Origin of the sequence: Oceanimonas smirnovii ATCC BAA-899 (genome assembly GCF_000381965.1) — a bacterium.
In the GTDB taxonomy this organism is placed as follows: Bacteria; Pseudomonadota; Gammaproteobacteria; order Enterobacterales; family Aeromonadaceae; genus Oceanimonas; species Oceanimonas smirnovii.
In genome coordinates, this window is sequence record NZ_KB908459.1 from 1 (window position 1) to 190,576 (window position 190,576).

At 56.8% G+C, this 190,576-nt stretch carries 188 protein-coding genes, 5 tRNA genes, 3 rRNA genes and 2 riboswitches; of the genes, 127 read left to right on the forward strand and 69 right to left on the reverse strand.

The window, feature by feature from the left end; genetic code table 11:
- The 8 genes from G364_RS0108005 to G364_RS0108040 all read left to right on the forward strand — a co-directional run.
- Nucleotides 1–149: ribosomal RNA gene (locus G364_RS0108005) — 23S ribosomal RNA — on the forward strand; the annotation flags it as partial.
- An 86-nt stretch (nucleotides 150–235) separates the two neighbouring features.
- Nucleotides 236–350 (forward strand): 5S ribosomal RNA (gene rrf, locus G364_RS0108010).
- Between the two features lie 10 nt (nucleotides 351–360).
- Nucleotides 361–436, forward strand: a tRNA-Thr gene (locus G364_RS0108015).
- Between the two features lie 7 nt (nucleotides 437–443).
- A 5S ribosomal RNA gene (gene rrf / locus G364_RS0108020) occupies nucleotides 444–558 on the forward strand.
- A gap of 124 nt (nucleotides 559–682) precedes the next feature.
- Complete coding sequence (cueR, locus tag G364_RS0108025; RefSeq protein ID WP_019934627.1) at nucleotides 683–1,096, forward strand: Cu(I)-responsive transcriptional regulator; 414 nt, start codon at nucleotides 683–685, stop codon at nucleotides 1,094–1,096.
- A gap of 129 nt (nucleotides 1,097–1,225) precedes the next feature.
- Nucleotides 1,226–2,644, forward strand: a complete 1,419-nt coding sequence (gene ccoG, locus G364_RS0108030) for a cytochrome c oxidase accessory protein CcoG (protein ID WP_019934628.1) — start codon at nucleotides 1,226–1,228, stop codon at nucleotides 2,642–2,644.
- Between the two features lie 59 nt (nucleotides 2,645–2,703).
- Nucleotides 2,704–3,672, forward strand: coding sequence for a serine/threonine protein kinase (locus tag G364_RS0108035; RefSeq protein WP_019934629.1), 969 nt, complete (start codon nucleotides 2,704–2,706; stop codon nucleotides 3,670–3,672).
- Between the two features lie 41 nt (nucleotides 3,673–3,713).
- The gene (locus G364_RS0108040) at nucleotides 3,714–4,316 is read left to right on the forward strand and encodes a thiol:disulfide interchange protein DsbA/DsbL (protein WP_019934630.1); all 603 of its coding nucleotides are present in this window, start codon (nucleotides 3,714–3,716) and stop codon (nucleotides 4,314–4,316) included.
- 57 nt (nucleotides 4,317–4,373) lie between these two features.
- Here the strand turns inward: G364_RS0108040 and G364_RS0108045 are convergent, their stop codons facing one another.
- Nucleotides 4,374–5,885, reverse strand: coding sequence for a YifB family Mg chelatase-like AAA ATPase (locus G364_RS0108045; protein WP_019934631.1), 1,512 nt, complete (start codon nucleotides 5,883–5,885; stop codon nucleotides 4,374–4,376).
- A 385-nt stretch (nucleotides 5,886–6,270) separates the two neighbouring features.
- Here G364_RS0108045 and ilvG point away from each other — a divergent pair, with 385 nt between their 5' ends.
- The 7 genes from ilvG to G364_RS0108080 all read left to right on the forward strand — a co-directional run bounded on the left by ilvG (nucleotide 6,271) and on the right by G364_RS0108080 (nucleotide 14,512).
- Complete coding sequence (ilvG, locus tag G364_RS0108050) at nucleotides 6,271–7,920, forward strand: acetolactate synthase 2 catalytic subunit (protein ID WP_019934632.1); 1,650 nt, start codon at nucleotides 6,271–6,273, stop codon at nucleotides 7,918–7,920.
- Nucleotides 7,917–8,177: an acetolactate synthase 2 small subunit gene (gene ilvM / locus G364_RS0108055; protein WP_019934633.1), complete on the forward strand. Its 261-nt coding sequence runs from the start codon at nucleotides 7,917–7,919 to the stop codon at nucleotides 8,175–8,177. Before ilvG ends, ilvM begins: the two co-directional genes overlap by 4 nt.
- A gap of 11 nt (nucleotides 8,178–8,188) precedes the next feature.
- Entirely contained in the window at nucleotides 8,189–9,112 is a 924-nt protein-coding gene (locus G364_RS0108060) for a branched-chain amino acid transaminase (RefSeq protein WP_019934634.1), read from the forward strand.
- Between the two features lie 67 nt (nucleotides 9,113–9,179).
- Complete coding sequence (ilvD, locus tag G364_RS0108065; RefSeq protein ID WP_019934635.1) at nucleotides 9,180–11,030, forward strand: dihydroxy-acid dehydratase; 1,851 nt, start codon at nucleotides 9,180–9,182, stop codon at nucleotides 11,028–11,030.
- 3 nt (nucleotides 11,031–11,033) lie between these two features.
- Nucleotides 11,034–12,590, forward strand: a complete 1,557-nt coding sequence (gene ilvA, locus G364_RS0108070) for a threonine ammonia-lyase, biosynthetic (protein ID WP_019934636.1) — start codon at nucleotides 11,034–11,036, stop codon at nucleotides 12,588–12,590.
- Nucleotides 12,591–12,803: 213 nt separating this feature from the next.
- Nucleotides 12,804–13,646, forward strand: coding sequence for an urea transporter (locus G364_RS0108075; protein WP_019934637.1), 843 nt, complete (start codon nucleotides 12,804–12,806; stop codon nucleotides 13,644–13,646).
- Nucleotides 13,643–14,512, forward strand: coding sequence for an NAD(P)-dependent oxidoreductase (locus G364_RS0108080; protein ID WP_019934638.1), 870 nt, complete (start codon nucleotides 13,643–13,645; stop codon nucleotides 14,510–14,512). Before G364_RS0108075 ends, G364_RS0108080 begins: the two co-directional genes overlap by 4 nt.
- A gap of 348 nt (nucleotides 14,513–14,860) precedes the next feature.
- Here G364_RS0108080 and G364_RS0108085 read toward each other — a convergent pair whose 3' ends face one another.
- Genes G364_RS0108085 through hemC form a run of 4 tightly spaced genes read right to left on the reverse strand, consistent with a single transcriptional unit; the run spans nucleotide 14,861 to nucleotide 18,848 of the window.
- Nucleotides 14,861–16,039 (reverse strand): heme biosynthesis HemY N-terminal domain-containing protein, encoded by a 1,179-nt coding sequence (locus tag G364_RS0108085; RefSeq protein WP_019934639.1) that lies wholly within the window; start codon nucleotides 16,037–16,039, stop codon nucleotides 14,861–14,863.
- 9 nt (nucleotides 16,040–16,048) lie between these two features.
- The gene (locus G364_RS0108090) at nucleotides 16,049–17,179 is read right to left on the reverse strand and encodes a uroporphyrinogen-III C-methyltransferase (protein ID WP_019934640.1); all 1,131 of its coding nucleotides are present in this window, start codon (nucleotides 17,177–17,179) and stop codon (nucleotides 16,049–16,051) included.
- Nucleotides 17,180–17,190: 11 nt separating this feature from the next.
- On the reverse strand, nucleotides 17,191–17,922 hold the full coding sequence (locus tag G364_RS0108095) for a uroporphyrinogen-III synthase (protein WP_019934641.1): 732 nt from the start codon (nucleotides 17,920–17,922) through the stop codon (nucleotides 17,191–17,193).
- A complete protein-coding gene (hemC, locus tag G364_RS0108100) occupies nucleotides 17,919–18,848 on the reverse strand; it encodes a hydroxymethylbilane synthase (protein ID WP_019934642.1) in 930 nt (309 codons plus the stop codon). Before hemC ends, G364_RS0108095 begins: the two co-directional genes overlap by 4 nt.
- Nucleotides 18,849–19,044: 196 nt before the next feature.
- On the opposite strand from hemC, the gene G364_RS0108105 reads away from it, so the two are divergent.
- Nucleotides 19,045–21,573 (forward strand): class I adenylate cyclase, encoded by a 2,529-nt coding sequence (locus G364_RS0108105; RefSeq protein ID WP_026344780.1) that lies wholly within the window; start codon nucleotides 19,045–19,047, stop codon nucleotides 21,571–21,573.
- 42 nt (nucleotides 21,574–21,615) lie between these two features.
- Here G364_RS0108105 and cyaY read toward each other — a convergent pair whose 3' ends face one another.
- The gene (cyaY, locus tag G364_RS0108110; RefSeq protein ID WP_019934644.1) at nucleotides 21,616–21,927 is read right to left on the reverse strand and encodes an iron donor protein CyaY; all 312 of its coding nucleotides are present in this window, start codon (nucleotides 21,925–21,927) and stop codon (nucleotides 21,616–21,618) included.
- Between the two features lie 72 nt (nucleotides 21,928–21,999).
- Here cyaY and lptM point away from each other — a divergent pair, with 72 nt between their 5' ends.
- The 7 genes from lptM (at nucleotide 22,000) to uvrD (ending at nucleotide 29,263) form a co-directional block, all read left to right on the forward strand.
- Nucleotides 22,000–22,122, forward strand: coding sequence for an LPS translocon maturation chaperone LptM (gene lptM, locus G364_RS17295; protein ID WP_019934645.1), 123 nt, complete (start codon nucleotides 22,000–22,002; stop codon nucleotides 22,120–22,122).
- An 11-nt stretch (nucleotides 22,123–22,133) separates the two neighbouring features.
- Complete coding sequence (gene lysA / locus G364_RS0108120; RefSeq protein WP_019934646.1) at nucleotides 22,134–23,390, forward strand: diaminopimelate decarboxylase; 1,257 nt, start codon at nucleotides 22,134–22,136, stop codon at nucleotides 23,388–23,390.
- Between the two features lie 3 nt (nucleotides 23,391–23,393).
- Nucleotides 23,394–24,227 (forward strand): diaminopimelate epimerase, encoded by an 834-nt coding sequence (gene dapF / locus G364_RS0108125; protein WP_083928710.1) that lies wholly within the window; start codon nucleotides 23,394–23,396, stop codon nucleotides 24,225–24,227.
- Entirely contained in the window at nucleotides 24,224–24,907 is a 684-nt protein-coding gene (locus G364_RS0108130) for a DUF484 family protein (RefSeq protein WP_019934648.1), read from the forward strand. Before dapF ends, G364_RS0108130 begins: the two co-directional genes overlap by 4 nt.
- On the forward strand, nucleotides 24,894–25,808 hold the full coding sequence (gene xerC, locus G364_RS0108135) for a tyrosine recombinase XerC (protein WP_019934649.1): 915 nt from the start codon (nucleotides 24,894–24,896) through the stop codon (nucleotides 25,806–25,808). The genes G364_RS0108130 and xerC overlap by 14 nt, the downstream gene beginning before the upstream one ends.
- A 399-nt stretch (nucleotides 25,809–26,207) precedes the next feature.
- Nucleotides 26,208–26,915, forward strand: coding sequence for an HAD-IA family hydrolase (locus G364_RS0108140; RefSeq protein WP_019934650.1), 708 nt, complete (start codon nucleotides 26,208–26,210; stop codon nucleotides 26,913–26,915).
- A gap of 179 nt (nucleotides 26,916–27,094) precedes the next feature.
- Nucleotides 27,095–29,263: a DNA helicase II gene (uvrD, locus tag G364_RS0108145; protein ID WP_019934651.1), complete on the forward strand. Its 2,169-nt coding sequence runs from the start codon at nucleotides 27,095–27,097 to the stop codon at nucleotides 29,261–29,263.
- A 23-nt stretch (nucleotides 29,264–29,286) separates the two neighbouring features.
- On the opposite strand, the gene rarD is transcribed toward uvrD, so the two are convergent.
- The gene (rarD, locus tag G364_RS0108150; RefSeq protein WP_019934652.1) at nucleotides 29,287–30,216 is read right to left on the reverse strand and encodes an EamA family transporter RarD; all 930 of its coding nucleotides are present in this window, start codon (nucleotides 30,214–30,216) and stop codon (nucleotides 29,287–29,289) included.
- A gap of 151 nt (nucleotides 30,217–30,367) precedes the next feature.
- Here rarD and recQ point away from each other — a divergent pair, with 151 nt between their 5' ends.
- Nucleotides 30,368–32,194: a DNA helicase RecQ gene (recQ, locus tag G364_RS0108155; RefSeq protein WP_040614569.1), complete on the forward strand. Its 1,827-nt coding sequence runs from the start codon at nucleotides 30,368–30,370 to the stop codon at nucleotides 32,192–32,194.
- A 53-nt stretch (nucleotides 32,195–32,247) separates the two neighbouring features.
- Here recQ and G364_RS0108160 read toward each other — a convergent pair whose 3' ends face one another.
- Complete coding sequence (locus tag G364_RS0108160) at nucleotides 32,248–32,547, reverse strand: c-type cytochrome (RefSeq protein ID WP_019934654.1); 300 nt, start codon at nucleotides 32,545–32,547, stop codon at nucleotides 32,248–32,250.
- 86 nt (nucleotides 32,548–32,633) lie between these two features.
- Here G364_RS0108160 and G364_RS0108165 point away from each other — a divergent pair, with 86 nt between their 5' ends.
- The 3 genes from G364_RS0108165 to G364_RS0108175 all read left to right on the forward strand — a co-directional run bounded on the left by G364_RS0108165 (nucleotide 32,634) and on the right by G364_RS0108175 (nucleotide 35,139).
- Nucleotides 32,634–34,100 carry a protein adenylyltransferase SelO gene (locus G364_RS0108165; protein ID WP_019934655.1) on the forward strand — a complete coding sequence of 489 codons (1,467 nt, stop codon included), beginning with the start codon at nucleotides 32,634–32,636 and terminating at the stop codon, nucleotides 34,098–34,100.
- Nucleotides 34,100–34,360: a DUF3630 family protein gene (locus tag G364_RS0108170; RefSeq protein ID WP_040614570.1), complete on the forward strand. Its 261-nt coding sequence runs from the start codon at nucleotides 34,100–34,102 to the stop codon at nucleotides 34,358–34,360. The genes G364_RS0108165 and G364_RS0108170 overlap by 1 nt, the downstream gene beginning before the upstream one ends.
- A gap of 119 nt (nucleotides 34,361–34,479) precedes the next feature.
- Nucleotides 34,480–35,139 carry a 7-cyano-7-deazaguanine/7-aminomethyl-7-deazaguanine transporter gene (locus G364_RS0108175; RefSeq protein WP_019934657.1) on the forward strand — a complete coding sequence of 220 codons (660 nt, stop codon included), beginning with the start codon at nucleotides 34,480–34,482 and terminating at the stop codon, nucleotides 35,137–35,139.
- 264 nt (nucleotides 35,140–35,403) lie between these two features.
- Here G364_RS0108175 and elbB read toward each other — a convergent pair whose 3' ends face one another.
- Entirely contained in the window at nucleotides 35,404–36,051 is a 648-nt protein-coding gene (gene elbB / locus G364_RS0108180; RefSeq protein WP_019934658.1) for an isoprenoid biosynthesis glyoxalase ElbB, read from the reverse strand.
- 303 nt (nucleotides 36,052–36,354) lie between these two features.
- Between elbB and polA the strand changes: the two genes are divergently transcribed.
- The 9 genes from polA to mnhG all read left to right on the forward strand — a co-directional run bounded on the left by polA (nucleotide 36,355) and on the right by mnhG (nucleotide 46,177).
- Complete coding sequence (gene polA, locus G364_RS0108185) at nucleotides 36,355–39,087, forward strand: DNA polymerase I (RefSeq protein WP_019934659.1); 2,733 nt, start codon at nucleotides 36,355–36,357, stop codon at nucleotides 39,085–39,087.
- A gap of 261 nt (nucleotides 39,088–39,348) precedes the next feature.
- Nucleotides 39,349–39,450: riboswitch (TPP riboswitch) on the forward strand.
- A gap of 36 nt (nucleotides 39,451–39,486) precedes the next feature.
- The gene (gene thiD, locus G364_RS0108190; RefSeq protein WP_019934660.1) at nucleotides 39,487–40,293 is read left to right on the forward strand and encodes a bifunctional hydroxymethylpyrimidine kinase/phosphomethylpyrimidine kinase; all 807 of its coding nucleotides are present in this window, start codon (nucleotides 39,487–39,489) and stop codon (nucleotides 40,291–40,293) included.
- Between the two features lie 198 nt (nucleotides 40,294–40,491).
- The gene (locus G364_RS0108195) at nucleotides 40,492–42,789 is read left to right on the forward strand and encodes a putative monovalent cation/H+ antiporter subunit A (RefSeq protein WP_019934661.1); all 2,298 of its coding nucleotides are present in this window, start codon (nucleotides 40,492–40,494) and stop codon (nucleotides 42,787–42,789) included.
- On the forward strand, nucleotides 42,789–43,217 hold the full coding sequence (locus tag G364_RS0108200; RefSeq protein ID WP_019934662.1) for a Na+/H+ antiporter subunit B: 429 nt from the start codon (nucleotides 42,789–42,791) through the stop codon (nucleotides 43,215–43,217). The genes G364_RS0108195 and G364_RS0108200 overlap by 1 nt, the downstream gene beginning before the upstream one ends.
- Nucleotides 43,218–43,565, forward strand: coding sequence for a Na+/H+ antiporter subunit C (locus G364_RS0108205; RefSeq protein WP_019934663.1), 348 nt, complete (start codon nucleotides 43,218–43,220; stop codon nucleotides 43,563–43,565).
- Nucleotides 43,562–45,064 (forward strand): Na+/H+ antiporter subunit D, encoded by a 1,503-nt coding sequence (locus G364_RS0108210; RefSeq protein WP_040614559.1) that lies wholly within the window; start codon nucleotides 43,562–43,564, stop codon nucleotides 45,062–45,064. Before G364_RS0108205 ends, G364_RS0108210 begins: the two co-directional genes overlap by 4 nt.
- Entirely contained in the window at nucleotides 45,061–45,534 is a 474-nt protein-coding gene (locus tag G364_RS0108215; protein WP_019934665.1) for a Na+/H+ antiporter subunit E, read from the forward strand. Before G364_RS0108210 ends, G364_RS0108215 begins: the two co-directional genes overlap by 4 nt.
- Before the next feature lie 3 nt (nucleotides 45,535–45,537).
- On the forward strand, nucleotides 45,538–45,813 hold the full coding sequence (locus tag G364_RS0108220; RefSeq protein ID WP_019934666.1) for a cation:proton antiporter: 276 nt from the start codon (nucleotides 45,538–45,540) through the stop codon (nucleotides 45,811–45,813).
- Nucleotides 45,803–46,177, forward strand: coding sequence for a monovalent cation/H(+) antiporter subunit G (mnhG, locus tag G364_RS0108225; RefSeq protein ID WP_211212434.1), 375 nt, complete (start codon nucleotides 45,803–45,805; stop codon nucleotides 46,175–46,177). Before G364_RS0108220 ends, mnhG begins: the two co-directional genes overlap by 11 nt.
- A gap of 8 nt (nucleotides 46,178–46,185) precedes the next feature.
- Here the strand turns inward: mnhG and G364_RS0108230 are convergent, their stop codons facing one another.
- Genes G364_RS0108230 through G364_RS0108240 form a run of 3 tightly spaced genes read right to left on the reverse strand, consistent with a single transcriptional unit; the run spans nucleotide 46,186 to nucleotide 49,376 of the window.
- On the reverse strand, nucleotides 46,186–46,581 hold the full coding sequence (locus G364_RS0108230; protein WP_019934668.1) for a response regulator: 396 nt from the start codon (nucleotides 46,579–46,581) through the stop codon (nucleotides 46,186–46,188).
- A gap of 18 nt (nucleotides 46,582–46,599) precedes the next feature.
- Complete coding sequence (locus G364_RS0108235; RefSeq protein WP_019934669.1) at nucleotides 46,600–47,754, reverse strand: response regulator; 1,155 nt, start codon at nucleotides 47,752–47,754, stop codon at nucleotides 46,600–46,602.
- A complete protein-coding gene (locus G364_RS0108240; protein ID WP_019934670.1) occupies nucleotides 47,751–49,376 on the reverse strand; it encodes a diguanylate cyclase in 1,626 nt (541 codons plus the stop codon). Before G364_RS0108240 ends, G364_RS0108235 begins: the two co-directional genes overlap by 4 nt.
- A 140-nt stretch (nucleotides 49,377–49,516) precedes the next feature.
- Here G364_RS0108240 and G364_RS17195 point away from each other — a divergent pair, with 140 nt between their 5' ends.
- Both G364_RS17195 and G364_RS0108250 read left to right on the forward strand, forming a co-directional pair.
- Nucleotides 49,517–49,687 (forward strand): hypothetical protein, encoded by a 171-nt coding sequence (locus G364_RS17195; RefSeq protein ID WP_019934671.1) that lies wholly within the window; start codon nucleotides 49,517–49,519, stop codon nucleotides 49,685–49,687.
- A complete protein-coding gene (locus G364_RS0108250) occupies nucleotides 49,662–52,505 on the forward strand; it encodes a PAS domain-containing protein (RefSeq protein ID WP_026344786.1) in 2,844 nt (947 codons plus the stop codon). Before G364_RS17195 ends, G364_RS0108250 begins: the two co-directional genes overlap by 26 nt.
- Before the next feature lie 198 nt (nucleotides 52,506–52,703).
- Here G364_RS0108250 and rsuA read toward each other — a convergent pair whose 3' ends face one another.
- Both rsuA and yihA read right to left on the reverse strand, forming a co-directional pair.
- Nucleotides 52,704–53,390, reverse strand: a complete 687-nt coding sequence (rsuA, locus tag G364_RS0108255) for a 16S rRNA pseudouridine(516) synthase RsuA (protein ID WP_019934673.1) — start codon at nucleotides 53,388–53,390, stop codon at nucleotides 52,704–52,706.
- Nucleotides 53,390–53,962 (reverse strand): ribosome biogenesis GTP-binding protein YihA/YsxC, encoded by a 573-nt coding sequence (gene yihA, locus G364_RS0108260; RefSeq protein ID WP_051089273.1) that lies wholly within the window; start codon nucleotides 53,960–53,962, stop codon nucleotides 53,390–53,392. Before yihA ends, rsuA begins: the two co-directional genes overlap by 1 nt.
- A 208-nt stretch (nucleotides 53,963–54,170) precedes the next feature.
- Between yihA and G364_RS0108265 the strand changes: the two genes are divergently transcribed.
- From G364_RS0108265 to hemN, 5 genes are read left to right on the forward strand one after another with little or no spacing between them, the layout of a single operon-like run.
- Entirely contained in the window at nucleotides 54,171–54,788 is a 618-nt protein-coding gene (locus tag G364_RS0108265; RefSeq protein ID WP_026344787.1) for a c-type cytochrome, read from the forward strand.
- Between the two features lie 44 nt (nucleotides 54,789–54,832).
- The gene (locus G364_RS0108270; RefSeq protein ID WP_026344788.1) at nucleotides 54,833–55,492 is read left to right on the forward strand and encodes a class I SAM-dependent methyltransferase; all 660 of its coding nucleotides are present in this window, start codon (nucleotides 54,833–54,835) and stop codon (nucleotides 55,490–55,492) included.
- Entirely contained in the window at nucleotides 55,489–56,040 is a 552-nt protein-coding gene (yihI, locus tag G364_RS0108275; protein ID WP_019934677.1) for a Der GTPase-activating protein YihI, read from the forward strand. Before G364_RS0108270 ends, yihI begins: the two co-directional genes overlap by 4 nt.
- Nucleotides 56,037–56,495 (forward strand): DUF2489 domain-containing protein, encoded by a 459-nt coding sequence (locus tag G364_RS0108280; RefSeq protein WP_019934678.1) that lies wholly within the window; start codon nucleotides 56,037–56,039, stop codon nucleotides 56,493–56,495. Before yihI ends, G364_RS0108280 begins: the two co-directional genes overlap by 4 nt.
- 13 nt (nucleotides 56,496–56,508) lie before the next feature.
- Complete coding sequence (hemN, locus tag G364_RS0108285) at nucleotides 56,509–57,876, forward strand: oxygen-independent coproporphyrinogen III oxidase (protein WP_019934679.1); 1,368 nt, start codon at nucleotides 56,509–56,511, stop codon at nucleotides 57,874–57,876.
- A gap of 1 nt (nucleotide 57,877) precedes the next feature.
- On the opposite strand, the gene G364_RS0108290 is transcribed toward hemN, so the two are convergent.
- A complete protein-coding gene (locus G364_RS0108290) occupies nucleotides 57,878–58,909 on the reverse strand; it encodes a LacI family DNA-binding transcriptional regulator (RefSeq protein ID WP_019934680.1) in 1,032 nt (343 codons plus the stop codon).
- Nucleotides 58,910–59,217: 308 nt separating this feature from the next.
- Here G364_RS0108290 and G364_RS0108295 point away from each other — a divergent pair, with 308 nt between their 5' ends.
- The 3 genes from G364_RS0108295 to G364_RS0108305 are packed head-to-tail and all read left to right on the forward strand — an operon-like array spanning nucleotide 59,218 to nucleotide 62,737.
- Complete coding sequence (locus G364_RS0108295) at nucleotides 59,218–60,570, forward strand: uracil-xanthine permease family protein (protein WP_019934681.1); 1,353 nt, start codon at nucleotides 59,218–59,220, stop codon at nucleotides 60,568–60,570.
- 50 nt (nucleotides 60,571–60,620) lie between these two features.
- A complete protein-coding gene (locus G364_RS16450) occupies nucleotides 60,621–62,033 on the forward strand; it encodes an amidohydrolase family protein (RefSeq protein WP_019934682.1) in 1,413 nt (470 codons plus the stop codon).
- Nucleotides 62,030–62,737 (forward strand): sulfite exporter TauE/SafE family protein, encoded by a 708-nt coding sequence (locus tag G364_RS0108305; protein ID WP_019934683.1) that lies wholly within the window; start codon nucleotides 62,030–62,032, stop codon nucleotides 62,735–62,737. The genes G364_RS16450 and G364_RS0108305 overlap by 4 nt, the downstream gene beginning before the upstream one ends.
- Before the next feature lie 53 nt (nucleotides 62,738–62,790).
- Here G364_RS0108305 and add read toward each other — a convergent pair whose 3' ends face one another.
- Genes add through glnL form a run of 3 tightly spaced genes read right to left on the reverse strand, consistent with a single transcriptional unit; the run spans nucleotide 62,791 to nucleotide 66,323 of the window.
- Nucleotides 62,791–63,795 carry an adenosine deaminase gene (gene add / locus G364_RS0108310; protein WP_019934684.1) on the reverse strand — a complete coding sequence of 335 codons (1,005 nt, stop codon included), beginning with the start codon at nucleotides 63,793–63,795 and terminating at the stop codon, nucleotides 62,791–62,793.
- Nucleotides 63,796–63,828: 33 nt separating this feature from the next.
- Nucleotides 63,829–65,262, reverse strand: coding sequence for a nitrogen regulation protein NR(I) (gene glnG / locus G364_RS0108315; protein WP_019934685.1), 1,434 nt, complete (start codon nucleotides 65,260–65,262; stop codon nucleotides 63,829–63,831).
- Nucleotides 65,263–65,273: 11 nt separating this feature from the next.
- The gene (glnL, locus tag G364_RS0108320; protein WP_019934686.1) at nucleotides 65,274–66,323 is read right to left on the reverse strand and encodes a nitrogen regulation protein NR(II); all 1,050 of its coding nucleotides are present in this window, start codon (nucleotides 66,321–66,323) and stop codon (nucleotides 65,274–65,276) included.
- Between the two features lie 207 nt (nucleotides 66,324–66,530).
- Between glnL and slyA the strand changes: the two genes are divergently transcribed.
- Genes slyA through G364_RS0108335 form a run of 3 tightly spaced genes read left to right on the forward strand, consistent with a single transcriptional unit; the run spans nucleotide 66,531 to nucleotide 69,045 of the window.
- Nucleotides 66,531–66,980: a transcriptional regulator SlyA gene (slyA, locus tag G364_RS0108325; protein WP_026344790.1), complete on the forward strand. Its 450-nt coding sequence runs from the start codon at nucleotides 66,531–66,533 to the stop codon at nucleotides 66,978–66,980.
- Entirely contained in the window at nucleotides 66,977–68,026 is a 1,050-nt protein-coding gene (locus G364_RS0108330; RefSeq protein ID WP_019934688.1) for an HlyD family secretion protein, read from the forward strand. The genes slyA and G364_RS0108330 overlap by 4 nt, the downstream gene beginning before the upstream one ends.
- A gap of 5 nt (nucleotides 68,027–68,031) precedes the next feature.
- The gene (locus tag G364_RS0108335) at nucleotides 68,032–69,045 is read left to right on the forward strand and encodes a DUF2955 domain-containing protein (RefSeq protein ID WP_019934689.1); all 1,014 of its coding nucleotides are present in this window, start codon (nucleotides 68,032–68,034) and stop codon (nucleotides 69,043–69,045) included.
- 243 nt (nucleotides 69,046–69,288) lie between these two features.
- On the opposite strand, the gene G364_RS16860 is transcribed toward G364_RS0108335, so the two are convergent.
- On the reverse strand, nucleotides 69,289–70,113 hold the full coding sequence (locus G364_RS16860) for an AraC family transcriptional regulator (RefSeq protein WP_019934690.1): 825 nt from the start codon (nucleotides 70,111–70,113) through the stop codon (nucleotides 69,289–69,291).
- 254 nt (nucleotides 70,114–70,367) lie between these two features.
- Here G364_RS16860 and G364_RS0108345 point away from each other — a divergent pair, with 254 nt between their 5' ends.
- From G364_RS0108345 to G364_RS0108360, 3 genes are all read left to right on the forward strand, one after another.
- Nucleotides 70,368–71,147: a class I SAM-dependent methyltransferase gene (locus tag G364_RS0108345; RefSeq protein WP_019934691.1), complete on the forward strand. Its 780-nt coding sequence runs from the start codon at nucleotides 70,368–70,370 to the stop codon at nucleotides 71,145–71,147.
- Nucleotides 71,140–71,754, forward strand: coding sequence for a LysE family translocator (locus G364_RS0108350; protein ID WP_019934692.1), 615 nt, complete (start codon nucleotides 71,140–71,142; stop codon nucleotides 71,752–71,754). Before G364_RS0108345 ends, G364_RS0108350 begins: the two co-directional genes overlap by 8 nt.
- Nucleotides 71,755–72,036: 282 nt before the next feature.
- On the forward strand, nucleotides 72,037–72,279 hold the full coding sequence (locus G364_RS0108360) for a hypothetical protein (protein WP_245541399.1): 243 nt from the start codon (nucleotides 72,037–72,039) through the stop codon (nucleotides 72,277–72,279).
- A 98-nt stretch (nucleotides 72,280–72,377) separates the two neighbouring features.
- On the opposite strand, the gene G364_RS0108365 is transcribed toward G364_RS0108360, so the two are convergent.
- Nucleotides 72,378–73,163: a sulfite exporter TauE/SafE family protein gene (locus G364_RS0108365; RefSeq protein ID WP_019934695.1), complete on the reverse strand. Its 786-nt coding sequence runs from the start codon at nucleotides 73,161–73,163 to the stop codon at nucleotides 72,378–72,380.
- Nucleotides 73,164–73,178: 15 nt separating this feature from the next.
- Nucleotides 73,179–74,099 carry a TauD/TfdA family dioxygenase gene (locus G364_RS17035; RefSeq protein ID WP_156816475.1) on the reverse strand — a complete coding sequence of 307 codons (921 nt, stop codon included), beginning with the start codon at nucleotides 74,097–74,099 and terminating at the stop codon, nucleotides 73,179–73,181.
- A 167-nt stretch (nucleotides 74,100–74,266) separates the two neighbouring features.
- Between G364_RS17035 and G364_RS0108370 the strand changes: the two genes are divergently transcribed.
- Nucleotides 74,267–75,013: an SDR family oxidoreductase gene (locus G364_RS0108370; protein ID WP_026344791.1), complete on the forward strand. Its 747-nt coding sequence runs from the start codon at nucleotides 74,267–74,269 to the stop codon at nucleotides 75,011–75,013.
- 105 nt (nucleotides 75,014–75,118) lie between these two features.
- On the opposite strand, the gene glnA is transcribed toward G364_RS0108370, so the two are convergent.
- Complete coding sequence (glnA, locus tag G364_RS0108375) at nucleotides 75,119–76,528, reverse strand: glutamate--ammonia ligase (RefSeq protein ID WP_026344792.1); 1,410 nt, start codon at nucleotides 76,526–76,528, stop codon at nucleotides 75,119–75,121.
- A 464-nt stretch (nucleotides 76,529–76,992) separates the two neighbouring features.
- Here glnA and typA point away from each other — a divergent pair, with 464 nt between their 5' ends.
- From typA to G364_RS0108410, 7 genes are all read left to right on the forward strand, one after another.
- The gene (gene typA, locus G364_RS0108380; protein WP_019934698.1) at nucleotides 76,993–78,828 is read left to right on the forward strand and encodes a translational GTPase TypA; all 1,836 of its coding nucleotides are present in this window, start codon (nucleotides 76,993–76,995) and stop codon (nucleotides 78,826–78,828) included.
- A 190-nt stretch (nucleotides 78,829–79,018) separates the two neighbouring features.
- On the forward strand, nucleotides 79,019–79,540 hold the full coding sequence (locus G364_RS0108385; protein ID WP_026344793.1) for a cytochrome b: 522 nt from the start codon (nucleotides 79,019–79,021) through the stop codon (nucleotides 79,538–79,540).
- A 26-nt stretch (nucleotides 79,541–79,566) separates the two neighbouring features.
- The gene (locus G364_RS0108390; protein ID WP_019934700.1) at nucleotides 79,567–80,148 is read left to right on the forward strand and encodes a YceI family protein; all 582 of its coding nucleotides are present in this window, start codon (nucleotides 79,567–79,569) and stop codon (nucleotides 80,146–80,148) included.
- A 112-nt stretch (nucleotides 80,149–80,260) separates the two neighbouring features.
- Nucleotides 80,261–81,157: a virulence factor BrkB family protein gene (locus G364_RS0108395; protein WP_019934701.1), complete on the forward strand. Its 897-nt coding sequence runs from the start codon at nucleotides 80,261–80,263 to the stop codon at nucleotides 81,155–81,157.
- Nucleotides 81,157–82,116, forward strand: coding sequence for a prolyl aminopeptidase (gene pip / locus G364_RS0108400; RefSeq protein WP_019934702.1), 960 nt, complete (start codon nucleotides 81,157–81,159; stop codon nucleotides 82,114–82,116). Before G364_RS0108395 ends, pip begins: the two co-directional genes overlap by 1 nt.
- Nucleotides 82,113–82,550, forward strand: coding sequence for a D-aminoacyl-tRNA deacylase (gene dtd, locus G364_RS0108405; protein ID WP_019934703.1), 438 nt, complete (start codon nucleotides 82,113–82,115; stop codon nucleotides 82,548–82,550). Before pip ends, dtd begins: the two co-directional genes overlap by 4 nt.
- 71 nt (nucleotides 82,551–82,621) lie before the next feature.
- On the forward strand, nucleotides 82,622–83,512 hold the full coding sequence (locus G364_RS0108410) for a bifunctional GNAT family N-acetyltransferase/hotdog fold thioesterase (RefSeq protein ID WP_019934704.1): 891 nt from the start codon (nucleotides 82,622–82,624) through the stop codon (nucleotides 83,510–83,512).
- Here G364_RS0108410 and G364_RS0108415 read toward each other — a convergent pair.
- The 9 genes from G364_RS0108415 to G364_RS0108455 form a co-directional block, all read right to left on the reverse strand.
- Nucleotides 83,509–85,533 carry an AsmA family protein gene (locus tag G364_RS0108415; protein WP_019934705.1) on the reverse strand — a complete coding sequence of 675 codons (2,025 nt, stop codon included), beginning with the start codon at nucleotides 85,531–85,533 and terminating at the stop codon, nucleotides 83,509–83,511. The genes G364_RS0108410 and G364_RS0108415 overlap by 4 nt on opposite strands.
- A gap of 260 nt (nucleotides 85,534–85,793) precedes the next feature.
- Nucleotides 85,794–87,866, reverse strand: a complete 2,073-nt coding sequence (recG, locus tag G364_RS0108420) for an ATP-dependent DNA helicase RecG (RefSeq protein ID WP_026344794.1) — start codon at nucleotides 87,864–87,866, stop codon at nucleotides 85,794–85,796.
- Between the two features lie 108 nt (nucleotides 87,867–87,974).
- Nucleotides 87,975–89,324, reverse strand: coding sequence for a CDP-diacylglycerol--serine O-phosphatidyltransferase (gene pssA, locus G364_RS0108425; RefSeq protein WP_019934707.1), 1,350 nt, complete (start codon nucleotides 89,322–89,324; stop codon nucleotides 87,975–87,977).
- Between the two features lie 193 nt (nucleotides 89,325–89,517).
- On the reverse strand, nucleotides 89,518–91,308 hold the full coding sequence (locus tag G364_RS0108430; RefSeq protein ID WP_019934708.1) for an aminopeptidase P family protein: 1,791 nt from the start codon (nucleotides 91,306–91,308) through the stop codon (nucleotides 89,518–89,520).
- 9 nt (nucleotides 91,309–91,317) lie between these two features.
- On the reverse strand, nucleotides 91,318–91,977 hold the full coding sequence (locus G364_RS0108435) for a GntR family transcriptional regulator (protein ID WP_040614561.1): 660 nt from the start codon (nucleotides 91,975–91,977) through the stop codon (nucleotides 91,318–91,320).
- A 33-nt stretch (nucleotides 91,978–92,010) separates the two neighbouring features.
- Complete coding sequence (locus G364_RS0108440) at nucleotides 92,011–92,919, reverse strand: DMT family transporter (protein WP_019934710.1); 909 nt, start codon at nucleotides 92,917–92,919, stop codon at nucleotides 92,011–92,013.
- A 76-nt stretch (nucleotides 92,920–92,995) separates the two neighbouring features.
- Nucleotides 92,996–96,073, reverse strand: a complete 3,078-nt coding sequence (locus G364_RS0108445) for a multidrug efflux RND transporter permease subunit (RefSeq protein WP_019934711.1) — start codon at nucleotides 96,071–96,073, stop codon at nucleotides 92,996–92,998.
- Nucleotides 96,074–96,085: 12 nt separating this feature from the next.
- Nucleotides 96,086–97,207 (reverse strand): efflux RND transporter periplasmic adaptor subunit, encoded by a 1,122-nt coding sequence (locus G364_RS0108450; protein WP_019934712.1) that lies wholly within the window; start codon nucleotides 97,205–97,207, stop codon nucleotides 96,086–96,088.
- A 25-nt stretch (nucleotides 97,208–97,232) separates the two neighbouring features.
- Nucleotides 97,233–97,799 (reverse strand): TetR/AcrR family transcriptional regulator, encoded by a 567-nt coding sequence (locus tag G364_RS0108455; protein ID WP_019934713.1) that lies wholly within the window; start codon nucleotides 97,797–97,799, stop codon nucleotides 97,233–97,235.
- A 227-nt stretch (nucleotides 97,800–98,026) separates the two neighbouring features.
- On the opposite strand from G364_RS0108455, the gene G364_RS0108460 reads away from it, so the two are divergent.
- From G364_RS0108460 to G364_RS0108480, 5 genes are all read left to right on the forward strand, one after another.
- Nucleotides 98,027–98,103: transfer RNA gene (locus G364_RS0108460), tRNA-Arg, on the forward strand.
- Nucleotides 98,104–98,128: 25 nt separating this feature from the next.
- A tRNA-His gene (locus tag G364_RS0108465) sits at nucleotides 98,129–98,204 on the forward strand.
- 34 nt (nucleotides 98,205–98,238) lie between these two features.
- Nucleotides 98,239–98,325, forward strand: a tRNA-Leu gene (locus tag G364_RS0108470).
- A 19-nt stretch (nucleotides 98,326–98,344) separates the two neighbouring features.
- Nucleotides 98,345–98,421, forward strand: a tRNA-Pro gene (locus G364_RS0108475).
- A 183-nt stretch (nucleotides 98,422–98,604) separates the two neighbouring features.
- The gene (locus tag G364_RS0108480) at nucleotides 98,605–99,450 is read left to right on the forward strand and encodes an IclR family transcriptional regulator (protein WP_019934714.1); all 846 of its coding nucleotides are present in this window, start codon (nucleotides 98,605–98,607) and stop codon (nucleotides 99,448–99,450) included.
- A gap of 57 nt (nucleotides 99,451–99,507) precedes the next feature.
- Here G364_RS0108480 and G364_RS0108485 read toward each other — a convergent pair whose 3' ends face one another.
- A complete protein-coding gene (locus G364_RS0108485) occupies nucleotides 99,508–100,884 on the reverse strand; it encodes a class II fumarate hydratase (RefSeq protein WP_026344796.1) in 1,377 nt (458 codons plus the stop codon).
- Between the two features lie 28 nt (nucleotides 100,885–100,912).
- Complete coding sequence (locus G364_RS0108490; protein WP_019934716.1) at nucleotides 100,913–101,290, reverse strand: acetyl-CoA sensor PanZ family protein; 378 nt, start codon at nucleotides 101,288–101,290, stop codon at nucleotides 100,913–100,915.
- Between the two features lie 14 nt (nucleotides 101,291–101,304).
- Here G364_RS0108490 and G364_RS0108495 point away from each other — a divergent pair, with 14 nt between their 5' ends.
- Nucleotides 101,305–101,967, forward strand: coding sequence for a gamma-glutamylcyclotransferase (locus G364_RS0108495; RefSeq protein WP_019934717.1), 663 nt, complete (start codon nucleotides 101,305–101,307; stop codon nucleotides 101,965–101,967).
- On the forward strand, nucleotides 101,967–102,218 hold the full coding sequence (locus G364_RS0108500) for a YkgJ family cysteine cluster protein (RefSeq protein ID WP_019934718.1): 252 nt from the start codon (nucleotides 101,967–101,969) through the stop codon (nucleotides 102,216–102,218). The genes G364_RS0108495 and G364_RS0108500 overlap by 1 nt, the downstream gene beginning before the upstream one ends.
- Here G364_RS0108500 and envC read toward each other — a convergent pair.
- Nucleotides 102,215–103,420: a murein hydrolase activator EnvC gene (envC, locus tag G364_RS0108505; RefSeq protein ID WP_019934719.1), complete on the reverse strand. Its 1,206-nt coding sequence runs from the start codon at nucleotides 103,418–103,420 to the stop codon at nucleotides 102,215–102,217. The two genes, G364_RS0108500 and envC, sit on opposite strands and share 4 nt — an antisense overlap.
- A 10-nt stretch (nucleotides 103,421–103,430) precedes the next feature.
- Nucleotides 103,431–104,963, reverse strand: a complete 1,533-nt coding sequence (gene gpmM / locus G364_RS0108510; RefSeq protein ID WP_019934720.1) for a 2,3-bisphosphoglycerate-independent phosphoglycerate mutase — start codon at nucleotides 104,961–104,963, stop codon at nucleotides 103,431–103,433.
- 215 nt (nucleotides 104,964–105,178) lie between these two features.
- Between gpmM and G364_RS0108515 the strand changes: the two genes are divergently transcribed.
- The 3 genes from G364_RS0108515 to gpsA are packed head-to-tail and all read left to right on the forward strand — an operon-like array spanning nucleotide 105,179 to nucleotide 107,133.
- Nucleotides 105,179–105,610: a rhodanese-like domain-containing protein gene (locus G364_RS0108515; protein WP_019934721.1), complete on the forward strand. Its 432-nt coding sequence runs from the start codon at nucleotides 105,179–105,181 to the stop codon at nucleotides 105,608–105,610.
- A gap of 33 nt (nucleotides 105,611–105,643) precedes the next feature.
- The gene (gene secB / locus G364_RS0108520) at nucleotides 105,644–106,129 is read left to right on the forward strand and encodes a protein-export chaperone SecB (protein ID WP_019934722.1); all 486 of its coding nucleotides are present in this window, start codon (nucleotides 105,644–105,646) and stop codon (nucleotides 106,127–106,129) included.
- Nucleotides 106,129–107,133 carry an NAD(P)H-dependent glycerol-3-phosphate dehydrogenase gene (gene gpsA, locus G364_RS0108525; RefSeq protein ID WP_019934723.1) on the forward strand — a complete coding sequence of 335 codons (1,005 nt, stop codon included), beginning with the start codon at nucleotides 106,129–106,131 and terminating at the stop codon, nucleotides 107,131–107,133. The genes secB and gpsA overlap by 1 nt, the downstream gene beginning before the upstream one ends.
- An 85-nt stretch (nucleotides 107,134–107,218) precedes the next feature.
- Here the strand turns inward: gpsA and nfuA are convergent, their stop codons facing one another.
- Nucleotides 107,219–107,797 (reverse strand): Fe-S biogenesis protein NfuA, encoded by a 579-nt coding sequence (gene nfuA / locus G364_RS0108530; RefSeq protein WP_019934724.1) that lies wholly within the window; start codon nucleotides 107,795–107,797, stop codon nucleotides 107,219–107,221.
- Nucleotides 107,798–107,869: 72 nt separating this feature from the next.
- Nucleotides 107,870–108,565 carry a ComFC family protein gene (locus G364_RS0108535; RefSeq protein WP_026344797.1) on the reverse strand — a complete coding sequence of 232 codons (696 nt, stop codon included), beginning with the start codon at nucleotides 108,563–108,565 and terminating at the stop codon, nucleotides 107,870–107,872.
- 27 nt (nucleotides 108,566–108,592) lie between these two features.
- On the opposite strand from G364_RS0108535, the gene bioH reads away from it, so the two are divergent.
- The 3 genes from bioH (at nucleotide 108,593) to G364_RS0108550 (ending at nucleotide 110,568) form a co-directional block, all read left to right on the forward strand.
- Nucleotides 108,593–109,363: a pimeloyl-ACP methyl ester esterase BioH gene (bioH, locus tag G364_RS0108540; protein WP_019934726.1), complete on the forward strand. Its 771-nt coding sequence runs from the start codon at nucleotides 108,593–108,595 to the stop codon at nucleotides 109,361–109,363.
- A gap of 76 nt (nucleotides 109,364–109,439) precedes the next feature.
- Complete coding sequence (locus G364_RS0108545) at nucleotides 109,440–109,760, forward strand: hypothetical protein (RefSeq protein ID WP_019934727.1); 321 nt, start codon at nucleotides 109,440–109,442, stop codon at nucleotides 109,758–109,760.
- A gap of 91 nt (nucleotides 109,761–109,851) precedes the next feature.
- Complete coding sequence (locus G364_RS0108550) at nucleotides 109,852–110,568, forward strand: YebC/PmpR family DNA-binding transcriptional regulator (RefSeq protein WP_019934728.1); 717 nt, start codon at nucleotides 109,852–109,854, stop codon at nucleotides 110,566–110,568.
- Between the two features lie 63 nt (nucleotides 110,569–110,631).
- Here G364_RS0108550 and G364_RS0108555 read toward each other — a convergent pair whose 3' ends face one another.
- The 3 genes from G364_RS0108555 to G364_RS0108565 are packed head-to-tail and all read right to left on the reverse strand — an operon-like array spanning nucleotide 110,632 to nucleotide 113,647.
- Nucleotides 110,632–112,827 carry a PepSY domain-containing protein gene (locus tag G364_RS0108555; RefSeq protein WP_019934729.1) on the reverse strand — a complete coding sequence of 732 codons (2,196 nt, stop codon included), beginning with the start codon at nucleotides 112,825–112,827 and terminating at the stop codon, nucleotides 110,632–110,634.
- A 21-nt stretch (nucleotides 112,828–112,848) separates the two neighbouring features.
- Nucleotides 112,849–113,310 carry a DUF2271 domain-containing protein gene (locus G364_RS0108560; protein WP_019934730.1) on the reverse strand — a complete coding sequence of 154 codons (462 nt, stop codon included), beginning with the start codon at nucleotides 113,308–113,310 and terminating at the stop codon, nucleotides 112,849–112,851.
- A 13-nt stretch (nucleotides 113,311–113,323) separates the two neighbouring features.
- On the reverse strand, nucleotides 113,324–113,647 hold the full coding sequence (locus G364_RS0108565) for a PepSY domain-containing protein (RefSeq protein WP_019934731.1): 324 nt from the start codon (nucleotides 113,645–113,647) through the stop codon (nucleotides 113,324–113,326).
- A 168-nt stretch (nucleotides 113,648–113,815) separates the two neighbouring features.
- On the opposite strand from G364_RS0108565, the gene G364_RS0108570 reads away from it, so the two are divergent.
- From G364_RS0108570 to G364_RS0108605, 8 genes are all read left to right on the forward strand, one after another.
- Nucleotides 113,816–114,490: a response regulator gene (locus G364_RS0108570; RefSeq protein ID WP_019934732.1), complete on the forward strand. Its 675-nt coding sequence runs from the start codon at nucleotides 113,816–113,818 to the stop codon at nucleotides 114,488–114,490.
- Nucleotides 114,487–115,839: a sensor histidine kinase gene (locus G364_RS0108575; protein WP_019934733.1), complete on the forward strand. Its 1,353-nt coding sequence runs from the start codon at nucleotides 114,487–114,489 to the stop codon at nucleotides 115,837–115,839. Before G364_RS0108570 ends, G364_RS0108575 begins: the two co-directional genes overlap by 4 nt.
- A gap of 310 nt (nucleotides 115,840–116,149) precedes the next feature.
- Complete coding sequence (locus tag G364_RS0108580) at nucleotides 116,150–116,884, forward strand: aspartate/glutamate racemase family protein (protein ID WP_019934734.1); 735 nt, start codon at nucleotides 116,150–116,152, stop codon at nucleotides 116,882–116,884.
- 87 nt (nucleotides 116,885–116,971) lie between these two features.
- Complete coding sequence (locus G364_RS0108585) at nucleotides 116,972–118,360, forward strand: NCS1 family transporter (RefSeq protein WP_019934735.1); 1,389 nt, start codon at nucleotides 116,972–116,974, stop codon at nucleotides 118,358–118,360.
- 61 nt (nucleotides 118,361–118,421) lie between these two features.
- On the forward strand, nucleotides 118,422–119,861 hold the full coding sequence (locus G364_RS0108590) for an NCS1 family nucleobase:cation symporter-1 (RefSeq protein WP_019934736.1): 1,440 nt from the start codon (nucleotides 118,422–118,424) through the stop codon (nucleotides 119,859–119,861).
- Between the two features lie 79 nt (nucleotides 119,862–119,940).
- Nucleotides 119,941–120,621 carry an aspartate/glutamate racemase family protein gene (locus tag G364_RS0108595; protein WP_019934737.1) on the forward strand — a complete coding sequence of 227 codons (681 nt, stop codon included), beginning with the start codon at nucleotides 119,941–119,943 and terminating at the stop codon, nucleotides 120,619–120,621.
- A gap of 80 nt (nucleotides 120,622–120,701) precedes the next feature.
- Complete coding sequence (locus tag G364_RS0108600; RefSeq protein WP_019934738.1) at nucleotides 120,702–121,403, forward strand: GntR family transcriptional regulator; 702 nt, start codon at nucleotides 120,702–120,704, stop codon at nucleotides 121,401–121,403.
- A gap of 101 nt (nucleotides 121,404–121,504) precedes the next feature.
- The gene (locus G364_RS0108605) at nucleotides 121,505–121,993 is read left to right on the forward strand and encodes a nucleoside deaminase (protein ID WP_019934739.1); all 489 of its coding nucleotides are present in this window, start codon (nucleotides 121,505–121,507) and stop codon (nucleotides 121,991–121,993) included.
- 11 nt (nucleotides 121,994–122,004) lie between these two features.
- On the opposite strand, the gene G364_RS0108610 is transcribed toward G364_RS0108605, so the two are convergent.
- A complete protein-coding gene (locus tag G364_RS0108610; protein ID WP_019934740.1) occupies nucleotides 122,005–122,874 on the reverse strand; it encodes a LysR substrate-binding domain-containing protein in 870 nt (289 codons plus the stop codon).
- 173 nt (nucleotides 122,875–123,047) lie between these two features.
- Here G364_RS0108610 and G364_RS0108615 point away from each other — a divergent pair, with 173 nt between their 5' ends.
- Nucleotides 123,048–123,899, forward strand: coding sequence for a bifunctional allantoicase/(S)-ureidoglycine aminohydrolase (locus tag G364_RS0108615; protein ID WP_019934741.1), 852 nt, complete (start codon nucleotides 123,048–123,050; stop codon nucleotides 123,897–123,899).
- Nucleotides 123,900–124,285: 386 nt separating this feature from the next.
- Here the strand turns inward: G364_RS0108615 and yjjG are convergent, their stop codons facing one another.
- Nucleotides 124,286–124,963 carry a pyrimidine 5'-nucleotidase gene (gene yjjG / locus G364_RS0108620; RefSeq protein ID WP_019934742.1) on the reverse strand — a complete coding sequence of 226 codons (678 nt, stop codon included), beginning with the start codon at nucleotides 124,961–124,963 and terminating at the stop codon, nucleotides 124,286–124,288.
- 125 nt (nucleotides 124,964–125,088) lie between these two features.
- Between yjjG and G364_RS0108625 the strand changes: the two genes are divergently transcribed.
- The 10 genes from G364_RS0108625 (at nucleotide 125,089) to G364_RS0108670 (ending at nucleotide 133,803) form a co-directional block, all read left to right on the forward strand.
- Nucleotides 125,089–125,697 carry a LysE family translocator gene (locus G364_RS0108625; protein WP_019934743.1) on the forward strand — a complete coding sequence of 203 codons (609 nt, stop codon included), beginning with the start codon at nucleotides 125,089–125,091 and terminating at the stop codon, nucleotides 125,695–125,697.
- 135 nt (nucleotides 125,698–125,832) lie between these two features.
- Nucleotides 125,833–126,237: a hypothetical protein gene (locus G364_RS0108630; protein WP_040614562.1), complete on the forward strand. Its 405-nt coding sequence runs from the start codon at nucleotides 125,833–125,835 to the stop codon at nucleotides 126,235–126,237.
- Nucleotides 126,238–126,369: 132 nt separating this feature from the next.
- The gene (cyoA, locus tag G364_RS0108635) at nucleotides 126,370–127,278 is read left to right on the forward strand and encodes a ubiquinol oxidase subunit II (protein WP_019934745.1); all 909 of its coding nucleotides are present in this window, start codon (nucleotides 126,370–126,372) and stop codon (nucleotides 127,276–127,278) included.
- A gap of 1 nt (nucleotide 127,279) precedes the next feature.
- On the forward strand, nucleotides 127,280–129,262 hold the full coding sequence (cyoB, locus tag G364_RS0108640) for a cytochrome o ubiquinol oxidase subunit I (RefSeq protein ID WP_026344798.1): 1,983 nt from the start codon (nucleotides 127,280–127,282) through the stop codon (nucleotides 129,260–129,262).
- On the forward strand, nucleotides 129,262–129,882 hold the full coding sequence (gene cyoC / locus G364_RS0108645) for a cytochrome o ubiquinol oxidase subunit III (RefSeq protein ID WP_019934747.1): 621 nt from the start codon (nucleotides 129,262–129,264) through the stop codon (nucleotides 129,880–129,882). Before cyoB ends, cyoC begins: the two co-directional genes overlap by 1 nt.
- Entirely contained in the window at nucleotides 129,879–130,199 is a 321-nt protein-coding gene (gene cyoD / locus G364_RS0108650; protein WP_019934748.1) for a cytochrome o ubiquinol oxidase subunit IV, read from the forward strand. The genes cyoC and cyoD overlap by 4 nt, the downstream gene beginning before the upstream one ends.
- Nucleotides 130,200–130,278: 79 nt before the next feature.
- Nucleotides 130,279–131,166, forward strand: coding sequence for a heme o synthase (cyoE, locus tag G364_RS0108655; RefSeq protein WP_019934749.1), 888 nt, complete (start codon nucleotides 130,279–130,281; stop codon nucleotides 131,164–131,166).
- Between the two features lie 141 nt (nucleotides 131,167–131,307).
- Nucleotides 131,308–132,042 carry an endonuclease/exonuclease/phosphatase family protein gene (locus G364_RS0108660; RefSeq protein WP_019934750.1) on the forward strand — a complete coding sequence of 245 codons (735 nt, stop codon included), beginning with the start codon at nucleotides 131,308–131,310 and terminating at the stop codon, nucleotides 132,040–132,042.
- Nucleotides 132,043–132,429: 387 nt separating this feature from the next.
- Nucleotides 132,430–132,726, forward strand: coding sequence for a hypothetical protein (locus G364_RS0108665; protein WP_019934751.1), 297 nt, complete (start codon nucleotides 132,430–132,432; stop codon nucleotides 132,724–132,726).
- 75 nt (nucleotides 132,727–132,801) lie between these two features.
- Nucleotides 132,802–133,803, forward strand: coding sequence for a porin (locus tag G364_RS0108670; RefSeq protein ID WP_019934752.1), 1,002 nt, complete (start codon nucleotides 132,802–132,804; stop codon nucleotides 133,801–133,803).
- 143 nt (nucleotides 133,804–133,946) lie between these two features.
- Here the strand turns inward: G364_RS0108670 and G364_RS0108675 are convergent, their stop codons facing one another.
- From G364_RS0108675 to G364_RS0108725, 11 genes are all read right to left on the reverse strand, one after another.
- Nucleotides 133,947–135,113 (reverse strand): glutathionylspermidine synthase family protein, encoded by a 1,167-nt coding sequence (locus G364_RS0108675; protein WP_019934753.1) that lies wholly within the window; start codon nucleotides 135,111–135,113, stop codon nucleotides 133,947–133,949.
- Nucleotides 135,113–135,730, reverse strand: a complete 618-nt coding sequence (locus G364_RS0108680) for a DUF1190 domain-containing protein (RefSeq protein WP_019934754.1) — start codon at nucleotides 135,728–135,730, stop codon at nucleotides 135,113–135,115. The genes G364_RS0108675 and G364_RS0108680 overlap by 1 nt, the downstream gene beginning before the upstream one ends.
- A gap of 9 nt (nucleotides 135,731–135,739) precedes the next feature.
- Nucleotides 135,740–136,156 carry a DUF350 domain-containing protein gene (locus tag G364_RS0108685; protein WP_019934755.1) on the reverse strand — a complete coding sequence of 139 codons (417 nt, stop codon included), beginning with the start codon at nucleotides 136,154–136,156 and terminating at the stop codon, nucleotides 135,740–135,742.
- Between the two features lie 55 nt (nucleotides 136,157–136,211).
- Nucleotides 136,212–136,853 carry a YjfK family protein gene (locus G364_RS0108690; RefSeq protein WP_019934756.1) on the reverse strand — a complete coding sequence of 214 codons (642 nt, stop codon included), beginning with the start codon at nucleotides 136,851–136,853 and terminating at the stop codon, nucleotides 136,212–136,214.
- Nucleotide 136,854: 1 nt separating this feature from the next.
- A complete protein-coding gene (locus tag G364_RS0108695) occupies nucleotides 136,855–137,541 on the reverse strand; it encodes a PspA/IM30 family protein (RefSeq protein ID WP_019934757.1) in 687 nt (228 codons plus the stop codon).
- Complete coding sequence (locus G364_RS0108700; RefSeq protein ID WP_019934758.1) at nucleotides 137,538–137,939, reverse strand: YjfI family protein; 402 nt, start codon at nucleotides 137,937–137,939, stop codon at nucleotides 137,538–137,540. Before G364_RS0108700 ends, G364_RS0108695 begins: the two co-directional genes overlap by 4 nt.
- Before the next feature lie 125 nt (nucleotides 137,940–138,064).
- A complete protein-coding gene (locus G364_RS0108705) occupies nucleotides 138,065–139,630 on the reverse strand; it encodes a BCCT family transporter (protein ID WP_019934759.1) in 1,566 nt (521 codons plus the stop codon).
- A gap of 182 nt (nucleotides 139,631–139,812) precedes the next feature.
- Complete coding sequence (locus G364_RS0108710) at nucleotides 139,813–140,232, reverse strand: GNAT family N-acetyltransferase (RefSeq protein ID WP_019934760.1); 420 nt, start codon at nucleotides 140,230–140,232, stop codon at nucleotides 139,813–139,815.
- A 90-nt stretch (nucleotides 140,233–140,322) separates the two neighbouring features.
- Complete coding sequence (locus G364_RS0108715; RefSeq protein WP_019934761.1) at nucleotides 140,323–141,006, reverse strand: pseudouridine synthase; 684 nt, start codon at nucleotides 141,004–141,006, stop codon at nucleotides 140,323–140,325.
- A gap of 9 nt (nucleotides 141,007–141,015) precedes the next feature.
- Nucleotides 141,016–143,340 carry a Tex family protein gene (locus tag G364_RS0108720; RefSeq protein ID WP_019934762.1) on the reverse strand — a complete coding sequence of 775 codons (2,325 nt, stop codon included), beginning with the start codon at nucleotides 143,338–143,340 and terminating at the stop codon, nucleotides 141,016–141,018.
- 159 nt (nucleotides 143,341–143,499) lie between these two features.
- Nucleotides 143,500–143,892 (reverse strand): DUF4168 domain-containing protein, encoded by a 393-nt coding sequence (locus G364_RS0108725; RefSeq protein WP_019934763.1) that lies wholly within the window; start codon nucleotides 143,890–143,892, stop codon nucleotides 143,500–143,502.
- 164 nt (nucleotides 143,893–144,056) lie between these two features.
- Here G364_RS0108725 and G364_RS0108730 point away from each other — a divergent pair, with 164 nt between their 5' ends.
- A complete protein-coding gene (locus G364_RS0108730; protein WP_019934764.1) occupies nucleotides 144,057–145,565 on the forward strand; it encodes a sensor histidine kinase in 1,509 nt (502 codons plus the stop codon).
- On the forward strand, nucleotides 145,562–146,926 hold the full coding sequence (locus G364_RS0108735) for a sigma-54-dependent transcriptional regulator (RefSeq protein ID WP_019934765.1): 1,365 nt from the start codon (nucleotides 145,562–145,564) through the stop codon (nucleotides 146,924–146,926). The genes G364_RS0108730 and G364_RS0108735 overlap by 4 nt, the downstream gene beginning before the upstream one ends.
- Before the next feature lie 5 nt (nucleotides 146,927–146,931).
- Here G364_RS0108735 and greB read toward each other — a convergent pair whose 3' ends face one another.
- Together greB and zigA are read right to left on the reverse strand one after the other, a co-directional pair.
- The gene (gene greB / locus G364_RS0108740; RefSeq protein WP_019934766.1) at nucleotides 146,932–147,417 is read right to left on the reverse strand and encodes a transcription elongation factor GreB; all 486 of its coding nucleotides are present in this window, start codon (nucleotides 147,415–147,417) and stop codon (nucleotides 146,932–146,934) included.
- A gap of 58 nt (nucleotides 147,418–147,475) precedes the next feature.
- A complete protein-coding gene (gene zigA, locus G364_RS0108745; protein ID WP_019934767.1) occupies nucleotides 147,476–148,675 on the reverse strand; it encodes a zinc metallochaperone GTPase ZigA in 1,200 nt (399 codons plus the stop codon).
- Between the two features lie 97 nt (nucleotides 148,676–148,772).
- Here zigA and G364_RS0108750 point away from each other — a divergent pair, with 97 nt between their 5' ends.
- Complete coding sequence (locus G364_RS0108750; RefSeq protein WP_019934768.1) at nucleotides 148,773–149,384, forward strand: DUF1826 domain-containing protein; 612 nt, start codon at nucleotides 148,773–148,775, stop codon at nucleotides 149,382–149,384.
- Between the two features lie 65 nt (nucleotides 149,385–149,449).
- Here G364_RS0108750 and G364_RS0108755 read toward each other — a convergent pair whose 3' ends face one another.
- Complete coding sequence (locus G364_RS0108755) at nucleotides 149,450–149,806, reverse strand: hypothetical protein (RefSeq protein WP_019934769.1); 357 nt, start codon at nucleotides 149,804–149,806, stop codon at nucleotides 149,450–149,452.
- Between the two features lie 344 nt (nucleotides 149,807–150,150).
- On the opposite strand from G364_RS0108755, the gene G364_RS0108765 reads away from it, so the two are divergent.
- A complete protein-coding gene (locus G364_RS0108765; protein WP_019934771.1) occupies nucleotides 150,151–150,954 on the forward strand; it encodes a hypothetical protein in 804 nt (267 codons plus the stop codon).
- Here G364_RS0108765 and G364_RS0108770 read toward each other — a convergent pair.
- Nucleotides 150,951–151,196 (reverse strand): Rho-binding antiterminator, encoded by a 246-nt coding sequence (locus G364_RS0108770; protein ID WP_019934772.1) that lies wholly within the window; start codon nucleotides 151,194–151,196, stop codon nucleotides 150,951–150,953. The two genes, G364_RS0108765 and G364_RS0108770, sit on opposite strands and share 4 nt — an antisense overlap.
- Before the next feature lie 142 nt (nucleotides 151,197–151,338).
- Between G364_RS0108770 and G364_RS0108775 the strand changes: the two genes are divergently transcribed.
- From G364_RS0108775 to glpG, 7 genes are all read left to right on the forward strand, one after another.
- Nucleotides 151,339–152,454 carry a branched-chain amino acid ABC transporter substrate-binding protein gene (locus tag G364_RS0108775; protein WP_019934773.1) on the forward strand — a complete coding sequence of 372 codons (1,116 nt, stop codon included), beginning with the start codon at nucleotides 151,339–151,341 and terminating at the stop codon, nucleotides 152,452–152,454.
- Between the two features lie 87 nt (nucleotides 152,455–152,541).
- Nucleotides 152,542–153,465 (forward strand): high-affinity branched-chain amino acid ABC transporter permease LivH, encoded by a 924-nt coding sequence (gene livH / locus G364_RS0108780; RefSeq protein ID WP_019934774.1) that lies wholly within the window; start codon nucleotides 152,542–152,544, stop codon nucleotides 153,463–153,465.
- Nucleotides 153,462–154,703, forward strand: a complete 1,242-nt coding sequence (locus G364_RS0108785) for a high-affinity branched-chain amino acid ABC transporter permease LivM (RefSeq protein ID WP_019934775.1) — start codon at nucleotides 153,462–153,464, stop codon at nucleotides 154,701–154,703. The genes livH and G364_RS0108785 overlap by 4 nt, the downstream gene beginning before the upstream one ends.
- Nucleotides 154,700–155,464, forward strand: coding sequence for a high-affinity branched-chain amino acid ABC transporter ATP-binding protein LivG (gene livG / locus G364_RS0108790; RefSeq protein WP_019934776.1), 765 nt, complete (start codon nucleotides 154,700–154,702; stop codon nucleotides 155,462–155,464). Before G364_RS0108785 ends, livG begins: the two co-directional genes overlap by 4 nt.
- Nucleotides 155,464–156,168 (forward strand): ABC transporter ATP-binding protein, encoded by a 705-nt coding sequence (locus G364_RS0108795; protein WP_019934777.1) that lies wholly within the window; start codon nucleotides 155,464–155,466, stop codon nucleotides 156,166–156,168. The genes livG and G364_RS0108795 overlap by 1 nt, the downstream gene beginning before the upstream one ends.
- Before the next feature lie 45 nt (nucleotides 156,169–156,213).
- Nucleotides 156,214–156,534 carry a thiosulfate sulfurtransferase GlpE gene (glpE, locus tag G364_RS0108800; RefSeq protein WP_019934778.1) on the forward strand — a complete coding sequence of 107 codons (321 nt, stop codon included), beginning with the start codon at nucleotides 156,214–156,216 and terminating at the stop codon, nucleotides 156,532–156,534.
- A complete protein-coding gene (gene glpG / locus G364_RS0108805; RefSeq protein WP_019934779.1) occupies nucleotides 156,531–157,376 on the forward strand; it encodes a rhomboid family intramembrane serine protease GlpG in 846 nt (281 codons plus the stop codon). The genes glpE and glpG overlap by 4 nt, the downstream gene beginning before the upstream one ends.
- Here glpG and G364_RS0108810 read toward each other — a convergent pair.
- Nucleotides 157,357–157,758, reverse strand: a complete 402-nt coding sequence (locus tag G364_RS0108810; RefSeq protein WP_019934780.1) for a flagellar basal body-associated FliL family protein — start codon at nucleotides 157,756–157,758, stop codon at nucleotides 157,357–157,359. The two genes, glpG and G364_RS0108810, sit on opposite strands and share 20 nt — an antisense overlap.
- 91 nt (nucleotides 157,759–157,849) lie before the next feature.
- Here G364_RS0108810 and G364_RS0108815 point away from each other — a divergent pair, with 91 nt between their 5' ends.
- The 7 genes from G364_RS0108815 to G364_RS0108845 all read left to right on the forward strand — a co-directional run bounded on the left by G364_RS0108815 (nucleotide 157,850) and on the right by G364_RS0108845 (nucleotide 164,485).
- Nucleotides 157,850–158,425 (forward strand): chorismate--pyruvate lyase family protein, encoded by a 576-nt coding sequence (locus G364_RS0108815; protein WP_019934781.1) that lies wholly within the window; start codon nucleotides 157,850–157,852, stop codon nucleotides 158,423–158,425.
- Entirely contained in the window at nucleotides 158,422–159,294 is an 873-nt protein-coding gene (gene ubiA, locus G364_RS0108820) for a 4-hydroxybenzoate octaprenyltransferase (RefSeq protein ID WP_019934782.1), read from the forward strand. The genes G364_RS0108815 and ubiA overlap by 4 nt, the downstream gene beginning before the upstream one ends.
- Nucleotides 159,295–159,526: 232 nt before the next feature.
- Nucleotides 159,527–160,141 (forward strand): transcriptional repressor LexA, encoded by a 615-nt coding sequence (lexA, locus tag G364_RS0108825; RefSeq protein WP_026344800.1) that lies wholly within the window; start codon nucleotides 159,527–159,529, stop codon nucleotides 160,139–160,141.
- 208 nt (nucleotides 160,142–160,349) lie between these two features.
- Nucleotides 160,350–161,471, forward strand: coding sequence for a cytochrome c oxidase subunit II (coxB, locus tag G364_RS0108830; RefSeq protein ID WP_245541400.1), 1,122 nt, complete (start codon nucleotides 160,350–160,352; stop codon nucleotides 161,469–161,471).
- Between the two features lie 17 nt (nucleotides 161,472–161,488).
- Complete coding sequence (gene ctaD, locus G364_RS0108835; RefSeq protein ID WP_019934784.1) at nucleotides 161,489–163,084, forward strand: cytochrome c oxidase subunit I; 1,596 nt, start codon at nucleotides 161,489–161,491, stop codon at nucleotides 163,082–163,084.
- A complete protein-coding gene (locus G364_RS16460; RefSeq protein WP_019934785.1) occupies nucleotides 163,084–163,635 on the forward strand; it encodes a cytochrome c oxidase assembly protein in 552 nt (183 codons plus the stop codon). Before ctaD ends, G364_RS16460 begins: the two co-directional genes overlap by 1 nt.
- Nucleotides 163,613–164,485, forward strand: coding sequence for a cytochrome c oxidase subunit 3 (locus tag G364_RS0108845; protein ID WP_245541401.1), 873 nt, complete (start codon nucleotides 163,613–163,615; stop codon nucleotides 164,483–164,485). Before G364_RS16460 ends, G364_RS0108845 begins: the two co-directional genes overlap by 23 nt.
- A 16-nt stretch (nucleotides 164,486–164,501) precedes the next feature.
- Here G364_RS0108845 and G364_RS17200 read toward each other — a convergent pair whose 3' ends face one another.
- A complete protein-coding gene (locus G364_RS17200; protein ID WP_040614565.1) occupies nucleotides 164,502–164,708 on the reverse strand; it encodes a DUF2909 family protein in 207 nt (68 codons plus the stop codon).
- 21 nt (nucleotides 164,709–164,729) lie between these two features.
- Between G364_RS17200 and G364_RS0108855 the strand changes: the two genes are divergently transcribed.
- The 11 genes from G364_RS0108855 (at nucleotide 164,730) to G364_RS0108905 (ending at nucleotide 172,743) form a co-directional block, all read left to right on the forward strand.
- Nucleotides 164,730–165,419 (forward strand): SURF1 family protein, encoded by a 690-nt coding sequence (locus G364_RS0108855; RefSeq protein ID WP_425411221.1) that lies wholly within the window; start codon nucleotides 164,730–164,732, stop codon nucleotides 165,417–165,419.
- Nucleotides 165,406–165,840 carry a hypothetical protein gene (locus G364_RS0108860; protein WP_245541402.1) on the forward strand — a complete coding sequence of 145 codons (435 nt, stop codon included), beginning with the start codon at nucleotides 165,406–165,408 and terminating at the stop codon, nucleotides 165,838–165,840. The genes G364_RS0108855 and G364_RS0108860 overlap by 14 nt, the downstream gene beginning before the upstream one ends.
- A 9-nt stretch (nucleotides 165,841–165,849) precedes the next feature.
- Nucleotides 165,850–166,881 carry a COX15/CtaA family protein gene (locus tag G364_RS0108865; RefSeq protein ID WP_019934790.1) on the forward strand — a complete coding sequence of 344 codons (1,032 nt, stop codon included), beginning with the start codon at nucleotides 165,850–165,852 and terminating at the stop codon, nucleotides 166,879–166,881.
- Complete coding sequence (gene cyoE / locus G364_RS0108870) at nucleotides 166,818–167,714, forward strand: heme o synthase (protein WP_019934791.1); 897 nt, start codon at nucleotides 166,818–166,820, stop codon at nucleotides 167,712–167,714. Before G364_RS0108865 ends, cyoE (G364_RS0108870) begins: the two co-directional genes overlap by 64 nt.
- Nucleotides 167,707–168,354, forward strand: coding sequence for an SCO family protein (locus tag G364_RS0108875; protein WP_019934792.1), 648 nt, complete (start codon nucleotides 167,707–167,709; stop codon nucleotides 168,352–168,354). The genes cyoE (G364_RS0108870) and G364_RS0108875 overlap by 8 nt, the downstream gene beginning before the upstream one ends.
- Before the next feature lie 27 nt (nucleotides 168,355–168,381).
- Nucleotides 168,382–169,743 carry an MATE family efflux transporter DinF gene (gene dinF, locus G364_RS0108880; RefSeq protein WP_019934793.1) on the forward strand — a complete coding sequence of 454 codons (1,362 nt, stop codon included), beginning with the start codon at nucleotides 168,382–168,384 and terminating at the stop codon, nucleotides 169,741–169,743.
- A 3-nt stretch (nucleotides 169,744–169,746) separates the two neighbouring features.
- A complete protein-coding gene (locus G364_RS0108885) occupies nucleotides 169,747–170,223 on the forward strand; it encodes a tRNA (cytidine(34)-2'-O)-methyltransferase (RefSeq protein WP_019934794.1) in 477 nt (158 codons plus the stop codon).
- Nucleotides 170,224–170,372: 149 nt separating this feature from the next.
- Nucleotides 170,373–170,612: a hypothetical protein gene (locus G364_RS0108890; RefSeq protein ID WP_245541403.1), complete on the forward strand. Its 240-nt coding sequence runs from the start codon at nucleotides 170,373–170,375 to the stop codon at nucleotides 170,610–170,612.
- A 78-nt stretch (nucleotides 170,613–170,690) separates the two neighbouring features.
- Entirely contained in the window at nucleotides 170,691–171,590 is a 900-nt protein-coding gene (gene fieF / locus G364_RS0108895; protein WP_019934796.1) for a cation efflux pump FieF, read from the forward strand.
- Nucleotides 171,591–171,619: 29 nt separating this feature from the next.
- Complete coding sequence (cysE, locus tag G364_RS0108900; RefSeq protein ID WP_019934797.1) at nucleotides 171,620–172,402, forward strand: serine O-acetyltransferase; 783 nt, start codon at nucleotides 171,620–171,622, stop codon at nucleotides 172,400–172,402.
- A 131-nt stretch (nucleotides 172,403–172,533) separates the two neighbouring features.
- Complete coding sequence (locus tag G364_RS0108905; protein ID WP_019934798.1) at nucleotides 172,534–172,743, forward strand: cell division protein ZapB; 210 nt, start codon at nucleotides 172,534–172,536, stop codon at nucleotides 172,741–172,743.
- A 60-nt stretch (nucleotides 172,744–172,803) separates the two neighbouring features.
- Here G364_RS0108905 and rraA read toward each other — a convergent pair whose 3' ends face one another.
- The 5 genes from rraA to argS form a co-directional block, all read right to left on the reverse strand.
- Nucleotides 172,804–173,289, reverse strand: coding sequence for a ribonuclease E activity regulator RraA (gene rraA, locus G364_RS0108910; protein WP_019934799.1), 486 nt, complete (start codon nucleotides 173,287–173,289; stop codon nucleotides 172,804–172,806).
- 97 nt (nucleotides 173,290–173,386) lie between these two features.
- Nucleotides 173,387–174,715: an ATP-dependent protease ATPase subunit HslU gene (gene hslU / locus G364_RS0108915; protein WP_019934800.1), complete on the reverse strand. Its 1,329-nt coding sequence runs from the start codon at nucleotides 174,713–174,715 to the stop codon at nucleotides 173,387–173,389.
- Nucleotides 174,716–174,740: 25 nt separating this feature from the next.
- A complete protein-coding gene (hslV, locus tag G364_RS0108920) occupies nucleotides 174,741–175,271 on the reverse strand; it encodes an ATP-dependent protease subunit HslV (RefSeq protein WP_026344805.1) in 531 nt (176 codons plus the stop codon).
- Between the two features lie 149 nt (nucleotides 175,272–175,420).
- The gene (locus G364_RS0108925) at nucleotides 175,421–176,014 is read right to left on the reverse strand and encodes an SPOR domain-containing protein (protein ID WP_019934802.1); all 594 of its coding nucleotides are present in this window, start codon (nucleotides 176,012–176,014) and stop codon (nucleotides 175,421–175,423) included.
- A 3-nt stretch (nucleotides 176,015–176,017) separates the two neighbouring features.
- A complete protein-coding gene (gene argS, locus G364_RS0108930) occupies nucleotides 176,018–177,772 on the reverse strand; it encodes an arginine--tRNA ligase (RefSeq protein WP_019934803.1) in 1,755 nt (584 codons plus the stop codon).
- 199 nt (nucleotides 177,773–177,971) lie between these two features.
- Here argS and G364_RS16465 point away from each other — a divergent pair, with 199 nt between their 5' ends.
- Nucleotides 177,972–178,565 (forward strand): LON peptidase substrate-binding domain-containing protein, encoded by a 594-nt coding sequence (locus tag G364_RS16465; RefSeq protein ID WP_019934804.1) that lies wholly within the window; start codon nucleotides 177,972–177,974, stop codon nucleotides 178,563–178,565.
- Between the two features lie 8 nt (nucleotides 178,566–178,573).
- Here G364_RS16465 and priA read toward each other — a convergent pair whose 3' ends face one another.
- On the reverse strand, nucleotides 178,574–180,769 hold the full coding sequence (gene priA, locus G364_RS0108940; protein ID WP_026344806.1) for a primosomal protein N': 2,196 nt from the start codon (nucleotides 180,767–180,769) through the stop codon (nucleotides 178,574–178,576).
- A 140-nt stretch (nucleotides 180,770–180,909) separates the two neighbouring features.
- Here priA and rpmE point away from each other — a divergent pair, with 140 nt between their 5' ends.
- The 3 genes from rpmE to G364_RS0108955 all read left to right on the forward strand — a co-directional run bounded on the left by rpmE (nucleotide 180,910) and on the right by G364_RS0108955 (nucleotide 183,341).
- Nucleotides 180,910–181,125: a 50S ribosomal protein L31 gene (gene rpmE / locus G364_RS0108945; protein ID WP_019934806.1), complete on the forward strand. Its 216-nt coding sequence runs from the start codon at nucleotides 180,910–180,912 to the stop codon at nucleotides 181,123–181,125.
- Between the two features lie 116 nt (nucleotides 181,126–181,241).
- Nucleotides 181,242–181,976, forward strand: coding sequence for a thermonuclease family protein (locus G364_RS16865; RefSeq protein ID WP_019934807.1), 735 nt, complete (start codon nucleotides 181,242–181,244; stop codon nucleotides 181,974–181,976).
- Nucleotides 181,977–182,096: 120 nt separating this feature from the next.
- Nucleotides 182,097–183,341 carry a malic enzyme-like NAD(P)-binding protein gene (locus tag G364_RS0108955; RefSeq protein ID WP_019934808.1) on the forward strand — a complete coding sequence of 415 codons (1,245 nt, stop codon included), beginning with the start codon at nucleotides 182,097–182,099 and terminating at the stop codon, nucleotides 183,339–183,341.
- 71 nt (nucleotides 183,342–183,412) lie between these two features.
- On the opposite strand, the gene trmA is transcribed toward G364_RS0108955, so the two are convergent.
- The 3 genes from trmA to G364_RS0108970 form a co-directional block, all read right to left on the reverse strand.
- On the reverse strand, nucleotides 183,413–184,504 hold the full coding sequence (gene trmA / locus G364_RS0108960; RefSeq protein WP_019934809.1) for a tRNA (uridine(54)-C5)-methyltransferase TrmA: 1,092 nt from the start codon (nucleotides 184,502–184,504) through the stop codon (nucleotides 183,413–183,415).
- 133 nt (nucleotides 184,505–184,637) lie between these two features.
- The gene (locus G364_RS0108965) at nucleotides 184,638–185,003 is read right to left on the reverse strand and encodes a hypothetical protein (RefSeq protein WP_019934810.1); all 366 of its coding nucleotides are present in this window, start codon (nucleotides 185,001–185,003) and stop codon (nucleotides 184,638–184,640) included.
- Between the two features lie 11 nt (nucleotides 185,004–185,014).
- Nucleotides 185,015–186,355: a sulfite oxidase gene (locus G364_RS0108970; RefSeq protein ID WP_019934811.1), complete on the reverse strand. Its 1,341-nt coding sequence runs from the start codon at nucleotides 186,353–186,355 to the stop codon at nucleotides 185,015–185,017.
- Nucleotides 186,356–186,530: 175 nt separating this feature from the next.
- Nucleotides 186,531–186,727: riboswitch (cobalamin riboswitch) on the forward strand.
- A 34-nt stretch (nucleotides 186,728–186,761) separates the two neighbouring features.
- Here G364_RS0108970 and G364_RS0108975 point away from each other — a divergent pair.
- Nucleotides 186,762–188,579: a TonB-dependent receptor domain-containing protein gene (locus G364_RS0108975; protein ID WP_019934812.1), complete on the forward strand. Its 1,818-nt coding sequence runs from the start codon at nucleotides 186,762–186,764 to the stop codon at nucleotides 188,577–188,579.
- A gap of 192 nt (nucleotides 188,580–188,771) precedes the next feature.
- Entirely contained in the window at nucleotides 188,772–189,581 is an 810-nt protein-coding gene (gene murI, locus G364_RS16475; RefSeq protein WP_040614584.1) for a glutamate racemase, read from the forward strand.
- A gap of 11 nt (nucleotides 189,582–189,592) precedes the next feature.
- On the opposite strand, the gene G364_RS0108985 is transcribed toward murI, so the two are convergent.
- Nucleotides 189,593–190,060 (reverse strand): RNA recognition motif domain-containing protein, encoded by a 468-nt coding sequence (locus G364_RS0108985; protein ID WP_019934814.1) that lies wholly within the window; start codon nucleotides 190,058–190,060, stop codon nucleotides 189,593–189,595.
- Nucleotides 190,061–190,576 lie beyond the last annotated feature (516 nt).

Consider the following 190,576-nt stretch of genomic DNA (forward strand, 5'->3'; position numbering starts at 1 on the left):
TAAGCGGGAAGCGAGCCTCGAGATGAGTCATCCCTAGGTACTTGATACCTCTAAAGGGCCGTCCGAGACCAGGACGTTGATAGGCAGGGTGTGGAAGCGCTGTGAGGCGTGCAGCTAACCTGTACTAATGACCCGTGCGGCTTAACCATACAACACCCAAGAAGTGTGAGAGACTTGCGGTCTCGAGAACAAAACAGATTCATCAAAACAGCTTTTTTCGAATTCAAGTTTAATGCCTGGCGGCCATAGCGTTGTGGAACCACCTGATTCCATGCCGAACTCAGGAGTGAAACGCAACCGCGCCGATGATAGTGTGGCAGCTGCCATGTGAAAGTAGGTCACTGCCAGGCACCCAATTTTGCTGATATAGCTCAGTCGGTAGAGCGCACCCTTGGTAAGGGTGAGGTCCCCAGTTCAAATCCGGGTATCAGCACCAAAATTTGTTTGACTGCCATAGCGTTGTGGTACCACCTGATCCCTTGCCGAACTCAGAAGTGAAACGCAACCGCGCCGATGATAGTGTGGCAGCTGCCATGTGAAAGTAGGTCACAGTCAAACACTCTATTAGAAAAGCCCGATACTGATGTATCGGGCTTTTTTCGTTATGGCTGATAATTGGCTTGACCTTTACCCAAGGGGAAAGGTTATGGTTGAAACATGTTTAGTGTCTGCGGAGCCAGCCATGAATATCAGCAAGGTCGCCAGGTTAACCGGCCTGACTGCCAAAACCCTTCGCTATTATGAATCCATTGGTCTTATTCCTGAACCGGAACGGGCAGATAACGGTTATCGCAGTTATAACGACAGCCTGCTGCGTCGTATTCGTTTTATCAAAAATGCCCGGGAAGCCGGTTTTAACCTTGATGAGTGCCGGGAACTGTTGATACTGCATGATAATGAATGCAGAACCAGCGCAGAGGTAAAAGCGCTGACCTTGGCTAAAATCGCTGAACTTGAACAGCGGATTGCTCAGATGCAACAACTTCTGCAGGGTTTACGCTGTTTGGCTGATCAATGTCATGGAGATCAGCAACCAGAATGCCCTATCATGGAAGCACTGGATGGATACAAGGAAGTCCGTTCAATAGAAAAGTGATCCCGGTCACCTTTTAGCCTTCGTTTTTGACGCAAAATGCGCCATAAGTAGCATTTTATCTGCATGTTAACAAGGGGTTACATCTTGTGGCAGATCCAGACAACAACTGAAGCAACGATGTGAGCAGCAATGACTGATAAAAAAAGCAGAATTGACGTTAAAGACGTCACTCCCAAAAAACGTTCTCACCGACCAGCTGATGACGGTCATATTTATGTCAGGGCACAAACCGGTAAATGGCAGCGTGTGCGCAAGCAGATGGGCTGGCTGTTGATGCTGGTGTTCCTGGTAGGACCCTGGATTCAGTGGAATGGCAGTCAGGCAATATTGCTGGATGTAGAGCAGCAGCGATTCCATATTTTTGGAACTACGCTATGGCCGCAGGATCTCACTCTGTTGGCGTTGCTGTTTATGATAGCTGCCTTCGGTCTGTTCTTTATGACTACTTTTCTTGGCCGGGTCTGGTGCGGTTATCTGTGTCCGCAAACGGTATGGACTTTTATCTTTATCTGGTTTGAAGAAAAGTTTGAAGGCAGCGCCAATAAACGTCGTCAGCTCGACAAGGCACCCTGGAGCTTTAACAAAATCTGGCGCAAGGCTGCCAAACACACTGGCTGGCTGGCAGTATCGCTGCTTACTGGTTTCACCTTTATTGCCTACTTTGTGCCGGCTCAGGAGCTGGCATGGGGGCTGCTCACCTTTTCCGCCAGCTTTTGGGTAGGATTCTGGGTGCTGTTCTTTGCTTTTTGTACCTATGGTAATGCGGGCTTTATGCGCACCATTATGTGTACTCATATGTGCCCGTATGCTCGTTTTCAGTCAGCCATGTTTGATAAAGACACCTTTATTGTCAGCTATGATGCTGAACGTGGCGAAAACCGGGGCCCGCGTCCACGCAAGAAGGATCCTAAAGAGCTGGGCCTGGGAGACTGCATTGATTGTGATATGTGTGTGCAGGTATGTCCGTCGGGTATCGATATTCGTGATGGCCTGCAATATGAATGTATCAACTGTGGTGCCTGTATCGATGCTTGTGATCAGACCATGGAGCGGATGGGCTATGAGCCGGGTCTTATCAGCTACACCACAGAGCATAAGCTTAAGCATAAAGAAACTCATGTAGCCAGGCCCAAGCTGATTGGCTACGGCGTTGTTATGCTTATCATGCTTTCTGCCTTTGCGTTTATGGCTACCCGCATCATGCCCATGGGGCTGGAAGTGATTCGTGACCGAAATCAGCTTTACCGTGAAACGTCGGAAGGGCTGATTGAAAACACCTATACGCTCAAACTGCTCAACAAGACACTTGAGCCTGCTACTTATCAGCTTAGCGTGGAAGGCATGGACGAGATTGACTGGATTGGCCCGACTGAAGTCAGTATTGAAGGCGGTGAAGTGATGAGCCTGCCAGTCAGCCTGTCTGTTGACCCTTATCTGCTCGACGCACCGGTGAGAGACATTACCTTTGTGATGAGTCGCAAAAATGCTGATGAAAGTGACAGCAAATCATCTGTGCGCACCGAGAGTAAGTTCTTTAACGAGTTCTGATGATTTATGCATGCTAGAGTAAGCCGCAGCAGGTCTGCGGCTTTTTTTATGGGAGTATTATGGATTATTACCAACTGACCCCGGATGTAATAGATGAAGCGCTGGCGAGCGCAGGCATTTATGTGGATCGTGGCCTGATGGCACTGAACAGTTATGAAAATCGGGTTTATCGTTTTCAGTCGGAAAACGACGGTATTCTGGTGGCCAAGTTCTATCGGCCTGAACGCTGGAGCCGTGAGCAGATTGAGCAGGAACTCGACTTTGTTACTGCCGCTGCAGCGCAAGGTGTTCAGGTGGCAGAGCCGCTGCAACGGAATGGAGTGTGCCTGTTTGAGTTTGGTGGTCTTTTGTTTTCGGTATGGAAGTCGGTACCGGCCCGTGCCTTTGAACAGGATAGCCTGGATCAGCTGGAAGCCCTGGGAGAGCAGCTGGCTCGCCTGCATTTGGTGGGAGAAAGCCATTCCTTAAGCCTGCGGCCTGGTATCGCACCAGAGGCAGAGTTATCAAAAGCCCGCAACATACTGGAGCGGCATGCGGTGATTCCTGCTCGCCTTCAGCATCGCTTCTTTGATGCGCTGACGTCTCTTGGCCGCGGAATTATTGAGTATTATCAGCCCAAAGAGCTGACAGGGCTGCACGGTGACTGCCATGCCGGCAATTTGCTATGGAATAACGGCCCTTGGCTGCTGGATTTTGATGACTGCCGGCGTGGCCCGGCAGTGCAGGATTTATGGATGATGCTGAGTGGGGACAGACAAGAGCAATTGTTACAGCTTGACACCCTGCTCGCCGGTTATGAAACAGTACGTTCATTTAAATCTGCAGAACTTGCCCTGATAGAGCCGCTACGGGGGTTGCGTATGGTTAATTATATGGCCTGGCTGGCGTTACGCTGGAGCGACCCGGCATTTCCGGCAGCCTTTCCCTGGTTTAATACTGAAGAGTACTGGCAGCAGCAAATCACAGCTCTTAATGAACAAGCGGAAAGTCTCACGGCTCCGCCATTATCCTTGACCTTGTGGGACTGATTACTTAATTTTAAGCTGTCTGACATAAACAGGACTACCTGATGAAAAAGTTGATTTTTGCCTTTATTGCCATGTTTTTTGTGCCCGTGACCCAGGCTGCTTCCGAATTTAAGGAAGGGGTCGAGTACACAGTGGTCAGTGAAATCGCCAGTAGTAAGCGGGAAGTGACAGAGTTTTTCTCTTATATCTGTCCTCACTGCTATAGTTTTCAGCCATTGATGCAGCAACTGGAAGAGCGGGTACCTGAAGCTGAAATAAATAAAGTACCAGTAGGCTTTCTCGGAAAGGAACTGGGACCGGTATTACAGCGTGCCTATGGAGCTGCCAAGCTGCTTAAGGTGGAAGATAAGCTGACTCCTGTGATGTTCGATCGTATTCATCGCCAGAAAAAAGTGCCCGGCTCCATCAATGATGTAAAAGAGGTATTCGTGGCCAATGGCGTAGATGCCAAGGATTTTGACGGTGTTATTAACAGCTTTGCCCTGAATGGCATGATTGCTAAATACGACCGGCAGACGGAACAGTTTAATATTCGAGGTACTCCCACCTTAATTGTGCGTGGCAAATACCAGCTGAATATGAGTGAGATTGGCTCGGAAGACAGGTTTTACCGGGTTGTTGAATATCTGCTCTCCGCTGACTGATACTGCCATCACTCAGTAACGGCGGCCGGTTATTACCGGCCGTTTTTGTACCAGAGGTTACTGACGAAGTCTTGTCAGTAACCGATCCATGGCACGATAGCCCAGCGCTTCCATCAGGTGTTCTCGACCAATATGGCTATCACCGGCCAAATCGGCAATGGTGCGGGCAACCCTGATGAGCTTATGCCATGCGCGAATAGACAGCTTCATGTGTTGCAGTGCCTGTTCCAGAAATTCTGCATCACTGGCCGCTAATGGGCACAGCTTGTCCAGTTCAGCGGCACTCAGGCGTGCATTGGGTTTGCCCGCTCTTTGCTGTTGCCGCTCTCGGGCCGCCAGCACGCGAGCTCGTACCTTGGCTGAGCGTTCTGACTTTTGCCGGGGCCGGCTCAGCTCTCCGGGTGGCAGCAGAGGGAGCTCTACCGACAGATCAAAGCGATCAACAAAGGGGCCGGAGATTTTGCCGAGATAGCGCAAAATCTGCTCCGGTGAGCTGCGGCTCAGCCCGTCCTGATAATGGCCGCAGGGGCTGGGATTCATGGCACCAATCAACTGAAAACGAGCAGGAAAAGTGACACTGTGAGCAGCCCGGGAAATACTGATATTGCCGGTTTCCAATGGCTCGCGCAGCGCATCCAGCACCCGGCGTTCAAACTCGGTCAGCTCATCAAGAAACAGCACGCCATGGTGGGCCAGAGAGATCTCTCCCGGTTTTGGGTAACTGCCTCCGCCTACCAGGGCTGCAGCTGAAGAAGAATGATGAGGCTGACGAAACGGCCGCTGCCGCCAGCGTTCAGGATCCAGTGGCTGACCACTGATGGAGCGAACAGCGGCGGCTTCCAGCGCCTCGGCTTCTGTCATGGGGGGCAGTAAATCTGATAACCGGCTGGCAAGCATGCTTTTACCGGTGCCGGGTGGCCCCAAAAATAACAGGTTGTGCTCACCGGCGGCAGCAATTTCCAGCGCCCGTTTGCCTGTTTCCTGGCCGATCACATCACTTAAACAGGTATTGCCGGCATGTTCGGTACAGATAACCGGCTCGGGATGTACTAGCTCTCCCTCCTGCTGCAGCCAGGCGGTAATGTTAAGCAGATGCCCTGCCAGCAAAGCTGGGCATGGAGTAAGCAGGCCGGCTTCGGGACCGTTGGCTGCAGGAATGATCAGTCTTCTGTCACTGTCTCTGGCGGCCAGTACGGCAGGCAAGACACCCTTGATACCACGTAATTCACCGGTCAGTGCCAGTTCACCAAGAAATTCCAGACCATCGAGGGAAGAATCGGGAATTTGCTCCGAGGCCGCGAGAATGGCCATGGCGATAGGCAGATCAAAACGGCCACCATCCTTGGGCAGGTCTGCTGGTGCCAGATTAACGGTAATACGCCGGGCTGGGAACTCAAAGCCAGCATTAATCAGTGCACTGCGTACACGATCTCTGGCTTCCTTTACCGTGGTTTCCGGTAAGCCCACTATGTTGAAAGCCGGCAAACCATTGGCCAAATGAGCTTCAACCGTAACCAGTGGTGCGGATACTCCCAAACTGGCCCGGGCAAACACAACCGCAAGAGACATGGCAAATTCCTTGGTTTTATATTTTGCCTTTGAATTAATGTATGGTTTTTTAAACTGGTTATGACGAAGCTTTAATCAGCATTTTTTGTGATCCTTATTCAATAAAGTCTTGTGTAGTGTAGAACACTATGCTAGTTCTATAGGCCTAACGCGCCGAGAGCCTCGGCAAGCAGCAATTATTTTAGGTTGGTTTTATGAATTCCATCGTGCGTTTTGTCAGCATTATTGTGGTCCTAGTGGTGATTATTAAATCTCCGCTCGGGGCACTGTGGACTGACGAAAGCCGATAACCGGCCAGCAGAAAACACAAACCCTCGAGCAAGCTCGGGGGTTTTTTTTTATAAAAACTTTGGCAGCAACCAGTAATACAGGGACAGAAAATCACATGAATGGCTCACAGTACATTGTCCAGGCACTGAAACAACAAGGGGTAACCCAGATCTTCGGCTATCCCGGCGGGGCCATCATGCCGCTCTATGATGCCCTCTATGACGGCGGCGTGGAGCATCTGCTGTGCCGGCATGAGCAGGCCGCCGCCCTGGGCGCTGTGGGCTATGCCAGAGCCAGTGGTCAGGTAGGTGTGTGCATGGCCACCTCCGGTCCCGGCGCCACCAACCTGATCACTGGTCTGGCCGACGCCATGCTTGACTCCATTCCGGTAGTAGCCATTACCGGTCAGGTGCCCATGGCGGCGATCGGTACTGATGCCTTTCAGGAAGTGGATGTGCTGGGCATGTCACTGTCCTGCACCAAACATTCCTATCTGGTGGAAAACGTGGAAGATCTGGGCGATATCATCGCCGAAGCCTTTGAAGTGGCCCGTTCCGGCCGGCCAGGTCCGGTATTGATTGATGTGCCCAAAAACGTACAAGTTGCCCTGGTTGAGCCGCGTCCCACCATACCCTGCACCACAGCCCCCAACGCTCTTGATGAGGCTGCGCTGACCAAAGCCAGGGCCATGCTGGCCGAAGCACGCCAGCCGGTCCTTTACGTTGGTGGTGGCGTTGGCATGGGACATGCCGAGGCAGAATTACGTGCTTTTGCCGAGCAAAGCGGTATTCCGGCGGTAACCACCCTAAAGGGAATTGGCACGCTGAATCCCGACCACGAGCAGTTTTTGGGCATGCTGGGCATGCACGGAACAAAAGCAGCCAATCTGGCTGTTCAGCAGAGTGATCTGCTGATTGTAGTCGGTGCCCGTTTTGATGACAGAGTGACCGGTAAGCTGGATGCCTTTGCGGTTAACGCCAAGGTGATTCATCTGGATAAAGACGCCGCCGAGTTCGGCAAGGTGCGTCAGGCTCAGGTGGGTATTAACGCCGAGCTGAAAGAAGTACTGCCGCTGCTTACCGGTGAGCGCCTGGCCATCGATCCCTGGCGCGAACACTGCAAGGCACTCAAGGCCGAGCATCAGTGGCGTTACGATCATCCGGGTGAGGCTATCTATGCGCCGCTCATGCTCAAGCAACTGAGTGATGCCCTGGAAGACACCGCCATGGTCAGCTGTGACGTGGGTCAGCACCAGATGTGGGTGGCTCAGCACATGCGCTTTACCAGCCCGCGCAACCACCTCAGCAGTGCCGGCCTGGGCACCATGGGTTTTGGCCTGCCTGCGGCCATCGGTGCCAAGCTGGCCCGCCCCGGGCATGAGTCGGTACTGGTGTCCGGCGACGGCTCCTTCATGATGAACGTGCAGGAGCTGGGCACCCTCAAGCGTGCTCAGCTGCCGGTAAAAATGGTGCTGCTCGACAACCAGCGCCTGGGCATGGTGCGCCAGTGGCAGGAGTTGTTCTTTGACGGCCGCTTCAGTGAAACCATTCTCACCGACAACCCGGATTTTGTGGCCATGGCTGCCGCCTTTGGCATTCCGGGCGAAACCATAACCCGCAAGGAGCAGGTGCAGCCCGCCATCGCGCGCATGCTGCAGGCCGACACTGCCTATCTGTTACATGTGCGGATTTCAGAGGAAGAGAACGTCTGGCCCCTGGTGCCGCCGGGCGTTGCCAACGATCAGATGATGGAGAAAAAAGCATGAACCAGCATAATTTGCAGATAGAAGCCCAGTTTCGTCCGGAAGTGCTTGAGCGAGTGCTGCGCATGACCCGCCACCGTGGCTTTCGGGTGGATGACATGGAAATGTCCACCTCTGCCGATTGTCAGAATCTGAACATCAGAGTCACTGTCAGCAGTGAGCGTCCTATTCAGCTGCTGAGCAATCAGCTTGAAAAGCTGATGAATGTGACCCGTGTAGAAGCATTCTGCATGGAGCAACCGCTGAAACAAACGGCCTGAGGAAAACAATAATGTCTACCGCCAACTATATCTGGTTCAACGGCAAGATGGTGCCCTGGGATCAAGCCCAGGTGCATGTAATGACCCATGCTCTGCACTATGGTTCGTCAGTGTTTGAAGGCATTCGCGCTTACAACACGCCCAAAGGGCCGGTGATTTTCCGGCTGGAAGAACATGTGCAGCGGCTGTTCGACTCCGCCAAAATTTATCGTATGAAAGTCCCTTATACCAAAGCGGAGCTGATGGATGCCTGCCGGGCAGCGGTAGCCGACAATGATCTCGACAGCGCCTATCTGCGCCCGCTGGTGTTTATCGGCAACGTAGGCATGGGGCTGAATGCTCCCAAGGACGTGCCCTGTGATGTGATCATCGCCGCCATTCCCTGGGGTGCCTATCTGGGTGAAGAAGGGCTGGAAAACGGCGTGGACGTGTGCGTGACCTCATGGAACCGGCTGGCCCCCAATACCATGCCCACCGGTGCCAAGGCGGGGGGCAACTATCTGTCGTCCCAGCTGATTTCCGGTGAAGCCAAGCGCCACGGCTACAGCGAAGGTATTTCCCTCGACGTACACGGCCACCTCAGTGAAGGTGCCGGAGAAAACCTCTTCCTTATCAAAAACGGTGTGCTCTACACGCCGCCGGTCACCGCCTGCATACTGCCGGGCATCACCCGTGATACCCTGATGACTCTGGCGCGGGAAGCCGGCTATGAAGTGCGGGAAGAAGCCATTGCCCGTGAGGCCCTCTATCTGGCTGACGAAATGTTCATGACCGGCACCGCCGCTGAAGTGACTCCGGTACGCAGTGTGGACGGTATCACTCTGGGAGAAGGCAAACGCGGCCCCATCACCAAGGAGCTGCAGCAGGCGTTTTTTGGCCTGTTTGACGGCACTACCCAGGACAAATGGGGCTGGCTTACCCCGGTAAAAGACTAATTCAAATTAATGGAGATGGGGCGCAGTCACGTCCCGTTGTTCTCAAGTAATATCAGGAGTAAAAGGAATGCCAAGGTATCGTTCAGCCACCACCACCCACGGTCGTAATATGGCCGGCGCCCGCGCCCTGTGGCGCGCCACCGGCATGACCGAGAATGATTTCGGCAAGCCGATTATCGCCGTGGTGAACTCCTTCACCCAGTTTGTACCCGGTCATGTTCACCTGAAAGACATGGGTCAGCTGGTGGCCCGGGAAATTGAAGCCGCCGGCGGTGTGGCCAAGGAATTCAACACTATAGCGGTGGATGACGGTATCGCCATGGGTCATGGCGGCATGCTGTATTCCCTGCCCAGCCGGGAGCTGATTGCCGATTCGGTGGAATATATGGTGAATGCCCACTGCGCCGATGCCATGGTGTGTATCTCCAACTGTGACAAGATTACTCCCGGCATGCTGATGGCCGCTCTGCGGATCAATATTCCGGTGATCTTTGTCTCTGGTGGCCCCATGGAAGCGGGCAAGACCAAGCTGTCCGATCAGCTGATTAAGCTGGATCTGGTGGACGCCATGATTCAGGGGGCCGATCCCACCGTTTCTGACGACCAGAGCGAACAGGTTGAACGCAGCGCCTGCCCTACCTGTGGTTCCTGCTCCGGCATGTTTACCGCCAATTCCATGAACTGCCTGACCGAAGCGCTGGGTCTGTCTCAGCCCGGTAACGGCTCCCTGCTGGCCACTCACGCCGATCGTGAGCAGCTGTTCAAGACCGCCGGTAACCGCATTGTGGAGCTGACCAAGCGTTATTACGAAGGTGACGACGCCAGCGTGCTGCCGCGCAATATCGCCACCAAGGCCGCGTTTGAAAACGCCATGGTGCTGGATATCGCCATGGGTGGCTCCACCAATACTGTGCTGCATCTGCTGGCCGCTGCTCAGGAAGCGGAAACGGACTTCACCATGGACGATATCGACGCCCTGTCGCGCAAGGTACCTCAGCTGTGCAAGGTAGCCCCGTCCACTCAGAAGTATCACATGGAAGACGTGCACCGTGCCGGCGGTGTGATGGGCATTCTGGCCGAGCTGGCCCGGGCAGATTTGCTCAACACCAATGTGAATACCGTGCTGGGCATAACCCTGGCGGAGCAGCTGGCCGAATACGACATCATGGTGACCGGTAATGAAGCGGTGAAAACCATGTTCCGCGCCGGCCCGGCAGGCATTCGTACCACCAAGGCCTTCAGCCAGGACTGCCGCTGGGACACCCTGGATGATGACCGTACCGAGGGCTGTATTCGTAGTTTTGAGAACGCCTACAGCCAGGAAGGCGGTCTCGCCGTGCTGGCCGGCAACCTGGCCATTGACGGCTGTATCGTCAAAACCGCCGGCGTGGCCGACGACAACCTCACCTTCCGTGGTCCGGCCCGGGTTTATGAAAGCCAGGACACCGCTGTGGCCGGCATTCTCGGCGGCGAAGTGAAGGCCGGTGAGGTGGTGGTGATTCGCTACGAAGGTCCTAAAGGCGGCCCGGGCATGCAGGAAATGCTGTATCCCACCACCTACCTCAAGTCCATGGGACTGGGTACTCAGTGCGCTCTGATCACCGATGGTCGTTTCTCCGGCGGTACTTCCGGTCTGTCCATCGGTCACGTTTCTCCGGAAGCAGCCAACGGCGGTACCATTGGTCTGGTGCAGACCGGCGATATTATCGAGATCGACATTCCGGCCCGCAAAATCGAGCTGGCGGTATCCGGGCAGGAGCTGGCGGCCCGCCGCGAAGCCATGGATGCCAAGGGTGAACAGGCCTGGCGTCCGGTAGATCGTGAGCGGGAAGTCTCTTTTGCCCTGCGCGCTTATGCGTCGCTGGCTACCAGCGCCGACAAGGGCGCGGTGCGTGATCGCAGCAAACTGGGAGGCTGATCCATGGCACAACCGGCATTGAAAGAAGAGAAAGGCACGCCCCGTTCGGCTACCGAGTATCTGCGTCGCATTCTGTTATCGCCGGTGTATGAGGCTGCCCGGGTAACACCATTGACCCCGCTCAAAAAGATTTCCGAGCGGCTGGGGCACCCGGTGTCGCTCAAACGGGAAGACATGCAGCCGGTGCATTCTTTCAAGTTGCGGGGTGCCTACAACAAAATTGCCGGGCTTACCCCCGAGCAGCAGCAGCACGGCGTTATTGCTGCCTCTGCCGGTAATCATGCTCAGGGGGTGGCGCTGTCGGCGGCCAAGCTGGGCATAGATGCGACCATCGTCATGCCCACCGTCACCCCCGACATCAAGGTGGAGTCGGTGCGCCGCTTTGGCGGCAAGGTAGTGCTGCACGGCAACAACTTCGACGAAGCCTATGCCCGTTGTCTGGAGCTGATGCAGGAAACCGGTGCCACCCTGATACCGCCCTTTGATGACGAAGACGTGATTGCCGGTCAGGGCACAGTGGGCCGGGAGCTGCTGGAGCAGGATACCCGCCTGACCCATGTGTTTGTGCCCGTGGGCGGCGGCGGCCTGGCCGCCGGCGTGGCGGTATACATCAAGCAGTTGCTGCCCCAGGTTAAGGTGATAGGGGTGGAAGCCGAGGGCTCCGCCTGTCTCAAGGCGGCGCTCAACGCCGGTGACATCGTCACTCTCGACCGGGTCAGCCTGTTTGCCGACGGCGTGGCGGTAAAGCGCATTGGCACTGAGACCTTTCGCCTGTGCCGGGAATTTCTGGATGGTGTCATCACGGTTACGACCGACGAGATCTGTGCTGCCCTTAAGGATATCTTTGAAGATACCCGCGCTATTGCCGAGCCTTCCGGTGCATTGTCTTTGGCAGGTCTGAAGAAATACAGCCAGGCCGGGGATTATTCTCATGCCCGTATGGCGGCGGTACTGAGTGGTGCCAACGTCAACTTCCATTCCCTGCGTTATGTGTCCGAGCGATGTGAGCTGGGAGAAAAGCGGGAAGGGGTGCTGGCGGTGACGATTCCGGAGCGCAAAGGCTCGTTTCTGGCGTTCTGCGAGGTGCTCGGCAACCGCATGGTGACCGAGTTCAACTACCGTTACTCTTCCGACGACAAGGCAGCATTGCTGGTGTCGGTGCGGCTGTCCGACGGCGATCGGGAGCTGGCGCAGATCATGGCGGAGCTTGAGCAGGCCGGTTATCCGGTGGCCAATATGACCGACAATGATCTGGCCAAATCTCATGTTCGCTATATGGTCGGTGGCCGTACGCCCAAGCCGCTGCAGGAGCGGCTGTACAGCTTTCGTTTCCCTGAGCAGCCCGGTGCCCTGATGCGCTTTTTGCACACCCTTGGCACTCGCTGGAACATCAGCCTGTTCCATTATCGTAACCATGGTGCCGAGTTTGGCCGGGTGCTGTGCGGCTTTGAATTGCCCGACAGCGACATGGCATCTTTTGAGCAGCATCTGGCGGAGCTGGGTTACACCTGGTACGACGTAACTCAAGATCCCGCCTATCGCTTTTTTCTGGCCAGCTGACAGGCTGAGGCTCTGTTTTAATGCCGGGGTTTTCCCGGCATTTTTGTTTGTCTGCCTGCTGTTTTTACATTTTACTAACAATGAGGTTTTCTGTTGAAACCCTCATAACCTTTAATACAAAACTGTTTACAATTATTTATTGACCAGTTTTCGTTCAGCTGTTTTAATCGCGCCGTCTCTGTTTTCTTCCCTTTTGGTACAGGAGTGTCTTTCGTGGCGCTGTTGTCTTCTCTGCTGGCCGCCATCGGCCAGATATATTTTATAAACAACCGCCTTGCCGGTGCGCTGATAGTGGCGGGTGTGCTCTGGGTTTCTCCCTGGATGGCCGCCACCATGATGCTGGCGACCCTGGCTGCCACTTTGCTGGCGCTGGTTTGTAAGTGGGAGCCGGACGCCTGGCGCGACGGCTTGTTTGGCTTTAACGCCGCCCTGGTGGGGCTGGCCTTTGGCCTGTTTGCCGAGCACACGTCGTTCTGGCTGATGATGTCAGCACTGGGTGGCATGGTTTCAGCCTGGCTGTATTACCGGCTGCGCCGGCTGGCCGCCATTCCCTGGTATACGCTGCCGTTTAACCTGGTGGTACTGCCCTGGCTGTATTTTGTGGGGCAGCGGGTGGCCGATGAAGTACCGCAGGGTTACAACTTTTCACTGTCGGCCATTGGCCAGGTGATCTTTCTGCCAGATACGGTGCCGGCGGTATTAATTTGTGTCGCTCTGTTACTGGTTGGCATAGAGATGCTGGGCTGGGCCTTTGTGGGTGCCATGGTGTCCAGTGGTGCAGCACTGCTGTTGCTGGTGAACCCGGACTATATCAACTTTGGCCTTACCGGTTATAACGGTGTACTGGCCGCCATTGCCATGTTCTGGGGTGGCCACAAACAAATCTGGATGCTGCTGGCACCGGCTCTGGCCGGGTTGATGACCGCCGTCATGCTCAAGCTTGGCCTGCCCATGCTGACCATGCCTTTTGTGCTCAGCTGCTGGCTGTGCCTGGCATTGCAGAAAGGCCTGTGTTATTACCGGTGCGCAAATTCCACAAACAGGGAGAAGGTATGAAACTGGGATTTATCGGCATTGGTCTGATGGGCAACCCCATGACTCAGCGGCTGCTGGCTGCCGGCCATGATGTCACTGTATGGAACCGCAGTGCTGACAAGCTGACCGAGGTGGCTGCCGCCGGTGCCAACGTGGCTGCCAGAATTGGTGAGCTGACCGAGCGGGTAGATGTAGTGATGTTGTGTCTGGCCAATACTGCTGTGGTGGAAGCCGTGGTGTTTGGCGAGGGCGGCGTGGCTGAGCATGGCCGGGCCGGCCAGCTGCTGGTGGACTTTTCCAGCTCCGATCCCGAGGCCACCAAAGACTATGCCAGGCGGTTGCAAGACGCCTGCGGCATGAGCTGGGTTGACTCACCGGTGTCCGGCGGCGTGGCCGGTGCCGAGGCAGGCACCCTGGCCATTATGTGTGGCGGCGAAGAAGCTGATATTGAGCGCATTCGCCCGGTGCTGGCACCGCTGTCCCAGCGGGTAACCCGTATGGGCGGCGTGGGTGCCGGCCAGGTCACCAAGGTGTGCAACCAGATGATAGTGGGCTGTAACCTGATGGTGCTGGCAGAAATGATGGCGCTGGCCAAGGCCTGCGGCGTGGATGCCGAGCAGATCCCCACTGCCCTGGCCGGTGGTTTTGCCGACTCCAAACCCATGCAGATTACCGGCCCCCTGATGGCGGAAGAATCCGATCCTGATCCCAAGTGGCATGTGCGCACTTTGCTTAAAGATCTGGATATGGCAGTAGCTCAAAGCCTGCGCGCCGGCAGTGCTACCCCCATGTCCGGGCTGGCCGCCCAGCTGATGCGCCAGCACGGCAGCAAGGGCTTTCTGGAGCGGGACCCGGCAACCCTGATCAAGTTGTATAAAGACGTCTGATCCGCAATGTGAAGCAACAGCAGGGTTGCCTCCACCGACACGCTCCAAGCCCATCCTTGGGACGCTCGGCAAATGCCGTCCTTGGCATTTGACGGTCGGTTCCGGCAAACCCTGCTGCTGCTTCCTGAAATATCGGTTCCGTTAGCTGGTCACTGATAGACAATTCAGTTCGTGATCAGGAGGGCAAAGGGTGTCTGCTTCGTCGTGCCCTCTGCGCCACGGATGGCGCAGCGGAGCCCCTATGGATGGGTTCACGGCGTGCCGAAGAAGCAGTGCCCTTTGCCCGACGAAAGTGCACGATCAAAAAAGAGGAGCCGAAGCTCCTCTTTTTGCGTTTATAACACTGGCTCAGGCTGTTTGCAGTGCCAGGCTGTGTTTGTAGTAGTCATTGGCCTGGGTCAGATCCTTGCGCTTTTCTGCCAGCTCAGCCAGCAGTATATAGTCCTGTGCATCGGGCTTTTGTGCCACTGCCTGCTGCAGGTGCGGCTCGGCCTGTTCATCTTTACCGGCCTTGATATAAAGGCGGCCAAGGGCGGAATGCAGCTCAGGCAGGTTTTCCTTTTTGGCTTTCTTTTCCAGCGCGGCAAGCAGCGGGTGATAGTCGCTAAGTTGCAGATGAGTCGCGCACAGCAGCAGGCCGGCATCGGTTTTCTTGTCGAGACCTTCCAGCAGCAGCTGCTGAGCTTCCTTGTGGGCCTTGAGGCTGATAAGCCGGTCACACAGGGGCAGCAGCAGCTCAGGATTGTATTTGTCTTTACGTGGCAGTGCCTGCCACACCTTGATAAGGCCATTGCTGCCTTCATCGTGAGCGGCCTGATCAAAACGGCCCAGCCAGGACTGATGACGCAACGCTTCTTTTTCTTCTGCGTCAATCAGGTTCTTGTTGGCCAGAGCATCCAGAATACCGAGCAGGGACTGCCACTGGCCGGTAGCCACATATACATCTTTTTGCAGTTTGAGCAGCGCCGGCTGCTGACCATAAGTGCTTTCCAGCTCCTGCACACCGGCCAGGGCCTGCTCAAACTCGCCCTGCTGATATTGCAGCCGGGCCTGAGTAATGCCCACCGCCAGGCCGGCAGCGGGGTGCTGCTCGCGGGCCTGTTGCAGATAGTCATCGCGCTTTTGGTCATTACCCTGAGCCTGAGCAGCACTGGCTGCATTCAGGTAGTTAAGCAGCGCCAGCTCGTTGCCCTTGGTACCTTTTAGCAGCATTTTTTCAGCATTGGCGTAATCTTCCGCCACCAGTGCCTGCATGCCGCTCTGGGTATAGTTCAGGGCCTTGCGGCGGCGGCGGCCCATAAACCAGCCCTTGGTGCGGTGGCTGATGCCAAAAATACGGCCCAGCAGCCATTCAATAAACAGCAGCAGCACATAAAACAGCACTGCCGCCACCAAAAATACGGTGACGGTGGTTTCAATGGTGTAATGGCCCAGGCTGAACAGTACATAACCCTGCTTGCCCATAAAGGCAGGACCATAGATCAAGCCGGCCGCCAGAAAGGCAACAATAACAGCAAGACGTATCATAAGTCCTCCTTAAAGGCCGGTGAGCAGGCGTTGCAGCCGGTCATCCAGCAGCTGCTGCAGACGCTCCTGAGCGGCAAACTGCTCGGGGTAATCTACGCTTATCTGCTGGCCCTTGAGCTGGCCAATCTGCTCCAGCATAAACTGGCGCACGCTGTCGTCGGCAAAATAGTCGGTCAGCCACTGCTCGGACTGGGCCAGAGCACTGTCGTAAATTTCCTGCTGCTCGCGATAGACTGCCAGCTGCGCCTGCAGCAACTTGCCCTTGAGGTTTTCACTCAGATACCAGTGTTGCTGAGGAGAGAGCAGGGCTTCCACATTACCGTCACGGCGGCGGACGGTAACAAAGTTTTCGCTGAAGCTGGCCCAGCTCTTTTTCAGGTTTTCCTGCCAGTCATCTACAGACTCTGACAGCGTCAGATCGGGCTCTTCGGCCCGCGCCATAATAATGCCGGCCAGCTTGAGCTTGTCGACCTGATCGTTAATGCTGTTCAGCTTGATGACCAGACCTTCGCGGTCGACTTTTTTCACCGATTTGATGCTGGCAATATCATCGGCCAGTGCTTTTCGTATCGGTACCAGAGTGGGATCATTGACAGCGGCCAGGCGCTCGTCGGCATTGGCCAGCATCATGGCGGCAGACACGGCGTCCTGTTCCAGCCACAGTTTGCGGCCGGCCATGCGCACCAGATATTCGGCTTCTGCCAGCATCCAGTCATTGGGGCGCTTGGTATCCAGATCCAGCACCTTGCGGGACAGACCTTCCACCTGCTCGGTCACGCTGCTCTGAGCACGTTCAATTTCATTCAGGGCTGAGCTCTGCTGGCTTTTCAGTGAGCTGATGGTGGCTTGTTGCTCGGCCAGGCGACTTTCCATGGCAGCCAGCTGTGCGGCCTGGTTTTCACCCTGCTGATGACCGTGCCAGTAAAGGCCGCCGGTCAGTACCACTGCCAGCACGATGGCAACGGTGGCCAGACCTTTACCCGATGAAGGCTGTTTTTCTTTGGCCGCTTGCTCCGCCTGGGTGTTGCCGGACTGCCCGGTCTGAGTGGTGTCTTCGTGGTTAGACTCGGCAGAGGAGGACGCCGGTGTGGTATCAGCGACCAGTTTGTCGTCCTGTTGCTCTTGTTTTTTGTCAGTCATTCCTTTTCCTCTCATCCAAGTGCGCCGATCAACGCCGTGTTGGATGCACCTTTTGCATTGATGATGTGGGTAAAGCCCAATTGTTTCGCCTGCTCAACCACGCGAATGCTGGGCACTATCAATATGCGGCTCAGCAGCCAGTTTTTTGCAGTGTGCTCAGCAAGCATAAACAGATGCTGTAGCAGGCCACCACTGGTGATGATAATACTGTCCACGCCCTGCTGCTGCCAGCGTTGCACCAGAGTTCCGTCAGTGTCCTGGCGATAACAGCGGCGATACACTTCACAATAGCTGACCTGTGCCCCCCGTGCTGCCAGACCAGGGGCCATCATGTGGCGACCGCCATCGCCGCGCAGGATCAGGACTCGGCAGCCATCGGGATGCTGCAGCTCGGGCAGACTTATCATCCCTTCCGAACGCGGATCGTCGGGCACCAGCGCATTGGTTATACCTGCGGCAGCAAACGCCCTACCGGTAGCCTCACCCACAGCCACATAGGTGACGTCAGGCCAGCCCGAACTCTGACTTTTCAGTGCATTATCAGCGAAATTAACCGCTTGTACGCTGACCGCTATCACATAATCCTTGCTGCCAAGCTCGCTAAGCAACGCCGGCACCCGGCTCAGTTCAGCACCGGATTCAAAGGTCAGCAGCGGGGTGGCCACCGGCTGATGGCCGGCCCGGCGCAGTGCCTCGCACAAGCTGTGGTTTTGCGGCTCGGGCCGGACCACCAGCGGGATCACGACGAATAGACCTCGGCCAGAATTTGATCAGCACCGGCGGCCAGCAAACGTTTGGCAAGCTCGGCACCCAGAGTCCGGCCCTGTTCGGCGGGGCCGCGAATCTCATCATAGAGTACTTTGGTACCATCGGGGCGGCCGACCAGACCCCGCAGCCAGAGCTGATCGCCTTCCAGCAGGGCATAAGATCCGATAGGCACCTGGCAACCCCCTTGCAGGCCATGGTTCATGGCTCGCTCTGCTTCTACCCGCAGCTGAGTGTCGCGGTCATTGAGCGGTGCCAGCAGCTCCAGCAACTCGGCATCGTCCAGGCGGCACTCGATGCCGACGGCACCCTGACCGTTGGCAGGCAGGCTGTCTTCCGGGCTCAGCAAGCCGGCAATACGGTCGTCCAGTTCCAGTCGCTTGAGGCCGGCTGCTGCCAGAATAATGGCATCATACTCGCCGTCATCCAGCTTACGCAGCCGGGTCTGCACGTTGCCGCGCAGGGTTTTTACTTCCAGGTGCGGATAGCGGGCGCGGATCTGGCACTCCCGGCGCAGACTGGCGGTGCCCACAACGGCACCGGCAGGCAGCTCAGCCAGGGTTTGATAATGGTTGGACACAAAGGCATCCCGCGGATCTTCGCGTTCGCAAATCACCGTCAGACCCAGTCCTTCGGGAAACTCCACCGGTACGTCTTTCATGGAGTGCACGGCAATATCGGCCCGGCCATCGAGCATGGCCTGCTCCAGCTCCTTGATAAAGAGCCCCTTGCCGCCAATTTTGGACAGCGGAGTATCGAGCAGCACATCTCCTTTGGTGGTCATGGGGACCAGTTCAACGGTGACGTCGCTGTGCAGTGATTCCAGGCGTTCCTTTACATAATGAGCCTGCCACAAAGCCAACAGGCTTTTACGGGTGGCGATACGAATGATGCGATTAGCCATAAAACTCTCGTTGTTTGTGAGTATTGCGCCCGATGTTATCACTGTTGTCTGAGCGTTTCAGGCAAAGAGCAAAGGTTAAACGGCGGGCCATGACTCTGTCTTGCCGGTTATTGTTCATTTACTGACTAATTGTTACCATGATCACACTTTTGACCCGTGTCGGGTTATATGTCGGTCCAACGAAGGCCAGAACCTTTTGCACGCTAATTTTCATCAGCTCGTTGAACGGTGTGAGCAATTTAATCAGCAGAAGCTGACGCGAGCCTCGGCGGTGATGAATCGTCAGGGCCAGCAGGTATTTGAACTGTTGCCCTTATTGCTACACTACCATCATGCTTTGTTGCCGGGCTATGTTCCCGGTGACGTGCCTGCAGGCATTTGTCAGTTTGTGCCCAATGACTGTCAGCGGGAGTTTATTGAGGAGCTGTGCCGTGCCGCCCACGAACATCAGGGCCTGGAGCAGCACGAATGTGACATTCTAGGTCTCTATTCCATGGGCAGCACCTCTTCCATCGGTCAGGGCCATCGCTCCGATCTGGATATCTGGGTGTGTCATGCGCACACGCTGGCACCGGCCCGGGCCGCCTTGTTGCAGCAGAAGTGCCTGTTGATCTCCAAATGGGCCGATCAGCGGGGAGTTGAGCTGAACTTTTTTCTCATTCCCGATAACAAGTTTCGCACCGACAATCAGCAGTCGGTACAAGGGGAGAGCTGCGGCAGCGCTCAGCATCTGCTGCTGCTGGATGAGTTTTACCGCAGCCACCTGCGCATTGCCGGCAAACGGCTGGTGTGGATGTTTGCCCCCGGCAAGCTGGGGCCCGGCTATGATCAGTTTGTGGCGGAGCAGTTTGCCAGCGGTACCCTTAACCACGATGAGTGGCTGGACCTGGGCGGATTTGCGCGCATTCCTGCAGAAGAATATTTTGGCTCGGCGCTGTGGCAGCTCTACAAAAGCATCGACTCCCCCTACAAGGCGGTGCTGAAAACCGTACTGATGGAAGCCTATTCCCATGAATATCCCGACACTCAGCTGTTATGCCGTCAGCTGAAGGGGGTCTTTCAGACTGCTGAAACACTCGATGAAACCCAGGATCACTATGTGCTGATGCTGGAAAAAGTGACCGATTATCTGAAATCCATCGGGGATGAAAAGCGCCTGGATCTGGTGCGTCGCTGTTTTTATCTGAAAGTGTCGGAAGCCCTGATGCCGGAGCAGGAAAACGATGAGTCTCTGGCCTGGCGGCAACAGATCATGGACCGGTTAATTGGTTTGTGGGGCTGGCCGGCAGAAAAACTGGCCAGACTCGATAACAGGGCCAACTGGAAGGTAGAAGAGGTCAAGGCTGCCTACGGCGAACTGCTGGAAGCCCTGATGCAGAGCTATCGCAGTCTGATCCAGTTTGCCCGGCGCAATAACATCAGTGAGTCCATTAACCCGGAAGATATCGGCATTTTGTCGCGCAAGCTCTATGCTGCCTTTGAAAACCTGCCGGGCAAGGTACAGCTGATTAACCTGCGTATTGCGCCGGATTTGAGCGAACCCGATATCAGTCTGGTGCAGGTGCCTCAGGGCCGGGTCAATCAGGCCGGCTGGTATTTATATAAATATGGCCTTAACCCCGCCGATATTCTGGGCCGCAGTGCCATAGAGCACAGCGACTATGCCAGCAAGCTGGTAGCCTGGGCGCATTTTAACGGTTTGCTGACAGAGCAAAGCCGGTGGCACCTGTTTAATCAGAGTACGGATCTGAATCTGCAGCATTTGCAGGAGTTCAGCCGTGATCTGGCGGCTCTGTTTCCGGCACGGCTGCCGGAGCCGAGCAATCTGGCGCTGAGCCGGCCCTGTGAAGTGCGCCACCTGGCTATCTTCCTTAATCTGGAAGAAGATCCTACTGCCCACCGGCGGGACAGAACCCTGGAATTTGGTGCCAGCACCAGTAACCCTTTCAGTTTTGGCCGTCAGCAGGAAAACCTGGCGGGCTCAGTAGATATTATTTACCGCAACTCCTGGGATGAGGTGCGTACGCTGCATTTTGGCGGCAGTACCGCCGTGGTGGACTCGCTGACTGCCATGCTGGGCAAGATGCATCAGGGTGCCAGTCCGCCGGAAACCCTGAATGTGTATTGCTACAGCCGGCATTTGCGCAGTTTGCTGCGCACCCGTTTTGAACAGCTGGTGCAGGAGTGCATTGAATTACGGCTGGGTCCGGTGAACGGTCATCGGCTCAAGCGGTTACAATTGGGGCTGGAGCAGTTTGGTATTTTCTTTGAGCGCCGGGGTGTGAGTGTGAAACGCATGGAACCAGAGCGTACCAGCGTGCCCGCAACCAAGGGGAATGCTCAGGGAAATAATGCACTGAGCTATGCCCTGCGGCTGGACCAGCATCAGCGTCAGCCGGTGCCCGAGGTAGTGGATGCCTATGCCAGTGAAGGCCTGGTGCAGTTTTTCTTTGAAAGCAGCGGCGAGGGCTACAACCTGTACATACTTGACGAGGCCAACCGCACCGAGGTCTATCATCAGGTGGCAGGCAGCAAAGACGAGCTGGTGCAGAGTATTAACCGGCTCTACACCGCCAATCAGGAGCAGAAAGAGGGGCAAAGTCATTTTAGTCACTTTAACCTGCCCCAGTATTATGAAATTGTGCGCACCGACGGCGAGGTGCGGGTGCTGACCTTTCGCACCAGCAAGGACGACCGGGACCCGCTGCCGGCGGATCCGGTCTGAGATACCAGCAACCCCACTGCTGCCCGCGCTATATTGATTCTGTTACAGCGGCAGTTCGACGTCACCCTGACGTTTGGCCTGCAGGGTCAGCCAGCTCAGCAGCTCATGGCCCTGACGGTTATCTATCCACTGGTCGCCCTGCAGGGCAAAGTGGTGGCCGTTTTCCCGGGTGGCCAGCCAGATCTGATGCAGCGGCTCCTGCCGGTTAATGACAAACTGGACGCCGTTCTCAAAGGTCAGGTTCATGACGCCGCCCACGGTTTCACATTCAATGTCTTCACCGCTTTCATCAATACGTGCCTCAATATGCTCATAAATGGCATCCGCCAGAGCATGAAATTCACTGTCGTTCATTGCCCGCTTCCTATTGCTTTTGAGAATGTGAATGCGATTATAAGAGCCCTGAACCATATTCACAGTCATACGATGAACAAATTCAAGCTGACCGCACTGGTTGCGCTGGTTCTGGGCCTGTCGGCATGTGGCCTTAAAGGCCCGCTGACCCTGCCCGAAACCGAGCAGCAGCCCACTCAGGTTGAGCAGTCGTAAAGGAAACAACCTTGGATTATTTCAATTATCAGGATGATGGCCGCCTTTACGGTGAAGCCTGCGATCTCACCCGTCTGGCCGAGCAATACGGCACGCCGCTTTATGTGTATTCCCGCGCTACTCTGGAGCGCCACTGGAACGCCTTTGATCAGGCCGCCGGCGAGGTGGATCATCTGGTGTGCTATGCAGTGAAGGCTAACTCCAACCTGGCGGTGCTGAATGTGCTGGCGCGGCTGGGATCGGGCTTTGATATTGTCTCCGGTGGCGAGCTGAGCCGGGTTATTGCCGCCGGCGGCGATCCGAAAAAAGTGGTGTTTTCCGGGGTGGGCAAGCGCGAAGACGAAATTCGTCTGGGTCTGGAAAAAGGCATCTTCTGCTTTAACGTGGAGTCGGTAGCCGAGCTGGCGCGCATTAACGGTGTGGCTGCTGCCATGGGGGTAAAGGCCCCTGTGTCCATTCGGGTAAATCCGGATATCGACGCCGGCACTCATCCCTATATTTCCACCGGCCTGAAGGAAAACAAGTTCGGCATTCCCATCGAACAGGCGCGGAATATCTACCGCCAGGCCGCGGCCATGAGTCACCTCGATATTCACGGCGTAGACTGCCATATCGGCTCTCAGCTGACCGAGCTGTCGCCTTTTCTGGAGGCGGTCGACAAGCTGCTGGTGCTGATTGACGATCTCGCCGAAGACGGCATTCACATTAAACATCTGGATGTGGGCGGTGGTCTGGGCGTGCGTTACGACAACGAAACGCCGCCGGAGCCGCGCCATTACGCCGAAGAGCTGAAAAATCGCCTGCAGGGCCGCAATCTGACCCTGGTATTTGAGCCAGGCCGGGCCATTGCCGCCAACGCCGGTGTGCTGCTGACCAGAGTGGAGCACCTCAAGCCCGGTGAAGCCAAGAACTTCGCCATTGTGGATGCGGCCATGAACGACCTGATCCGGCCCGCACTTTACAGCGCCTGGCAGGCCATTATTCCGGTAGACAGCACTCTGGAGCGTCAGTCTGCGGTGTATGACATCGTTGGTCCCATCTGCGAGACCGGTGACTTTATCGGTAAAGACCGCGAACTGGCCATTACCGAAGGGGATCTGCTGGCGGTACGCTCTGCCGGTGCCTACGGCTTTGTGATGGCCTCCAACTACAACAGCCGCCCCCGGGCCGCTGAAGTGATGGTAGACGGTGAACAGGCCTTTGTGGTGCGTGAGCGCGAGCAGCTGGCGGACTTGTGGCGGGGCGAGCACCTGCTGCCCGAGGCCTGAACCATGAGCACGCTTCATTTCTCCAAAATGCAGGGGCTGGGCAACGACTTTATGGTGGTGGACGGCGTCACCCAGAAAGTCTTTTTCAATCCTGACGTGATCCGCCAGCTGGCGGATCGCAATTTTGGGGTGGGTTTTGATCAGCTGCTGCTGGTGGAACCGCCCTATGATCCCGAGCTCGACTTTCACTACCGCATCTTTAATGCCGATGGCTCCGAAGTGGAGCAGTGCGGCAACGGTGCCCGCTGCTTTGCCCGTTTTGTGCGGCTCAAGGGCCTGACCAACAAGGATCGCATTGCCGTCAGCACGCAAAAGGGCAACATAGTGCTGCAGCTGGAAAAGGACAATCAGGTCACCGTCAATATGGGGGTTCCCGAGTTTGATCCGGCCAATATTCCGTTCAAGGCCCAGAAGGCGGAAAAAACCTATCTGGTGCGCGCCCAGGACCAAACTGTGCTCTGTGGTGCCGTGTCCATGGGCAACCCCCACTGCGTGGTGGAAGTGGATGATATCAACACCGATCAGGTAGCCACCCTGGGGCCCGTGCTGGAAAACCACGAGCGCTTTCCGGCCCGGGTGAACGTGGGCTTTATGCAAGTTATCAACGCCCGTGAAATCAAGCTCAGGGTACACGAGCGCGGTGCCGGCGAAACCCTGGCCTGCGGCACCGGTGCCTGTGCTGCGGCGGTCATGGGCATGAGCTGGGGCAAGTTGTCGGAGCGGGTAAAGGTAGCGCTGCCCGGCGGCAGCCTTACCATCGCCTGGCAGGGCCCGGGCAAGCCGGTATTCATGACAGGCCCGGCCACTCATGTGTTTGACGGACAGATCTCCCTATGACCGATAAAAGCGCCCTGGCCGAGGCGGGGCTCGATGAAAGCCACATTGCCGATTACCTGGCCAGCCAGCCGGACTTTTTTGTGCGCCACCCCGGCCTGCTTGAGCAGCTGCGGCTGCCCCACGAGCAGCGGGGCAGTGTGTCGCTGGTGGAAGCCCGTATGGAGCGCCAGCGCCAGCGTATTCATCAGCTGGAAGAAGAAATCACTCAGCTGATGTCGGTGGCGGGCGAGAACGAGCGTATTTTTCGCGTTTACCTCGATATGTATCCTCGCCTGTTTGACTGCCGCACCCCAGCGGAGCTGGAGCAGCGCATTGCCCATGCTTTGCGGGAGCGGCTTCGTGTTACGGCGGTGCGGCTGGTGCCGGATGCCCGCTGGTGCAATCTGCCCAAAGCCCGGCCCGGCGAGCAGCTGGAAAAGCTCTATCGCGAGCGCATGGCAGGGCAGGACGTGTATCTGGGCCGGCTGGGCCGGGAAGAAAAACAGCGGCTGTTTGGTGATTCTCTGGTCAATTCCTGCGCCCTGATCCGCATTGGTCAGCAGGGCGAAATGGGCCTGCTGGCCTTTGGCAGTGCCGACAGCAGTCACTACCGCTCGGGCATGGATACCCTGATTATTCGCCAGCTGGCCGGCTTTCTGGCGCTGCTGCTGCCGCGCATGGTGGAACATGGCCACGCCTGAACTGGCTTCAGCCATTGATGACTTTCTCGATTATTTGCGGGTGGAGCGTCAGCTCAGCCCGCACACTCTGGACAACTACCGCCGGCACCTTACTGCCATCAGTGAGCAGCTGACCGAGCTGCATCTTGCCGGCTGGGGCGAACTGTCGGTGGCCCATGCCCGGGGGCTGGCCACCCGCATGCACAAACAGGGGCTGTCGCCCCGTTCCATTGCCGCCAAACTCAGCGCCCTGCGCAGTTTTTGCGACTGGCTGGTGCTGAATGGCCGGCTGGTGGCCAATCCCGCCAAGGGCGTGAGTGCGCCCAAGCAGGGCCGGCCCCTGCCCAAAAACCTGGATGTGGATGAACTGCATCAGCTGATGAACCTGGACGAGTCCGATGCGCTGGCGGTGCGGGACAGAGCCATCATGGAGCTGATGTATTCTTCCGGTCTGCGACTGGCGGAGCTGGTGGATCTTAATCTGAATGATGTGCAGTTTGCCGAACGTCAGGTCAGAGTCACGGGCAAGGGCAACAAGGAGCGCATTCTGCCGGTGGGGCGCATGGCGCTGGACTGGCTGCAAAAATGGCTGACGGTACGCCCCGAGCTGGCCGGCCCCGATGAGCCGGCCTTGTTTGTCAGCAAGCAGCGCCGGCGCATTACCCACCGCAGTGTGCAGCTGCGCCTGGCCAAACGGGGTCAGCAACAGGCACTGGCCGGTCATGTGCACCCCCACAAGCTGCGCCACTCCTTTGCCACCCACATGCTGGAGTCCAGCGGCGACCTGCGCGCGGTGCAGGAGCTGCTGGGCCACGCCGATCTGGCCACCACCCAGATTTACACCCATCTCGACTTTCAGCATCTGGCCAATGCCTACGACCAGGCCCACCCGCGCGCCAAACGTCGTAAGGATGAGGAGTAAGGCGGCCATTAAGTCCGTGCAATCACGTCGGTCAAAGGGCACTGCTTCTCCGGCACGCCGTGAACCCCTCCATGGGGGCTCCGCTGCGCCATCCCTGGCGCAGAGGGCGCGGCGAAGCAGACACCCTTTGCCCTCCTTGTTCACCACCGAGTTGCCAAATGACTCGCTGACAACCGACGCCAAGGCCAAACGAAGCCGCAGCTGGGATTGTGAAGCCGACCGTCAAATGCCAGGGATGGCATTTGCCGAGCGTCCCATGGAGGGGCTGGAAGCGTGTCGGCGGAGGTAACCCAGCTGCTGCTTCGCCGGCGAGGACGCTCAGACGGTTTTCGAGGCGTGAAGGGAAAGACGAAAGCAGGTTAGAATTCCTGCACTGACTTTTGAAACCGGAACTCATGCATGCGCTTTTACAAACGAATGGCACCGGTCAAGGTGCTCAGCTTTGATCTGGACGACACCCTCTACGACAACGTGCCGGTAATGACAGCAGCCGAGAACTGGCTGCTGCAGGCGCTGCGTAACGATTACCCGGAGTCCACTCTGCTGGGCAAGGACAATCTGGCGGCGATCAAACGCCGGCTGATTGCCGAAGAGCCGGCCCTGGCTCACGATGTCAGCGCCTGCCGGCTGCGTGTGCTGGCAGAAGGTCTGTGTCAGCAGGGGTTACCAAAAGATAAAGCGGAACAGCTGGCCGAGACCTTTTATCAGGGCTTTCTCGCCGAGCGGGGCAAAATAGTGGTGCCTGAGGCCACTCACAGAGTGCTGACCGCGCTTAAGGAAAAGTACCGGCTGGCGGTGATCACCAACGGCAATATGCCGCTGGAGCATACCGAGCTGGCACCCTATTTCGACATCGTGCTCAAGGCCGGCCCCCATGGCCGCATGAAGCCGGCACCGGACTTGTTTGACCGGCTGGCGCAGCAGGCCGGGGTGGACCACGGCGAGATTCTGCATATCGGCGATCATATTCGCACCGATGTGGCCGGTGCCGTGCACAGCGGCTGTCAGGCGGTGTGGCTCAACGACAACGGCCGCACCGAAGCGGATCTGCAGTGTTTGCCCCAGGTGGCCCTGACGCGGTTGGAGCATCTGCTCGAGCTGTTATAATCGCCGGCTTACAGCAATACACGATATTCGGGAAGGGGAAGGGGTAGCCTTAGCCAACCGTCGATGGCAGGGATGCCATCGTCGAGCATACATGGATGTACGTGCTGCGTGTTGGCGTTGGCTGCCTTTCCCCCTCCCGGCTGCACGGTATTGTCTTCAAATGAAAGACAGGAGTTGTGATGGATGTATCCAGCCTGCTTGACGGCATGAACGACAAGCAAAGAGAGGCGGTGGCCGCCCCTTCCCAGAATATGCTGGTGCTGGCCGGTGCCGGCAGCGGCAAGACCCGGGTGCTGGTGCATCGCATTGCCTGGCTGATGCAGGTGGAACAGGTGCCGGCCTCGGGCATACTGGCGGTCACCTTTACCAACAAGGCCGCCGCTGAAATGCGCAGCCGGGTGGAGCAACTGCTGGGCGGCCGCCTGTTCGGCCTCTGGCTGGGCACCTTTCACGGTCTGGCGCACCGGCTGTTGCGGGCGCACCATCTGGACGCCAACCTGCCCCAGGATTTTCAGATCCTCGACTCGGATGACCAGCTGCGCCTGCTTAAACGTATTCTCAAAAGCCTGAACCTGGATGAAAAGCAGTGGCCGCCGCGTCAGGTGGCTGGCTACATCAACGGCCGCAAGGACGAAGGTCTGCGCCCGGGTGATATTCAGGTGCTCAACGACCCGCTGCAAAAGACCTATCGCCAGATCTATCAGGTGTATCAGGAGACCTGTGACCGGGCCGGTTTGGTCGACTTTGCCGAGTTGCTGCTGCGCGCCCATGAGCTGTGGCTGTACAAGCCGCACATTCTGGCGCACTACCAGCAGCGCTTTCAGCACATTCTGGTGGACGAGTTTCAGGATACCAACAATATTCAGTATGCCTGGCTGCGCATGCTGGCAGGCGACAGCGCCCGGGTCATGATAGTGGGGGACGACGATCAGTCCATTTATGGCTGGCGCGGTGCCCGGGTGGAAAATATCTCCCGTTTTCTGCAAGACTTTCCCGGTGCCGAGACGGTGCGGCTGGAGCAGAACTACCGCTCCACCGGCACCATTCTCAAGGCCGCCAACCGGCTGATTGCCAACAATGCCGAGCGCATGGGCAAGGAGCTGTGGACCGAGGGCACCGAAGGTGAGCCCATTGCCGTGTACAGCGCCTTTAACGAGGTGGACGAGGCCCGCTTTGTGGTGGAGCGCATCAAGCAGTGGCGCAATCAGGACGGCAGCCTGAGCGACAGCGCTATTCTCTACCGCAACAACGCTCAGTCCCGGGTGCTGGAAGAAGCGCTTATTCAGGAGCGTATTCCCTACCGCATTTATGGCGGCCTGCGCTTTTTTGAACGGCAGGAAATCAAGGACGCCCTCGGCTACCTGCGGCTGATTAACAACAGAGGTGACGAGGCCTCGTTTGAGCGCATCGTCAACACGCCTACACGAGGCATTGGCGAGCGCACTCTAGGGCTTATTCGCGAGGCGGCCCGGGATCGGGAAGTGACCCTGTGGCGGGCGGCCTGGGTGCTGGTGGAGGAAAAGGTGCTGACCGGCCGGGCCGCTGCGGCGGTGAGCCGCTTTATCAATTTGATCAACCAGCTGGAAGACGACACTCGCGAGCTGCCGCTGCATGTGCAGACCGACAGGGTGATTGAGCTGTCGGGCCTCAAGGCCATGTATCAGGCCGAGAAGGGCGAAAAGGCCCAGTCCCGGGTGGAAAACCTCGAGGAGCTGGTCACCGCCACCCGCCAGTTCAGCCCGTCGGAAGAAGAAGACATGTCGCCGCTGTCGGCGTTTTTGTCTCACGCGGCGCTGGAGGCGGGCGAGGGCCAGGCGGATCAGTTTGACGATGCCGTACAGCTGATGACGCTGCACTCCGCCAAGGGGCTGGAGTTTCCGCTGGTGTTTATGGTGGGGGTGGAAGAGGGCATGTTCCCCAGCCAGCTGTCGGCGGAAGAAAGCAGCCGGCTGGAGGAAGAGCGCCGGCTGGCCTATGTGGGCATGACCCGGGCCATGGAAAAGCTCTACATCAGCCATGCCGAAAGCCGCCGCCTCTATGGCCGGGAAATGTTTCACCGCCCCAGCCGTTTTATCAAGGAGCTGCCCGCCGACTGCCTGGAAGAAATCCGGCTCAAGGCCAAGGTGACCCGTACCATTCCCAACGGTCGTTTCAGTCAGGATAGAGTGCAGGACACCTTTAACCAGACCGGCTTTCGCCTGGGCCAGCGAGTGCTGCATCCCAAGTTTGGAGAAGGAGTGGTGCTCAACTATGAAGGTGCCGGTGCTCAGAGCCGGGTGCAGGTCAACTTCGACGATGGCGGATCCAAATGGCTGGTCACCGCCTACGCCCGGCTGGAAGCCTTATAAAAGCAGCCGTCAGCTGTAAGTTGTCAGACTTTGTTGACCGCTTTTGAGTTGCGGTGTGGTTTTACTTCACGCTTTACCCGCCGCCGCTGGCGCAGGCCATCGGCAGAGTAGATGGCCAGTGCGGTCCAGATCAGGGCAAAGGTAATGACCTTGTCGGTGGTAAAGGCTTCGTCATAGACCAGCACCCCCAGCAGCAGCGCCAGGCTGGGGGCCAGATACTGAAAAAAGCCCAGGGTCGACAGCCGCAGCCGGCTGGCGGCACCGGCAAACAGCAACAGCGGCACGGTAGTGACCAGACCGGCGGCCAGCAGCAGCAGGTTGAGATCGGCGGGGTTGGCGGTGAGGTTGCCGGTAGCGGACTCAAACCCCCACAGCCACCACAGGGCAGGCACCAGCAGCACAGCCGTTTCCAGCAGCAGGCCGGTAAAGGGGTCCACCGGCACCTGCTTGCGAATCAGCCCATAGGTGCCGAACGACAATGCCAGCACCAAGGCCACCCAGGGCAGACTGCCAAATACCAGTAACTGCACCAGCACGCCAACGGCGGCCAGCGCTACCGCCAGCCACTGCAGTGGCCGGTAGCGCTCCTGCAGAAACACCATGCCCAGCACGATATTCAGCAGCGGATTGATGTAATAGCCCAGGCTGGCATCGAGAATATGGTTGTTGTTCACCGCCCAGATAAACACCAGCCAGTTGGTGCCGATCACCAGTGACGATACCAGCAGTAACAGCAATAACTTTGGCCGGCGCAGCAGCGCCCGCACCCGGGTCCAATAGCCCAGGGCGGTAATCAGCCCCAGCAACAACAAACAGGACCACACCACCCGGTGTGCCAGAATTTCCGGGGCCGGCACTTCGAGCAACTGCTTGAAATAAACAGGGGCCAGGCCCCACAGTAAATAGGCACACAGGGCGAGCAGAGCGCCGCGAGCGGATTGATCCTGTTCCATTTCGTATCATTAAAAATGAGTCAATAATGCAGTTTAATACCAGCTGTCACCGGCAACCAGTAACAAATGCAACTTTGTCGGCCGGGCTTGCGGTTTATTGTTTTCGCCCCCTGCCTTACAATGCCTGTTCATTTTTGCCCGGCTGACCGAGATGAATCCCGAAACCGAAGACACCGCTTCCGTCCCCATTCCCGACACTCCTCATGGTGTACTGCAACAGGTGTTCGGCTACCAGGACTTTCGCAAAGGTCAGCTGGAGATAGTCAAAGCCGCAGTGGCCGGGCGGGATGCCATGGTGATTATGCCCACCGGCGGTGGCAAGTCGTTGTGTTATCAGATACCGGCACTGTTGCGGCCCGGGCTGACGGTGGTGGTATCACCGCTGATCTCGCTGATGAAGGATCAGGTTGATACGCTGGTGGCCAACGGCGTGGCGGCGGCCTATATCAACAGCTCTCTCAGCCGGGAAACCATGCTGCGCCATTTTACTGCTCTGCGCCGGGGCGAGATCAAGCTGCTGTATGTGTCACCGGAGCGGTTGCTGCAGCACGAATTTATGGAGCGCCTCGGTGAGCTTGAGCTGTCCATGTTTGCCATCGATGAGGCGCACTGCATTTCTCAGTGGGGCCACGATTTTCGCCCCGAATATGCCGAGCTGGGCCGGCTTAAGCAGTGGTTTCCACATATTCCCATTATGGCGCTCACCGCCACCGCCGACGAAGCCACCCGTCAGGATATGCTGGGCCGGCTGAACCTGACCGAGCCGCTGATCCACATTGCCAGCTTTGACCGGCCCAATATTCGCTACACTCTGGTGGAAAAATTCAAGGGGCTGGATCAACTGGTGCGCTATGTGGCGGATCAAAGTGGTCAGTGCGGCATAGTCTATTGCTCCAGCCGCAAGCGGGTGGAAGAAGTGGCAGAACGGTTGTTGGCCCGGGGTCACAAGGCGGCCAGCTATCATGCCGGCCTGCCCCTGGAGCTGCGCCAGTCGGTGCAGGAGCGTTTTATTCGTGACGATCTCGACATAGTGGTAGCCACGGTGGCGTTCGGTATGGGCATCGACAAGCCCAATGTACGCTTTGTGGTGCACTACGACATTCCCAAAAATATCGAGTCCTACTATCAGGAAACCGGCCGGGGCGGGCGCGATGGTCTGCCGTCGGAAGCCATGCTGCTGTACGATCCGGCCGATGTGGGCCGGGTGCGCCGGCTGCTGGAAAACAGCGACAACGAACAGCAATTGCAGGTGGAGCTGTACAAGCTGAATGTGATGGCGGCCTTTGCCGAGTCACTTACCTGCCGGCGTCAGGTGCTGCTCAACTACTTTGGTGAATATCAGCGCGAGCCCTGCGGCAACTGCGATATTTGTCTGGATCCGCCCAAACGCTACGACGGCACCGAAGACGCGCAAAAGGCGCTGTCCTGCGTCTATCGCACCGGCCAGCGCTTTGGCGTGCTCTATGTGGTGGAAGTGCTGCGCGGTGCCGATACTCAGCGGGTGCGGGAACACGGTCACGATAAACTATCGACCTACGGCATTGGTAAGGATAAAAGTCAGGAGCACTGGGTCAGCGTGCTGCGCCAGCTTATTCACTCCGGCCTGCTCACTCAGAATATTACCCGCAATATGGTGTTACAGCTGACCGAGGCGGCAAGACCGGTGCTGCGCGGTGAGGTGCGGCTTGAGCTGGCCGAGCCCCGGCTGGTGCGGGTGAAGCAGAAAGACAAGGCCGAAGCCGGTCTGTCCCGGGCGGAAGACAGGGCTCTGTTCAAGGCACTGAGACAGTTGCGCAAGCAGCTGGCAGAAGAAGCCGATGTGCCGCCCTATGTGGTATTTAATGACGCCACGCTCACTGATATGGCCCGTTACCGGCCTAAAACCGAGAGTGAACTGCTGGGCATTAACGGTGTGGGGGTGCGCAAGCTGGAACGTTTTGGTGAGGCGTTTCTTGAGCTGCTGCGGCGGGAAGGCTGAGGCTAAAAATAAAGGTCCGCATGTGCGGACCTGTCGCCTTGCAGAATGAGCGATTACAGGCTGGCGTAGTAGGCCGCCAGATCTTCCATATCCTGCTCGGACAGTGGCATGGCCATGGGTGCCATGATGGCGTTATTACGCTCACCGTTTTTGAATGCTTTCAGCTGGCTTACGATATAAGCAGCTTTCTGACCGGCCAGGTTAGGGTAGATATCCATCTGAGAAATACCTTCGGCACCGTGGCAGGCTGCGCAGACGGCAGACTTGGCTTTGCCGGCTTCGGCATCACCGGCGGCAAAGGCCGGGGCACTGATCATGGCCATTACAGCGGCAGCTGTCATCAGTTTCTTCATCATAGAACTCCGTTATTATTAATTCACTAATTGCTTCCGGGCTCAGCTTTTGAGCAGTGGCAGTATACGTTAAGCTGAGGCGAACAATGAAACCCTTTGACGAGTCTCAAGGTGATAATGTGCTAATAGACAACCAATATGCAAGTTTTGAGTGGGCCGGCTCCAGAGTTGCACCCACATCACTGGATTCTGCCAGGTTGTTGCTGGTTAACTATGACCTTGCTGATGAGCTGGGGCTTTCATTAAGCGACCAGCAGTGGCTGGAGCTGACCAGTGGTCAGCAGCTGCTGCCGGGCATGGTGCCTTTTGCTCAGGTATACGCCGGCCACCAGTTTGGCGGTTTCAGCCCGCGGCTGGGAGACGGGCGGGCCCTGCTGCTGGGGGAAGTGATCACGCCGGCCGGTGAGCGCTGGGATCTGCATTTGAAAGGCGCAGGCAAAACCCCTTATTCCCGCTTTGGTGACGGTCGTGCCGTGCTGCGTTCTTCGCTCAGGGAATATCTGGCCTCGGAAGCCATGCACCATCTTGGCATTCCCACCACCCGGGCGCTGTCTTTGGTAGGCAGTGACGAGCCGGTATACAGAGAGCAGACTGAAACCGGTGCTGCCCTGTTGCGTACCGCGGCCAGCCATCTGCGCTTTGGCCACTTTGAATACTTTTATTACAGCAGCCAGCCCGAGCGTATTCCCGAGCTGCTGAACTATCTGATAGACACTCAATGGCCGGATCTGGCCAAAAGCCCGCAAGGCTACGCCGAGCTGTTTGAGCGGGTGGTGATGCGCACCGCCGGGCTGATTGCTCAGTGGCAGGCGGCCGGCTTTTGCCACGGGGTAATGAATACCGACAATATGTCGATGCTGGGCCTGACTCTGGATTATGGCCCTTATGGTTTTCTTGATGCCTATGATCCCGATCATATCTGTAATCATTCCGATCACGGTGGCCGCTATGCCTACGATCAGCAGCCGGCGGTGGGGCTGTGGAATTTGCAGCGGCTGGCCCAGGCGCTGTCTGGCCATATTGAGCTGGAAACCCTGCAGCAGTCGCTGGGCAAATATGAGCATGCCTTGCTGAGCCGCTATTCTGAACTGATGCGACAAAAACTGGGGCTTGAGCAGTGGCGGGAAGAAGATCCGGCCCTGTTCCGGGACATGTTCAGCCTGATGGCCGAACATAAAGTGGATTACAGCTGCTGGTTTCGGCGGCTGGCGCTGCTTGAATCCGAGGGCGAGCTGCCGAAAAGCTTGCTGGCCTTGTTGCCCGCCCCTGATGCCTGGCAGGACTGGTTTGCCCGCTACCGGGCAAGACTGGCGCAGGAAAACCTCACTCAGGCCGAGCGTCGGGCAGCCATGGACGCGGTCAACCCCAAATACGTGTTGCGCAACCATCTGGCTCAGCGCGCCATTGAGCAGGCGGAGCAGGGCGATATGGCCGAAGCCGATACCCTGTTGCAGCTGCTGGCCGCGCCCTTTGATGAGCAGCCGGGGTTTGAGCACTATGCCGAGCCGGCCCCGGAGTGGGCGGCATCCCTTTGTATTTCATGCAGTTCCTGATGATGAACCCATTAAAAAGCGATACCAGTTTAAGCATTGAAACCTTTCCCGACTGGGCCAATGCGTTGGCCCGGGCACTGGAGCTGATCGTGCTGGAGCGGGAAGCAGGTGCCGATTATCACCAGTGGCTGGTGGATTTTGAAGGCAGCCGGCTGTTTCTGTGCTTTCAGCATTATAGCGATTGCGCCTGGCTGGAAGCATTAAGTGCACAGGATGAAGCCGTGGCGCTCTGGCTCACCGCACAGTGGAACCGCAGGTAATCAGGCCGGGCTTTTTACTTCAAATGAAGACAAGTGGCTAAAAAACCGCTAGAATGCGGCGGTTTTTCATTGCTTACCCGCAATGGGTTCCCTAACCCCATTTATCAAAAAGGTGATACATGATCTCCGCTCAACAGTACCGCTCGGCGCTGATACGCCTGTCTTTGTTCCATATTGCCGTGATTGCTGCCAGTAACTATCTGGTGCAGCTGCCCTTTACCCTGTTTGGTTTTCATACCACCTGGGGCGCACTCAGCTTTCCTTTTATTTACCTGGCCACGGATCTGACGGTGCGGATTTTTGGTGCTGATCTGGCCCGGCGTATTATTTTTGCGGTCATGCTGCCGGCGCTGGTCAGCTCTTATGTGCTGTCGGTGCTGTTTTTCGAGGCCAGCTATCAGGGCCTGGGATCGCTGACAGAATTCAATCTGTTTGTGGCCCGTATCGCCCTGGCCAGCTTTATGGCCTATGTGCTGGGGCAGATTATGGATGTGTCGGTGTTTAACCGGTTGAGGCAAATCAAGGCCTGGTGGGTGGCCCCCACCTGCTCCACCATTTTCGGTAACCTGGTTGATACCCTGGCCTTTTTCAGCCTGGCATTCTGGCGCTCGCCGGATCCCTTTATGGCCGAGCACTGGGTAGAAATAGCCTGGGTGGACTACGGCTTCAAGCTGGTGTTCAGCCTGGGCCTGTTTGTGCCCGCCTATGGTCTGCTGCTGAAATACCTGAGCCGTCGCATTCTTGGCGACGACCAAGCGGCACTGCAAACCAGCCGTTAATTACTGTGCAGAAGAATACAGGAATAGGGGTTGCAATAAGTAATGATAACGATTATCGTTAACTTGCTTTCCAAACAAGGCCCCATTCAGCAGTAGGGCGCGACCGTTTTTGAAGGCACGACATTGCTCACATTGCTTCCAGAGTATTTAGGCCGGCTTATTGCCGGCCCTTTTTTGTATTGTAGGCCCGAATTTATTCGGGCAAGCGGGCTAACAGGCGATACGGGTGTCCCGACAAATCGGGACTGGAGCAAGAGGCTGGGGTTACATTTCTAAAAGGCGCTTCACCAGTTTGCCAATGCCGGTGTCGGCTTCGGTAATGTTTTTTGCCAGCATATAGGCGGGGGTGGAAATCACCTTGTGGCGTTCGTCTTCCACCATATCCGTCACGGCACAGCCGATATGCTCACCGCCCATGGCCATAAAGGCGTCTGCCACGGCAGCATCTGTGCCTGCCGTTCCTTTTACTCCGGCCGGATACACTTTTGGGATCAGCACAGGAGCAATGCAGCAGTAGCCGGCAGGCTTGCGGGCACGAGCAAAGGCTTTGCATACCGCCAGTACTTCCTTGTCGACCTCACATTCCGCCCCTTTAAAGGCAAAATTACACAGATTTTTAGCTACGCCAAAGCCACCGGGCAGCAGCAGAGCATCAAAGTCGTCGGCATTGAGTTCGCTCAGGGGCTGAATATCGCCCCGGGCGATGCGGGCGGCTTCGGTCAGCACATTGCGCTGTTCACTACTTTCTTCACCGGAAGCATGGTTCAGCACATGATGCTGAGGCTTGTCGGGAGCAAAGCACTGATAGCGGGCACCATTGCGGGCCAGGTGCAGCAGGCACAGTACCGCCTCGTGAATTTCTGCGCCGTCATACACGCCGCAGCCGCTCAGAATTACGGCAACTTTTTTCATGTTGTGCTCCTTACTGGTGTGAAATTAATGATGCCGGCAGCAAAACCGCCGGCTTGTGCTAGCCTTATTGCGTTTAATCCTGATGCAATATTTCATTACTGTCGATTTTCCACAATTCAGGATCTGTTATCAATACGCTGCTTAACAATATAAGCTTATGAAATAAAACAACTAATTTAAATTCCCCGGATCCAGATCGGATCATCCTTTCACAGAGTTATCCACAGGATCAACCGGCATTGCCGTGGAGTCCGGCGGCCTGCTGTGGCATGCTAGCGGCCAACGCAATAACGAGAAGACGCCATGGTTGCCATTCCTGCCAAACCCCTGATCCTGGTTGATGGATCCTCTTATCTTTATCGTGCCTATTTTGCTTCTCAGCAAGCGGATCTGCGCACCAGCGATGGCCGGCCCACCGGTGCCATTCGTGTGGTTACCAATATGCTGCGCAGCCTGCACAAGCAGTTTCCCGACTCAAGAGTAGCAGTGGTATTCGACGCCAAGGGCAAAACCTTTCGCGATGAGATTTATTCGGAATACAAGGCACACCGGCCGTCCATGCCGGATGATCTGCGTGAGCAAATTAAGCCCATTCACGACATTATCCGTGCCATGGGATTGCCCCTGCTGATCGAAGAAGGAGTGGAAGCAGACGATGTGATTGGTACCCTGGCCCGGCAGGCCACCGAGCAGCAGCTGGATGTGGTGATCAGTACCGGTGACAAGGATATGGCCCAGCTGGTATCGAATCATGTGCTGCTGATGGATACCATGAAGAACAGCTTTCTCGATCGGGACGGCGTGGTGGAAAAATTTGGTGTGCCGCCGGAGCTGATTATCGATCTGCTGGCGCTGGTAGGCGACAAGGTAGACAACATTCCCGGCATGCCCGGTGTGGGTGAGAAAACGGCACTGGCGCTGCTGCAGGGGCTGGGCTCCATCAACGACATTGCCGCCAATACCGACAAAATTGCCGAGCTGGGCTTTCGCGGATCCAAGTCGTTTGCCGCCAAGTTCGTCGAGCACGAGCAGCAGGTACGGCTGTCTTATACCCTGGCTACCATCAAGACTGATGTGGAGCTGGACGTGGGGCCGGCGGATCTGCAGCAAAGCGAGCCCGATACCGAGGCCTTGCGCGCTCTTTATCAAGAGTTTGAATTCCGTAATCTGCTGGCTGAGCTGGATCCCGCCACTCAGGAAGAAGCGCCAGTGGCGGCGGCCATGGAAACCGATTATCAGCTGGTGACCGAGCAGGCGCAGCTGAATGCGTGGATTAAAAAGCTGGAAGCCGCGCCTCTGTTTGCCTTTGATACCGAGACTACCAGTCTCAGCTACCGGGATGCCCGTGTGGTAGGGGTATCATTTGCAGTAGAAGCCGGACAGGCGGCCTATGTGCCTTTTGGTCACGATTATCTGGATGCACCCGAGCAGCTGAGCGAAGAAACCGTGCTCGGTGCGCTCAAGCCGTTACTGGAAGATGAGAGCCGCATCAAACTGGGTCAGAATCTGAAGTACGATATCAATGTGCTGAAAAATCACGGCATTCACATGAAGGGCACGCTGCTCGATACCATGCTGGAGTCTTATGCTCTCAACTCGGTGCAGACCCGGCACGATATGGACAGCCTGGCGGCATTTTTCCTTAATCACAGCACCACACCGTTTGAAGCCATTGCCGGCAAGGGAGCCAAGCAGCTGACCTTTAACCAGATCCCACTGGAGCAGGCCGGGCCCTATGCGGCGGAAGATGCTGACATTACTCTGCGGCTGCACCATCATCTGGCGGAAAAACTGGCTGCCGAGCCGTCTCTTGAAAGCGTATTTAATGACATTGAAATGCCGCTGGTACCCATTCTTGCCGGAATGGAATACACAGGCGTGCGCATCGACGGCAAGCTGCTGGCCATTCAGAGTGATGAAATTGCCAAACGGCTGAAAGAGCTGGAGCTGGAAGCCCACGAACTCGCCGGTGAGCCCTTTAATCTCAGCTCTCCCAAGCAGCTTGGCGAGATTCTGTTCACCAGGCTGGAACTGCCGGTGATCAAAAAAACGCCCAAGGGTGCGCCTTCTACCGCCGAAGAAGTACTGCAGGAGCTGGCGCTGGATTACCCTTTGCCCAAATTACTGATGGAATACCGGGTACTTAGCAAGCTCAAGTCCACTTATACCGACAAGCTGCCCCAGATGATGAATGAGCACAGCGGCCGGGTGCATACCTCTTATCATCAGGCTAATACTGCCACCGGCCGGTTGTCGTCGTCAGATCCCAACCTGCAGAACATTCCCATCCGCACACCGGAAGGACGCCGCATTCGCCAGGCCTTTGTGGCTGAAAAGGGCTACAAGCTGGTAGCGGCAGACTACTCCCAGATAGAGCTGCGCATTATGGCGCATCTGTCTCAGGACAAGGGACTGCTCACGGCCTTTGCTGAAGGTCAGGATATTCACAGGGCCACCGCCGCCGAGGTGTTTGGTGTGGATCTTGAAGCGGTGACCAGCGAACAGCGCCGCCGGGCCAAAGCCATTAACTTTGGCCTGATCTACGGCATGAGCGCTTTTGGTCTGGCCCGCCAGCTGGGCATTGGCCGGAATGAAGCCCAGGAATACATGAATATCTACTTTGAACGTTATCCGGGTGTGCTGCGCTATATGGAAGAAACCCGCGAGCAGGCCAGCGAGCTGGGCTATGTGTCCACCCTGTTTGGCCGTCGCCTGTATCTGCCGGAGATCAAATCCAAAAATGGTGCCCGGCGCAAGGGCGCTGAGCGCGCCGCTATCAACGCTCCCATGCAGGGCACGGCGGCCGATATCATTAAAAAAGCCATGGTGCTGGTAAACGACTGGATAACACAGTTACCCGAAGACGATGTGCGTATGCTGATGCAGGTTCACGATGAACTGGTATTTGAAATTCGCGAAGACAAGGCAGAAGATTACCGGCAGAAAATTTGCGAACTGATGCAGCAGGCGGCCAGTCTGGATGTGCCGCTGCTGGTGGAAGCCGGTGTGGGTGATAACTGGGATCAGGCTCACTAATGCGATAAAAAATAACGATAGTGAAATAAACTTACGTTATAGTGGCAGCAGGTACAGAGGCAGTAGTCCATGCTGCCAAGCTTTTTGCATTTTATTAATATGCTGCTCAGGCCGCCTTCAGCGTTTTTAGCTGAGGGCGTTTTTTTTGCCTGCAATCCACCTCTTCTTTTGTATACAACAAAAAATTTATGTTACTAAATTACAGTTGGTGTGTTTCAACTCTGCCGGCTGGCAATTAAACGGTGGGCTGGGTATGATTTCTGTCATTGGTCGGGGTGCCGAAAGGCCGAGATGGCAATTATTGCCGAACCCGTTGAACCTGATCCAGCTCATACTGGCGTAGGGAACCGATGGCTGTGGCCTTATGGTTTTCGCGCCCAGATAAAGGACCATAAGGACATGCACAGCAGCAAAGCCATTATTCTTTCCATTGCCGGCTCCGACAGCGGCGGCGGTGCCGGCGTTCAGGCCGACATTAAAGCCATCTCCGCCACTGGCGGTTACGCTTGTTCGGTGATTACCGCCATTACCGCTCAGAACACGCAAAAAGTCTCGGCGGTACATCCGGTTCCCCAGGATATGATTCGCGCCCAGCTAGAGGCGGTATTCAGTGATCTGCCGGTAGCCGCGGTCAAGGTAGGTATGCTGGGTGATGCGGATACCATTAATACGGTGGCTGACGCGCTTGAGGCCTACCGGCCTCAGCACCTGGTGGTGGACCCGGTCATGGTCAGTGCCAACGGCGATATGCTGCTGGCTCCTGACGCAGTGAACAGTCTCAAACAGCGGCTGTTGCCGCTGGCGGATGTGATCACCCCCAATCTGCCGGAGGCTGCCTGCCTTACCGGCAGGGACATACCCGCGTCACTGCGGGAAGTGGAGCCGCTGATCGCTGCCCTGATCGAGCTGGAGTGCCGGGCTGTGCTGCTGAAAGGTGGTTTTTTGCAGCAGGAGCCGCGCAGCCCCGACTGGCTGATCAACGGTGCCGATGTGCGCTGTTTTGATACTCCCCGCGTGATTACCGCCAACACCCATGGCACCGGCTGCACCCTGTCCGGCGCATTGGCGTCCTATCTGGCTCAGGGCCTGGAGCTTGAGCTGGCGGTAGCGTCTGCCAAGCATTATATCGAAAGAGCCATTGAAGCCGGCGCTCGTCTGAAAGTAGGGCAGGGCCGAGGGCCGGTGGAGCATTTTTTTGCCCGCTGAACACAGTGCAAATGTCCCGGCCCGCTTGCGTCCGGCCGGGGCGGCTTGTAGTATTCCTTGCGATGATAATCAATAACAACGAATTAACGCATTGATCGTTAATCGAAATAAGTCACTGCTATAGTCTGCATTCTAAGTCTCTCCTTTCTATTTGCCGATCCTTACGCCCCTGAACGGGCCTGAAAAGGAGCCTTGCGTATGCTTGTTGCCGTTTTGGCAGGTTTTGTTCTCGCCGCCCTGGTGCCCATGTTGAGCTCCCGGCTGGGCCAGTATATTGGCTGGTTTCTGGCGGTATTACCCGCGAGTCTGTTTGTTTATTTTGCCGGTTTCTGGCCTCTCATTACCGCGGGTGAGACGCTTCAGTTTCACTATCAGTGGATTCCCAGTCTTGATATCGGCCTGAGTTTTCTGCTCGACGGCCTCAGCCTGATGTTTGCGCTGCTGATCACCGGTATTGGTACCTTTATTCTGATCTACGGCGGCCGCTATCTGGAGGGCAACAAGGACAGGCACAAGCTGCTGATGTACCTGCTGGCCTTTATGAGCGCCATGCTGGGAGTCGTGCTCTGTAGCAATTTGATCGGGTTGTTTGTGTTCTGGGAGCTGACCAGTATTACTTCCTATCTGCTGATTGGTTTTAACCATGAGCAGGAAAAGTCGCGCAAGGCGGCACTGCAGGGCTTGTTTGTCACTATGGGTGGCGGCCTGGCACTGATGACAGGCCTGATCATGCTGGGCTGGATGGCCGGCAGCTATGAGCTGACCGAGGTGCTGGCGCAGGGCCCTGCACTGCAACAGCATCCGCTGTTTTTGCCCATGATGATATTGATCCTGGCGGGCACCTTCACCAAGTCGGCGCAGTTCCCGTTTCACTTCTGGCTGCCCAATGCCATGGCCGCGCCCACGCCGGTCAGCGCCTATTTGCATTCCGCCACCATGGTTAAGGCGGGCGTGTTTCTGATGGCCCGGCTGCAGCCGGTCATGGCGGGCCATGATGCCTGGATGCTGACGCTGTCGGTGTTGGGGGCTGTTACCATGACGGTGGGTGCCCTCATGTCGGTATGCAGCACAGATCTGAAACGCATTCTGGCCTATTCCACCATTATGGCGCTGGGCACCCTGACCATGCTGATTGGCATCGGCACGCCGGTGGCGCTGAAAGCGGCCATGATTTTTCTGCTGGCTCATGCGTTGTACAAAGGTGCGCTCTTTATGGCTGCCGGTACCCTGGATCATGCCACCGGTACCAAGGATGTGCGCGAGCTGGGCGGGCTGGCCCGGCTGATGCCACAAACGGCCCTGTTTTTGTGGGTGGCGGCCTTGTCACTGGCGGGTATACCGCCGCTGTTTGGTTTTATTGCCAAAGAGCTGATGTTTGAGGCGGCCTTGGGTGCCCGCGCCCTGTCTGTGCTGCTGGTGGTGCTGGCATTGGTCACGGCTGTGGCTATTGTGGCTGCCAGTGCCCTGGTGGCCATCAAACCTTTCTTCGGCAAGCTGAAACCCACTCCAAAAACGCCTCACGAAGCTCCCCTTGCCATGCGTCTGGGCTTTAGTGCGCTGGCAGTCTTAAGTCTGGTGCTGGGGTTGTTGCCCGGTTTGGCTGAGCCGCTGCTGACGGCGGCGGTCACTGCCATCAGCGGGGCACCGGCGGGAAATCTGGATCTGGCGCTGTGGCACGGCATTAATCTGCCGCTGCTGTTCAGTGCTGCCGCGCTGGTGGCCGGTGCTTTGCTGTACCGTCGCTGGAGCCGTATTTATCAGCCGCTGGGCAAGGTGCTGTATCCACTGGCCTACGGTCCGGAACGGGGCTATGAGCATATGATGGACGGCCTGGTGCGGCTGGCCCGCTGGCAGACCCATGTCCTGCAGAACGGCTACATGACCAACTACATCATGACCATACTGCTGACTACCATAGGTCTGCTGATATATGCCTTCTGGGCGCATGACGCCTTTATCTACTCACTGTCGTTTGAAGGGGTTTATCTCTACGAAGTGGTGATCAGTCTGCTGATGATGGTGGCGGTCATTTATGTCTGCTCCACTCATCTGCGTCTGGGAGCCGTGGCCGCGGTAAGTGTGCTGGGCTTTTCCATGGCGCTGATTTATGTGTTTTTCAGTGCGCCGGATCTGGCTATTACTCAGATATTGGTAGAAACCCTGACGGTCATTCTGCTGGTACTGGTGCTGTTCCGTCTGCCCGGTTTTCAGGATCTTTCCAGCACGCGCACCCGCTGGCGGGATGCGACTGTAGCCGGTGTATTTGGTGTGCTGGTGACCATGATGGTGTTAACCGTGAACCAGTCTTCGCTGGGCGAAGGCATCAGCAGTTACCTGATAGCTAACAGCTATGACATAGCCCATGGCCGCAACATAGTGAACGTGATCCTGGTGGACTACCGGGCGCTGGATACTCTTGGAGAAATTTTTGTGCTGGCGCTGGCAGCCATCGGTGTGAACGCCATGATCCGCTTTCGTTGGGAGGAACACCGCTGATGATAGGCTCGTCTCTGATATTACAGACCGCCACCCGCTTTCTGGTGCCGTTATTGCTGCTGTTTGCGGTGTATCTGCTGCTGCGCGGCCATAACGAACCCGGCGGTGGCTTCATTGCCGGCCTGGTGGCATCCGGGGCCTTTGCTCTGCATATGTTTGCCTTTGATGCCAGCAGCACCCGCAAGCTGATGGGAGTGGAAAGCCAGCTGCTGATGGGTTGTGGTCTGCTGCTGGCGCTGGCCAGCGGTGTGGTGGGCATGGTGCTGAAAGGTCAGCCGTTTTTGTCCAGCCAGTGGTGGACAGTGTGGCTGCCTGGCATTGGTGATCTCAAGCTGAGTACGCCGCTGTTTTTTGATATCGGTGTATTTTTGGTGGTTATCGGTGTGGTGACCACCATTATGCTGTCCCTGGCCAAGGTGGAGGAATAAATGGAAAACCTGTTTGCCTTTGTGGTGGGCGGCCTTTATGCCACCGCGCTTTATATGATGCTGCGACGCAGCGTAGTGAAACTGGTGATCGGCCTTATTATTCTGTCTAATGCCGCTAACCTGCTGATCTTTACCAGCGGCGGTCTGGTGCGGGGCGCGCCACCTCTGATTCCGCAGGGGCTGAGCGTACCGGTGAAAGCCATTGCCGATCCGCTGCCGCAGGCGTTGATCCTGACCGCCATTGTGATCAGTTTTGGGGTGCTTGCCTTTGCCGTGGTGTTGATCCACCGGGCATATGAAGTGATTGGCGCCGATGATGTTAACGAAATGAAGAGCACCGATTCGTGAAACCAGAAGTCGTGATACCCATCCTTATTCCCATGCTGGCAGGGGCCTTGTGTCTTACCTGCTGGCGCTGGCGCAATGTGCAGCGCTGGATTTCCGTATTCTCCGGTGCCGGTTTGCTGGTGGCCTCTGTGGTATTGCTGCAAAAGGTACAGACAGACGGCATTCAGGTGGCCCATATGGGCAGCTGGCCGGCCCCCTATGGCATCAGTCTGGTGGCCGATCTGCTCAGTGCCATTATGGTGGTGGTCACCGGTATTATCGGTCTGGCAGTGGCGGTGTATTCGCTGGCCACCATGACCCGCAGCCACGAAGCCTTTGGTTACTATCCTCTGCTGCATCTGATGCTGGCAGGCGTAGTAGGGGCTTTTCTTACCGGAGATATCTTCAACCTTTATGTGTGGTTCGAGATACTGCTGATCGCCTCTTTTGGTCTGATGATTCTGGGGGGTGAGCGGGCCCAGATGGAAGGGGCCATCAAGTATGTGACCCTGAACCTGATTTCCTCGGCCATGTTCCTTACCGCAGTCGGGCTGCTCTATGGCTATGCCGGTACCCTGAATATGGCGGATCTGGCAGTAAAGCTGAACGGTGCCGATCAGGCCGGGCTGGTGACTGTCATAGCCATGCTGTTTCTGGTGGCCTTTGGCATCAAGGCGGCGGCGTTTCCGCTGTTTTTCTGGCTGCCGGCGTCCTACCACACACCACCGGTGGCCATTTCGGCGGTGTTTGCCGGTCTGCTCACCAAGGTGGGGGTGTATGCGCTGTATCGAGTGTTCAGTCTGATTTTTGTGCAGGATACCGGCTTTACCCACGGCACAGTGCTGATGGCCATGGGTATTTTCACCATGGTAACCGGCGTACTGGGGGCGGCGGCCCAGTTTGAAGTGCGGCGCATTCTCTCGTTTCACATTATCAGTCAGATTGGTTACATGCTGGTGGGGCTGGCGCTGTTCACGCCGCTGGCCATTGCTGGCGGGGTGTTCTATATCTTTCACCACATCATAGTGAAGACCAATCTGTTTCTGATCAGCGGCATTATGTATCGCTATCACGGCAGTTATGATCTGGCTCATCTGGGGGGCCTGTATCGCTCGGCTCCCTGGCTGGCGGCGCTGTTTCTGGTACCGGCCATGTCACTGGCGGGGCTGCCGCCGCTGTCGGGCTTTTTTGCCAAGTTTACCGTGATCAAGGCCGGCGTGATTGAAGGCCACTGGCTGATGGTGACCATGGCGCTGATAGTGGGTCTGCTGACGCTGTATTCCATGATCAAGATCTGGGCTGAAGCGTTCTGGAAAAAACTGCCCAATGACGCCAAGCCACTGCGTGGTGAGCGGGATCCGCATCTGTATGTGCTGTATGCGCCTGTTGCCGTGCTGGCGCTGATGACCCTGACCATCGGTTTTGGTGCCGAGTGGTTTGTGCAGCTGGCCATGGCCACGGCGGAGCAACTGACGTCACCGTCGGTCTATATCAATGCCGTGCTGGGAGGAAGCCAATGAAAGCCTTTGGATGGAATATGCTGCTGGCGCTGGCCTGGGTTGCGCTGTCCGGTAATTACACCATCAGCAATCTGGTAATTGGAGTGCTGCTCAGCTATCTGGTGCTGGCCTATGTGGGCCGGGACAAACCCACCTTTGCCCGCTATTTCGGCAAGGCACCACGTATTATCAGCTTTGCGCTTTTCTTTATCTGGGACCTGATAAAGTCTAATGCCCGCGTGGCTTACGATGTGCTGACGCCCACCCACTTAATGCGCCCGGGCGTGATTGCCATTCCGCTGGATCTGAAAGATGAAGGGGGCATTACCATTCTGGCCAACCTGATCACCGCCACGCCGGGCTCGCTGGCGCTGGATGTCTCCAGTGACCGCCGAGTGCTGTATGTGCATCTGATGTATCTGGAAGATGAGTCCCGCCAGCTGGCGGAGTTCAAGGCCCTTGAGGCCCGTGTTATTGATTTGCTGGGATAAGCCATGTTTGAACTTGCTCTTACCCTGTCGTTTGTGTTTTTGAGTCTGGGTCTGGTACTGGCCACGGCACGACTGCTGATTGGCCCCACACTGCCGGATCGGGTGGTGGCGCTGGAGGTCATTGCCTCCATGACCATTGGTTTTATTCTGCTGTACAGTGTGGCCTTTGATGAGCCGGTATTGATTGATGTGGTGATCGTGCTGGCGCTGACCTCCTTTATGGCGGCAGTAGGCTTTGCACGATATCTGGAGCGGGGAGGCCAGCGTGATGATGACTGAGATAATGACCGGTGCCTTGCTGTTGCTGGGATCCTTTCTGATGCTGCTGGCGGGGGTGGGCATCATGCGCATGCCCGATCTGCTTACCCGCATGCATGCTACCAGTAAGGCCGGTGCGCTGGGCGCGGGCCTGATGGCCTGTGCCTTTGCGGTCTATTTTCCTCAGGCCAGCCTGGTGGTGCGGGCGCTGGCGGTGGTGGTGTTTGTGATTATGACCGCTCCGGTAGCCGCCCATGTGCTGGCCCGGGCCGGTTATTTTGTGGGCATCAGACTATGGGAAGGCACGGTAAAAGACGTGATTAAAGAGCGCTACGATCTGAAAACCCACAAGCTCGGCAGCTCGGCGCGCAAGCACGACGACTAGCCCGTTATCTATGCCCCGGCAGCGCGCCAGATAGCCCGAATCTGCTCTGGCAGTGCCATGGGATCAAAGGGTTTGGCAATTACATCAACGGCACCCAGTACCTTGTAGGCGGCAATTTCCTGAGGCTGCATTTTGGCGGTCATAAAAACGGCGGGAACCTGTGCCAGCGCAGGTTGCCGGCGCAGGGCCGCCAGGGTGCCGGGGCCGTCCATGCCCGGCATCATGACATCCAGCAGTATCATGTCCGGCGCAAAAGCGGCAGCCTCGGCCAGTGCCTGCTCACCCGAGGCACACAGCAGCACCGTAAAACCGCCCACCATTTCCAGCGTCAGCCGGGCAATGTCGCCAATGTCCTCGTCGTCTTCGACATATAAGATGCGTTCAAGTATCCCTGTATTTTTCATTGATCTTCCTGATAAGTGTCAGGCTTTGTTCAGCCATTTGTCGGGATTCAGTCCGGCCCGGCGCAATAACCGCTCCGCTTCCGGACCATGGAGTCGGGAGGAAACCCGCAGACCTGCCAGATGCATCACCAGCAGCGCCTTGCGGGTAGTCTGGGTGGGCGGCACATGGACAGCGCCAATCAGCTCTCTTAGCGGTATGGGCAACTGCCACTGAATTTTAAGACGGTTGCCATAGCGCGGCCCCCACCGTTTGAGTATGTCTTCAATCTTGTGGTCGTCGATCTTGCCGCCCTGATCAAGATAGTCCTGCAGCGTGCGCAACAGCGCCAGCTCACCGCAGCGGCATAGCAGGCCGGCAGCATGGCAGCTGGCGCCGTCCAGCTCAATGCTCAGCGCCATGGCCCGGGCAATGGCCGCCACCTGCTCGGCATGGGCCTGATACAGGGCTGCCTGCTGCTTCAGCACCGGATGGCTCAGCCCCCGGGCACTGTTCAGGGCCATGGCCATGGCACAGTTCAGTGACATGGCCACCCCCAGAATGGAAATGGCATCTGCCGGCCGGGAGATGGCGTTGCCGCTGCGCTTGAGGGAAATATTGTTGGCCAGCTGCAGCAACCGGGTGACAAGGGCGGTTTCATTTTTCCAGCGGGCAGCCAGTTCGGTGGGCGTTAAGGGGGCTGGCTGATTCAACAGTGGCGTAATTGTCTCTGCGCCAAGCTCGCCGGGCAGCTGCAGCTTTGCTCCCAGTGCCTGCTCCAGCCAGTAGTCCAGAAGGGGTAATGAGGGACTGTCAGACAGTTCGGCAGCATTAATGCGTTCAAACACCGGCAATAATCGCTGGTGCAGGGTACTGACATCAAAAGGCTTGGCAATAAAGTCGATCACGCCCAGGTGCAGCGCCCGTTTTACGTTATCCCGATCGGAGCTGGCACTGACAATAATCACAGGGGTGTGCTCGCTGGACTGCCGAATGGTTCGCACCAGATCCAGGCCATAGCCGTCGGGCAGGTTCCAGTCGCACAATACCAGATCGGCCCCCTGGCGCTGCCAGATATGACGGGCAGCGGTCAGAGTGGCAGCATGGTGGACATGAATGTCCGCCGCCAGTCCGGTGAGAACGGCTTCTATCAGACTGGCGACCAGTTCATCATCTTCAAGCAGTAATACCTTCAATCGGTCACCTGTGTGTCTGTTGCCGGCGAGCTGAGTTCAGCATAGTCAGTGACACCGTTTCGTCCGCGTTGTTTCTGAGCATAAAGAGCCGTGTCTGCGGCATAGAGAGCCTGCTCTGCATGGTCAAATTCATTGAGCGTGGCCAGCCCGATACTCACCGTCACTCTGAAGGTGCGACAGGGGCCGTGAAAATCGAGCTCGGCAAAGTCCTGACACAGTTTCTGAAAAAGAGCCCTTGCCTTGCCGGCGTCACAGCCCGGCAGCACGACGACAAATTCCTCACCGCCATAACGGCCCAGCGAATCGGTGTTGCGCAGTCGTCGTTTCAGCAAATGGGCAAGCGTGCGGATCACCTGATCGCCACTGGCATGGCCATGGGTATCATTCACTGCTTTGAAGTGATCCAGATCCAGCATGGCCACCATGGCCTGATGGCCCAGCCGGCGGGAGATGCCGTGTTCATGAATCAATGCCTGTTTGATATGAGGATGATTAAGCAGGCCGGTCAGACCGTCACTGGAAACCAGCCGTGATAACTGGCGGGCCCGCCGGCACAAAATGCCAACGGTACGCACCAGCCGGGCATCGGAAATGGGCTTACAGATAAATTCATCCGCGCCCTGTGCCAGAGCGTTGAGCTGACGATCCTGATCCTGTTCTGATGACAGATAAATAATGGGCAGACTGAGCCACTGAGGGTGAAACCGCACCATACGCGCAATAATGGTGCCGGACCAGGGCGGCATATGAATATCCATCAGCAGAATATCGGGTCTGAACTCGGTCAGCGCGGCCATCAGGGTATCGGGTTGGATCAGCACTTTCGTCTGTATGCCGGCAGCAGCCAGCACCAGCCGGTAGTGCTCTGCCAGTGCTTCATCATCGTCCAGCAAAAGTACCCGGGCTTTGCTTATCTGCTGATGCTCACTGCGCAGCCGCTCGATATGTTCAGCCAGCTCAGGCACATCTGCAGGCAGGGTGAATACGCCGTCAACTCCCTGTTCTGCCAGCTGATATTGTTGCTCAAAGCGGGTTTCTGTTGTGGCACACAGCAGGGTGGCGGTCTGGGCATCGCCGGCCGAGTCCTGATTCCAGCTGATGGCCGCGGCAAGCTGGCCGGCACTGGTCAATATCATCAGCTGTGGATGCCAGAATCCGGCGGGCAGATTGGTGCATTCATTTACATGGTGCAGTTTAAAACCGTAGTGTGAGAGTGCCTCGGCAAGAGCGGCCAGTTCATGCCCTGCCACCAGCAGCTCGCACTGAGCCTGGGCCGGCAGGGTAACGGCAGTGCCAGGCGTCTCTTCGGGAGTAAGATGTTGTGTCAGTTGCAACAGCTGTTCACGGAGCTTTGCCTGCAGGGCGGTGAACGGCAGCCCGGCGGCCTGCTGTTGTTTCAGCCATTGCTCTGCCAGGGCGGCCTGCTCACCCAGAGTGCGCAGGCCAAAAGTGCCTGATGAACCGGCCAGCCGGTGCAGCAGCTGCTGGCAGTCCTGCAACAAGTCATCCTGCTGTTGGGCATCAAGCCGGTTCAGTATTGCCGTCAGCTCACCGGCAGTGCGGCTGATAAAGCGCTCCCGCAGCATCACCAGTTGTTGATTGAGCTGTGTTGTTTCGGACATATTTGGCTCCAGGCGCTTATCTTGCTTTTGTTATGTCATGACCGGCATATACTGATAATGCTTTATTTAAGTCTATGTCGTCGTTTTGTTGCCATAACTGCAAGGTATCCGTGACAGGGTTCTTGCTCTGAAAAGAGCGAATGGCGCTGCTTACGTTTGCCGGTACCTCGTTTATTGTGCTGGTCACGGCTCATAACGTCTTGCCGCACTATGGTGAACAGCTATACAACCAGCATTCGTTTAATGTAACCGTCAGGGCCGGCTATCTGCAACGAGAGAACAACCATGAAAATACCCCCTCTGCCATTTAATGAGTTGCAGCGGCTGCAGGCGCTGCTGGATACCGGTTTGCTGGATACACCGGCAGAAGCCCGTTTTGACCGGCTTACCGGCATGGCACAGCGATTATTCAGGGTAGATATCGCTCTGGTCTCTCTGGTGGATGACAGCCGGCAGTGGTTCAAGTCGGCTCAGGGGCTGGGTGTGTGTGAAACCGGCAGAGATATTTCCTTCTGTGGCCATGCCATTCTGGATAACAGTGTACTGGTGGTAAGTAATGCCCTGGAAGATGAACGCTTTGCCGATAATCCGCTGGTCACCGGCGAGCCACACATACGCTTTTATGCCGGCGCGCCACTGCATACTGAAGATGGCTACCGTATTGGCACGCTGTGCGTGATTGATAGCCAGCCCCGGCAATTTGATGTGCAGCAGCAGAGCCTGCTGCGGGAACTGGCTGACTGTGTAGAAGAGCTGCTGGGCTATCAGCGGCAGGAGCGGTTACGTAACAGTCTGGCAGAGAGTGAGTACAGAGCACAGATGCTGATTGAGGCCGCTAACATCGGTACCTGGCAGTGTGAGCTTAAAACAGGCCGCTGCCACTTTAACGAAAACTGGGCGGGCATGCTGGGTTATCAGCTTAGCGAGCTGGGTAACACCAGCCTGGCTACCTGGCAGAGCCTGGTGCACCCGGAAGACCTGGTCATGGCCGAAACCATGCTTGACCGGCACATCAAGGGGCTGGAGCCGGTATATGAATGCCGGGTAAGAATGCGTCATAAATCGGGCCACTGGATTTGGGTGCACACGCAGGGCCGGCGGTTAAATGGCGAGTTTGATACACGGCCCGATGTGATTTACGGCACTCATATTGATATCAGCCATGAGCGTGAAACACTGGAGCAGCTGGAGCGGCGTAATCAGGCGCTGACGCTGCTCAACCAGATGGCATTTAAGCTGGAAGGCACCGTGCATGAACGTATTACGCAGGCACTGGCTCTGGGTAAGGAGTTTTTGCAGCTGGACCAGGGCATTGCCAGCGAGATTATCGGTAATGTCTATGTGGTGCGCTGGGTGTCGGCCCCGGTGGAGGCGGGCATAGCACCCGGGCTGAAATTTGAAGTGGCACAGACGTATTGCCGGCTGATGCTGGAGCAAAGGGGCGTGCTGGCCATTGACCATATGGGTCAGTCGCACTATGCCGACGCCGACTGCTACCGGGCCATGGGGCTGGAAGCTTACATTGCCACCCGGCTGATGGTGGACGGTGAGCTGTGCGGTACGCTCAACTTTTCTTCCGTCACGCCGCGAGTCCGGCCGTTTGATGACACCGACCGTATGTTCCTGTCATTGATGGCACACTGGCTTGGCGACTTGCTGGGCCGGCAGCGACATCAGGAGCGGCTGAACAAGCTGGCCAACCAGCTGCCGGGCATGATTTATCAGTATCGCCGCTGGCCTGACGGCCACAGTGCTTTTCCCTACAGCAGTGCCGGTATTGAGCATATTTACCGGGTATCTCCCGAGGTGGTGCGGGAAGACGCCGGCATTATTTTTGATCGCATTTATGCTGATGATCTGCCAAAAGTCGTTCGCAGCATCACCCGCTCCGAGCAGGCACTGTCGGAATGGCACGCCCAATATCGCGTATTGCAGCATGATGGCAGCACTCATTGGGTAGAAAATCGGGCTCGGCCTGAGCGTCTGGAAGACGGCAGCACCATCTGGCATGGCTATCTCACTAATATTGAGCACGAGAAGCAGGCAGAGCTGGCGCTGGCCGCCAGCGAGCAACGGCTGCGCGGGCTGTTTGAGCTGTCTTTCATCGGCATTACGTTAAGTGATGCCGGCAGCGGCGATATTCTGGATGCTAATCCGGCTTTTCTGGAGGCCACCGGCTACAGCAAGGCCGAACTGCAGCAAATGCCGCTGACGGCACTGACGCCAGCGGAGCATGCCGCTGCCGATCAGCAGGCCCGGCAGCAGCTGCAGGCACAGGGGCGCAGCACTGCTTTTGAAAAAGAGCTGCAGCGGCGCGACGGCAGCCGTTTTCCGGTGCGCCAGCAAGCTATGTTTTTGCAGGATGCCAGTGGCCGTTCACTGTGCTGGACCCTGACCGAAGATATTACCGAGCTGAAAAAGGTGGCGCAGCTGCAAAAGGAATTTGTGTCTGTGGTCAGTCACGAACTGCGCACTCCGCTGACAGCCATTACCGGATCGCTCGGGTTGCTGGCACAGGGGGCCATGGGCGAGCTGACTCCGCAGATCAGCAAACTGATAACAGTGGCCTACAACAACAGCCGGCGGCTTAATCTGCTGATTAACGATCTGCTGGATATGGAAAAGCTGGTGGCGGGCAAAATGCATTTTGAGCTGCAGCCAGTGGCTTTGGTGGCGCTGGTGCATGACGCGCTGGAAAGTCATAAACCTCTGGGCCAGAGCCGGGGGGTGCAACTGGTATTTACCACTCCGGCGCAAGAGGTGACCGTACTGGCAGACAGAGACAGACTGTTTCAGGCTCTGGCTAATTTATTGTCTAATGCAGTGAAGTTTTCTCCGGATGGTGGTGAGGTAAGTATTGATATCATACCGGCGGGCCATGAGCGGGTTTGTTTGCGAGTGCAGGACCAGGGCGAAGGTGTGCCGGAAGCGTTTAAGCCGCGTATTTTTGAAAAATTTGCTCAGGCTGACAGCTCCGACACCCGCAAAAAAGGTGGCACCGGCCTGGGTCTGGCCATTACCCGTGAGCTGATGCAGCGCATGAACGGCGACGTTGGGTTTGACTCAACGGAAGGCGAAGGTGCCTGCTTCTGGCTGGAAATCCCCGTAACACAAAGCTTTAAGCCGTAAGCTGTAAGTGGCATCGTCTTGCAGACAACGTCGATGCTGCTCGAAGCAGCAGTGGGGATTGCCAAAGCCGACCGTCAAATGTCAGGGATGACATTTGCCGAGCGTCCCATGGATGGGCTCGAAGCGTGTCGGCGGAGCGCAACCGCACTGATGCTTCGCATTACGTTGTATTAGGAGGCTTAAAGCTTCCGGCTGCTTTTAGACGGACGCCACTTCCTCGGCGGTCAGGTGCCGCCACTCTCCCTCGGCGAGGGCGGCATCCAGCTTAATATCGCCAATTTGTAGCCGGTGCAAGGAAGTAACCCGGTTGCCAACAGCGGCGAACATGCGCTTTACCTGATGGTATTTGCCTTCCTGTATGGTCAGCAGCACTTGGGTGGGTGAGATGATTTCAAGGGTGGCAGGCAGGGTTGCCTTGTCTTCACCGTGCAGCAGCAGGCCTTCGGCAAAGCGTGCAGCAGCATCGGCGGCCAGGGGCTCGGCCAGCTCTGCCCGGTAGGTTTTGTGGCAGGCCCGTTTGGGCGAGCGCAGCCGGTGAGACCACTGGCCGTCATCGGTCAGCAGCAGCAGGCCGGTGGTGTCCAGGTCCAGCCGGCCGGCGCATTGCAGGCCTGAGGTCAGCTCAGGGGGAAGCAGCTGCAGCACACAGGGGTGTACCTCGTCCTGAGTGGCGCTGATATAGCCCTCAGGCTTGTGCAGCATAAGGTAGCGGGGCGGCTGCAGACTCAGCAGGCGGCCATCCAGGTGCACCTGCTGAGCGTCGATTTTAATATCGCCCTTTTTAACCAGCTCGTCGTTCACCGTGACCTCGCCCCGGGCCAGCGCCTTTTTGGCTAAAGAGCGGGTCAGACCGGTGGCCTCACACAAAAAGCGATCCAGGCGCATCAGGCGGGTTCTTCTTCAGTGGTGTTGTCATCATCCTGCGTCAGCCACTCGGTCAGCACTTCCTTGGCCTGATCCACGCCCAGCCCCTTGAGCGAGCTGAAGGCTTCAACCCGAATGCTGCCACCAAAGATGGCCACGGCTTCGCGCACTCTGAGCACTTCTGCCTTGCGGGCACCGGATTTCAGCTTGTCGCACTTGGTCAGCAGCGCCAGTACCGGCAGCTCGCAGTCGCTGGCCCATTGCAGCAGCTGCTGATCGATGTCTTTCAGCGGATGGCGAATATCCATCAGCACCACCAGCCCCTTGAGGCTGTCCCGTTGCTGCAGATATTCCGACAGCGCCTCCTGCCATTTCAGCTTCATTTCTTCCGGCACCTTGGCGTAGCCGTAGCCGGGCAGGTCGATCAGGCGCTTGCCCTCGCTCAGCTCAAACACATTGATCAGCTGAGTGCGGCCGGGGGTTTTACTGGTGCGGGCCAGTGATTTGTGCTGGGTGATTGTGTTTAAAGCAGAGGATTTGCCGGCATTGGAGCGGCCGGCAAAGGCAATCTCCACACCGGTGTCTTCCGGCATCTGCCGTATGTTGGGTGCGCTGGTAACAAAGCGGACGGCATTAAAGTTTATCTTGTTGTTGTTCAATGTGAATTCCCCGAGGTTATGACGTCGCCCTGATTACTTTCCGGCAAAATTGTGTAGAATAGTGCGGTTTTTTGAATCGCATTGTAACATGCCCTTGCAGGTATGTGATCTGGAAGCTCTAACAACGAGAAGTCGGAACGTCATGAAAAAAATTGTTTTCACGCTAGCCTTAATGCTCGGAGTGGCCGGTACCGCACAGGCCCAGGGCGATGTCGAAGCCGGAAAGGCCAAATCCGCCACCTGTGTTGCCTGCCATGGCAGCGACGGTAACAGCCCGACCGACATGTATCCGAAAATTGCCGGACAGCACGCCTCTTACCTCGAGAAGCAGCTGGCCGAGTTCAAGGCTGCCGCCACTGGTGGCACCGGTCGTGCCAACGCCATCATGGGTGGCATGGCCATGCCGCTGTCCGAGCAGGACATGGCCGATCTGGCCGCCTATTATGCGACTCAGGCCATTACGCCGGTACCGGTTGCAGAAGAGGTGGTTGAGCGTGGTTCTGCCCTGTATCAGGGTGGTGACATCGAGCGCGGCATTACTGCCTGTATTGCCTGCCACGGCCCCCGCGGCGAAGGCCTGGAGTCTGCCAAATTCCCCAGCCTGAGCGGCCAGCACCCGGCTTACATCAAGTCTCAGCTGGAAATGTTCCGCAGCGGCGAGCGCAATAACGACCCCAACGGCATGATGCGCGATATCGCCACCAAGCTGACCGACGACGATATTGCCGTGCTGTCACAGTATGTGGCTGGCCTGCACTGATTGATGACGGGGGCCGGACGGCCCCTCACTTTTCTGGTTTGTTGATGCCCCCTCTTTCCCTCAGCGTTTGCTGTCCGCTTTGTGCTGCCCCCGACCACAGTTTGTTTTATCAGGATCACCGAGCCTACTATCAATGCGCCCGCTGCCGGCTGATTTTTGTGGATCCTGCTGCCCGGCTGACTCAAAATGCAGAAAAAGCCGAGTATGATCTGCACCAGAATGATGCTCAGGACGCTGGTTACCGGCGCTTTTTAAGCCGGCTGGCCAGTCCGCTGATGGCACGCCTGGGCGCGGGCAGCAAAGGGCTGGATTTTGGCTGTGGACCCGGGCCGGCGCTGGCGGCCATGTTTAACGAGGCGGGTTTTACGGTCACTACCTATGACCCTTACTATGCGGATTACCCTGCACGGTTGCAGCAGCAGTATGATTTTGTAACCTGTACCGAGGCAATCGAGCATTTTTATCAACCCGGGCGGGAATGGCAGCGCTTGCTGACCATGCTCAAGCCGGGCGGCTGGCTGGGAATCATGACCAAGCTGGCCCGGGACCAGGCGGCTTTTGCCACCTGGCACTATAAACAGGATCCTACCCATGTCTGCTTTTTCAGCCGCGACACCTTTATGTGGCTGGCAGAACGGGACGGGCTCGGCATCGAATTTATCGGTGCCGATGTTATTCTTCTGCACAAACCGGAGTTGTTATGACACGTATCAAAAAGGCCCGCACTCCGGGTCGTATCGGTGCCCGCAAGGAAAACCGCGAAACCGCCGAGCAAAGCAGGGAACGCAAGCGCAAGGCCAAGCGTAAAGGCCTGGCCCCGGGTTCACGCCATAATGTAGAGGGCGGCAAGCAGAGCGGCCACAACCAGAAATCTGCTCAGGATCCACGCCTGGGCTCCCGCAAGCCGGTGGCACTGGTGCAGGAAGATAACCAGCAGCAACAGGCGGCAGTGGCTCGTGCCCGGCCTGTGGCCAGGCCCAAACTCAGCCCCGAGCAGGAGCTGGAACAGCTGGAAAATGACGAGCGGCTCAACACCCTGCTCGACAGAGTGGAAGAGGGCGACAAGCTCAGCAAGGAAGACAAAACCTGGCTCGACCGTACCCTGGCCCGCCATCAGCAGCTGCTCGAGCAGCTCGGCCTGCTGGATGAAGAGGAAGAAGACGACGGCGAACCCGGCGATGACCTCTGGGATCGCTTTATGGATGCCGAGCTTGATCCTGCTCAATATCGCAAAGAGGAAGACAAGTCATGATCTCACCCTGGCTGATTGCCGCCCTCGCGGGCGGCGTCATCATAGTGGGGCTGGCCGTATATGCAGGCAGTTTGCTGGCGCGCTTGCGCCAGCAAACTCAATTCCGGCAGCAGGCCATTGCCAAACGCAACGACCGCATTCTGGAAAGTGTGCGAGTGATTGCCAAGGCGGTAAAAGAAGACCAGTGCAACCTGTCGGAAGGGGCCATTCGTCTGACCAACCTGCTGAATGCCCTGCAGTTTGACCAGCCCAGAAACTTTGCCGAGGACTATCCCGGCCTCTACGATCTCTATGACAGAGTGAAAGAGCTGCCGACCCACGAGGCCCGCAAGCAACTCAAACGCAATGAGCGCATGCGCCAGGACCTGCAGCGGGCCGGCCATGAAGGCGAGCTGGAAGCCACCATAAAAATTGAGGTCGAGCGACTGGCAACGATGGAACTGCCCGGTCGCTGACCGGGGAGGAGAAATGTCAGTCATCGAGTGGGATCAGTCCCTCATCGAAAAATATAATTACTCGGGGCCGCGGTATACTTCTTATCCTACCGCCCTCGAGTTTAACAGCGACTTTGGCATGGCTGAGTTCGACGCGGCCGCCGCCCGCTACCCGGAACGCCCGCTGTCACTCTATGTGCATATTCCGTTCTGCCATAAGCTTTGTTACTACTGTGGCTGCAACAAGGTAATCACCCGACATCAGAGCAAGGCCGATATCTATCTGGACTATCTGGAGCGGGAAATTACCGCCATGGCCCCGCGCTTTGCCGGCCGCACCGTGACCCAGCTGCACTGGGGCGGTGGCACCCCCACCTTTCTCACCGCACCGCAAATTCAGCGGCTGAACGGCCTGCTGCGCCGGCATTTTCACTTTGCCGATGAAGGCGAGTTCAGTATTGAGATCGATCCCCGCCGCATTGAGCTGGAGTTGCTTGATGTGCTCAAGACGGAAGGCTTTAACCGCATCAGTCTGGGGGTGCAGGACTTCAATAAAGACGTACAAAAGGTGGTTAACCGGGAGCAGGATAACGACTTTATCAAGGCGCTGGTGGCCCGGGCCACGGAGCTGGGGTTTGTCTCTACCAACCTGGACCTGATCTACGGTCTGCCGCTGCAGACTCCGGAAAGCTTTCACCACACCCTGGAGCAGGTGGTGGCCATGCAGCCGGCGCGGCTGTCGGTGTTCAACTACGCTCACCTGCCCAGCCGCTTTGCCGCCCAGCGCAAGCTGAAAGACGAAGACATGCCGGCACCGGCGGTGAAGCTGTCCATGCTGCAGGACAGCATTCGCTACCTGACCGGGCAGGGCTACCAGTTTATCGGCATGGATCACTTTGCCCTGCCCGACGACAGCCTGGCGGTGGCCCAGCGCAGCGGCGAGCTGCACCGTAACTTTCAGGGCTACACCACTCAGGGGGAATGCGATCTGCTGGGGCTGGGAGTCTCGTCCATCAGCATGATTGGCGATGCCTACTCCCAGAACCTCAAGGAGCTGAAAGAGTATTACGCTCAGCTTGATGAACTGGGTCATGCCCAGAGTGTGGGATATGCCCTGAACCAGGATGACTGCCTGCGCCGGGATCTGATCAAGACCTTAATCTGTAACTTCGAGCTGGAGTTCGCGCCCCTTGAGGCGCAATACGGCATCATCTTCAATGACTATTTCGCCGAGGATTTCGAGCTGCTGCAGACTTTTGTGGACGACGGTCTGGTGGTACGTGAAGCCGGTCGCATCAGCGTGACTCCCAAAGGCCGGCTGCTGATCCGCAATATCTGCATGTGCTTTGACGTGCACTCCCGCAAACAGGCCCGCCGCCAGCAGTTTTCCCGGGTGATCTGATTCAGTTCGCCGAAGAAGGGCGCACAATCAGCTCGGGCGGCGGACATTGCACTATGTCCGCCGTCGCCTTGCCGCCGATATGGCCCAGCAACAGGCCGATGGCCTGGCTGGCCACCTCCGCCAGATGCAGATTGACCGCCGTCAGCGGCGGCTCGCACTTCTGGGCACGCAGCCCGTCATAGCGGGTGACCACCCGCACGTCTTCCGGTACCCGCTTTCCGGCTTGCTGCAGGGCCCGCACCGCACCCACCGCAAAGGCATCCACCGGCGCACAAATGGCGTCCAGTTCGGGATGGTCGGCCAGCAGCCGGCGGCAGGCTTCGGCACCGGCGTCTTCACCGCCGGTTTCGTCCGCCTTGATGGTCAAACAGGGCAGGCCGTGACGTTCGCTAAAGTCCCGGTAGGCCTGCTCCACATCCACGTAGGAGTGACGGGACTGTTGACCGATCAGCAGCGCAATATGGCGTGCGCCCTGATCTGCCAGGTGCTCCAGCAGCAACCGGCCGGTGACGCCGGCCTGCATGTCCACATAGGGCACGGCGGGCCCGGCCTCGGGCTGGCGGCCGATGGACACCACCTTGATGCCCCGGCGCTGCAACTGGGTCACCTGGGGGTCATGGGCCACCGGCTCGATAATGATGGCACCGTCCACATCCAGCTCATCCAGCAGGCCCCTGGCTTCTGCCAGCGGCGGCACCAGCACCAGGGCCAGCCCCTGTTTCAGCGCCGCTTCTGCTGCCGACGCCGCCACCTCCATCATAAAACCGAGCCGGGACGGCCCGCCGGCCACCGCAAAGGGCATGGAGGAGAGCAGGGCGATGGTGTGGGTGCGGCCGGTGCGCAGCCGCTGGGCGCGCAGGTTGGGGCTGTAGCCCAGCTCGCGCGCCACCTGCTTGACCCGGGCCCGGGTCTGGGGATCAACCTGGCCCCGGTCGTTGAGGGCGTGGGAGACGGTGGTGCGGGACACCCCGGCGGCGGCGGCAACATCGGCGATGGTCAGGCGACGCCGGGCGCCGGCTTTGGCTGAACTCATGTGAATTTCTGCGAACTGAAGAGCGATGCGCCGAGTATACCATTGCTGAGTTTGAGCGAGGCCAAATCGATTTACCCAGCATTTTCGATTGGGAACCGTCGCCTTGACAGGCCATTCAACTTTGAATATTGTTCGCCAAATCGATTTGGTTGCGGTTTTCCGCCGAAATCGTCCGGTGTGGTTGTGCCGGAGTCACCGTGGTCCCTTGCGGATGGCGGTTTATTATTTGCCCTAACCCAAATCGATTTGGGTTAGGGTTTGGAGTGCCGGTTCCCCCCATGACGGCCATGTTTTTCCAGGAGTCCACCATGTCCCAAGTCCACAAGGACGTTATTCCGCCCGTTGATGAAAAGCTGCCCCTGAAAACCCTGCTGGCCTTTGGTCTGCAGCACGTACTGGTGATGGCGGCGTCGCCCATCGCCTCGGTGTTTCTGATGGCCACGGCGCTGGATTTTTCCCCCGAGCTGACCATCAATCTGCTGAGCGCCACCTTTATCGTCTGCGGTCTCGGCACCCTGTTGCAGTCCGTGGGCTGGCGCGGCTTCGGTGCCCGCCTGCCGTTTATCATGCTGCCCGGCGGCGCCCCCATTATCCTGTTTATTCTGGTGGCCCAGCAAACCGACGTGGCCACCGCCTCGGGGGCGGTGATCCTGACGGCGCTGTTCTATTTTCTGGTGTTGCCGCTGTTTCGCCGGCTGCTGCGGTTTTTTCCGTCCGTGGTGGTGGGCACCATGCTGCTGCTGGTGGCCATCAACCTGATCAAGATTTCGGGCTTTCTGGTGGTGGGCAAGGCCGGTAGCGAGGGCTATGCCGATCCCCTCAACCTGCTGTTGGCCTTTGCCACCATCGGCTTTACCCTGCTGTTTGCCCGGGTGCTCAAGGGCATGCTGGGCCAGCTGGCGATCCTGCTGGGCCTGCTGGGCGGCACTCTGGTCGCGGTGCTGTGCGGTGCCGTTGCCCTCGACGGCCTGGCGCTGTTTCCGCTGTTCAGCCTGCCGACCCTGCTGCCCTTTGGCATGCCCAAGTTTGATCTGGTGGCGTCGCTGCCGCTGATGATTTTCTGCCTGATCTCCATGGTGGAAGCCACCGGCCAGACCCTGGCCATCGGCGAGGTGGTCGACAAGAAGCTGGATCCGGAAGTGGACGTGGCCAAGACCATTCGTGGCGACGCCGCCGTGTCCCTGCTCGGTGGCCTGTTCGGCACTTCGCTTATCATCACCAGCGGCGAAAACATCGGCGTGGTGCGGGCCACCGGCATTCGCTCTCGCTATGTCACCCTGATGTCCGGCCTGTTGCTGATCCTTTTTGCCCTGCTGGCCCTCCTGGCACGGGTGATCCACGCCGTGCCCGAGGCCGTGGTCGGCGGCACCGGCATGGTGGTGTTCGCCATCGTCGGCACCATGGGCATCGACATGCTGCGCCGGGTCGACCTGCGCCAGCACGGCAACATGTATGTGGTGGCGGTAGCGCTGGCGGTGGGCCTGTTCCCCATTCTGGTGCCCGGTGCCTACAGCCAGTTCCCGTCCGGCCTGGCCTCCCTGCTGGGCAACGGCGTGGCCATGGGGGCACTGACCGCCGCCCTGATGAACGCCCTGTTTCATTGCCGATCCACTGGGGCGGACGCCGGGCCGGCAGACAAGGCGCGGCTGCAGGGCCGCTGATTTTCCCGGGCGGCCAGCGGCGGCCCGGCCAAGCACAGTAAAGGAGAAACATGAACACCCAACTTGCTCCCGAACAGTTCGAACAACCCTGCCTGCTGGCACCCGAGTGGCTGATGCTGGCCGAAGGGCCGGTACGCGATCACGCCGTGCTGCTCGACGGCGAGCACTTCAAAGATGTGGGCCCGCTCGCCACCCTGCGTGCCGCGCATCCTGAGGTGGCGGTGGTGACGTTGCCGGGCAAGCTGGTCATGCCCGGCTTTGTCGACAGTCATCACCATCTGACCCAGGCCTTTGGCAAGGCGCTGGTGTTTGGCGAGCCGTCGGAAATTTTTCGCCGGGTATGGGTGCCCATGGAGTCGGGGCTGACCCCGGACATGCTTTACCTGACCGCCAAGCTGGCCTCGCTGGAAGCCCTGCGTGGTGGTTTCACCACCGTCTGTGATGCGGGCACCCGGGCCAGCGAGGGACTGGACGCCATCGCTCAAGCCACCACCGAAGCGGGGCTGCGCTGTATGCTGGGCCGGGTATGCAACGACAAGCGCGGTAACCAAGTGCTGGAGGCCGCGCCCATTCTGGCCGAGGCCGAGCGGCACATCGCCGGCTGGCAGTCCAACCCGCTGGTGACGCCGTCGCTGGCGGTGCCGATTCCGGAAATCGCCACCGATGCCATGCTGCACCGCATTTCTGCCCTGTGCGCCGAGGCGGGCATAGTGTTTCAGACCCACGTTAACGAGCACCTGGTGGCGGTGGAACGCTCCCTGGAGCAGCGCGGGCTGCGTCCGTTGGAGCAACTGTACAAGGCCGGAGCCCTTGGGCCCCAGGCGCTGCTGGCCCACGCCACCCTTCTGACCCCTGACGAGCTGATGATGTTGCGCGACACCGACAGCGCCGTCAGCTACAACCCGGTGGCCAGCGCCTGGAAGGGCAACGCCGTGGCTCAGGCTCAGCTGATGCACAGCCTGGGTATTCGCGTTGCCCTGGGTACCGACGGCACCCGCAGCGATGGCTTTCGGCTGCTGGACTATGCCGAGGCGGCCCAGCGCTTTGCCTTTGGCATGGCGGTGGGCGACTCTTCCTGCGGCGGCGGCTGGCCCTGGCTGGATCAGGGCACCCGTGGCGGCGCTGGGGTGCTGGGGCTGAACACCGGCGAGATCGCTCCCGGCAAGGCGGCGGACTTTCTGCTGGTCGATCTTGAGGTGCCCGAGCTGCTGCCGTCCTGGGATCTGAGCTGGGAGCTGGTGCGGCTGGCGAACCGGGATCAGATCCAGGGGGTGTTTGTCGCCGGCCGGCTGCGGCTGTGGCAGGGCTGGCCGCTGGACTGGGACGCCCGGGCGCTGATGGCCGAGGTGAACGAGCTGGCCAAGGCAGTGGTGTCCGGGGCACCGATTCAGAAAATCCACCCTTATAGCGATGCCCACCGCCGCGACTGGCAGGCCGGGCGGCGTGAGGAGGGGCACGCGTGACCGGTGACGTCTGGTTGTGGAGCGCCCTGGCGGTGGCCGCCGGCGCCTTTGTGCAGGGCTCCACCGGCATGGGCTTTGCGCTGATCGTGGCCCCGGTGCTGGGGCTGCTGGCCCCGGCGCTGCTGCCGGTCAGCCTGCTGGTGCTGATGCTGCCGCTCAATGCCATGATCGCCTGGCGCGAGCGCAGATCCATCGATTTACTGGGCACCAGGTGGATTTCTCTGGGGCGGGTGGTAGGCACCTTTGGCGGGCTATGGGTGCTGGTGGTGCTGCCCCTCAATCAGCTCAATGTGCTGATCGGGGTGTCAACCATAGCCGCGGTGCTGGCCAGCTGGCTGGCACCGGCGTTTTCGCCCAACCGCCGGGCCTATGTGTCTACCGGGGTGATCACCGGCATCACCGAAACCGCCACTGGCATCGGTGGCCCGCCATTGGCGCTGGTGTACCAGCATATGCCGGTGGCGACCCTGCGCGCCTCGGTGGCTACCTGCTTTCTGATCGGCGAGCTGGTGTCGTTGCTGGTGCTGGCGCTGAATGGCCGGCTTCAGCCCGAGCTGCTGCAGCCGGTGGCCGGTTTGCTGCCGGCGCTGGCGGTGGGTCTGGTGCTGAGCCAGCTGGTGCACCGGCGGCTGGACGCACGGTCTCTGCGCCGCTTTGTGCTGTTGTTCGCCTTTACCTCCGGCACCCTGGTGCTGTTCCAGTAATCCAGGGCCGGCAAGTAAGGAACATGAAACGGGGCTGCGTCGGCAGCCCTTTTTTATTCCCGCCCGGCGCAGGCCAGCAGCAGGGCGGCTTTTTCATCCGGGCTGATAAAGGCCATATTAAGGGCATTCTCCTGGCATTGGCGGCGTTGCTGCGAGGTGAGACCGGCGGCGCTGGCAGCGCTGTGGTATTCATGGCGCAGCTCTATGCCTTCCACTGCCGGGTCGTCCGTGTTCAGGCAAACCGGAATGCCTTTTTCCAGAAAACGGTGAATGGGGTGATGAGCGAGATCAGACACTGTGCTGGTCTGCAGGTTGGACGTCAGGCAAGACTCAATACCGATGTGGTGCTTGGCCAGATAATCGAGCAGCGCCTCGTCTTCCACCGCCCGCACGCCGTGACCAATGCGCACCGCGCCCAGCTCCCGCACCGCCTGCCAGACGCTGGCGCTGCCGGCGGCCTCACCGGCATGCACGGTCACGGCGAGACCGGCGTCCCGCACCCGGTTAAAATGCCCGGTAAACAGCTCACCGGGAAAGCCGCCTTCGTCACCGGCCAGATCCATGGCCACCAGTTTGCCGGCGTGAGCCAGACAGGCATTCAGCTCCTGCTCGCAGGCGGCTTTGCCAAAGGTGCGGCTCATAATGCCAATCAGTTTTACCGGCACGCCAACATCCCGGCTGCCGGCCGCCACGCCGTCACATACCGCTTCCACCACCCCTTGGGGATCAAGCCCATGGTTCATGGCCATATAACCCGGGCTGAAGCGCAGCTCGGCATAGTCGATGCCGGCGCTGAGCAAATCTTCCACGTTTTCATAGGCCACCCGGCGGCAGGCATCATAATTGCCCAGCACCTTTACGCCCCAGTCAAGTTTGGCCAGAAACGACAATAAATCCGGCGTGTTGCCCTGCACCCGCACATGGGGCAGCAGCTCGCTCAGCGTATTGCCGGGCAGGCGAACATCAAAGGCCCGGCCCAGCTCCAGTATGGTGGCCGGACGAATATTACCGTCCAGATGACGATGTAAATCGATAAGCGGCAGGCTGGGGTCGATCATAAAAACTCCCGAGTAAGCATGACACTATACAGCTTACTCTTTGGTGGCCGATTCTTCCGGCTGCAGTTCTTTCAGCTTGCGGGTCAGGGTGTTGCGGCCCCAGCCCAGCAGGCGGGCGGCTTCCTGCTTGTGGCCGCCGCTTCGGGCCAGAGCGCAGTCGAGTAAAATACGCTCAAACTCCGGCATGGCTTCTGCCAGCAGATCCTTGCGCCCCTGAGCCAGCTCATGGGTTGCCCAGTATTTCAGGGCCTGCCGCCAGTCTGTGGGTTGAGTTGTGGCTTTGGGTGCCGGCCCGGCTTCCTGTTTCATCAGTTCCGGTGGCAGATCCGACACCAGCACCTCCTGGCCCGATGCCATCACTGTCAGCCAGCGACACACGTTTTCCAGCTGGCGCACATTGCCGGGCCAGGGCAGTTGCTGCAGCAGGCGTTGCGTATCGGCATGCAGGGTTTTGGCATCGACCCCCAGCTCTGACGCCGCCAGCCCAAGAAAATGTCTGGCCAGCCGGGGAATATCTTCCCGCCGCTCTTTCAGGGCCGGCATATGCACGCGGATCACGTTCAGGCGGTGAAACAGGTCTTCCCGAAAGTCGCCGCCGGCGACCTTTCTTTCCAGATCCTGATGAGTGGCGGCAATAATGCGCACATCCACCTTGATGGGCTGATGGCCTCCCACCCGGTAAAACTGACCGTCGGCCAGCACCCGCAGCAGCCGGGTCTGAATATCCAGGGGCATATCGCCAATTTCATCCAGAAACAGAGTGCCGCCGTCGGCCTGCTCAAAGCGGCCCCGGCGCACGCTGTTGGCACCGGTAAAGGCCCCCTTTTCATGGCCGAACAGTTCAGATTCGATCAAATCCTTGGGAATGGCCGCCATGTTCAGGGCAATAAAGGGCTGTGCTGCCCTGGGGCTGTGCTTGTGCAGGGCGTGGGCCACCAGCTCCTTGCCGGTGCCGCTCTGGCCGTTAATCAATACCGAAATGGAAGAACGGGCCAGCCGGCCAATGGCGCGAAACACTTCCTGCATGGCCGGCGCTTCACCGATAATTTCCGGGGTGCGCACCGCCTCTGCCTGCCCGGTGGGCAGCTTGTGCCGGCTTTCCTTTACAAAGGCCACGGCCCGCTGCACCAGGGCCACGGCATCGTCGATATCAAAGGGTTTGGGCAAATATTCAAACGCCCCGCGCTGATAGGCGTTGACCGCGCTGTCGAGATCGGAATGGGCGGTCATGATAATCACCGGCAGGCCGGGTACGCGCTGATGAATGGCTCCCAGCAACGTCAGGCCGTCCATGCCGCCCATGCGAATATCGGATATCACTACCTGGGGCTGAGCCGAGCTCAGGGCATCGAGTACGCTTTCGCCATCTTCAAAACTGCGGCTCTCAAAGCCGGCCTGTGCCAGCGCCCGTTCCAGTACCCAGCGAATGGAGCTGTCGTCATCGACGACCCAAATCATTTCAGCCATAAAAAGTGCTCCTATCGTGATAGTGGCAGATAAATAATAAATTCGGTATGTCCGGGCCGGCTCTGGCACTCAATACGGCCCTGGTGCTGGTGGATCAGCTCCTGAGCAATGGACAGCCCAAGGCCGGTGCCGCCTTCCTTGCCGGTGACCATGGGGTAGAACAAAGTGTCTTGCAGGGAGGCAGGAATGCCCGGGCCGTCATCAATAATGCGTATCTCGGCGGCCAGCCGGTAGCGCTTGCCTTGCAGCATCACCTGAAAGGCGGTGCGGGTGCGCAGGGTAATGTGGCCATGATCCCCCAGCGCATCAACGGCGTTGCGCACCATATTCAGCAGCGCCTGTTGCAGTTGCTCGGGGTCGGCTTCAAGGTCGGGAATGCTGGGATCATAATCCCGCATCAGGCTGATGCCCGGGGCCATGTCCATGCTCACCAGCCGGCGCACCTGCTCCAGTACCGAGTGCAGGTTGATCACTTCCCGCTTGCCCGGACGCTGCGGGCCCAGCAGCCGGTCTACCAGGTTACGCAGCCGATCGGCCTGGGCAATGATGAGATGAGTGAATTCCTTCAGTTCTTCTTTTTCCAGCTCCCGCTCCAGCAGCTGAGCCGCGCCGCGCAGACCGCCAAGGGGGTTTTTTATCTCGTGGGCCAGGCCGCGCACCAGCTCCCGGGCGGCCTGCTGTTGCGCCCGCTGCTGCAATTCCTGGCTGATTTTCTTCTGCTGGTCGATCAGCCGCAGCTCCATCAGCGCCAGAATACGCCGGTTCAGGGTAAAGGCGGTCACGCTCACATCCACCCAGCGGGGCAGGCCGTCAATCACTATTTGTACTTCACTGTTGGTAAAGCTCTGCTCCAGCTCAATGCAGCGCTGAATACGGCGCATATCAAGAGAGATGTCTTCCACCAGCTGATCCAGCCGGGCGTCTTTCAGCCGGCGTTTGCTCAGGGTCAGCAGCTGCTCGGCGGCGGTGTTGGCAAAATGCACCACCAGATCGCCGTCTACCACCAGCACAGCGGTAAGCTGGCTGTCGATAATGGTCTGAATATTGATCGGGTTGTTCACAGGCTGTCCTTGGTGAATGCGGGTGCACCAACTTAGTGCAAACAGTGTAACCCATGGGGCCAGGGTTGCCACAAAATGGTGCAATCAGACCGGCTTTTCAGCCTCGTTGATAAAACTCTGCAAAAAGCTTGCCCGATCTCTCTGATGATTATTGCATCAATTGATAGCATGAATATAATTAGCTAGCTAACTAATTTGGAGTGCACCATGAAAACATTGGGTATGGCCTTGTCCGGACTGGTTCGCCAGTGGCGGCTGATTAATGACGAGCGGCTCAAGCCTCTGGGGCTGACCCAGAGCCGCTGGATCACCCTGACTCACCTGCAGCAGGAAGACGGCATTCAGCAGCACCGCCTGGCCCGCAGTGTGGGCGTGGAAAGCCCGTCTCTGGTGCGCACTCTGGACGGGCTGGAGCAGCTGGGGCTGGTGGAGCGCCGGCCCTGTGCCAACGACAGGCGCGGCAAAACCGTGCATTTAACGCCGGCGGTCACGCCGTTGTTAGCGGAAATGGATGCTGTGCTGAGCCATACTCGACAGCAGGTGCTGGAGGGGCTGAGCGAGGCCGAGCTGGCAGAGCTGGAGCGCATGGTGTGCCATATCAGTGCCAATCTGCGAAAAATAAACCAACAACTGAACGCGAAACAGGAGACCGAATGAGCGCAGAGCAGAGTTTTAACCGCTGGGTGCGTATCGCGTTGGTCACCTTTGGTGTGCTGCTGCTGTATTTTGTGCTGATTGATAACTTCGCTCCCATCACGCCCCAGGCGCAGGCGCACAGACCCGTGCTGTCGGTGGCACCCAGAGTCGCGGGGCAGGTGGAGCGGGTAGCGGTCAGCAATAATCAGCCGGTAAATGCCGGAGATCTGCTGTTTACCCTGGACGACACCGACTATCAGCTGGCGCTGGACAGGGCGGCATTACAGCAGCAGCTGGCCAGCGCCGACAGAGAGCGGCTACAGGCGGCCATGGCCGGCATAAAGGCTGAAGCAGAGCAGGCCCGGCTGCGGGCCGAAGAGCTCTCCCGTGAGGCCAGTCGCCTGGAGCGGCTGCACCGGCTGGGGCATATGTCGGTGCAGCAGGCGGAGCAGGCCCGTAATCAGGCACAGCAGGCCAGCAGTGCGCTGCAGGCGGTACAGGCGCGGCAGCAGGAAGCCAGACAGGCGCTGGCGGCCGCCGAACTGGCTCACAAGCAGGCCAACAATGCCCATGAGCAGGCCCGGCTGGCGCTGCAGCGCACTCGGGTCAAGGCAGAAATGGCCGGTCGTATCGGTAATCTGCAATTGCAGGAAGGCGTACAGGCTCAGGCCGGCCAGCCGCTGCTGGCGCTGATTTCCAACGAATTGACGGTGCTTGCCGACCTGCGGGAAAAAACCCTGCGTCATGTGACTGCCGGCACCAAAGCCGGGGTGGTGTTTGATGCCCTGCCCGGACAAATTTTTGATGCCCATGTCAGCAGCATCGACAGCGGCGTGCGTCATGGTCAGCAGCAGGCCGACGGCCAGCTGGTGCAGCCGGAAAACTCCGACCGCTGGGTGCGCGATGCCCAGCGCCTGCGGGTGCATATTGCCCTGGACGAGCCGGTGCCGGGCCTGGCCACCGGTGCCCGGGCCACAGTGCAGTTGTTTCCCGAGTCGGGCAGCTGGCTGCATGGGCTGGGCTGGGGGCAGCTGTGGCTGGTCAGTCAGTTCCGTTATCTGTATTAAGCGCCATGACCTTTACCGACGATAAACTCAGAGGCTGTTTACGCGTTGCTCTTGGCAGCACCATGGGTATGCTGATTGCCAAGATAACCGACTCCCAAATGGGGGTGTTTTTTACCGTGTACCCCATGCTGCTGCTGGGCATGGTGCCGGTATTCAACCGCTTTGTGGTGCTGCAGTTTATCGGCTCGTCTGTGCTCACCTCGCTGGAGGTGATGCTGCTGCCGGGTCTGCTGGGGCACTGGCCGCCGGTTTATACCCTGGTAGTGTTTATGCTGTTTTTATGGCGCTTTTACCTGATGGCCCGAGGGCCGCTGATGCTGTTCGGGGCCAGCGGCTGTGTCAGCCTCAGTATTATGCTGCACTTTGCCAGCTACCCGCAGTTTCATCTGGCCGATATGGCCGCCAGCAATATAGCGGCGTCCTGTTTGTCGGTGGCGGTGGCGGCCCTGCTCTATGCGCTGCTGCCCAACCGTGAGCCGCCGGTGGCCCGGGCACTGCCGGAAAAAAGTGACAATGTGCTGCGCCATCAGGCCCTGCTGGGGGCCATAGTGGCCACTCTCAGTTTTGTGGTGTTTCAGACGGTGGATCTGGTGGACTCGCTGTCGGCTCAGGTGGCTACCGTGCTGGTGTTGTTTCCCATGAGCTATGCCGGTGCTGTGGTCTCGGGCCGGGCCCGCTGCATTGGCACCCTGCTGGGCTGCTCGGCGGGCCTGTTGTTTCAGCTGGTGCTATACGATCACTACCATAACCTGCTGCTGCTGGGGCTGGCGTTCTGGATTTGCGCCATGGTGTTTGCCCGGCTTCATGCCAGGGAGGCCATGCCCGGCATCGGCTTTGCCGGCCTGACCACAGTGGGCATATTATTTGGCCAGTATGTCTCGCCGGAGCATGATCTGGTGTTCAGCGCTCTTTACCGCATGAGTTCAATGACGGTAGCCATTCTGGTGACCCTGTGCTGTGTGTATCTGGTGCATAAACTGCTTAATCTGTTTCCGTCTACCCGGCACCAGGTTTTGTGAAATACGGAAGTGGAGTTTGTGAGGTTAGCGGAGAGTTCACAATATTGAATATACAGATGATTAGCCTTTCAATAACTCTCATTCATTTGCTCTTATCTTTATTTGAAAATGTACTTTCTACTGTTTGGGATACCTGAGAAATTAATTTTGATAGTGCCGAATTTGACTGCTTGTTAACTGTTTATGGATGTATGAGCGGTGTTTATATAATATTTTTCTCGCTTCAGAAAACACACCAATGGTTCAGGATCTGAGAATTGACTTTCTATAGGTGTTCGGAGTCACTAAGGTGAATTGTTTGAAGCAGCGAGTGAAATGGCTTTGATCAGAAAACCCACATTTTAGAGCAATGTAAGATAGGGAGTTGTTTTTTCTCAAAAGCTGTTTTGCTTTATTTATCCGGACTTGAATTAAGTACTGGTGTGGTGTGGTTTTAACCGATCGTTTGAATTCTTTAATTAAAGTATTTTTATCGAGGTTAGTAATAATTGATAACTCGTCAAGATTTATATTTCTGTCATAAAATGAATGAATGTAATCAACCGCTCTTTTGATATTTGGTGATGCGTTGGGGATTGATTTAAATAGCTTAACCTCCGACTGATTTATAAGTAAGGAAAGGATGAACCCATAAATTAATGTTTCCAAGCACAATTTTGATGTTGGTTGATTGATTTCTCTAATAATTAAACGGAACAATTCGTTGGCTCTGCTATCACTAATTATTGGTTCTTGCACAAAAGGGCAACCGAATCTCTCGTAAGGAGTATCTTTCATAATTAATTGAATCTGTTCAGGGGTCGGATACATTGTTCTGTAAGAACATGGCATTTGGCTAGCAGAACCGCCTGTATGTCCTGTATCCGCATTGATTACAACCAACTGATTGGATGTGGACTTGTAGTTTAGTCCATTCATACCAAAGGTCTGTACTCCCTGTTCAAGCATACCAATGGCGAAGCCTTCATGATAGTGCAATGGGAAGGATTTTCGACCATATGTTGTACTGGCAAATTCAATACCTTCATAAGCATCAATTAGCGAGTATTCAGATATATTCAGTTCCATACCTCAGTTTTACCTATGTGTTGCGAACTGTCTAAATGAAATTTTTTACAAATGATTGAAAAAACTAAAATCATAGAAAAATCATTCAAATACAAAGGCTTGCAGTAAAGTAATGCTTAGCAGCAAGTGTGACATATATCACAATACGTGTCCAGTATTGCAAGAATACATAATATTATTTTCAATATTTTAACACGTTGACAGGGGATATTGATACCAAACCAAACCAAACCAAAACAAGAGAGGGTCATAAAATGGAAGCGATAGAGTTCAATACAGTGAGATCGAAATCTTACAAAGAAGCAATAAACAACTTTTCAGGAGTTTGGAAAGAAGATCTCCAAGTTATGCTCGACTACTTGGCTCCTGAACAGGGTAACAACATCATTGAACTGGGCGCGGGTAGCGGATTTTTCAGTTTTGAGATTTCAAAGCTTATAGGGCAGGAAGGAACACTTCATATTGTCGATCCATCAAAAGAGCAATTGGAACCACTGATAGAGAGTGATCTTTCTAACATCGTGATACATTGTGAAGCTGCGGAAAACATGAGCTCAGATCTACAGATGCAACTAGACCTAATCTGGAGTCGAGGGGCGTTTCATCATGTATCTAGAAAAGTAGATACAATGGTAAAACTTAATGCCATGTCAAAAATGGGTGCCAGATGCTTGATATTCGATATTTTTTCTGGATCAGCTGTAGCCGAATACTTTGACAATTTTGTTGCTGAAGCATGCACGACTGGCCATGAAGTTAGTTTCTTGAGTAAAGGATTTGCTCGTAGCATGTGTAAACTGTCAGGCTGGGGTGAACCTCATTTTGTTGAGATCCCTCTGCGGTGGCACTTTAAAGAGAAAGAACATATTGGTGTATTTCTAAATCAACTACTTTCTAATAAGGAGGAGTATACATCAGATATAACCATGGGTATGGCTGAAAGGATTCTGGGTGTGTTCAAAACTGAAAATGGTTGGTGCTTAAACTGGCCAATGACTCTCATGGAAACAAAAAAAGAAATGCATTATGAATAATATAGACTTAGTCGGCTACTTAACTGTTTGTTTAGTTGTCGCAGGAACACCGGGGCCAGGGACAATCGCGGTCATTAACCAAAGTCTAACCAATGGTGTTAAGCGAACCATTCCCTTAATTGTGGGAATAGGTATAGGCTTAGCATGCGCTTCGGCCATCGCTATTGGGAGCTTGCTTTATTCTTATACGATCGCGCCATGGGCATATAGAATGATGGGGATATGCGGAGCGTCTTACCTATGTTATTTGGGGCTTAAATTAATAGCTGCGTCAAAAAAGTCGGTACATCTCGAAACCAATAGTGATACAGCTTTAGTTTCTAATTTGGTGTTGCAAGGTTTTTATATATCGTTATTTAACCCTAAGACGATACTTTTTTTATTGGCTATTTATCCTTTATATATAAACTCAAAATTAACGTTTGGCGGTAATTTTATTAATCTCACGGTATCTCTAGTTATCGTGACCGCTTTCATACACATTATCTATTCTCTACTTTGCTCGAAAATAGCTAGTGTCATGGATGTTAACACCAGGTTCATTATGCGTATAACTGGATCTATATTTATTTTATTTTCTTTAATGATTTTCATCAATGCTATGTAGATTTTTACGCTCTAATTCGGTGTATGAGTCTTGAAAATGGAACTAGAAATAGACCCAGTTTACCATGCCCTTTGACCTTCAGTTTATCACTGCAAGTTTATACGAAGTAGAACAGGTCAAGCTCCAGCGAGAGAACCCTCATGCTGATGTAGACATCGATGTTCTTGCGATTTGTTTGATGTAGGCATTGATGAACCCGTTGCCACGGGTAAGGACCGCGCGGTTCTTGTCCAGGGCATTATCCAATAGGCTGCAGTCACAGCTGGGGCTGGCGTTCTGGATTTGCGCGCCATGGTGTTTGCCCGGCTGCATGCCAGGGAGGCCATGCCCGGCATCGGCTTTGCCGGCCTGACCACAGTAGGCATATTATTTGGCCAGTATGTCTCGCCGGAGCATGATCTGGTGTTCAGCGCTCTTTACCGCATGAGTTCAATGACGGTAGCCATTCTGGTGACCCTGTGCTGTGTGTATCTGGTGCATAAACTGCTTAATCTGTTTCCGTCTACCCGCCATCAGATTTTGTGAGCTTGAAGCTGGAAGTAAAACAAAAAAAGCCCGGTTTCCCGGGCTTTTCACTGCCAGTCGTCTATAAGTTACTAACAGCTTTACGATTTATAATAGATCTACATAGTTGCTTTATAACCAAGGGTCATCATCATACCCATTACGGTCAGAATAAGTATTTTCTTTATTACTCTACCGTCTGTTTTTATCGCATGATTACTTCCGAGATGGTTGCCAAGCAGGCTGGCTATTATCATAGGTATGCCAATTAAAAATGCCATCTGTCCAGCAATAAAAAATGCAACGAAAGCACCTATGTTTGATGCGAAGTTGAATATTTTTGAGGTGGCGGAGGCCTTTAGTAAGTTAAGGTGGTTAATTAAAAACAATGCGATTATGAAAAAACTTCCGGTGCCTGGGCCAAAAAATCCATCATAAAAACCTACGATTAAGCATGTAATTGAAACTGCAATGGTAGACTTTCTTACGGGGCGTTCTTCATTTGCATCCTTCATGCTTCCTTTAAAAAAAGTGGCCAGTAGCCCTAAAGGAAGCATGCCCATAATAACGTAAGTTATTACCTCTTCTGGTAACCATAAAATAGCTTTTGCACCAATAAAAGCACCGAATAGAGCAGATACTATACCAGCTGGTATGATTGCCCATACAATGGAGCTACTTTTCATGAAGTTTTTGATTGCTGCAATTGTACCTACAGTACTAACCAGTTTTTCTTGTCCAAGAGCCAGTTGAGGTGGCAGGCCTGTCATTAGGAATGCTGGTATGAGAATCAAACCAGCACCGCCCGCAATAGCATCAATATATCCAGCTGTTAATGACGCGATAACCAGAATCGTTAAGCCAATATAAAAGTGCTCGGCTATTAAGCTTCCTTCGATAAACATAATTTATACTTCCTTTCAGTACAGAGTCTTTAAGTGGTGTTTACAATTGCCTTCAAGTAATGCGTCGTTGGCAGGAGGTGAGGAAAGACCGAAAACTCTGAGTAGCCATCTTTCTTTCCCGTGATGGTAAGGCTTAAAGCCATTTCTTGTGTGTAACATTCTTTGGTTATCAAATGTGAGAGCTTGGCCAGGCTTGAGTGTCACTGATAGCCATTTAGACTTGTCGCGTGTAGACTCTCTTAACTTTTCTAAAGCTTTGATATTTTTTCTGTCTCTTGAGTAAACATTATGATAGTCAAACCTGGAACATATGTTCCCATTTTTGTCCTTTGATAAAAGAGGAAGCTCTGGACTCCGTATGCTTTGCTCTTCGAAGGAATCAGGTCTTTTTACTATAAAATTAGGCTCATATAGACAAGCGATATCAGAATCTGAAAGATCGGATAACACATCATCCAGTCTTAACAGGCTTGTAGTGACCTCTTCATTATTTCTTAGACAAAACAACGTTAGAGTATCAGGACAAGGTGTTATTGATACAGTGTGACTTTCTCCTCGCAACCGAAGGTCGGGGTTGTCTACGTGAGGGTAAAAAGTTTTCGTCGAACCATGTGAACTTGTCTGCTCTGTAGCTGTTCTCTTAGGTACTACATGCCGAATAAGCCGGCCATCATTTTCTCCTTGGTAAACAACAGGATATAATGATAAGGATACACAGTAAGAAACTAGAGATATGGCTGAGTTAGTAATTTCTTGGTTTAAGACAAAACCCGTATCAGTGGGAGTGGGTAGAAGATTTTCATCAACATTAAGGAAAGTCGAAACAAAGCATTCTTTTTCGAGCTTTCTCTTATCGTTTTTTTTTTCTCTCAATTCAGATGAATTTACTAATTTACATGCTAAGTCGTAAAGCATGTCATTGTTTTCTATATCCACGTGCTAATTCTCTTTTTTATTTATGTTGTTGTAGTTGTTGCAGGCAAGATGTTACTGATGCTTTAATTGTTCAGTCAAGGTAAATATCCATTTGAATCATTTTTACTTCATTTTGTTGATATTTTGTTTTGTTTTGTTTTGTTTTGTTTTTTAGGGGGGGTTGTTAAATGATTGTGATGATTACTGGTGCCACTTCAGGGTTTGGTGAGGAGATGGCTCGGCGATTTATTGCTGATGGGCATAAGGTCATTGGAACTGGGCGGCGTGAAAATAGGTTGAAGACAATATCTGATGAGTTAGGGAGCCTGTTCTATCCGTTACTATTTGATGTCACTGATCATGATGGAACTCAAAGAGCTATATTAGAGCTGCCATCTTCTTGGAGTGATATAGATGTTCTTGTAAATAATGCAGGTTTGGCTCTTGGGTTAGAGCCTGTACATAAGGCTGATTTTTATGATTGGGATAGAATGATTTCAACTAATATTACAGGGTTAGCATTTATAACACGAATAATAGTTGAAGAAATGGTGAAGAAAGATAAGGGACATATTGTCAACATTGGCTCTGTGGCAGGAACATACCCTTACCCAGGAGGTAACGTCTATGGTGCAACTAAGGCGTTTGTGAAACAGTTTAGCCTTAACTTAAGAGCTGACCTAACCGGCACTAGAGTTAGAGTGACCAATATTGAACCCGGTCTTTGCGGAGGGACTGAGTTTTCAGGTGTTCGTTTTAAAGGAGATTTGAATAAAGCAGAGACAGTTTATAAAGGTGTCGACTATATTAAGCCAGAAGATATTGCAGAGACAGTTTTATGGTGTGTTAATCAACCAACTAGGATTAATATAAATAATGTTGAATTAATGCCAGTTGATCAGAGCTTTGGCGCATTAACATTGTCTCGCAGATAATTCTATCAAATTGCATTTTATATTAAGCTTTTCCAAAACAAAAAAGGCCCGGGTTTCCCCGGGCCTTTCGCTTCCAGCTTTCAGCTTATGACTTCAAGCTGTCCGTTAAACGGAGTAGTAGAGGTCAAACTCCAGCGGGTGAACCGCCATATTGATGGTTTCTGCTTCCTTGCGCTTGTGCTTGATATAAGCATCCAGAAACTCATCGGAGAAGACGCCGCCGCGGGTCAGGAATTCGCGATCCTGATCCAGGTTGTCCAGGGCGTTGTCCAGCGAGGTGGCCACGGTCGGGATCTCGGCAGCTTCTTCGGCGGGCAGGTCGTACAGATCCTTGTCCATGGCATCGCCCGGGTGGATCTTGTTCTGAATACCGTCCAGGCCGGCCATCAGCAGGGCGGCAAAGCACAGGTAGGGGTTGGCGGCCGGATCCGGGAAGCGGGTCTCGATGCGACGGGCCTTGGGTGAGCCTACCAGCGGAATCCGAATGGACGCAGAGCGGTTACGGGCGGAGTAGGCAAGCATCACCGGGGCTTCAAAGCCGGGCACCAGACGACGATAGGAGTTGGTGGCCGGGTTGGTGATGGCGTTCAGGGCGCGGGCGTGCTTGATGATGCCGCCAATGTAGTACAGCGCCATTTCCGACAGGCCGCCGTACAGATCACCGGCAAACAGGTTTTCACCGTTTTTGCCCAGAGACTGGTGCACATGCATGCCGGAGCCGTTATCACCTACCAGTGGCTTGGGCATAAAGGTGGCGGTCTTGTTAAAGGCGTGAGCCACGTTATGCACTACGTATTTGTAGATCTGAATTTCGTCGGCTTTTTTGGTCAGGGTGTTAAATTTGCAGGCAATTTCGTTCTGGCCGGCGGTAGCCACCTCGTGGTGGTGCGCTTCCACCACCAGACCCATTTCTTCCATTACCAGACACATGGCGGAGCGAATGTCGTGGGAAGAGTCGATGGGAGCTACCGGGAAATAACCGCCTTTTACGCCGGGGCGGTGGCCCTTGTTGCCTTCGGCATAATCACGGCCTGAGTTCCACTTGGCTTCGGAGTCGTCCACCTTGAAAAAGCTGCCGGCCATGTCGGTATGAAAACGCACGTCGTCGAACATGAAGAATTCCGGCTCCGGGCCAATCAGCACGGTATCGGCAATGCCGGTAGACACCAGATATTCCTCGGCGCGGCGGGCAATGGAGCGGGGATCACGGTCGTAGCCCTGCATGGTGGCAGGCTCGAGCACGTCACAGCGAATATTGAGGGTGGCATCTTCGGTGAAGGGGTCCATCACGGCAGTAGACGGATCCGGCATCAGCACCATGTCTGACTCGTGAATGGTCTTCCATGCGGTCATGGATGAGCCGTCAAACATCTTGCCTTCTTCAAAGAAGTCATCGTTTACCTGGCTTACCGGCAGGCTGATGTGCTGCTCTTTGCCTTTGATATCGGTAAAGCGCATATCGATGAATTTGACATCGTGTTCCTTGATCATGTCCATTACGGATTCAATTGACATGGGTTTCGACCTCCAAAAATTAACATCCAGGGTCTGATGAACAAATTCATCAGTTGTGATTTCTTAAGCCAGAACCGTGCCATCTTGCTAAGCTTTTGTAATTTAAGCATTAAATATTACGGTTCTGTATTCTTCATCTTTCGCATTGCACCAATTTGGTGCGTTAGTGAGTCTTTTTAGTGCGATCTTATCCGGCTGCGCCATTCTGGTGCAGCCAGACGTCTTTCATCTTGCTGCATAATACCATTCATGGAGAAAACAAGGATCGTTTCGGGTCTGCTTTGTCGGCACGTCAGCGCACCCCATGTATGAAAAATGAGAAAAGCGTATATTGAAGCGGCTAAAGCGTGTACAATTTGCAGCCCTTTTTTATTTGGGTCCGCTGCAGTTATTGGCGCCGGACACCTTCAGAGAGCGGCTGCACCGCCTGTGCCCGCCTCAAAATATGCGAGCGAAAGAACTTAATGTCAGCTGAAATCAATAATCTGAGAAACATTGCCATTATCGCGCACGTTGACCACGGTAAAACCACCCTGGTCGACAAGCTGCTGCAGCAGTCCGGCACCCTGGAAAGCCGTGGCGAAGCCGAAGAGCGCGTGATGGACTCCAACGATATCGAGCGCGAGCGCGGTATTACCATTCTGGCCAAAAACACCGCCATTCGCTGGACTTCTCCGGATGGTCAGGAATATCGCATCAATATCGTGGATACTCCCGGACACGCCGATTTTGGCGGCGAAGTAGAGCGGGTAATGTCCATGGTAGACTCTGTGCTGCTGCTGGTAGACGCGCAGGAAGGCCCCATGCCGCAAACCCGCTTTGTAACTCAAAAGGCGTTTGCTCAGGGTCTCAAGCCCATCGTTATCATTAACAAGGTAGACAAGCCCGGTGCCCGTCCTGACTGGGTAATGGATCAGGTATTTGATCTGTTCGACAACCTGGGTGCTACTGATGATCAGCTCGACTTTCAGGTGGTGTACGCCTCCGGCCTGAATGGCTGGGCTTCGCTCGACGCCGATGAGCGCACCGAAGACATGACCACCCTGTTCCAGACCATAGTGGATCAGGTGCCGGTACCCGACGCGGATCCGGAAGGCTCCCTGCAGATGCAGATCTCCCAGCTCGACTACTCTTCCTACGTGGGTGTTATCGGCGTGGGCCGCATCAAGCGCGGTACCGTCAAGGTCAACCAGCAGGTGACCGTGATCGGTGCCGATGGCAAAACCCGCAACGGTAAAGTGGGCCAGGTAATGGGTTATCTGGGCCTGCAGCGTCACGATGTGACCGAAGCTTCTGCCGGCGACATAGTGGCCATTACCGGTCTGGGTGAGCTGAAAATCTCCGATACCGTCTGTGCTGCCGGTGCCGTGGAAGCGCTGCCGCCGCTGTCGGTGGATGAGCCTACCGTGACCATGACCTTCCAGGTGAATACTTCACCTTTTGCCGGTCAGGATGGCAAGTTCGTGACGTCACGTAATATTCTGGAGCGTCTGACCCAGGAGCTGGTGCACAACGTGGCCCTGCGGGTAGAAGAAACCGGCGACCCCGACAAGTTCCGCGTGTCCGGCCGGGGTGAGCTGCATCTGGGCATTCTGATCGAGAACATGCGTCGTGAAGGCTTTGAGCTGGCGGTATCCCGCCCTGAAGTAATTTTGAAAGAAGAAAACGGCGAGTTGCTTGAGCCCTTTGAAACTCTGACCGTAGACATTGAAGAAGACAGCCAGGGCTCCATTATGGAGAAACTGGGTGAGCGCAAGGCTGAAATGACCGACATGGTGCCGGATGGCAAGGGTCGCGTGCGCATCGACTTTATGATTCCGGCCCGGGGCCTGATCGGCTTTCAGACCGAGTTTATGACCCTGACCTCCGGCTCCGGCCTGATGTATCACACCTTTGACCATTATGGTCCGCACAAGGGTGGTAACATTGGTCAGCGCAACAACGGTGTGCTGATCTCCAATGGCAAGGGCAAGGCGCTGGCTTATGCGCTGTTCAACCTGCAGGAGCGTGGCCGTCTGTTTATCGAGCATGCCACCGAAGTGTATGAAGGCATGATCATCGGCATTCATAACCGCTCCAACGACCTGACCGTAAACTGCCTCAAGGGCAAGCAGCTGACCAACATTCGTGCCGCCGGCACCGATGAGGCGCTGACCCTGGTGCCGCCGATCAAAATGACCCTGGAGCAGGCACTGGAATTTATCGACGACGACGAGCTGGTAGAGGTTACTCCCAACCATATTCGTATTCGTAAGCGTCTGCTGACCGAAAACGAGCGTAAGCGCGCCGGCCGCGGCTGATAAGACTTCAGTGAACATACAAGAGGACGCTTCGGCGTCCTCTTTTTTTATGGGAAATTTATTCAAATAATTTGAACCTCAAAGCCAGTAAAGGTCGCTTTGATTTTTAGTCAAAGGGATTAGACTTGAGAGTAATAATCATACACAGTTGATTGCATGGCTGCTTATGGCAGCGCAGGAGAAGCCATTCATGCAGAAATATTCAATTACAATGCGTCTTTTTCACTGGCTCACTGCCCTGCTGGTATTCGGTTTGTTTGGTGTGGGGTTATGGATGCGCAGCCTGGGTTATTACGATCCGCTCTATCAGGTATTACCGTACTGGCATAAAAGCGTGGGCTTTTTGCTGGCCGGCCTGATAATACTGCGTCTGCTGAGCCGCTGGCTTACCCTGCAGCCCGCGCCACTGGCCAGCCACAAGCTCTGGGAGCGGCGCCTGGCACATCTGATGCACTGGGCACTGTACTTATTATTGTTCGGGCTTTTTGCCAGTGGTTATCTGGTGGCTACCTCCGACAACAGACCTGCGTCTTTCTTTGGCTGGTTTGATATTCCGGTTTTGTTTACCGCGTTTGAAAATCAGGAGGATGTGGCCGGGCTTATTCATGAAATCTGTGCCTGGTCGTTGATAGGCCTGGTGGCATTGCATGCGCTGGCAGCCCTTAAACATCACTGGTTTGATCGGGACCAGACCTTGAAACGTATGCTGTAAGCGTGTTTTCACACAGGAGAGATAATATGAAAAAAACACTGATTGCTTCCGCTTTGCTGGCTGTTTCTGCTTCCCCGGCGTTTGCCGCAGCAGAAAATTACATAGTGGATACTCAGGGTATGCATGCCTCGGTTAATTTCAAGATAAACCACCTGGGCTACAGCTGGATTGTGGGCCGGTTTAATGACTTCAGCGGTAACTTTACCTTTGACGAAAACAATGCAGCCAACAACAGCGTGGCAGTGACGGTAAAAACTGCCAGTCTCGATACCAACCACGGTGAGCGTGACCGCCATATTCGCAGTGATGATTTTCTGGATGTGAGCAAATTCCCGGAAGCTACCTTTAAAAGTACCAGTGTCACCAAAGATGATGATGACGAGGGTGAATATGTAGTGAAAGGCGATCTTACCCTGCACGGCGTGACCCGGCCGGTAACGTTTGAAATTGAACAGGTGGGTGCCGGTGAAGATCCCTGGGGTGGCTACCGTCGTGGTTTTGAAGGTGAGATGGAAATAAAGCTTGCCGACTTTGGCATCGACTATGATTTAGGTCCCGCCGCCGCCACCGTTTATCTGGAAATGCACCTGGAAGGTGTACGTCAGTAAATAACACCTGCTTATGTTGTGATCACCGCCCGGCCTAAAAAGCCGGGCGGTTTTTCATTTGGGACTTAAATTTGCCACAATAAACGTTTACTTATCGTAAACAGGATATGCCATGACACAGGTTGCCGCCCGCCTCGGGCATCGCTTGCGCTTTATCAGGGAGCATGGGGTGGACTTTGCCCGCTTTGTATTTAAGCGCATGCAACAGGACCGGCTGAAAATTACCGCCGGTTATCTTACTTATATCAGCCTGCTGTCGCTGGTGCCCATGCTGGCGGTGGTGTTTGCCATGATGTCGGCTTTTCCCATGTTTGCCGAGTTGCGTGAGACCATTCAGAACTTTGTGTTCAGCAATTTTGTGCCGGCAGCCGGAGACGTGGTGCAAAAGAACATTCAGGGCTTTATTGATAATGCATCCAAAACCACCGCAATTGGTGTGGCAGCACTGACGGTCACTGCCATGCTGCTGATTTCTGCCATTGATGAAAATTTCAATCATATCTGGCGGGTTTCCCAGAAGCGACGCTGGTCAGTGGCTTTTTCCACCTACTGGATGATTCTGACGCTGGGGCCCATTCTGGCGGGGGCCAGCCTGGCAGTGACGTCCTATATTACTTCCATGCGCTTGTTTCAGGGGGATCACTTCTTTGGTGCCGGGGCCATATTACTGAGCATGCTGCCGTTTTTACTCTCTACCCTGATGTTTGTGGTGTTCTATATGGTAGTGCCCAACAAGCGGGTACGTTTCAGTCATGCTATTGTGGGCGGTCTGGTGGCCGCTGTGTTGTTTGAAATTGCCAAACGGGGATTTGCCTTTTATATCACTCAGTTTCCGTCTTATCAGGCTATTTATGGCGCTTTGGCGACCATTCCCATTCTGTTTGTTTGGGTCTATTTCAGCTGGATGATAGCCCTGTTCGGTGCCGAACTGACCGCCAGCCTGGGAGATTATGAGCACAGCCACGGACTAAGCTTTGAGGATGACAATAACGAAGAGGACTCCGACTGATGCGCACCCTGTATCCGGCAATTAATGCTAACCGGCAGTTTTGGCTGCCTGTATCCGATTTACACCAGATTTATGTGGAAGAAAGTGGTAATCCGCTGGGTATTCCCGTGGTATTGGTGCATGGCGGACCCGGGGCCGGTATCAGCCCGGAGCACAGACGCTTTTTTGATCCCGAGCGCTATCGCATTATTTTGTTTGATCAGCGAGGCTCCGGTCAGTCTGTGCCTCATGCGGAGCTTGCCGATAACAGCACGCAGGCGTTGCTGGCCGATATGGAGCAAATTCGTGTTCATCTTGGCATTGAGCGCTGGCTGGTGTTTGGCGGCTCCTGGGGCTCGACGCTGGCGCTGTGCTATGCCATTGAATATTCGGGCAGAGTACTGGGGCTGGTGCTGAGAGGCTTGTTTCTGGGCCGGCAGCAGGATCTTGACTGGCTGTATCAGCCCGAAGGCGGCGCTGCTGAGTTGTTTCCTGATTATTATCAGGACTTTCTCGCTCCCCTTGAGGGCGATGCCAGTGATTTGCTCAACCGATATTATCGGTTGCTGACCAGCCCTAACGAACTGGCCCGGCTCAATGCCGCCCGGGCCTGGGCCATCTGGGAGGGGCGCATTTCCACCCTTCTGCCCCGTCACGATGCCGAAAGCCATTACGGGGAGGCCCACAGCGCCCTGGCGCTGGCCCGGCTGGAATGCCATTACTTTGTAAATCACTGTTTCTTCGAAGAAAACCATATTATTCGGCAGGTAAACAAGCTGCGCGGGCTGCCGGCCATTCTGGTGCACGGCCGTTATGACGCCATCTGCAAACCCGCCGCTGCCACCACGCTTGCCGCCTGCTGGCCCGAGCTTCGGCTGCAAATTGTTCCCGGTGCCGGGCATTCGGCCTTCGAACCGGGTATTATGGACGCGCTTATCAAGGCCACCGATAACATGGCAAGGGAGCTGGCAGCAGTATGATAGCGCTTATACAGAGAGTGACAGACGCGAGTGTAACCATCAGTGGTGAGCGGGTGGGGGCCATTGGTCCCGGTTTGCTGGTGCTGCTGGGGGTGGAGCGGGACGACGATAAGGTTAAAGCCGACAAGCTGCTGGCCAAGGTGCTGGGTTATCGCGTGTTCCCTGACGAAAATGGTAAAATGAACCTGAACGTGCGCCAGGCCGGTGGCAGCCTGCTGGTGGTTTCTCAGTTTACTCTGGCTGCCGACACCAACAGTGGCCTGCGCCCCAGCTTTTCCCGCGGTGCGGCACCGGCGGACGCAGAGCACTGGTACGATTATTTTCTGATGGCCGCCCGGGATCAGGGCGTAGCGGTGGAGTCGGGCCGCTTTGCCGCCGATATGCAGGTAAGTCTGACCAACGACGGCCCCGTTACCTTCTGGCTGCAGGTGTAAGCCTGCACGCTTCAGGACATATGCTCACCCGGCATTCCTTTATTTGTAAATAACCATAACAGGAGCAGACCATGTATCGTGTGGTCACCCCGCAAACGGAAGCGGAACTGGAAGCCTACTATCAGCTGCGCTGGCAGCTGCTGCGCAAGCCCTGGCAACAGCCCAAGGGCTCTGAACGAGACGAATTCGACGAATATGCCCATCACCGCATGATGGTGGATGACACCGGCAGACTGGTGGCTGTGGGCCGGCTCTATGTGAGCGGTGATGAGGCCCAGATCCGCTTTATGGCGGTGATTCCCGAGTGCCGGGATCATGGCCTGGGCTCACGCATGGTGCTGGCACTGGAGCAGGTGGCGCGCCAGCAGGGCGTGCGCCGGCTGGTGATGAACGCGCGGGAAGAAGCAGTGGCCTTTTACACGCACTGCGGCTTTACCGTGGTGGGGGAAGGCCCCATCAGTTTTGGCAAAATTCCTCACCGGCAGATGATCAAGGCATTGACCCCCATTCATCAGATTATTCACAGACCCGAGCTGTGCGACGAGTTGCAGCGCCAGTGGCACAGACGCATTCCCATCAGCGAAAAAATGGGCGTCAAGATTATTCAGTATACCGGCAGCAAGCTGAAAACCCTGGCCAATCTCACCGCCAATTTAAATATGCATGAGTCCATGTTTGCCGGCAGCATTTACAGCCAGTGCGTACTTACCGGCTGGGGGCTTATCTGGCTGCAAATGCAGGAATATGGCCTCAGCGGCGACATAGTGCAGAGCAGTGGTGACATTAAATATCTGACGCCGGTGTGGGATGAACCCACCGCCGAGGTGCAGACCCGGCTGCGGGAACAGCTGCAGCCGCTGGGCCGGGGAGAGCGGGTTAAAGTGGAGCTTAGTGTTACCTTGTATAGCGGCGACACCCGCGCCGCTCTCTTTACCGGCCGGTATGTGATCCTTCCGCATTAAGGCAGCGCCCGCACCGCGTCTGTCAGTTTGCCGGGCAGGCCGGCAGCCGGATAAGGCACAGCGCCGGTATACCAGGGCTGGCAGGGCGCGGACAACACCGGCTGATGCAGGCGCAGTTGCGGTGCGTGCCAGTCTTCGGTTAACCGAATGGCCAGCTCCCGGCAACCGGCATCGTTAATCACCCCCAGGTTGAGATCAAGCTGGCCGCCGGCGCTGATGCTGCCTCGCAGGGCCAGCAAATGGCGCACGCTCTGCAGAGCGCTGCCGTTCAGCTGCCAGCGGCCAGCCTGAACCGGCCCCTGTAAGTCGAGCCGGTAGATAAAGCCGTCATGTTGCATTAAATCCAGTCCGGCCAGGGCCGCATCCACCTGTTTGGGCCGAGGGTAGTCTTCTGCCAGCCGGTTGCGCAGCCAGTGATCCAGTCCCGCCTGCTCCACAAAAATATCCCGGCCGTCCAGCGCCAGCTTTCCCTGCCAGCTGTCGGCGTTACCGGGCTCACCGGTGAGGCTGACATTAACGGTAAGATCACCGGCAAAGCCTCTGTCGGCCCGCAGCCAGTTGCTGAGATGGCGCAGCTGCCAGTCTTTGCCTGCAAGCTCAAGCTCTGTGCTGTGAGGCGGGTAAAGCCCCATGCTGCCGTTCATTGTCAGCTGACCGTCGAGCCAGTTGCCATTGAGGTTATCCAGCAGCCATTGCTCGTCGGTAAGACGAGCGCTGAACTCAGTATTGCGGCCGATCAGGCTGTTCCAGACCAGCTCGGTCACACTGCCTTCAATTCGGGCCTGAGTGCTGAGTGGCCGCCATAATCCTGCCGACCAGGCCAGATCCGTGATAAACACATCGCCGTTATAAACAGACAGCGGCAGCTCGTTGTCCAGCGACAGCAGCTCTGTACTGGTGAGGTTGAGCTTATGAATACGCACATCCGGCACCGGCCAGTGTATATCAGGCTGCCATACCAGCTTGGTGTTGCTCAGTCGCAGCTCGTCTACGTCGAGCCTGCCCTGATCCGCATACCAGCCTAGTTCAGCCTCAATATTGCCTTCCCAGGCGTTGCCTGCCAGTGTGATGCTCTGACGCTCTTTGTCTCCCAGCCACTGCAGTGTATGGCTGTCCAGGCGCAGCCAGTCGAGGGTGGCTTCACTGGCCTGCCATTGTCCCCGGCCTTGTGGCAGCCCGGAACCTGTCCATTCCAGGTCTCTGATCTCGCCTCTGATGCCGTTAACAACAAGCGAAGGTGTGGTCAGACTGACGTTATCGAGTCCGGCCCGGGTGAGTTGCAGGGTCCAGCCTTCGGCCAGGGTGACATCCGGATTGACCGGCAGCTTTACCTGACTGAACCGGGGTCTGTTCAGACGCAGCTCGCGGCTGACCGGATCCAGCACCAGACTGCCACTGAGCAGGCCGCCAAACAGCCGGCTGCGCATATCATCCAGCTCCAGCCGGCCCTGGCGTAACTGGCCGGTAAAGCCAAATCCGGCCAGCTCCAGGGCGGGATGAGACAGCTGGCGCAGATTGCCGCTGACATCGGCATCGGCCCACCATTGCCACTGGCCGTTTTGCCGGGGTTGCCAGTTGCTGACGCTCAGCCGAATACCGCCGGCTTCCCAGCCGTTGCCGGCGAGGCTGAGGTTGCGGGTATTCAGTTCATGAATATAAACATTGGCCAGATTGGCGGGCAGTTCGGGGGGCCGGGTCTGCTCAAGGTTGAGCCTGCCGTCGATAATATCGAGAATGGCGATCTCGGTGCGTCCGGCCAGCGGTGCCAGCTGCTCCAGCTCCAGATAAACCTGGCGGGCGCTGAACCAGTCTCCGAGCCGCACGTTTTCTGCCAGCAGTTTGTAGGGTGACAGCGGATTGAATTCCAGCCGGCCAATGCTCAAGTCCAGCTCGGTATTTTCATTCAGCCAGGTAAGCACCGGTTTTTTCAGCTGGTTCACATCCAGCAGGTTCAGCAGTAACCAGCCGCCGAGCAACAGCACCAGCAGCCCCGTCAAACCTCTTCTGGCCAGTTTTTTCATGCACTTATCCTTTTAAAACCCGCTGCTTGTATCATACATAGGCAGGACTTCGCCGGAAACTGATTTACTTTTAGTCTTCAGGCTACTCAGGAGCTGCATAAGGAGGGTGCGGGGTGTCTGCTTCACGACCGATCAAATGCCATGGATGGCATTTGCCGAGCGCTACATGGAGGTACTTGAAGCGTGTCGTGAAGTAGTGCGCCGTGCCCGACGGATCTGCACGCCGATGCAGATGACATACGGCATGCAATATTGTTTTCTCAAACCTTACCGTAGTGGTCCCGAGTGCCGAGCCAGCGGCGGATTAATGGCTGCACGCAGTCGGGGTGGCGGTCGGCCAGATAGCGGGCCAGCCGTTGTACCTCCGGCAACAGCGCCTGATCCCGCACCAAATCGGCAATTTTCAGATCTGCCAGACCGGTCTGACGAGTGCCGAGCAACTCGCCCGGGCCGCGAATTTCCAGATCCTTCTGGGCGATAATAAAGCCGTCGTTGGTGTCGCGCAGTACCCCCAGCCGCTGAGTGGCGGTTTTGGACAGAGGGGCATGGTAAAGCAGCACGCAATGAGAAGCGGTGGCCCCCCGGCCCACCCGGCCGCGCAGCTGATGCAGCTGGGCCAGACCCAGACGCTCAGGGTTTTCAATGATCATCAGCGAGGCATTGGGTACGTCTACCCCTACCTCTATGACGGTAGTGGCCACCAGCAGGTCCAGTTTGCCTTCCTTGAAGTTGGCCATCACTGCCTGCTTTTCTGCTGCTTTCATGCGGCCGTGCACCAGCCCCACCTTCAGCTCTGGCAGCCGCTCCGACAGCGCAGCGGCAGTGTCTTCCGCCGCCTGACATTCCAGTACCTCCGACTCGTCGATCAGGGTGCACACCCAGTAGGCCTGTCGGCCCTGTTCACGGCATACCTGGCGCACCCGTTCAATCACTTCGTCCCGGCGCGTGTCGGGAATGGCAACCGTGGTCACCGGCGTCCGGCCCGGGGGCAGCTCGTCAATGATGGAGGTATCGAGATCGGCATAGGCGGTCATGGCCAGAGTGCGGGGAATGGGAGTGGCGGTCATGATCAGCTGATGCGGATAATGCTCACCCTGAGTGCCTTTTTCCCGCAGGGCCAGCCGCTGGTGCACGCCAAAGCGGTGTTGCTCGTCAATAATCACCAGCTCAAGGGCGTTAAACTGCACCTGCTCCTGAAACAGCGCATGGGTGCCCACTATCATGGCCAGCTCGCCGCTGGCGAGTTTTTCCAGCTGTTCGGTGCGGGCCTTGCCTTTTACCTTGCCCGCCAGCCAGCCAACCTGAATACCCATGGGGGCCAGCCAGGCGGCAAAGTTGGCGGCGTGTTGCTCTGCCAGCAGTTCTGTGGGTGCCATTAGTGCCACCTGGCCCTGATTGCCGATCACCTGCAGCGCCGCCAGCGCCGCCACCAGGGTCTTGCCCGAGCCCACATCCCCTTGCACCAGCCGCATCATGGGCACGTTTTTATGCAGATCGGCACCAATTTCCGCCACTACCCGCTGTTGAGCACCGGTGGGAGAAAACGGCAGCCGGGTGAGAAAGTCGTTTACCAGCGCCTCGGCGGCGGGCAGCGCCCGGGCCAGATGTGTCTGCCCCTGCTCGCGCACCTGCAGCACCGACAGGTTATGGGCCAGCAGCTCTTCCATGACCAGCCGCTGCTGGGCCGGATGCTGGCCGCGCTCCAGCTGATCCAGCGCCACGTCCGGGGGCGGCCGGTGCAGCAGGCGCACGGCATCGTTCAGGGGCATCTGCTGACGATAGAGGCCCTCAGGCAGCAGCTCGGGCAGCGGAGTTTGCGCCAGCAGTGCCAGCGCCTGATCGGTAAGCTGGCGCAGGCTTATCTGGCGCAGCCCTTCGGTGGTGCCATAAACCGGAGTGAGACTGGCTTCTGCGCTGACCGGGTTGTCGCCCTGCAGCAGAGTGTATTCCGGATGAATGATTTCCAGGCCGTGATGACCGGGGCGAATTTCGCCAAAGGCGCGCAGCCGGGTGCCGGCGGTGAGGCTGTTTTTCTGGGCGGCGGCAAAGTTGAAAAAGCGCAGGGTAAGGGTGCCGCTGTGGTCCCGCAACCGGCACAGCAGCATGCGTTTGCGGCCATAGCTGATGTGGCTGTCGACCACCTCGCCCACCACAGACACATGCATGCCGGGCCTGAGTTCGGCCACCGGACAGATTTGGGTGCGGTCTTCATAGCGCAGCGGCAGATGAAACAGCAGATCCTGCACCGTTTCCAGCCCCAGCCGGTGCAGTTTTTCCTGCATTTTGTCGCCTACGCCCTTGAGCAGGTTAAGGGGCATTTTGTCCGGTCTCATGGCGGCCCTTCACTGTAAATATGTACAGAGAATAGCAACAAGAGCTGGAAGCTGGAAGCGCGAAGCCGGAAGCTGACCAGAGCGGCTTCCGGCTTCAGGCTTTCAGCTTCAGAGTAGGCGTTTCAGTAACACATTGGCCTGAGTGCGCTGCACCCGCTTCAGCAGGCGCTGCACCGGCTCGGGATAGTCACTGAGCTGCTCGATTTCGGTGAAGTGAGTCAGGCGGCGGCAGTGCTGCAGAATATTGGCCTTTTCTTCCTCAAAAACTGACCGCAGCTTGTGCTCCGGATCCTGCAGCAGCAGGCCGTTTTCCAGATCCAGCCCCCAGGCGCGGGGGTTGAGATTGTTACCGGTGATCATGGCCAGATCGTCGTCCACAAACAGCCCTTTGAGGTGATAGGAGTTGTGGTCATGGTGCCACAGCATAATGTTGAGCCGGCCCTTGTAAATAAAGGTCTGGTTGGCCCGGGCAAAGCGGCGCAGGTTGGCTTCATACAGGTAGGGCAGGCCGCCTATGGTGCGGAACGGCTGGTCCGGCGGAATATAAAAATCGTTGGCGGTTTTGTCACCGATCACCAGAGTGATTTCCCGGCCTTTTTTCAGCTGGGCACGAATGTCCCGGGCCAGGGATTTGGGCAGATTAAAATAGGGTGTGCAGATAAACAGCCGCTGCTGCGTGCTTCTTACCAGCAGCCGAATGGCCTTGTTCAGTTTGTTGCCCCGTTTGCCCAGGCCGGCCAGCGGCGTGACCGCCACCTCGCCGCTCTGGCGGGATTTATCATCAAACTGATACTGGCCCCGGCGCAGTTGCTGACGAAACTGCCGTATGGACTGGCGCAGCTGACGGGCAGTGGGAATGTCCGCCCTGTTCAGCGCCGGCACCGCCGGGTTGTGGGCAAACAGCCGGTCTACGTAGCCGAGCATGGTGTCGGCAAGGCTGGCATCGGTAATTTCGTGGTAGCGATCAAAACGATAGCGGCCATTCTGGTGCAGGTAGATATCGTTGATGCTGGCACCGGAATAGAGCAGGGTATCGTCAAACACAAAGCCTTTCAGGTGCAGCACGCCCAGCAGCTCCCGGCCCTTGACCGGTACGCCATAAATGGCGATGGGGTGCTTATAACGTTCGGCAAACTCCTGATACATACAGTGGTTGCCGCCCTGACCCTTATGGCCAATCAGACCTCGCTGAGCCCGGTGAAAGTCCACATAGAGGCGTACATCCAGCGCCGGATTGGCTTGTTTGGCGTCATGCAGGGCGGTGAGAATTTCCCGGCCGGCGTCGTCGTCCTGCAGATAGAGGGCCACCAGACAGATGCGGGTTTTGGCGGTGGCAATCAGCGCCAGCAGCCGGGATTTAAAATCGGCGGCGGAGTGCAGCACCCGCACCTGATCGGCATTCACCGACAGAGAGGGCAAACGCTGAAGCAGACTTCGGTAGTAGTTGGCTAGTCGCATAATGAACCTGATTAATAACATTGCCGTTTAAGACCATACTCAAACGACAAGATTCGGTGCAGTTTACCGAATTAAGGCAAAGGGCAGCAAACTCACAGAGAAGCTTGAAGCGATCAGCTGGAAGCCGGAAGCTGTTCAGAGCCGCTTGGCGGTTTTTCTTTAACTTCCAGCTTTCAGCTTCAAGCTTCCGGCTTTAAAGCGGGCGTGTCGCCTGCTCGAGCCAGGTGAGGTCTTCGCCTTCCAGCTGCGGGCTGATCTTTTCCCAGACATTCGCGTGGTAGTCGTTGAGCCATTCGATGTGTTTGGGTTCCAGCCAGGTGCTGTCGATCAGCCGGCGGTCAAAGGGTACCCAGGTGAGGTTTTCAAACTCAAATACCGGAATATCGCCGGAGGTGTCGGCGGGTTGTACTACTTCGAGGTTTTCACAGCGAATGCCAAAGGCGTTTTCCCGGTAATAGCCGGGCTCGTTAGACACTATCATGCCGGTGGTCAGCGGCACTGTGCTGCCCTTGGGTGAAATGCGCTGAGGACCTTCGTGTACGCTGAGGTAATGGCCCACGCCATGGCCGGTGCCGTGATCGAAGTTGTAGCCCTGCTGCCACAGCGGCATGCGCGCCAGGGCATCCAGCTGCAGGCCGCCGGTGCCGGCGGGAAAGCGGGCACAGGCCAGATCAATATGGCCGCGCAGCACCAGGGTAAACAGTTTGCGCATCTCGTCATCAGGCTCGCCTACCGCTACGGTGCGGGTAATGTCGGTGGTGCCGTCCAGATACTGGCCGCCGGAGTCCACCAGATAGATAGCGTCCTGACCCAGCTTTCGCGGCGTGCCGTTGTCATGATGGTAGTGGCACATGGCGGCGTTGGGCCCCAGTGCCGAAATGGTGCTGAAGCTGGGCTCGACAAAATCGGCATGCTCGGCCCGCAGCGCCAGCAATTTGTCGGCCAGGGTGCCTTCGTCTTCGCGCTCGGGAGCGGGCTGCTCAAGACGGCGATCCAGCCAGGCCAGAAAGCGGCACACGGCCACGCCGTCGCGCAGGTGAGCGGCACGGCTGCCCTGTACTTCCACCGGGTTTTTGCAGGCCTTGGGCAGCATGCAGGGATCATCCGCAAACACGATTTTGGCACCGGCCTGCTCCAGCACCAGGCTGCTCCAGGCGTTGGCGGTAGCCGGGTCCAGCTGCACCCGGGCACCCTTGTTGCCCAGCTTGGTCAGTGCCTGTTCCAGGGCGTTAAAGGGCGCCAGGGTCACGTTATGGCCGCAGTGGGCGGTCAGATCCAGGCCTTCAAACTTGGCGGGCTCGGCAAATAATTGCACGCTGCCGTCCTTATGCAGCAGGGCAAAGCTTAACACCGCCGGCAGGCAGGGAATATCCCGGCCGCGAATATTGAGCAGCCAGTTAATGGGCTCGGCCTGAGTGAGTAATTGCGCGTCGATATTGCCGGCAGCCAGTTGTTCGGCAATACGGTTGCGCTTGGCTTCGCTGTGCTGGCCGCTGTATTCCTGGCTCAGCAACAGGGCCGGGTTAATTGTCGGCTCGGGCCTGTTGTGCCAGTGGCGGTCTACGGGGTTGTGCTTCACCGGCACCAGCTGCAGGCCGCGGGCGGCCAGTTTCTGCTGGGCGGCATCAAACCAGCTCCGGCTGTGCAGACGCGGATCAAAGCCCACACGAGCACCGGTATTCAGCTCGCTCAGCACATAGTCGAGCACCGGCTGCTCAATCAGGTGACGATATTCAAACAGGCTGGCATCGCACTGATGGCGCACCTGCACCGTATAGCGGCCATCCACAAATACCGCCGCCTTGCGGGCCAGCACCACGGCAGCGCCGGCAGAGCCGGTAAAGCCGGTCAGCCAGTGCAGCCGCTCGGCATAGGGAGGAATATATTCACCCAGGTGCTCGTCGTCGTGGGGCACAATAAAGGCATCCAGCTGCTGTTGCTGCAGGTCGTGGCGAACACTGGCAAGGCGTTGGGCATGAGTCATGGTGATTCCTTAACGGGTCTTGAGCAGATGTTTAATGGAATGGCCGGCGGATTCTATATGCTGGCGCAGCAGGGCGGCGGCTTCAAACTTGCGCCGCTGACGGCACAGGCTTAACAGCTGAGTATGTTCCCGCTCGGCGGTAATAATGCCCTGCTGAGAGTGCAGCAGCTCCAGCTGAATGTAGCGGTCGCAACTAAGGTTAATTTGATCTATCAGCGCCAGGGTGCGCGGCCGGTTAGCCGGGCCGTAAAGTGTGGTATGAAAGCGGCGGTTCAGCTCACTCCAGCGTTCAATCTGATCGCCGGTTTCCAGAATATGATCAAATTCGGCCAGAATGGTATCGGCCTGACTCAGCTGTTCTTCAGTGAGGTGATCAAAGGCCTGAAACAACAAGTCGCTTTCCAGCATGGCACGCAGATAGAACAGCTCGTCAATCGCCTCGGCATCAAGCTCGGTCACCACGGCACCGCGGTGAGCCTCAAACTTGACCAGGCCCTGGGCTTCCAGCTGCATCAGCGCTTCGCGCACCGGAACCCGGCTTACATTCAGCTCCTGAGCCAGGGTGTCCTGGCGCAAAGGAGCGCCGGCCTTGAACTCGCCTTTGAGAATGCGCGCCCGAAGCGTTTCTACCACCGATTGGGTAAGCGTTTTATAGGGAGCTCGGCTCATGAAAAATCGTATACGTTTTTGGTATCAGTCACTCTACTCTGCCTCTGTATGGTTGGCAAACCGGCGGCGGGGTTGCCATTGCTGAATGAGCAATGCCGTGACTATCATCACCAAACCCACCAGAGTGGCAGGGTAAATTTGTTCGCCCACCAGCAGCCACAGCAGCAGCAAAGATGCAAAGGGCGAGATAAAGATCAGATTTGAGATACGGGCAGTATTTTCCGCATAACGCAGGGCCAGCAGCCACATCACAAAGGCAAAGCCCATTTCAAACAAGCCCACATAAATGGCTCCCACCCAGCCCTGCCAGGCGGTAAGGGAAAAATCCGACAGCCAGGCGGTGGCCAGCACAATCACCGGCAGCCCCAGTAAAAAACTCAGGGTAAGAGTAACCAGCGGCTCGGCCTGGTTGCGGGTATTCAGTATCCAGTAGCCGGCCCACAGTAAGGTGGAGGCCAGTGCCAGCGCCACCCCCAGCGGGCTGTCAAAGTCCAGGCTGAGCAAATTGCCTTTGGTGGCGATGACCATGGCACCCAGGTAGCCAAGCAGTATGGCGATCCAGTCCTGGCGGCGAATGCTCTGCCCCAGAAAGGGCACCGCCAGCAGGGTAAGGGTAATGGCCCAGGTGTAGTTGAGGGTCTGGGCTTGCTGGGCCGGTAATAGATCATAGGCCTGAAACAGTACCAGATAATACAGCGCCGGATTGATCAGCCCCAGCAGGGCGTAGTAACCGGGATTCTGTTTAAAGGTGCGGCCCAGCAGATGCAGTTTGCCCTGGCGCACCAGCAGTCCCAGCAGTAACAACAGTGAGCTGAGGGTGGCCACCAGCAGCAGCTGGGCCGGTTCAAAGTAACCCAGCGACAGTTTGAAGGCGCTGGCCACGGTAGACCAGCAGGCCACCGCGCCCAGCCCGTATAAATAGGCTTTTTTCTGATTTTTCATCTCTTTGCCTGTCTTGTTACAGCATTGCTCAATAAAAAGGGCTGCGTGATGCAGCCCTTGGTTTATTTGAATCAGCTTACTGTTCCGGCAATGCCTTGGGTGCCTGAGTTTCGTCAAACTCCGGCAGCGGCTGATGCCGTGATGCCAGGAAGGTGTAGATCACCGGCAGCACGAACAGGGTGAACAGTGTACCTATGCTCAGGCCGGACACAATGACGATGCCCATGCCAAAGCGGGAGAAGGCACCGGCACCGGTGGCAAACAGCAGCGGAATCAGGCCCGCCACCATGGCGGCGGTGGTCATCAGAATGGCGCGCAGACGAATGCGGGCCGCCACCCGAATGGCCTCGGTCCGGCTTCTGCCACGATGCAGCTGCTCTTCCTTGGCTACTTCACACATCAGAATGCCGTGCTTGGTAATAATGCCCACCAGGGTAATAAGCCCCACCTGAGTGTATATGTTCATGGTGGCCAGACCCCAGGCCAGCGCCACCAGAGCGCCGGAAATGGCCAGCGGCACAGACACCATGATCACCAGCGGATCGCGCACACTTTCAAACTGGGACGCCAGCACCAGAAAGATGATGAACAGCGCCAGCAGGAAGGTCATATACAGCGCATTGCCCTCGGTCACGAACTGGCGGGCAGCGCCCAGATAGTCGTGGTTATAACCGTTAGGCAGTTCGGCGGTGACGTCCTGCTCCAGAAAACCAATGGCATCACCCATGCTTACTCCGGGCGTGAGTACGGCACCAATGGTGGCCGAGTTCAGCTGGTTATAGTGGGGCAGGGCGCGAGGCTGAGCTTCCATGGTAATGGATACCAGGTTGGCCAGGGGCACCATGTCGCCGTTATGGGCGCGCACGTAATAGTCCTTGATGGAGTCCGGATTAAGCCGGTCGGCCCGGGCTACCTGAGGGATCACCTCATAGCTGCGGCCGTCCAGATCCACCCGGTTAACATAACCGTCACTCATCATGGTGGACAGGGTCAGGGCAATGTCCTGCATGGTCACGCCATAGGCACCGGCCTTGTCTCTGTTAACCTTGATTTTCATGGTGCCCGAGTCAAAGGCCAGGTCCAGCTCGCTGTAGACGAACAGCGGGCTCTGGCTGACTTTTTTCAGCACCTCGGCGGCCACTTCATACAGGCTTTCAAAGTTGTTGGGGGTGGTCAGCACATATTGCACCGGCAAACCGCTGGAGGCACCGGGCAGCTCGGGGAACTCAAAGGCACTGATGGCCACCGCCGGAATGGCCTGCAACGGTGGCGTCAGCCGCTCAATCACCGCTTTTTGCGCATCCCGCTGACTCCAGGGTTTGAGTACGGCGACTGCCAGGCCCTGGTTGGCGTTGGGCACGCCGGCAATGGTCAGGGAAGTGGACAGAGCATCGTCATTATTGAGCACTTTCACCGCTTCACGCATATTATTTTCGATGTAATCGAGGTTGGCGGTGTTGGGTGCCTTGGCCATCATCAGAAAGGCACCCTTGTCTTCGCTCGGCGCCAGCTCGCTGGGAATAAAGCTGAACAGCACCGGCATGGAGCCAAACACCAGCAGGGCAAAGGCGATGACCACCGGGCGTTTGGCCAGCACCGCATCCAGCATACGGCTGTAGCGGTTGGTCATGCGATCCAGGGTATTCTCCACGCCCCGCTCAAAGCGGTTGGGGTTGTCGTGGGGCTTGAGCAGCTTGGAACACATCATGGGCGACAGGGTCAGTGCCACTATGCCGGAGATAAATACGGCCCCCGCCAGAGTAAGCGCAAACTCCTTGAACAGAGAGCCGGTAATGCCGCTCATCAGCGCAATGGGGGCGTATACCGCCGCCAGGGTGATGGTCATGGTGATCACCGGCACCGCAATTTCCCGGGTGCCAAGAATAGCAGCCCGATAGGGGGACTCTCCGGCCTTGATGTGGCGGTCGACGTTTTCCACCACCACAATGGCATCATCCACCACCAGGCCGATGGCAAGTACCATGGCCAGCAGGGTCATCAGGTTGATACTGAAGCCAAAGGCGCTCATCAGAATGGCCACGCCTATCAGCGACAGCGGTATGGTAATAATGGGGATCAGTACGGCGCGCAGCGAGCCCAGGAACAGAGTGATCACCACTACCACGATCAATGAGGCTTCGAGAATGGTTTTTACTACCTCAAAAATGGACTCGTTGATGGCATCGGTAGCATCGTAGAGCAGTTCCATCTTGATGGTGTCGGGCATATTGCGTTCGAGATCCGGCAGCATATTACGCACGTTTTCAGCCACGCTCAGCGGGTTGGCCGACGGCGTCGGATCCACACCTATGATCACCGCCGACTGACCATCAGCCAGGGCGCGTACCACATCATGACTCTTTTCCAGCGACACATTAGCCACATCGCGCAGGCGCACCACGGCATCGTCCCGGGTTGCTACCACCAGTGACTCCAGCTCCTCGGCAGTTTCTATCTGAGTATTGATGTCGCTGTTATAGAGCATGTAATAGCCGGTAGACTGGCCGGCGGCTGCCTGGTAGTTGTTGGCCTGCAGCACCGACAGCACCTCGGCAGCGGTCAGCTGCTGAGCCGCCAGGCGCAGGGGATCAATCCAGATGCGCAGAGCAAACTTGGCACCACCAAACAGGTTGATCTTGGCAACGCCATCCACCGAATAAAACTGTGGCCGCACCACCCGTTCCAGATAGTCATTGATCTGGGGCGAGTTAAGCTGCTCACTGCTGAAGGAGATATACATAATGGAGGTAGAAGCCCCCGTGGTCATCTCCAGGCTGGGATCTTCCGCTTCCCGGGGCAGCTGTGAGCGCACCGAATTGACCCTGGCCAGTATATCGGACAGCGCCGCGTTGGAATCGGTGTTCAGCTTCATCTGTACGGTAATAACAGACTTGCCGTTACTGCTCGACGACGACATAAAGTCGATGTTGTCGGCCTGGGCAATGGCCTGCTCCAGAGGCTGAGTGATAAACCCCTGTATCAGATCAGCACTGGCACCGTAATAGCCGGTGTTCACGGTAATGACGGTGTTGGTCATTTCCGGATATTCTCGCACCTGCATGTTCTGCAGGGACTGCAGCCCCAGCAGCACGATCAGCAGGCTGATCGAGACGGCCAGTACCGGCCGTTTTATGAAGATATCGGTAAAACGCATGGAATTCTCCGCTTACAGCAGGGGGGCCGACTCTGGGGTGTTGAGGGCGTCGCTTTCCACCGGCTTGACCCGGCTGCCGTTAGACAGGCGCACCTGACCCGAAGTGACTATGGTTTCACCGGCTTCCAGGCCTTTTACCACGCGGGCGTAGTCCTGTTCACGCTCGGCCACTTCCACTACCCGCTGGCTGGCCACTTGCACGGTTTCGCCATCGTCGGTCTGCTCTTCTTTTACCACATACACGGTCTGGCCGTAGAGGGTGAAGTTAATGGCATGCTGAGGCACCAGAATCTGGTCAGTTTTCACCGGCAGCTGTACATCCAGCTTGGCAAACATGCCGGAGCGCAGCTTGCCTTCCGGATTGGGAATGCTGGCCTGCACCTGTACTACGCCGGATTCAGGGTTAATTTGTGGCTCAATGGCGGTGATTTCACCTTCAAAGGGCGTGTCCGGGTAGGCATCCACCAGAATATTCAGGGTCTGGCCCACCTGAATATCGGCAATGCGGGTCTGAGGAATGGTAAAGCGAATGCGGAACTGGCTGATATCCTCCAGTCGGGCAATATCGGTGCCGGCATTCAGGTACTGACCCAGAAAGGCGTTACGAATGCCCATTACACCCTGAAAAGGTGCACGAATGGTACGGCGCTCTATGGTGGCCTTGAGAGAGTCAATTTGCCCCAGCAGTTCCCGGTAGTTGGCGTTTGCCTCATCCAGCTGGCCCTGAGACACTGAGCCACGCTGGAACAGCTGACGCATACGCTCCAGGTTTGCCTGAACTGCAGGCAGGCGGCCCTCGGCACTGCGCAGGTTGGCTTTCTCTACATCGGCATCCAGTTCCAGCAGCACATCACCGGCTTTAACCTGCTGACCCGATTCAAAGTGAATGGCACGGACAATGCCGGCAGACTCGTTGCTGACATTAATGCCCTGAATCGGCTCAATAAAGCCGATAGCAGCAATACGAGGAGTCCAGTCTTGTGGTGTTACTTCGGTAACGGTGACAGGAAAGCTGGGCACCGGCATATTGGCAAAATACTGGGCCATCATTTTTTGTTTGAACAGGTTAAAACCAATGACGCTGCCAAAGATAAGAATTACCAGCAGCAGCATGGACAGGGTCCACTTTTTCATCGAAGTCACTCCCGCGACGTGGTTGTTAGCGTTTTAAAATAGCGTTCCAGGCAGCATCCATCAGCTCATCAAAAATAGCATCACTCAGCTGAATGCAGCCCCGGGTGTGTTTTTGGGTAAGCAACATCAGGTTTTCCATGGCAAGAAAGCCCAGCAGCTCTGCAGGCAGATCCCGGAACAAGCCGGTTTCACGGCCGTGTTCAAAAAACTCGAACACCGGCTTGAAGTAACGTTCATCCATGCGTACTTCCTCCTCCCGTGTGAACAGGGGAGACGCTTCATACTGCACACGATAGAGCAGGCAGTCGGGGTTGCTCAGCAAATAATGCAGGCAGTTACGCCACAGCACGCGAAATTGCGCCAGGCAAGGCTGTTGCGTGTTCACCCCTTTCAGCAAGGCCTGGGATACTTCTTGCAGCCGCTCTTCATGCACACAACGCAGCAGGCTTTCTTTATCCTTGAAATAGCGATAAATGGTGCCGGCGGCCACATTGGCCTCGTTGGCCACCTGCTGCATCGACATGCCCTGAAAACCTTTATGGGCGATCAGGTGTTCCGCTGCATTAAGAATGCGCTCGCGTTTGTTTACCATGTCTTGCTCATCGTCATTTGAAACCCAGAGTGAATGAACGTTCATTCCTCTTTTGAGGATTGTAGAGAATTACCGGCTCAAGTCAATTGTCTGCATCAGGCCTTATCATCACTTTAGTTAAAAAAAGCAGCAATGTGCTGATAAAAGCGACAGGCGTGTCTTGTTAGTAAAAAAGTACTGGACAGGGGCAGGGCTGACGCTTAGTATTCGCAGCGTCCAAATGTAGAGCGCCCGTAGCTCAGCTGGATAGAGCGCTGCCCTCCGGAGGCAGAGGTCACAGGTTCGAATCCTGTCGGGCGCGCCATTCGGTTTTGGACAAGGTAATACTGGTGACCGTAGCTCAGTTGGTAGAGTCCTGGATTGTGATTCCAGTTGTCGCGGGTTCGAGCCCCGTCGGTCACCCCAGTTTCAGGCCACGGCCTGGAAAGCAGTACACGATGCGAGGGTGGCGGAATTGGTAGACGCGCTAGCTTCAGGTGTTAGTGTCCTTACGGATGTGGGGGTTCAAGTCCCCCCCTTCGCACCACTGCTTTCAAACAGTTTAACGGCGTTTAGCGCAGCCTGGTAGCGCATCTGGTTTGGGACCAGAGGGTCGCAGGTTCGAATCCTGCAACGCCGACCAAATTAACCGACCTCAGGGTCGGTTTTTTTACGTCTGCAGCACGGCATCGGCATGACGCTGTTTAGCGCATTCGTGTTTTTCATTTTCCTTTCTTCTGTATACAGTTAGCGCCACACAGGGCGGGACTTGCGCGACAATTAACCATACAATGTGAGCCAGGTCTCTGTAATACACGGCTTTTTAATGGCTGACGAAACAAAACTCAAAAAAACCAAAAACACCAAGGCGGGTGGTGCCACCCAGGTTCAGTCCCTGTCCCGAGCGCTGCTGCTGCTGGAACGGCTGGCCGCCTCTGATATGGGCATGTCGCTGACCGACGTGGCCGGCAGCCTGGGGCTGGCACCTTCTACCGCCCATCGCCTGCTGAACAGCCTGCGCAGCCATGATTTTGTCGATCTTGATGATACTCAGGGATTGTGGAGCATAGGCGTTAATGCCTTTTCCATCGGTCATGCCTACCTTAAAAAGCGCGATTTTATTGCCCAGGCCAGGCCGCATATGAAGCGGCTGGTGGCAGAAACCGGTGAAACCTCCAACCTGGCCATTCTGGAGCAGGGCAGCGTGGTTTATGTGGGCCAGGTGGAATCCCCCCAGACCATGCGCATGGTGGTGTCTCTGGGCAGCCGCTCGCCGGTGCATGCCGCCGGCGTGGGCAAGGCGCTGTTGTCGGCCCTGCCCATGAAAGAGGCGCTGGAGCTGGTACGTAATGGCGGTATGAAAGCCTACACAGAGCACACCATTATCAACCCCAGTCAGTTTGAGCAGGAACTGGTTAAAATTGCCCGTCAGGGGTATTCCCTCGACGACGAGGAGCAGTTTGAAGGGCTGCGCTGCATTGCCGCCAACATTTATAACGAATACGGCGAGGCGGTGGCTGCCATTTCCATCTCGGGCCCGGCGGTGCGGGTAAAGTGGGAGCGCATTCCCCAGCTCAGTGCCCTGGTAATGGACGCTGCCAGGGAAGTGACGCAGGCGATTGGCGGCAAAACTCCCAAAGCAAACAGCCGAAAGCCGGAGACTGACCGCTAGCATGATGGGCTTCGTTCCAACCTGCCGATTTTATTCACTCATCTTGCTCTGGCTGGCCTAACGCTGCTGGCTGCCCCGGGTCAGGGCGGCGGGGTCAAGCAGTTCGCGCAGCTCGGCGTCAGACAGCTCGGTTTCTTCCTGCGCCACCTCAAGAACAGGGCGACCCTCGGCATAGGCTTTTTTGGCAATGACGGCGGCTTTTGCATAGCCGATCACCGGATTCAGCGCCGTGACCAGTATGGGATTGCGGGCCAGGTTTTTTTCAATGTGTGCCTCGTTCAGGATAAAGCCGTCAATGGCTTCTGCCAGCAGGGGCGTACAGTTGGCCAGCAGCTTGATCATGGTGAGCAGGTTGCTGGCCACCAGCGGCAGCATCACATTCAGCTGAAAGTTGCCCGACTGCCCGGCAACGGTATTGGCGGCATCCAAGCCGATTACCTGGGCCGCCACCATGGCCACCGCCTCGGGAATAACCGGGTTGACCTTACCAGGCATAATGGATGAGCCCGGCTGCAGCGCCGGCAGCTGAATTTCGGCCACACCGGTGAGCGGGCCCGAGTTCATCCAGCGCAGATCGTTGGCAATTTTCATCAGTGCCACCGCCAGGGTTTTCAGCTGGCCCGACAGCTCCACCGCCGTGTCCTGGCTGCTGAGCGCATAGAAGTAGTCTTCTGCCGGACAAAACGCCTGGCCGGTGAGCTGATTGAGGTAGTCACAAGCCAGCCTGGCCTGACGCGGATCGGCATTGATACCGGTGCCGATGGCGGTGCCGCCAAGAGCAAGCTGCTGCAGCCGGCTCTGCAGCCCCTGCAGCCGGTCGCGGCCATATTGTATCTGAGTGGCCCAGCCACCCAGCTCCTGATCAAAGCGCAGGGGCATGGCATCCATCAGGTGAGTGCGGCCGGTTTTTACCTTGTTCTGCAGCTGTTCTCCTTTTCCCAGTATGGTTTGCTCCAGCTGGTGCAGCGCCGGCAGCAGATCCCGGCTGAAGGCGAGCGCCGCACTGACATGAATGGCCGACGGGATCACGTCATTGGAGCTCTGGCCCATGTTGACGTCGTCATTAGGGTGCACTGGCAGACCGGCATGGTCACTGGCAAGGTTCGCCAGTACTTCGTTAACGTTCATATTGGTGCTGGTGCCCGAGCCGGTCTGAAACACATCCACCGGAAAGGCATCGTCATGTTGACCCTGCATCACACTATGGGCGGCCTGAAGAATTGCATCGGCCTTGCTTTGTTCCAGCCGGCCAAGTTCACTATTGGCATGGGCACAGGCTGCCTTGATGGCTGCCACCGCATGAATAAAGCCGGCGGGAAGAGGGGTGCCTGAAATGGGAAAGTTGTTAATGGCGCGCTGGGTCTGAGCACCATAAAGGGCCTTGGCCGGCACCTCTATTTTGCCCATGGAGTCTTGCTCTGTTCGCATTTTCATTACTGCTTCCCCCTTTCATTTCAGGATGTTAGGAATACAGAGAACAGCTTAGCACTCCTTGCTGACGGTGAAAGCCCGCCTGCTCAAAAAACGCCGCCAGTGCCTCGGTTTGCTGTTCAGGCGCGTCGTTCAAATTCAGTTCCAGCCGGGTCAGGCCCTCTGCTTTGGCCTGCTCTTTCAGCCGGCGCAACAGCTCGCTGCCTACGCCCCGGCGGCGGGTAATGTCCCGTACTGCAAAAAATACAATTTGCTCCTGCCGGTGCCACGCCATGGCCACCGCCTTATCGTTGAAGGTGGCCAGTAAAAAGGGCTGTTTCTCCGGCAGAGTATGCTGCTGCAGAATAAGTCCGGCATGCTGATGATGCTGCTCGGGAAGGTGAGTAAGCCGGTGTATGGTAAGGCGCATAATGCCGCTCCCTGATGATGAAAATACCTATTCTAACACGCGGCCGGTTCGACAAACGCCGGCCCGAGCGGCATCATGGCGGCGTGTTTTCTACCATGATGTTTGCAATGAGCTTTGATACCCGGGCGCACAACAGCGCCATGACCCATTTCGATCAGCATGACAGCTTCTGGCTGTTTGGTTATGGCTCCCTGATCTGGAAGGCAGACTTTGCCTTTATTGAACGCAGGCCCGCTTATATTGAAGGCTGGGCGCGGCGGTTCTGGCAGGGTTCTCATGATCACAGAGGCACGCCGGAGTTACCGGGGCGGGTGGCAACCCTGACCTGTCAGCCGGACGCGCTCTGTTATGGCATGGCCTATCGTATTGAGCCGGCGGTGCTGGCCGGGCTCGACCTCAGAGAAAAGAACGGCTATTTGCGGGAGCGGGTCATCATCCGGTTTGACGGCGGCCGGGGTGAGGAAGGGCTGATTTATCTTGCCACCGAAGATAATGCGGCTTTTTTGGGAGCCGCTCCGCTGAAGGAAATGGCAGCTCACATCGCCCGCGCTCACGGCCCCAGCGGCAGTAACCGGGAATATTTGCTGAACCTGGCGAGTGCGCTGGCTGCCCAGGGCGTGCACGACGAGCATGTATCCGCACTGGCCGCCTTGCTGCCGGCGGAAGGAGAGTATTAATGGAGTGTCGCTCCAATTGTGGTGCCTGTTGTATTGCACCCAGCATCAGTGCACCTTTGCCGGGCATGCCCAATGGTAAACCGGCGGGCGTGCCCTGTGCTCATTTAATGGCAGACATGCGCTGTGAGCTGTTCGGCAGGCCCGAGCGGCCGGCGTTGTGTGCCCGTTTCAACCCGGCCGAAGACGTATGCGGCACCAGCCGGGACAACGCCATCTGGCTTATCAGCGAGCTGGAAGCGGCGACGGCCTAACCCCGGCGCAGCCAGGGCAGGGGATCGACGGCCTGACCTTTGTAGCGTATTTCAAAATACAGGCCGGGCTTGTCCTGGCCGCCGCTTTCACCACTCAGAGCAATGGCCTGGCCGGCCTTGACCTTGTCACCGGGCCCCAGCAGTAAAGACTGGTTATGACCGTAAAGGCTTAAATAACCTTTTCCGTGATCAATCACCATCACCATGCCAAAGCCGTTCAGCCAGTCGGCATACACGACCTGGCCATTGGCCACCGCACTGACTTGCCGTCCGGCGGGAGCGGAAATCAGCAGGCCTTTCCAGTTCAGTTCACTGGTGCGCGATGAGCCAAAGCGATGCTGCAGTTTGCCTTTCAGTGGCCAGGGCAGGCTGCCTTTGGCCAGGCCGCCAAAGTTTCCTTGAGTTTTGGCCACCACCGGCGTGTGACCCGAGGGGCCGGGCTGACGACGGGCAGCGGCTTCACGGCGTTCACGCTCCAGCCGTTCTCGTTCGGCGCGCTCGGCGGCGGCTTTTATCTGTTGTTCAAGGTGGCTGGCAGCCTGCTTGAGATTGGCCAGCCGGCGGTTACCCTGCTCCAGCTGAGCGTTAAGCTTTTTAGCGGTCTGGTTACGCTCATTTTGCCGTTGTTGCAGCGATTGTTGCTGTTGTTGCTGGCCTGCCAGCAGCGCTTTGAGCTGAACCCGGCTCTGCTCGGCCCGGCGGCGGTTATCCGCCAGCTGGCGGCGAATGTCGGCCAGTCTGTGCAGCGCATCGGCGCGGGCCTGGTTAAGGTGGGCGTAATAGTGCAGCAGACGGTCTATATCACTGCTGTCCTGACCATTAAGCAGCAGCTTCAGATAATCGTGGCGGCCATTCTGATAGGCAGCGCGCAGCTGTGTGGCCAGCTGCTGTTTTTGTTCATCAGCCTGACGGTTCAGGGCTTTGTGTTCCTGATCGAGCCGGGCCAGCTCCTGCTCGTTGCCTTTCAGCTTGTTGCGCGTCTGGTTCAGCTGTCGTGCCATGGCGGAAATGGCTTTTTCATCCTTGGCCAGCTGTTGCTGCAATGCCTTCAGCTCCCGCTGCTGAGTCTGAATATCCTTTTGCTGGCTGGCAATCTGTCCTTTTACATTGCCCAGGTCCTTGCTGTCGTCCGCCCATGCGCAAGCACCGGCCATCAGGCCGGTGCTCAGCAATAACGAAACAATCAGTCTTTGCGTGCCCATAGGGCCGTGATTATTTCAGAACCATCAGAGGCTTGCCAGTCATTTGCGGCGGAATCTCCAGCCCCATCAGGGTCAGTATGGTGGGGGCCAGATCGGACAGCCTGCCGCCTGCTACCGGCGTGGCATCCCGGCCGATGTAAATCAGCGGCACCGGCAGGTTGGTATGAGCGGTATGAGCCTGACCGGTCTGTGGGTTGACCATTTGCTCGGCATTGCCGTGATCGGCGGTGATCAGGGCTTCGCCACCGACTTTCTCCAGGGCTTTCACCACCCGGCCAATAGATCTGTCTACCGCTTCGCAGGCTTTGACCGCCGCTTCAAATACACCGGTATGACCTACCATGTCACCGTTGGGGTAGTTGCAGATAATGACGTCGAACTCGCCGCTTTCAATGGCGTCTACCAGCTTGTCGGTGAGCTGCTCAGAGTTCATTTCCGGCTGCAGATCATAGGTAGCCACCTGAGGGCTTGGAATCAACTCGCGCTGTTCGCCCCTGAAACAGTCTTCCATGCCGCCGTTAAAGAAGAAGGTAACATGAGCGTATTTCTCGGTTTCAGAGATGCGCAGCTGGGTCTTGTTGTGATTGGCCAGCCACTCTCCGAGGGTGTTTTCCAGCCGGACCGGCGGATAAGCGCAACTGGTGTGAATATCGGCAGCATATTCAGTGAGCATCACAAAATCGGACAGGGCCGGATAGTGGCTGCGTTCAAAGCCGGCGAAGTCGCTCTCCACAAAGGCACGGGTCAGCTCCCGGGCCCGGTCGGCACGGAAGTTCATAAAGATGACGGCGTCATCATCCTGCATGATAACCGGCTCGCCGATCACAGTGGCGTTTACGAACTCGTCGTTCTCGTCTCTGTGATAGGCTGCCTGCAAGGCAGCAGGCCCTGATCCGGCGCTGTATTCCGCCTTGCCCTGAGTCAGCAGATCATAGGCAATTTGCACCCGCTCCCAGCGGTTGTCCCTGTCCATGGCGTAGTAGCGGCCAATGACGGAGGCCAGCCGGCCTTTACCCAGTTTTGTAAACAAATCGTCAAAACGTTGGAGTGAACTCATGGCTGAACGCGGGGCCACATCCCGGCCGTCGAGAAAGCCATGCAGATAGATTTGTTCGGCACCGCGCTGGGCGGCCAGTTCAATCATGGCAGCAATATGATCTTCATGGCTGTGCACGCCACCGGGCGACAGCAGGCCCATAATATGCACCGCTTTGCCCTTGCTCACGGCACCATCCACCGCCTTGGTCAGGGCCGGGTTAGTAAAGAAGTCGCCGTCTTTAATGGCCTTGCCGATGCGGGTGAAGTCCTGATAAACAATGCGGCCGGCACCAATATTGACGTGACCTACTTCCGAGTTACCCATCTGCCCGTCGGGCAGACCCACATCGTCACCTGACGTAGAGATCAGGGTGGAAGGCCGGTTCTTCATCAGGCCGTCGAGCACGGGAGTATGAGCGCTGTGAATGGCGTTATGTTCGGTTTTTTCGCTGTACCCCCAGCCGTCGAGAATCAGCAGTACCAGGGGTTTTTTGGTCGAGTTCATGGTGTAACCCTATATCGTTATTTAAAGTGTCATGCGATGAAAACTGAAACTGTGTGTCATTTTACTACAATTGCCGAATTGGTCACCAGACAAGGGGTGTGGGATTTGCCATTGGGTGATCCGTCCCGCATTTGGGCGGAAAGCGGCGGCTGTTATTTGATGTTTCCCCATGTATACTCGGGCTTTTCCGTCTTTCATTCGCAAGAAGTAACATCATGCAAGAATACCTTGATTTTGCCGGCCGGCATCCGCTGCTGAGCATGGTTTGGCTGGGGTTGGCCATGGCAGTGATATATACCTTTATCATTGCCCGTTTTTCCAAGGTGAAGGTGATTCCGGCTCAGGAAGCGGTCATGCTGATTAACAAGCAGAATGCTGCCGTGGTGGATATTCGGACCGCAGAAGAATTCCGCAAAGGCCATATTGCCGGTGCCATTAATGTACCCAACAGTCAGCTGAAGGCCAACAACCTCAATCTGATTGAAAAGTATAAAGACAAACCGCTGGTGCTGGTCTGTGAAAGCGGCATGACCACCTCCGGAGCCGGCCGCCTGCTGAGCAAGGCGGGCTTCAGCCAGGTTCATACTTTGCGCGGCGGCATGACCGACTGGCGCACTCAGAACCTGCCGGTGACCACCAAGCGTTAATTTTTATAACCCATTGAGCAAAAGGATAGTTTCATGGCTGAAGCAGCAAACGGTGCCGACACTCAGGCGCAACAACAGGTAGAATTTCAGATCCAGCGTATTTATCTGAAAGACGTGTCCTTTGAAGCACCGGGTACGCCCGTGGTGTTCCAGAAGGAATGGAAACCCGAAGTTAAACTGGATCTCGACACCAAAAGCGCCCGCCTGGGTGACAATGTATTTGAAGTGGTGCTGACCCTGACCGTCACCTGCAACATGGGCGAAAACGAAACCGTTTACCTGTGTGAAATTCAGCAGGCTGGTGTGTTCACCATCGGTAACATGGCCGAGCCGCAGCTGGCTCATTGCCTGGGTTCTTTCTGCCCCAATATTCTGTTCCCCTATGCCCGTGAAACTGTATCCGGTCTGGTGAACAAGGGCTCCTTCCCACAGCTGAATCTGGCGCCGGTCAACTTTGATGCTCTGTTTGCCGCTCATATGCAGCGCGCTCAGGAGCAACAGCAGCAGGCCGATGCCTGATGACCCGGCAGGCTGCCATTTCAGTGCTGGGGGCCGGCTCTTACGGCACGGCCCTGGCTATTGCGCTGGCCCGCAACGGCCACCGTACCCTGCTGTGGAGCCACAGGCCCGAGCAGGTGGCCACGCTGGCGGCAGACCGTTGTAACAAGGTTTTTCTGCCCGATGCGGCCTTTCCCGACAGCCTGATACCGAACGCTGATCTGCAGCAAGTGGTGCAGGCCAGCCGCAATTTGCTGATTGTGGTGCCCAGCCATGTGTTTGCCGATGTGTTACGCCAAATAAAGCCGTTTTTGCGCCCGGACAGTCGTATTGCCTGGGCAACCAAGGGGCTGGATCCGGATACCGGCAACCTGCTGCAGCAGGTTGCGACCGATATTCTGGGTGAAAACAGGGCGCTGGCGGTATTGTCGGGGCCAACCTTTGCCAAAGAGCTGGCCATGGGCCTGCCCACGGCTATTTCCCTGGCATCCAACGATGCCGGCTTTGCCAGAGAGCTGGCCGATCTGCTGCACTGTGGCCGCTCGTTCCGGGTATATCTGAACGACGATATGGTGGGGCTGCAGCTGGGCGGTGCCGTCAAAAACGTGATTGCCATTGGTGCCGGTCTGGCAGACGGGCTGGGTTTTGGTGCCAATGCCCGCACTGCGCTTATTACTCGCGGGCTGGCCGAGCTGCAACGTCTGGGCGTGGCCCTGGGTGCTCAGCAGGATACCTTTATGGGCATGGCCGGGCTGGGCGATCTGGTGCTCACCTGCACCGATAACCAGTCCCGTAACCGTCGTTTTGGCCTGGCACTGGGGCAGGGCAAGAGCGTAGATACCGCCATGGCCGAGATCGGTCAGGTGGTGGAAGGTTATCGTAACGCCGCCGAAGTGCATCAGCTGGCGGGTCGTCATGGGGTGGAAATGCCCATTTGCGATCAGGTGTACCGGGTGTTGTATGAAGGCAAGAACGCCAAAGAGGCCGCCATTGCCCTGCTCAGCCGGGATCGCAAAGCGGAGTAGCAGAGAGCTTGAAGCGATAAGCTCGAAGTGAACACCCAAACAAAAGGAGCCTTTGTGGCTCCTTTTTGCTTTCGGGCGAATGCGCTCAGTAGTAGGAGTGGTCGCCGCGCTGGTGCTCGGTGGCGTCGCGCACGCCGTTGAGTTCACCCGGGAACAGCTCGAGCAGTTGCTTCTCGATACCTTCCTTCAGGGTGACGTCTACCATGGAGCAACCGTTACAGCCGCCGCCAAACTGCAGAATGGCCAGGCCGTCTTCGGTGATCTCGGTCAGCACTACCTGACCGCCGTGACTGGCCAGCCCGGGGTTGATCTGGGACTGCAGCACATATTCGACCCGGTCGGCCAGAGGGGCATCATCCGGCACCTTGCTCATTTTGGCATTGGGAGCTTTCAGGGTCAGCTGAGAGCCCATCTGATCGGTGACGAAATCAATTTCGGCTTCTTCCAGAAAGGGGGCGCTTTGCGGGTCAACCACGGCTTCAAAACCATCAAACTGCAGATGGGTATCTTCCGGATCCACTGCATCGGGAGGACAGTAAGAAACGCCGCACTCGGCATTGGGTGTGCCGGGGTTAACCACAAACACGCGAATATTGGTGCCTTCCGGCTGCTGCGACAGCAGCTTGCAGAAGTGCCCCTGGGCGGTTTCGGAAATCGTAATCATCGCTATCCTCGTAAACCTGACTAAACAACTCAACTTTAAATCATACTCCTGTTGCCAGCGCTTGAATAGTGATCAGCGTTCAAGAGTGCGGCACACTGCCCAGACTTCGACGGTTTCCACGCCATTGTCGTGCAGCAAGTGAGTCAGCTCCGTCATGGTGGATCCGGTGGTGATCACATCGTCCAGCAGGGCGACGTGGCGATAGCGGCAGTTAGCAACAGCAAAGGCTCCGGTCAGATTGCGCCGGCGCTCTGCTCTGCTCAGATGGGTTTGCGCTGCGGTGGCACGCACCCGACGCAGCACCCGGCTATCTATGTGCAGATCCAGGCATGACTGCAGGCCACGGGCTATTTCATGGCTCTGGTTAAAGCCCCGGCGCAACTGTCGCCACCAGTGCAGCGGCACCGGCAGTATGGCTTCAGGCCATGGCGGGGTCAGCTCAGCAGCCAGCAAGTGCCCCAGCAGGCGGCCATTGAGCATTTTTCCGTGATATTTCAGATTGTGGATCAGCCGGTTAAAGGGAGCATCAAAAGGGGCCAGCACCCGCATGCGCTGCCAGGCCGGCGGCTGTTTCTGACAGCGGCCACAGTGGGCATCGTCTACCGGCAGCGGAAAAGCACAACCCGGGCAGGGATAAGTCAGCACCGGCAGACCGGTGCGGCAATGCCGGCATAACAATGGCTGCTCATCACAGTCCTGCCGGCACAACAGGCACTGTCCCTGCCACAACGGGCCGGATTGTAAGCGGGCCAGCAGGGGCCGTATGATGGGCCGGAGACGATAAGGAAACATGTAATGAGTGTATATACAGAACGGCGGGGCAGTGGCCCTGATTTGGTGTTGCTGCATGGCTGGGGCATGAACGGCGGCGTCTGGCATGAGCTGGCCGGCAGGCTGGAAAGTGATTTTTGTCTGCATATGGTGGACTTGCCGGGATTTGGCCACAGCGCGCCGTTGCCAGCAGGCAGCTCTTTGGCTGACTGGGCCGCCAGTGTACTGAAAGTGGTGCCGGAACACGCCGCCTGGCTGGGCTGGTCGCTGGGCGGGCTGGTGGCTACTCAGGCGGCACTGCAGGCACCACAGCGGCTAAGCGCGTTAATTACCCTGGCAAGTTCGCCCCGCTTTGTCAGTGAAGCGGGCTGGCCCGGTATTAAGCCCGAGGTGCTGAGTGGTTTTGAACAGCAACTGACAGAGGACCATCAGCAGGTGGTAAACCGTTTCCTGGCACTGCAGGCCATGGGCAGTGAACACGCCCGGGAAGACATTCGTCGGCTGCGTAACAGTCTGGCCAGTCGGCCGGCACCGGATCCCCGGGCACTGGCAGCTGGCCTTGGTCTGCTGGGCGAGACTGACCTTCGGGCCCAGCTGGCACAGCTGGAGATGCCGCTGCTACGGCTTTATGGCCGGCTTGATGGTCTGGTGCCGCGCAAGGCGGCGGTGCTGACCGACGAGCTGGCACCTGACAGTGACAGCCATATTGAGCCCAAAGCCTCTCACGCGCCCTTTATTTCTCACCCCGATGCCACTGCGGACAGAATAAGAGACTTTTTACACCGGCTGAAGTGAGCCGGCTTGCTGCCCCGCCGGACGCTCTGGGCTATAGTCAGAACTGACAGGCAATCTCGCCTTGAAGGAAACCGTTATGGCCATACCCGTCATTCTGCCCAATATGCCGCCCAATCCGGCCCAGCCCGCCACCGAGGCGGCCCGGGCAGATAATGTGCGCCGCCCTGCCATCCCGGTTATTCGGGCGGTACAGCCTTATGTGGCCATTCGTCAGCGTGACCGGCAACGCCAGCGCAGCCGGCGGGAAGATGCCTTTGAAGCCTGGCTGAGTCTGCATCAGGGCGCGGTTTGTCTGATTGGCACCAGCCCGGCCATGAGCCGCCGGCTGGAAGTGATCAACCGGCGTTATCACGACCTGGAAGGGCAGGCGGATGCCGTGCTGGATGTGGAGGTCTGACGACCGCGCAGTGGCCGTTGACTGAAAATAGAAATAATCCGGCGCTGTGTGTAAAATTCGTGCTCTTTTTGCTGAACAACGAGATCACGTCATGGGCAGAGCCTATCAAAACCGCAAAGAATCCATCGCCAAGACCGCCAATGCCAAGAGCAAGGTCTACAGCAAATACGGCCGCGAAATTTACGTGGTCGCCAAAGCCGGCGGTGCCGACCCCGATGGTAACCTGAGCCTGCGTGGCCTGATCGAACGCGCCAAAAAAGACCAGGTGCCCACCCATGTAATTGAAAAAGCCCTGCAAAAGGCCACCAGCGGTGCCGGTGAAGATTTTTCACCCGCCCGCTATGAAGGTTTTGGCCCGGGCAACTGCATGGTGATTGTGGACTGCCTGACCGACAACCCCAACCGTACCATTGGTGACGTGCGTCAGTGCTTTAACAAGGTCAAGGCCAAGCTGGGTACTTCGGGCACAGTGAGCCACATGTTTGATCACTGCGCGATTCTGGTATTTGACGGTGACGACGAAGAGGCCGTACTGGAAGCCCTGATGATGGCTGATGTAGATGTAACTGACATTGAGCTGGAAGACGGCAAGATCACCGTCTTCGCGCCCAATACCGAATATGCCAAGGCCAAACAAGCGCTGATCGATGCTTTTGAAGGTATCGACTTTGAGGTGGATGCCATTCAGTTTGTGCCCCAGACCACGGTAGAAATCAGCGGTGATGATGTGGCTCAGATGGAGCGCTTTCTTGATATGCTCAACGATGTGGACGACGTTCAGAACGTGTATCACAACGCCGAATACTGATACATCCTTACTCTGTAAACCTATCGTCACAGGGGCAGCCGGCAGGCTGCCCCTTTTGCGCTCTCAGTACACATCTTCCCGGTATCGGCCTTCCGCCTTGAGGGTCTGCACATCCAGCCCCAGGGGAGCCATTATCCGGTTTAGTGTCTCCGCGACGCTGTTGGCCATGCCCCGGCCGCCACACACCAGAAACTGAGCACCGGCCCGGACCAGGGTGCGCAACTGTTCGCTGTCTGCCTGAATGTGGTCCTGCACATGGCTGGGCTCCCCGGCCCGTGAAAAGGCCGTGGCCAGTCCGGTCAGGCGGTGGTCTGCCAGATAATGTGTCAGCTCGGTCTGATATAAAAAGCCAGACTCAGGATCCCGGCCGCCCCAGTAAAGATACATGGCGCGTTTTTGCTTATTGTGGCGAATAAAGCCGGCCAGCGGACCGATACCCGTCCCGGTGCCAATCAGCACAACCGGAGTCCGGCCGGCCCCGGGCCGGAAGGCCGGATGAGGCTGAATAAAGGCATCAATAACATCACCGGGCTGCAGGCCATGCAAAAAGGCAGAGCACACGCCTCTTTCATGCCGCCGCACACATATTTCCAGCTGACCATCTGCCGACGCGCTGGCCAGGGAATAGAGCCGGGGCACAGTACTGCCCGGCGCATAAATACCCACCAGATCACCCGCTTCAAATGATGGCCAGCCTGCGCGAGCGAATACTCGCCGCCAGCGGCGACGAGGCAGAGTGAAACGTAACACACTGACCGGTGCTTCGGTGCCGGTGCCATAGTCCGTCCGCTCTGCCAGCTGCAGCGCCATTGTGGATCGCCGGCGGGGCACATGATTCAGTGTCAGCGGACTGCCCAGAGCCTGGCCCAGTTGCTGCCCCCAGCGGGAGAAAGCCTGGGGTGACTGCCGGTCTATGGTGCTCAGACCCAGCAGCGGACACCAGCCGGCGTTCAGCAGGGCTGTATTCACATCCTGTGCAAAGCGGCAGAACTGCGGAAACTGACTGTCACCAAAACCCAGCACGGCAAAGCGCAGACCGGAAGCCACAGGCAGTGTGTGCAGCCGCTCCAGAAAACGGCTGGCAGAGGCGGGAGCGGTACCGTCGCCGTAGGTGGCGGTCAGAATAAGTAACTGGCGTGCTCGGGGGTAATCACGCAGGTGGTTCATGGGCGCAGTATGCACCTGGTGACCGGCGTCGGTCAGGGCCTGGTGCAGTGTTGCGGCAAACCCCCAGGTGCTGTTGGTTTCGCTGCCTACCAGAATCACCGTATCGGCGCTGCCGGCCTTGTGATTACCGGCAAGTCTTGGCATGGCCCGGCGTCGTTGCCACCAGATGCGAATACCGGTGACGGCAAGCACGGGAGCCGTCAGTGCACTCAGACCAAGCAGCAGGGCCAGCCACCACCAGGCTTCACTGGTATGCAGCCCATTGATCAGACCGTTGATGCTCTGCTGCCGATCATGCGGTTGCCACGACAGCATAATACCACTCCGGGGATCCACATAGCCGGCGCCTTCGGTGGTCTGCACGGAATAAGGCTCGCCGGGATAGGGGAATACCAGCTCTTTCAGTTCGGTAACATCAATGGCCTGCAAGGCAGGAAGGCTGGCGACGGCCGTGCTTTCCTGCTGGATGACGTCCGGCCATGCCGGCTCGGCAGCAGAGCCTTCCGGTAACAGGCCAAAGGTGAGCGCTGACATATAAAGGCCGGTAATGGCAGAGAGCATCAGGCCGGGCAGAGCGGCTCGCCCCAGCCATGCATGCAGTCTGCGCTGGCCATTGCCTGCTGCCGGCGTCAACAGCTTGCGCCACCCTCCCTGCTGTCGTGCCAGCATCGGCACTCCCGATACGCACAGAATCAGCATGACAAGAGCGGTAATGCCGGCAACGGCACGGCCGGGAGTGTCCAGCAGCAATGATCGGTGCAGCTCTCTGACTCCGCGAAAGAACGCCGATGGCTGATAGGGGGCCATGGCTGCACCGGTAACGGGGCTGACCAGATCGGCACCGGACTGCCCCTGTTGCTGGTAATACACCACAATGGCACCGGACGGACGGCGATCAATCTGTTCAATCTGCGCATAGTGACGGCTGATGCGTCCGGCCAGCTCTGCTACGTTGATTTGCCCTGCCGCAGGGGTCTCAATGCCGGCCCGTTCAAGAACCGGCTCTGCCGACAGCAGAGCACCGGTTACCGATAACAGCAGAATAAACAGGGCGGCCACCAGTGCCGGCAGGGAATGCAGGGTGCGCAGCATAACAAGGCTCCTTGTTACCGGTCAGAACTGATAGGTAAAGGATTTTACATATCCCCGGCCGGCTACCGGCTGACCGGCACCAGCTGTGGTCAGCGGTACCATGACCTCCGCTCGCTGATCCCGTTGATCTTCCACGGCGGTATCCAGCCGCAGCTGATAGCCGGCGTCAAACAGCGCATCGTCCAGATCTACCCTGGTGGTGAGGGTGTGACCACTCAGCAGGCTGGCCCCGGTTTTGCCGTCATACTCGGCCCCGCGCAGCCCGCTGCCCCGTGCCCAGTCTTTCAGGTGCTTGTAATACTTTGCTTTTTTACCGGCTACCCACAGGGTTTGCTGATAACGACCGTCAGCGTCAGTGACGTAAATGGCCACATAGGCACCATCGCCGCTATAGTCTTTCAGTTCGGTGGTCAGGGTGACTTCCCGGGCCTGACTCAGGCCCGGGAGGGAAGCTAGAACAAGTACTGCTGCTGCGATTTTCATGATGAAGTGTCCGTTATTGACCGGCGGTGGGCACATTGCCATAAGCCGAGAGATCGCTGTTTTCACTGAATTCCACTTCCAGGCTGCGAATACGCAGGGAAGCCGGTGCATATTTCGCTTCTATCCGGTTACCGTGCCGGTCCCGGCCCTTGACCTCATAGCAGCCGTCATCCACTTTAATGCGGTGCACCTGCCAGCCGTGCTGCTCCACCATCTGGCGCAGGTTTTCACGGGGCTGCCAGTCTGCAACGGCATCGTGACAGTCGTCATCGGCATGGGCGCTGCCGGCGGCCAGCATCAGAGCCAGGGCGGTTGCGCTTAGGGAAAGATATTTCATGGTCTGTCTCCTTCTGGTGTCTTGTTTCAGTGTGCGCTGTTTTCCTGACAGACACCTGAATGTCATAAAAATGTGTGCTGATATTCGGTAATAACGGACAGCTTCAGCCGGCTGTCAGCCAAACGCGATATGCTTGAAGCAGACAGAGACCGACAGCGGGAAGAATCCATGCGTATATTACTGATTGAAGACAGTGCCGGACTGGGAGAGGCAATACGGGATCAGCTTGCCGATGATGGCCATGCGGTAGACTGGATGCAGCAGCTGGCACCTGCCCGTGCCTGCATCAGGACCACGGAATATGATCTGGTTTTGCTCGACCTGATGCTGCCCGACGGTGCCGGGCTGGACTTTCTGCGCTGGCTGCGGGCATTACCTGCCGGGACGTCGGGAGCCGTTACTCCCGTGATTATTCTGACCGCCCGGGATCGTATTTCCGACAGGATTGAAGGACTTAATGCCGGTGCCGACGACTATCTGGTCAAGCCGTTTGATCTTGCCGAACTGACCGCGCGTATTCATGCCGTGACCCGGCGTTACCATGGTCACTCTAACCCGCGGCTGCAGATAGGCGATCTGGAGGTGGATCTGAATGAGCACGCCGTCTGGCGAGCAGATCAGCGCATTGAGCTCACCGCCCGTGAGTGGGCACTGCTGGAGGCGTTTCTGCAACGGCCCGGAACTCTGTTGTCCAAGACACAGCTGGAAGATCATCTCTATGCGTTTGGTGCTGAAATTGAGAGCAACACCATAGAAGTATATGTCAGCCGGTTACGCAAACGTCTGGGGCGCGGGCTGATTGAAACAGTGCGTGGCATGGGCTACCGGCTGGTACGGCCATGAGTGGTTCCACCAGCCTTCAGCGCCGCCTGGGCCTTGGTCTGACCCTGGGCGTGTCTTTATTGTGGTTGCTGGCCACCCTGGCATCCGGGGTGGTGGTACGTAACGAGCTGGATGCGGCCTTTGACAGTGCCATGGAAGAAACGGCCCAGCGCATACTGCCGCTGGCAGTGACTGAAATTGTAAACAGAGAGCTGCCGGGCCTGTCGCAGCAAATTGCCATGCTGCGGCCGCATACCGAAATGCTCAGCTATCTGGTGCGTGATGCCAGTGGCACAGTGTTGCTGCAGTCTCATGATGTTAACCCGGCGCTGTTTGCCGCGCGTCCGGTAACCGGATTCCGTACCTCGGACAGTCATCGTATCTATGGTGAAGCTGCGGTGAGTAATACCATTTTTATTGAGGTGGCGGAGCCGCTGGCGCACCGGCAGGAAACGGCGCGGCAAGCGGTGATGGCGCTGCTGGCACCATTGTTACTGCTGATCCCGCTCAGTCTTGCCGGTATCTGGCTGTGGGTGCGCAGCAGCCTGCGCCCTGTGCTGGCTTACAAAACGGCCATTGAAACCCGCGGAGCAGGTGATTTGTCACCGGTTACCCAGATAGCGCTGCCTGAAGAGATTGAGCCGGTGGCACAGGCTGTGGATCAGCTGATGGAGCGGCTGCGCCGGGCGCTGGAGTCGGAACGCAGCTTTACCGCCAACAGCGCCCATGAGTTGCGCACTCCGCTGGCCGCCGCGCTGGCTCAGGTACAGCGGTTGCGGCAGGAAGCACCGGAAACTCAGTGGCAGCAGCGAATTGATCATATTGAGGCGTTACTTCAGCGGCTGGCGCGCCTGTCGGAAAAGCTGATGCAGCTGGCCAAGGCAGAAGGCGGAGCCTTGCTGGCCACCGAGCCGCATAACGCTGTGGCTGTTATCAGGCTGGTGGCCAGTGAGTTCCGGCATGATCCGGCAGGATGGCGTCTGCAGCTGGAGCTGCCGCAGACGGGTGCTGTGATGACCACACTCGATATGGATGCGGTTGCCATTCTGGTGCGTAACCTGATTGAAAACGCGCTTAAATACGGTGATGAGACGCAGCCGGTCAGGGTCAGTCTGTCGAGTGAGGGAAGGGTACGAGTCAGTAATGGCGGCCCGCCGGTGCCGGCGGATCAGCTGGCCGGACTGACCGCCCGCTTTGCCCGTGCTGCGGGGGCTCATGTGTCCCGTCCGGGGGCCGGCCTGGGACTGGCCATTGTGGATGCCATTGCCAGCGGTGCCGGCACTCGCCTGGTGTTGTCTTCACCGGCACCAGGACAGTCCGACGGCTTTGCTGCCGAAGTCATGCTGCCCGGTATTATGCCCCCCCACTGATGCTCGCCATAGCGTGCCTTGGATCACATAATTGCTAACAATTTTTCTGTTTTTTGTGACTCAAGCACCTGCCTGAAAGCATGGTATATCGACGATTCAGAATGCCTTTCATCCTCTAAGTTTTTTTAAACTTTTGATTTTAATTACCTTAATTTTCTGTCCGATTACTTTTAGTGCGCACCTCTCATGTCAACCAAACCTGTCTAAATGATTAACGCATCACTCACAAACAAGTTTACAAATCGTTAACGATGGTTCCATAATTAAATCGTTAACGATTTATCAGGTTTGCTGTAAACAAGGAGTCAGTATGCGGATCAAGATTATCAACCCCAACACCACTCGAGCGTTTACCGATGCGCTGCAGCGACTGGCCGACAGCGTGGCCCGTCCCGATACCCAGGTGCTGGCGGTCAGTCCTGCCAGCGGTCCGGCCTCTATTGAAGGCTTTTACGATGAAGCGCTGGCGGTACCCGGTGTGCTGGAAGAAATCGCCAAAGGAGATAGGGAAGAAAATATTGATGCCTATGTGCTGGCCTGCTTTGGCGACCCCGGCCTGTATGCTGCCCGCGAGCTGACCGACAAGCCGGTGCTGGGCATTGCCGAGGCAGCTTTTCATATGGCGAGCATGGCCGGCGCTTGCTTCAGCATAGTCACCACGGCTCCCCGAGTGCGCTTTATGACTGAGCATCTGGTCAGCCGTTACGGCTTTGGCGAGCACTGCAGCGGCATTCGTACCACACCCATGCGAGTGCTGGATCTGGCTGAATCGCCGGACATCGCCATTGCCAAGGTGATTGCCGAGTGCCGCAAGGCCATGGCAGAAGACAAGGCAGAGGCCATAGTGCTGGGCTGCGCCGGTATGTCCGCCTACCGGGAATATATCGAACAGGAGATCGGTATTCCGGTGATCGATGGCACAGTGGCGGCACTCAAACTGTGCGAAGCCATGGTGGATATGAAACTGGGCACCAGCAAGGTGCTGACCTTTAACTGGCCACGCCCCGAGCTGGCCACGCCGGGCAAGGGGCTGAAAATTGCCTGAGCTTGCTCGTAACCGCCCGGCCATGATGGCCGGCGTATGAATGAGGGCGGCAGTGCCCTCCCGTGACGGAATACCGAGGACTAGACTATGGCTATTCAGAATATCAACAGCGAAGCCGCCATTCCCATGAGCACCGGCAAAGCCCAATCGGCTCAGACTGCCGGCAACGACAAGAAGGCCGGGGAAGAATCTCTGGCTCCCCAGAAGCATCGTATTATGGGCCGCCTATCCTACCTGCTGGCCTGGTTCGGTGGTTGTGTGTCGATCGGCACCTTTACCATGGGCTCCAGCATTGTTGGCACCCTTAACCTTATGCAGGCGGTGGTGGCCATTGCCATTGGTTGTTTTGTGATCGGTATTGCTCTGGCGCTGAACGGTGCCGCCGGTTACAAATACGGCATTCCCTTTATGGTGCAGGCCCGGGCCGCCTTTGGCTTTTCCGGCACCCGTTTTCCCGGTCTGGTACGGGCGGTGCCGGCCATTGTCTGGTACGGCTTTCAGAGCTGGATAGGGGCGGGGGCGCTGAACGCGGTGTCGGCCACCCTGTTCGGATTCGACAATCTGGTGCTGTTCTTTGTGCTGTTCCAGTTTCTGCAGATTGGCCTGTCCATTTTTGGCTTCCAGGGCATCAAGTGGCTGGAAAATATTGGCAGCGGCTTTATTCTGCTGGCGCTGGTGTACATGTTCTGGAGCGTGATCAACCGCTACGGCGACGAAATCACCGCCAACCTGGTGAACATGGAAGGCACCTGGGGTGTGCCCTTCTGGGGCGCGACCATGCTGTTCCTCGGCATTTACAGCACCATGATGCTGAACGTGAGTGACTACTCCCGTGAGCTGAAGGAAGGCACCAAGCCCGGCCTGCTCACCATCATCTATGCCATGTCCATTCTGCCCTGCACCCTGTTTATGGGTCTGATTGGCCTGATGGTGTCCGGTGCCACCGGCGTGTCCGACCCGATTCAGGTGTTCTCCAGCGCCGTGGACAATACGCCGCTGCTGGTGACCACCCTGCTGTTTATCGCCTTTGCCCAGGTCACTACCAACGTGCTCAATAACGTGGTGCCGCCCACCTACATTCTGATGGACGTGTTCAAGCTGAAGTTCCGCACCTCCACCATTCTGGTGGGTCTGCTGGCCTTCTGCACCTTCCCCTGGGAACTGGTGAAGGAAGAATCTTCCGCCGGCCTGCAGCTGTTCGTACAGACCTACTCCGCCTTTCTCGGCCCCATCTTTGCGGTGATGGTGGTGGACTACTTCATTCTGCGCCGCCGCAAGCTGGATATTACCAAGCTGTATGACGAGAACGGTCCTTACAAGGGCGTGAACTACGCCGCCGTGATTGCCGCCCTGGCCGGTGCCCTGGTGGCCCTGACCTTCTCCTCGGTGTCCTGGTACGCCAGCCTGATCCCGGCCGGTGTCACCTACTACCTGCTGATGCAGTACTGGCAGCCCTGTCAGCGCTTTCGCAACTAAGTCATTCAGCTCCGCACATCAGCTGCGGAGCTGTTTTTGTTTTTATCCCGGGAGAAAAAGCATGGATGACAAGCAACTTGAAATAACCCATCACGATCCGCTGCTCTATAACGAAGATTTGGCTCCGCTCAAGCACAAGGACCGGCATTGGGGCTGGTTTGAAATTTTTAACGTCTGGTCCAACGATATTCAGAGTCTGTTTGGCTACACCCTGGCGGCGTCGCTGTTTCTGAGTTACGGCCTGAACGGCTGGGCGGTGATGGCAGCCATTATTCTGGCCGGTTTTATTGTGATGGTGCTGGTGAATTTAAGCGGCAAGCCCAGCGTCAAATACGGCATTCCCTTTCCGGTGATGATTCGGGCCAGCATGGGGGTGCGCGGTGCCAATTTTCCGGCGCTGCTGCGGGCCATTATCGGTATCTTCTGGTACGGAGTGCAAACCTACTTTGCTTCTACCGCCGTGACTCTGTTACTGACAGCGCTGTTTGGTCAGAGTAACAGTGAATTTCTCGGTATGTCGGGTACCGCCTGGCTGTCGTTTATGCTGGTCTGGGTATTTCAGATAGCTCTGTTCTGGCAGGGTATCGAAAAAATCACCGTGTTTCTGAACTGGGCCGGGCCACTGGTGTATGTGGTGATGCTGGTGCTGATGCTGGTGGTCTGGTATCAGGCCGGTGATCAGCTGCTGCCGGCCGTGGCGACCATCTTTGATGGCGGCGGTGATTATCAGGGCAGTGACGTGGCGGCTTTTTCTGCCATTGTCGGCACCATGGTGGCCTATTTTGCTGCCGTTGTGATCAACTTTGGTGACTTTACCCGCTTTGTGCGCAGCGAGCGGCAGATGAAAATTGGCAACTTTGTGGGGCTGCCCCTGAATGTGGCCTTCTTTTCCTTTATTGCGTTGATCATTACGGCCGGCACTCTGGTGTTGTTTGGTGAGGCACTGACCAACCCTGCAGATATTGTGGACCGGGTTGACTCTTTGCCTCTGACCATTGTGGCGGCGCTGACTTTCTTTGCGGCGACCGTGGGCATCAACCTGGTGGCTAACTTTATTCCGCCGGCCTATGACCTGGCCAACCTGTTTCCAAAGGTGATTAGCTTTCGCATTGGTGGCCTGATCACTGCGGTGGTTGCCTTCTTTGTGGGCGGACTCTGGGTGGCAGTGATTAGCCAAATGGGGATTTCCGGCTTTGTGAACGCGCTGGGGGCCATTGTGGCACCTTTTTACGGCATTATTGTAGTGGATTACTACCTTATTAAACGCCAGAGCCTGAATATGCAGGAGTTGTTTTCACGGGATCCCGAGGGAGCCTATTTCTACCAGAGCGGCTGGAATAAAAAGGCGATGATTGCCTTTGCCATGGCCGCTGTGTTCTCCGTTGCAACTGTCTGGGTACCGGCGCTCAGTGATCTCAATGGTTACGGCTGGATGATTGGCGCAGCGCTTGGCGGTGTTTTTTATTACTTGCTGGCACCAAAGCCCAAGCGTCAATACTGACAAGGCGGTCTTGCCGGCTAATGACCCCTTGTTATGATGGAGATGATCCATACATGTTTTTTTAAAGGTTCTGAGTCATATGCCTGAAGTGGCAAAAACATTAATGCTGATCAACCCCAATTCCAGTGAAAGCGCCACGGCAGCCATGGTGGCGCTGGCCGGGCAGGTTGCGGGGGGCGGTGTGCAAGTGCAGGGCCTGACCAATACGGGAGTGCCGGCCCTGCTGACCACGCCGGCCGAGATCAGGGCGGCCACTGCCGGTGTGCTTGAGCTGGGCACAGCAGCGGCTGCCAAAGGCTCAGCAGCACTGATGATAGCGGCCTTTTCTGATCCGGGACTGGCTGAACTGCGTCAGCGTGTGAAGGTGCCGGTAGTGGGCATTGCCGAGTCGGCCTATCTGGCTGCAGCCCGTGAAGGCCGGCGTTTTGCCATTGCCACTATTACTCCCGATGCCGAGCTGCTGGCTTTTTTTAAACACAAAGCCATAACGCTGGGTCTGGAGCAACAGTTTTGCGGCACCCGGGTAACAACCGGTGATCCCACTGAGCTGGTGATGTCTTCCGACAAACTGGATCATGCACTGAGTGAAGCGGTATGCCAGGCGGTAGTAAAAGACGGAGCGGACGCTGTCATCATTGGTGGAGGGCCGCTTACCGGTTCAGCATTAAGGTTACAGCCTCACTTTGATATTCCCCTTGTAGTACCTGTACTTGCTGCTACCCGGGCAGCGGTAATGGCTATTAATAAAGAGAGTTTTTAACGAACGAAAACAAGATTGTTGACAATAAAAAGCCATGTTAACCTGAAGTTAAATGGCCGCAGAGCACAAAGGACAAATCCATGAATAATAAAAACAAGGATCTGGATAAGGTATATCAGCGTATCTGGGAGGCGATCGTTGCCCACAAGCTGTTACCGGGTACCCGGCTGAAAGAAGAAGAGTTGTGTGAGACGTTTGGCTTAAGCCGGGGGTTTGTGCGCAAGCTGCTGCTGCAGCTTTCTTATCACAAGCTGGTGAACCTGGTGCCCAACAGCGGCGCTTTTGTTGCTGAGCCGACGCCGGAAGAAGCCAGAGATATTTTTCAGGCGCGCCGGTTGCTTGAAGCCGAGCTGGTACGGGAGCTGGCGAGTAAGTGTACTCTGCGGGAGAAAAAGCTGCTGCAGGAACATTTGCATAAAGAACATCAGGCGGCAGAGCAGGGGGATCAGAGTCTGCGCATTCGGCTGTCCGGCGAGTTTCATCTGCTGATTGGCAAACTGGCCAACAAGCCTGTGCTGACCTCCTTTCTGCATGAGATCATTCCCCGCTCATCACTAATTGTGGCCCTGTATCAGCAGCCAGGTGGCGCGCGCAAGGGGCATCATCATGCCGGCCCTTCCTGCAGCGAGCATAACGACCTGCTGGCCGCCATTGCCGGGCACCACACAGAGCGGGCGGTGCAGCTGATGATTGATCATCTCAACGAGATAGAAGCCCAGCTGCAGCTGGAGCCTCCCACTGAAGAAGACATTAATCTCAAGCATATCTTTGCCGATCTGTAGGGCTTGATCGTGATGACCGGCGGGCTATGATGCCAACTTACTGATTTTATTAAAAACGTTACAGCGGCCTCACCGGGCCGTTGTTTTATATGGGAGCAGGCATGATGGCCGATTTGGATTATCTGAAAACGAGCATTGATCTGGCGCGGGACAACGTAGCCAAGGGCGGCCAGCCCTTTGGTGCCGTGCTGGTGAAGGACGGCAAAGTGCTGGCGGAAGGGGTAAACCAGACCTATGTTGAGCATGATCCTACCGCCCATGCCGAAATTCAGGCGCTGCGTAATGCCGCCCGCACTCATAAACAATCATTGTTTGCCGGCAGCACCATGTATGCCAGCGGCAAGCCCTGCGCCATGTGCATGGCCGCCATGATCCAGGCCGGCGTATCGCGGCTGGTGTATTGCGCTGGCGACGACGTGGGCGAGGGCTATGGCTGGTCTACCGAATATCTGTATCAGCGTATGCAGCAGCCCTTTGGTGAGCAGGGCGTGGAAACCCTGCACCTGCCGCTGGACGAAAAAACCGCCGTGTTTGACCTGTGGCAGGAACAGCACGGTTATGGTGCCAATGAGCATATCAAGCAGGATTAACGCCGGCGTGGCTACTGCCGGCAGGTGTTATCGCAGGCACTGATCAGCCGCTCGGCCAGCAATTTGCTGTGGGCCGAGAGTTTATCCTGGGCGTGCAGGGTCAGCTCCAGATCCGGCACATCGGGCAGGCCATCGGCCTCGGAGAGAATGCGGTGGTTGGTGGTCACCAGCCGCCGCGGCAGCAGGGAAATACCAAAGCCGGCCTCCACCGCACAGCATACCCCCGACAGGCTGGTGCTGACATAGGCCAGCCGCCAGCTGCGGCCCAACCGGTCAAAGGTGTGGGCCATTTCGCCCCGGTAAAGACCACCGATGGGAAAGGTGACCAGCGGCACCGGCTGACTGGCCAGGTTGTTGCTTTCCAGGCCGTCTATCCAGCACAGCGGCTCGGGCCAGCTGGCCATGCCCGGCACGCTGCCCGGGCGTTGCTTTACCAGCGCCAGATCCAGCTCGCCGCGCTGAAACTCCCGCCAGATATCGCTGCACAGGCCGCTTTTTACCTCCAGCCGAATGCCGGGATACTGATCGGCAAAGGCAGACAAGGCGGGCATGATGGCGTGGGTGGCAAAGTCTTCCGGCACCCCTAAGCGAATTTTCTGCTGCTCTATGCTCAGGCTGGTCTGGGCCACGGCTTCCTGCATTAGCTGCAGTATGCGCCGGGCGTAGTTGAGCACCCGCTCGCCTTCCAGGGTGGCGGTAATGTAGCGGCCCTTGCGGTTAAGCAGTTCGCAGCCAAGCTGGGATTCCAGCTTGCGTACCTGCTGGCTGACGGTGGACTGGGTAAGGTGCGTGCTGTCGGCGGCGCGGGTAAAACTGCCGGTATCCACCACGGCCACAAAGCTGCGCAGCAGCACGGGATCGAGTGTTGTCAGTTGAGTCATTTTTTCCTGGTAGTGGGAAGTCCACTGGGTATCATTGTATTATTTAATTTATAAATTATTATTTCATACACTACAATCCACGTGTTCAGCATTTAAGCAATATGGCACCATGATAAGCTGCCGTGTTGCTCTCGTTGGCAAATGTCCAACCATCAAGCATAAAGGACAAAGTAATGGCCCGTAATACCTATTATGCCCCCAAGGGCGGTCTGCCCCCGCAGACTCAACTGATCCACGATCGCGCTGTCTTCACCGAAGCTTACGCCGTTATTCCGAAAGGCGTAATGAGCGATATCGTCACCAGCTTCCTGCCGTTCTGGGACGAAACCCGCCTGTGGGTGATCGCCCGTCCGATGAGCGGTTTCTCCGAGACTTTCTCTCACTACATCATGGAAGTGTCTCCGAATGGTGGCAGCGACAAGCCTGAGCTGGATGCTGGTGCCGAAGGCGTTATCTTCATCGTTGAAGGTGAAATGACCCTGACTCTGGAAGGCAAAGAGCACCACATGGAGCTGGGTGGCTACGCCTACCTGCCGCCGGGTGCCAACTGGACCGTGAAGAACAACAGCGGTGAGCCGGTGCGCTTCCACTGGCTGCGCAAGGCCTACGAATTTGTAGACGGCATCGACGTGCCGGAAGCCTTTGTCACCAACGAGAACGACATTGAGCCGACTTCCATGCCGGACACCAATGACGTCTGGGCTACCACTCGCTTCACCGATCCGACCGACCTGCGTCACGACATGCACGTTAACATCGTGACCTTCCAGTCTGGCGGTGTGATTCCGTTTGACGAAACTCACGTAATGGAGCACGGCCTGTACGTGCTGGAAGGTAAAGCCGTTTACCACCTGAACCAGGACTGGGTTGAAGTTGAAGCCGGTGACTACATGTGGCTGCGCGCCTTCTGCCCGCAGGCCTGCTACGCCGCTGGCCCGACCCGCTTCCGTTACCTGCTGTACAAGGACGTGAACCGCCACATGGTGCTGAACTCGTCCCCTGCTTACCGCGGCAACCGTCGCTAAGCATCAGCTGGAACGATAAAAAAGGCAGCCTTCGGGCTGCCTTTTTGCGTTTGGGGCGTAGAAAGTGCCAGCATTGTGCATAATCGTCGGCCAAAGCGCACTGCTTCTCCGGCACGCCATCCTTGGCGCGAAGGGCGCGGCGAAGCAGACACCCTTTGCCCTCCTCGGTAGGCTCGGTGCTGCCAGTCAGCAAGCAGACAGCGTCGATGTTGCTCGAAGCAGCAGTGGGGATTGCCGGATTCGACCGTCAAATGCCAGGGATGGCATTTGCCGAGCGTCCCATGGATGGGCCTGAAGCGTGTCGAAGGAGGTAACCCTGCTGCTGCTTCGTTTGGCTCGGCTTTTCAGACAACGAATGTTGCACGGCGCTTCAGAAAGACGAGAGCTCACGCCTCCAGCAGCCACTGCTGCAGCTGGCCAAGGGACGTCACTTCATGGTGGGGAGTAATGCCTGCAGGGGTGAGCTTGCCTTGCGTGTTGAGCCAGCAGGTGTGCAGGCCGGCGTTGAGGCCGCCGAGAATATCGGAGTGGGGGTTGTCGCCCACCATCAGCACCCGGCTGCGATCGGGGTTACCCATAAGCTCCAGCGCATGCTCAAAAATGCCCGGATCGGGCTTGGCCACGCCCACCTCTTCCGATACTACCAGAGGTGAAAAAGCATGCTCCCAGCCGGCGCGCTGCAGCCTTGCCTGCTGCATGGAGGCAAAACCGTTGGTAATAATGCCCAGCCGAGCTCTGCCTTCCAGCCCGGCAATCAGCTCACTGGCACCGGGCAGCAGGGTGCACACCTCCACCATGGTGTTCATAAAGGTCTCGTTCAGGTGTTGTGTGGTCACCGCCAGCCGTTCGGCCCAGAGGGCAAAACGGCGATGGCGCAGCTCTTCGGCATCAATATCACCATTCTGATAAGCCACCCATAACGGCTGATTCTGAGCCTGATAGTGTGCAAAGGCACTTTCATCGAAGTTAACACCAAATTCGGCAAAAGTACGCTTAAGGCCGCCAAATGCATCGAAATGAAACAAAGTGTCATCGGCGTCAAACAGTATCCAGTCGTAGCGCATCTAATCAAAACTCCAGAGCAAGTTGCCGGCAGAAGACGCACAGTGTAGAAAGTCCGTCAGGTAAAACTCAATAGTTACAGCAAATTATGCTTAAATGCAGCTATTCGTTATAGCGAGGTAAAAGCATGGAATTGTCGAGCTGGCTGGCCCTGGCGGCCATCTGCATCATGGGTGCCGTGAGTCCCGGCCCCAGCCTGGCGGTGGTGATGCGCAATACGGTGCGCGGCGGCCAGAGCCACGGTGTGCTTACGGCGCTGGGCCATGGCTTGGGAGTGGGGCTTTATGCTTTGATCACCGCCCTGGGGCTGGCGCTGCTGATCACCCGCAATCCGCTGTTATTCGATATTATTCGCTACGGTGGTGCCGCCTTTCTGGCCTGGCTTGGCATCAAGGCCTTGCTGGCGAAGCCACAGCCGGCAGTTACAGGGGAAAGTGGCCATGTCGTACGCGGCCGGCAGGGTGCTTTTGAGGGCTTTATGGTGGCCTTTCTTAACCCTCAGCTGGCCATTTTCTTTGTGGCCCTGTTCAGCCAGTTTGTGCGCGCCGATACCGGCTGGCAGCAGGGTGGCATCATGATGCTCACCGCCGGCGGCATTGATGCGCTCTGGTATGTGCTGGTGGCCTTGTTGCTGTCTCGCGGGCCTGTGCTGGGCTGGCTGCGTGAAAAGTCATTTATAATAGACAAGCTAAGCGGTCTGGTACTGCTGGCACTGGCGGTAAAAGTGGTGCTTTAGCGGGCTAAAAATAAATGCTCTTGTTGTGTGCTGGATCAAAGTTTGGTAGCCTTTCGCGGTCAAAAAAACAGCCTTTGTGCTCTGTGTCACTGATTTAATAACAGATAGAACCAACGGAAACAGCCCTTGAGCCCGATGTTGCACCTGCCCATAGCCGAGAGATGGCACGACCTGGCGTCGTTGTCGCGATCTGGTATGGACGGATTTGGTGTACTTGGTGCCCTTATGATGCTGGAGCTGGTGGGTGACTGGCTGCTGAGCTGGACCGGCCTGTCTGCCGATGTGTTTGAATATCAGGCACAGCTGGCAGATCTGCAGCCCCTGGATGCACTCAAGGCACTGCTGTGCACTTCCTTGCTGGTCTTTGCGCCGCTGTTGCTGCAATGGCTGTTGCTGTTGCTGCATTTATTGCTGCAAACCTTTAACTGGCCCCGGCTCACTCAACGCAAACCCTGCTTTTCTGCTTCAACCAAGCCGCGCCGTGCTCTGTTAAAAGCGCACAGTTGTCGCGCGCCACCTGTTTTCCCCTGCGGAGTCTGACAGTCTGACGACGTAACCATTACGTCCGTTTTGTCTGCGTCATTCTTCGCCATCGGGTCATACCCGAAAGTTCCAATATGGTCTTGCCGATAAGCGGCAAGCTAGACCCATAGGAATAGGGGAAGGTTTCCTTTGTTTATTCGAAAGTTAGTTAACCTGCTGCTGGCAGGGGCGGCGTCCTTTGCGCTGTCCGGCTGCGAAGGCGGCGTGCTGGATCCCAAGGGCCAGATCGGTGCCGACGAAAAGTACCTGATCATGGTGGCTACCGGCCTGATGCTGCTGGTGGTGATTCCGGTGATCGTGATGACCTTGTTCTTTGCCTGGAAATACCGGGAAGGACGCAACGAGGCTTATGCTCCCAAATGGTCTCACTCCACCAAAATTGAAACCGTGGTGTGGATAATTCCCGTCATTATTATCGTAATTCTGGGTGTTATTACCTGGCGCTCTACTCATGAGCTGGACCCGTATAAAAAGCTGGACCATGAGAAAGAGCATCTGGTGGTGCAGGTGGTGTCACTGAACTGGAAGTGGCTGTTTATCTATCCGGAGCAGGGCATTGCCACCGTCAACGAGCTGGCGTTCCCGAAAGACGTGCCGGTGGAGTTCCGCATTACCTCCGACACCACCATGAATTCCTTCTTTATTCCGCAACTGGGTGGCCAGATCTACTCCATGGCGGGTATGGAAACCCAGCTGCACCTGATTGCCAACGAGGCCGGCCGCTATGACGGCATCTCCGCCAACTACAGCGGCGAAGGCTTTACCGGCATGAAGTTTGACGCCATTGCCACCGAAGACGAAGCCGACTTTGACGCCTGGGTGAATAAGGTGAAAACGAGCGAACACACCCTCGATATGGCGGCCTACCGGCAGCTGGCCGAACCCAGTGAACACCATCCGGTGGAATACTTTGGCGATGTCAGCCCGAATCTGTTCCACAACGTTGTGATGAAATTTATGCAGGACCATCACCCCATAAAGGGCGATGCGCATTCCCATCATCATTCAGCCAGCACCATGACGGAGGCTGAGAAATAATATGTCGTTACTAGGTAAACTCACACTTGACGCCGTGCCCTACCATGAGCCCATTATCATGGTGACCCTGGGCGTGGTGGCCATTGCCGCCGTGGTGATCGCCTTCCTGATCACCCGTTATCAGAAATGGGGCCTGCTCTGGCGCGACTGGATCACGTCGGTGGACCACAAGCGACTGGGCATCATGTATATCGTGCTGGCCTTTGTCATGCTGATCCGCGGCTTTGCCGACGCCATCATGATGCGGGCCCAGCTGGCACTGTCTACCAATGGTGCCGACGGTTATCTGCCACCCGAGCACTACGACCAGATCTTCACCGCCCACGGTGTCATCATGATCATCTTTATGGCCATGCCCTTCATGATCGGCCTGATGAACATAGTGCTGCCGCTGCAGATCGGTGCCCGCGACGTGGCCTTCCCCTTTCTGAACAACCTCAGCTTCTGGCTGGCGGTTTCCGGTGCCGTGCTGGTGAATATCTCCCTCGGTCTGGGTGAGTTCGCCAAAACCGGCTGGGTGGCCTATCCGCCGCTGTCGGAGCTGGACTTCAGTCCGGGCGTGGGGGTCGACTACTACATCTGGGCCTTGCAGATATCGGGTATCGGTACCCTGCTCACCGGCGTTAACTTCCTGGTGACCGTGTTCAAAATGCGCACGCCGGGTATGAAGCTGATGCAGATGCCGATCTTCACCTGGACCTGCACCTGGGCCAACATTCTGATCGTGGCGTCCTTCCCCATCCTGACTGCGGTGCTGGGCATGCTGACCCTGGATCGCTACCTGGACTTCCACTTCTTCACCAACGCCGCCGGCGGTAACGCCATGATGTACATCAACCTGTTCTGGGCCTGGGGTCATCCCGAGGTGTACATTCTGATTTTGCCGGCCTTTGGTATCTTCTCTGAAGTGATCTCCACCTTTACCGGCAAGCGGCTGTTTGGCTACAACTCCATGGTCTATGCCAGCGGTGCCATTTCGGTGCTGGGCTTTATCGTGTGGCTGCACCACTTCTTCACCATGGGCTCCAGCGCCAACGTCAACGCCTTCTTTGGCGTCATGACCATGATCATCGCCGTGCCCACCGGGGTGAAGCTGTTCAACTGGCTGTTCACCATGTATCGCGGCCGCCTGCGCATTACTGTGCCGGTGCTGTGGACCTTAGGCTTTATGACCACCTTTACCATTGGTGGCATGACCGGCGTGCTGCTGGCGCTGCCCGGTGCCGACTTTGTGCTGCACAACAGCCTGTTCCTGATTGCCCACTTCCACAACACCATCATAGGTGGTGCCGTGTTCGGCTACCTGGCAGGCTTTGCCTTCTGGTTCCCGAAAGCCATGGGCTTTCATCTCGACGAAAAGCTGGGCCGAGTGTCCTTCTGGTGCTGGCAAATCGGCTTCTACGTGGCCTTTATGCCGCTGTACGTGCTGGGCTTTCTGGGCATGACCCGTCGCCTCAACAGCACCGACAACCCGGCCTGGAACTTCTGGCTGTACCTGGCCGCCGTGGGCGCTGTCTTCATTCTGATCGGCATTCTGGTGCAGTTCTACCAGCTGTATACCGCCTTCCGTGATCGCAAAGCGAACAAGGATCTGACCGGCGACCCTTGGAACGGCCACACCCTGGAGTGGTCCACCAGCTCTCCGCCCCAGTTCTACAACTTCGCCAAACTGCCCCATGTGAGCGATATCGACGCCTTTACCGACATGAAGGAAAAGGGCATCGCCTATCAGCCACAGAGCAGCTATCAGCCCATTCACATGCCCAAGAACACCGCCTGTGGTGTGCTGATTGCCGCCGCTGCCACTGCCGCCGGCTTTGGTGCCATCTGGCATATCTGGTGGATGGTGATTGCCGGTCTGGTGGCCAGCTTTGTTGTCTTCCTGTGCCGGGCCTATGACACCGACACCGACTATTACGTGCAGCCCGACGAAGTCGAGCGCATTGAGCAGGCACACCTGCGTAACGTGATGAAGGAGGCCTGATGGAAGCCGTATCCGTTGATCTCAAACAGGTGCATGAGCACCACGAAGAAGAGCACCACGACACCGGGGGCAATACCCTGTTCGGTTTCTGGCTCTATCTGATGACCGACTGCCTGCTGTTCGCCTCGGTGTTCGCCACCTATGCGGTGCTCTATATGAACACCGCCGGCGGTCCGGGTGGCCGTGAGCTGTTCGATCTCAAGTTCGTGGCGGTGGAAACCGCCGTACTGCTGGTTTCCAGCATTACCTACGGCTTTGCCATGCTCGCCGGCCACAACCACAAGCGGGGCCTGACCCTGCTGTGGCTGCTGGTGACCTTTGCGTTGGGTGCCACCTTTATCGGTATGGAGCTCTATGAGTTCCATCACCTGATTGAGTCTGGCAATGGTCCGCAACGCAGCGCCTTTCTCACCTCCTTCTTCACTCTGGTGGGCATGCACGGTCTGCATGTGACCGCCGGCCTGGTGTGGATGCTGGTGCTGATGGTGGAGCTGATGACGCGGGGCACAGGCCCCCGTACCCTGACCCGTCTGGGCTGCCTGAGCATGTTCTGGCACTTCCTCGACGTGGTGTGGATCTGTGTGTTTACCGTGGTGTATCTGATGGGGGCAATGGCATGAGTCACAACCATGACGCTGTGGATCACGGCAGTGTGAAATCCTATCTCACCGGCTTTGTGCTGTCGGTGATCCTGACCGCCATTCCGTTCTGGGCGGTGATGACCGGGCAGCTGAGCCCGGGGGCGACCCTGGGCACGGTTGTGTTGTTGGCCATTGTGCAAATAGTGGTGCACCTCAAGTACTTTCTGCACCTGAGCTTCAAGCCCGGCAGCCGGGAAAACACAGTGGCATTCCTGTTCTCCGCCCTCATTATCGTGATGGTGGTGGGCCTGTCGGTATGGATCATCATCAGCTCCAACGAAATGATGATGTATTAAGACGGTGTTCCGGCCCGGGCAACCGGGCCGGATACAGGCATAAACACGCGAACAAGGGGTTCATCCCAAGGGGCATTTTATGATTCGGCCTTATCTCAAGGTCACCAAGCCGGGCATCATTATGGGCAACCTGATCTCGGTGGCCGGCGGCTTCTTTATGGCCGCCCGCGGCGATATCGACTGGTCGCTGATGTGGGCTACCGTTATCGGGCTGTCGCTGGTGGTGGCCTCCGGCTGTGCCGTGAACAACTGCATCGACCGGGATATCGACGCCCGCATGCGCCGCACTCGCAACCGGGTGACCGTGACCGGTGAGCTGCCGGTGCGCACCGCGCTGGTTTACGGGCTGGTGCTGGGGGTGCTCGGCTTTGGCCTGCTGGCGCACTATACCAATGCCGTGGCAACTGGCTTTGCCGCCTTTGGCTACGGGGTGTACGTGGGCTTTTACAGCCTGTGGCTGAAGCGCGCCTCGGTTTACGGCACCCTGGTGGGCAGCCTGTCCGGCGCGGTACCGCCGGTGGTGGGCTACTGCGCCGTTGCCGGCCAGTTTGATGCCGGTGCCGCCATTTTGCTGCTGATGTTCAGCTTGTGGCAGATGCCCCATTCCTACGCCATTGCCATTTTCCGCTATGAGGATTATGCGGCGGCGAATATTCCGGTGCTGCCGGTGGCGAAGGGAATGGCCAGGGCCAAACGGCAGATAGTGCTTTATATTGCGCTGTTCTGTGTGGTGACCGCCCTGCTGCCGCTCAGCGGTTATACCGGCCTCACCTTTATGACGGTGGCCTGTGCCACCAGTCTGTGGTGGCTGGTGATGGCCTTTAACGGTTATCGCCGGGGGGCCGAGGAGCTGGGCTGGGCCCGCCGTGTGTTTGTGCTGTCCATCATTACCATCACCGCCATCAGCGTGACCATGGCGCTCGACTTTCGGGTTGCGCCCGACGCCTGGCTGGCGATGAATTTTTAAGCTTTTACCGGTTCTCTCCCATTTGGCCGGAGTAAGCAGCGTTACTCCGGTCCTTCTTTTGTTCTTGTCTCTCTTTCTGCTCAAGACATCTGGCTGCTGATACACTCTGGCAATGGTATTGTGTTGCACAGGTGAATTTGAATGCTGAGACCCCGCACCACACCGTCCCGTCTGTTGCATCAGCATCAGCCGCTGTCCGGTGACGATATTGGTGTTCTGTGCTGGAACGCCCAGAAACTGACCCAGGATGCCCGTTTTCATCAAAGCATTACCGATCTGACGTTACTTTACCCGACCAGCTTACTATTGCTGCAAGAGGCTCGACTGGCACCCTTGGGGGAAAGCTGGCTGGAAAGCTGGTCCTGGGCTGCCGCTCCCAATATGCAGACCCGCAAGCAGATGTTTGGTGTGCTTACCGCCGGACGCTGTGCCTTTGAGGATATACAGCCTTTGCTGACTCAAAGCCGGGAGCTGCGCTTTGCCACTCACAAAAGTTTGATCCTCACCCGTCATCCACTGCCTGAGGATGAAACCCTGCTGGTGGTCAACATGCATGCGATTAACTTTGTTCATGCGGGGCTGTTTCTTAAAGAAATGGAGCAGGTGCGTATTGAGCTGCTGCACCATACCGGACCACTGATTGTAGCCGGCGACTTTAATGCATGGAGTCGGCAGCGGCGCTTGTATTTGCGCCGTTTTTGCCGGGCGACGGGGTTACGTCAGGCAGTAATGGACAATGCCCATTATGTTAAGACGTATCTGCACCAACCGCTGGATTTTATCTTTTATCGGGATCTTAAACTGCGATCGGCGACAGCTATCGATATGCCAACCGTATCGGATCATAATCCTATTTATGCGCGATTTTTGCTTTAATGTCGCAATTTGACGACAAAATACATGATTTTGATGAAGAATTGCCAGTAAATTGTTAGTTAAAAAAGTAACTTTTTTTGCATTGAATAATTCTGTGTCAGAATCTGTCTCAGAATAATCCACTTTTTTTGTCTGGCAGGTCAGGTTGTTTCTGCGGAATACAGTAACACTCATAAAAGTACTGTTTTTCTGTGTGACTAATGTCGCAAAAAAGCATTGATTTACATTTTGTATACAATTTTATTGTGTTTTGTATCCATTTTAGGCGGGTGTAGTATTTATTTTGTTCCCGGGCAGGAAGCAGATTGCTTTTGTTACAGGAATAAATTTCGCAGTGGTCACCCAAGCGTGAGCCCGCATATAAAAGTAAATAAAAAGGAATATAAAATGCAAAAAGCCAAATGGGTTATTTCCGCAGCAGCACTGGTACTCGCCGCTTCCGCTAACGCCGGTTTCGGTGGTAACTACTCTTACAACAACAGCTACAGCAACGACTACGCCGACGTACAGGTGAGCAAAACCGTTTCTGAAGACGGCACCGTGTCTTTCACCAAGACGGTAACCAAAGCCAACGGTGAAACTTACACCTATTCCGTTGACAAGCAAGTGACTGAAGATGGCGTGACCATCAACAAGAACGTGAACGGCAACGAGTACTCCTACAAGAAGAACTTCTACCGTTAATAAAGACCGCCACTGAGACGGTCCTGGGGGTGCTGTGTTCAGCACCCTTTTTTATTGGTTTTTTCGGTAATAAGTATGAAACGCGCAATCTTGTCTTTGCTGCTGCTGGCCCCGTCAGCCCTGGCAGTTACCTGGAGCACGGATGATCAGCAACAGGTACTGGAACTGCATGGCAAAATAGAGCAGAACCTGGGTGTCCTGGGTTATCAGAGTGGCTATAAAGCCGAATCTCTTGGCGGCGATACCATGGCTTCTCTGGGGCTTTCCGGTGCCGGCCGGCTGAATGCTGATGTTATTTTAATTGGTGAAATGAGCTGGGATCTGTTTAATAACTCCCGCTATGGCGATCAGATTTATGCCGATGAAGCCTGGCTGGGTGTGCGCATCAAGGATAATTTTGAGCTGACCGCCGGCCGCAGTGACAGCACCTTTAATCAGCTGCGGGACAAAACGGACGTATTTAATCTGTTTGGCGGCAATGCTTATGCCTACCTGGTGGATAGCACCCTGGATGATCATATCAAGCTGACCTGGGCCAGCAATGGTTGGGATGTACGCGCCGGTTATGCGTTTAACGATGCCAACAAGCAAAGTGATCATGATGGTACCAGGGCTCAGTATGGTGGCTCTGTAGGGTACCAGGCTCAAAATGGTCTGGGGGCTGTGGTGGCCTATGAAAACAAGCGGGAAGCTGATCCTAACAGTGATGTCAGCAATATGGCGGTGGGCCTGAGCTATAGCACACCCGGTGGCTTTTATGCCGCCGTAACCCGGGGGCGCACCGACTTTCAACGTAACTGGCAGGTTTTTTCTCTTAAAGAGAACCGTGTTTACAGCATGCGCCGGGTAGATTACTGGGAATCAGTTGTTTCCTATTCCCGTGAAAAAATGGCGTTTGGTGTGGGTTACAGCCGGCAGAGCATGCGTGAAAATGCGCACCTGCATTGGGTGGATGAATATATTTTCGCAGCCGAATATTACCTGATGCCCAAAGCCAAGATTTATGCAGAGTTTATGCTGAACAAGATGGACGATCAGGACAACCTCTACGGCGTGGGTCTGCAGTATTACTTCTGATCCAGAGCGCAAGTCGGCCAAACGGCCAACTTCACGACACGCTTCAAGTACTTCCATGTAATGCTCGGCAAATGCCATCCTTGGCATTTGATCGGTCGTGAAGCTGCTCCCTTTGCCCTCCTTTCGAATATTGGGAGAGCGAATTAACCCAGAATAATATGGGGCAGATAGCGGGACAGATCCTGAGTAATGGGACTGGTGTCTTCGCGCATGGCAATGCCAGCGGGGGCATCGTCTACCAGCCAGCTGCCTACCAGAGCATGGCGGCCACCAAACACCGGCAGCGGATGCCAGGCCTGATAAATAAAGCCTTCCTCGCCGTAGGGGCCGTCCACTTCAGCCACCACCTCACCGTGGCGCACTATGCGTATATTGGCGCCTTCCCGGGAAAACAGCGGCTTTTGCACATATTCATGTAGTTGCGAACGGGCGGGATCGTCGCCGAAATAGGCGGGAAGAATATTGGGATGATTGGGAAACTGCTGCCACAGCAGCGGCAGTAACGCCTTGTTGGACAGCACTGATTTCCACATGGGCTCCAGCCAGCTTATCCGGCTGGACACCAGATGTTCGGCGTAGGCTTCCTCAAACATAAACTCCCAGGGGTAGAGCTTGAACAGCCAGTCGATGGTGTTGTCCCGGCTGTCGGTGAGCCAGCCACCTTCCCCCAGGCCGATGTCTTCTACAAACACAAAGGCGGTATTCAGCCCGGCTTCCCGTGCGCAGTCTTCCAGATACTGCACCGTGCCTCTGTCTTCTTCGGTGTCTTTGCAGCAGGCAAAATGAAGCCGCTGGCCGGCATGCTCCGGTGCCAGAGCCCGAAAACGGTTCACCAGCCGCTCCTGCAGCAGGTTGAACTGATCCGCGTCCCGCCGCAGCCGGCCGGCATCCACATTGTCTTCCAGCCAGAGCCACTGCCAGAAGGCGGTTTCAAACAAACTGGTTGGGGTGTCGGCGTTGTTTTCATAGAGCTTGGCCGGACCCCGGCCGTTATAGGCCAGATCCAGCCGGGAATAGAGGCTGGGATCCCGCCTGTGCCAGGAGTCGGCCACTTCCTGCCAGCGCGCTTCAGGAATGCCACAACGGCGCAGCAGCTGTTCGTCCCGCACTACTCTGTCTACCACTTGCAGGCACATTTGATGCAGTTCGGCAGTGGGGTCTTCTATGTCCTGCTCTATTTGCTTCAGAGTGAACTGGTAATAGGCGGTTTCATCCCAGTAGGGTTCGCCATACATGGTATGAAAGCCAAAACCCAGCTGCTCAGCCAGCGAGCGCCAGTGCGGGCGCTCGCTGTGTGCCACTCTCAGCATCAGCCGCCCCAGCCCCGGGAGCGGCTGCTTGCGCGTTTGCTGCTGCTCCAGCTGCTTTTGGCCTGAGCCGACGAGCCAAAGCCTCCCCGGGAAATGGTGCGGGTGACCTTGGGTTTGGGCTTGAGCGCTTCCCGGCTTACCGGCATGCGCTTGCCGTAACTGGCCTTGCCCAGCCGGTAACCACCGGCTGTGGTCCAGTGCCCATAGTAGGGCGAATAGGGGTTGCGTGAAGTATATACAGGGTGATGAATATAGCGGTTCTGGTCCAGCAGGCGGCCAAACATAAAGCCGGCCATGGCGGGCATAAACCAGTTGTTGCCCTGATATTGATAGGGCACACAGTTGCCGCCGCCAAAGTCGGCTTCACAGTCGTGCTCGCGGTTATATTTGGGTGCGGTATCGGCCGACTCTGCCAGCGCCTGCTGATAGGCGGCCCGGCATTGCTCGGCCTGCTCCGGATTGGCATTGCTGCAGTCTTCCGGCGACTGATATACCTGCACTTCCGGATCTTGCTGGCCGCAGGCGGTAAGCATGACTGAGCCGGCAATGGCAGCACTCACGGGTTTGCCAATGCGCTGCGTCATGCTGGTCAAGAGCTGGCGTCGGGAGCGTTTCATATTGCCTCCTCAGTAGGTGATGCAGGCAGCGTTGAGCAGGCCCACCGCCACCGACAGACCGCCCACTACGGCACCGGCCGAGACCTGGCCGTCATTAATGCGTTCGGCCACCTTGGGCAGAAACATCAGCCGCACTATCACAAAGGCCAGCAACTGGGCCACCAGCGCCACCACACCCCAGACGGCAAAGTCGAGCAGTGATACCGAGTTGGCAGCGGCACTGCCTACTGCCAGCGAGAAGCCCACAAAGGCACCCACCAGCGCAATGGCGGCAGCCAGGTTGTGATCTTCCTTGATTAACCGCCATTCGTCATAGGGGGTTACCAGCACATACAGCCACTTGAACAGCAGCAGCATGATGATGGACATGGCGAAATAGAGCAGAAACGGGCCCAGGCCCGCAAGAGAAGTTAACAGAGCGTCCATGAATATCCTTTTATTCCGTTGGGAAACAAGTTTTCTGTTGCTGCATCGCGTGGCATCAGCTCACAAAGCGCAAATCCGTCGGCCCCAGGTCGATACCGGTGGCCAGCACCAGGCTGTGTTCGGCCTGATTGCCGGTGATTTTTTCTTCGCCGGCCACCATCAGTATTTCGGCGTCATCGTTGTCCAGCGCGCGCTCATAGAGCATCACAAACTGATCGGTATCGCTGCGGCTGCCATTCTGCAGCCAGGTGGTCTCGGTCATGGCCACGGGCCTGGTATTGTCCCATGCCTTGCTGAACACTCGACCGTCCAGATCCCACTCGGGCTGCACCAGCTCAGTTTCCAGCAGGGTATTCCAGGCCTTGCTGCCGTCTACCGGTGTGGTGCGATAAAAATACCAGAGCTTGACCTCGGTCACGCAGTCGTCTGTGGTGCCGCCGCTCAGCAGCACCTGTACAAAGCCGTCGTCGTCGGTGTAAAAGCGCAGCAGCTGGTGGCTTTCATCCAGTATCACCCGGCCGACTGCCTGAATAATCTGAGTGCTGGCGGCCCCTTCAAAGGTGACCTGACTTTCAAGCAGCGACAGCCGCAGGGCGTCCAGCTCAATGCCGCCGCCCAGGCGCAGCCCCAGCACCTCCGGGGCCGGCTCTGTCTGGGGAGCCGCCGGCTGTATTTTCTTTTTCAGCCAGTCAAACATATTACTTGCCTAAAATGCGGGACAGCTCGTCTTCGGCTCCCGCCGACTGGCTGCCGGTAATGCCGGCGCTTTTCAGCTTCTGCTCCAGGGCATCGCCGCTTTCGGTGGCGGCGCGCTCGGCGGCCACGTCCAGCTCGGCCTGACGCTGGGTCTGTTTCTGCTTGATGCGATCCAGCGACTCCACCGCGGTTTTCATGCGGGAGTTGGCACCGGTATGGCGGGAAGAGACCGCCGCCTGGGCCTTTTGCACGCTGTCGGTGGCCTTGACCACATCCAGTTGCTGCTCCAGCTGGCGCAGGCGGTTTTTAGCGGCACTGATATTGTCTTTCAGTGTGCTTTCAGAGGCGGTGAACTGATCCAGATAGGACTTTTCTGCATCCTGCTCGTTTTTCAGCTCGCTCACCCGCTGAGCGCATTCCAGTGCCAGCTCGCGGTTTTCCCTGGCCATGGCGGCCCGGGCATGGTTCTCATAGTCGGCGATGCTGGCGCTGATGGCGTCCACCTTCTGCTGGGCCAGCTTGCGCTTGGCCATAATGCCGGTGAGAGACTCGTCAGAGCGGCGCAGCTCCTGTTTGGCCTCGCGAATTTCCTGCTCCAGAATGCGCAGGGCCTGGCTGTCGGCCACGGCTTCGGCGGCCTCGTTGGCACCGCCCTTGATGGCGGTGACCAGTTTTTTCCATACGCTCATGAGGTTACTCCTTGCAGATGGTCCTGATAGAGCTCGAGAAAGGCTTCGGTATTGCGGAACAGGGTTTCCACTTCTATTTGCACACTTTCTTCTTTTGATCCGGAAGACAGAGCACCAAAGGCAATGTAGTAGTCGTCACCGTTAATGTGGCTGATGCCCACTGTGGTCAGCGGAAACAGCTGATGGGTGCGAAGGATGGTGTCGTTCAGAGCTGCCGCATCGGTGACCACGCTGGCAGGAAACAGCAGGGTTTCGGCAATAATCTGCTCGCCGGAGACCGCCAGAAAAGCGTCCAGCCCTTCTTCATTGGTGATCAGCAAAGAATCATTTTCCAGTGAGCACTGCCAGCCGTGGCGCTTGGCCAGCAGGTCGTGCAGTTGTTGTGGGGTCCAGGACATGAGTCACTCCGTGTTGTTTGGGCCATAACCCAGACAAGATAGAACAAAGATGGTTCCAAAAACCAGCTTTGGCGGAGAGAAAGCAGATAAAAAACGAGAGCCATAAGGCTCTCGTTCAAGTGATGTCAGGAGGCACTCTCTGTAGATGCCACCTTGCTGCGCGGTGCCTGAGTCACAATGCCCTGTTCATAAGCCATGGCATGGGCCATGCGCGGGCCGGTCCAGAGCACTGGCAGCAGCAGCAGTGACACAGGGGCTGCGGTGATCACGATAAAGGACTGCAGCGCATTGATGCCGCCTTCGCCCATACGCAGCAATACCGCCGCCACCAGACCCATGGTGAGGGCCCAGAAAATACGCTGGCGGGTGCGCGGAGTGTGGTCGCCGCTGATGGCCATAGCAATGGAATAAGCCATGGAATCACCGGTAGTGGCCACAAAAATCACCGTCAGCACCAGAAAAGCAGGCACCATCAGCTCGGCCAGAGGCAGCTGCTGGGTCACTGCCAGCAGCGCCGCGGGCAGACCGCTTTCCTGCAGCGGGCCGGACACCACACCGGCGGCGGCCTGCTCGTAGAAAATGCCGGCACCGCCAATGCTGGAGAACCAGAAGTTGGTGACCAGGGGGGCCATCACCGCCACTGCCATCACCAGCTCGCGCAGGGAGCGGCCCCGGGAAATGCGGGCAATAAACAGCGCCATCATGGGGCCGTAACCAATAAACCAGCCCCAGAAAAACAGGGTCCACCAGCCCAGCCAGCTGTCATCCTGCCGGTTCAGCGCCATGGGCATAAAGTCCTGCAGATAGATACCCATGCCGTTAAGAAAGGCATCAATAATGAAGTTGCCCGGCCCTGCCAGAAGAATAATGGCCAGCAGGATCACCGCCAGTACCACGTTGGCGCTGGACAGCCACTGAATACCCTTTTCAATGCCGGTAGAGGCAGACAGAGTGTAAATGGCCACCAGACCGCCAAGAATCGCCAGCTGCAGACCATAGTTGTTCTCCCAGCCCAGCAGCGCCTCAAAGCTGAAGCCCAGCTGAGTAGCCAGAAAGCCAATAGGGCCTATGGTGCCGGCGGCCACCGCAATAATGGACACCACATCGGCCAGGGTGCCCAGCCAGTGGGTTTCCACCTTGTCGCCCAGCAGCGGATAGAGCAGTGTGCGCGGGCGCATGGCCAGGCCTTTGTGATAATGCGCATACACCACTACGATGGCAGAGAGAGTGCCCAGGGCGGCCCATGCCAGAAAGCCCCAGTGCATAAAGCTTTGGGCCAGAGCGGCAGACACCTGGGACACACCCGATTCAGACTCCGCAAACAGCGGCGGTGTGGTCACATAGTGATACATGGGCTCGGCGGCAGACCAGAACACGCCGCCACCGGCCAGCAGGGTACACATGATCACCGCCAGCCAGCGAAAGGTGGAGCTGTCGGGGGCGACGTTACCGCCCAGACGAATATCACCGTAGCGGGTCAGGCCAAGCACCAGGGCAATCACCAGGTTGGCCAGCATCCACACCTGCCACAGAGGGCCGAATACATCAATGGTCCAGGCAAAGCCCTGGTTGATCCATTGGGTCATCTGTTGCAGGTCAAAAAAGGCGAGAACTACGAAGAGGAGCAGGAAGCCGCCACTGAGGCCGGCCACCAGCCTTTGTTCATTAAGGCTGAGGTTGGAAACTTTCATCAATTCACTTTGTTCAATGCATGAACGCGCCAATTGTACAGAAAAGGCGCTAATAAGTGAAATTTAATTAGAATGCAAAGTAACCATCTGGCATGGCTTAGTACGGCAAGATCCCTTAAAAAGCCGAGGAAAATGCCGGTAACGCCTGAGTATAAGGTGTATTTTACTTTCTGACTGAAGAGTTAAATCAGGTTCTTTTCCATGGAAATATGCACGATACCCGCATCAAGAAATTCGTCTCCGTAAGGGGTAAATCCCAGCTTTTGGTAAAAGCCGGTGGCATACTTCTGTGCCCCCAGATAAACCCGTTTCAGGCCTTGCCGGCCGGCTTCATCCACCAGCGCCTGCACCACTCTGGCCCCCAGCCCCAGACCACGAAATTCCTTGCGCACGGCAATGCGGCCTATATGGCCGTCCTTCAGCATGCGACCGGTGCCGGCCCATTGACCGTCTATGCTCAGCAGCACATGAATGGCAGCATCATCCAGACCATCATATTCCAGCCCGGGATCAATGCGCTGCTCTTCGATAAAAACCGTATTGCGCACGGCACGAATGGCCGGCTGATGTTCGTTATCAAAGGATACAAGCTGAATATGCATGGCAGTCTCCACAGGTTATAAAAAACGGGTTTGGTAGCAAGATACCGGTTCAGACTCAGAATGACGATGTTTTAAACACAGTTTCAGCAGTCAGATGCCGGCCATCTCGGCGGCGGTCAGTGTGCGCCATTGACCTGCCGGCACATTCAGCCGAATATCGCCAATCTGCTCCCGGTGCAGACCGGTTACCCGGTTGCCTACCGCGGCAAACATGCGCTTTACCTGATGAAAGCGCCCTTCGGTAATGGTCAACAGCGCCTCGCGCGGGCCGCTGGCCTCTACCCTGGCGGGCTGAGTGGGCTTGGTTTCGCCCTGTAACAGCAGCCCTTGGGCAAAGCGCTCGGCCACTCCGCCATCCAGCGGATCTCTCAAGCTGACTCGATACACCTTGGCACAGTGTTGCTCGGGCCGCGTAATATTGAACGACCAGCGGCCGTCATCGGTAAGCAGCACCAGGCCGGTGGTGTCGGCGTCGAGGCGGCCGACAATATGCAGCTCGTCGGGCTTGTCGATATCCAGCCAGCGAAACAGAGACGGATACACGCCGTCCACATTGGAGCACAGGGTGCCGGCGGGCTTGTGCATCATAAAGTAACGAAACGGACGGGGCACCAGCCGCTGGCCGGCCAGGGTCACCAGATTGTTTTCGTGCACCTGAGTGGCCTCATGAGTGACCGCCTCACCGTTAACCTGCGCCTCGCCAGCGGCAATGGCCCGCCAGGCCTCAGTTCGGCTCAGATCCGTGCTTTTGCAGATGAATTTATCGAGGCGCATGAAAACCCGTTACTTTTTCTTCTGCAGTGCCGCTGCCAGGGCCGCGCCCATGGCACCCTGCGGAGCCGGTTGCTCACGTCGGGCCGGACGTTGCTGGCGCTGGCCCGCGGGTTTGTCGTTGCGGCTGCGTTCATTGCGGCGCGGCGCGGTTTTGCCCTCGGCATGGTCGGCGGCGCTCTGCTCCAGGCGCATGGTCAGGGCGATGCGGTTGCGCTGCAGATCCACCTCCAGCACCTTGACTCGGACGATATCGCCGGCCTTCACCACTTCACGCGGATCCTGCACAAAGCGGTCGGTGAGCGCTGATATATGTACCAGCCCGTCCTGATGCACGCCTATGTCCACAAAGGCACCGAAGTTGGTGACATTGGTGACGCCCCCCTCCAGCACCATATCGGGAATAAGGTCCGCGGGCTTTTCCACGCCGTCCATAAAGCGGGCGGTTTTGAACTCGGGGCGCGGATCCCGGCCCGGTTTATCCAGCTCCCTGAGAATGTCCTGCACGGTCGGCAGGCCAAAGTGCTCGTCGGTATAGTCTTTCGGATCCAGGGTTTTCAGCAGGCCGGCATTACCCAGCACGGCGTTGACCGGCTGCTTGAGCTGCTCCAGCATGCGGGTCACCACCGGGTAGGCTTCCGGGTGCACCGCCGAGGCATCCAGCGGGTTCTTGCCGCCCTGAATGCGCAAAAAGCCGGCGCACTGTTCAAAGGCTTTGGGGCCAAGGCGGGGCACCTTGAGCAGTTGTTTACGATCCGCAAACACGCCCTGCTCGTTGCGCCAGGCCACTATGTTCTGGGCCAGAGTGGGAGTCAGGCCCGAGACCCGGGCCAGCAGCGGGGCCGAGGCCATGTTCACGTCCACGCCCACGGCGTTCACGCAGTCTTCCACCACGGCATCCAGGTTGCGGGCCAGCTGGGTCTGGGATACATCGTGCTGATACTGGCCCACGCCAATGCTTTTGGGATCGATCTTTACCAGCTCCGCCAATGGGTCCTGCAGCCGGCGGGCAATGGACACGGCCCCGCGCAGAGATACATCGAGATCCGGGAATTCATTGGCGGCCAGCTCCGAGGCGGAATACACAGAGGCACCGGCCTCGCTCACTACTACCTTCTGCAGCTTGAGCTCCGGGCTTTGCTTTATCAGCTGCTCTACCAGCTTTTCGGTTTCCCGCGAGGCGGTGCCGTTGCCGATGCTCACCAGACTGACACTGTGCTTGCGGCACAGCGCCCCAAGAGTGCGCAGGCTCTGCTCCACCTTGTTATGAGGCTGGAACGGGTACACGGTGGCGTGCTCGAGCAGCTTGCCGGTGTTATCCACCACCACCACCTTGACCCCGGTGCGAATGCCCGGATCCAGCCCCATGGTCACACGGGCACCGGCGGGAGCGGCCATCAGCAGATCCTTGAGGTTAAGGGCAAACACGCGAATGGCTTCTTCTTCGGCCCGCTCCCGGGCCTGGCCCAGCAGCTCGGTTTCCATCTGCAGTGACAGTTTCACCCGCCAGGTCCAGCTGAACACGCCCGCCAGCCATTTGTCGGCGGGGCGGCCCTTGTCCTGCCAGCCGGCATGGCGGGCAATAATGGCTTCACAAGGGTGGCGCTCTGCTTCAGTGTCGACCACCAGTCCCAATGCCAGCACGCCCTCGTTGCGGCCCCGCAGCATGGCCAGCACGCGATGTGACGGTGCCTTGCTGATGGGTTCATTGTGCTCGAAGTAGTCCTTGAACTTGGCACCGGTTTGTTCCTGGCCTTCCACCACCCGGGCCCGCAGCTGGCCGTGCTGTTGCAGGTAGCCGCGCACCGCTTCCAGCAGATCCGCCTGCTCGGCCAGACGCTCCATCAGTATGTATTTGGCACCGTCCAGTGCTGCCTTGGCATCGGTCACGCCGGCCTCGGCATTGATGAACTGCTCTGCCAGCCGCTGTGGATCCTGACCGGGGTCGGTAAACAGAGTATCGGCCAGCGGTGCCAGGCCGGCCTCAATGGCAATCTGGCCCTTGGTGCGACGTTTGGGTTTGTAGGGCAGGTAAAGGTCTTCCAGCCGGGTTTTGGTGTCGGCGGCCAGCAGCTCGGCTTTCAGTTCCGGGCTCAGTTTGCCCTGTTCGTCTACCGATTTGAGGATCACCGCCCGTCTGTCTTCCAGCTCGCGCAGATAGCCGAGGCGGCTGTCGAGGGTGCGCAGCTGAGTGTCGTCCAGGCCGCCGGTGGCTTCCTTGCGGTAGCGGGCAATAAAGGGCACTGTGGCCCCTTCGTCCAGCAGCCTGACGGCGGCATCCACCTGAGACTGAGGCACGGCCAGTTCATTGGCCAGAATGTGGTTTATGGTGTTCATCAGCTTGTGCTCCGGCAGCGGGGGCTTGCCCGGCTTGCAGTCAATTGAAAAAGCAGGGCGAGCATTATGAAACAGAACCGCCGGCTAAACAAAACATGGCCGGCGCTGACAGCCGGCCACAAAAAAGGGGCCCGCAGGCCCCGGATTCATCATTAACACTTATTGCAGAGCGCTGGCTCTGTCCTGCAGCTCGGGATCCGTCTGCAGGCGGGCGGCAATGGCATTGTAGGTGGGTGCGTCAAGATCGTGCTTTTCCACTGCCTTTATCATTTCTTCCTGAGCCTGCATCTGCAGCTCCTGTGCTTTTTGCTGATCCTGCTCCTGATTCAGTTTTTGCGAAAATTCATCGCGAATTTGAGCCACTTCTTCATTGGCTTTCACAAACTTTTTCAGCTCGCCATCAGTCACGGGTGCTGCAGCCTGGCCTTGTTCAAACTGCTGGGCCGGTGCACTGGTTTGCGGTGCCGGTGCCTGCTGAGCCATGGCGGCGGTGGCGGTCATGCCGAAGGTGGCAAAGGCAATGGCAGTGGTCAAGGTTTTGAGCTTGGTCATAAAAGCACTCCTCTGGTTGAAAGTGCTCTCACTGATACAGAAAACGTGCCAGATTTTATTTTTATTTATAAGTTTATGATTTTAATAGTTTATTTAATTTATTTTGCGTTTTGGTGATCTGTGCGGCTGGGTTTTGGGGGCGTATTTATGTATACATATTACACATGAGCAAAAATAACCCGTTTACAAATAACACAGGTTTTCGCTGGCGCATCAGCGGCCTGCAACGCACCCTGCTGCTGTTTGTGGTGCTTCCTTTGGTCCTGCTCACGGCCTTTGGCATTCGTCTGGGGCTGGAGCAGGCCAATCAATATCAGGAGCAGCGTCTTAAAAACGACCTTGAGTTGCTGGGCCGGGCCATCAGCATTCCTATTGGCGATGCGGTCAACAGAGGCGATATGGAGGCAGTGGCGGTAGCGCTGCGCTCGGTGTTTGTGCTGGGCGAGGTGTATGGGGCCTCGGTATTTGATGTGGATGGCAACCGCATTGCCGCCGCCGGCTTTGCCGTGAAAGATCTGACCGCCACCACTATTCCGGCGCGCATTCGCTTTACCGGCGAAAGTCAGGAGGCCTTCAGCCGGGTGGATGGCCGGCGCTTGTTTTCCCATTTTCTGCCTGTGTTTGATACCGGCGGTCAGATACGGGGGCTGATCCAGATCTCCCGCCGGGCCAGCGACTTCGACCGGGCCCTGCAGCAGTTTACGGTCATTGCCTGGGTGGGCTGGGGTCTGTTCAGTCTGGTGATCCTGGCCAGTGTGCTGCTGGGGCACTACGGTGGCGTGGGGCGTTATGTGGATAATTTGCTGGCACATATGAAGAGAGTGAAAGACGGCGAGCTGTCTCACCGGGCGGCGCTGAATGGCCCGCAGGAGGTAGCCAGCCTGGCGCTGGGACTGAACCGCATGCTGGACAGCATAGAAGCCGCGCACCGCAGTCTGGATGCGCACCGTGAAGCGGAAACCCGGCTGCTGGCCCAGCTGAAAGACAATGAAAAAATGGCCGCCATCGGCAGCATGGCCCGGGGCATAGCTCATGAGCTGGGCGCGCCCCTGAGTGTGATTGACGGCCGCGCCCGGCGGCTGGAGCGTTCCGGCAGTCTTAATGCACAGCAACAGCATAATCTGAACGGCATTCGTGCCCAGGTGCAGCGCCTTACCCGCACAGTGCGCCAGTTGCTGGATTATTGCCGGCCGGCCGCCACTCAGACCCGGCTGCTGTATGCCGGACAGGTGATTGCCGATGCCTCGGCCGCCATGGCCCCCGAGCTGGAAGCCGGTGGCTGCCGGTTAAGCCGGCAGGTGCCTTCGGGGTTGCCGCCTTTTGCGGCCGATGCGGGCCGGCTGGAGCTGGCATTGCTGAATTTGCTGCGCAACGCCCTGCAGGCGGGAGCCAGTTATATTGAGATTGCGGCCGCCGCGAGTGAAGACCGGCTAATCATCTGCGTGCGTGACAACGGCCCCGGCCTGCCCGCAGGACATGATGCTGCCAGCCTGACAGAGCCGTTTTTCACCACCAAGTCGCCTGGTGAAGGCACCGGTCTGGGCCTGGCCATAGTGCAGGCGGTGGCAGACGAGCAGGACGGTGATTTTACCCTGGCTAACCATGGGCAGGGAGGCTGCGAGGCCTGTCTGGTATTGCCTCTGAATCATGCACTCAAGGAGGTGCCGGCATGAGCAAAACCGACCATATTCTGCTGGTGGAAGACGATGCCGCCCTGAGGGAGCTGCTGGAAGAAGAGCTGGAGGCTGAAGGCTACCGGGTTACCGCCTGCGGCGATGCGGAGCAGGGACGGCACTGGCTGCAGACGCAGCCGCCGGATCTGCTGATAAGCGACCTGCGCCTGCCGGGCAAGGACGGTCTCAGCCTGTTGCCGGCCCTCAAGGCGCAGGACATGCCGCCGGCGGTGCTGATTATTACCGCCTTTGGCTCTGTGCAGCAGGCAGTCAAAGCCCTGCAGGCCGGTGCCGATGACTTTTTAACCAAACCGCTGGAGATGGATCATTTTCTGCTTACCGTGAGCCGGCTGCTGGAAAACCGCCGGTTACGCCGCGAAGTGCAGCAATATCGCAATATGCTGGCCATTGAGCAGTTTCACGGCATTATCGGGCAAAGCCCGGCCATGCAGCAGCTGTTTCATCAGATTCGGCAGGTGGCTACTGCCGACGCCCCCGTGCTGGTGCAGGGGGAGAGCGGCACCGGTAAGGAGCTGGTGGCCAGGGCGCTGCATGATCAAAGTCAGCGCAGTGCCGGCCCTTATATGGTGGTGAACTGCGGCGGCATTCCCGGTGAGCTGATGGAAAGTGAATTTTTCGGTCATGCCGCCGGGGCTTTTACCGGTGCCAAAAGCCGGCGGGCCGGCCTGTTTCAGCAGGCCAATGGCGGTACCCTGCTGCTGGATGAAATGGGAGAAATGCCTCTGCCTTTGCAGGCCAAGCTGCTGCGGGTGTTGCAGGACGGCAAGGTCAGGCCGGTGGGCAGTGATCATGAAATTCAGCTGGATGTGCGCATTATCGCTGCCACTAACCGCAAGTTAACCGAGGCGGTGGCCGATGGCAGCTTTCGGGAAGACCTGTTTTACCGGCTGGAAACCTTTGCCCTGCAGATACCGCCGCTGCGGGAGCGGGGGGACGACATACAGCGGCTGGCGGCGTTTTTTCTGACCCGGTTCAACGCCCGGCAGCAGCGCCATATCAAGGGCTTCAGTGATGAGGCCAGTGCGCTGCTGCAGCATTATGCCTTTCCGGGCAATGTGCGTGAGTTGCAAAACGCCGTGGAGCGGGCCGCCACCTTTTGTGATGGTGCCCTGATAGACGTGGAGCATCTGCCCCAGCGCATTCGCGAGCAGGGCGACGCCGGGCCAGAACCTGTCGCCGGCGAGGGGCGAGCGTCAGATCATGCTGAAGCGCTGCCCAGTCTGGAAACGGTGCAGCGCCGGCATATTCACCGGGTGCTGGCCGCCACCGAGGGCAACAAGCGGCGGGCGGCAGAGATTCTGGGCATTACCCGCCGCACTCTTTACCGCTGGCTGGAATAAAGAGCTTATTCCTGCTCAAAGGGCTGGTACTGAATTTTATTGATGTACCATTCCTTTGTGCCCGACGGCGTTTTTACCAGCACTTCGTCGTCTGTCTGTTTGCCGATAAGCGCCCGGGCCATGGGTGAGTCGATGGTGATGTGGTTGTTTTTGGTGTCGATTTCGTCGGGGCCGACAATGCGGTAGCGCACGACCTCGCCGTCTTCGTTTTCCAGCTCCACCCAGGCACCAAAAAACACTTTTCCGTTCTGGCGCGGGTCGTGATCGATGATCTTCACCGCTTCCAGCCGCTTCATCAGATAGCGCACCCGGCGGTCAATTTCCCGCAGTCTTTTCTTGCCGTAGATATACTCTGCATTCTCGCTTCGGTCGCCGAGGGCGGCCGCCTCCGACACCGACTGAGTCACCGCAGGGCGCTCCACCTTCCACAGATATTTAAGCTCTTCATCCAGCTTGTGCCAGCCGGCACGGGTGATCAGATTGGTTTTCATTGCACAGGCTCTTGGCTCAACAATGGCGGCTATTGTGCGCCAGTGATGTCAGTGCCGTCTACTCCCAGGCCGGAAAGGGGTCGGGCAGCTGTTGCCAGCCCGCAGCGCCCGCGCGCATTTCGTCGTCGGTGAGCAGGCAGGCGTCCAGTTGCCGGCAAATTGCGTGTTGGTTCAGCCCCTGACCAATAAACACCAGCTCCTGCCGGCGATCGCCATAGGGCTCGGCCCAGCTAGCCAGTATATGCTCCCGGCTTTCTTCATCCTCGGGCCATTCTTCTTTGGGCACGGCCTGCCAGAACAGGCCGGCACCACCGTGATAGGCAATGCCACCGGCCTGGTTCCACTGGCCGGCCAAATCGGGGCGGCTGGCCAGCCAGAAAAAGCCCTTGGAGCGCAGCAGCCGGCCCTGCTCCTGAGGCTGGTGCAAAAACGCAAAGAAGCGCTGAGGATGAAAGGGGCGGCGGGCCCGGTAAACAAAACTGCCGATATGGTATTCCTCGGTTTCCGGCTGGTGCTCGCCGCGCAGTTCTTGCAGCCAGCCCGGAGCGCTGGCGGCCCGTTCAAAGTTAAAGCGCCCTGTGTTCAGCACTTTGTGCAGCGGTACCCGCCCCTTACTGACGGGCAGTATCTCGGCCGCCGGGTTTAGCCGGGCAAGAATGGCGGTAAGTTCTTCCAGCTGCGCGTCGCTCACCAGATCGGTTTTGCTGATCAGTAACAGATCGCAGAATTCCACCTGTTCAATCAGCAGATCGGTTACGCTGCGCTCGTCTTCCTCACCCAGGCTTTCGCCTCGTTCGGCCAGGGTGTCGGCGGCCTGAAAATCCGCCAGAAAGTTCACCGCATCCACCACTGTGACCAGAGTATCGAGCCGGGCAATGTGATTCAGGCATTGGCCGTTTTCGCTCTCAAAGGTAAAGGTTTCGGCTACCGGCATGGGCTCCGAGATGCCGGTAGACTCGATCACCAGACAATCGAAGCGGCCTTGAGTGGCCAGCCGGCCGACTTCCTGCAGCAGATCTTCCCGCAGGGTACAGCAGATGCAGCCATTGCTCATTTCCACCAGCCGGTCTTCGCCTCTGTGCAGGCTGACCTGCTGGTGTATCGTGGCCACATCGATATTCACCTCGCTCATATCGTTAACGATCACTGCCACCCGCAGGCCCTGCCGGTTATTGAGAATATGGTTCAGCACTGTGGTTTTGCCGGCACCGAGAAAGCCGGACAACACAGTAACGGGAAGGGGAGAATGGCAGTGCATGGTAGTGGCTCCGTATGCTGGCCGTGGATTTAAAGGTGTTTGTTGTTATAACATAACATATCTTTATTTCTTCGTGTATCAGCAAGGAACCTTGAACATGAATATGACCGAATTGTCGCCGGTGTCAGCTGCCGGCACCGAAGCCGGCGTGTTTGCTCGCATCTATCAGCCGGACTGTAATCTGGCGGTGTGGCAGCGGCCGCTGCCTTCGAACATAACGGATTATGTCGCCCGGCTGCATCAGGCGAGCAGCCGGGTCAGCGTGCGGCAGCTGTTACCCCCGCAGCAAGTGGCAAGCGCGCTGGCTGAACAGCTGCCGGATCTGCCGGGCCGGGCGGCGCTGGCAAAGGATGTGCAGCAGCTGGCGGAGATGTTTGCCTGTTTATTTGAGCTGAAACGGGTAGGCGTGCGGCTGGCCAGCCTGCAAACCGCCATGTGTCCGCGCTTTCATACCGACCGGTTGCCCTGCAGGCTGGTGAGCACTTATTCCGGCCCGGGCACTCACTGGCTGAATACACCGCAGCGGAACCAGCTGCTGGAACAGGGCGGAGCGGAGCCGGCGCAGTGGCAGCAACTGGCGGCGGGCGAGGTGGCGCTGATGAAAGGGGAAGGCTGGCAGGGCCAGGAAGGCTGTGGTCTTTGGCATCGATCACCGCCGGTGCCCACCGGTTATCGCCGGTTGTTTCTGTCGATGGATTTTGGGGAGTGAAAATAATAATGGCGGAAGTTAGGTATGAAGTTTGTACTTCCGCCAAGTGCTGGTCGTAGTTTTTATTAGCCTCTATTACAACCTGGCTGGGTAGTGTCAATGATTTGGTCACCCTCGACTCTGAAGCCGATAGAGCCGAAAATGAATGCATGGTTCAGCTGAGTAATAACTACATCAGATAGACCAACCGCACACTTATCAGTTTCGATAGCTTTATCCATGGCTGTCTTAACATTAGGAATGCCCAGTGGAAAAATAATTACCGGATAGGTGTCTTCACCTTTTACCCGTTTTCCTTTAACAAACTCTGCTGCATTAATGTTGTAATTCTTCGTGCTGCCAACGGTCATATCTGCGACGCGCATAGAGCACGCTGAAAGCGTAAGGGTAGAGAGTAAAGCTACAAATATTGCCTTTTTCATTATTTTTTACCTGAAGTTAAGCGTTGGTTTTTGGTTATAGTGGCGTCAATTTTTGTCGCGGGTTGCGAGGTTAACACTTTTTTTGAGGGTATAAAGGTTGATTTGTAGCTTGGTTGAATTTTTATTGGCAAAGAGCAGCAAGCTTTAGCTCAATAAACGTACTCTTCCTTTGGGTGCATTTACATGATTGCATCATGTATTACAATGCCTTGCTTTGTGTCAAAAACGGAGACAAAGCCTATGCAGTTTTCTCATTGTGAACGGCCGGGCGGCATCAGCCTGGCGGCGCGGCCCCTGTTGTGTGTGGCTACCGGTGAATACAGCGAGAAGGGGTGGTTTACATAATGCCTGCCCAACATCAGCGCCGGCGGGTGGCCGCCGATACTTATCCCCTGTTCAAACACCTCAAGCACACCTTTGTCCGTGAGGCCGGCTACCTCAGCCGTGGTCACTGGACCCTGAATCACCTGCTGGATTACACCCGGCTGCGTGATGAGTTTTCCGATTATCCCTGGTTATTTCCCGAATGGCTGGACCGGCTGTCTTTACAGCTGATGGACTGGCACCACCCCGAGCACAGGCCACTGTTTGAGCGTTTTCGCCATAGCGCCCTGCACGAGCATAAAGATGTGTATGCGCCCCGACCCCTGTTCTGGGGCGAGACCCGGCCGCAAGAACAAGGTGCCGATGCGGCACCGCGTATTCACGACTTCGGCATGGATTATCGCTGTAATGTGGCCCTGCTGGACCATCAACAGAAACAGCCGCGCATGGTGGGCAACTGGGTGCTGAGCTTTGCCGTCGACATTCCCGCAGAGCGGCCGGCACCGGCACTGGAAATGACCCTGAACAGCCTGTATCTGCTGCCGGAATGGCAGGGCTATGGTGTGGGCTCGGCAGTTAACCGCGTGGTCAGTGAGCTGATCTGCAAAGTGCTGTCGCCGCCGCTGGCAGAAGCCATGCCAGAGGCACTGCCGGCGCCGCCGGCCATGCAGTTTGATGCCGGTTACACCAGCCGCAACGGCCAGCGCATGGGCCGGCAAATTGCCCGCCGGCTGGCACCACTGGCCCGCCGGCATGGCCTGCTGTATTACGACAGCAGCCGCTTTGCCAGTCAGGGCACCGCCCGCGAGGGTATTACCGCCTAGCTGAAGTTAATGTGCTGAAAATGCGGATTGGGCCTGGTGGCGCTCATGCTGGCCAGGCCCGACAGCGGCAGCAGGCACACCTGCGTGCCTGTGTTCAGCTTCAGGCATTCCTCTTTGTGTTCATTGCGGCTGGTGTCCAGTGCTATGCCGGTAATTTGTTCGCCTGTGGTCAGTATCAGCCTGATTTCATAACGATACATACAGGCAATCTCCAGATAATCATGTTGATCGCAGTTCATCATGGCAGCGTTTTCCTGTGGTAGTGGGCGGGGGTTTGGTCCCATTCGAAGCATTTTCCTCTTGTGCTAATTTTGTACAAGGGTTAGAACTGTGGAAGACGGCCGGAGCCGTTCCGGCTGCCCTGTTCGAATAGAGGATGTTCGTATGGTGACAAGGAATAAAAAGGCGGTCGCACTGGCAGTGTTTGCGGCCCTGGGTTATGGCGCTGCCTTTGCTGCCAGCGCCGAGACCATTAAAATTGCCATTGCCGGCCCCATTACCGGTCCGGTGGCCCAGTATGGTGATATGCAGTTTACCGGCGGCCGCATGGCGGTGGAGCTTATCAACAAATCGGGCAAGCTGGGCGAGCACACCCTGGAAGCGGTGGAGTTCGACGACGCCTGTGATCCCAAGCAGGCGGTGGCGGTAGCCAACCGCATTGTCAACGACGGTATTCAGTTTGTGGCCGGCCATCTGTGCTCCGACAGCACCCTGCCGGCGTCGGATGTGTATGACGACGAAGGCATTCTGATGATTACGCCGGCGGCCACCAGCCCCACCATTACCGAGCGTGATCTTGAGTTTGTGATGCGCACCATAGGCCTCGACAGCGATCAGGGCCCCACAGCCGCACGTCATATCGTAGACAAGGTAAAACCCGAGCGCATCGCCATTATTCACGACAAGAAACAATACGGTGAAGGTCTGGCCTCCAGTGTGCGCGATGCCCTGAAGGAAGCCGGTGCCAATGTGGTGGCCTATGAGGGCATTACCTCCGGCGATAAAGACTTCTCGGCGCTGATTGCCAAACTGCAGCGAGACAAGGTGGACTTTGTCTATTACGGCGGTTACCACCCCGAGCTGGGGCTGATTTTGCGCCAGTCTGCTGAAAAAGGCTTCAACGCCCGCTTTATGGGTCCGGAAGGAGTCGGTCATAAAGATATTACCTCCATTGCCGGTGATGCCTCGGAAGGCCTGCTGGTGACCCTGCCCAAAAAATATGACCTCGAGCCGGCCAACGCCGACATAGTGGCCGCCATTCAGGCCAAAGGTGAAGATCCCACCGGCCCCTTTGTGTGGACCACCTACGCCGCCATTGAGGCCTTTGCCGAGGGCATAAAACGGGCCGGTACCGATCCGGAAGCCGTGGCCACGGCGCTGCGCGCCGAGCCGGTAGAAACCGTGATGGGGCCGCTGTCCTGGGACGACAAGGGCGATCTCAAGGGCTTTGAGTTCGGCGTGTTCGAGTGGCACAAAGACGGCTCTTCCACTCAGCTTTAATCATAGTAAGACATTTCATCGTCAACGGGCGGAGCCTGCTCCGCCTGCATTGACGGCGCTCATCGTGCTACGACAAGGAAAGGTTGTATGTCCGAGCCCCTTCTTTATTTTATTCAGCAGCTGCTTAATGGTCTGACCATCGGCAGCACCTACGCCCTGATCGCCATCGGCTACACCATGGTGTATGGCATTATCGGCATGATTAACTTCGCCCACGGCGAGGTTTACATGATTGGGGCCTACGCCGCCTTTATGGTGATGACGGCCCTGGCCATGTTGGGCATAGACAGCACAGTGCTGCTGCTGTGTGCCGCCTTTCTGGTGAGCATTATCATTACCAGCGTCTATGGTTATTCCATCGAGCGGGTGGCCTACCGGCCGCTGCGCCACAGCAAACGGCTGATTGCCCTTATCTCGGCCATCGGCATGTCCATTTTTCTGCAGAACATGATGCGTCTGGCCCAGGGCTCCCGGGATGTGGCCATTCCGCCGCTGTTGCCGGGTGGCTGGAGCTTTGGCGGAGAGGGCTTTCAGGCCAGTCTGTCTTATATGCAGCTGATCATTTTTGTGGTCACCTTTATTGCCATGACCTTGCTGTCGCTGTTTATTTCCCGCTCGCGCATGGGCCGGGCCTGCCGGGCCTGCGCCGAAGATCTGAAAATGGCCAACCTGCTGGGCATTAACAGCAACAGCATTATCGCGCTCACTTTTGTGATTGGTGCCGCGCTGGCGGCGGTGGCCGGTGTGTTGCTGGGCTCCTATTACGGCGTCATCAACCCCTACATCGGCTTTATTGCCGGGCTCAAGGCCTTTACCGCCGCCGTGCTCGGTGGCATTGGCAGCATTCCCGGTGCCGTGATTGGCGGCCTGCTGCTGGGCGTGACCGAAGCCATGACCGGCGCTTATTTCAGTACCGAATATAAGGACGTGGTGTCCTTTGGCCTGCTGATTTTTGTGCTGCTGTTTATGCCTACCGGCATTCTGGGCAAACCGGAGGTAGAAAAGGTATGAGCCGACTTAAACCTGCTTTTATTGCCGCGGGTCTGTTTCTGCTGCTGGCGGGCTGGCTGCTTGGCTTTCGGCTGGAAACCGAGGGCACGCAACTGATAGTGGCCAACCGGCTGGATGCCAGCTGGCAGTGGCTGGCGCTGGGGGCCGGGCTGGTGTTTGTGGCCCAGTTGTTTGCCGAGCAATGGCGCAAGCCTTTTCGCTATCTGGCGGATCGCAAGGGCAGCTTTGCGCTGCCGGCCCCGGAAGAGCAGCCCTGGCTGTATCGCATTGTGACCGTGCTGGTGCTGGGCGCCCTGCTGGTGTGGCCTTTTATGGGCTCCCGCGGAGCCGTGGATCTGGCCACCCTCACACTGATTTATGTGATGCTGGGGCTGGGGCTGAACGTGGTGGTGGGGCTGGCGGGCCTGCTCGACCTGGGTTACGTCGCCTTTTACGCGGTGGGGGCCTACAGCTATGCGCTGCTGAACGCCTACTTCGGGCTGGATTTCTGGACCTGTCTGCTGCTGGGCGGTGCTCTGGCGGCGCTGGCGGGCTTTTTACTGGGCTTTCCGGTGCTGCGGTTGCGAGGGGATTATCTGGCCATCGTCACCCTGGGGTTTGGCGAGATTATTCGCATTCTGCTCAATAACATGACAGAGATTACCGGCGGCCCCAATGGCATTGCCGGTATTCCCAAACCCACTTTGTTCGGGCTGGAGTTCGAGCGCCGGGGCGATAACACCTTTCACGAGTTTTTCGGCATTGCCTATAACTCGGGCTACAAGGTGATTTTTCTTTATCTGCTGGCACTGGTGCTGGTGGTATTGACCATCTTTATTATCAACCGGCTGCTGCGCATGCCGCTCGGCCGGGCCTGGGAGGCGCTGCGGGAAGACGAAATCGCCTGCCGCTCCCTGGGGCTGAACCCGACGCTGATCAAGCTCAGCGCCTTTACCATAGGAGCCGCTTTTGCCGGCTTTGCGGGCTGCTTTTTTGCCGCCCGGCAGGGCTTTATCAGCCCGGAGTCATTCGTGTTTATCGAGTCGGCCATTATTCTTGCCATCGTGGTGCTGGGGGGCATGGGCTCACAAATTGGCGTGGTGCTGGCGGCCATTATCATGACCATATTGCCCGAGCTGACCCGGGAATTTAATGAATATCGCATGCTGTTGTTTGGCCTGCTGATGGTGCTGATGATGATCTGGCGGCCGCAAGGCCTGCTGCCCATGCATCGCCCTCATATGGAGCTGAAATCATGAGTGAACTGCTGAATGTAGCCGGCCTCACCATGCGCTTTGGCGGCCTGGTGGCGGTAGACGGGGTGGCGCTGGCCATGCAGGAGCGGCAAATCGTGTCCATTATCGGCCCCAACGGGGCCGGCAAAACCACCGTCTTCAATTGCTTATCGGGGTTTTACCGGCCCAGTGGCGGCAGTGTGAACTTTCGCGGTCAGGCCATTGCCGGCCTGCCCGGCCATAAAATTGCCCGTTTGGGCATGGTGCGCACCTTTCAGCATGTACGCCTGTTTAAGGAAATGACGGTACTGGAAAACCTGCTGGTGGCCCAGCATGCCCACCTTAATACGCACTTTCTTGCGGGCTTGCTGAAAACCCCGGCCTTTCGCCGGGCCGAGCGGGAAGGGCTGGAGCGGGCTCATTACTGGCTGGAAAAAGTGAATCTGACCGAATTTGCCAATCGCGCTGCCGGCAACCTGGCCTATGGTCAGCAGCGCCGGCTGGAAATTGCCCGCTGCATGGCGGCACGGCCGGCCCTGCTGATGCTGGACGAACCGGCGGCGGGGCTGAACCCCTTTGAAACTCAGGAGCTGAACCGGCTTATTCAGGATCTGCGCACCAATGAAGGCGTGAGCGTGTTGCTGATAGAGCACGACATGAAACTGGTGATGGATATCTCCGACCATATCTATGTGGTGAATCAGGGCCGGCCGCTGGCCGACGGCAACCCGGAAGCGGTGCGCAATCATCCTGATGTGATCAAGGCCTATCTGGGAGAAACCTGATGCTGCATGTTGATAATATTTGCGCCCACTACGGCAAGATTCAGGCCCTGGAAGACGTGACAGTGCATATTGAACAGGGCGAAATCGTGACCCTTATCGGAGCCAACGGGGCGGGCAAAACCACCCTGATGATGAGCATTTGTGGTGATCCCAAGCCCAGCAAGGGCAGGGTGATGTATGAGCAGCAGGACTTAACCGGCCTCGACACCGCCGCCATTATGCGCCGGGATATTGCCATCGTGCCGGAAGGGCGGCGTATTTTTGCCCGGCTGACGGTGGAAGAAAATCTGCATATGGGCGGTTTTTTTGTAGATAAGCGCGAGCATGCCGGCCTGATGGCCGAGGTGTTTGCCATGTTTCCGCGGCTCAAGGAGCGCCGGCAGCAGCGGGCCGGCACCATGTCGGGCGGGGAGCAGCAGATGCTGGCCATTGGCCGGGCGCTGATGAGCAAGCCCAGGTTGCTGCTGCTGGATGAGCCGTCGCTGGGACTGGCCCCCATTATTATTAATCAGATTTTTGACACCATCGCTCAGTTGCGGGATGAAAAGGGCATGACCATTTTTCTGGTGGAGCAGAACGCCAATCAGGCGCTGAAGCTGGCGGATCGGGGCTATGTGCTGGAAAACGGTCGTGTGGTGCTGGCTGACACCGGCACTGCGCTGTTGGCCAACGAGCGGGTACGTAACGCCTATCTGGGCGGCTGAGGCCGAATTGGGTACACTGGCCGTCGTATTCTTGAGGAGGAATTTATGGAACAGTTTGCCCACATCTCGGTGGATGAAGCGCACACCATGCTGAGCGAAGGCCGGGCCCGGCTGGTGGATATTCGTGATCCCCAGTCGTTTGCTCTGGCCCATGCCGAGGGTGCTTTTCACCTGACCAACGACAGCCTGGTGAGCTTTACCAACGAGGTAGATTACGAGACCCCGGTGATAGTGATGTGCTATCACGGCATCAGCAGCCAGGGGGCTGCTCAGTACCTTATTAATCAGGGCTTTGAAGAAGTGTATAGCCTGGATGGCGGCTTTGAAGCCTGGCGGCGCAGTCAGGCCGTGGTTGAAGCCTCGTGAAAGCGCTGCTGGTGCTGGATGATCCGCGCCGGGCGCAGGCCTTTGTGGATTATCTGGGCGAAGCCGGCCTGCATTGTGAGCTGACCCAGGACGACAGCGGCAATGTCCATATCTGGCTGGTGGATGAAACCCGCTATGAAGAGGCGCACCGGGAAGTAAAACGCTTTCTGACCGAGCCGCTGCATCCGCGCTATCAGGAAGCATCCTGGAAGCGGGGAGACAGCCAGGTGCACTTTGCCGATGGCCCGCAGCGGGGTCTGCTCGGTGATGTGTTGCGCCAGACCGGACCGGTTAATTTGCTGGTATTACTGGCCTGCCTGGCCATTTATGGCCTGAGCTGGCTGGGTTTGCCCATGTTTGGCGTGCTGTCTTTTCCCGCTCAGCTGAGTGACCTGCTCGGAGCCCAGTTCTGGCGCGGCTTTACGCCGGCGCTGATGCACTTTTCCCTGATGCATCTGGTGTTTAACCTGTTCTGGTGGTGGTATCTGGGCGGCATGGTGGAACGCCGGCTGGGCAGTGGCAAGCTGCTTACTCTGCTGCTGGTGGCAGCCGTATTGCCCAATGTGCTGCAGTTCTGGGAAAGCGGCCCACGCTTTGGCGGCCTGTCGGGAGTGGTATACGCCCTGCTGGCCTATGTCTGGCTCAGTGGCCGGCTTAACCCTGCCAGAGGCATTGGCCTGCCCGATGGCATGGCGGTGTTTATGGTTGTCTGGCTGGTGCTGGGCTTTGCCGATATGCTCGGCACCCCGGTGGCCAATATGGCCCACCTGGGCGGTGCCGTGATTGGCCTGCTGCAGGCCTGGCTGGATAACAGACGCGGCCTTACTGGTAGAGAAAGGTAGTAAACAGCACTCGCCGCACCGGGGTCTCGCCGGTTTCTTTCAGCAGCAGTTCATTCAGCCGTTGCCGGCCTTCACTGGCTAGCTCGGTGCGGGCCGGCAGGGAGCGTATTTCCTGCCGGTTTTTCTCTGCCAGCAGATCATTGAGGGCATCCCGCAGCAGCGGCATATTATTCTCCACCAGCGGCAGCTGCTCCGGCCGCTCCAGCATCAAATCCACTGCCACTCTCACATAGCCCAGGTTTTGCTCGGAGTTCTGGTAGTTGGTAATAATGTCCGGCGTCATGGTGTAATATATTGGCCCGGCGGGCTCCGCCGGTTGTTCCTGTGCACTGAGGGTGGCCGAGGCGGCCAGCAGCAAGCAAAAGGCAGCAAACCGAAACATATGAGTCTCCGATAAGGAATCGAGCGGGCATTGTTTAAACTTTTGCCGGTGCGGTCAAGTTAAACGGCCAGGCAGGACCCAATGAGTTTTTATGTCTTTGTTATTCCAAGAAACAAACACGACGTCCAGCATAGACAGTGACTGGCACTGGGGCCAGCTGCCACCGGCGTCTCCGGTGCTGCAAAGCTGGCTGCATGAGCCGGGCTCGCTGACCCGAAGGCTAAGACAACATTGCCAGCAGTTTCACGTCAAGGTGTTGGCAGATGGCGTATTAAGACCACTGATGCCGGCGCAGGCCGAATTGCTGCAGGCCGAACAGGGCTACTGCCGGGAAGTGCTGCTGTGCTGCGATAATATTCCCTGGGTGTATGCTACTTCGCTGTATTCTCCGGCCACTCAGGCGGCGCTGCCGGCCTTGTCCGGTCTGGGCAGCAAGGCACTGGGCGAGCTGATGTTTGAAGCGCCGGATCTGACCCGCACGCCTTTTGAACTGACCGGCCTGACCCCAACCCAGTATCAGCAGCTGGCTGCACATGCGGGGCTGGCCGCCACCGAGCCGGCCACCATGCCCTGGGCCCGTCGCTCCGCCCTCAGCACAGGCCAGGCCAGCGTGCTGGTAACCGAACTGTTTTTGCCGAATTCGGCCCCTTATCAGGATTTAGTATGACCACCCTGACGTCTTCTTCCCGCCCGCGCTGGCGCGCCTATATGGCGCTGGCCCGTCTCGACAAGCCCATCGGCACCCTGCTGCTGCTGTGGCCCACTCTGTGGGCGCTGTGGATAGCCGCCGAAGGCATGCCCTCACTCTGGCTGCTGGTAGTGTTTGTGGCAGGCGTGTTTTCCATGCGCTCTGCCGGCTGTGTGATCAACGACTATGCCGACCGGCATATCGACGGCCATGTAAAACGCACTCATGCCCGGCCGCTGCCTTCGGGAGAGCTGACCGAGCGCCAGGCCTTGAGCTTTTTTGCTCTGCTGGTGGGCATTTCCTTTGTGCTGGTGCTCACCACCAACCTGTTTACCATAGGGCTGGCCTTTGCAGGCTTGTTCTGGGCGGCGCTCTATCCCTTTATGAAGCGCTACACCCATCTGCCCCAGCTGTTTCTGGGCATTGCTTTTTCCTGGGCCATTCCCATGGCCTTTACCGCCGCCAGCAATGAGCTGCCCGCCGGGCTCTGGTTGCTGTTTGCCGCCAACCTCACCTGGACCATTGCCTACGACACCATGTATGCCATGGTAGACAGAGACGACGACCTCAAGATTGGCGTCAAATCCACCGCCATTCTGTTTGGCCGGCACGACAAACTCATGGTGGGTCTGCTGCAGCTGGCCACCCTTCTGCTGCTGGTAGCTGCCGGCCGGACTTTTGAACTGGGCGCGGCCTTTTACTGGGGCTTGCTGGTGGCCGCCGGCCTGTTTGTGTATCAGCAACGGCTTATCCGCGACCGGGAGCGCATGCCCTGCTTTCGAGCCTTTCTTAACAACAACCACGCCGGCATGGCCATCTTCGCCGGCCTGGTACTGGCACTGTGGTAACCAGGCGGATAGCCAAGGCTGAACAGGGAGGATAAAGGGAGCGGCTTCACGACCGATCAAATACCAAGGATGGTATTTGCCGAGCGTTACAGGGAGGTACCTGAAGCGTGTCGGGAAGTTGCCTCTTTATTCGACCTTCACCATGCCTGCAGACGGGTGAGGCTTTGGGGCTTGCTCTGTGCTGATTACTGGATATACTGACAGTTAACTGTATAAACAGACAGGTCTCATCATGAAAGCCCTAACTCCCCGCCAGTCTCAGGTGCTGGACATCATCAAGGATCATATTCAGCAAACCGGCATGCCACCCACCCGGGTGGAAATTGCCAAGGTGCTGGGGTTCAAGTCTGCCAATGCCGCCGAAGAACACCTCAAGGCCCTGGCCAAAAAGGGCGTGATTGAAATGATGCCCGGTACGTCACGGGGCATTCGTCTCGCCGGTGAAGAAGCAGAACAAGAGCCGGGCCTGCCGCTGATTGGCCGGGTGGCCGCCGGCGAACCCATACTGGCGCAGCAACACATAGAAAGCCACTATCAGCTCGACCCGGGCCTGTTTCATCCGTCGGCCGACTTTCTGCTGCGGGTGCAGGGTATGAGCATGAAAAACATCGGCATTATGGACGGCGATCTGCTGGCGGTGCACAAGGTGCAGGAAGCCCGCAACGGTCAGGTAGTGGTCGCCCGCCTCGACGACGAAGTCACGGTAAAGCGCTTTCAGCGCAAGGGCAACAAGGTCAGCCTGTTGCCCGAAAACGAAGAGCTCTCACCCATTGAAGTAGATCTGCGCACTCAGGAACTGATTATTGAAGGCCTGGCCGTAGGCGTGATTCGCAACGGCGACTTCTGAGCCGCTTCTTGATTCGGCAGGCCGCTGTCTCATCATGGCCTGCCAATCCCCAATCCCCAATCCCCAATCCCCAATCCCCAATCCCCGCTTTTACATTTTACATTTCCTTAACTGCTGCTTTACTTAAAACACCGAATGGAAGCATGTAGTCATTTGGGTAAAACCGCCGAGTACTCCGGTTTACAGGATGAAACGATTGGGGGTGCACGTGAAGCCTATTCTGCTGCTGTGGCCATTACTGGCCGTTATGCCTGCACAAGCGCAAACACGCCTTAACATGACCGAAGGGGTCACCGATATCAGCCAGCAGGTATACGGGCTGCACATGACCATTCTGGCCATTTGTGCCGTTATTGGCCTGGTGGTGTTCGGCATTATGTTCTGGGCCATGATCCATCACCGCAAATCCAAAGGGGCTCAGGCGGCCCAGTTTCACGAAAGCACCAGGGTCGAAATTCTCTGGACCCTTATTCCCTTCGTTATTCTTATCGCCATGGCAGTGCCCGCCACTAAAACCCTGGTGGCCATGGAAGATGCGTCCGAGTCGGATCTCACCGTGCAAATCACTGGCTCCCAATGGAAATGGCACTACAAATATTTTAATGAAGGCGTCGAGTTCTACAGCCTGCTGGCCACCATGCCCGAGCAGATTCAGGGACAACTCAACAAGGGCGAAAACTACCTGCTGGAAGTGGATCAGCCCCTGGTGCTGCCCACGGATCGCAAGGTGCGTTTTCTTATTACCTCCGACGACGTGATCCACTCCTGGTGGATGCCGGCTTTTGCAGTAAAAAAAGACGCTGTGCCCGGTTTTATTAACGAAGCCTGGACCCGTATCAATGAGCCAGGCCTTTATCGCGGCCAGTGCGCCGAGCTGTGCGGCAAGGATCACGGCTTTATGCCCATAGTGGTGGACGCCCGCGCGCCGGAAGAATTTGACGGCTGGCTGGCTCAGCTAAAAACCGAGCAGGCAGACGCCAAAGCTGCCGAGCAGAAGCTGCTGGACATGGAAATGAGCATGGAAGAATTAATGACCCTGGGTGAGCAGGTATACAAGAAAGCCTGCGCTGCCTGCCATCAGCCCGATGGTAACGGTCTGCCCGGTGTGTTTCCGGCACTGAAGGGCAGTGAGCTGGTGCTGAATGACCGCGCTGCGCACATAGATATAGTGGTACACGGCAAGTCAGGCTCTGCCATGCAGAGCTTTGACAAACAGCTGACGCTGAAAGAGCTGGCGGCAGTCATTACCTATGAACGTAACGCCTGGGGCAACGATACCGGTGATTCGGTGCAGCCCAAAGACATTGATCAGGCCCGGCAGGGACAATAGGGGGCAGCATGGCACAGATGGATCGCACGGAAACCGCCGACATTCACCTCACCGGAGATGAACATCATCATGGCCCCGTCAGGGGCATAGGCCGCTGGCTGTTTACCACCAATCACAAAGACATTGGCACCATGTATCTGCTGTTCAGCCTGGCCATGTTCTTTGTGGGCGGGGCCATGGCCATGGTAATCCGGGCCGAGTTGTTTCAGCCCGGGCTGCAGCTGGTGGAGCCCAACTTCTTTAACCAGATGACCACCATGCATGGCCTGGTGATGATCTTCGGTGCCGTCATGCCGTCTTTTGTGGGGCTGGCCAACTGGATGATTCCCATGATGATAGGCGCGCCCGACATGGCACTGCCGCGCATGAACAACTGGAGCTTCTGGATTCTGCCCTTTGCCTTTGTGCTGATGCTGGGCTCCCTGTTTGTGCCCGGCGGCGGCCCCAACTTCGGCTGGACCTTCTACGCGCCCCTGTCTACCACCTATGGCCCCGACAGCACAGCGCTGTTTGTGTTTGCCATTCATATTATGGGCATCAGTTCCATTATGGGGGCCATTAACGTCATTGTGACCATCTGGAACCTGCGTGCGCCGGGCATGACCTGGATGAAGCTGCCCATGTTCTGCTGGACCTGGTTTATTACCGCCTTTCTGCTGATTGCGGTGATGCCGGTGCTGGCGGGGGCCGCCACCATGGTGCTGACCGACAAATACTTCGGCACCAGTTTCTTTGAAGCCGCCGGGGGCGGGGATCCTGTGATGTTTCAGCATATTTTCTGGTTCTTTGGTCACCCCGAGGTCTACATCATGATATTGCCGAGCTTTGGCATTATCTCGGCCATCATTCCCGCCTTCAGCCGCAAGCGGCTGTTCGGTTATGCCTCCATGGTGTATGCCACCGCCTCCATTGCCGGCCTCAGTTTTCTGGTGTGGGCCCACCATATGTTTACCGTGGGCATGCCGGTGGCGGCGGAGCTGTTCTTTATGTACTGCACCATGCTGATCTCGGTGCCCACCGGGGTCAAGGTGTTCAACTGGGTGGCCACCATGTGGCGGGGCTCCATCAGTTTTGAAGTGCCCATGCTGTTTGCCCTGGCCTTTATTGTGCTGTTTACCATCGGTGGCTTCAGCGGCCTGATGCTGGCCATTACACCGGCGGACTTTCAGTATCACGATACCTATTTTGTGGTGGCGCATTTTCACTATGTGCTGGTAACCGGGGCCATTTTTTCGGTGCTGGCGGCGGTGTATTACTGGCTGCCCAAATGGACCGGTCATATGTTTGATGAATGCCTGGCCAAGTGGCATTTCTGGTGCTCAGTGGTGTCGGTGAATGTGTTGTTCTTTCCCATGCATTTTCTGGGGTTGGGCGGCATGCCTCGGCGTATTCCCGACTACTCGCTGCAGTTTGCCGATATTAACGCCCTGGTCAGCATAGGGGGCTTTGCTTTTGGTCTGTCGCAGCTGTTGCTGCTGGCGGTGGTGATCAAATGTATTCGCGGTGGTGCCAAGGCTGAGGCCAGCCCCTGGGAGGGTGCTGAAGGGCTGGAATGGACAGTGCCGTCACCGGCGCCCTATCACACCTTTGATACGCCCCCCGAGGTGAAATAATGAGCATTGCTAAAAAAGCCGGACAACTGGGGCTTCTGGCCGTGGCCATGTTTGGCTTTGGTTTTGCGCTGGTGCCGCTCTATGACGTTTTTTGTGACATTACTGGGCTTAACGGTAAAACCGACAATACCGCCGCGGTGGCGGCACAGGGTGTAAATGAGCACAGACAGATAACGGTGGAATTTATTACCTACCAGAGTGCCGGCCTGAGAGGGGAGTTTACGCCTTCGGTGCAGCGCCTGAGTGTGCACCCGGGAGAGATGCACAGGGTGGACTTTACCGTCACCAACCCGGGTGTCAGCGGTCAGGTGTTGCGGGCCATTCCGTCGGTGTCGCCGGGGCGGGCAGCAGCCTATCTGCGCAAGACAGAGTGCTTTTGCTTTCAGGAGCAACCGCTGGACGGCCGGGCAACTGCGGTAATGCCCATGACCTTTTATGTGGATGAAGCCCTGCCTGCCGACATAGAGGTGTTTACTCTGTCCTACACCCTTTACGACATCAGTGAGCAGGTGGCTGCGCAAGGAGGCAATGATGGCGGTCAAAACGGATAAATATTATGTACCGGCGCAAAGTCCCTGGCCGCTGACCGGCGCTGTGGGTTTGTTTCTGCTGGCGGCCGGGGCCGGGCTTTGGTCGGCAGGTTTGTGGGGCATTGCCGGCCCTGTGGTGTTTGCCGCCGGTACCCTGGTGATGACCATCATGCTGTTCGGCTGGTTCTCCAATGTGATCAGCGAGTCTCATCAGGGCCTCTACAGCGAGCAGATGGACAGATCCTTTCGCCAGGGTATGACCTGGTTTATTTTCTCGGAAATCATGTTCTTTGGTGCCTTTTTTGGTGCGCTCTTCTACGCCCGTGTATTGTCCGTGCCCTGGCTGGGCGGGGCCGGCAACAATGCCATGACCCACCAGGTGCTGTGGCCCGACTTTCAGCCGGTATGGCCCTTGCTGACCACCCCCGGCGGCATGGAAACCACCGCCATGGGCTGGCTGGGGCTGCCGCTGATCAACACCATGATACTGCTGACCTCATCGGTCACCGTGCATGCGGCGCACCTGGCGCTGCTGCAGCAGCAACGTAGCCGGCTCAAGGCCTGGCTGGGTGCCACTGTGGTGCTGGGGGGGCTGTTTCTCGGCCTGCAGGTGTGGGAATACGTGCATGCCTATCAGGATCTGGGGCTGCGGCTCGACTCGGGCATTTATGGCAATACCTTTTTTCTGCTGACCGGTTTTCACGGTGCTCACGTCACCCTGGGCACCATAATGCTGTTTATTATGTGGCTCAGGGTCAACAAGGGGCATTTTACGCCGGCCCAGCATTTCGGCTTTCAGGCCAGCAGCTGGTACTGGCATTTTGTGGATGTGGTCTGGCTGTGTCTGTTTGTCTTTGTCTATATTTTATAAGTGTTTCAAACGGCACTTAAAATGGCGTTGGCTTGGTGCTCAGCACACCGGTGGCCAGCGCGATGATCAGCAGCAGCAGGACAAGCCCGGCACACCAGAGCCGGCGGCCGATGTAGCGGGCCATCAGCGCCGGATCCCGGTGGCTGAGCATGGCTTTCAGGCCCAGCATCAGGTTACCGATCATTAATAACAACAATAATATTATCAGTAGTTTAAGAAGCATATATACGGGCGTAACAAAAGGATGTGTGCCTTGAGTATAGGAAAACGCGGCGGATTACTGGTATTAACCGCAGCCATCTCCGGGCTGATGGTATTCATGGGCATCTGGCAGCTGTCCCGGGCCGATGAAAAGCGCGTGCTGCTGGAGCAGTGGCAGCAGCGCAGCGGCATTCGGCTGGAGCTGAAAGAAGCCATGACCATGGAGCAGCCCTTTGGTTATGAGCTGCAGGCCAGTGGTGTGTTTCTCGCCGGCGGCGAGCTGTTTCTGGATAACCAGATTGAAAACGGCCGGCCCGGCTATCGCCGCATTATGCCGCTGCAAACCGCACTGGGGCTGCTGGCGGTAGACACCGGCTGGTGGCCGGCCAGTGCCGATCGTGGCCAATTGCCTGTTACTCCCGCCCTTGATGATGGCCCGGTGCAGCTCAGCGGTGTGCTGGTACGTCCCTGGCAGCCTCCGCTGAGTTTTGGTAATGAACCCAATACAGATTCCCGTCGGGTAGTCAGCCTGGCCCCTGAGTTACTGGCTGCACACTGGGGTCAGCCGGTACTGCCCATGGTGCTGAAAACCGATATGAACGCCGGCCAGTGGCAGCCGGTGGTGATGGGGCCGGAAAAACACCTTGGCTATGCGGTGCAATGGTTTGCCATGACCGCAGCCATCTGGCTGGCGGCAATATGGTGGTATCGGAGGCCTTATGATGAAACATAAACCGGTATTGGCCCTGGTGGCCGTGTTTTTACTTCCTCCGCTGCTGGCCTGGCTGGTGCTGGCCAAAGGCTGGTTTACGCCCGGCGTAACCGGCCATGGTGAATGGGTTAAAGGCAACATCAGTGCCGCCGGCCAGTGGCGGCTGGTGCTGGTAACCGACGAGCCCTGTGACTACTGCGCACCGGCCAAAAGCATGCTGCATAATCTGGATCTGGCGCTGGGCCGCAACGAGGGCAGGGTGATGGTGACCGAGCAGCCCGCTGATGAATTGCTGGAGGCTGGCTTTGTCTATATTGCCGATCCGCCGGGGTTGCTGGTGATGCGCTACCCCATGGACAAGAGCGCAGAACAGAACCGCCATACCGGCAAGGCACTGCTGGAAGACCTGCGCCGCCTGCTGAAATATTCCCGGGCCGGATAAGGAGGCTGCATGCGTGCATTATGTGGCTTTGCCTTTGTGCTGACCCTGGTGGTGGTGCTGCTGGGAGCCTTTACCCGGCTCACCGATGCCGGCCTGGGCTGCCCCGACTGGCCCGGCTGCTACGGCTTTAATTATGTACCCGCCAGTGCCGGTGAACATGCCCTGGCCGCCGAGCGCTTTCCCGATGCGCCGCTGGAAGTGACCAAGGCGCGCAATGAAATGATCCACCGCTATGCCGCCGGCACTCTGGGGCTGACCATTTTAGTGATGGCGCTGGTGTCGCTCAGACCTGCCAACCGCCGTTACCGGCTGCCCGCCTTTTTGTTGCTGGCGCTGGTGTTGGGGCAGGCGACCCTGGGCATGCTGACGGTGACCCTGAATTTAATGCCCTTTGTGGTGATGGGGCATTTGCTGGGCGGCTTTACCATACTGGCACTGTTGTTCTGGCTATGGTGCCGGCAGGGAGCGTACAAGGGACCCCAGCCAAAGATGCAGGGCGTGAGCAGATTGTTCCGGCTGGCGCTGGCGGCGCTGGTGCTGCAGATTGCCCTTGGTGGCTGGACGGCGGCCAACTATGCCGCTCTGGCCTGCACCGAGCTGCCGGTATGTCAGGGCGACTGGCTGAGCCAGTGGCAGTGGAGTGCCTTTCATCCTCATGGCATGCCCGCAGAAACCTACCAGTATGGCGTGCTCAGCCAGCCGGAGCGGGCCACCATTCATGCCGCTCACCGGCTGTGGGCCATGGTCACCGCCGTGCTGTTGCTGGCCCTTGCCCGGCAGCTTGGTCGTCATCCCGGCTTGCGCCTCTGGGGGCTGGCGCTGGGGCTGATGGTGCTGCTGCAGCTGGCGCTGGGCGTGGCCAATGTGGTACTGCACCTGCCGTTGTGGGTAGCGGTGGCTCATAACGGCGGTGCTGCCGTATTGCTGTTGATTTTAACCGGAACGGGAGAGCGCCTGGGGCGCTTTGGGGAGGAAAAATGGCAAGAAGCCTGGCAATTTTCACCAGCCGGTCACACATCTGGCAGGACTATTTCGCACTGACCAAACCCAAGGTGGTGGCGCTTATTTTGCTGACCGCCGTGGTGGGCATGTTTCTGACCGAGGTGCTGCCGTCGGTGCAGACGCTGGTGGCGGCAACGGCAGGCATTGGTCTGATGGCGGGCGGCGCGGCGGCGATTAATCATGTGCTGGACCGGCGCATCGACATTAAAATGGCGCGCACTCATCACAGACCAGTGGCGCAAGGCAGGGTAGCCACGCCCAGGGCACTGGCGTTTGCGCTGGCGCTCTCGGCCACCGGTCTGACCATATTACTGTTGTTTGTTAATGCGCTCACCGCCTGGCTGACCCTGGCCTCCTTACTGGGTTATGCGGTGGTGTATACGGTCTGGCTGAAGCGGGCCACGCCGCAAAATATTGTGATTGGCGGTCTGGCAGGTGCCATGCCGCCGCTGCTGGGCTGGACGGCGGTCAGTGGTGAGTTTCACGGTTATGCGTTGTTGCTGGTGATGATTATCTTTACCTGGACGCCGCCGCACTTCTGGGCCCTGGCCATTCACCGGCGGGACGATTATGCCAAGGCCGATATTCCCATGTTGCCGGTCACTCACGGCATTGAGTTCACCAAAACCTGTGTGCTGCTCTATACCCTGCTGCTGACCCTGGTATGTCTGCTGCCCTGGGTGGTGGGCATGTCGGGGCCGGCCTATCTGCTGGGTTCGCTGGTGCTGAATCTGCGCTTTATGCAGTGGGCCTGGCGGCTCAAGTTTAGACCCGGGCCGCAAACCGCATTACAATGTTTCCGCTTTTCAATCAGTCACCTGATGTGGCTGTTTGTTCTTATTCTGGCGGATCACTGGATAGACTATGGCTAACACAAACAAGCTGATTTGGTTACTGGCGCTGACCCTGCTGGTGGCAGGCACGCTGAGCGGCATTGCCTGGTATAACAACCGGGCCAATACCCTGACAGAAGCCGTAGTGGTATACCCCGAGCCCCGGCCCCTGAGCAATATTGCGCTTACCGACGCCGAAGGTCAGCCTTTTACCGAAGCAGAGTTGCAGGATCACTGGAGCCTGGTGTTTGTGGGCTATACCTTTTGTCCGGATATCTGCCCGACTACCCTGTCGGATCTGTCCCGCATCTACCCCGAGCTGATGCAATTAAGTGACAAGGCTCAGGTGGTGTTTGTGTCGGCGGATCCCGAGCGGGATACGCCGGAGCGACTCAAAGCCTATACCGCCCATTTTAATTCGGCATTTATCGCTGCCACTGCCGAACACGATAAGCTGATGCCGGCGGTACAGCAGCTGGGGTTGATTTATGGCGTGCACGAGCGTGGCGAACAAGACTATCTGGTGGATCACTCCGCCTCTGTGTCTCTGGTTAACCCCAACGGCGAGCTGCATGCCTCGTTCCGGCCGGTATTTGATGAAGGCAGCGGCATTCCGCTGGTGGATGGCCAGCTGCTGCTGCAGGACTTTGAGCGTATTGTAAAACGCTGGCACGACTGATTTTTACTGCGTAATAACGAGCTTTTCTTGACGACTTCTTTTCTGAATGCCCGCCGGCATGGCCAGGTGTTTGCCCTGGCCATGCCCATGGTGCTGTCCAATATTACCGTACCGTTGCTGGGGCTGGTTGATACCCTGGTTATCGGCCATCTGGAGCAGCCGTATTATCTGGGTGGCGTGGCCGTGGGTGCGGCCATTATCAGCCTGCTGTTTTTTCTGCTGGGCTTTCTGCGCATGTCTACCACCGGGCTGACCGCTCAGGCCTTTGGTGCCCGCCGGGAGCAGGAGCTGCTGGGCGTGCTGGTGCGTGCCCTGGTGCTGGCCTGGGGGCTGGCATTGGCGTTATTGTTGTTGCAGGTTCCCATTATCGAGCTGGCGTTCCGGCTGGCGGGTGCCAGCGCCGAGGTAGAAACCTATGGCCGGCAATATGTGAGTGTGCGCATCTGGAGCGCGCCGGCGGCGCTCACCAACCTGGTGCTGCTGGGCTGGCTGCTGGGCAATCAGAATGCCAGAGCGCCCATGTGGCTGCTGATCCTCGGTAACGGGGCCAATATAGTACTGGATATCTGGTTTGTGGTGGGGCTGGGCTGGCAGGTCAAAGGAGCCGCTGCCGCCTCTGTGCTGGCGGACTATGCCGCCATGGCACTGGGTGCCTGGCTGGTGTGGCGCACCCTCAAGCGTCGCGACACAGTGCCGGCTCCGGGCTTTTGGCAAAACGCTCTGAGTATTGATGCCTTTCGCCGGTTGCTGGGGCTGAACCGGGATATCTTTATTCGTGCGCTTTGCCTGCAGCTGACCTTTGTGTTTATGACCTTTCAGGGTGCCCGGCTGGGCGATGCGGTGGTGGCCGCCAATGCGGTGCTGATGAATTTTCTGATGTTTATCTCCTACGGCATGGACGGTTTTGCCTACGCCGCCGAAGCCATGGTGGGCAAGGCCATTGGCCGGGGCAGCCGGCGGCACTTTCGGCTGGCCTGCGGCCTTAATCTGTTCTGGGGCCTGCTTGTGGCGGTGCTGTTTACCCTGGTGTTCTGGCTGGCGGGCAAGCCGCTGGTTGGGCAAATCACCAGCATTGAGTCGGTACAACAACAGGCCTATGGCTTTCTGCCCTGGCTGGTGGCCATGCCGCTGGTGTCCTGCTGGTGCTTTGTGCTGGACGGTATTTTTATTGGAGCCACTCAGGGCCGGGCCATGCGCAATATGATGCTGGTGTCTACTTTGGGGGTATTCTTTCCGGTGTGGTGGCTGAGTCAGAGCCTGGGCAATCATGCCCTCTGGCTGGCCATGTTGTGTTTTATGGCAGCCCGGGGTCTGACCCTGGGCTGGGCCTGGTGGCAACTGGACCAGCGCCGCGCTTTTGTGCCCGACGGGCTGCCCGCAAAGAGATAATACATGTTTGACATTGCTTTGTATGAGCCGGAGATTGCACCCAATACCGGCAATATTATGCGCCTGGTGCGCAATAACGGCTGCCGGCTACATCTGATAGAGCCGTTGGGATTCAGCCTGGATGAGAAACGACTGCGCCGGGCCGGGCTGGATTACACCGATTATGGCCAAATCACCCTGCACAAAGACTATGCCGCCTTTGTGCAGGCCATGGCTGGCCGGCGCATTTTTGCCTGCACCACCAAGGGCAGCCGCCATCATCATGAGGCAAGCTATCAGCCCGGTGATGTGCTGCTGTTTGGCCCCGAGACCCGGGGCCTGCCCGATGAGGTGTTAGCGGGTATGTCGCCGGAATACCGTATTCGCATTCCCATGCAGCCCGGCAGCCGCAGTCTTAACCTGTCCAACGCGGTGGCGGTGATCAGCTATGAGGCCTGGCGGCAGCAGGGGTTTGCCGGCGCAGTGGGTGGCGGGCAGTAACCAGAAATAATATTTATACTCGCTGGTTATTTATTGAGCGCTCTGGCCTACACTTGGTCGCAGGCACCGGCAACCAGTGGAGGATAAAGGTGATGTTGAGTAAAAAGTGCAGTTATGTTCTGACAGATACTCATTCAGCGAAAGCCACTATGATATTGCACCCCGGTGGTGAGCTGGAAGTGGAGGTAGCTGAACGGCAGCAACACTTTATTGTGGATTTTGACCATGTGCAGTTTTGCCGGGGCGAGCAGGGCATGGTGGTTATTTGTGAAGACGTGGCCGGCGCACCGGTGTGTCTGTCACTGTCGGCCCATGATGCCTTTGAGCTGTATCATCTGATGGAAGACAGTCGTGATGAACTGGAAGAGCTGATGTGTGATCTCGCCTGATATCGCACTTTAGTCGAAAACGCCTGACGATAATCCAGCCGGCGTTATAATAGCTCAAATCTATTTATCAGCCGGCTCATGACTCAGACTTATTCCCGTCTGGTAACCACGGCAGCCATAGCGGCTACCCTGGTTGCCGGACTTTTAATTATTGCCAAGCTGGGAGCCTGGTTTTATACCGGCTCCGCCAGCATGCTGGCTTCTCTTACCGATTCATTGCTGGATATCAGTGCTTCTCTGGTGAACCTGATGGCCATTCGCTATGCTCTTGTTCCTGCAGATGAAGATCACCGTTTTGGTCATGGCAAGGCAGAGTCGCTGGCGGGTCTTGCCCAGTCTGCTTTTATCAGTGGCTCGGCAGTATTTCTGATTATTAATGGTATTTCCCGGTTACTGAATACTCAGGTGGTGGAGCGGCCGCAAGCCGGTATCTGGGTGATGGTATTTTCGCTGGTGCTGACCCTGGCGCTGATCAGCTTTCAGCAGTATGTGATTAAACGGACTCAGTCGGTGGCCATCAAGGCAGACCAGCTGCACTATCGTTCTGATATTTTACTAAATGTGGCTGTGTTGGCGGCCATTGTATTGTCCTGGCTGGGCTGGCACTGGGCCGACGGATTGTTTGCCGTGCTGATTGGCGGCCATATTTTGTATGGTGCCTTGAAAATTGGCTATGATTCCGCGCAAATGTTGCTCGACAGACGGTTGCCCGATGAAGAGCAAAAGCGCATTATGGAATGCTGTCTGGCAGTGAAAGGAGTGCGGGGGCTACATGATCTGCGCACCCGGCGTTCTGGCCCGACCCGATTTATTCAGCTTCACCTGGAGCTTGATGATCAGCTTCCTCTGGTACATGCTCACCGCATTGCCGACATCGCCGAGCAAGCGTTGCGTGAGCTGTTTCCTGACGCCGATATCATTATCCACATGGATCCTGTTTCGGTAGTACCTTTCGACAAGCGGCTCGAAAGCGAGTGAACATACATTTTAAAAACAAGGTTTTACCCATGGAAGACGGCATTCAATCCAGAACCTGGTTGCGTATTCGTGAAGAAGCTCAGCGCATGATCGCGGAAGAGCCCATGCTGGGCAGCTTTTTTCACTCCACCATTCTGAACCACGATACCCTTAAATGCTCCCTGAGTTTTATTCTGGCCAACAAGCTGGACAGCAACGTGATGCCAGCTATTTGTCTGCGGGAAATTATCGAGGGAGCACTGGATGAAGAGCCTGCCATTCTGGATACGATAGCCGCCGATATTTGTGCAGTACAGGAGCGGGATCCGGCAGTGGATTTGTTTTCTACCCCGTTGTTGTATCTGAAAGGTTTTCACGCCCTGCAGGGCTACCGGGTAGCCAACTGGCTGTGGCATCATCATCGCCGCGCGCTGGCCACCTACCTGCAGAATCAGATTTCAGTGGTATTTGGCGTGGATGTACATCCGGCAGCACGCATCGGCAAGGGTATTATGTTTGACCATGCCACCGGCATAGTGGTGGGAGAGACAGCAGTAATAGAAGACGATGTGTCCATTTTGCAGAGTGTGACTCTGGGTGGCACCGGTAAGGAAGGCGGCGATCGCCATCCCAAGATCCGTGAAGGGGTCATGATTGGTGCCGGTGCTAAAATTCTGGGCAATATTGAAGTGGGTAAAGGGGCCAAAATTGGTGCCGGCAGTGTAGTGCTGGATCCGGTTCCTGCTCACACCACGGTAGCCGGTGTGCCGGCCAGGGTGGTAGGCCGGCCCGGTTCAGACAAGCCTTCTTTTGATATGAGTCAGAATATCTGACGCCAACAGGCAGATTTTTGCGCCAATTGCGCTTGTGCTTCATATGGCATCTTGTTGTCATCCTGAGGCCAAGGTATGCTCGACGGTGTGTGGCCCGATGGCCGGTAAACGTGAATTACAGGGGTTAGAACATGTCTTTTGATGTACTGGAAAAGCTGGAAGCCAAAATCCAGACGGCGGTGGATACCATTTCTTTGCTGCAGATGGAAGTGGACGAGCTGAAAGAGCAGAACGGCAAGCTGGGCGACGAAAACCAGCAGCTGCGTCAGCAGCAGCAAGCCTGGCAAGAGCGCCTGCAGGCACTGCTGGGCAAAATTGACCAGGTAGAAGAAAGCGTCTGATCACCGCTGTTTTTTGTAAAAACGCCGGCTTAAAGCCGGCGTTTTATCATCAGAACAGTATTACTCGATATCGAGGGCTTCCGGCGAGAGAATAATACCTGTGGTGTCGGCGTAGAGATGATCTTCCGGTAAAAAGGTCACGCCGCCAAAGTTGACCGGCACATCCAGCTCACCCATGTTGTTATCGTCGGAGCTCACCGGAATGGACGCCAGTGCCTGAATGCCGATATCGGTTTCTTCCAGCGCATCCACCTCACGTACGCAGCCATAGCAGACAATCCCTTCCCAGCCATTTTCTGCTGCTGTTTCAGCAATGTCCGCATCGATCAATGCACGACGCAGCGAGCCGCCACCGTCGATCAGCAATACACGGCCCACACCGTTCTGCTTTACTGTCTCAAGGATTAAACCGTTAGACTCAAAGCATTTGACGGTCGACACCAGACCGCCAAAAGAGTTACGTCCGCCAAAAGTGGAAAACATGGGTTCAACCACATCGACCATATCAATGTAGGTATCACACAGTTCAGAGGTATTGTATTCCATGGATTCTGCCACGCCTGAAGACAAGATAACCTCAGTATAAAGAGGCGGGAGCGGTTTTCAATCACAATGATGTGACCGCTCCCGTAAACAGCAGATATCAGAGAATAAAGCGGCTCAGATCTTCGTCTTCCACCAGATTCTTCAAATAACGATCTACATAGTCCGCATCTACGGTAATGGTTTCACCGGATTTGTCTGAAGCTTCAAATGAAAGCTCATCCAGCAGGCGTTCCATCACGGTATGCAGCCGGCGGGCACCGATATTTTCGGTGGTTTCGTTCACCCGCCAGGCGGCGTCAGCCAGACGACGAATGCCATCGTCGGTGAATTCGACGTTTACATTTTCGGTGGCCAGCAGTGCCTTGTACTGCTCGGTGAGTGAAGCACTGGGCTCGGTAAGAATACGTTCAAAGTCTTCTGCGGTGAGTGAGCTCAGCTCAACCCGAATGGGCAGACGGCCCTGCAGCTCGGGGATCAAATCCGACGGGCGGGCAACCTGAAAGGCACCGGAAGCGATAAACAGCATGTGGTCAGTACGTACCATACCGTGCTTGGTGTTCACGCTGCTGCCTTCAATCAGTGGCAGTAAATCGCGCTGTACGCCTTCGCGGGATACATCCGGGCCCGAGCTTTCGCCACGTTTACAGATTTTGTCGAACTCATCGATAAAGACGATGCCGTGGTTTTCCACTGCATGAATGGCCTGCTCTTTCAGCTCTTCCGGATTCACCAGCTTGGCGGCTTCTTCTTCCACCAGCAGCTTGAAGGCTTCTTTTATCTTCATTTTGCGCTGTTTGCTGGTGTTGCCTGCCAGATTCTGGAACATGCCCTGCAGCTGGTTGGTCATTTCTTCCATGCCGGGAGGAGCCATGATCTCCACACCCATCTGCGGTGCAGCTACATTGATTTCGATTTCCTTGTCATCGAGCTGGCCTTCCCGCAGTTTTTTGCGGAACAGCTGGCGGCTGCCGCTGTTGTCGGCCTTTTCTTCTTCACCCCAGGTGTTGCGGGGGTTGGGCAGCAGGGCATCAAGCACCCGTTCCTCGGCCGCTTCTTCGGCACGATGGCGGTGTTTTTCTACCTGTTGTTCGCGCACCATCTTCATGGCGATATCGGTCAGATCGCGAATAATAGAGTCTACTTCTTTACCTACATAGCCAACTTCGGTGAACTTGGTCGCTTCTACCTTGATAAAGGGCGCATTGGCCAGTTTAGCCAGACGGCGGGCAATTTCGGTTTTGCCCACGCCGGTAGGGCCTATCATCAGAATGTTTTTGGGAGTCACTTCCTGGCGCAGTTCGGGCTCAAGCTGCATACGACGCCAGCGGTTGCGCAGGGCAATGGCTACGGCGCGTTTGGCTTCACTCTGGCCAACAATAAAACGGTCCAGCTCGTGAACAATTTCTCTCGGGGTCATTTCAGACATAATTCAATCCTGTTGCAATGGACCGTTACTGGCCGTAGTCGAGTTCTTCAATAGTCTGGTTACCGTTGGTGTACACGCACACATCGCCGGCAATGGTGAGTGCTTTTTCCACTATGTCCCGGGCATCCATATCGGTATTTTCCAGCAGGGCGCGTGCCGCCGACTGAGCGTAGGGACCGCCGGAGCCGATAGCGATCAGATCCTGCTCGGGCTGTACCACGTCGCCGTTACCGGTAATGATAAAGGAGTGCTTGTCGTCAGCGACCGCCAGCAGGGCTTCCAGCCGGCGCAGAGCGCGGTCGGTCCGCCAGTCTTTGGCCAATGCCACGGCAGCACGCTCCAGATTGCCCTGGTGAGCCTGCAGCTTGGCCTCAAAGCGTTCCAGCAGGGTAAAGGCGTCGGCGGTGCCACCGGCAAAACCGGCCAGTACCTTGCCGTTGTGCAGCCGGTGTACCTTGCGGGCGTTGCCTTTCATTACGGTATTACCAAGAGAAACCTGGCCGTCGCCACCGATAACTACCTTGCCGTTACGGCGAACTGAAACGATTGTTGTCACTGTGAACCTCACTTGACGGTGTTGCCGGCCGGACCGGCGAGAATGTCATGTTCACGAAGATGGGGGCGGGCAGGAAAAACTTCAACCCTGCAGGCGCACTCTTGGGTTGAAGTTGTTTCAGGCAGGTCGCTGCGAGACCGCGACTATGATTAGCCCTGCAACAGTATGCAACCGGTGTTGATGCTGCTCATTTTATGCTTGGCCTGGTCGGCCTTGCGCTTGCTCTCATAGGGACCCATCACCACCCGGTACCAGACACCATTGCTGCCCTCGCTGCGTTTGACTTCCGAGCTGAGACCCTGAAAGGCAATGCGGGCCTTGAGCTGCTCAGCCTGAGCAGAAGAGCGGAATGATCCGCACTGCATGTAATAGATTTTGTCTGGTGCCGCTTCGGGCTTTTTACGTGCTTCTGCGGGTTTGGCCGGGCTGACCACGATTTCCTTGTTTTCCAGTTGCTCTATGTAGCGCCATTTTTCTACTGGTTTTTGATCGATGGGATCCACCTTTTTGGCCGGAGCCTGCGGTGGTTGCTGAGTGGCAGCCGGCGTGGCTGACGGTGAGGTGCCGGCAGAGCCTTTAATCAGAAAAATGATGTAGCCCATTCCCCCCAGCAATATCAGAGCAAATATAATGGCCAGCCAGGGAATACTGCGCTCTGGCGCACGACCACGGCTGTTGCCGGTGCGCTTGCTATTACCGCCCTTTTTCTTGGGCGGGCTGCGGCGAACATAATCCCTGGCCATGGCTTACATCCGCTCCAGAGTATCGATGCCCAGCAGGGACAGACCCTGTTGCAGTACCTTGGCGGTGGCGGCGCACAGGCGCAGACGGCTGGCCCGCGCCTCGGCCGGCACGCCCTCCTTATTGATGGGGCAGGCTTCGTAGAAGCTCATAAAGGCACCGGACAGCTCGTACAGGTAGAGGCACAGCAGATGTGGCATGCCCTTGTCGGCCACCGACCTGACGGTATCGTTGAACTGCACCAGCTTCTGGGCCAGAGCTTCTTCTGCCGGAGCGTCAATGATGACGTTACCGGTCAGCGCATCGGCACTGACGCCGGCCTTGCGGAAGATGGACTGCACCCGGGTGTAGGCATATTGCAGGTAGGGAGCGGTATTGCCCTCAAACGACAGCATGTTGTCCCAGTCAAAGATGTAGTCGGTGGTGCGGCTCTTGGACAGATCGGCATATTTCACCGCCGCCATGGCCACCCGGCTGGCAACCTGAGCTTTTTCTTCGGCGCTGAGATCGGTGTTTTTCTGCTCCAGCAGGGCGGCGGCGCGCTCTTCTGCCTCATCCAGCAAATCTACCAGCTTGATGGTGCCGCCGGAGCGGGTCTTGAACGGACGACCGTCCTTGCCCAGCATCATGCCAAAAGCGTGATGCTCCAGGCTCATGGAATCGGGAATGTAGCCGGCCTTGCGCACTATGGTCCAGGCCTGCATCAGATGCTGGTGCTGACGGGAGTCGATAAAATACAGGGCACGATCGGCACCCAGCTGCTCATAGCGGTACTTGGCACAGGCAATGTCGGTGGTGGTGTAAAGGAAACCGCCGTCCTTCTTGCGTACTATCACGCCCATGGGGTCGCCGTCTTTGTTCTTGTACTCGTCGAGGTACACCACCAGAGCACCTTCGTCTTCCACCGCCAGGCCTTGTTGCTGCAGATCGGCAACAATGTCGTTGAGCATGGGGTTATACATGCTTTCGCCCATCACATTGGCGGGGGTCAATGATACACCCAGGCGGTCGTATACTTCCTGGTTGTGCTTCAGGGTCACGTCTACCAGCTTCTGCCACATGTTCAGGCAGTATTCATCGCCACCCTGCAGCTTCACCACATAGTTGCGGGCGCGCTCGGCAAAGTCAGCATCGTTGTCATATTGCTGTTTGGATTCCCGGTAAAATTGCTCCAGATCAGACAGACCGGAAGACAGCACGTCCGGGTTTTCCTGCTCCAGCTTTTCCAGATAGGCAATCAGCATGCCGAACTGGGTGCCCCAGTCACCAATGTGATTGGCGCGAATCACTTTATGGCCAAGAAATTCCAGAGTGCGCACCACGGCGTCACCGATAATGGTAGAGCGCAGATGGCCCACGTGCATTTCCTTGGCCACGTTGGGGGCTGAGTAATCCACCACCACGGTTTGCGGCTGCTCGGCGGCGGGCACATTGGCACGTTCATCAGCCACCATGGCGTCTATCTGGCCAGCCAGCCAGTTGCTGTCGAGAAAGAAATTGATAAAGCCGGGGCCGGCCAGCTCGGTTTTGGCGACCAGCTCTGAAGCGGGCAGGTTGTCGACCAGCAGCTGGGCCAGGGCGCGGGGGTTCTGTTTGGCCGGTTTGGCCAGCAACAGCGCCAGGTTGGTGGCCAGATCGCCATGGGCCTTGTCTTTGGTGCGGTCTACCTGGATGCGTGGCTCCAGCTCGGCAGGCAGCTTGCCCTGTTGTTTGAGAGTAGAGACCGTCTGCTCAAGCAGCGCTTGAATATGTTCTTTCATTATCAGTTCACCAAAGTTTGAGACAAGGTCGAGCAAAACCCGAGGGGCGTAAATTCTACTCATAACCGGCTTCAAAAACTACCTTGCCGGGGCGACAGGCGTTTGAGTGAAAGCCGGTATTTCATGCACAGGTCATTTTAGAGACAAGAAAAAAGGTGTTTACTGCTTTATATTCCGGTAAGTAACCAAGGAGTCGTCCATGAAACTGGCATTACTTCCTCTTACCCTGCACTTATTACCCGAAGGCAGAGTGCCCCTGCGGATTTTTGAGCCCAGATATGTACGCATGATTGCTGAGGCAGAAAAGGACGATCGCGGCTTTGGCATCGGCATGCTTGAAGATGCGGACGAAACCGGAAAGGGCGACCTGTATATGCTGGGTGCCAGGGTAAAAATCGTGGACTTTTATACGCTTGAAGACGGCATGCTGGGTATTACCGTAGAAGCCACAGAGCGCTTTCGCATTCGCGAGCTGGCAGAGGAGCAGGATGGTCTGTTGCAGGCTGAGGTAGAATTGCTGGATAACTGGCGCTCCTGTGCATTGTCGCCGGTAGAGCAGATTTTGTCCGACAAACTGCAGGAAGTGTTTGAGGAATATCCTGAACTGGCCGCGCTGCACCCCGAGCCGCGCTGGCAGGATGCCGCCTGGCTCACTCAGCGCTGGCTGGAAGTGCTGCCTATCAAGAATGATTATATTCAAATGCTGATGGGGGAGCCCAGCTGCCACCGGGCGCTGACCTTTCTGTTATCCATGATCCGCCCCGACGACGCGCGGCCCGATCAGCAGCACTGAGCCCGGCCTCACCACAGCTCCTGCGGATCAATATCCAGTGACCACCTTACCTTGCGTGCTGCCGGCAGGCTGTCGGCAATGGCCAGTGCATGGCGGCAGGCGCTGGCCAGCTCCCGCCGGCTGTTTGCCTGCAGCAGCATCTGATAACGGTACTGGCCGGCCTTGCGCTCCATGCGCGCACTGAAAGGCCCCAGACACAGCACGGAGGCGGGCAGGGCCGGGGCCAGCTGTTGAGCCAGCGGTACCAGGAACTCCCGGCAGGCCTCGCCCTGAGTGGCCTGGCAGCGAAACAGTGCCTGATAGCTGTAGGGCGGCAGTCCGGCCTGACGGCGCTCTTCCAGCGCGGTGTGGGCAAAGTGCCGGTATCCCTGATTGGCCAGATCCTGCAGCAGGGCATGATCCGGATGATGGGTCTGCAGCACCACCCGGCCCGGTTTGCTGGCACGGCCGGCGCGGCCGGCCACCTGAATATACAGCTGAGCCAGACGCTCGGCGGCACGAAAATCACCGGCAAACAGGGCACCGTCCACATCCAGCATGGCCACCAGGGTCACATCGGGAAAGTGGTGTCCTTTAGCCAGCATTTGCGTGCCAAGCAAAATCTGGTATTTGCCGGCGCGAATGCCTTCCAGGTGCTGCTCAAAGCTGCCCTTGCGGCGCGTGTTGTCCCGGTCGATACGAATGACGTTGTACTGAGGAAACAGCATTGCCAGCGCCTGCTCCACCTGCTCGGTGCCCAGGCCGGTGCCCACCAGCTTGCTGCTGCCACATTGCGGGCACTGGGGCGGACGAGGGCGCTGATGATCGCAATGATGGCAGTGCAGCCGGTTGCCGTTTTTGTGCCAGGTGTAATGAGCATCGCAGCGCTCGCAGTCTGCCAGCCAGCCGCAGTCGTGGCACAGCAGCACAGGCGCATAGCCTCGGCGGTTAAGAAACAGCATGACCTGATTGCCTTTGCCGAGCTCTTCCGCCATCAGCTGCTGCAGCTGGGGCGACAGCCCGGCCTCCAGCTGTACATGGCGGCTGTCCAGCAGCAAATGCTCGGCCACAGTGGCGGTACCCGGCCGCTGGCTGAGAGTAAGCAGCTGGTATTTGCCGGCAGCGGCATTGTGCAGACTTTCAAAACTGGGCGTGGCCGAACCCAGCAGAATGGGAATATTCAGCTGATGAGCGCGCAACAGCGCCAGATCCCGTGCATGATAGCGAAAGCCGTCCTGTTGTTTGAAAGAGCTGTCGTGCTCTTCATCGATAATAATCAGGCCAAGCTGGTCAAAGGGCGTCAGCAATGCGGAGCGGGTACCAATCACAATGGCGGCACTGCCATCCTGGCAGGCCAGCCAGGCGTCGAGCCGTTCCCGCTCGTTCATGGCCGAGTGCAGGGTGCATACCGGCAGCGGAAACCGGCGCTGAAAGCGGGCTATGGTCTGGGGCGTTAGGCCGATTTCCGGCACCATGACCAATACCTGTTTGCCTGCTTTTAATACCGGTTCCATGGCCTGCAGGTAGACTTCGGTCTTGCCTGAGCCGGTAATGCCTTCCAGCAAAAAGGGGCTGAAACGGTTCGCCTGCTGCAGCACGCTCACCGCCAGCGCCTGCTCTGTGGTCAGCCTGGGTTTGGCGTCTTCATTAATGGTGACCTTGCCGCGCCAGTGGGTGCGGGCGGGCAGGCTCTCCCGCTTTTCGGCCAGCCCTTTTTTGGCCAGGGCATTAAGCGTTGCAGAAGTGACCCCCCTGGCTCCCAGCTCACCCGGCGTCATGGGAGTGTGTTGCAGCAGCTCATAAGCTTCACGCTGTTTTGTTGCCCGGTTCAGGCTGCTGTTATCGCCTTCCAGTGCATGCCAGCTTTCCACCGGCCGGTAACCGGCCTCTTCACCTTTGCGCAGCAGGGTAGGCAGGGCCTGAAAATACACTTCTCCCGGCGGGTGCAGGTAATATTGTGTCGCCCAGGCCAGCAGTTTGCGGTCTGCCTCATTCAGTACAGGCGTGTTGTCGATAACAGCGGTTACCGGCTTAATGCGGGCCGGATCCAGTTCCGTGGTTTGCGGATGACTCAGCACCAGACCCACCAGAGTGCGATTACCAAAAGGCACGCGTACCCGGCAACCTGCTTCGGGCAAAGGCTGCGAACACAGATAATCGAACTCCCGGCGCAGGGGGACGGGCAGTACCACCCGAATCAGAGCCTGTTGTGCCGAAGGTGACATTGCTGATTTTTTCATCCGCATTTTCCTTGCCTGAAAAAAGGCGATCCTATATTATTCGCACCCTTCACAAAACGTGTAACTCTCGTGTGGTGTCTGGCTCAGGATCAGATAGCGACACGGCCTACTGACAGAGGTTGTCCATGAAACAAGGTATCCACCCGGAATACAAAGAAATTGTTGCCAAATGTTCTTGTGGTAATGAGATCAAGACCCGCTCCACCCTGGGCCATGATCTGAACCTGGACGTTTGCTCCTCTTGCCACCCCTTCTTTACCGGCAAGCAGAAAATTCTTGATACCGGCGGCCGTGTTGATCGCTTCAACAAGCGTTTCGGCGTGCTGGGCAGCAAAAAATAAGTTGCTGCACCGGTCTCAAAAAAGCGCCTGCGGGCGCTTTTTTGTTGCCTGTTATTTGCCTTGTAGCCCCATTTCCACCATGGTTAATCAGACTTGCCTGCCTGTGGTGTGCTGCCATGCTGGTTCCCGCCCTGTTTTTTCTGCTTTTATTACCCTTTGGCCTTCAGGCCTCCTGCCCGCAATTCTCCAAGTATGAAATTGCAAATGTTAAAAAAGTAATAGACGGAGATACTGTATATCTTGCAGATGGCCGGCGTATTCGTCTGGTGGGAATAGACACACCGGAATTATACAAAAACGGACGTCTGGCACCTGAACCCGGTGCAGAGAAAGCACATCGATGGCTGAGTAATAAATTACCAGAAAAGATTCAAATGAAACTGGTTTTTGCAGTAAAAAGGCGTGATGATTACGGTCGCCTTTTGGCTTATCCACTGACAAATAGCGGACAATTGCTGGTAAAAAGCATGCTGGCAGCCGGATTGGGTGAGTTGATGCTGTTTGAGCCCAACCACAAATACTGGCGCTGTCTCTTGGCGGCCGAGCAACAAGCCCGCCGGCATAACCGTGGCATCTGGTCACGAGCCTTGCCGGCAACGCCTGTAAATCGTCGTTGGCAGCATTTGCTGGTTACGGTGCAAAGTGTGCACGTTCGCCATGACAAGATAACACTGATCAGTCGTAGCGGATTAACGCTGCATTCAGGCAGGCGGCTGCCGGCCATATGGCGCGGTCAGCTGGCCCGGTTAACCCCCGGAGACCGGCTTTTTGTGAGGGGCGAACCGCGCAAACAGAAGGCCGGCTGGCAACTGTGGCTTAACCAGCCCTGGCAGTTTTACCGAGAAAAATAAGTGGATCAGACTGGGCAAGGTGAAAAAAGTTGATTAATATCACATTGTATAAACATTGTGATAAACTTGTTCACAGTGTAATCAAACAAATGTCTACAATCGCATCAGGGTACTCGCAAAATGACCGACTTCCGTCAAAAAGCGCTCGACTATCATGCTTTCCCCAAGCCGGGCAAAATCTCCGTTGAAATCAGCAAGCCGGCGGAAACCGCCAAAGATCTGGCCCTGGCTTACAGCCCGGGTGTAGCCGAGCCGGTGCGCGAAATCGCTGCCGATCCGGAAAATGCCTACAAGTACACTGCCAAAGGCAACCTGGTAGCGGTTATCTCTAACGGTACTGCCATTCTGGGTCTGGGCAACCTGGGCCCGCTGGCTTCCAAGCCGGTAATGGAAGGCAAGGCGCTGCTGTTCAAACGTTTCGCCGGCCTCGACTCCGTGGATATCGAAGTCAAGCATCGCACCACCGAAGAATTTATTCAGACCGTTGAAGCCATCGCTGATACCTTTGGCGGCATCAACCTGGAAGACATCAAGGCACCTGAATGCTTTGAAATTGAAAAAGAGCTGATCGAGCGCTGTAATGTGCCCGTATTCCATGACGACCAGCACGGCACCGCCATTGTTACTGCTGCGGGTCTGATCAACTCGCTGGAAGTGCAGGGTAAGGACATTGCCGATGCGCACATCGTATGTATGGGTGCCGGTGCTGCCGCCGTTGCCTGTATGGAGCTGCTGATCAAGTGCGGCGCTCAGCGTGAAAACATCTACATGCTGGACCGCAACGGCGTTATTCACACTCGCCGTGACGATCTGAACGAGTACAAGGCGTTGTTTGCCAACAACACCGACAAGCGTACTCTGGAAGACGTGATCACCGACGCCGACGTATTTGTAGGCGTGTCCGGCCCCGACGTACTGCCGGCTGAAGCCGTCAAGCTGATGGCTCCGAACCCGGTTATCTTCGCCTGCTCCAACCCGGATCCGGAAATCAAGCCCGAGCTGGCTCACGCCACTCGTTCCGATCTGGTGATGGGTACCGGTCGTTCCGACTTCCCCAACCAGGTGAACAATGTGCTGTGCTTCCCCTTTATCTTCCGCGGTGCTCTGGACGTGCGTGCCACCCGGATCAACGACGAGATGAAAGTGGCTGCCGTAGACGCCATTCGCTCTCTGGCCAAAGAGCCGGTACCTCAGGAAGTGCTGACTGCTTCCGGTTACGACTCTCTGGAATTCGGTAAAGACTATGTGATTCCGAAGCCGATGGATCCGCGCCTGCTGCCTCGCGTAGCCCGCGCTGTGGCCGTGGCCGCCGTGGAATCAGGTGTTGCCCGCATCGCCCTGCCGGAAAACTACATGCTGGACTGAGCTTCAGTCTAAGCAGCAAAAAGGGGAGCTTCGGCTCCCCTTTTTTATTTCACGTCTTCACTCATCACTATTCACTTTCGGCGCGTCAGATACACACCGGCTTCCATATGATGGGTGTAGGGGAACTGATCAAACAGCGCAAAACGGCTGATGTGGTGAGTCTGGCTCAGGGTTTCCAGGTTCTGGCGCAGGGTGTCCGGATTACAGGAGATATAAACGATATTGTCGTAATCCTGAACCAGCTTTACCGTGTCTTCATCCAGCCCGGCCCGGGGCGGGTCCACCAGTATGGTATTGCACTCATAGCTTGGCAGATCCACGCCTTTTAACCGGCGAAACTCGCGCACGCCGCGCATGGCCTGAGTAAACTCTTCCGCCGACATACGCAGTATGGTGACGTTATCGATGGCGTTGGCAGCAATATTGTACTGGGCTGACTTGACCGAAGAGCTGGAAATTTCCGTTGCCAGCACCCGGCGAAAGTTTTTTGCCAGGGCCAATGAGAAATTGCCGTTGCCGCAATACAGCTCCAGCAGATCACCGCTGGCATTCTGAGTCACGTCTAGCGCCCAGCTCAGCATGTTTTCGTTCATGCGGCCATTGGGCTGAGTAAAGCTGTTCTCCACCTGCTGATAAATCAGCTCCTGGCCGGACACGTTCAGCCGCTCCAGCACATAATCACAGTCGTGCACCAGTTTCTGCTTTTTAGCCCGGCCAATAATGTGGGCGCTGATGCCTCTTTCTTTCAGCCAGGCGCGCAGGTTTGTCACTTCCGCCTGCCAGTCTTCACCCAGCTGGCGATGATAGAGCAGGCTGATCACCAGCTCGTTGCTGAGGGAAGACAAAAAGTCTACCTGAAACAGCTTGCGGCGCAGCACAGGGCTGGGGCGCAGGGCTTCCAGCAGCAGCGGCATGGCGGTGTTGATGAGCGCAGAGGCGGCCGGAAACTGCTCCACCCGGTATTTTTCCCGGGTGGCCTGATCAAACATGATGTAATAGAGATCGTCTCCCTCATGCCACACACGAAACTCGGCGCGCATGCGGTAATGCTTGGGGTCGGAGGCAAACACTTCCAGACGGGGAGGGGTAAAGGGAGCGAAAATCTGCTCCAGCCGGGCGGCTTTTTCATCCAGTTGAGTCTGGTAGCTGTCTTGGGTGCTCATTATTCGCCTCACTTTAAAACGGAGCGCAAATTCTACGGCTTGTAGTGAATTTGTCCAGTTGACCAGAGCGGAGCGTGGGCATTTAAGGCGGGTAAAGGCAGGAGCGCTGCTCCGCTCCCGCCGAATAGTAGAGTTACTCTGTGCTGGCCGGCTTTCGGTAGGGGTTTTCCGGCAATTGATCCGCCCGCAGCGGTGGCCGTCGGGCACCTTCTTTGGGGCCGTAGGCGCTGCTTAGATAGGCAAGAATGGTCTCCTCGGTCTGGGCATCAAAGGTCCACAGCCCCTGTTTTTCCTGCATCCAGCGGATCAGTGACAGCCAGTGTTCCCGGCTGCCACTGTTCTGGGTGACCAGTTTGGCGGAATGGCAGGCGGTGCAGTTATTGCGTACCGTCTCCCAGCCGGGAGCGATAATCAAGCCGGTTTGTGGATCCTGCTCGGCAGCCAGGGCGGGTGCCGTTGTCAGGCCCAGCAGCAATGCCAGTGCAGCAGTGCGTATCATGCATACCTCCATTAAACGATTTGCACCGCAATGCGATGGCAGGCGTTATTGAGATAGCCCTTGGGGTTCCAGCCCGGCACCACCATGGGCTGAGCCTTGCCTTCACTGTCTACTGCCTTGGCCCAGATCTCGTAGTAGCCTTTTTCGGGAAAGCTCAGCTCGCTGTGCCAGTGCTGCCAGGCCAGCCGGTTGGCGGGTTTGCGTAGTTCGGCTTTATGCCAGGTGGCACCAAAGTCGATGGACACATGCAGCTCGGTCACTTCCAGATCGCCGGCCCAGGCATGGCCCCGCACCTGCAGCGGTTGACCCAACTCGTGGCTGATGCCGGTTTTGGGAAAGGTGATCAGCGATTTCACCGGCATGGAGTGAATGATCTCCATGTCTTCGTTCGGCACCTGAGTGCCCGGTGCCACTGCATATTTGGGCACGCTGTAAGACGGTGCCGCCATTTTGTTGCCGTCGTGCACTCGGTTACGAATAACGATTTTCTTCAGCCACTTGCCCGAGGTGGAGGCCGGCCAGCCCCCGCATACCAGCCGCAATGGGTGGCCATTTAGCACCGGAATGTCTTCATCGTTCATGGCCCAGGCGATCAGGGTTTCGTCTTCCAGTGCCTTGGACATGGGCACGCCCCGGGAGATGGCCTCTTTGCCCGGCTCGCCGCTGGGGTGAAGGTCGCCGCCGTAATAACCAATATAAACGGCGTCTTTTTTGATGCCGCAGGCTTCCAGTACGTCCCGCAGCCGCACCCCGGTAAATTTGGGGCTGGCCACGGCACCGGTCGTCCACTGGTTGCCGCTGGCCGCCGGTACATATTCACTGCGGCCGTTACCGCCGCATTCCACCGTCAGCTGATAGCTGTGATGCTCAAACTTTTCTTTCAGCTCGGCAATGGTAAAAGTAGTGGGGTTCTCGCAGGACTCACCGGCGATTTCCAGCGTCCATTGGGCCGGGTCCAGCGTTTCTATATTAGGCACCAGGCCGTTATTGCGCACAAACATATGCTTGGCTGGTGTGATTTCGTCGTCCAGCAAATGAGGCGGGGTTTCGGCGTTAATGGGCCTGTCGTTAAGAATGGTCAGCCCTTCTTTGCCGGGCAGTGAAAAAGGCTCGTCGGACTGGGCAAAAGCGGCCGGTATCAGCCCCGCCGGCATATTTCTGGCAAAGGGAATGCTGGCTCCAATGGCGGTAGCCATGGCCAGCAGGCCGCTGCGTTTTAAAAATCCCCGCCGGCTGCCGGGGTCGCTCTCACGGCCCCAGAGCTGCTTATCGGCTTTGATGGAATCTTCATTGTAAAGCTCATGAATGCCCTTGTGGGTGGGCTGCTTGCTGTTGTTGGAATCGCTGGCCATAAGGTTCTCTCCCTGTTGCATTCGGCACTGCCGATAAGCTTAAAACGGCAGCCTATCAAAAACTGCAAAGTTAAATATATGTTAATTTTAAGTAATTGAGAGCCGGCTCATATTTCACAATGAGTCAGTTTTTGCGTTTTTTCTCAAAAATCATGCATATATCTTCAGTTAACCTTTATAATGCCCGCGCTTTGGTGCCGACAGGCGTAAACGGGAATCCGGTGCAAATCCGGAACTGGCGCGCAGCGGTAAGAGGGAACGAAAGCGACACGGAAGATTCCAGGCACTGCCGCAAGGTGGGAAGCCGTCGCCGTAGGTGGGCTGCCGCCCGAGCTCTCAAGTCCGAAAACCTGCCAAAGAGAGAGTCACAAGGCCGCAGGCCTCACTACGCGAACTAGGGAAAAGAATGTCTAAGAAATTGTTGGCAGCCGCTCTGCTGCCATGGGCCGCCTGTGCCCAGAATTCATCTGAACCTACCTCTATTACCATCTACAACCGGGCAGAGCAGCCGCTCACCAGTGCCCTGGCTCCGGTGGAAGTGATTACCAGGGCCGACATCGAACGCCGCCAGCCTCGTTCTCTGATTGACTTGCTGGAAACCCTGCCAGGTATGCAATTTGGCTCCCAAAGCGGCGGTATTGGTCAGCTCAGCAGCCTGTTTGTGCGTGGCACCGAGTCTGATCATGTACTGGTGTTACTCAACGGTCGCCCCATGGCGCAGATGGTGAACTCGAACGTCGACTTCAGCCAGTTGCCGGTGAGCAACGTTCAGCGCATTGAATATATTCGTGGTCCTCGTGCCGCCATCTATGGCTCCCGTGCCATTGGCGGTGTGGTCAATATCATTACCACTTCTAAAGTGAATGATATTAGTGTGGGCGTGACCACCGGCAGTAACGACTACTATGCCGCCGATGTGTCGGTTAACCAGTGGGTCACCGATGCCACCCGGCTGCAGCTGGCCACCGGTTATCGGGAAACCCGGGGTTACGATATTATTCCTGACAATAACGAGCCGGATCGGGATGGATTTTCCAGCAAAAATCTGACACTGGGTGTTGAGCACCAGCTGGATCAGAGCTGGACGCTGAATGCCAACGTTAATGGCTGGGAGAACAAGACGGATTACGACAATGGTGGTTTTGGTCCCGATACCAGTAATACCCAGACCTATCAATTTGATGCCGGATTGGCATATCAGGATGAACAGTTAGTTGGCCAGCTGAATGCCAGTTATGGCGAGCATGAGCTAGAGAGCTGGGTAAAAGCAGACGGACGTAATTCAGCGTCGTACAGTAACAGCAGCACAGCAACAACCCGTCTCGATGGTCTGGTGCAGTATCGTTATTCCGACCAAGGTTACACATTGGCAGGCATGGATTGGCAGCAGGATAGGTTGTTGTCCAGAAGCACAAGTTTTACTGCGCCAGACCGTGATAACACAGGCGTCTTTATTTCCGCCTATCATACCTGGTCACCGCTTACCCTGGAGCTGACCGGCCGGATAGATGACAACGAACAGTTTGGTACTCATGGCACCTGGCAGAGTGCGTTGTCGCTTCAGTTACCTGAACAGCACAAAGCCACGTTAAGTTACGGCACCGCGTTCAGGGCACCGACCTTTGGTGACTTGTACAGCAGCTGGGGTGGTAATCCAGACCTGGCACCAGAGAAGTCAAATAACTGGGAGCTGGGTTTTTCCGGTGATTATAAAGTGCTGGATTGGCAGCTGAACTTATATCGTAACGAAATTGATAACCTGATTATTTATCCTGCTCCATTTTATGTGGCCACCAACTCTGCAGAAAACACCGATGCTTTAATAAGAGGATTGGAGCTTACAGTGAATGCCAGCACCGGGCCGCTGCACCATTCCGTCAGTTATGAATATACCGATGCCAAAGATATTAAAACTGCTGCACAGCTGCTTAACCGCGCCAAGCGCAAGTTCAGCTGGACCGGTGATATTGATGTAGCCAATACCAACCTGTTCGCACAGGTGCTGTATGTAAGTGATCGTCAAACATACGATGCAGACTTTATGAAAGGCCTGGTGTATACCCCTTCCTACACCATCTGGAATATCGGTGCCCGCTACCCGTTGACCCAAAACCTGACCCTGAACGGCAAAATCAACAACCTGTTCGACAAGGATTACCAGGTGGTCAGTGGCTACGATGCCCCCGATCTGGAGTTCTATGTCGGTGCGGATTACCGCTTCTGATCTTGTAGCAGCGCAGGCCTCTGTTTTGCTACCGGTAGTGAGGTAACCAGCAAGGAGGATGAAGTTGCCCCTTTATCCGACTCTACCATGAGCGCGCAGACAACTTTGTGCTTCAGCCGGCCTTCGCGCCGGCTTTTTTTCTTTTTCAGCCGTTGGCGTTATTATGTCGCCCTTGCACAGCGAGGGCAGTCAGTGGCAAACATTCTTATCTTCGACTCCGGCATGGGTGGCCTTTCCGTCTACCGGGAAGTACACCGGGCATTACCGGCACATCAGTACTTCTATCTGTTCGACAATGCCTGTTTTCCTTATGGCGAGCTGGATGAAGCGCGCCTGGTAGAGCGTGTGCTGGAGCTGCTCACTGTGTTTGTGGCACGTCACCATATCGATATTGTGATCATCGCCTGCAATACCGCCAGTACCTATGTGCTACCGGCGCTGCGCGAACAACTGCACATACCTGTTGTTGGTGTGGTGCCGGCCATTAAACCCGCTGCTGAATACTGTCGTTCAAAAGGACTCAAACATATCGGCCTGCTGGCCACACCGGGCACGGTTTCCCGCCGCTATACTGCCGAGTTGGTGCAGTGCTTTGCTGCCGATATGCAAATATCCATGCTGGGCACTACCGAGCTGGTAAGAATGGCAGAAGACAAGCTGGCAGGTGAAACCGTTAATATCAGTCATCTTGTCCGCATTCTTACTCCCTGGCGGGGAGACGATAAGCCTGATGCGCTGGTGCTGGGGTGTACCCACTTTCCACTGCTTGCCAATGAGCTAAGTCAATGTCTGCCCAAAGTCCATCTTATCGATTCAGGAGAGGCTATCGCCCGCAGAGTATCGAGTCTGTTACTGCAACCCTTTACAGCAAAAAGAATAACAGAGCAGACTCAACAGCTTTCGGGGCGAGTGTATTGCACTGAACTAACGGCAAAGGCCAAGGCTCAGAGCCTGGCCTTTGCCAAGGAAGGATTCACACTCATCAGTGAGTTCTGTGTCTGAAGCCTCAGAGGTCAGAGGCTGCTATCACTTTCGTCTTCCTTTTTCTCGTTTGCTTCTCTTACCTTAAGCGTACGCTGCTGAAATTCAGTATCGTTTAATGCTTCTTTGGCCTCCAGAGCTGCGTGCTCAGGCATCTCCACAAAACCAAAGCCCCGTCGCTTGCCGGTATTTCTGTCTTTCATCAGCCTGACCGATACTACATGGCCATACTGTTCAAACAAGCTGCGCACTGCAGCTTCGTTGGCACGATAGGGCAGGTTGCCCACATAAAGAGTGATGGTAGCTGCAGTTTCTCCGGTAATGGAGGGAGCCCGCACCAGCCAGGAAACAGCAATACCTCCGGCTACGACACCCAGGGCAAACCAAAGACCACTGCTATAGGATGCAGTAAACAGCACGATCAGAATGCCACCGGTGACGGCTGTGGTAAGAGCGAGTAGCGCAGATTGAACAACAAGAGAGTGCTGGAATAGCTTCATTGATAAAAAAGTCTCATGTAGATAAAAGAAAAAAGGCATACGGCCTTCACAGCATAGCTTCATTCGGGCTCTTCGACCTCGATAGCATCAAGTTTCCTTTAAACAAACGTGATCTCTTACCAGTATTCAATATCGTTATGCTCAAATATTGCGCTAAGTAATGAGTGGTCAGCTGTGATCTGTGTATAACTCTGTGGTTAACATGTGGTTTTGCTGGGTTAATAAGCGTTCGGTGCTGAAACCCCGTTTTTTGTCAAAAAAGCCCTTGCGCAAAAATCGCGGCTCCCTATAATGCGCATCCACTGACACGGGGCAAGCGGCCTACGGTCACAAACGTTGAAAGACAACAAAATAAAGTTTGATTCAACGCTTGACGAACACCAAGAGTTGCGTAGAATACGCAGCCCTGACCAGCGAAAGCGGTCAACGCTCTTTAACAATTTATCAAGCAAACTGTGTGGGCACTCGCAGTCGATTGAGAAACAAAAAATATTGTTTTTCAATGATTTGTGAAGT

Coding starts and splice junctions, on each gene's coding strand:
- G364_RS0108205 (WP_019934663.1), top strand. CDS start 43,218: ATGGAAAACCTGTTTGCCTTTGTGGTGGGCGGCCTTTATGCCACCGCG.
- ilvA (WP_019934636.1), top strand. CDS start 11,034: ATGGCACAACCGGCATTGAAAGAAGAGAAAGGCACGCCCCGTTCGGCT.
- G364_RS0108290 (WP_019934680.1), bottom strand. CDS start 58,909: ATGAGTTCAGCCAAAGCCGGCGCCCGGCGTCGCCTGACCATCGCCGAT.
- glnA (WP_026344792.1), bottom strand. CDS start 76,528: ATGTCAATTGAATCCGTAATGGACATGATCAAGGAACACGATGTCAAA.
- G364_RS0108345 (WP_019934691.1), top strand. CDS start 70,368: ATGGAAGCGATAGAGTTCAATACAGTGAGATCGAAATCTTACAAAGAA.
- G364_RS0108230 (WP_019934668.1), bottom strand. CDS start 46,581: ATGAAAAATACAGGGATACTTGAACGCATCTTATATGTCGAAGACGAC.
- G364_RS0108220 (WP_019934666.1), top strand. CDS start 45,538: ATGTTTGAACTTGCTCTTACCCTGTCGTTTGTGTTTTTGAGTCTGGGT.
- G364_RS0108860 (WP_245541402.1), top strand. CDS start 165,406: ATGATGAAACATAAACCGGTATTGGCCCTGGTGGCCGTGTTTTTACTT.
- G364_RS0108665 (WP_019934751.1), top strand. CDS start 132,430: ATGCAAAAAGCCAAATGGGTTATTTCCGCAGCAGCACTGGTACTCGCC.
- zigA (WP_019934767.1), bottom strand. CDS start 148,675: ATGCACTGCCATTCTCCCCTTCCCGTTACTGTGTTGTCCGGCTTTCTC.
- G364_RS0108335 (WP_019934689.1), top strand. CDS start 68,032: ATGACCTTTACCGACGATAAACTCAGAGGCTGTTTACGCGTTGCTCTT.
- G364_RS0108975 (WP_019934812.1), top strand. CDS start 186,762: ATGTCTAAGAAATTGTTGGCAGCCGCTCTGCTGCCATGGGCCGCCTGT.
- ctaD (WP_019934784.1), top strand. CDS start 161,489: ATGGATCGCACGGAAACCGCCGACATTCACCTCACCGGAGATGAACAT.
- G364_RS0108890 (WP_245541403.1), top strand. CDS start 170,373: ATGATATTGCACCCCGGTGGTGAGCTGGAAGTGGAGGTAGCTGAACGG.
- G364_RS0108160 (WP_019934654.1), bottom strand. CDS start 32,547: ATGAAGAAACTGATGACAGCTGCCGCTGTAATGGCCATGATCAGTGCC.
- G364_RS0108885 (WP_019934794.1), top strand. CDS start 169,747: ATGTTTGACATTGCTTTGTATGAGCCGGAGATTGCACCCAATACCGGC.
- rpmE (WP_019934806.1), top strand. CDS start 180,910: ATGAAACAAGGTATCCACCCGGAATACAAAGAAATTGTTGCCAAATGT.
- ccoG (WP_019934628.1), top strand. CDS start 1,226: ATGACTGATAAAAAAAGCAGAATTGACGTTAAAGACGTCACTCCCAAA.
- cyoE (WP_019934749.1), top strand. CDS start 130,279: ATGATTCGGCCTTATCTCAAGGTCACCAAGCCGGGCATCATTATGGGC.
- ilvM (WP_019934633.1), top strand. CDS start 7,917: ATGAACCAGCATAATTTGCAGATAGAAGCCCAGTTTCGTCCGGAAGTG.
- cyoC (WP_019934747.1), top strand. CDS start 129,262: ATGGAAGCCGTATCCGTTGATCTCAAACAGGTGCATGAGCACCACGAA.
- pip (WP_019934702.1), top strand. CDS start 81,157: ATGCGCACCCTGTATCCGGCAATTAATGCTAACCGGCAGTTTTGGCTG.
- G364_RS0108605 (WP_019934739.1), top strand. CDS start 121,505: ATGATGGCCGATTTGGATTATCTGAAAACGAGCATTGATCTGGCGCGG.
- G364_RS0108710 (WP_019934760.1), bottom strand. CDS start 140,232: ATGCATATTCAGCTTGTATCCTTTGATAACGAACATCAGCCGGCCATT.
- G364_RS0108045 (WP_019934631.1), bottom strand. CDS start 5,885: ATGTCTCTTGCGGTTGTGTTTGCCCGGGCCAGTTTGGGAGTATCCGCA.
- G364_RS0108130 (WP_019934648.1), top strand. CDS start 24,224: ATGACCGATAAAAGCGCCCTGGCCGAGGCGGGGCTCGATGAAAGCCAC.
- ilvG (WP_019934632.1), top strand. CDS start 6,271: ATGAATGGCTCACAGTACATTGTCCAGGCACTGAAACAACAAGGGGTA.
- G364_RS0108770 (WP_019934772.1), bottom strand. CDS start 151,196: ATGATGAACTGCGATCAACATGATTATCTGGAGATTGCCTGTATGTAT.
- G364_RS0108580 (WP_019934734.1), top strand. CDS start 116,150: ATGCGGATCAAGATTATCAACCCCAACACCACTCGAGCGTTTACCGAT.
- yihA (WP_051089273.1), bottom strand. CDS start 53,962: ATGCCGGAAGACACCGGTGTGGAGATTGCCTTTGCCGGCCGCTCCAAT.
- G364_RS0108680 (WP_019934754.1), bottom strand. CDS start 135,730: ATGAAACGCTCCCGACGCCAGCTCTTGACCAGCATGACGCAGCGCATT.
- G364_RS16460 (WP_019934785.1), top strand. CDS start 163,084: ATGAGCATTGCTAAAAAAGCCGGACAACTGGGGCTTCTGGCCGTGGCC.
- lexA (WP_026344800.1), top strand. CDS start 159,527: ATGAAAGCCCTAACTCCCCGCCAGTCTCAGGTGCTGGACATCATCAAG.
- G364_RS0108430 (WP_019934708.1), bottom strand. CDS start 91,308: ATGACTCATGCCCAACGCCTTGCCAGTGTTCGCCACGACCTGCAGCAA.
- G364_RS0108195 (WP_019934661.1), top strand. CDS start 40,492: ATGCTTGTTGCCGTTTTGGCAGGTTTTGTTCTCGCCGCCCTGGTGCCC.
- G364_RS0108695 (WP_019934757.1), bottom strand. CDS start 137,541: ATGAGCGTATGGAAAAAACTGGTCACCGCCATCAAGGGCGGTGCCAAC.
- rsuA (WP_019934673.1), bottom strand. CDS start 53,390: ATGCGCCTGGATCGCTTTTTGTGTGAGGCCACCGGTCTGACCCGCTCT.
- G364_RS0108435 (WP_040614561.1), bottom strand. CDS start 91,977: ATGAGCCGAGCTCCCTATAAAACGCTTACCCAATCGGTGGTAGAAACG.
- uvrD (WP_019934651.1), top strand. CDS start 27,095: ATGGATGTATCCAGCCTGCTTGACGGCATGAACGACAAGCAAAGAGAG.
- dtd (WP_019934703.1), top strand. CDS start 82,113: ATGATAGCGCTTATACAGAGAGTGACAGACGCGAGTGTAACCATCAGT.
- G364_RS0108970 (WP_019934811.1), bottom strand. CDS start 186,355: ATGGCCAGCGATTCCAACAACAGCAAGCAGCCCACCCACAAGGGCATT.
- add (WP_019934684.1), bottom strand. CDS start 63,795: ATGATCGACCCCAGCCTGCCGCTTATCGATTTACATCGTCATCTGGAC.
- G364_RS0108755 (WP_019934769.1), bottom strand. CDS start 149,806: ATGAAAAAGGCAATATTTGTAGCTTTACTCTCTACCCTTACGCTTTCA.
- yihI (WP_019934677.1), top strand. CDS start 55,489: ATGACACGTATCAAAAAGGCCCGCACTCCGGGTCGTATCGGTGCCCGC.
- glpE (WP_019934778.1), top strand. CDS start 156,214: ATGGAACAGTTTGCCCACATCTCGGTGGATGAAGCGCACACCATGCTG.
- G364_RS0108495 (WP_019934717.1), top strand. CDS start 101,305: ATGATGAAAATACCTATTCTAACACGCGGCCGGTTCGACAAACGCCGG.
- G364_RS0108550 (WP_019934728.1), top strand. CDS start 109,852: ATGGGCAGAGCCTATCAAAACCGCAAAGAATCCATCGCCAAGACCGCC.
- G364_RS0108170 (WP_040614570.1), top strand. CDS start 34,100: ATGATGAACCCATTAAAAAGCGATACCAGTTTAAGCATTGAAACCTTT.
- xerC (WP_019934649.1), top strand. CDS start 24,894: ATGGCCACGCCTGAACTGGCTTCAGCCATTGATGACTTTCTCGATTAT.
- G364_RS0108450 (WP_019934712.1), bottom strand. CDS start 97,207: ATGAAAAAGTGGACCCTGTCCATGCTGCTGCTGGTAATTCTTATCTTT.
- G364_RS0108515 (WP_019934721.1), top strand. CDS start 105,179: ATGCAAGAATACCTTGATTTTGCCGGCCGGCATCCGCTGCTGAGCATG.
- G364_RS0108750 (WP_019934768.1), top strand. CDS start 148,773: ATGAATATGACCGAATTGTCGCCGGTGTCAGCTGCCGGCACCGAAGCC.
- G364_RS0108625 (WP_019934743.1), top strand. CDS start 125,089: ATGGAATTGTCGAGCTGGCTGGCCCTGGCGGCCATCTGCATCATGGGT.
- G364_RS0108215 (WP_019934665.1), top strand. CDS start 45,061: ATGAAAGCCTTTGGATGGAATATGCTGCTGGCGCTGGCCTGGGTTGCG.
- G364_RS0108985 (WP_019934814.1), bottom strand. CDS start 190,060: ATGAAGCTATTCCAGCACTCTCTTGTTGTTCAATCTGCGCTACTCGCT.
- G364_RS0108965 (WP_019934810.1), bottom strand. CDS start 185,003: ATGATACGCACTGCTGCACTGGCATTGCTGCTGGGCCTGACAACGGCA.
- G364_RS16450 (WP_019934682.1), top strand. CDS start 60,621: ATGAACACCCAACTTGCTCCCGAACAGTTCGAACAACCCTGCCTGCTG.
- G364_RS0108080 (WP_019934638.1), top strand. CDS start 13,643: ATGAAACTGGGATTTATCGGCATTGGTCTGATGGGCAACCCCATGACT.
- G364_RS0108040 (WP_019934630.1), top strand. CDS start 3,714: ATGAAAAAGTTGATTTTTGCCTTTATTGCCATGTTTTTTGTGCCCGTG.
- G364_RS0108955 (WP_019934808.1), top strand. CDS start 182,097: ATGACCGACTTCCGTCAAAAAGCGCTCGACTATCATGCTTTCCCCAAG.
- mnhG (WP_211212434.1), top strand. CDS start 45,803: ATGATGACTGAGATAATGACCGGTGCCTTGCTGTTGCTGGGATCCTTT.
- G364_RS0108390 (WP_019934700.1), top strand. CDS start 79,567: ATGAAAAAAACACTGATTGCTTCCGCTTTGCTGGCTGTTTCTGCTTCC.
- rraA (WP_019934799.1), bottom strand. CDS start 173,289: ATGGAATACAATACCTCTGAACTGTGTGATACCTACATTGATATGGTC.
- cyoD (WP_019934748.1), top strand. CDS start 129,879: ATGAGTCACAACCATGACGCTGTGGATCACGGCAGTGTGAAATCCTAT.
- G364_RS0108715 (WP_019934761.1), bottom strand. CDS start 141,006: ATGCGCCTCGATAAATTCATCTGCAAAAGCACGGATCTGAGCCGAACT.
- G364_RS16860 (WP_019934690.1), bottom strand. CDS start 70,113: ATGGAACTGAATATATCTGAATACTCGCTAATTGATGCTTATGAAGGT.
- G364_RS0108675 (WP_019934753.1), bottom strand. CDS start 135,113: ATGCTGAGAGTGGCACACAGCGAGCGCCCGCACTGGCGCTCGCTGGCT.
- G364_RS0108925 (WP_019934802.1), bottom strand. CDS start 176,014: ATGGCCAGGGATTATGTTCGCCGCAGCCCGCCCAAGAAAAAGGGCGGT.
- G364_RS0108545 (WP_019934727.1), top strand. CDS start 109,440: ATGGCCATACCCGTCATTCTGCCCAATATGCCGCCCAATCCGGCCCAG.
- G364_RS0108440 (WP_019934710.1), bottom strand. CDS start 92,919: ATGAAAAATCAGAAAAAAGCCTATTTATACGGGCTGGGCGCGGTGGCC.
- recG (WP_026344794.1), bottom strand. CDS start 87,866: ATGAGACCGGACAAAATGCCCCTTAACCTGCTCAAGGGCGTAGGCGAC.
- G364_RS0108720 (WP_019934762.1), bottom strand. CDS start 143,340: ATGAACACCATAAACCACATTCTGGCCAATGAACTGGCCGTGCCTCAG.
- G364_RS0108810 (WP_019934780.1), bottom strand. CDS start 157,758: ATGTTTCGGTTTGCTGCCTTTTGCTTGCTGCTGGCCGCCTCGGCCACC.
- G364_RS0108700 (WP_019934758.1), bottom strand. CDS start 137,939: ATGTCCTGGACCCCACAACAACTGCACGACCTGCTGGCCAAGCGCCAC.
- G364_RS16865 (WP_019934807.1), top strand. CDS start 181,242: ATGCTGGTTCCCGCCCTGTTTTTTCTGCTTTTATTACCCTTTGGCCTT.
- hemC (WP_019934642.1), bottom strand. CDS start 18,848: ATGGCTAATCGCATCATTCGTATCGCCACCCGTAAAAGCCTGTTGGCT.
- G364_RS0108875 (WP_019934792.1), top strand. CDS start 167,707: ATGGCTAACACAAACAAGCTGATTTGGTTACTGGCGCTGACCCTGCTG.
- G364_RS0108295 (WP_019934681.1), top strand. CDS start 59,218: ATGTCCCAAGTCCACAAGGACGTTATTCCGCCCGTTGATGAAAAGCTG.
- cysE (WP_019934797.1), top strand. CDS start 171,620: ATGGAAGACGGCATTCAATCCAGAACCTGGTTGCGTATTCGTGAAGAA.
- G364_RS0108560 (WP_019934730.1), bottom strand. CDS start 113,310: ATGAAAATCGCAGCAGCAGTACTTGTTCTAGCTTCCCTCCCGGGCCTG.
- G364_RS0108415 (WP_019934705.1), bottom strand. CDS start 85,533: ATGAAAAAACTGGCCAGAAGAGGTTTGACGGGGCTGCTGGTGCTGTTG.
- G364_RS0108785 (WP_019934775.1), top strand. CDS start 153,462: ATGAGCCGACTTAAACCTGCTTTTATTGCCGCGGGTCTGTTTCTGCTG.
- priA (WP_026344806.1), bottom strand. CDS start 180,769: ATGTCACCTTCGGCACAACAGGCTCTGATTCGGGTGGTACTGCCCGTC.
- typA (WP_019934698.1), top strand. CDS start 76,993: ATGTCAGCTGAAATCAATAATCTGAGAAACATTGCCATTATCGCGCAC.
- G364_RS0108590 (WP_019934736.1), top strand. CDS start 118,422: ATGGATGACAAGCAACTTGAAATAACCCATCACGATCCGCTGCTCTAT.
- G364_RS0108725 (WP_019934763.1), bottom strand. CDS start 143,892: ATGACCAAGCTCAAAACCTTGACCACTGCCATTGCCTTTGCCACCTTC.
- elbB (WP_019934658.1), bottom strand. CDS start 36,051: ATGAAAAAAGTTGCCGTAATTCTGAGCGGCTGCGGCGTGTATGACGGC.
- G364_RS0108615 (WP_019934741.1), top strand. CDS start 123,048: ATGGCCCGTAATACCTATTATGCCCCCAAGGGCGGTCTGCCCCCGCAG.
- cyoB (WP_026344798.1), top strand. CDS start 127,280: ATGTCGTTACTAGGTAAACTCACACTTGACGCCGTGCCCTACCATGAG.
- cyoE (WP_019934791.1), top strand. CDS start 166,818: ATGGCAAGAAGCCTGGCAATTTTCACCAGCCGGTCACACATCTGGCAG.
- G364_RS17195 (WP_019934671.1), top strand. CDS start 49,517: ATGGCGCTGCTTACGTTTGCCGGTACCTCGTTTATTGTGCTGGTCACG.
- G364_RS0108410 (WP_019934704.1), top strand. CDS start 82,622: ATGTATCGTGTGGTCACCCCGCAAACGGAAGCGGAACTGGAAGCCTAC.
- rarD (WP_019934652.1), bottom strand. CDS start 30,216: ATGGAACAGGATCAATCCGCTCGCGGCGCTCTGCTCGCCCTGTGTGCC.
- G364_RS0108575 (WP_019934733.1), top strand. CDS start 114,487: ATGAGTGGTTCCACCAGCCTTCAGCGCCGCCTGGGCCTTGGTCTGACC.
- G364_RS0108485 (WP_026344796.1), bottom strand. CDS start 100,884: ATGAAAATGCGAACAGAGCAAGACTCCATGGGCAAAATAGAGGTGCCG.
- G364_RS0108165 (WP_019934655.1), top strand. CDS start 32,634: ATGAAACCCTTTGACGAGTCTCAAGGTGATAATGTGCTAATAGACAAC.
- G364_RS0108685 (WP_019934755.1), bottom strand. CDS start 136,156: ATGGACGCTCTGTTAACTTCTCTTGCGGGCCTGGGCCCGTTTCTGCTC.
- G364_RS0108365 (WP_019934695.1), bottom strand. CDS start 73,163: ATGTTTATCGAAGGAAGCTTAATAGCCGAGCACTTTTATATTGGCTTA.
- glnG (WP_019934685.1), bottom strand. CDS start 65,262: ATGGCTGAAATGATTTGGGTCGTCGATGACGACAGCTCCATTCGCTGG.
- G364_RS0108795 (WP_019934777.1), top strand. CDS start 155,464: ATGCTGCATGTTGATAATATTTGCGCCCACTACGGCAAGATTCAGGCC.
- gpmM (WP_019934720.1), bottom strand. CDS start 104,963: ATGAACTCGACCAAAAAACCCCTGGTACTGCTGATTCTCGACGGCTGG.
- G364_RS0108670 (WP_019934752.1), top strand. CDS start 132,802: ATGAAACGCGCAATCTTGTCTTTGCTGCTGCTGGCCCCGTCAGCCCTG.
- G364_RS0108200 (WP_019934662.1), top strand. CDS start 42,789: ATGATAGGCTCGTCTCTGATATTACAGACCGCCACCCGCTTTCTGGTG.
- G364_RS0108845 (WP_245541401.1), top strand. CDS start 163,613: ATGATGGCGGTCAAAACGGATAAATATTATGTACCGGCGCAAAGTCCC.
- ubiA (WP_019934782.1), top strand. CDS start 158,422: ATGACCACCCTGACGTCTTCTTCCCGCCCGCGCTGGCGCGCCTATATG.
- nfuA (WP_019934724.1), bottom strand. CDS start 107,797: ATGATTACGATTTCCGAAACCGCCCAGGGGCACTTCTGCAAGCTGCTG.
- lptM (WP_019934645.1), top strand. CDS start 22,000: ATGAACAAATTCAAGCTGACCGCACTGGTTGCGCTGGTTCTGGGCCTG.
- gpsA (WP_019934723.1), top strand. CDS start 106,129: ATGACCCGGCAGGCTGCCATTTCAGTGCTGGGGGCCGGCTCTTACGGC.
- envC (WP_019934719.1), bottom strand. CDS start 103,420: ATGGGCACGCAAAGACTGATTGTTTCGTTATTGCTGAGCACCGGCCTG.
- polA (WP_019934659.1), top strand. CDS start 36,355: ATGGTTGCCATTCCTGCCAAACCCCTGATCCTGGTTGATGGATCCTCT.
- G364_RS0108395 (WP_019934701.1), top strand. CDS start 80,261: ATGACACAGGTTGCCGCCCGCCTCGGGCATCGCTTGCGCTTTATCAGG.
- G364_RS0108730 (WP_019934764.1), top strand. CDS start 144,057: ATGAGCAAAAATAACCCGTTTACAAATAACACAGGTTTTCGCTGGCGC.
- G364_RS0108455 (WP_019934713.1), bottom strand. CDS start 97,799: ATGGTAAACAAACGCGAGCGCATTCTTAATGCAGCGGAACACCTGATC.
- G364_RS0108085 (WP_019934639.1), bottom strand. CDS start 16,039: ATGATACGTCTTGCTGTTATTGTTGCCTTTCTGGCGGCCGGCTTGATC.
- G364_RS0108385 (WP_026344793.1), top strand. CDS start 79,019: ATGCAGAAATATTCAATTACAATGCGTCTTTTTCACTGGCTCACTGCC.
- G364_RS0108370 (WP_026344791.1), top strand. CDS start 74,267: ATGATTGTGATGATTACTGGTGCCACTTCAGGGTTTGGTGAGGAGATG.
- argS (WP_019934803.1), bottom strand. CDS start 177,772: ATGAAAGAACATATTCAAGCGCTGCTTGAGCAGACGGTCTCTACTCTC.
- livH (WP_019934774.1), top strand. CDS start 152,542: ATGTCCGAGCCCCTTCTTTATTTTATTCAGCAGCTGCTTAATGGTCTG.
- G364_RS0108265 (WP_026344787.1), top strand. CDS start 54,171: ATGAAAAAAATTGTTTTCACGCTAGCCTTAATGCTCGGAGTGGCCGGT.
- G364_RS0108775 (WP_019934773.1), top strand. CDS start 151,339: ATGGTGACAAGGAATAAAAAGGCGGTCGCACTGGCAGTGTTTGCGGCC.
- G364_RS0108480 (WP_019934714.1), top strand. CDS start 98,605: ATGGCTGACGAAACAAAACTCAAAAAAACCAAAAACACCAAGGCGGGT.
- yjjG (WP_019934742.1), bottom strand. CDS start 124,963: ATGCGCTACGACTGGATACTGTTTGACGCCGATGACACTTTGTTTCAT.
- thiD (WP_019934660.1), top strand. CDS start 39,487: ATGCACAGCAGCAAAGCCATTATTCTTTCCATTGCCGGCTCCGACAGC.
- G364_RS0108585 (WP_019934735.1), top strand. CDS start 116,972: ATGGCTATTCAGAATATCAACAGCGAAGCCGCCATTCCCATGAGCACC.
- G364_RS0108855 (WP_425411221.1), top strand. CDS start 164,730: ATGTGTGCCTTGAGTATAGGAAAACGCGGCGGATTACTGGTATTAACC.
- G364_RS0108250 (WP_026344786.1), top strand. CDS start 49,662: ATGAAAATACCCCCTCTGCCATTTAATGAGTTGCAGCGGCTGCAGGCG.
- G364_RS0108660 (WP_019934750.1), top strand. CDS start 131,308: ATGCTGAGACCCCGCACCACACCGTCCCGTCTGTTGCATCAGCATCAG.
- G364_RS0108490 (WP_019934716.1), bottom strand. CDS start 101,290: ATGCGCCTTACCATACACCGGCTTACTCACCTTCCCGAGCAGCATCAT.
- ilvD (WP_019934635.1), top strand. CDS start 9,180: ATGCCAAGGTATCGTTCAGCCACCACCACCCACGGTCGTAATATGGCC.
- fieF (WP_019934796.1), top strand. CDS start 170,691: ATGACTCAGACTTATTCCCGTCTGGTAACCACGGCAGCCATAGCGGCT.
- G364_RS0108445 (WP_019934711.1), bottom strand. CDS start 96,073: ATGCGTTTTACCGATATCTTCATAAAACGGCCGGTACTGGCCGTCTCG.
- G364_RS0108570 (WP_019934732.1), top strand. CDS start 113,816: ATGCGTATATTACTGATTGAAGACAGTGCCGGACTGGGAGAGGCAATA.
- cyaY (WP_019934644.1), bottom strand. CDS start 21,927: ATGAACGACAGTGAATTTCATGCTCTGGCGGATGCCATTTATGAGCAT.
- G364_RS0108865 (WP_019934790.1), top strand. CDS start 165,850: ATGCGTGCATTATGTGGCTTTGCCTTTGTGCTGACCCTGGTGGTGGTG.
- G364_RS0108565 (WP_019934731.1), bottom strand. CDS start 113,647: ATGAAATATCTTTCCCTAAGCGCAACCGCCCTGGCTCTGATGCTGGCC.
- G364_RS0108280 (WP_019934678.1), top strand. CDS start 56,037: ATGATCTCACCCTGGCTGATTGCCGCCCTCGCGGGCGGCGTCATCATA.
- G364_RS0108765 (WP_019934771.1), top strand. CDS start 150,151: ATGCCTGCCCAACATCAGCGCCGGCGGGTGGCCGCCGATACTTATCCC.
- trmA (WP_019934809.1), bottom strand. CDS start 184,504: ATGAGCACCCAAGACAGCTACCAGACTCAACTGGATGAAAAAGCCGCC.
- G364_RS0108175 (WP_019934657.1), top strand. CDS start 34,480: ATGATCTCCGCTCAACAGTACCGCTCGGCGCTGATACGCCTGTCTTTG.
- G364_RS0108595 (WP_019934737.1), top strand. CDS start 119,941: ATGCCTGAAGTGGCAAAAACATTAATGCTGATCAACCCCAATTCCAGT.
- G364_RS0108705 (WP_019934759.1), bottom strand. CDS start 139,630: ATGAAAGTTTCCAACCTCAGCCTTAATGAACAAAGGCTGGTGGCCGGC.
- G364_RS0108905 (WP_019934798.1), top strand. CDS start 172,534: ATGTCTTTTGATGTACTGGAAAAGCTGGAAGCCAAAATCCAGACGGCG.
- G364_RS0108240 (WP_019934670.1), bottom strand. CDS start 49,376: ATGTCCGAAACAACACAGCTCAATCAACAACTGGTGATGCTGCGGGAG.
- G364_RS17200 (WP_040614565.1), bottom strand. CDS start 164,708: ATGCTTCTTAAACTACTGATAATATTATTGTTGTTATTAATGATCGGT.
- recQ (WP_040614569.1), top strand. CDS start 30,368: ATGAATCCCGAAACCGAAGACACCGCTTCCGTCCCCATTCCCGACACT.
- slyA (WP_026344790.1), top strand. CDS start 66,531: ATGAAAACATTGGGTATGGCCTTGTCCGGACTGGTTCGCCAGTGGCGG.
- G364_RS0108090 (WP_019934640.1), bottom strand. CDS start 17,179: ATGACTGACAAAAAACAAGAGCAACAGGACGACAAACTGGTCGCTGAT.
- G364_RS0108735 (WP_019934765.1), top strand. CDS start 145,562: ATGAGCAAAACCGACCATATTCTGCTGGTGGAAGACGATGCCGCCCTG.
- G364_RS0108690 (WP_019934756.1), bottom strand. CDS start 136,853: ATGTTTGACTGGCTGAAAAAGAAAATACAGCCGGCGGCTCCCCAGACA.
- G364_RS0108270 (WP_026344788.1), top strand. CDS start 54,833: ATGCCCCCTCTTTCCCTCAGCGTTTGCTGTCCGCTTTGTGCTGCCCCC.
- G364_RS0108610 (WP_019934740.1), bottom strand. CDS start 122,874: ATGACTCAACTGACAACACTCGATCCCGTGCTGCTGCGCAGCTTTGTG.
- G364_RS16465 (WP_019934804.1), top strand. CDS start 177,972: ATGAAACTGGCATTACTTCCTCTTACCCTGCACTTATTACCCGAAGGC.
- hemN (WP_019934679.1), top strand. CDS start 56,509: ATGTCAGTCATCGAGTGGGATCAGTCCCTCATCGAAAAATATAATTAC.
- G364_RS0108140 (WP_019934650.1), top strand. CDS start 26,208: ATGCGCTTTTACAAACGAATGGCACCGGTCAAGGTGCTCAGCTTTGAT.
- pssA (WP_019934707.1), bottom strand. CDS start 89,324: ATGCGACTAGCCAACTACTACCGAAGTCTGCTTCAGCGTTTGCCCTCT.
- G364_RS0108350 (WP_019934692.1), top strand. CDS start 71,140: ATGAATAATATAGACTTAGTCGGCTACTTAACTGTTTGTTTAGTTGTC.
- secB (WP_019934722.1), top strand. CDS start 105,644: ATGGCTGAAGCAGCAAACGGTGCCGACACTCAGGCGCAACAACAGGTA.
- dapF (WP_083928710.1), top strand. CDS start 23,394: ATGAGCACGCTTCATTTCTCCAAAATGCAGGGGCTGGGCAACGACTTT.
- bioH (WP_019934726.1), top strand. CDS start 108,593: ATGAGTGTATATACAGAACGGCGGGGCAGTGGCCCTGATTTGGTGTTG.
- cueR (WP_019934627.1), top strand. CDS start 683: ATGAATATCAGCAAGGTCGCCAGGTTAACCGGCCTGACTGCCAAAACC.
- G364_RS0108815 (WP_019934781.1), top strand. CDS start 157,850: ATGTCTTTGTTATTCCAAGAAACAAACACGACGTCCAGCATAGACAGT.
- livG (WP_019934776.1), top strand. CDS start 154,700: ATGAGTGAACTGCTGAATGTAGCCGGCCTCACCATGCGCTTTGGCGGC.
- G364_RS0108060 (WP_019934634.1), top strand. CDS start 8,189: ATGTCTACCGCCAACTATATCTGGTTCAACGGCAAGATGGTGCCCTGG.
- greB (WP_019934766.1), bottom strand. CDS start 147,417: ATGAAAACCAATCTGATCACCCGTGCCGGCTGGCACAAGCTGGATGAA.
- G364_RS0108600 (WP_019934738.1), top strand. CDS start 120,702: ATGAATAATAAAAACAAGGATCTGGATAAGGTATATCAGCGTATCTGG.
- G364_RS0108330 (WP_019934688.1), top strand. CDS start 66,977: ATGAGCGCAGAGCAGAGTTTTAACCGCTGGGTGCGTATCGCGTTGGTC.
- G364_RS0108630 (WP_040614562.1), top strand. CDS start 125,833: ATGTTGCACCTGCCCATAGCCGAGAGATGGCACGACCTGGCGTCGTTG.
- G364_RS0108500 (WP_019934718.1), top strand. CDS start 101,967: ATGGAGTGTCGCTCCAATTGTGGTGCCTGTTGTATTGCACCCAGCATC.
- G364_RS0108035 (WP_019934629.1), top strand. CDS start 2,704: ATGGATTATTACCAACTGACCCCGGATGTAATAGATGAAGCGCTGGCG.
- G364_RS0108555 (WP_019934729.1), bottom strand. CDS start 112,827: ATGCTGCGCACCCTGCATTCCCTGCCGGCACTGGTGGCCGCCCTGTTT.
- hslU (WP_019934800.1), bottom strand. CDS start 174,715: ATGTCTGAAATGACCCCGAGAGAAATTGTTCACGAGCTGGACCGTTTT.